The organism is Rhizobium sp. YTU87027 (assembly GCF_050644135.1).
Taxonomy (GTDB): domain Bacteria; phylum Pseudomonadota; class Alphaproteobacteria; order Rhizobiales; family Rhizobiaceae; genus Rhizobium.
The window spans coordinates 618,221-841,290 of sequence record NZ_CP098440.1; the positions used below are offsets into that span (position 1 = coordinate 618,221).

222 protein-coding genes and 7 pseudogenes (2 of these 229 running past the window's edge) are annotated in these 223,070 nt (G+C 60.8%); 138 read left to right on the top strand and 91 right to left on the bottom strand.

What is annotated here, in order from left to right; translation table 11 throughout:
* Window positions 1-163, top strand: the final stretch of a protein-coding gene (locus tag NBG89_RS03050; RefSeq protein ID WP_431321660.1) for a hypothetical protein. 446 nt of this gene lie to the left of the window's left edge; only the last 163 of its 609 coding nucleotides appear in the window; the start codon falls outside the window, past its left edge; its stop codon occupies window positions 161-163.
* Window positions 164-238: 75 nt separating this feature from the next.
* On the opposite strand, the gene NBG89_RS03055 is transcribed toward NBG89_RS03050, so the two are convergent.
* A complete protein-coding gene (locus tag NBG89_RS03055; RefSeq protein ID WP_431321661.1) occupies window positions 239-463 on the bottom strand; it encodes a hypothetical protein in 225 nt (74 codons plus the stop codon).
* Between the two features lie 310 nt (window positions 464-773).
* Between NBG89_RS03055 and NBG89_RS03060 the strand changes: the two genes are divergently transcribed.
* Complete coding sequence (locus NBG89_RS03060; RefSeq protein WP_431321662.1) at window positions 774-1,037, top strand: hypothetical protein; 264 nt, start codon at window positions 774-776, stop codon at window positions 1,035-1,037.
* Entirely contained in the window at window positions 1,034-1,408 is a 375-nt protein-coding gene (locus tag NBG89_RS03065) for a DUF3307 domain-containing protein (RefSeq protein WP_431321663.1), read from the top strand. The genes NBG89_RS03060 and NBG89_RS03065 overlap by 4 nt, the downstream gene beginning before the upstream one ends.
* Here NBG89_RS03065 and NBG89_RS03070 read toward each other — a convergent pair.
* On the bottom strand, window positions 1,405-1,665 hold the full coding sequence (locus tag NBG89_RS03070) for a hypothetical protein (RefSeq protein WP_431321664.1): 261 nt from the start codon (window positions 1,663-1,665) through the stop codon (window positions 1,405-1,407). The two genes, NBG89_RS03065 and NBG89_RS03070, sit on opposite strands and share 4 nt — an antisense overlap.
* A 116-nt stretch (window positions 1,666-1,781) precedes the next feature.
* Between NBG89_RS03070 and NBG89_RS03075 the strand changes: the two genes are divergently transcribed.
* From NBG89_RS03075 to NBG89_RS03145, 15 genes are all read left to right on the top strand, one after another.
* Window positions 1,782-2,456 carry a terminase small subunit gene (locus tag NBG89_RS03075; protein ID WP_431321665.1) on the top strand — a complete coding sequence of 225 codons (675 nt, stop codon included), beginning with the start codon at window positions 1,782-1,784 and terminating at the stop codon, window positions 2,454-2,456.
* Complete coding sequence (locus tag NBG89_RS03080; protein ID WP_431321666.1) at window positions 2,449-3,867, top strand: hypothetical protein; 1,419 nt, start codon at window positions 2,449-2,451, stop codon at window positions 3,865-3,867. Before NBG89_RS03075 ends, NBG89_RS03080 begins: the two co-directional genes overlap by 8 nt.
* 73 nt (window positions 3,868-3,940) lie before the next feature.
* Complete coding sequence (locus NBG89_RS03085; protein WP_431321667.1) at window positions 3,941-6,028, top strand: hypothetical protein; 2,088 nt, start codon at window positions 3,941-3,943, stop codon at window positions 6,026-6,028.
* The gene (locus tag NBG89_RS03090; protein WP_431321668.1) at window positions 6,025-6,321 is read left to right on the top strand and encodes a hypothetical protein; all 297 of its coding nucleotides are present in this window, start codon (window positions 6,025-6,027) and stop codon (window positions 6,319-6,321) included. Before NBG89_RS03085 ends, NBG89_RS03090 begins: the two co-directional genes overlap by 4 nt.
* Window positions 6,318-6,458, top strand: coding sequence for a hypothetical protein (locus tag NBG89_RS03095; protein WP_431321669.1), 141 nt, complete (start codon window positions 6,318-6,320; stop codon window positions 6,456-6,458). The genes NBG89_RS03090 and NBG89_RS03095 overlap by 4 nt, the downstream gene beginning before the upstream one ends.
* Before the next feature lie 35 nt (window positions 6,459-6,493).
* Window positions 6,494-7,591, top strand: coding sequence for a hypothetical protein (locus NBG89_RS03100; RefSeq protein WP_431321670.1), 1,098 nt, complete (start codon window positions 6,494-6,496; stop codon window positions 7,589-7,591).
* 6 nt (window positions 7,592-7,597) lie between these two features.
* A complete protein-coding gene (locus NBG89_RS03105) occupies window positions 7,598-8,563 on the top strand; it encodes a phage major capsid protein (RefSeq protein WP_431321671.1) in 966 nt (321 codons plus the stop codon).
* A 12-nt stretch (window positions 8,564-8,575) separates the two neighbouring features.
* A complete protein-coding gene (locus NBG89_RS03110) occupies window positions 8,576-9,058 on the top strand; it encodes a hypothetical protein (RefSeq protein ID WP_431321672.1) in 483 nt (160 codons plus the stop codon).
* Between the two features lie 72 nt (window positions 9,059-9,130).
* Complete coding sequence (locus NBG89_RS03115) at window positions 9,131-9,895, top strand: hypothetical protein (protein ID WP_431321673.1); 765 nt, start codon at window positions 9,131-9,133, stop codon at window positions 9,893-9,895.
* Complete coding sequence (locus NBG89_RS03120) at window positions 9,895-10,599, top strand: hypothetical protein (protein WP_431321674.1); 705 nt, start codon at window positions 9,895-9,897, stop codon at window positions 10,597-10,599. Before NBG89_RS03115 ends, NBG89_RS03120 begins: the two co-directional genes overlap by 1 nt.
* Window positions 10,599-12,173 (top strand): hypothetical protein, encoded by a 1,575-nt coding sequence (locus NBG89_RS03125; RefSeq protein WP_431321675.1) that lies wholly within the window; start codon window positions 10,599-10,601, stop codon window positions 12,171-12,173. Before NBG89_RS03120 ends, NBG89_RS03125 begins: the two co-directional genes overlap by 1 nt.
* Complete coding sequence (locus NBG89_RS03130) at window positions 12,170-12,625, top strand: N-acetyltransferase (protein ID WP_431321676.1); 456 nt, start codon at window positions 12,170-12,172, stop codon at window positions 12,623-12,625. Before NBG89_RS03125 ends, NBG89_RS03130 begins: the two co-directional genes overlap by 4 nt.
* Entirely contained in the window at window positions 12,625-13,659 is a 1,035-nt protein-coding gene (locus NBG89_RS03135) for a tail fiber domain-containing protein (protein ID WP_431321677.1), read from the top strand. The genes NBG89_RS03130 and NBG89_RS03135 overlap by 1 nt, the downstream gene beginning before the upstream one ends.
* Window positions 13,660-15,861, top strand: coding sequence for a hypothetical protein (locus tag NBG89_RS03140; protein WP_431321678.1), 2,202 nt, complete (start codon window positions 13,660-13,662; stop codon window positions 15,859-15,861).
* Window positions 15,851-17,818: a hypothetical protein gene (locus NBG89_RS03145; RefSeq protein ID WP_431321679.1), complete on the top strand. Its 1,968-nt coding sequence runs from the start codon at window positions 15,851-15,853 to the stop codon at window positions 17,816-17,818. Before NBG89_RS03140 ends, NBG89_RS03145 begins: the two co-directional genes overlap by 11 nt.
* On the opposite strand, the gene NBG89_RS03150 is transcribed toward NBG89_RS03145, so the two are convergent.
* A complete protein-coding gene (locus NBG89_RS03150; RefSeq protein ID WP_431321680.1) occupies window positions 17,762-18,061 on the bottom strand; it encodes a hypothetical protein in 300 nt (99 codons plus the stop codon). The two genes, NBG89_RS03145 and NBG89_RS03150, sit on opposite strands and share 57 nt — an antisense overlap.
* 427 nt (window positions 18,062-18,488) lie before the next feature.
* Between NBG89_RS03150 and NBG89_RS03155 the strand changes: the two genes are divergently transcribed.
* From NBG89_RS03155 to NBG89_RS03180, 6 genes are all read left to right on the top strand, one after another.
* Window positions 18,489-19,355: a hypothetical protein gene (locus NBG89_RS03155; RefSeq protein WP_431321681.1), complete on the top strand. Its 867-nt coding sequence runs from the start codon at window positions 18,489-18,491 to the stop codon at window positions 19,353-19,355.
* A 3-nt stretch (window positions 19,356-19,358) separates the two neighbouring features.
* Window positions 19,359-19,715 (top strand): hypothetical protein, encoded by a 357-nt coding sequence (locus NBG89_RS03160; protein ID WP_431321682.1) that lies wholly within the window; start codon window positions 19,359-19,361, stop codon window positions 19,713-19,715.
* A 12-nt stretch (window positions 19,716-19,727) separates the two neighbouring features.
* Entirely contained in the window at window positions 19,728-20,228 is a 501-nt protein-coding gene (locus tag NBG89_RS03165) for a DUF7338 family protein (protein WP_431321683.1), read from the top strand.
* A gap of 633 nt (window positions 20,229-20,861) precedes the next feature.
* Window positions 20,862-21,746 (top strand): glycoside hydrolase family 108 protein, encoded by an 885-nt coding sequence (locus NBG89_RS03170; protein WP_431321684.1) that lies wholly within the window; start codon window positions 20,862-20,864, stop codon window positions 21,744-21,746.
* Complete coding sequence (locus NBG89_RS03175) at window positions 21,746-22,012, top strand: hypothetical protein (RefSeq protein WP_431321685.1); 267 nt, start codon at window positions 21,746-21,748, stop codon at window positions 22,010-22,012. Before NBG89_RS03170 ends, NBG89_RS03175 begins: the two co-directional genes overlap by 1 nt.
* A gap of 143 nt (window positions 22,013-22,155) precedes the next feature.
* On the top strand, window positions 22,156-22,533 hold the full coding sequence (locus tag NBG89_RS03180; protein WP_431321686.1) for a DUF1515 family protein: 378 nt from the start codon (window positions 22,156-22,158) through the stop codon (window positions 22,531-22,533).
* Window positions 22,534-22,542: 9 nt separating this feature from the next.
* Here the strand turns inward: NBG89_RS03180 and NBG89_RS03185 are convergent, their stop codons facing one another.
* From NBG89_RS03185 to NBG89_RS03205, 5 genes are all read right to left on the bottom strand, one after another.
* Window positions 22,543-23,007, bottom strand: a complete 465-nt coding sequence (locus tag NBG89_RS03185) for a hypothetical protein (protein WP_431321687.1) — start codon at window positions 23,005-23,007, stop codon at window positions 22,543-22,545.
* Window positions 23,000-23,563 carry a type II toxin-antitoxin system HicB family antitoxin gene (locus NBG89_RS03190; RefSeq protein WP_431321688.1) on the bottom strand — a complete coding sequence of 188 codons (564 nt, stop codon included), beginning with the start codon at window positions 23,561-23,563 and terminating at the stop codon, window positions 23,000-23,002. The genes NBG89_RS03185 and NBG89_RS03190 overlap by 8 nt, the downstream gene beginning before the upstream one ends.
* A complete protein-coding gene (locus NBG89_RS03195; protein ID WP_431321689.1) occupies window positions 23,560-23,811 on the bottom strand; it encodes a type II toxin-antitoxin system HicA family toxin in 252 nt (83 codons plus the stop codon). The genes NBG89_RS03190 and NBG89_RS03195 overlap by 4 nt, the downstream gene beginning before the upstream one ends.
* A 295-nt stretch (window positions 23,812-24,106) precedes the next feature.
* Window positions 24,107-24,325 carry a hypothetical protein gene (locus tag NBG89_RS03200; protein ID WP_431321690.1) on the bottom strand — a complete coding sequence of 73 codons (219 nt, stop codon included), beginning with the start codon at window positions 24,323-24,325 and terminating at the stop codon, window positions 24,107-24,109.
* A 277-nt stretch (window positions 24,326-24,602) separates the two neighbouring features.
* Window positions 24,603-25,427, bottom strand: a complete 825-nt coding sequence (locus tag NBG89_RS03205; protein WP_431321691.1) for a hypothetical protein — start codon at window positions 25,425-25,427, stop codon at window positions 24,603-24,605.
* Window positions 25,428-25,678: 251 nt separating this feature from the next.
* Between NBG89_RS03205 and NBG89_RS03210 the strand changes: the two genes are divergently transcribed.
* Window positions 25,679-25,939 carry a hypothetical protein gene (locus tag NBG89_RS03210; protein ID WP_431321692.1) on the top strand — a complete coding sequence of 87 codons (261 nt, stop codon included), beginning with the start codon at window positions 25,679-25,681 and terminating at the stop codon, window positions 25,937-25,939.
* Between the two features lie 15 nt (window positions 25,940-25,954).
* On the opposite strand, the gene NBG89_RS03215 is transcribed toward NBG89_RS03210, so the two are convergent.
* On the bottom strand, window positions 25,955-26,365 hold the full coding sequence (locus NBG89_RS03215; protein WP_431321693.1) for a hypothetical protein: 411 nt from the start codon (window positions 26,363-26,365) through the stop codon (window positions 25,955-25,957).
* A gap of 155 nt (window positions 26,366-26,520) precedes the next feature.
* On the bottom strand, window positions 26,521-26,820 hold the full coding sequence (locus NBG89_RS03220; RefSeq protein ID WP_431321694.1) for a hypothetical protein: 300 nt from the start codon (window positions 26,818-26,820) through the stop codon (window positions 26,521-26,523).
* A gap of 384 nt (window positions 26,821-27,204) precedes the next feature.
* Between NBG89_RS03220 and NBG89_RS03225 the strand changes: the two genes are divergently transcribed.
* Complete coding sequence (locus NBG89_RS03225; RefSeq protein WP_431321695.1) at window positions 27,205-28,374, top strand: hypothetical protein; 1,170 nt, start codon at window positions 27,205-27,207, stop codon at window positions 28,372-28,374.
* A gap of 332 nt (window positions 28,375-28,706) precedes the next feature.
* Here NBG89_RS03225 and NBG89_RS03230 read toward each other — a convergent pair whose 3' ends face one another.
* A complete protein-coding gene (locus NBG89_RS03230) occupies window positions 28,707-28,922 on the bottom strand; it encodes a hypothetical protein (protein WP_431321696.1) in 216 nt (71 codons plus the stop codon).
* Between the two features lie 126 nt (window positions 28,923-29,048).
* Here NBG89_RS03230 and NBG89_RS03235 point away from each other — a divergent pair, with 126 nt between their 5' ends.
* Window positions 29,049-29,870 (top strand): bifunctional allantoicase/(S)-ureidoglycine aminohydrolase, encoded by an 822-nt coding sequence (locus NBG89_RS03235; protein ID WP_431321697.1) that lies wholly within the window; start codon window positions 29,049-29,051, stop codon window positions 29,868-29,870.
* A 57-nt stretch (window positions 29,871-29,927) separates the two neighbouring features.
* On the opposite strand, the gene cysN is transcribed toward NBG89_RS03235, so the two are convergent.
* The 3 genes from cysN to NBG89_RS03250 all read right to left on the bottom strand — a co-directional run bounded on the left by cysN (window position 29,928) and on the right by NBG89_RS03250 (window position 33,228).
* Window positions 29,928-31,415: a sulfate adenylyltransferase subunit CysN gene (cysN, locus tag NBG89_RS03240; protein WP_431321698.1), complete on the bottom strand. Its 1,488-nt coding sequence runs from the start codon at window positions 31,413-31,415 to the stop codon at window positions 29,928-29,930.
* Window position 31,416: 1 nt separating this feature from the next.
* Entirely contained in the window at window positions 31,417-32,370 is a 954-nt protein-coding gene (gene cysD, locus NBG89_RS03245; protein WP_431321699.1) for a sulfate adenylyltransferase subunit CysD, read from the bottom strand.
* 111 nt (window positions 32,371-32,481) lie between these two features.
* Window positions 32,482-33,228 (bottom strand): phosphoadenylyl-sulfate reductase, encoded by a 747-nt coding sequence (locus NBG89_RS03250; protein ID WP_431322764.1) that lies wholly within the window; start codon window positions 33,226-33,228, stop codon window positions 32,482-32,484.
* Between the two features lie 413 nt (window positions 33,229-33,641).
* On the opposite strand from NBG89_RS03250, the gene NBG89_RS03255 reads away from it, so the two are divergent.
* The gene (locus NBG89_RS03255; protein ID WP_025582218.1) at window positions 33,642-34,088 is read left to right on the top strand and encodes an Rrf2 family transcriptional regulator; all 447 of its coding nucleotides are present in this window, start codon (window positions 33,642-33,644) and stop codon (window positions 34,086-34,088) included.
* Between the two features lie 133 nt (window positions 34,089-34,221).
* Here NBG89_RS03255 and betA read toward each other — a convergent pair whose 3' ends face one another.
* The 3 genes from betA to betI form a co-directional block, all read right to left on the bottom strand.
* A complete protein-coding gene (betA, locus tag NBG89_RS03260; RefSeq protein ID WP_431321700.1) occupies window positions 34,222-35,874 on the bottom strand; it encodes a choline dehydrogenase in 1,653 nt (550 codons plus the stop codon).
* A 106-nt stretch (window positions 35,875-35,980) separates the two neighbouring features.
* Window positions 35,981-37,450 (bottom strand): betaine-aldehyde dehydrogenase, encoded by a 1,470-nt coding sequence (gene betB, locus NBG89_RS03265; RefSeq protein WP_431321701.1) that lies wholly within the window; start codon window positions 37,448-37,450, stop codon window positions 35,981-35,983.
* Window positions 37,447-38,046 (bottom strand): transcriptional regulator BetI, encoded by a 600-nt coding sequence (gene betI, locus NBG89_RS03270; RefSeq protein WP_088692369.1) that lies wholly within the window; start codon window positions 38,044-38,046, stop codon window positions 37,447-37,449. Before betI ends, betB begins: the two co-directional genes overlap by 4 nt.
* 141 nt (window positions 38,047-38,187) lie before the next feature.
* On the opposite strand from betI, the gene NBG89_RS03275 reads away from it, so the two are divergent.
* From NBG89_RS03275 to NBG89_RS03290, 4 genes are all read left to right on the top strand, one after another.
* Window positions 38,188-38,736: an HdeD family acid-resistance protein gene (locus NBG89_RS03275; protein ID WP_088692245.1), complete on the top strand. Its 549-nt coding sequence runs from the start codon at window positions 38,188-38,190 to the stop codon at window positions 38,734-38,736.
* Between the two features lie 184 nt (window positions 38,737-38,920).
* Window positions 38,921-39,163, top strand: coding sequence for a ribbon-helix-helix domain-containing protein (locus NBG89_RS03280; RefSeq protein ID WP_431321702.1), 243 nt, complete (start codon window positions 38,921-38,923; stop codon window positions 39,161-39,163).
* 137 nt (window positions 39,164-39,300) lie between these two features.
* Entirely contained in the window at window positions 39,301-41,106 is a 1,806-nt protein-coding gene (locus tag NBG89_RS03285; protein ID WP_431321703.1) for a GGDEF domain-containing protein, read from the top strand.
* 78 nt (window positions 41,107-41,184) lie between these two features.
* Window positions 41,185-42,180, top strand: coding sequence for an NAD(P)H-quinone oxidoreductase (locus NBG89_RS03290; RefSeq protein ID WP_431321704.1), 996 nt, complete (start codon window positions 41,185-41,187; stop codon window positions 42,178-42,180).
* Between the two features lie 12 nt (window positions 42,181-42,192).
* Here the strand turns inward: NBG89_RS03290 and NBG89_RS03295 are convergent, their stop codons facing one another.
* Together NBG89_RS03295 and NBG89_RS03300 are read right to left on the bottom strand one after the other, a co-directional pair.
* Window positions 42,193-43,407 carry an MFS transporter gene (locus NBG89_RS03295; RefSeq protein WP_431321705.1) on the bottom strand — a complete coding sequence of 405 codons (1,215 nt, stop codon included), beginning with the start codon at window positions 43,405-43,407 and terminating at the stop codon, window positions 42,193-42,195.
* A gap of 206 nt (window positions 43,408-43,613) precedes the next feature.
* Window positions 43,614-45,047, bottom strand: a complete 1,434-nt coding sequence (locus tag NBG89_RS03300) for an MFS transporter (RefSeq protein ID WP_431321706.1) — start codon at window positions 45,045-45,047, stop codon at window positions 43,614-43,616.
* Window positions 45,048-45,152: 105 nt separating this feature from the next.
* Here NBG89_RS03300 and NBG89_RS03305 point away from each other — a divergent pair, with 105 nt between their 5' ends.
* From NBG89_RS03305 to NBG89_RS03315, 3 genes are all read left to right on the top strand, one after another.
* Entirely contained in the window at window positions 45,153-45,773 is a 621-nt protein-coding gene (locus NBG89_RS03305) for a helix-turn-helix transcriptional regulator (protein ID WP_431321707.1), read from the top strand.
* Between the two features lie 97 nt (window positions 45,774-45,870).
* Entirely contained in the window at window positions 45,871-46,878 is a 1,008-nt protein-coding gene (locus tag NBG89_RS03310) for an asparaginase (protein ID WP_431321708.1), read from the top strand.
* 139 nt (window positions 46,879-47,017) lie between these two features.
* The gene (locus NBG89_RS03315; RefSeq protein ID WP_431321709.1) at window positions 47,018-47,767 is read left to right on the top strand and encodes a hypothetical protein; all 750 of its coding nucleotides are present in this window, start codon (window positions 47,018-47,020) and stop codon (window positions 47,765-47,767) included.
* On the opposite strand, the gene NBG89_RS03320 is transcribed toward NBG89_RS03315, so the two are convergent.
* On the bottom strand, window positions 47,742-48,497 hold the full coding sequence (locus NBG89_RS03320; RefSeq protein WP_431321710.1) for a DeoR/GlpR family DNA-binding transcription regulator: 756 nt from the start codon (window positions 48,495-48,497) through the stop codon (window positions 47,742-47,744). The two genes, NBG89_RS03315 and NBG89_RS03320, sit on opposite strands and share 26 nt — an antisense overlap.
* A 121-nt stretch (window positions 48,498-48,618) precedes the next feature.
* Between NBG89_RS03320 and NBG89_RS03325 the strand changes: the two genes are divergently transcribed.
* Complete coding sequence (locus tag NBG89_RS03325) at window positions 48,619-48,975, top strand: DUF4406 domain-containing protein (RefSeq protein ID WP_431321711.1); 357 nt, start codon at window positions 48,619-48,621, stop codon at window positions 48,973-48,975.
* Between the two features lie 92 nt (window positions 48,976-49,067).
* Window positions 49,068-49,685, top strand: a complete 618-nt coding sequence (locus tag NBG89_RS03330; RefSeq protein ID WP_431321712.1) for a glutathione S-transferase family protein — start codon at window positions 49,068-49,070, stop codon at window positions 49,683-49,685.
* Window positions 49,686-49,736: 51 nt separating this feature from the next.
* Here NBG89_RS03330 and NBG89_RS03335 read toward each other — a convergent pair whose 3' ends face one another.
* On the bottom strand, window positions 49,737-50,090 hold the full coding sequence (locus NBG89_RS03335) for an MmcQ/YjbR family DNA-binding protein (protein WP_431321713.1): 354 nt from the start codon (window positions 50,088-50,090) through the stop codon (window positions 49,737-49,739).
* Between the two features lie 358 nt (window positions 50,091-50,448).
* Here NBG89_RS03335 and NBG89_RS03340 point away from each other — a divergent pair, with 358 nt between their 5' ends.
* Window positions 50,449-51,345 carry a LysR substrate-binding domain-containing protein gene (locus NBG89_RS03340; RefSeq protein WP_431321714.1) on the top strand — a complete coding sequence of 299 codons (897 nt, stop codon included), beginning with the start codon at window positions 50,449-50,451 and terminating at the stop codon, window positions 51,343-51,345.
* Here the strand turns inward: NBG89_RS03340 and NBG89_RS03345 are convergent, their stop codons facing one another.
* The gene (locus NBG89_RS03345) at window positions 51,346-52,005 is read right to left on the bottom strand and encodes a glutathione S-transferase family protein (RefSeq protein ID WP_431321715.1); all 660 of its coding nucleotides are present in this window, start codon (window positions 52,003-52,005) and stop codon (window positions 51,346-51,348) included.
* Between the two features lie 99 nt (window positions 52,006-52,104).
* Window positions 52,105-53,481 carry a TIGR03808 family TAT-translocated repetitive protein gene (locus NBG89_RS03350; RefSeq protein WP_431321716.1) on the bottom strand — a complete coding sequence of 459 codons (1,377 nt, stop codon included), beginning with the start codon at window positions 53,479-53,481 and terminating at the stop codon, window positions 52,105-52,107.
* Between the two features lie 120 nt (window positions 53,482-53,601).
* Here NBG89_RS03350 and NBG89_RS03355 point away from each other — a divergent pair, with 120 nt between their 5' ends.
* The 5 genes from NBG89_RS03355 (at window position 53,602) to NBG89_RS03375 (ending at window position 59,115) form a co-directional block, all read left to right on the top strand.
* Window positions 53,602-54,612 carry a ligase-associated DNA damage response exonuclease gene (locus tag NBG89_RS03355; protein ID WP_431321717.1) on the top strand — a complete coding sequence of 337 codons (1,011 nt, stop codon included), beginning with the start codon at window positions 53,602-53,604 and terminating at the stop codon, window positions 54,610-54,612.
* A complete protein-coding gene (locus tag NBG89_RS03360; protein ID WP_431321718.1) occupies window positions 54,612-56,240 on the top strand; it encodes a cisplatin damage response ATP-dependent DNA ligase in 1,629 nt (542 codons plus the stop codon). Before NBG89_RS03355 ends, NBG89_RS03360 begins: the two co-directional genes overlap by 1 nt.
* 109 nt (window positions 56,241-56,349) lie before the next feature.
* Window positions 56,350-57,273 carry an alpha/beta hydrolase family protein gene (locus NBG89_RS03365; protein ID WP_431321719.1) on the top strand — a complete coding sequence of 308 codons (924 nt, stop codon included), beginning with the start codon at window positions 56,350-56,352 and terminating at the stop codon, window positions 57,271-57,273.
* Window positions 57,274-57,386: 113 nt separating this feature from the next.
* Complete coding sequence (locus tag NBG89_RS03370) at window positions 57,387-58,223, top strand: L,D-transpeptidase (RefSeq protein ID WP_431321720.1); 837 nt, start codon at window positions 57,387-57,389, stop codon at window positions 58,221-58,223.
* A 166-nt stretch (window positions 58,224-58,389) separates the two neighbouring features.
* Window positions 58,390-59,115, top strand: coding sequence for a L,D-transpeptidase family protein (locus tag NBG89_RS03375; protein WP_431321721.1), 726 nt, complete (start codon window positions 58,390-58,392; stop codon window positions 59,113-59,115).
* A 102-nt stretch (window positions 59,116-59,217) separates the two neighbouring features.
* Here NBG89_RS03375 and NBG89_RS03380 read toward each other — a convergent pair whose 3' ends face one another.
* Window positions 59,218-59,673 carry a hypothetical protein gene (locus tag NBG89_RS03380; protein WP_431321722.1) on the bottom strand — a complete coding sequence of 152 codons (456 nt, stop codon included), beginning with the start codon at window positions 59,671-59,673 and terminating at the stop codon, window positions 59,218-59,220.
* On the opposite strand from NBG89_RS03380, the gene NBG89_RS03385 reads away from it, so the two are divergent.
* A complete protein-coding gene (locus NBG89_RS03385) occupies window positions 59,673-60,497 on the top strand; it encodes a winged helix-turn-helix domain-containing protein (RefSeq protein WP_431321723.1) in 825 nt (274 codons plus the stop codon). The genes NBG89_RS03380 and NBG89_RS03385 overlap by 1 nt on opposite strands.
* A gap of 36 nt (window positions 60,498-60,533) precedes the next feature.
* Here NBG89_RS03385 and NBG89_RS03390 read toward each other — a convergent pair whose 3' ends face one another.
* Window positions 60,534-61,001 (bottom strand): MarR family winged helix-turn-helix transcriptional regulator, encoded by a 468-nt coding sequence (locus NBG89_RS03390; RefSeq protein WP_431322765.1) that lies wholly within the window; start codon window positions 60,999-61,001, stop codon window positions 60,534-60,536.
* Between the two features lie 124 nt (window positions 61,002-61,125).
* Between NBG89_RS03390 and NBG89_RS03395 the strand changes: the two genes are divergently transcribed.
* The 3 genes from NBG89_RS03395 to NBG89_RS03405 all read left to right on the top strand — a co-directional run bounded on the left by NBG89_RS03395 (window position 61,126) and on the right by NBG89_RS03405 (window position 62,735).
* Window positions 61,126-61,548, top strand: a complete 423-nt coding sequence (locus NBG89_RS03395; RefSeq protein ID WP_113574108.1) for an organic hydroperoxide resistance protein — start codon at window positions 61,126-61,128, stop codon at window positions 61,546-61,548.
* A gap of 88 nt (window positions 61,549-61,636) precedes the next feature.
* Window positions 61,637-62,020: an MbcA/ParS/Xre antitoxin family protein gene (locus NBG89_RS03400; RefSeq protein WP_431321724.1), complete on the top strand. Its 384-nt coding sequence runs from the start codon at window positions 61,637-61,639 to the stop codon at window positions 62,018-62,020.
* Window positions 61,980-62,735: an RES family NAD+ phosphorylase gene (locus NBG89_RS03405; RefSeq protein WP_431321725.1), complete on the top strand. Its 756-nt coding sequence runs from the start codon at window positions 61,980-61,982 to the stop codon at window positions 62,733-62,735. The genes NBG89_RS03400 and NBG89_RS03405 overlap by 41 nt, the downstream gene beginning before the upstream one ends.
* A gap of 24 nt (window positions 62,736-62,759) precedes the next feature.
* On the opposite strand, the gene NBG89_RS03410 is transcribed toward NBG89_RS03405, so the two are convergent.
* Window positions 62,760-63,206 carry a MarR family winged helix-turn-helix transcriptional regulator gene (locus NBG89_RS03410; protein ID WP_431321726.1) on the bottom strand — a complete coding sequence of 149 codons (447 nt, stop codon included), beginning with the start codon at window positions 63,204-63,206 and terminating at the stop codon, window positions 62,760-62,762.
* A gap of 89 nt (window positions 63,207-63,295) precedes the next feature.
* On the opposite strand from NBG89_RS03410, the gene NBG89_RS03415 reads away from it, so the two are divergent.
* The 5 genes from NBG89_RS03415 to NBG89_RS03435 all read left to right on the top strand — a co-directional run bounded on the left by NBG89_RS03415 (window position 63,296) and on the right by NBG89_RS03435 (window position 78,600).
* A complete protein-coding gene (locus tag NBG89_RS03415; protein WP_431322766.1) occupies window positions 63,296-64,024 on the top strand; it encodes a DUF899 domain-containing protein in 729 nt (242 codons plus the stop codon).
* A 33-nt stretch (window positions 64,025-64,057) separates the two neighbouring features.
* Complete coding sequence (locus tag NBG89_RS03420) at window positions 64,058-64,525, top strand: DUF1579 domain-containing protein (protein ID WP_431321727.1); 468 nt, start codon at window positions 64,058-64,060, stop codon at window positions 64,523-64,525.
* A gap of 50 nt (window positions 64,526-64,575) precedes the next feature.
* The gene (locus NBG89_RS03425) at window positions 64,576-65,355 is read left to right on the top strand and encodes a VOC family protein (protein WP_431321728.1); all 780 of its coding nucleotides are present in this window, start codon (window positions 64,576-64,578) and stop codon (window positions 65,353-65,355) included.
* 342 nt (window positions 65,356-65,697) lie between these two features.
* Window positions 65,698-76,938, top strand: coding sequence for an immunoglobulin-like domain-containing protein (locus NBG89_RS03430; protein ID WP_431321729.1), 11,241 nt, complete (start codon window positions 65,698-65,700; stop codon window positions 76,936-76,938).
* A 465-nt stretch (window positions 76,939-77,403) separates the two neighbouring features.
* Complete coding sequence (locus tag NBG89_RS03435; RefSeq protein ID WP_431321730.1) at window positions 77,404-78,600, top strand: IS256 family transposase; 1,197 nt, start codon at window positions 77,404-77,406, stop codon at window positions 78,598-78,600.
* 138 nt (window positions 78,601-78,738) lie between these two features.
* Here the strand turns inward: NBG89_RS03435 and NBG89_RS03440 are convergent, their stop codons facing one another.
* The gene (locus tag NBG89_RS03440) at window positions 78,739-79,362 is read right to left on the bottom strand and encodes a GGDEF domain-containing protein (protein WP_431321731.1); all 624 of its coding nucleotides are present in this window, start codon (window positions 79,360-79,362) and stop codon (window positions 78,739-78,741) included.
* A 455-nt stretch (window positions 79,363-79,817) separates the two neighbouring features.
* Here NBG89_RS03440 and NBG89_RS03445 point away from each other — a divergent pair, with 455 nt between their 5' ends.
* Genes NBG89_RS03445 through NBG89_RS03460 form a run of 4 tightly spaced genes read left to right on the top strand, consistent with a single transcriptional unit; the run spans window position 79,818 to window position 85,316 of the window.
* Window positions 79,818-81,179: a TolC family outer membrane protein gene (locus NBG89_RS03445; protein ID WP_431322767.1), complete on the top strand. Its 1,362-nt coding sequence runs from the start codon at window positions 79,818-79,820 to the stop codon at window positions 81,177-81,179.
* A gap of 18 nt (window positions 81,180-81,197) precedes the next feature.
* Window positions 81,198-83,360: a type I secretion system permease/ATPase gene (locus NBG89_RS03450; protein WP_431321732.1), complete on the top strand. Its 2,163-nt coding sequence runs from the start codon at window positions 81,198-81,200 to the stop codon at window positions 83,358-83,360.
* Window positions 83,357-84,655: an HlyD family type I secretion periplasmic adaptor subunit gene (locus NBG89_RS03455; RefSeq protein WP_431321733.1), complete on the top strand. Its 1,299-nt coding sequence runs from the start codon at window positions 83,357-83,359 to the stop codon at window positions 84,653-84,655. Before NBG89_RS03450 ends, NBG89_RS03455 begins: the two co-directional genes overlap by 4 nt.
* 1 nt (window position 84,656) lies before the next feature.
* On the top strand, window positions 84,657-85,316 hold the full coding sequence (locus NBG89_RS03460; protein ID WP_431321734.1) for a ribbon-helix-helix domain-containing protein: 660 nt from the start codon (window positions 84,657-84,659) through the stop codon (window positions 85,314-85,316).
* A gap of 70 nt (window positions 85,317-85,386) precedes the next feature.
* Here NBG89_RS03460 and NBG89_RS03465 read toward each other — a convergent pair whose 3' ends face one another.
* On the bottom strand, window positions 85,387-86,343 hold the full coding sequence (locus NBG89_RS03465; protein ID WP_431321735.1) for a transglutaminase-like cysteine peptidase: 957 nt from the start codon (window positions 86,341-86,343) through the stop codon (window positions 85,387-85,389).
* 227 nt (window positions 86,344-86,570) lie between these two features.
* On the opposite strand from NBG89_RS03465, the gene NBG89_RS03470 reads away from it, so the two are divergent.
* A complete protein-coding gene (locus NBG89_RS03470) occupies window positions 86,571-87,818 on the top strand; it encodes a hypothetical protein (RefSeq protein WP_431321736.1) in 1,248 nt (415 codons plus the stop codon).
* A 157-nt stretch (window positions 87,819-87,975) separates the two neighbouring features.
* Here the strand turns inward: NBG89_RS03470 and NBG89_RS03475 are convergent, their stop codons facing one another.
* Complete coding sequence (locus NBG89_RS03475; RefSeq protein WP_431321737.1) at window positions 87,976-89,496, bottom strand: ABC-F family ATP-binding cassette domain-containing protein; 1,521 nt, start codon at window positions 89,494-89,496, stop codon at window positions 87,976-87,978.
* A 406-nt stretch (window positions 89,497-89,902) separates the two neighbouring features.
* Here NBG89_RS03475 and NBG89_RS03480 point away from each other — a divergent pair, with 406 nt between their 5' ends.
* On the top strand, window positions 89,903-90,205 hold the full coding sequence (locus NBG89_RS03480; protein ID WP_088692281.1) for an alkylphosphonate utilization protein: 303 nt from the start codon (window positions 89,903-89,905) through the stop codon (window positions 90,203-90,205).
* Window positions 90,206-90,261: 56 nt separating this feature from the next.
* Here the strand turns inward: NBG89_RS03480 and NBG89_RS03485 are convergent, their stop codons facing one another.
* Window positions 90,262-91,821: a helicase HerA-like C-terminal domain-containing protein gene (locus tag NBG89_RS03485; RefSeq protein WP_431321738.1), complete on the bottom strand. Its 1,560-nt coding sequence runs from the start codon at window positions 91,819-91,821 to the stop codon at window positions 90,262-90,264.
* Window positions 91,822-92,052: 231 nt separating this feature from the next.
* On the opposite strand from NBG89_RS03485, the gene NBG89_RS03490 reads away from it, so the two are divergent.
* Window positions 92,053-92,448: a hypothetical protein gene (locus NBG89_RS03490; RefSeq protein ID WP_088692283.1), complete on the top strand. Its 396-nt coding sequence runs from the start codon at window positions 92,053-92,055 to the stop codon at window positions 92,446-92,448.
* Window positions 92,449-92,503: 55 nt separating this feature from the next.
* Here NBG89_RS03490 and NBG89_RS03495 read toward each other — a convergent pair whose 3' ends face one another.
* The 7 genes and pseudogenes from NBG89_RS03495 to NBG89_RS03525 form a co-directional block, all read right to left on the bottom strand.
* Window positions 92,504-92,935 carry a hypothetical protein gene (locus tag NBG89_RS03495; RefSeq protein ID WP_431321739.1) on the bottom strand — a complete coding sequence of 144 codons (432 nt, stop codon included), beginning with the start codon at window positions 92,933-92,935 and terminating at the stop codon, window positions 92,504-92,506.
* 112 nt (window positions 92,936-93,047) lie between these two features.
* On the bottom strand, window positions 93,048-93,254 hold the full coding sequence (locus NBG89_RS03500; protein WP_141105546.1) for a hypothetical protein: 207 nt from the start codon (window positions 93,252-93,254) through the stop codon (window positions 93,048-93,050).
* Between the two features lie 374 nt (window positions 93,255-93,628).
* Window positions 93,629-95,137, bottom strand: a complete 1,509-nt coding sequence (gene zwf, locus NBG89_RS03505) for a glucose-6-phosphate dehydrogenase (RefSeq protein ID WP_431322768.1) — start codon at window positions 95,135-95,137, stop codon at window positions 93,629-93,631.
* Between the two features lie 145 nt (window positions 95,138-95,282).
* A complete protein-coding gene (gene tam / locus NBG89_RS03510) occupies window positions 95,283-96,053 on the bottom strand; it encodes a trans-aconitate 2-methyltransferase (RefSeq protein WP_431321740.1) in 771 nt (256 codons plus the stop codon).
* A gap of 241 nt (window positions 96,054-96,294) precedes the next feature.
* Window positions 96,295-96,762 carry a cupin domain-containing protein gene (locus tag NBG89_RS03515; protein ID WP_088692286.1) on the bottom strand — a complete coding sequence of 156 codons (468 nt, stop codon included), beginning with the start codon at window positions 96,760-96,762 and terminating at the stop codon, window positions 96,295-96,297.
* A gap of 125 nt (window positions 96,763-96,887) precedes the next feature.
* A pseudogene (locus tag NBG89_RS03520) lies at window positions 96,888-97,965 on the bottom strand (patatin-like phospholipase family protein).
* A 110-nt stretch (window positions 97,966-98,075) separates the two neighbouring features.
* Window positions 98,076-99,116: a zinc-dependent alcohol dehydrogenase family protein gene (locus NBG89_RS03525; protein ID WP_431321741.1), complete on the bottom strand. Its 1,041-nt coding sequence runs from the start codon at window positions 99,114-99,116 to the stop codon at window positions 98,076-98,078.
* 248 nt (window positions 99,117-99,364) lie between these two features.
* Between NBG89_RS03525 and NBG89_RS03530 the strand changes: the two genes are divergently transcribed.
* Entirely contained in the window at window positions 99,365-100,252 is an 888-nt protein-coding gene (locus NBG89_RS03530) for a branched-chain amino acid aminotransferase (protein ID WP_431321742.1), read from the top strand.
* A 110-nt stretch (window positions 100,253-100,362) separates the two neighbouring features.
* Window positions 100,363-101,289 carry a bestrophin family protein gene (locus tag NBG89_RS03535; protein ID WP_431321743.1) on the top strand — a complete coding sequence of 309 codons (927 nt, stop codon included), beginning with the start codon at window positions 100,363-100,365 and terminating at the stop codon, window positions 101,287-101,289.
* A gap of 30 nt (window positions 101,290-101,319) precedes the next feature.
* On the opposite strand, the gene gstA is transcribed toward NBG89_RS03535, so the two are convergent.
* Window positions 101,320-102,003 carry a glutathione transferase GstA gene (gene gstA, locus NBG89_RS03540; protein WP_431321744.1) on the bottom strand — a complete coding sequence of 228 codons (684 nt, stop codon included), beginning with the start codon at window positions 102,001-102,003 and terminating at the stop codon, window positions 101,320-101,322.
* A gap of 116 nt (window positions 102,004-102,119) precedes the next feature.
* On the opposite strand from gstA, the gene NBG89_RS03545 reads away from it, so the two are divergent.
* On the top strand, window positions 102,120-102,731 hold the full coding sequence (locus tag NBG89_RS03545) for a TetR/AcrR family transcriptional regulator (protein WP_431321745.1): 612 nt from the start codon (window positions 102,120-102,122) through the stop codon (window positions 102,729-102,731).
* Here the strand turns inward: NBG89_RS03545 and NBG89_RS03550 are convergent.
* From NBG89_RS03550 to NBG89_RS03560, 3 genes are all read right to left on the bottom strand, one after another.
* Window positions 102,712-103,953, bottom strand: a complete 1,242-nt coding sequence (locus NBG89_RS03550) for a multidrug efflux MFS transporter (protein ID WP_431321746.1) — start codon at window positions 103,951-103,953, stop codon at window positions 102,712-102,714. The genes NBG89_RS03545 and NBG89_RS03550 overlap by 20 nt on opposite strands.
* A complete protein-coding gene (locus NBG89_RS03555) occupies window positions 103,950-104,624 on the bottom strand; it encodes a YbhB/YbcL family Raf kinase inhibitor-like protein (RefSeq protein ID WP_431321747.1) in 675 nt (224 codons plus the stop codon). The genes NBG89_RS03550 and NBG89_RS03555 overlap by 4 nt, the downstream gene beginning before the upstream one ends.
* 88 nt (window positions 104,625-104,712) lie before the next feature.
* The gene (locus tag NBG89_RS03560; protein WP_431321748.1) at window positions 104,713-105,552 is read right to left on the bottom strand and encodes a helix-turn-helix domain-containing protein; all 840 of its coding nucleotides are present in this window, start codon (window positions 105,550-105,552) and stop codon (window positions 104,713-104,715) included.
* Between the two features lie 136 nt (window positions 105,553-105,688).
* On the opposite strand from NBG89_RS03560, the gene NBG89_RS03565 reads away from it, so the two are divergent.
* From NBG89_RS03565 to NBG89_RS03580, 4 genes are all read left to right on the top strand, one after another.
* The gene (locus NBG89_RS03565) at window positions 105,689-106,033 is read left to right on the top strand and encodes a nuclear transport factor 2 family protein (protein ID WP_431321749.1); all 345 of its coding nucleotides are present in this window, start codon (window positions 105,689-105,691) and stop codon (window positions 106,031-106,033) included.
* A gap of 193 nt (window positions 106,034-106,226) precedes the next feature.
* Window positions 106,227-106,649, top strand: a complete 423-nt coding sequence (locus NBG89_RS03570) for a hypothetical protein (protein ID WP_431321750.1) — start codon at window positions 106,227-106,229, stop codon at window positions 106,647-106,649.
* Window positions 106,650-106,662: 13 nt separating this feature from the next.
* Window positions 106,663-107,235, top strand: a complete 573-nt coding sequence (locus tag NBG89_RS03575; protein ID WP_431322769.1) for an OmpA family protein — start codon at window positions 106,663-106,665, stop codon at window positions 107,233-107,235.
* A gap of 35 nt (window positions 107,236-107,270) precedes the next feature.
* Entirely contained in the window at window positions 107,271-107,417 is a 147-nt protein-coding gene (locus NBG89_RS03580; protein WP_431321751.1) for a hypothetical protein, read from the top strand.
* A gap of 128 nt (window positions 107,418-107,545) precedes the next feature.
* Here NBG89_RS03580 and NBG89_RS03585 read toward each other — a convergent pair whose 3' ends face one another.
* Entirely contained in the window at window positions 107,546-109,327 is a 1,782-nt protein-coding gene (locus NBG89_RS03585; protein ID WP_431321752.1) for a hypothetical protein, read from the bottom strand.
* 353 nt (window positions 109,328-109,680) lie between these two features.
* Here NBG89_RS03585 and NBG89_RS03590 point away from each other — a divergent pair, with 353 nt between their 5' ends.
* Window positions 109,681-109,911 (top strand): hypothetical protein, encoded by a 231-nt coding sequence (locus NBG89_RS03590; protein ID WP_431321753.1) that lies wholly within the window; start codon window positions 109,681-109,683, stop codon window positions 109,909-109,911.
* 115 nt (window positions 109,912-110,026) lie between these two features.
* On the opposite strand, the gene NBG89_RS03595 is transcribed toward NBG89_RS03590, so the two are convergent.
* The 5 genes from NBG89_RS03595 to NBG89_RS03615 form a co-directional block, all read right to left on the bottom strand.
* Complete coding sequence (locus NBG89_RS03595) at window positions 110,027-110,470, bottom strand: SRPBCC family protein (RefSeq protein ID WP_431321754.1); 444 nt, start codon at window positions 110,468-110,470, stop codon at window positions 110,027-110,029.
* 307 nt (window positions 110,471-110,777) lie between these two features.
* Entirely contained in the window at window positions 110,778-111,578 is an 801-nt protein-coding gene (locus tag NBG89_RS03600) for an ATP-dependent Clp protease proteolytic subunit (protein ID WP_431321755.1), read from the bottom strand.
* Window positions 111,575-112,876: a hypothetical protein gene (locus NBG89_RS03605; protein WP_431321756.1), complete on the bottom strand. Its 1,302-nt coding sequence runs from the start codon at window positions 112,874-112,876 to the stop codon at window positions 111,575-111,577. Before NBG89_RS03605 ends, NBG89_RS03600 begins: the two co-directional genes overlap by 4 nt.
* A 194-nt stretch (window positions 112,877-113,070) precedes the next feature.
* Window positions 113,071-114,561 carry a hypothetical protein gene (locus NBG89_RS03610; protein WP_431321757.1) on the bottom strand — a complete coding sequence of 497 codons (1,491 nt, stop codon included), beginning with the start codon at window positions 114,559-114,561 and terminating at the stop codon, window positions 113,071-113,073.
* A 209-nt stretch (window positions 114,562-114,770) separates the two neighbouring features.
* A complete protein-coding gene (locus NBG89_RS03615) occupies window positions 114,771-115,100 on the bottom strand; it encodes a hypothetical protein (protein ID WP_431321758.1) in 330 nt (109 codons plus the stop codon).
* Window positions 115,101-115,301: 201 nt separating this feature from the next.
* Between NBG89_RS03615 and NBG89_RS03620 the strand changes: the two genes are divergently transcribed.
* Complete coding sequence (locus NBG89_RS03620; protein WP_018116360.1) at window positions 115,302-115,904, top strand: superoxide dismutase; 603 nt, start codon at window positions 115,302-115,304, stop codon at window positions 115,902-115,904.
* Window positions 115,905-116,009: 105 nt separating this feature from the next.
* Window positions 116,010-116,861: a metallophosphoesterase gene (locus NBG89_RS03625; protein WP_431321759.1), complete on the top strand. Its 852-nt coding sequence runs from the start codon at window positions 116,010-116,012 to the stop codon at window positions 116,859-116,861.
* Between the two features lie 469 nt (window positions 116,862-117,330).
* Here NBG89_RS03625 and NBG89_RS03630 read toward each other — a convergent pair whose 3' ends face one another.
* Window positions 117,331-117,600, bottom strand: coding sequence for a cyclase (locus NBG89_RS03630; protein ID WP_431321760.1), 270 nt, complete (start codon window positions 117,598-117,600; stop codon window positions 117,331-117,333).
* Between the two features lie 234 nt (window positions 117,601-117,834).
* Between NBG89_RS03630 and xth the strand changes: the two genes are divergently transcribed.
* Complete coding sequence (gene xth / locus NBG89_RS03635; RefSeq protein ID WP_431322770.1) at window positions 117,835-118,629, top strand: exodeoxyribonuclease III; 795 nt, start codon at window positions 117,835-117,837, stop codon at window positions 118,627-118,629.
* 523 nt (window positions 118,630-119,152) lie between these two features.
* Here xth and NBG89_RS03640 read toward each other — a convergent pair.
* Complete coding sequence (locus NBG89_RS03640) at window positions 119,153-119,419, bottom strand: DUF2277 domain-containing protein (RefSeq protein ID WP_088692304.1); 267 nt, start codon at window positions 119,417-119,419, stop codon at window positions 119,153-119,155.
* A 251-nt stretch (window positions 119,420-119,670) separates the two neighbouring features.
* On the opposite strand from NBG89_RS03640, the gene NBG89_RS03645 reads away from it, so the two are divergent.
* The gene (locus tag NBG89_RS03645; RefSeq protein ID WP_431321761.1) at window positions 119,671-119,886 is read left to right on the top strand and encodes a dodecin; all 216 of its coding nucleotides are present in this window, start codon (window positions 119,671-119,673) and stop codon (window positions 119,884-119,886) included.
* 95 nt (window positions 119,887-119,981) lie between these two features.
* On the opposite strand, the gene NBG89_RS03650 is transcribed toward NBG89_RS03645, so the two are convergent.
* The gene (locus NBG89_RS03650) at window positions 119,982-120,890 is read right to left on the bottom strand and encodes an AraC family transcriptional regulator N-terminal domain-containing protein (protein ID WP_431321762.1); all 909 of its coding nucleotides are present in this window, start codon (window positions 120,888-120,890) and stop codon (window positions 119,982-119,984) included.
* A 170-nt stretch (window positions 120,891-121,060) separates the two neighbouring features.
* Between NBG89_RS03650 and NBG89_RS03655 the strand changes: the two genes are divergently transcribed.
* Complete coding sequence (locus tag NBG89_RS03655) at window positions 121,061-121,840, top strand: SDR family NAD(P)-dependent oxidoreductase (protein WP_431321763.1); 780 nt, start codon at window positions 121,061-121,063, stop codon at window positions 121,838-121,840.
* 115 nt (window positions 121,841-121,955) lie between these two features.
* Here the strand turns inward: NBG89_RS03655 and NBG89_RS03660 are convergent, their stop codons facing one another.
* The gene (locus tag NBG89_RS03660) at window positions 121,956-122,657 is read right to left on the bottom strand and encodes a helix-turn-helix transcriptional regulator (RefSeq protein WP_431321764.1); all 702 of its coding nucleotides are present in this window, start codon (window positions 122,655-122,657) and stop codon (window positions 121,956-121,958) included.
* Between the two features lie 129 nt (window positions 122,658-122,786).
* Between NBG89_RS03660 and NBG89_RS03665 the strand changes: the two genes are divergently transcribed.
* The 3 genes from NBG89_RS03665 to NBG89_RS03675 all read left to right on the top strand — a co-directional run bounded on the left by NBG89_RS03665 (window position 122,787) and on the right by NBG89_RS03675 (window position 125,038).
* The gene (locus NBG89_RS03665) at window positions 122,787-123,425 is read left to right on the top strand and encodes a LysE family translocator (RefSeq protein ID WP_431321765.1); all 639 of its coding nucleotides are present in this window, start codon (window positions 122,787-122,789) and stop codon (window positions 123,423-123,425) included.
* Between the two features lie 148 nt (window positions 123,426-123,573).
* Window positions 123,574-124,023 (top strand): c-type cytochrome, encoded by a 450-nt coding sequence (locus NBG89_RS03670; protein WP_431321766.1) that lies wholly within the window; start codon window positions 123,574-123,576, stop codon window positions 124,021-124,023.
* Window positions 124,024-124,120: 97 nt separating this feature from the next.
* The gene (locus NBG89_RS03675) at window positions 124,121-125,038 is read left to right on the top strand and encodes a c-type cytochrome (protein WP_431321767.1); all 918 of its coding nucleotides are present in this window, start codon (window positions 124,121-124,123) and stop codon (window positions 125,036-125,038) included.
* 26 nt (window positions 125,039-125,064) lie between these two features.
* Here NBG89_RS03675 and NBG89_RS03680 read toward each other — a convergent pair whose 3' ends face one another.
* Together NBG89_RS03680 and NBG89_RS03685 are read right to left on the bottom strand one after the other, a co-directional pair.
* Window positions 125,065-125,643, bottom strand: coding sequence for a type 1 glutamine amidotransferase family protein (locus NBG89_RS03680; RefSeq protein WP_088692311.1), 579 nt, complete (start codon window positions 125,641-125,643; stop codon window positions 125,065-125,067).
* Between the two features lie 40 nt (window positions 125,644-125,683).
* Window positions 125,684-126,178: a GNAT family N-acetyltransferase gene (locus NBG89_RS03685; RefSeq protein ID WP_088703771.1), complete on the bottom strand. Its 495-nt coding sequence runs from the start codon at window positions 126,176-126,178 to the stop codon at window positions 125,684-125,686.
* Window positions 126,179-126,491: 313 nt separating this feature from the next.
* Between NBG89_RS03685 and dmeR the strand changes: the two genes are divergently transcribed.
* The 3 genes from dmeR to bla all read left to right on the top strand — a co-directional run bounded on the left by dmeR (window position 126,492) and on the right by bla (window position 128,730).
* On the top strand, window positions 126,492-126,764 hold the full coding sequence (dmeR, locus tag NBG89_RS03690) for a Ni(II)/Co(II)-sensing transcriptional repressor DmeR (RefSeq protein ID WP_431321768.1): 273 nt from the start codon (window positions 126,492-126,494) through the stop codon (window positions 126,762-126,764).
* A gap of 24 nt (window positions 126,765-126,788) precedes the next feature.
* Window positions 126,789-127,775, top strand: a complete 987-nt coding sequence (gene dmeF / locus NBG89_RS03695) for a CDF family Co(II)/Ni(II) efflux transporter DmeF (protein ID WP_431321769.1) — start codon at window positions 126,789-126,791, stop codon at window positions 127,773-127,775.
* A 64-nt stretch (window positions 127,776-127,839) separates the two neighbouring features.
* Window positions 127,840-128,730 carry a class A beta-lactamase gene (gene bla, locus NBG89_RS03700; protein ID WP_431321770.1) on the top strand — a complete coding sequence of 297 codons (891 nt, stop codon included), beginning with the start codon at window positions 127,840-127,842 and terminating at the stop codon, window positions 128,728-128,730.
* A 73-nt stretch (window positions 128,731-128,803) separates the two neighbouring features.
* On the opposite strand, the gene NBG89_RS03705 is transcribed toward bla, so the two are convergent.
* From NBG89_RS03705 to NBG89_RS03715, 3 genes are all read right to left on the bottom strand, one after another.
* Window positions 128,804-129,259, bottom strand: a complete 456-nt coding sequence (locus NBG89_RS03705; RefSeq protein WP_431321771.1) for a hypothetical protein — start codon at window positions 129,257-129,259, stop codon at window positions 128,804-128,806.
* Window positions 129,260-129,375: 116 nt separating this feature from the next.
* On the bottom strand, window positions 129,376-131,637 hold the full coding sequence (locus NBG89_RS03710) for a glucose/quinate/shikimate family membrane-bound PQQ-dependent dehydrogenase (protein ID WP_431321772.1): 2,262 nt from the start codon (window positions 131,635-131,637) through the stop codon (window positions 129,376-129,378).
* 133 nt (window positions 131,638-131,770) lie between these two features.
* A complete protein-coding gene (locus tag NBG89_RS03715) occupies window positions 131,771-133,279 on the bottom strand; it encodes a protein adenylyltransferase SelO (protein WP_431321773.1) in 1,509 nt (502 codons plus the stop codon).
* An 85-nt stretch (window positions 133,280-133,364) separates the two neighbouring features.
* Here NBG89_RS03715 and NBG89_RS03720 point away from each other — a divergent pair, with 85 nt between their 5' ends.
* The 3 genes from NBG89_RS03720 to NBG89_RS03730 all read left to right on the top strand — a co-directional run bounded on the left by NBG89_RS03720 (window position 133,365) and on the right by NBG89_RS03730 (window position 135,563).
* Window positions 133,365-133,622 carry a ribbon-helix-helix domain-containing protein gene (locus tag NBG89_RS03720; RefSeq protein WP_431321774.1) on the top strand — a complete coding sequence of 86 codons (258 nt, stop codon included), beginning with the start codon at window positions 133,365-133,367 and terminating at the stop codon, window positions 133,620-133,622.
* Window positions 133,623-133,625: 3 nt separating this feature from the next.
* Window positions 133,626-133,937 (top strand): type II toxin-antitoxin system RelE/ParE family toxin, encoded by a 312-nt coding sequence (locus NBG89_RS03725; RefSeq protein ID WP_431321775.1) that lies wholly within the window; start codon window positions 133,626-133,628, stop codon window positions 133,935-133,937.
* A gap of 174 nt (window positions 133,938-134,111) precedes the next feature.
* Complete coding sequence (locus NBG89_RS03730) at window positions 134,112-135,563, top strand: DHA2 family efflux MFS transporter permease subunit (protein ID WP_431321776.1); 1,452 nt, start codon at window positions 134,112-134,114, stop codon at window positions 135,561-135,563.
* A 15-nt stretch (window positions 135,564-135,578) separates the two neighbouring features.
* Here NBG89_RS03730 and NBG89_RS03735 read toward each other — a convergent pair whose 3' ends face one another.
* A complete protein-coding gene (locus NBG89_RS03735) occupies window positions 135,579-136,103 on the bottom strand; it encodes a DUF1697 domain-containing protein (RefSeq protein WP_431321777.1) in 525 nt (174 codons plus the stop codon).
* Between the two features lie 16 nt (window positions 136,104-136,119).
* Window positions 136,120-138,228, bottom strand: coding sequence for a S9 family peptidase (locus NBG89_RS03740; RefSeq protein WP_431321778.1), 2,109 nt, complete (start codon window positions 138,226-138,228; stop codon window positions 136,120-136,122).
* A 236-nt stretch (window positions 138,229-138,464) separates the two neighbouring features.
* Here NBG89_RS03740 and NBG89_RS03745 point away from each other — a divergent pair, with 236 nt between their 5' ends.
* Both NBG89_RS03745 and NBG89_RS03750 read left to right on the top strand, forming a co-directional pair.
* Entirely contained in the window at window positions 138,465-138,854 is a 390-nt protein-coding gene (locus NBG89_RS03745) for a DUF930 domain-containing protein (protein WP_088692321.1), read from the top strand.
* A 168-nt stretch (window positions 138,855-139,022) separates the two neighbouring features.
* Complete coding sequence (locus NBG89_RS03750) at window positions 139,023-139,832, top strand: polysaccharide deacetylase family protein (RefSeq protein ID WP_431321779.1); 810 nt, start codon at window positions 139,023-139,025, stop codon at window positions 139,830-139,832.
* 1 nt (window position 139,833) lies between these two features.
* Here the strand turns inward: NBG89_RS03750 and NBG89_RS03755 are convergent, their stop codons facing one another.
* From NBG89_RS03755 to NBG89_RS03765, 3 genes are all read right to left on the bottom strand, one after another.
* Window positions 139,834-141,126, bottom strand: a complete 1,293-nt coding sequence (locus NBG89_RS03755; RefSeq protein ID WP_431321780.1) for an NAD(P)/FAD-dependent oxidoreductase — start codon at window positions 141,124-141,126, stop codon at window positions 139,834-139,836.
* A 19-nt stretch (window positions 141,127-141,145) separates the two neighbouring features.
* Window positions 141,146-142,315 carry an AI-2E family transporter gene (locus tag NBG89_RS03760; RefSeq protein WP_431321781.1) on the bottom strand — a complete coding sequence of 390 codons (1,170 nt, stop codon included), beginning with the start codon at window positions 142,313-142,315 and terminating at the stop codon, window positions 141,146-141,148.
* A gap of 74 nt (window positions 142,316-142,389) precedes the next feature.
* Complete coding sequence (locus tag NBG89_RS03765; protein WP_431321782.1) at window positions 142,390-143,250, bottom strand: VOC family protein; 861 nt, start codon at window positions 143,248-143,250, stop codon at window positions 142,390-142,392.
* A 291-nt stretch (window positions 143,251-143,541) separates the two neighbouring features.
* On the opposite strand from NBG89_RS03765, the gene NBG89_RS03770 reads away from it, so the two are divergent.
* From NBG89_RS03770 to NBG89_RS03790, 5 genes are all read left to right on the top strand, one after another.
* Window positions 143,542-143,958, top strand: a complete 417-nt coding sequence (locus tag NBG89_RS03770) for a universal stress protein (RefSeq protein WP_088692325.1) — start codon at window positions 143,542-143,544, stop codon at window positions 143,956-143,958.
* 36 nt (window positions 143,959-143,994) lie between these two features.
* Window positions 143,995-144,312 (top strand): TraR/DksA family transcriptional regulator, encoded by a 318-nt coding sequence (locus tag NBG89_RS03775; RefSeq protein ID WP_088692326.1) that lies wholly within the window; start codon window positions 143,995-143,997, stop codon window positions 144,310-144,312.
* A 185-nt stretch (window positions 144,313-144,497) separates the two neighbouring features.
* Complete coding sequence (gene trhA / locus NBG89_RS03780) at window positions 144,498-145,166, top strand: PAQR family membrane homeostasis protein TrhA (protein ID WP_431321783.1); 669 nt, start codon at window positions 144,498-144,500, stop codon at window positions 145,164-145,166.
* Window positions 145,167-145,324: 158 nt separating this feature from the next.
* Window positions 145,325-145,831 (top strand): N-acetyltransferase family protein, encoded by a 507-nt coding sequence (locus NBG89_RS03785; RefSeq protein WP_431321784.1) that lies wholly within the window; start codon window positions 145,325-145,327, stop codon window positions 145,829-145,831.
* Window positions 145,828-146,328, top strand: coding sequence for a hypothetical protein (locus NBG89_RS03790; RefSeq protein WP_431321785.1), 501 nt, complete (start codon window positions 145,828-145,830; stop codon window positions 146,326-146,328). The genes NBG89_RS03785 and NBG89_RS03790 overlap by 4 nt, the downstream gene beginning before the upstream one ends.
* Before the next feature lie 20 nt (window positions 146,329-146,348).
* On the opposite strand, the gene msrB is transcribed toward NBG89_RS03790, so the two are convergent.
* A complete protein-coding gene (gene msrB, locus NBG89_RS03795; RefSeq protein WP_088692330.1) occupies window positions 146,349-146,759 on the bottom strand; it encodes a peptide-methionine (R)-S-oxide reductase MsrB in 411 nt (136 codons plus the stop codon).
* Between the two features lie 384 nt (window positions 146,760-147,143).
* On the opposite strand from msrB, the gene NBG89_RS03800 reads away from it, so the two are divergent.
* The 11 genes from NBG89_RS03800 to NBG89_RS03850 all read left to right on the top strand — a co-directional run bounded on the left by NBG89_RS03800 (window position 147,144) and on the right by NBG89_RS03850 (window position 155,375).
* A complete protein-coding gene (locus NBG89_RS03800) occupies window positions 147,144-149,522 on the top strand; it encodes a putative monovalent cation/H+ antiporter subunit A (protein WP_431321786.1) in 2,379 nt (792 codons plus the stop codon).
* Window positions 149,519-149,938, top strand: a complete 420-nt coding sequence (locus NBG89_RS03805; RefSeq protein WP_431321787.1) for a Na+/H+ antiporter subunit B — start codon at window positions 149,519-149,521, stop codon at window positions 149,936-149,938. Before NBG89_RS03800 ends, NBG89_RS03805 begins: the two co-directional genes overlap by 4 nt.
* Window positions 149,938-150,315 (top strand): Na+/H+ antiporter subunit C, encoded by a 378-nt coding sequence (locus NBG89_RS03810; RefSeq protein WP_431321788.1) that lies wholly within the window; start codon window positions 149,938-149,940, stop codon window positions 150,313-150,315. Before NBG89_RS03805 ends, NBG89_RS03810 begins: the two co-directional genes overlap by 1 nt.
* Window positions 150,316-151,872 carry a Na+/H+ antiporter subunit D gene (locus NBG89_RS03815; protein ID WP_431321789.1) on the top strand — a complete coding sequence of 519 codons (1,557 nt, stop codon included), beginning with the start codon at window positions 150,316-150,318 and terminating at the stop codon, window positions 151,870-151,872.
* Entirely contained in the window at window positions 151,869-152,342 is a 474-nt protein-coding gene (locus NBG89_RS03820; protein WP_431321790.1) for a Na+/H+ antiporter subunit E, read from the top strand. The genes NBG89_RS03815 and NBG89_RS03820 overlap by 4 nt, the downstream gene beginning before the upstream one ends.
* Window positions 152,339-152,716, top strand: a complete 378-nt coding sequence (locus NBG89_RS03825; protein ID WP_431321791.1) for a cation:proton antiporter — start codon at window positions 152,339-152,341, stop codon at window positions 152,714-152,716. Before NBG89_RS03820 ends, NBG89_RS03825 begins: the two co-directional genes overlap by 4 nt.
* Window positions 152,713-153,045 carry a monovalent cation/H(+) antiporter subunit G gene (gene mnhG / locus NBG89_RS03830; RefSeq protein ID WP_431321792.1) on the top strand — a complete coding sequence of 111 codons (333 nt, stop codon included), beginning with the start codon at window positions 152,713-152,715 and terminating at the stop codon, window positions 153,043-153,045. The genes NBG89_RS03825 and mnhG overlap by 4 nt, the downstream gene beginning before the upstream one ends.
* Window positions 153,046-153,485: 440 nt before the next feature.
* Window positions 153,486-153,917, top strand: coding sequence for a MucR family transcriptional regulator (locus NBG89_RS03835; RefSeq protein ID WP_007801148.1), 432 nt, complete (start codon window positions 153,486-153,488; stop codon window positions 153,915-153,917).
* A 190-nt stretch (window positions 153,918-154,107) separates the two neighbouring features.
* Window positions 154,108-154,566: a helix-turn-helix domain-containing protein gene (locus NBG89_RS03840; protein ID WP_431321793.1), complete on the top strand. Its 459-nt coding sequence runs from the start codon at window positions 154,108-154,110 to the stop codon at window positions 154,564-154,566.
* Between the two features lie 324 nt (window positions 154,567-154,890).
* Window positions 154,891-155,103 carry a DUF6456 domain-containing protein gene (locus NBG89_RS03845; protein ID WP_431321794.1) on the top strand — a complete coding sequence of 71 codons (213 nt, stop codon included), beginning with the start codon at window positions 154,891-154,893 and terminating at the stop codon, window positions 155,101-155,103.
* A gap of 41 nt (window positions 155,104-155,144) precedes the next feature.
* Window positions 155,145-155,375 (top strand): DUF6456 domain-containing protein, encoded by a 231-nt coding sequence (locus tag NBG89_RS03850; RefSeq protein ID WP_431322771.1) that lies wholly within the window; start codon window positions 155,145-155,147, stop codon window positions 155,373-155,375.
* A 15-nt stretch (window positions 155,376-155,390) separates the two neighbouring features.
* On the opposite strand, the gene NBG89_RS03855 is transcribed toward NBG89_RS03850, so the two are convergent.
* Window positions 155,391-155,813, bottom strand: a complete 423-nt coding sequence (locus NBG89_RS03855) for a SufE family protein (RefSeq protein ID WP_431321795.1) — start codon at window positions 155,811-155,813, stop codon at window positions 155,391-155,393.
* 205 nt (window positions 155,814-156,018) lie between these two features.
* Window positions 156,019-156,513 carry a DUF5330 domain-containing protein gene (locus tag NBG89_RS03860; RefSeq protein WP_431321796.1) on the bottom strand — a complete coding sequence of 165 codons (495 nt, stop codon included), beginning with the start codon at window positions 156,511-156,513 and terminating at the stop codon, window positions 156,019-156,021.
* Between the two features lie 461 nt (window positions 156,514-156,974).
* Between NBG89_RS03860 and NBG89_RS03865 the strand changes: the two genes are divergently transcribed.
* The 3 genes from NBG89_RS03865 to NBG89_RS03875 are packed head-to-tail and all read left to right on the top strand — an operon-like array spanning window position 156,975 to window position 159,817.
* Window positions 156,975-158,507, top strand: coding sequence for a sensor histidine kinase (locus NBG89_RS03865; RefSeq protein WP_431321797.1), 1,533 nt, complete (start codon window positions 156,975-156,977; stop codon window positions 158,505-158,507).
* Window positions 158,479-159,411 (top strand): peptidoglycan-binding domain-containing protein, encoded by a 933-nt coding sequence (locus NBG89_RS03870; protein ID WP_431321798.1) that lies wholly within the window; start codon window positions 158,479-158,481, stop codon window positions 159,409-159,411. Before NBG89_RS03865 ends, NBG89_RS03870 begins: the two co-directional genes overlap by 29 nt.
* 49 nt (window positions 159,412-159,460) lie before the next feature.
* Window positions 159,461-159,817: a DUF1491 family protein gene (locus NBG89_RS03875; protein WP_431321799.1), complete on the top strand. Its 357-nt coding sequence runs from the start codon at window positions 159,461-159,463 to the stop codon at window positions 159,815-159,817.
* 6 nt (window positions 159,818-159,823) lie between these two features.
* Here NBG89_RS03875 and NBG89_RS03880 read toward each other — a convergent pair whose 3' ends face one another.
* Together NBG89_RS03880 and NBG89_RS03885 are read right to left on the bottom strand one after the other, a co-directional pair.
* Window positions 159,824-160,837, bottom strand: coding sequence for a DUF2336 domain-containing protein (locus NBG89_RS03880; RefSeq protein ID WP_431321800.1), 1,014 nt, complete (start codon window positions 160,835-160,837; stop codon window positions 159,824-159,826).
* A 180-nt stretch (window positions 160,838-161,017) separates the two neighbouring features.
* A complete protein-coding gene (locus NBG89_RS03885; protein ID WP_431321801.1) occupies window positions 161,018-161,224 on the bottom strand; it encodes a hypothetical protein in 207 nt (68 codons plus the stop codon).
* 509 nt (window positions 161,225-161,733) lie between these two features.
* On the opposite strand from NBG89_RS03885, the gene NBG89_RS03890 reads away from it, so the two are divergent.
* Window positions 161,734-161,901, top strand: a complete 168-nt coding sequence (locus NBG89_RS03890; protein WP_431321802.1) for a hypothetical protein — start codon at window positions 161,734-161,736, stop codon at window positions 161,899-161,901.
* Between the two features lie 10 nt (window positions 161,902-161,911).
* Here the strand turns inward: NBG89_RS03890 and NBG89_RS03895 are convergent, their stop codons facing one another.
* The 4 genes from NBG89_RS03895 to NBG89_RS03910 all read right to left on the bottom strand — a co-directional run bounded on the left by NBG89_RS03895 (window position 161,912) and on the right by NBG89_RS03910 (window position 165,020).
* Window positions 161,912-162,466 (bottom strand): DUF1254 domain-containing protein, encoded by a 555-nt coding sequence (locus NBG89_RS03895; protein ID WP_431321803.1) that lies wholly within the window; start codon window positions 162,464-162,466, stop codon window positions 161,912-161,914.
* Window positions 162,459-163,046 carry a DUF1214 domain-containing protein gene (locus tag NBG89_RS03900; protein ID WP_431321804.1) on the bottom strand — a complete coding sequence of 196 codons (588 nt, stop codon included), beginning with the start codon at window positions 163,044-163,046 and terminating at the stop codon, window positions 162,459-162,461. Before NBG89_RS03900 ends, NBG89_RS03895 begins: the two co-directional genes overlap by 8 nt.
* A 391-nt stretch (window positions 163,047-163,437) precedes the next feature.
* On the bottom strand, window positions 163,438-164,118 hold the full coding sequence (locus tag NBG89_RS03905; protein ID WP_431321805.1) for a peroxiredoxin-like family protein: 681 nt from the start codon (window positions 164,116-164,118) through the stop codon (window positions 163,438-163,440).
* A gap of 194 nt (window positions 164,119-164,312) precedes the next feature.
* Window positions 164,313-165,020 (bottom strand): helix-turn-helix transcriptional regulator, encoded by a 708-nt coding sequence (locus NBG89_RS03910; RefSeq protein WP_431321806.1) that lies wholly within the window; start codon window positions 165,018-165,020, stop codon window positions 164,313-164,315.
* A gap of 88 nt (window positions 165,021-165,108) precedes the next feature.
* On the opposite strand from NBG89_RS03910, the gene NBG89_RS03915 reads away from it, so the two are divergent.
* A complete protein-coding gene (locus tag NBG89_RS03915; protein WP_431321807.1) occupies window positions 165,109-165,507 on the top strand; it encodes a VOC family protein in 399 nt (132 codons plus the stop codon).
* 133 nt (window positions 165,508-165,640) lie between these two features.
* Here NBG89_RS03915 and NBG89_RS03920 read toward each other — a convergent pair whose 3' ends face one another.
* Window positions 165,641-167,779 carry a transglycosylase domain-containing protein gene (locus tag NBG89_RS03920; protein WP_088703795.1) on the bottom strand — a complete coding sequence of 713 codons (2,139 nt, stop codon included), beginning with the start codon at window positions 167,777-167,779 and terminating at the stop codon, window positions 165,641-165,643.
* 187 nt (window positions 167,780-167,966) lie between these two features.
* Here NBG89_RS03920 and NBG89_RS03925 point away from each other — a divergent pair, with 187 nt between their 5' ends.
* Complete coding sequence (locus tag NBG89_RS03925) at window positions 167,967-168,455, top strand: YcgN family cysteine cluster protein (protein WP_431322772.1); 489 nt, start codon at window positions 167,967-167,969, stop codon at window positions 168,453-168,455.
* Window positions 168,456-168,462: 7 nt separating this feature from the next.
* Here the strand turns inward: NBG89_RS03925 and NBG89_RS03930 are convergent, their stop codons facing one another.
* A complete protein-coding gene (locus NBG89_RS03930) occupies window positions 168,463-169,017 on the bottom strand; it encodes a TetR/AcrR family transcriptional regulator (protein ID WP_431321808.1) in 555 nt (184 codons plus the stop codon).
* A 103-nt stretch (window positions 169,018-169,120) separates the two neighbouring features.
* On the opposite strand from NBG89_RS03930, the gene NBG89_RS03935 reads away from it, so the two are divergent.
* Complete coding sequence (locus tag NBG89_RS03935) at window positions 169,121-170,035, top strand: SDR family oxidoreductase (protein WP_431321809.1); 915 nt, start codon at window positions 169,121-169,123, stop codon at window positions 170,033-170,035.
* Window positions 170,036-170,041: 6 nt separating this feature from the next.
* On the opposite strand, the gene NBG89_RS03940 is transcribed toward NBG89_RS03935, so the two are convergent.
* Window positions 170,042-170,386, bottom strand: a complete 345-nt coding sequence (locus NBG89_RS03940; RefSeq protein ID WP_431321810.1) for an MmcQ/YjbR family DNA-binding protein — start codon at window positions 170,384-170,386, stop codon at window positions 170,042-170,044.
* A 456-nt stretch (window positions 170,387-170,842) separates the two neighbouring features.
* On the opposite strand from NBG89_RS03940, the gene NBG89_RS03945 reads away from it, so the two are divergent.
* Both NBG89_RS03945 and NBG89_RS03950 read left to right on the top strand, forming a co-directional pair.
* On the top strand, window positions 170,843-171,175 hold the full coding sequence (locus NBG89_RS03945; RefSeq protein ID WP_431321811.1) for a hypothetical protein: 333 nt from the start codon (window positions 170,843-170,845) through the stop codon (window positions 171,173-171,175).
* A gap of 83 nt (window positions 171,176-171,258) precedes the next feature.
* Window positions 171,259-172,439: pseudogene (locus tag NBG89_RS03950) on the top strand (hypothetical protein).
* A gap of 4 nt (window positions 172,440-172,443) precedes the next feature.
* Here NBG89_RS03950 and NBG89_RS03955 read toward each other — a convergent pair.
* The gene (locus NBG89_RS03955) at window positions 172,444-172,575 is read right to left on the bottom strand and encodes a hypothetical protein (RefSeq protein ID WP_259126774.1); all 132 of its coding nucleotides are present in this window, start codon (window positions 172,573-172,575) and stop codon (window positions 172,444-172,446) included.
* A 150-nt stretch (window positions 172,576-172,725) separates the two neighbouring features.
* Here NBG89_RS03955 and NBG89_RS03960 point away from each other — a divergent pair, with 150 nt between their 5' ends.
* From NBG89_RS03960 to NBG89_RS03985, 6 genes and pseudogenes are all read left to right on the top strand, one after another.
* Complete coding sequence (locus NBG89_RS03960; protein ID WP_431321812.1) at window positions 172,726-173,412, top strand: glycoside hydrolase family 19 protein; 687 nt, start codon at window positions 172,726-172,728, stop codon at window positions 173,410-173,412.
* A gap of 121 nt (window positions 173,413-173,533) precedes the next feature.
* On the top strand, window positions 173,534-173,845 hold the full coding sequence (locus NBG89_RS03965) for a Dabb family protein (protein WP_431321813.1): 312 nt from the start codon (window positions 173,534-173,536) through the stop codon (window positions 173,843-173,845).
* Between the two features lie 166 nt (window positions 173,846-174,011).
* Window positions 174,012-174,110, top strand: a pseudogene (locus NBG89_RS03970) (phage major capsid protein); the annotation flags it as partial.
* A 76-nt stretch (window positions 174,111-174,186) separates the two neighbouring features.
* Window positions 174,187-174,737: pseudogene (locus tag NBG89_RS03975) on the top strand (head-tail connector protein).
* Window positions 174,737-175,072: a phage head closure protein gene (locus tag NBG89_RS03980; protein ID WP_431321814.1), complete on the top strand. Its 336-nt coding sequence runs from the start codon at window positions 174,737-174,739 to the stop codon at window positions 175,070-175,072. The pseudogene NBG89_RS03975 and the gene NBG89_RS03980 overlap by 1 nt, the downstream one beginning before the upstream one ends.
* Window positions 175,073-175,171: 99 nt before the next feature.
* Window positions 175,172-175,591 (top strand): DUF3168 domain-containing protein, encoded by a 420-nt coding sequence (locus NBG89_RS03985; RefSeq protein WP_431321815.1) that lies wholly within the window; start codon window positions 175,172-175,174, stop codon window positions 175,589-175,591.
* A 5-nt stretch (window positions 175,592-175,596) separates the two neighbouring features.
* Here the strand turns inward: NBG89_RS03985 and NBG89_RS03990 are convergent, their stop codons facing one another.
* Both NBG89_RS03990 and NBG89_RS03995 read right to left on the bottom strand, forming a co-directional pair.
* Window positions 175,597-175,989 (bottom strand): GFA family protein, encoded by a 393-nt coding sequence (locus NBG89_RS03990; RefSeq protein WP_431321816.1) that lies wholly within the window; start codon window positions 175,987-175,989, stop codon window positions 175,597-175,599.
* A gap of 99 nt (window positions 175,990-176,088) precedes the next feature.
* Window positions 176,089-177,303 (bottom strand): MFS transporter, encoded by a 1,215-nt coding sequence (locus NBG89_RS03995; RefSeq protein WP_431321817.1) that lies wholly within the window; start codon window positions 177,301-177,303, stop codon window positions 176,089-176,091.
* A gap of 127 nt (window positions 177,304-177,430) precedes the next feature.
* Between NBG89_RS03995 and NBG89_RS04000 the strand changes: the two are divergent.
* The 13 genes and pseudogenes from NBG89_RS04000 (at window position 177,431) to NBG89_RS04060 (ending at window position 186,499) form a co-directional block, all read left to right on the top strand.
* Window positions 177,431-177,836 (top strand): annotated as a pseudogene (locus NBG89_RS04000) (phage major tail protein, TP901-1 family).
* Window positions 177,836-178,191 (top strand): annotated as a pseudogene (locus NBG89_RS04005) (gene transfer agent family protein). Before NBG89_RS04000 ends, NBG89_RS04005 begins: the two co-directional pseudogenes overlap by 1 nt.
* 99 nt (window positions 178,192-178,290) lie before the next feature.
* On the top strand, window positions 178,291-178,413 hold the full coding sequence (locus tag NBG89_RS04010) for a phage tail assembly chaperone (protein ID WP_431321818.1): 123 nt from the start codon (window positions 178,291-178,293) through the stop codon (window positions 178,411-178,413).
* Window positions 178,413-178,949 (top strand): annotated as a pseudogene (locus NBG89_RS04015) (phage tail tape measure protein); the annotation flags it as partial. The gene NBG89_RS04010 and the pseudogene NBG89_RS04015, both read left to right, overlap by 1 nt.
* A gap of 122 nt (window positions 178,950-179,071) precedes the next feature.
* Window positions 179,072-179,287: a hypothetical protein gene (locus NBG89_RS04020; protein WP_431321819.1), complete on the top strand. Its 216-nt coding sequence runs from the start codon at window positions 179,072-179,074 to the stop codon at window positions 179,285-179,287.
* Between the two features lie 169 nt (window positions 179,288-179,456).
* Window positions 179,457-179,705 carry a hypothetical protein gene (locus tag NBG89_RS04025; RefSeq protein ID WP_431321820.1) on the top strand — a complete coding sequence of 83 codons (249 nt, stop codon included), beginning with the start codon at window positions 179,457-179,459 and terminating at the stop codon, window positions 179,703-179,705.
* A 53-nt stretch (window positions 179,706-179,758) separates the two neighbouring features.
* On the top strand, window positions 179,759-180,430 hold the full coding sequence (locus tag NBG89_RS04030) for a response regulator transcription factor (RefSeq protein ID WP_431321821.1): 672 nt from the start codon (window positions 179,759-179,761) through the stop codon (window positions 180,428-180,430).
* Window positions 180,420-181,823: an ATP-binding protein gene (locus tag NBG89_RS04035; RefSeq protein ID WP_431321822.1), complete on the top strand. Its 1,404-nt coding sequence runs from the start codon at window positions 180,420-180,422 to the stop codon at window positions 181,821-181,823. Before NBG89_RS04030 ends, NBG89_RS04035 begins: the two co-directional genes overlap by 11 nt.
* A 118-nt stretch (window positions 181,824-181,941) precedes the next feature.
* Complete coding sequence (locus NBG89_RS04040) at window positions 181,942-182,367, top strand: hypothetical protein (protein ID WP_088692366.1); 426 nt, start codon at window positions 181,942-181,944, stop codon at window positions 182,365-182,367.
* A 112-nt stretch (window positions 182,368-182,479) separates the two neighbouring features.
* On the top strand, window positions 182,480-183,613 hold the full coding sequence (gene ccmI, locus NBG89_RS04045; protein ID WP_431321823.1) for a c-type cytochrome biogenesis protein CcmI: 1,134 nt from the start codon (window positions 182,480-182,482) through the stop codon (window positions 183,611-183,613).
* Window positions 183,610-184,062, top strand: a complete 453-nt coding sequence (gene ccmE, locus NBG89_RS04050) for a cytochrome c maturation protein CcmE (RefSeq protein WP_431321824.1) — start codon at window positions 183,610-183,612, stop codon at window positions 184,060-184,062. Before ccmI ends, ccmE begins: the two co-directional genes overlap by 4 nt.
* Complete coding sequence (locus tag NBG89_RS04055) at window positions 184,059-186,047, top strand: heme lyase CcmF/NrfE family subunit (protein WP_431321825.1); 1,989 nt, start codon at window positions 184,059-184,061, stop codon at window positions 186,045-186,047. The genes ccmE and NBG89_RS04055 overlap by 4 nt, the downstream gene beginning before the upstream one ends.
* A complete protein-coding gene (locus tag NBG89_RS04060; protein ID WP_431321826.1) occupies window positions 186,044-186,499 on the top strand; it encodes a cytochrome c-type biogenesis protein in 456 nt (151 codons plus the stop codon). The genes NBG89_RS04055 and NBG89_RS04060 overlap by 4 nt, the downstream gene beginning before the upstream one ends.
* A 1-nt stretch (window position 186,500) precedes the next feature.
* Here NBG89_RS04060 and NBG89_RS04065 read toward each other — a convergent pair whose 3' ends face one another.
* Window positions 186,501-187,679, bottom strand: coding sequence for an MFS transporter (locus NBG89_RS04065; RefSeq protein ID WP_431321827.1), 1,179 nt, complete (start codon window positions 187,677-187,679; stop codon window positions 186,501-186,503).
* Window positions 187,680-187,894: 215 nt separating this feature from the next.
* Between NBG89_RS04065 and NBG89_RS04070 the strand changes: the two genes are divergently transcribed.
* From NBG89_RS04070 to NBG89_RS04085, 4 genes are all read left to right on the top strand, one after another.
* Window positions 187,895-189,466 carry a Do family serine endopeptidase gene (locus NBG89_RS04070; protein ID WP_088704729.1) on the top strand — a complete coding sequence of 524 codons (1,572 nt, stop codon included), beginning with the start codon at window positions 187,895-187,897 and terminating at the stop codon, window positions 189,464-189,466.
* 147 nt (window positions 189,467-189,613) lie between these two features.
* The gene (locus NBG89_RS04075) at window positions 189,614-190,291 is read left to right on the top strand and encodes a response regulator transcription factor (RefSeq protein ID WP_016553316.1); all 678 of its coding nucleotides are present in this window, start codon (window positions 189,614-189,616) and stop codon (window positions 190,289-190,291) included.
* On the top strand, window positions 190,288-191,691 hold the full coding sequence (locus NBG89_RS04080) for a sensor histidine kinase (RefSeq protein ID WP_431321828.1): 1,404 nt from the start codon (window positions 190,288-190,290) through the stop codon (window positions 191,689-191,691). The genes NBG89_RS04075 and NBG89_RS04080 overlap by 4 nt, the downstream gene beginning before the upstream one ends.
* Window positions 191,692-191,828: 137 nt before the next feature.
* Complete coding sequence (locus tag NBG89_RS04085) at window positions 191,829-194,786, top strand: bifunctional [glutamine synthetase] adenylyltransferase/[glutamine synthetase]-adenylyl-L-tyrosine phosphorylase (RefSeq protein ID WP_431321829.1); 2,958 nt, start codon at window positions 191,829-191,831, stop codon at window positions 194,784-194,786.
* On the opposite strand, the gene NBG89_RS04090 is transcribed toward NBG89_RS04085, so the two are convergent.
* Both NBG89_RS04090 and pepN read right to left on the bottom strand, forming a co-directional pair.
* Window positions 194,783-197,101, bottom strand: a complete 2,319-nt coding sequence (locus NBG89_RS04090) for a PAS domain-containing sensor histidine kinase (RefSeq protein ID WP_431321830.1) — start codon at window positions 197,099-197,101, stop codon at window positions 194,783-194,785. The genes NBG89_RS04085 and NBG89_RS04090 overlap by 4 nt on opposite strands.
* Window positions 197,102-197,284: 183 nt before the next feature.
* Complete coding sequence (gene pepN / locus NBG89_RS04095; protein ID WP_431321831.1) at window positions 197,285-199,933, bottom strand: aminopeptidase N; 2,649 nt, start codon at window positions 199,931-199,933, stop codon at window positions 197,285-197,287.
* A 331-nt stretch (window positions 199,934-200,264) separates the two neighbouring features.
* Here pepN and NBG89_RS04100 point away from each other — a divergent pair, with 331 nt between their 5' ends.
* Window positions 200,265-201,194 (top strand): DMT family transporter, encoded by a 930-nt coding sequence (locus NBG89_RS04100; protein ID WP_431321832.1) that lies wholly within the window; start codon window positions 200,265-200,267, stop codon window positions 201,192-201,194.
* A 209-nt stretch (window positions 201,195-201,403) separates the two neighbouring features.
* Window positions 201,404-202,255 (top strand): hypothetical protein, encoded by an 852-nt coding sequence (locus tag NBG89_RS04105; RefSeq protein ID WP_431321833.1) that lies wholly within the window; start codon window positions 201,404-201,406, stop codon window positions 202,253-202,255.
* Between the two features lie 74 nt (window positions 202,256-202,329).
* Here the strand turns inward: NBG89_RS04105 and NBG89_RS04110 are convergent, their stop codons facing one another.
* The 6 genes from NBG89_RS04110 to NBG89_RS04135 all read right to left on the bottom strand — a co-directional run bounded on the left by NBG89_RS04110 (window position 202,330) and on the right by NBG89_RS04135 (window position 210,449).
* Complete coding sequence (locus tag NBG89_RS04110; RefSeq protein ID WP_088704467.1) at window positions 202,330-202,521, bottom strand: hypothetical protein; 192 nt, start codon at window positions 202,519-202,521, stop codon at window positions 202,330-202,332.
* A 149-nt stretch (window positions 202,522-202,670) separates the two neighbouring features.
* Complete coding sequence (locus NBG89_RS04115; protein ID WP_431321834.1) at window positions 202,671-203,540, bottom strand: uracil-DNA glycosylase; 870 nt, start codon at window positions 203,538-203,540, stop codon at window positions 202,671-202,673.
* Between the two features lie 59 nt (window positions 203,541-203,599).
* On the bottom strand, window positions 203,600-204,892 hold the full coding sequence (locus NBG89_RS04120) for an Hsp70 family protein (protein WP_431321835.1): 1,293 nt from the start codon (window positions 204,890-204,892) through the stop codon (window positions 203,600-203,602).
* A 168-nt stretch (window positions 204,893-205,060) separates the two neighbouring features.
* Window positions 205,061-208,177 carry an efflux RND transporter permease subunit gene (locus tag NBG89_RS04125; RefSeq protein WP_431321836.1) on the bottom strand — a complete coding sequence of 1,039 codons (3,117 nt, stop codon included), beginning with the start codon at window positions 208,175-208,177 and terminating at the stop codon, window positions 205,061-205,063.
* Window positions 208,174-209,448 carry an efflux RND transporter periplasmic adaptor subunit gene (locus tag NBG89_RS04130; RefSeq protein WP_431321837.1) on the bottom strand — a complete coding sequence of 425 codons (1,275 nt, stop codon included), beginning with the start codon at window positions 209,446-209,448 and terminating at the stop codon, window positions 208,174-208,176. Before NBG89_RS04130 ends, NBG89_RS04125 begins: the two co-directional genes overlap by 4 nt.
* A 212-nt stretch (window positions 209,449-209,660) precedes the next feature.
* Complete coding sequence (locus tag NBG89_RS04135; protein ID WP_431321838.1) at window positions 209,661-210,449, bottom strand: SDR family oxidoreductase; 789 nt, start codon at window positions 210,447-210,449, stop codon at window positions 209,661-209,663.
* A gap of 246 nt (window positions 210,450-210,695) precedes the next feature.
* Here NBG89_RS04135 and NBG89_RS04140 point away from each other — a divergent pair, with 246 nt between their 5' ends.
* Both NBG89_RS04140 and NBG89_RS04145 read left to right on the top strand, forming a co-directional pair.
* Window positions 210,696-212,360, top strand: coding sequence for an electron transfer flavoprotein-ubiquinone oxidoreductase (locus NBG89_RS04140; protein ID WP_431321839.1), 1,665 nt, complete (start codon window positions 210,696-210,698; stop codon window positions 212,358-212,360).
* Between the two features lie 9 nt (window positions 212,361-212,369).
* Complete coding sequence (locus NBG89_RS04145) at window positions 212,370-212,885, top strand: GNAT family N-acetyltransferase (protein WP_431321840.1); 516 nt, start codon at window positions 212,370-212,372, stop codon at window positions 212,883-212,885.
* 72 nt (window positions 212,886-212,957) lie between these two features.
* On the opposite strand, the gene NBG89_RS04150 is transcribed toward NBG89_RS04145, so the two are convergent.
* A complete protein-coding gene (locus NBG89_RS04150; protein WP_431321841.1) occupies window positions 212,958-213,860 on the bottom strand; it encodes a DMT family transporter in 903 nt (300 codons plus the stop codon).
* Window positions 213,861-214,006: 146 nt separating this feature from the next.
* On the opposite strand from NBG89_RS04150, the gene NBG89_RS04155 reads away from it, so the two are divergent.
* Entirely contained in the window at window positions 214,007-214,480 is a 474-nt protein-coding gene (locus NBG89_RS04155; protein WP_431321842.1) for an Lrp/AsnC family transcriptional regulator, read from the top strand.
* Between the two features lie 30 nt (window positions 214,481-214,510).
* Here NBG89_RS04155 and mgtE read toward each other — a convergent pair whose 3' ends face one another.
* A complete protein-coding gene (gene mgtE, locus NBG89_RS04160) occupies window positions 214,511-215,887 on the bottom strand; it encodes a magnesium transporter (protein WP_431321843.1) in 1,377 nt (458 codons plus the stop codon).
* 257 nt (window positions 215,888-216,144) lie between these two features.
* Window positions 216,145-217,359: an MFS transporter gene (locus NBG89_RS04165; protein ID WP_431321844.1), complete on the bottom strand. Its 1,215-nt coding sequence runs from the start codon at window positions 217,357-217,359 to the stop codon at window positions 216,145-216,147.
* A 313-nt stretch (window positions 217,360-217,672) separates the two neighbouring features.
* Between NBG89_RS04165 and NBG89_RS04170 the strand changes: the two genes are divergently transcribed.
* On the top strand, window positions 217,673-218,617 hold the full coding sequence (locus NBG89_RS04170; protein WP_431321845.1) for a diacylglycerol/lipid kinase family protein: 945 nt from the start codon (window positions 217,673-217,675) through the stop codon (window positions 218,615-218,617).
* Here NBG89_RS04170 and NBG89_RS04175 read toward each other — a convergent pair.
* Window positions 218,614-219,996 (bottom strand): glutamine synthetase family protein, encoded by a 1,383-nt coding sequence (locus NBG89_RS04175; protein WP_431321846.1) that lies wholly within the window; start codon window positions 219,994-219,996, stop codon window positions 218,614-218,616. The two genes, NBG89_RS04170 and NBG89_RS04175, sit on opposite strands and share 4 nt — an antisense overlap.
* Before the next feature lie 53 nt (window positions 219,997-220,049).
* Here NBG89_RS04175 and NBG89_RS04180 point away from each other — a divergent pair, with 53 nt between their 5' ends.
* Window positions 220,050-221,417 (top strand): aspartate aminotransferase family protein, encoded by a 1,368-nt coding sequence (locus tag NBG89_RS04180; RefSeq protein ID WP_431321847.1) that lies wholly within the window; start codon window positions 220,050-220,052, stop codon window positions 221,415-221,417.
* A 13-nt stretch (window positions 221,418-221,430) separates the two neighbouring features.
* Here NBG89_RS04180 and NBG89_RS04185 read toward each other — a convergent pair whose 3' ends face one another.
* Complete coding sequence (locus tag NBG89_RS04185) at window positions 221,431-222,927, bottom strand: glycosyltransferase family 39 protein (RefSeq protein ID WP_431321848.1); 1,497 nt, start codon at window positions 222,925-222,927, stop codon at window positions 221,431-221,433.
* Window positions 222,920-223,070: the final stretch of a glycosyltransferase family 2 protein gene (locus NBG89_RS04190; protein ID WP_088704480.1), read on the bottom strand. 866 nt of this gene lie beyond the right edge of the window; only the last 151 of its 1,017 coding nucleotides appear in the window; its start codon lies off the right edge, out of view; its stop codon occupies window positions 222,920-222,922. Before NBG89_RS04190 ends, NBG89_RS04185 begins: the two co-directional genes overlap by 8 nt.

Below are 223,070 nucleotides of genomic sequence, written 5' to 3' on the forward strand. Positions count from 1 at the left end.
CGTAGAAGACACGTCAATAACGGTAGCTTCGAAGAATTGCGCGACGGACTGGCGCGACGCCGAAGTGACCGGCCAGAAGGAGCAGGTTCGGGCTGACGTTCTCGCCCACGCTCACTGGCGTAACGAACGCCGCCGGCAGCTCCTGGAGCGGGCCGAGCGGTGAGCCGCAATCGACCCTTCTTCCTCGAGGAGAATTCGAACACCGGAACACCCCTCCGGGCGCGGCATTCTACAACGGTCACTCGCCAGACTTGGCGATGTTGGCATCGGTAATTTCGAGCGCTCGCTTCATGACTTCTAGATGGTGTTTGCTTCGCTCAACGTGTGCCTCTGTCTTGTCTACTTCCACCCCATCAGGACCGCGGTGGAATATGCGAAATCCATGGGTTGCGGTGAATTCAAGGTCCGCTTCGATCTGAGCAATGATTTTGAGTTGCTCTTCGCGGTAAGTTTTGAGGCTCATGCGATTTCTCCTAAGTTGAGACGACTGCCAGACTCAACCGAGTTGCGGCGGAAAAATCAAGCGAGCAGGGAAAAACCGAGAGCCGCAAGCGTCAGGCAGCATAGTTTCATTACCTTCCATTAGCTGTCCTTTGCGGGTGCAGCTATTCCCCTCACGGGGCGCCATAAGCCAGAGATACGGTTCCGCCGAGGCCTCTGGAGCCAATTCGAGAAGCACCGGGAGCGCTATACCCGGAGAGACGTGGAAGCCGTCTCACCAACACAGCCCGTCACCTTCACTGGTGGCGGGTTTTCGCGTCTTAGGAGATCGAATGCCACTCTTCCGCAAGAAGCCGGTCGTCATTGAGGCTCGGCAGTTTACCGGCATCAACAACTTCGAAATCCTCCGCTTCATCGGCCGGCCACAGGACATTATCGATAACCTCGAACTGCATGGCACCGATTGGCCGGTCATCCCAACTCTAGAGGGAGACATGACGTGTTCTCCCGGTGATTGGGTCATCAAGGGCGTGAAGGGTGAATTCTACCCCTGCAAGCCGGATATCTTCGAAGCCACCTATGAGCGCGCAGAATGATCGAGCAAATGCTGATGCTTGCCCTGATGCTGATCGGGGCGCACTGGGTATGCGACTACCCTCTGCAGGGTGAATTCCTCGCCACAGCGAAGTTCAAGGGGCCGCTACGCTTCTACCACCTCGTAGCTCATGCAGGCATTCAGGGAGCCGCTGTTGCTCTTGTGACAGCCAATGTGTGGCTCGGTCTCGCTGAATGGGCGGCGCATACCGTCATCGACGAGCTGAAGGTTCGTGGCAAGACGACATTCGCACAAGACCAGGCGCTGCACATAGCTTGCAAGATCCTCTGGCTTGTCATCCTCGCCACCGCTCTGTCGGCATGCACTGTCCCGCAGGTGTGCAGGTATTGCTGGGTGGTGGGGACTGGTTAGTCCTGCAGGAATGGCTTTCCTTGGCCCTTGAACGCATCAAACCCGGTCAAGAAACTTCTGGTCCAAGATAGGAGCTCCAATTGTTCTCTGACGTCGCCTTCAGTGTTGTCCCGTAGCTCATAGTAGGCGTCAGACAGCTTCTTCAGGAAGCGATCCTGGAATGTCGGGTCGCTTTCGTTCATGGTTTGAACGATGCACGTCGCCAGTATCGAGACGCCTACCTTGGCGCGGTGAAGATCACTTCTCTGGTCGTCCATTAGACTCTCTCCGGTGAGATCGTAGACGGCAATAAGATTTGATGAAACCGTGAGTCGCAAGCCTCGTAGACTGCAATCCGCACTATCCACAGGCGTTAAGAAGGCGTCGAAACCTTATGCCACTGACCCCGAAGCAAGAGAGGTTCGTCGAGGAATACCTCATCGATCTGAACGCCACCCAGGCCGCGATCCGCTCCGGGTACAGCAAAAAGACGGCGGGATCGGTCGGAGCCGAGAACCTTACGAAACCTGAAATTCAGGCGGCCCTTTCTGCGGCCCAGAATGCCCGCTCAGAGCGAACCGAGATCACGGCGGACATGGTGCTTGAGCAGTGGTGGAAGCTCGCCACGGCTGATCCTAATGCGATTGTGAGTCATCGCCGTGTTTGCTGCCGTTTCTGCCATGGGAAGGATCATGCCTACCAGTGGAAGGCGAGTGAGTATCAGGCGGCCATGGTGGAAGCGGATACTATCGCGAAAGACCTCGGAGGCGAGCCGGCTTATCCCTCCGATGCCGGGGGCTATGGCTTCGATCCGACTGTCGAGCCGCATCCGGAATGCCCTGAATGCCAAGGGGAAGGACGCGGAGAGGTGCACTTCGCCGATACGCGCAAGCTCACCGGCAAGGCCAAGGCCCTGTATGCAGGCGCAAAACAGACATCGCAGGGGATTGAGATCAAGCTTAGGGATCAGGACAAGGCGCTCGAGCTGGTCGCCAAGCACCTCGGTATGTTCAAGGATGAGATCAACCTCGGTGGCAATGTCACGATCAACGTGGTGAAACGTGGGTGAGATATCGCTTCCGTATGAATGGGAGCCGAGAGACTACCAGAAGCCGGCATGGGATAGCTGGCTGAACGGCTGCAATCGTCAGCTGCTGGTCTGGCACCGTCGCGCCGGCAAGGACGATATCAACCTTCGCCAGCACGCGGTGGGAGCGTTCAATCGCGTCGGCACCTACTGGCATATGCTGCCGCAATATGCGCAGGCCCGTAAGGCGATCTGGGATGCGGTGAACCCGAAGAGCGGAAAGCGGCGCATCGACGAGGCGTTCCCGCACCAGATACGGGCGAGCACTCGCGACAATGACATGTTTATCCGCTTCAAGAACGGATCGACATGGCAGCTCGTGGGCTCGGATAACTATGATGCGCTGGTCGGTACGCCTCCGGTCGGTCTGACGGCTTCGGAATGGGCGCTCGCTGATCCCACGGCATGGGGTTACCTGTCCCCGATCCTGGCTGAAAACGGCGGTTGGGCATCCTTCATCACCACGCCACGCGGTGGAAACCACGTGAAGAAGATGGTGGAGATGCACAAGGCCAACCCGGCGTGGTTCGTTCAGACGCTGACAGTGGAAGACACGCGTGCGGTGGCGCTCTCGGTCATCGAGGACCAGCGGCAGGAATACGAAGCTCTCTTCGGCAAGGCGATTGCGGATCTGCTGATCCAGCAGGAGTTCTACTGCTCCTTCAACGGCGCGATGATCGGCGCCTACTGGGGTGCAGAGCTTGCCGAGGCCGAGAGGCAGGGCAGGGTCAAGACATTCGACATCGACCCGCGGTATCCCGTCCATACGGTTTGGGATCTCGGGAAAGCGGTCAACAACCCGATCTGGTGCTTCCAGACGATCCCGGGCGAACCTGGGCCGCGCATCGTCGACTTCTACCGGCCGGACTCGGAAGATCTGGAAGACTGGTGCATCTGGCTTAACGAGCGCGGATATCACGGTACCGACTATGTGCCGCACGACATCATGCAGCCGGTCTGGGGTACGAAGAGAACGCGCTTCGACCTCCTGAAGGACAAAGGCCGAAAGCCAAAGATGGTTGGCCGCGTATCAGTGGCTGATGGCATCAACGCAGGCCGTGCAACCATCAAGGTTGCTACCTTTTATGAGGGTGACGACGAGCGCGGACAGCGAATGGAGACTGGCTTCGAAGGTCTGAAGAACTATCGCCGCGAATGGGATAGCGACCTCAAGACCTTTCGAGACAACCCGTTCAAGGACTGGTCGGAACATATCGGTTCAAGCTGGCGCTATCTCGGTCTTGCATGGCGGGAAGGGCAGCAAGACGTGCCGCCACCGCCGAAGAAGGACCAACCGGTCTACGAGGCAAAGGCAAACGGCATCATCGTCAGCAACATGACGATCAAGGAACAGATCGACGCGATGATCAAGCGCAAGAAGCGCGCATCGTAGGAACCGAACACACCAACCTTTTGCAGGCTCGCTTAACGGCGGGCCTTTTTCCGATGGAGCCTAAGCCGCGCCGATGAAGAAGCCGAAGACAAACGAGCAGAGCCGTAAACTCCGCGAGGAGGGCGCCGACTGGATCAAGCGTATCAACGCTTCGACCAAGCTCGAAAAGGAATGGCTGGACGATGCCAGCATCGCGACGAAGGCCTACACCAACGAGGACAAGTCGGAGAGTGACGAAATCGCGCTCGGCAGCAAGTACGATTTCAACATCCTGTTTGCCAACGTCGAGACCATCGTCCCGGCCGTTATCAACTCGTCGCCTGTACCGGACATCCGTCGTCGTTTCAATGATGCAGATCCTGCCGCTCGCGTGGTTGCGGATCTCATGGAGCGGGCTATCTCGGTCCAGATCGATGACAGCCGGCTGCAGGTGGAGCTCGAGGCCGCTGCCCAGGATGCGTTTCTCGCAGGTCGCGGCATCGTGCGGCTGCGCTTCCGGAGCGATATCGTAGGCGGCGAGCCTGCGAAGGAAGAGATTGCAAAGGCCGCCGAGGGCGCAGACAGCACCTACAGCAGCGACGAGGAGTCGACCGAAGAGCCGGGAAAGCTCGGCATTGGAGCGAATGGCGGCCCTCCACTTGAGCGCCTGGAAAACGAGCGCATCACCTTCGAGGCCGTAAGCTGGCGCGATTATCGCCACGGTCCTGCAAAGCGTTGGGACGAACGTCCATGGGATGCATTCCGCTTCGTGATCGCCAAGGAGGACGAGGAAGCGTCGTTCAACGCTGATCTGATCCGCAGCCAGTTCGACGAGCAGGAGCAGAACGCCTGGTCGAAAAGCACGGACGATATCTGCGGCTGGGAAGTGTGGTGCAAGAAGACGCGCAAGGTGAAGTTCATCGACGACACCGGCGTCATCCTGAAGGAGATCGATGATCCGCTCGGGCTGAAGGACTTCTTCCCGATCCCGACGCCGATGCAGCCGATCGAAATCACTGGGCGTCTGAAGCCGGTCAATCCGTTCGCGATCTATCGCAAGCTCGCCGATCAGCTCGACACGATCACCAAGCGCATCGACGTCATCACGAAGGCGATGAAAGTCCGCGGCTGGTACTCGGGCACAAGCAAGAGCCTTGAGGCGGTTCTGAACCTCGATGACAACGAGTTCGCGCCGATCGACGACGGCGAGCTTTATGCGAACAGCCAGGGCGGTATTGCCGGCGCGATGGCCTTCTGGCCCGTCGACAAGTTCATTCAGGTCCTGCGTGAGCTCTACGCGGACCGCGACCAGACAAAGCAGGCGATCTACGAGATCACCGGGATATCTGACATCGTCCGCGGTGCCTCTCAGGCTTCGGAGACGGCCACTGCGCAGAACATCAAGAGCCAGTGGGGCTCACTGCGTATCCAGAAGATGCAGCGGATGATGGAACGCTGCGCTCGCGATCTGTTCGTCATGATGTCGGAAATCATCCCGTCGCGCTTCTCGCTGCGCACGCTCGAGGAAATGACCAGCATTCCGCTGATCCCGGCCGTGAATGACACGCCGGAACAGCGACAGCAGAAGGCGGACGTCATTGCCCTGCTGAAGCGACCGATCGCCAGCTACTACCGCGTTGATGTCGAGAGCGATTCGACCATCCGAGCGGACCTGACGCGACAGAAAGCAGAGGTCTCTCAGTTCCTGACCGGTGCCGCGTCCTACTTCGCTGCCGTCGGTCCGTTGGTGAAGGACGGCACGCTGCCGGCCGATGCCGCGCTGGAAATCTTCATCGCCAATGCCCGCATGTTCAACCTCGGCCGCTCTGTCGAAGAGACGCTGGAGAACATGGTCACGATGGCAAAGGCCAAGGCCCAGCAGGCACAGAACCAGCCACCGCAGCCAGATCCTGCCATGGCGAAGGTACAGGCCGACGCACAAGCCAAGGATCAGGCAGACCAGCGCCGCAACGAGACCGAACTCACCAAGGCGAAGATGGACAACGACACGGAATGGAGGAAAGCCATTCTGGACGCGCTCACCAGGATCGAAACGGCTCGCATTCAGGCGCAGACCGACATGGATAGCGCAACGTTGGCCGCCCAGCTCGAACTGGCGCTTGGGCTTGCTCCCCAGCCTCCCGCCCTTCCGCAACCTCAAGGAATCCCGGTAGCAGCATGACCAAGTATGTGAAGCGCAATGGCCGGTGGGTGGATGCATCCAGCGGCGAACCGATGCTGACTGAAGCCCAGCGCACGGGACCGATCCCGACGCCAACAATAATTTCGGACATCCAGCCTTATCGGAGCCCGGTTGACGGGCGGCCGGTCATGTCGCGCTCCGATCGTCGCGATGACCTGAAGCGGCACGGCTGTGTGGAATACGAGCCTTCGCTGTCCCCGACCAAGGGCAAGATCAGGAACAAGGCTTTCGCAGCAAAGCGCGGCCTGACCGTGAGCGAGGAATTCCGATGAGCAGTGATACGCACCTTCTGAATGCACTCATCGATGCACTTGGGACAACTCGACCGGAGTTGCGCAAGAACCTTCAGACTAAAGAGCAGCTGCTCGATCTCATTCGCAACCGGCTTGCACGGTCCCGCGAGAGCTAAACCACCTTCCAAAACCGAACAAGGATTGAACCGCAATGAGCGTCGAAGCACTCAATGCGCCGCAGATCGATTCCGCGGCCGTAGTAGACACAGGGAATTCCGCAGCGCCCGAGACTATCAACGAAGATGCCGATCTCGGGGCCGTCTTCGATCGCATGGAGCGCGACAACGGAGCTGCTCGCGAGAATGGCCGGTTTGCCAGCCCTGATCCGACCAAGGCCAAGGTGGCAGCGAATAACGAACCACTGGAAGGTGGTGGGGGAGAGGATACCGACGCCGTTGATCCTTCGACGCCTTCGGCCGACGTTCCTCTCCCTTCAAGCTGGCGGGGCAAGGAAGCCCTGTGGGAGAAGATCCCTGCCGACGTGAGGGCAGACCTTCGGGCCCATCAGGAAGAGCTCCATAAGACGCTTTCCACACAAGGGCAGGCGCTGTCAGCCTACAAGCCACTGTCCGACGTGCTGATGAGCTACAAGGAATACTTCGGCGGCGAGATGGGCAACTACAAGCCCCATGAGGCCGTGGAATACCTGTTCAATCTGCAGCGGCAGATGGACAAGGACCCGATCAACACACTCCTGCAGATCGCCGACACCTACGAACTGCGCGGCGAGCTTCAGAAGATGTTTGGCGCAGGCGCTCCGGCAGGTGAGGGCGGCGCACAGAGCAACGAAGCAGCGCTCCTGGCGAAGATCAGCCAGTTGGAAGGCACGATCAGGCAGATGGGGGACCCGTCGCGGATCGATGAGCGCATTTCTCAAAGATTGAATGAGGAAAAACAGTTCGGGGAAGTGGATAGCCTCGTCAGCCGCATCTCGAAAGACATGCCGCTTTACAACGAGATCCCAGAACCCGACCTCGTGAGCTTCATTCACATGGCGAAGCAGAAGCTTGGCGGTGCCGCCTCCCAGGAGGCCGTACTGAAGCGCGCTTACGACATGGCAATCAACGCAGACCCCGACCTGAGGGCCAAAGCTGCCGCACTGAAAGCTGCCGCAGCAAACGACCCTAACCAAGTCGCGGCGGCGAAGAGAGCGAACGAAACCAACCTCCGTTCAACATCGACCGGCAAAGCCAGACAGCTCACTCAGGAAGAGGAGCTTGGGGCCGTGTACGACAAAATGAAAGGCTAATCCTCGATGGCAACACCATCTTCGATTTTCTCGGAAATGGTCTCGACCACCCTTCGCAACTCGGCGAAGGACGTCGCGGACAACGTTTCCAAGCACAATGCTCTCCTCAACGTCCTGAAGGAGAAGGGCCGTATCATCGATCTCGATGGCGGCTATGAAATCCAGATCCCGCTGGAATACGGCGAGAACGGCACCTACACCCGCTACGGCGGCTTCGATACGTTGAACACCGACGCATCGGACATCGTCACGTCTGCCAAGTACGACTGGGCGCAGATCGCGCTGCATGTCGTCGCCTCTGGTGCGGAGATCCGCAAGAACTCCGGCCGTTCGCAGATGATCAACCTCGTGAAGACGAAGAAGTCCAACGCCCTGAAAACGGCGGCGAACAACTTCTCGATCGACGTCTATTCGGATGGCTCTCTCGCCAACCAGATCGGCGGCCTGGCACAGATCATCCAGACGAACGGGCAGGGCACCGTCGGCGGTATCGACTCCGCGACGTGGACCTTCTGGCGCAACAAGTTCCGCGAAATCGCGGGCTCGAACGCCTACACATCGGCAACGCTGAAGCAGGAGTTCAACGCTCTGTGGCTGCAGCTGAACCGCGGTGCTGACAAGCCGGACCTGATTGTTCTCAGCCATGACTTCTACAGTGTCTATGAAGCCGGCGAGCAGCAGCTCCAGCGCTACATGGACGAGAAGAAGGCGCAGGCCGGTTTCGTCGGACTGAAGTACAAGACGGCGGACGTCATCTTCGACGACAACGCCAACTTCACCACCACGGCGGAGAAGGGCTACTTCCTCAATACCGACTACCTCTACGTCGCCCAGCACAAGGAGGCGAAGTGGTCGCAGGACGAGGAGAAGAAGCCCGTCAACCAGGACGCCGTTGTCATCCCGTACTACTGGATGGGCAACATGGTCAGCTCCAACCGTTCGCTGCAGGGTGTCCTGCTCGACGCTGCGTAAGGAGACAATCCCATGACAGCACTTGTAGGCGCACGCCTCAACGACACTTACAGCGCCGCCACTCTTGCCGCTTCTGGCAAGGGCTTCGGTCTGGGCGACCGTTACGTCAACAACTTGGGCAACGAGTTTGTGTTTGTCCAAGCCGCCTCCGCCATCGCCCAGTATGACACCGTGTTCTTCACGGCGGCATATGCGGCGAGTTCGCTTGGCACTGCAAACGACGCACGCGGCAATCTCTGCGGTGTTGCTCCGGTTGCATTCGCTGCAAACGAATATGGCTGGGTTCAGGTAAAGGGCCCGACCACGATGAACGTCAAGGCCTCGTGCGCGGCGAACGTTCGTCTCAACACGACCGCGACGGCCGGCTCTCCGGACGATGACGGCACGGCAACCACGATGCAGATCCAGGGCATGTACCTGACGACCGCTCGCGGCGGTACCGATGGTTCGGCTCCGGGCATCCTGAGCTATCCGTTCATCGACGCAACGCTCTAATCGAGCATCTGGGGCGGCTTTCGGGCCGCCTCTTTTCATTTTCCTCCACCTTCCAAAAAGCGAGAAAATCCTATGGCTGATGATCAGCGCCCATTGGTGCGCGTTATTCGCTTCCACCAGACATTCGAACGCGTTCCCGTCAAAGGCGACGAGCTGCGCGATGAGGTAGACGCCCGCGGCTTCAAGGTCGACGAGAAGGGCAAGCGCATCATGGAGAGCGTCGAGGTCGATTGGGTGACCTATGCGCCGTCCCATGCCCCGTTGACGGCGGCGACGACCGATCGTGTCCGCCACCTTAAGCCGACCGAGGACATGATCCACGGCGAGCAGTCGGAAAAGAGCAAGTTCATGCGCGCCCGCTGGGATGCGATCGAGCCTGCCTATGATGCCTGGAAGTCAGGTCACGAGATCCCGACGCACGGCATGCCGCTTGCTCACTGGCCAGGTGTATCGGCGCCGGCGGCCGAAGAACTGCGGCGTTACGGTATCCGAACCGTTGAAGAGGTTCGCGATCTGACGGACGGCCAGCTCGACAAGATCCGCCTTCCCAACATGCGCGATCTGCGCAAGGCGGCAAAGACGTTCCTCGACAATGTCAGCACCGCCGATGCAGCCAACCGCGAAGCTGAGCGCGACAGCGAGATTGCCGCTCTCAAGGCAGCGCTTGCCGAACAGCAGGAACAGTTCGCGGCGGCGATGGCTCTGCTCGAGGAAAAGAGCGGCGGCAAGAGCGAGATCGACGATCTGCGGGCCCAACTCGACGCCAAGGGCGTGAAGTACCACCACAAGGCCGGTATCGACACGCTGCGTGCTCTCCTGGCTGAGGAAGCTGCCTGATGACGATCCTGTCAGTCGTTCAAAACGTCTGCCTCGCTGTCGGTCTAGACAAGCCGGATGTCGTGCTGTCCTCGACCGATCGCGAAATGCAGGAAATGGTCCGTATCGCCAATGAAGTGGCAAGCCGGATCAGAGACGCGGAGTTCGACTGGCAGACCCTTCAGGCAATCAAGACGCTCACGGGCGACGGGGTGACCGAGACCTTCGCCCTTCCCGATGACTACGCCCGCATGCAAACGACGGCACGGCTGTGGTCTAGCCGCTGGTCATGGGGGCTTGAACATATCTCGGATTCGGACCGCTGGCTTGAAACGTTGGCGGTCCCGGTCGTTCCTGTATCGGGGCAATGGATCATTTACGGCGACCAGATCCATATTCTGCCGATCTGCCAAGCCACCGAGACGGTCCGCTTCTTCTATATCAGCAAGAACGTGGTCAAACCGGCTACCGGCGATAACAAGCCGGCATTCACCGCTGATGACGACACGTTCCGCTTATCCGAACGTGCGCTCGAGCTAGGCATGATCTGGCAGTACCGATCGCAGAAGGGCGTGGCCTCTGACGATGACGAGACGAACTTCGATCGGGCGCTCTATACCGCGATGAACAACGACAGCGGTTCAAAACCTGTTGTCAGTGGCAACGCGCGCAAGCAGTTCCCCGGTGTAAAGACGGCGTTCCCCTACACGGTTGGTGGGCAGTGATGTTTCAGAAGAAGCAGAAGACTGTCAGGCGCAAGGCTGTATCGGCCTCGTTTACATTCCAGCCGCCGGTGCGTGGCTGGATCGCGAACGAGTCCCTCGCCAATGCCAAGCCAGGCGGTGCGCGCGTTCTTGAAAACTGGTTTCCGACCAAGACCAGCGCTCGCTTGCGTGGTGGCAGCCGCAAATACGCGACGATATCGAACGGCCCAGTCTTGCGGCAGTGGACCTATAAGAGCGGCAACGTCGAACAGTTCTTCGCATCTGACGCGGCCAACATCTTCAACATCACGACGGTAGCAGACGCCAACGTCATCCCCGCCGCCGCTGTGTCTGGGCTTACCTCGGGTTATTTCTCCACGGCACAGTTTGGTACCGCAGGTGGCGACTATCTGTCCGCGGTCAATGGGACCGACACGCCGCGCCTCTATGATGGCTCTAGTTGGACCACACACGCTTTCACCGGGCTTTCCGCTCCTTCCGAGCTGTCCTTCGTCTGGTCTTTCGCAAACCGGCTGTTCTACATCCGCAAGAACACGATGTCGGTTTATTATCTGCCGGTCGACAGCATCAATGGGGCACTCTCCGAATTCAGTCTCGCTGGTATCTTTCAGGAAGGTGGATCGCTTCTCTGCGGCGGCAAGTGGTCGATGGATTCCGGTGATGGTCTGGACGACAAGTGGGTGGTCGTATCCACTGCCGGCGAAGTCGCCGTCTATCAGGGCACGAACCCCGGCGACGCATCGAACTGGCAGAAGGTTGGCATCTACAAGATCACGCCGCCAATGGGCGCCAACGCGACAATGCAGGCGGGCGGTGATCTGCTGATCGGCACTGAGGACGGCATTGTTCCGATCTCCGAGGCCGTGAACAAGGACGAGGCGGCGCTCTCGCTATCGGCCGTCACCAGGAACATCGAGCCGGAGTGGAAGAAGGAAGTCGTCGCCCGCCGTGCGCTGCCGTGGGAAATCGTCAAGTGGCCTACGAACAACATGATGCTGGTCTCTTTGCCGGTACCAGACGCGGGCATTTCGTCCGCGATGTTTGTCGCCAATCTGGAAACTGGCGCATGGTGCAAGTTCACCGGATGGGAAACGCGCTCGATCGGGCATTATGCGGGCTTCGGGTATTTCGGGACCAACACAGGCACCATTCACCAGATGGAGGTCGGGGGTTCCGACGACGGGACGCCTTACGTTTGCACCTATGTCGGCTTGCCGGATCATCTGCGCACGCCAGGAGCATTCAAGATCATCCATTCGGCTCGCGCGGTGTTCCTTTCGAACGTGCCGTTCATCGCGAAGATTTCCGCGTCGGTGAATTATCAGGTGACGTTGCCAACCCCGCCGTCGTCTGTTGCGAACTATACAACGGATGAGTGGGACAGCGGTCTCTGGGATGTCGCCAAGTGGGACAGCGCCGGCGTCGGGCAGATCTCCACGAAGTGGGTCTCTGTCGGCAAGTCCGGCTTTATCGTCTCGCCTCAGATCCAGATCACCTGCGGCGTGACACCGTTCCCGAGAACCGAGTTGATGGCATTCGATGTGCTCTGGGAGCGCGGGACGGTGATGAATTGATCACCTGGGCGATTGCCAAGGGCGATGAGCGGCAACTGCTCGCTCATTGGGTGGCGGATCACATCTGGCCCGGCGCAGGGCGTGATTTCGGCAATTGCCAGGGCATGGCGGTGATCGAGAACGAGGCCGTCATCGGCGGAGCCGTCTGGCACAACTACGAGTCTGATAGCGGCGTCATCGAGATATCGGCCGCGGCGACCTCCAAGCGCTGGCTGACAAAGGCAACGCTGTCGGTGCTGTTCGGCGTGCCGTTCAAGGAATGGAACTGCCAGGCCGTCGTGATGCGGGTTTCTGATCATGACGCACCGCTGCACAGGATGCTGAAAGCCTACGGCTTCGAGCGGTACCGCATCCCGCGTTTGCGGGGCAGAGACGAGGCGGAAAACGTCTTTGTCCTGACTGAAGAAAATTGGGCGTCGAACAAGTTCAATCGAAAGAATGAGGTCCACTGATGGGCAAGCCAAAGTCGCCGGCCGCTCCAGATCCTGCAAAGACGGCAGCCGCGCAGACCGCGACGAACGTCACGACAGCGCTGGCGAATGCCCAGCTTGGTAACGTCAACCAGGTCGGGCCAGATGGTTCGGTCACGTACTCGCAAAACGGCGGCCAGACGTTTACCGACCCGACGAGCGGCGCTTCGTATTTCATCCCGCAGTATACGCAGACGACGAAGCTGTCGTCGTCTCAACAGGCGATCAAGAACCAGAACGACGCGGCGAATCTGAACCTATCGCAGATCGGCAACAATCAGTCGGCCTTCCTCAAGGACTATCTTTCGAAGCCGGTAGATCTGTCGAACGAGGCCACAGAGGCGCGGTTGATGGAGCTCGGCCGCAAGCGCCTTGATCCTGTGATTGCGCAGCGTGACGAGGATCTGCGCACGCGCCTTGCCAATCAGGGGATCAAAGCCGGTTCGGAAGCTTTCGATCGAGAAGTCAACAATTTCAACCAGGGCACCAATGACGCCTATACGAGCCTGTTACTCAATGGTCGTCAGCAGGCAGTGCAGGAGGCGCTAACCGAGCGCAACCAGCCCCTGAACGAAATCACGGCGCTGCTGTCGGGGACACAGGTCGGTACGCCGCAGTTCGGCGCATCGACGAACCAGCCGAGCCTGCCGACGGTCGATTACGCCGGTCTGGTCAATCAGAATTACCAGAACCAGCTCGGCGCCTACAACACGCAGGTTGCCCAGCGAAACAACATCCTCGGTGGTCTGTTCGGGCTTGGCGCTGCCTTCGCCGGCAACCCGGCACTGTCAGACCGCAGGGCTAAGACCGACGTCAAGAAGGTCGGACGGCTCATGGGCCATAACGTCTACAACTACCGCTACAAGGGCAAGTTCGACGACGGCAAGCGCCATATCGGCGTCATGGCGCAGGAAGCCGAGAAGAAGCGTCCCGATGCCGTCACGACCCGTCCTGATGGGCTCAAGCAGGTTCACTACGGCAAGCTTCTTCAGATGGGCGAAAGGATGGCTGCATAAATGGCAACCGGTTTTCTCTTCGGCGGCAATACAGGTGAGACGGCTGAATCCCTCGCGCGCAAGCGTGCCGTGGCTGAAGCCTTGCTTGCTAACGCCAACAGCAGCGTTCCGCAGAGCATCGGGGAGGGTATCGCCTCGATCGGTCAGGCGCTTTCTGGTCGACTCGGCCTCAATGCCTTGAACAAGAGGGAAGCCGCCGGTCGTGCAGCGGTGAGTGACCGCATCCGGCAGGCATTGGCAGGCATAGGTGGTTCGTCGTCTGGATCTGCATCGTCCGGCATTCCGATGACCGACGCAGCTGCCGAGGTGAACGCCGGCAAGCCGATCGATATGACCGGCAACCAAGTATTCAGCGATTTTATGGACACGGTAAAGGGCGGGATTACCAATCCATATGGGCTTGCTGCCGTGGCGGCAACGGGCAAGGCAGAGAGCGGATATTCGCCTGAAAACGTCAATCGCACGTGGAGCGACCCCAGCGAGAGCGGCCAACCTGGCACCGCTGGCGGCATCATGTCTTGGCGCGGTCCGCGTTATGAGGCACTTGCCGCAACCGGCGACCTTTCCCCGACCGGTCAGGCGAAGTTCTTCCTTCAGGAAGATCCTCAGCTCATTTCCGCACTGAACAACGCCAAGAGTGTCGAGGAGGCGCAGGGCCTGATGAACCGCGCCTGGGCCTTCCGGGGCTACGACAGGCCTGGTGGTGAAGCTGCGCGCCGTCTTGGCCTTGCGCAGGGCTTCCTGCCGTCGTTTCAAGGTGGCGGCTCCGAGGTCGCAAGCCTCGACCCCAAGGCAGGCATGATCAACCCGCAGGCGGCCATCCAGGCTGTTGCTCCCGCTTCCGGCTACGTCGACCCGCAGGTAACGACTGCTGCGCGGGCGCCGGCTCCTGCAGCTGCCCCGGCTGCTCCACGCAATCAGCAGGTGGCTCAGGCTCTTTCCGCACCATCGCCTTCAGCAGGGCCGATGGGTATCAATCCGGAGCTGTTCGACGTTCTGAACGACCCCTACATTTCGCAGGGTCAGTCGGCGGTCGTCAGGGCTCTCATCGACAACTCGCTTTCGGAGCAGCAGGCGGCACGCGAGCGCGCGGCAAAGCAGGCCGATCCGAGCTATCAACTGGGGCTCGAGAAGAGCCGCCTGGAAGTCGATGCGCTGAAGAACCCGAAGATTTCGCCGGCGGATCAACAGCGTATCGATCTCGAAAAGAGCAAGTTCGATTTCGAGAAGGGCAAGCCTACGGAAGTCGGCGGACGGCTTATCGGACCGGACGGCAAGGTTATCTACGAGGCTCCCGGCAAGTGGCAGAAACTTGACGACGGCAGCCTGTTTAATGAGAGCACCGGCGAATTCCGCATGGCTCCTAAGCCGGAAGGCGGGCTGAACGCTTTCCGCTATAAGGGCTCGTCTGTCGAAGCCCAGTCGTTGAACGGTCTCCTTGATAGCGGGGCTCTTACTCCGGACCAGGCGCAGCAGCTCGGCGCCGGCAAGACAGTCAGCGGCCCGAATGGTGAAATCATCTTTATGACGCCACAGGGCGTGTTCTCAGGTAACCCGAAGGAAGGGACGGCAAAGCCGCTTCAGCCTCAGGCCCAGCCGCCAGAGCAGCCTTACGTCGACCTGTTCGGCAACGGTGGCGGAGCTCCGGCGCCTGCCGCACCTGCGGCAGCTCCTGCGCCCGCTCCGGCACCTCAGGCTGCGGAACAGCCACAGCGTCAGGGAATGATCCCGTTGACTGCGCCCAAGGTCACGATCGACGAGAGCAAGGCCGCTGGCTTTGCGGACCGCATGAACGAGGCCGAGGCGCTCATCCAGAAATACGGCACAGCAGGTGCCGGCGTGAAGGATCAATTCGTCAGCGATAACAGCTACATCCCAGATGTTGCTGAGAACTGGATGCTTAGCAACGACTTCCAAAACTTCGCCCAGGCTCGCCGGAACTTCATCAACGCTCAGCTTCGCCGTGAATCCGGCGCGGTCATCGGCCCGTCTGAATTCGAGAATGCGCGCAAGCAGTATTTTCCGGAGCCGGGGGATAACGAGGACGTCCTGAAGCAGAAGGCCCAGAACCGGCAGACGGCAATCCAGGCGATGATCCGTGATGCCGGACCGACCTATGGCAAGAAGAAGAGCGACGAGCCGGCGCCCGACTTCTCCAAGATGAGCATGGAAGAGCTGGATAGGTATATCAATGGTCGATGATCTGAAGGAACTTGCCAAGCAGGAAATGTTCCGCCGCTTGGCCGCGGCCGAAAAGCAGCGTCGGTTGGCTCAGTCGCACCCGTCGTTCGAGGAAAGCCAGAAGCTTATCGAACAGCAGGACATGCAAGGCGCAAACGGGGCAACCGGTGCGGCGCTGACAAGCGTTGCCGATGGCGTGCCTGTTGTGGGGCCGATGATGGTTGGAGCCGCTCAGCGAGGCGCTGCGGCCCTCTCCTCGTTGATCGATGGCGAAAGCTATGCTGACAACCTGAAGCAGGCTCAGCGTATCACCGACGAGGCGAACAAGGCGCATCCGGCCATTCATACGGCCGGCGAGGTGACCGGCGCTGTCGGCGGCACGATCCCAATGGTTATGGCGGCTCCCGCTGCGTTTGGTGGCGGTGGTGGCGGAATGCTCCTCAGAAGCGGGATATCGGCGCTCACTGGCGGTGCGATCGGCGGCGCTGATGCGGCGGTTCGTTCTGGTGGTGATGCCGATGAAATCAAGAAAGGGATAGGCCTTGGCTTCGGTCTGGGTGCCGTTGGTCCTGCTGCAGCTAATCTGGTTGGCAAGGGCGTGAAATCCCTTATTGAGGTGGGCAAAAACCGCCTTGCCGCTCGTGCAGCCGGCATCAACCCGGAGGCTCTGAAATTCGTTCGTCGCGCCGTGACCGATGACGGTCTCGACGCTGCCGGCGTAAATGCTCGCCTTCAGGAAATGGGCCCTGACGCCATGCTCGCCGATCTGGGACCGAATACCCAGAGACAGGCAGGGGCATTAGCCGCCACGCCAGGACGGGCGCAGGAGATTGTCCGCTCGGCCCTCAAGGACCGCTCTGGTGCCGCGAACACGCGTATCAACGCCGCGGTAGACGAGAACTTCGGCCGCGCTCCGCTCGTGTCTGCGCTCGATGCTGAAGCCGTCGGCAATCAGGGCGCACTATCGCCGGCATATCGCCAGGCCTTCGCACAAGCCCGACCGTTCGACGTGACGCCGATCGCCGATGATCTTACGCGTCAGATCCGCGTCCTTCGCGGCGATCCGCAGAAGGCACTGCAGCGTGTCCGGACAATGCTCAATCGCTTTGGCACGGAAGAACTCGATACGAACCCGGAGACGATGTTCAACACCCGCCAGGCGATCGACGGCATGTTGAGCACGGAAGCCGATCCGAAAGTCATATCGGCCCTCACAGAGGCGCGCCAGATGATCGACGACGGCCTGACGCGGGCTGTTCCGAACATCAAGGAAGCGGATGCATCGTTTGCCGAACTCGCACGCCAGCGCGAAGCCCTGGGGCGGGGGCAGCAGGTCCTTGATAGTGGAAGGACCGCGCCCCGGCCGGCCGAGCTTACGAACGAGGTTCAGCAGGGCGCCAATCCGCAGGGAATGCAAATCGGTCCGTCTGCTGTTCCTCTTCGGCTGACACAGGGCGCTCGCGCCGAGATTGATCGCATCATCGGGACCAACGCCAACGATGTCGTTGCGCTGAACCGGCTCATTAAAGGCGAAGGTGATTGGAACCGAGAACGCCTCGCCACGCTCTTCGGCCAGGAGAAGGCCGACAAGGTGTTCAAGGTCCTGGAGAACGAGCGCGTCTTTGCCGACACAGCGAATACCGTCACCCGAAACAGCGAAACCGCAGCCCGTCAGGCAGCTCAGAACGAGCTTGGCGGTGCAGGCGTTGGCTTTGGAACGGAAGAGGCGTTCAAGGCAGGCGGCTTCAGGGGGGCTGCTCGGGCGGTCGCGCTGGATAAGGCAAAGACGGTTGCCCAAGCCCTTCTGCCGGAATCAGGCGATGCCGCTCGGGAAAGCCTAGCTCAAACGCTGGTTAGCAGAAACCGGGATGCCGTCATTCGTGCACTGATGGCTACTGGCGGCACAGCCAGAGTGCCGGCTTTAACGAGCCCTGTCGTCAAAGCCCTTCTGCTGGGAAGTCCCGCGGGGGCGCGATGAGGGGTCGAGCCACAAGATAAGTGCGACCATTCCCATCACGAACAAAGCCCCGAATAGGAAGCCGTCTACGAAGCTAGGGCCGCCCCAGTCGAAGATGGAAAGCAGCACCGACCGGAAGGCATAGAGAATGCCTGCCGTAATCACGATGCATGCGATCTGAACGAAGCGAAGTGCCATTGCCTGCCATCCGAGGTTGAGGCCCGGAAGATAAGCGAAATCGACATCCTTTGAAAGGGCTCCCATCTCGGGGGCCTTTTCCTATTGCAGAGGAGTTACGACAATTCCCAGGAACGGCTCAGGAATATACAGCAAGCCAGCCAACACGACTGCGCAGCCAAACACGACGATCGAGAGCGCCAAGTACAATTCAACGATCGACGATCTCGTCGCGGATGCCAACCTCGCTCGTCCGATTGTCGCCGGGGGCACCGGTGGCGCGACTGCCATTGCAGGCGGTGATAACCTTTCGACCAAGGGCACGGATATCGCCTCAGCTGCTACGACGGATATCGGCGCGTCAACCGGTCGCTATGTCCACATCACCGGCACGACGACAATCACGAGCTTCGGCACGAAGACGGCCGGTGTTACCCGTTTCCTCACATTCGACGGTGCTCTGACGCTGACGCACAACGCGGTAAGCCTCATTCTGCCCGGCGGCGCAAATATCTTGACCGCTGCCAATGATGTTGCCGTGTTCGTCTCGGAAGGAAGCGGCAACTGGCGGTGCGCAGCCTATACCCGCGCTTCGGGCGCCCCAATCCGTGCTGATACGGGCCATTTCAATGGCCTCACGCTGTCCAACGATGCTGGAGACTTGACTAACGATATCGGCATAGCCATCGGAGCAGCGGCCAGCGAGAATGATATCTCTCCGATCCTGATGGCTCTCACCTCCGCGCTTATCAAGCGCCTGGATGCAAACTGGTCAGCCGGAACCAACAACGGCATGCGCTATTCCGGCGCGGCCATCGCGAACACGACTTATCACATCTATCTTTGCAGCACGGCAGGCGGCGGGAATGTCGATATCTACGCCGATCCATCGGCTGATTTGTCTACTGTTCTTACTCATCTGCAGGCCGAGACTGGGGGCTCTGCGTATACGAAGCTTCGGCGCATTGGTTCGATTGTCCGCATCTCAGCGGCCATCCAGCTATTCAAGCAGGTGGGGACGGTGTTCATCATAAACAACGTTACTGAACAGACCGCTTCTTCGACATCCGCCAAGGCGTTGCGCACCCTCACCAGCGTCCCCAGCGGTATCTCGGTTCGCGCGCGCTTGGCAATTTCCTTGCAATTGGGGTCGTCGGCAAGTGTCAACCACAGCATCTACACGCCGCTGAAAGATACCTCCTGGGCAGCAGATCTTGCCGCTTCTGCTGCTTCTACATCGGCAGGCTTCAACATCGGCAACTGGTACGGTGCCATAGAAACGAACACTAGCGGGCAAATCTATTCAGCGGTCACGATTTCGGGTGCGTGCGTATCCGCACTGGTTTCCAATGGATGGGACGACTACACCCTGAGAGGATAAAACATGTTTGTTCGACGTGACGACAGCGGCAAGATTGTGGAAGCGGTAACCGCGCTTCCGGATGGCTGGGTGGCTGAAGAACTACCCGCAGACGACCCCGAACTGGTGGCAGCGTTTACGTTGCCCGGATCGCCTATTACCAGCGTATCCGCCCGCCAATTCAAACTTCAACTGCTCGCTTCAGGACTTCTCAATCAGGTGGACGCCTGGATCGCCACGCAGTCGAAGGCGGTGCAGATCGCCTACGAATACTCCGGCACTTTCGTCCGCACTGAGCCGATGATGGCGGCTGGCTTCGCTGCCATGGGCTTTACTGAAGAGCAGGTCGACGCCTTCTTCACGGCTGCTTCTAACCTCTAAGGGCTCCCTCCCATGTTCTGGAAAATCTTCCGGCTCGCGCCGCTATCGGTCGCGGTCTATCCCTTCCTTGCGCCGATCTCCTGGCTGATGACGTTGACCGCGTGGATTCTGTCGCCGTTGGTCGCCGGCATCTCCATGGCGACTGGCAGGAATGAGGTCGGCGGTCCGTTCGCCTACCTCTACACCCATGACGCCAGCCTCGACGGTGGGATCGAGGAGGCGATCGACGGCTATGATCCGAAGGCCAGAGGCTTCAAGCTCTGGTGGCAGCGGGTGTGCTGGATCTGTCGTAACCCGTCTGGCCGCTTTAATGCCTACGTGCTCGGCTATTCCGCAGACGGCTCGTCGCTCATCCTCGAGAGCGGCAATCCATATCCGCCGGTCTCTCATTGGACTGTGATCGAGTTGAAATCTGGTCGCAGGATCTTCGGCTATCGCCACAAGAGCATGTGGTTCGGCTGGAAGCACACCCCGATCGCCGGACGGCATCTGCTCAAGTCCAAGCCTCTCTGAAAAAGCCGAGGCCGCGGCGAGTGTCGCGGCCTGGCCGTGGACCAGAAGCACACAAGGCTGGGCAGGGGTTCCACTGGCCTCATGTGTTGGCCCTACTCACAGGGGGACTGCTGCGAGCCATTTCAGAATAGCTGATCGATACGAAGATCAGGATGCATTCGTTCGAACAGGTTAGCTCAGCCATTAGGTGTGGAAAGGCGAGGTCCGCTGGCCGGCCCGCTGATATGATCGCTCCGACGACAAGAAGCCCGCCGAGGTGGCGAGCTTCCTAACGCGTTACAAGAGAAACTGACCGCATCACTCGGTCGTGTTGATAAAAGCACAACCGGCCATTGCTGGCACTTCAGCCATTAGGCGTAGATCGCCTACCATTCGGTGAAAAAATGAAGACCCGGCGAATTGGCCGCGTGTGGTCCGCCGACCGGGTCTCCATGCCGCAGGGGTGGGGATAATACGGCATCCCATTTGAACGGCTTTCGGTGAGTCGATCTATCGCGATGGATTCGTAGGGGTAACCGCTGGCAAACGTTGCCTGCGTCTGTGTCCCATCTTCGTACAAGAGCAGGAATCAGGTCATTTCATGCCGGCCGCAGTCCCGCCGCCGGCTTTCTTTCTCACAATCTGGAGCTTTCAATGCAGGTTCTTCAGCTAGACCCGGCAGGCGAATTCACGCGCTCGCTATCCAAGGTACTCGTCCACGAGGGCGGCTATAGCAATCATCCGGAAGATCCGGGCGGCGCCACCATGAAAGGCGTCACGCAGCGGGTTTACGACGAATACCGGCGCTCGATCGGCCTAGAGCCGCTGCCGGTCAAGAACATCAGCAACAGCGAGCTGCAGGCGATCTACCGCAAGCGCTATTGGGATCAGGCGAAGTGCGACAAGCTCGCTCCGGGCGTCTCCTACGTCGTGTTTGACGGGGCGGTGAACTCCGGCGTTGCCCAGTCGGTGAAATGGCTCCAGCGCGCTCTGCAGGCCATGGGGCTCTATCAGGGCGGCATCGACGGCATCATCGGGCAGGGAACGCTTTTGGCCGCTGCCGGCGTCAACGACAACGATCAGCTCATCGCCCGCATCTGCGAGCGCCGCTTGGCCTTCCTGCAGGCGCTGAAGACGTTCAAGACCTTCGGCAAGGGTTGGACCGCCCGCGTCAATGGCGTGCTCGCTGTGGGGCAAGCCTGGGCCTCTGGATCGGTCGGGCCGGAGATCGAATATGTCGAGGGCGGCGATGCCAAGGCGTTCATCTCGGATGCCAAGCCGGCGCCGACACTTGCAGTTGCTGACGCGGCCACCGGGGCAGGTGGCGGCTCCTTTACCCTTGGCGGTGCAATGACTGCGGCCAAGGACCAGCTCATGCCGCTGACCGGTTCGTCGCCATGGATCGATCGCACGATAGCTGCGCTGATCATCGGCGGCCTTGTCGTCGCGGCCGGCTCCTATGCCTATCGCTGGTACGCCAACCGCAGAAAGCAGGAACGCCTCGACGCTCTGGATCTCCAGACGAAGGCGCCGGCGTGATGTGGGCGGTCCTGTGGGCGAGAATACCCGCCTGGCTGAAGGTCGGCGCCGCCGTCGTCCTGGTCGTGCTCGCGGCCTACCAATTCGGCAAATGGACTGGCGCGAACGACGCCAAGGTTGCCGCCCAGATGGACGCAATCAAAGAAGCATCCAATCGGATTTCCAACATGGAGAAGAACAATGCGGACTTCCGTAGCAAGTCGGCTCGTGATCGTTGTCTTGTGCTCATGCGCGATAGCGGGCTGCCAGACAGCGGCTGCGATTAACGGCAGTGGCTATCAGCTAACACGCTTCTCCAATCCTGCGGCGGCTCGCGCGGCAGCGGAAGACCCTACCGCGGGGCCGGCAATCGCCTCCAACAACAAGCAGTGCCGCGAAGATGCGGCCTGCCGGAAGTAGCAACCATAGCATGGCATTTGCATTTGAAGGGGCAGGGGAATTGACGCCAGAATTTGATCCGCGCTTGCATCAGCAGATGGGAGAAGTCCTTGCTGAGGTCCGCAATCTCAGGGACGCCTTCAGGCAAGCGGAAATCAAGTCCGATACCAGCCGAGCATCCATGCACCAACGCATGGATCAACTCGTCGACCGTGTCGGGACGCTTGAGGGCAACGTGGCGGCAGTGAAAGAAGACGTCTCGGAGATGCGGCCAACAGTCGATGATGTGAAGCGCTGGAAGCTTATGGGGCTCGGCGCTCTCGGCGTTATTGGCGTCGGCGGGATGGCTATGGGCGTTACTTTTGCTGACGCCATCAGGCGCGTAGGCGCAGTGATTTTCGGTCGCTGAAGGGAACGGTTAGGCGGATGCTGCACTTTCTGTAGCTTCATCCTCTTCCTCTTTCACCTCTACACGACCACCTACTGGGGGCAGGGGAGGGAACTGCGCACGCATCTGTTGCGCTACGATAGAGGCCAACGAAGCGAAATTGCCCCAAACCGTCGTTTGAGTATATTTCCGGGCGTTTGCGACGATATCTTTATCCGTCATGTTTCTGCAACGAATGCCACAAAAATAGCGGGCGCCGATGGACGTCCGAGCTTCACTCGAATCCTTTTCTGCTTTGCTGATCTCCACCTGCGCAGTGAAAGCGTAGATACTTTCGTCGGTTTCCTTGGGCGGAGTAATCTGAATATGGTAGTGCAAAGCAACTTCGTCGGCGTCTTCGAACGTGGGATCAAAGGCGAGGTCGACGTCAATCAGCGACAGAGCAACCACGGCGGCACTGGGCATGGTCGATTTTTCGGCTGGCTTTTTAGCCATGCATTTTGCCTCGATGAGCGGCAGTAAGGGCTACGAGCGCGCCAGGAACAGCGACATCATAGTCGGTAGCTCCGCCGCTCCATCCGATAACGCGAAAGTCTCTACGGGCTTTATAGTGAAACTCTTCCATCTCCTCTGTTTGACGACTGACCCACTGGAGCATCGCATCTCGATCAATTCGGTCTTTGGATTTGGAAAAGACGCCGTCGATACGCTCAGAGAGCTTTCCACATTCGAGCTTCTCTTCGATTGACGTGCAAATCCACTTGTTGAGTGTCATGCCTTCGTCGGCTGCGCGCATAGCGACGCGCTTGTGGAGATCTGAACCAAGACGGACGTTGAAACTGCCTTTAAATGGTTGCGTGGCCGCGCGGCCTTCCTCTGCGCAATCAACAAGGTAGGCTTCAATCAGATCTTCCAGCGCCTTTTGGGCATCAGAAGCGGCATCGACCTGCGCGACAAGCAGATCGTCGATATGTAGAACTTTGACGAACAGGGCGCCGTCATCGTACTCAACGGAGGCTTGATAGCCTTTGTATTCCACCGTTTTCTTCATATCAAACCCTGCTCTTCCAAAATGTCACGAATTTGCCGAACGAGATATGGCAATATCTCCTTGCCAGGGTGCGGCTCGTGAAATCTAATAATGTGCTTTGTTTTCTCATGCACAAATTTCCGTCCGGCTCCCCCATTCACTGTCTTGTCTTCGTACCCGACGTTGCCGAGTAGCCGGACGAGCTCCTTGTAAGGGAACGGGCCCTTGCACGCTTTGAAGTCCTTTACCAATCGTTCGGCGCGCGACATAGACAGTTACCGAACGTCTATTTCACGGCAACGGTTCCCATGCAACTGAAATTTAGTCGCATAGTAGGCTCGACAATAAGTAGCGATAGTTTCAAGCAAGTTAAAGACCATGACGTTTTAAATGTGGCGCGAATCGCAGCAGCGTAACAACTCATCGTTGGTTTGAAAGAGAGTTCGATTAAAAATCGGTGGATCAGCCTACCGTATTTCGCAAGAGGCTGCTCGCGCTCCGCCTTGATAACGGGTGCACACTGGCCCTCGTCTGTGCATTAGAACCGGCCGCGGCGGCTTGCGATCAGTCACCGAGGCAGAAATCGCACAATGGAATTTCGGGGTCTGTTGCCTGCCAAGAGTGCATCGGATTGTTGCAGTGGAGGCATCTTGTATCCATCCGCTGCATGTCCGCGATGCGCGCTGCTTCCATGGATCTCTCCCACGCCTTAATGGAATTTCGAATGGCATCGTCGCGGCGCTTCATCTCGGCCGCGCGCTCCTCGTCGGTAAAACCGCTCATTTATTGTCCCCCTTGCCCCCATGACGGCCACGAGCGTCTCATACTGCACGTTGCAGTCAAGGATCAGGGAGATCGCCTAAAGGGCGTAGTAGGGCATTTTCGGCCAGCGCTATTTCCACGTTACGCTGGCCGAGGCTGAAAGCCTACGTCGCGGTTGCAAGCCGTGCTCGACGCCCGAGCAGAGTGCCCGAAGCCGACGCCCCAAGATATTCGTAAAATGTCGTAATTTTCGTCTTTGGGCCGCCTCTTCTTACTTTTGCGACCGCCGCACTTGTGATCATGACCAGTCGCCTATCCTGAAGACCACTGAAGTTACGGAGGGTGCTGCAGATAGGAAACTTGTGAACTCTTCGGAGCGAAACATGATCGTGTCTCCTACTTTGTCGGCAGTAATCATTGCATCGAAATAAAGGTCGGGCGCCTGTGAGTCCGTTGGTCCAATCTCGCGCAGCATCAGCCAAATTCTGACGCCTGGCCGCTCGAAGCTGCAATTGCGATTACCACAACCGGCAATTCTATAGCCATTTGTGGTGAAATAACTCTTGATGGAGTTGGGAAAAACAGGATCGCTCTTCGCCTCCTCGAAAGTCGCTCCGCCATGATACGTAAATTGAAAAAGCCACGAATGGCGGGTTGCCATGAGCCAATCGTCGCGAGGCACCGAAGCGATTTTTCCGGAAGTTGACATTGACGCACGGATCTCGTCCCGCAGAGGATAGTAAACTTCGTCGACCGTGTTTTTTTGGTCGATCTTGTGGACTATCACCACGGTTGCAGAAGAATTTAATGACTCGACACATCGGACTTTGAATACGAGGGTGTCGCGTGAAAACGTCACCTCATCAGTTTCGTACATGATCTCCTCGAATTTTTTCGTGCGAGCCCAGTTTCTTACAAACTCAAGGCAAAAAGCACGGTCTCTGTACGGCATGAAGGAGATGGCAGTGTTTGAATAGTTCGCGGATTCGGATGTCGTAAGCTCGGGATTAAAGTATATGTCCGCCTCTCGGACGAGCTTCGTGAAATTCGATTTACCCCAGTTGTAGATGTCGGTAGCCACCAAGGTCATTGACAACGCAAAAAGCCCGGCAATCGAGCTCACGATCCAGTGCTTCCGCACCTGTTCTAGTAGTCCCGAGGTATTTTTGCTGAGAGATTTGGGCTTCTGCAAGAAAGTAAATCCGATTTGAGTTAGACTGGTTTGTGTAACTATCTGTTTTCGCTTATACAGAGCACAAAAGGAATTGATTTTATAGGGTCACAATGAACGGGCGGCGACCGCCCGTCGTCAGTCGAATTATCCAATGATAAAGGCCCCCGCGCTCACGCCACCGGTTACGAACGAAAAGCCGCATGCCAACGCCAACAGATGATCAAATCCTAGAATACACCAGCCAATTCGTCGAGGTCATGCGAGAGGACTTCGAGCGTTCCTTCGGGCTGAGAGAGTTCCGGATCTACGCCGGCGCCGAGTTCGACTTCGACGCCCGCGACATGGATGACGAGCTGGTTCGTGCCATCATCCAACGCTTCGATGCCCATTACGATTTGGCGCGTGCCACATTCGACATGCGCTGGGAATTTCTTGAGTCGTATGTAGAAGCCCAACTGTAGTCCGTTGGGCCGCACCTACGGCGCCATCTGTCCCGTTTCCCACCATTTGCCCGAGCCGCCAGACGACCGTCTGGTCATCTCGGCTGATCGGTCCACGCGCGACACGGTAAACTTCCTGGTGAGGATGTAGGCAATCTTGCCTGCGATTTCGTGGCGCACGCTCTCGCGTTCTTCACAGACCTTGCTGGCCATCAGATATGCTCGCGCCGGCGAGATGCCCAATAGGACGCGCTCGAGTTCCTCCACGAGTTCCATTTCCGTAACGTCCCGATCGCCGTCTTTGAACGACAGCGGAAACATATACTGAGGCGCTATCCGCTCCGCTATCCAGCGGCAGACGCGAAGGTTGCGCCGCTTTCCGACAGACCAGCCGGCATAGTCCCGCATCACACCGCGGCGCTCGCAGGCGAGCGAAATTGCGGTCATGTGTCTGATGCTCTGTTTGGGGGACGGGTGATTGGTCATGCGCATAGCGCCTCTCCTTGAAGAGGTTGCCGACAGCCGCATGATGTCGAGGATTGGGTTTGCGCTCCCGCCCGAGCTGAGGAGGAAATGAACCGCCGCTTAGAAACTGTCAAGCCTCAGGCGCGCGGTAGCTCGTTCCAAGCGTCGAGTCCCGCGTCGGTGAGCATATAGTAGCCGATCCGATCGGGAAATTTCTCCTGCGGGAACGTCTCCAAAAATCCTCTGATCTTGAGCCTTTCTTCCGTATCGGGTCCGCACTCCTTCACGTCACGCCAATGGACCTTAATATTGGGCCCGATGGCCGCGAGGTGCTTCAGCGCCTTGATCTCTCGTTTGCCAAGTTTTGAGCCAGGAATGGTCGCGGCCCATTCGTCGTGAGCTTTAGCCATAAGCCGCATCATGTCTTCTTCGTTCATTGTCTCGGGATCAAAGCCGAGGCTGTCATACCAACGCATCAAAGGATCGTGTGGATTGTCAACGATCGGATATCCACCTTTCCCCTCCCTTGTCGTCGTCCTGGTAGGTTGGCGGTCATCATCCCAGTTCTCTTCGCCGTCTGGCGCAAGCGTAGTGCGCGGAGGAGCAAGTTTCGGGGTGGGACCGGCGCCCGGAAATATCGTAACGACGAGGGATCGAAGGTCGACTTGGACAGCCGCCCCCGTTTTCTCCGCCGCTCGAATGATCTTCTCGACGTCGGACTGACGGAAAGATGCTCGGGTAATATGTCTGGCCTCAATTTGCGATTAACTGGCGTGCGATTTATTGAGATCGGGTGTGTTTCTAATCGCGTGGGGTAGTGGGTGGCTAGGTATCAATGGAATGATATTTCCGTTTTGGCTGAAGACCTGATTGCTTTTGCATGGTCAGCGCCGTTGCGGGACTTGGCAGCCACAATCGGCATCTCCGACGTTGGCTTGAGGAAGCAGATGGTTGGCTACGGCATTCCGTTGCCGCCGCAAGGGTACTGGAACAAGGTAAAGGCGGGGAAACCAGTCCCCTCTATGCCCCGTCCCGAGGACCGAAGGCCTGGCCAGACGGGTAGGATAACAGTCGATAAGCGCTTCGAAGAGGTCATTCCGGTTGCCCAACCGATCTCTTCCAAAGGCCCTTTCAGCTCGAAGGCTGTCCCCGAAAGCTTAGACGAGTTGTATCTGCAGGAGCTGTCTGCCATCGGCAGGATCGCGGTCCCCAAGTCACTTGAACGACCACATCCTGGTCTGATGCGATTGTTGCGAGCCGAAGAAAAAAGGCGAATGAAATTCGCGGCCAACCGCTGGAGTTATGATGCTCCGCGATTTGATACGCCGTTAGCCAACCGCCAATTGCGATTCATGAGCGCGTTATTCTCAGCACTCTCAAACCGAGGCCACGATGGGTGGGTGCGCGAGAACGATGGGCAATTTGATATAACTATCCAGATCGGTGATACCCACATTGGGGTGGAAATAGCTATTTCGGGTAAGGTCGGCCGCCGCCCGCCCCAACGACTAACCAAAGATTTGCCGGTCACGACTCCACTTACGCTGTACTTGCGCCCCGGTTTTGACAGGGTCATTTCAAAGAGTTGGAGTGACGACCGAGAAGGCAAGTTAGAGGATAAAATTGCTTCCATTGCGGCATCACTTATAGTCGCAGGCGAAGCGCGTTTCCGTGAGCTGTTGCGGGAACATGAAGCCTGGGATGAGCGGAGACGTACCGAGGAAGAGAAGGCACGGCTTAAGCGGATCGAGGAAATGAACCTCGCACGTTTAAACAACCTCAAGACTTCGGGAGAGCTTTTGCGCCAGGCGCAGGATATCCGTGCGCTTGTTGATCGCGTTCGCCTGGCGATGTTAGAAAGCGCAGTGGAGATAGATCCATCCGCGTTAACCGATTGGGAGCGGTGGGCGCTTTCAGAAGCAGATAAACTTGATCCCGTTCTGTCTGGTCAATTCCTCAGCCACCTTCACGTATCGTCTGATGAGGAGTGAAGGCGGCATATTCCCATGTGGATCCTCTGCGGATCTTGACAACGCCCCCGTTTGATCGGAACGGCAGAGGAGAACAAACCCGTCTTGCGGACCGTTTGCGGACCGATTGAATGGACAGAACCGGAACAGACAGCGATCATGTGAATCTGCTTGTCCCGGAAATGGTGGGTTTTCGCGAAGCCATCGCCGTTCGGGACGTGGGGGTCGAGTGTTCGAATCACTCCACTCCGACCAGCCGAAAAGCCCGCGAAAGCGGGCTTTTTTCTTTTGCCGCCGCCGATCTTCATTGTGGCCATTTGAGCAGGGGCCCGCGCCGGCGCCTGCGGTTGCTCCTATACGCCGAGGATGGCATCGATCTCGGCAATCAGCGCGCCGTAGGTCTCGATATGCCGGTAGTATTCGTTGCGGATCTGCTCGGTGATATCGGAGAGCGGCCCGGTTCCCTCGGCGCGAAAGTGTTTCACGTCATTCTCGGTCATGGATTTGAGGTTGTCCTCGTATTCCTTGACCTTCTGAACATAGTCTTCCCGAAGTTTTTCCAGACTCATCGTGTCCTCCTGGGCGGCCTGCCGCCGCGGACATTCTGCCGCGTGGTCGCGGCAATCAAAAGGTTGCCTAGAAGAGATGCGGCGCTTAAAGCAGATTGACAATCCCGGCGGGTGAAAAGTGAACCAATGAGCAGCTCGAACTTCTATTCCAACATGGGCGGCCTGCCGCCGCAGACCGAACTCCTCTCCAGCAAGGCCGTGTTCACGACAGCCTATGCCGTCATCCCCCGCAGCGTGATGACTGACATCGTCACCAGCTATTTCCCGCACTGGGAAGGCACGCGTGCCTGGGTGATCTCCCGCCCGCTGACTGGCTTTTCCGAGACGTTCTCGCAATACATCATGGAAGTGCAGCCGGGCGGCGGCAGCGATCGGCCGGAGCCGGAAAAGCGCGCCGAAGGCGTGCTCTTCGTCGTAGAGGGCGAGATGATCGTCGACTTCGATGGTGCGTCGCATGCCATGCGTCCGGGCTCCTTCGCCTTCCTGCCCGCCGGTTCCCGCTGGACATTGTGGAACAAGAGCACGGCACCGGTGAAGTTCCACTGGATCCGCAAGGCCTTCCAGGAGGTCGAAGGGCAGGAGCCGCCACCGGCGATCTTCACGCACGAGGAACAGCATCCGCCGCAGCCGATGCCCGATACGGACGGCGCCTGGGCCACGACCCGCTTCATCGATCCGGCCGATCTTCGCTACGACATGCACGTCACCATCGTCACCTTCGAGCCCGGCGGCGTCATTCCCTTCATGGAAACGCATGTCATGGAGCACGGCCTCTATGTGCTTGAGGGCAGGGCCGTCTATCGTCTCAACAAGGATTGGGTCGAGGTCGAAGCGGGCGACTTCATGTGGCTGCGCGCCTTCTGCCCGCAGGCCTGCTATGCCGGGGGTCCCGGCCGCTTCCGCTATCTGCTCTACAAGGATGTCAATCGCCACATGCCGTTGTGGTAGGCGCAGAGCGACGAACTAGAATGAGAAACGGGGCCGATTTGGCCCCGTTTTCGTTGCTTAAATGTCACTTGCGGCGTTCGACCAGAGATCGGCGGCCTGGGCGGCAGTCATGCGCCGGACCTCCGCCTCGTGGCGACGGTTGGCGAAGAGTTCGCTCGCCATGATCTGGTCGGCGAGGTCGGCCGGCAGCGATAGGATCACGCGGGCGTCGCCGCCGTGGATGCCGCCGAGTTCGCTGCGCTTTCCGCTGACCATCCCGCCGGCCACCGTGTTGTTGGTGTCGGGGTCGATCAGGATGAACGAGCCGGATGCACGGTTCTGCTCGTAAGGGTCGAAGATCGCCTGTTCGTCGAAGGCGAGGCGCACCTTGCCGATCGCATTCATGTAGAGCGTATCGACAGGAGCCCAGGCGCCCGTCTTGAGCTCAAGCTGCGCCACCGGCTGCACCTGCACACGCTGGCGGCGGCTGCCGCTCTTCAGCCAGTAGCGCTTGCCGGCTTCGATGCCTTCCGGCTGCAGCGCGACGATCTGGGCGTCGAAAGCAAGGCCAACCTGCGGCTGACTGTCGATCGAAACGATCATGTCGCCGCGCGCGACGTCCACTTGCCGGTCGAGAACCAGCGTGATCGCGTCACCGGCAACGGCGGCGTTACGCACCAGATCAAAGGTGACGATCTTGGAGACGTTGGCGACCATGCCCGACGGCAGGATCATGACGCTGTCACCCGGCTTGACGGAGCCGCCGGCGACGGTGCCCTGGTAGCCGCGGAAGCTTTCGCCGGGGCGCGACACGCGCTGCACCGAGAAACGGAAGCCGGTCGCCTGCGAGGAGCGGACGGTGGCAAGCTCAAGCGTCTCGACCAGCGTCGGGCCGGCATACCACGGCATCGACGCTTCGCCGGAATAGACGACGTTCTCGCCCTTCAGGGCCGACATCGGGATCGCGGTGATCTGCTTGACGCCGAGCGACAGCGCGAATTCGCGGAACTCGTGCGTGATCTTCTCGAAGCCGGAACGGTCATAGTTCGTCAGATCGATCTTGTTGACGGCAAGCACGAACTGCTTGATGCCGAGCAGCGAGGCGATCGTCGCGTGGCGACGCGTCTGCTCCAGAATGCCGGCGCGAGCGTCGACCAGTAGCACCGCGAGATCGGCAGTGGATGCGCCGGTCGCCATGTTGCGGGTGTACTGCTCGTGGCCGGGCGTGTCGGCAACGATGAAGGAGCGCTTGTCGGTCGAGAAGTAGCGATAGGCGACATCGATGGTGATGCCCTGTTCGCGCTCGGCCTGCAGGCCGTCGAGCAGCAGTGCGAAATCGGGCAGGCCGAGATCGTTCTGCTTGCCGGTGGAATCGCGTTGAAGCGTGGCAGCCTGGTCTTCCTTGACGGCCTTGGTATCCCAGAGCAGGCGGCCGATCAGGGTGGACTTGCCATCATCGACACTGCCGCAGGTGATGAGGCGCAGCGGTCGCGAGTCGCGGGTCGCCGTCGCAGGTTCTGCGGCGGGCACGGCGAGGACGTGTGCGGCGGTTACGGCTGCGGTCATCTCAGAAATATCCTTCACGCTTCTTTTTCTCCATGGAGCCGGACTGGTCGCGGTCGATGGCGCGGCCCTGGCGTTCGGAGACAGTGGCAATTTCGAGTTCGGCGATCACGTCTTCGAGCGTGGCCGCTTTCGATGGGATGGCGCCCGTCAGCGGAAAGTCGCCAAGGGTGCGGAAACGGATCATGCCTTCCTGGCGCACTTCGCCGGGAAGCAGCTCCAGCCGAGGATCCTCGGCAAGGATCATCATGCCGTCGCGCTCAACATAGGGGCGCTTCTTGGCGTAGTAGAGCGGTACCAGCGGAATATCTTCGGCCTGGATGTAGCGCCAGATGTCGACTTCGGTCCAGTTCGAGAGCGGGAAGACACGAACGCTTTCGCCCTTGCGGATCTGGCCGTTGTAGATGTTCCAGAGTTCCGGGCGCTGGTTGCGCGGATCCCAGCGATGGTCGGGCGTGCGGAAGGAATAGATGCGCTCCTTGGCGCGGCTGGCCTCCTCGTCGCGTCGCGCACCGCCGAAAGCGGCATCGAACTGGCCGGCATCGAGCGCCTGGCGAAGGCCTTCGGTCTTCATGATGTCGGTGAAGGCTGCCGAGCCATGGGTAAACGGTGTCACGTTTTCAGCCGCACCGCGCGGATTGATATGCTCGATCAGGTCGAGGTCATATTTCTTCGCGGTTTCATCGCGGAAGGCGATCATCTCGCGGAATTTCCAGCCGGTGTTGACGTGCAGCAGCGGGAAGGGGACGCGACCGGGATAGAACGCCTTGCGCGCCAGATGCAGCAGGACCGACGAGTCCTTGCCGATCGAGTAGAGCATGACGGGGCGTTCGAATTCAGCGGCGACCTCACGGAAAATGTGAATCGCTTCGTTTTCGAGTGCCTTCAAATGCGGGTCGAGCGGCGGCTTCGTGCTCCGGGGATTGTTGAGTTCCGTATCCGGACGGCTATCGGGCATTTCTAACTCCAGACTTCAATCATTCCAGGAAGGGAGGCCTCCGGAACAAGGTGCATTTCCGACTTCGAGGAGCGCAGGCGGAAGCCGCGCTCCGATCCCGAAATCGACGGGTTACTGTTGTGCGGGAATCGCCGAGGCCTCTTCAGCCACGTGCAGACCGCATTCGCGCTTCTCGTCCTGTTCCCACCACCAGCGGCCGGCACGTTCCGGCTCGCCGGGTTTGATCGCCCGGGTGCAGGGTTCGCAACCGATCGAGGGGTAGCCACGGGCATGTAGTGGATTGACCGGCACGCCATTGTCGGCGACGTAGGCCTTGATGACGTCGATGTCCCAATCGGCCAGCGGGTTGACCTTTAAAAGGTGGCGCTCGGCGTCATACTCGGCGAACGGCGTCTCCGCGCGGTTGGCCGATTGGCCGCGGCGCAGACCGGTGATCCAGATGGTTGCCCCATCGAGTGCGCGCGCAAGCGGCTTCAGCTTGCGCACGCCACAACAGGCATGCCTGGCTTCGACACTCTCGTAGAAACCGTTGAGGCCGTATTTCGCGGCATAGGCGTCGATGTCGGCCTGTTCCGGCTCGTAGCGGCTGATGCGGATGTCGTACTGCTTCTCGGTCTCGTCGATCAGGGCGAGCGTCTCCGGAAACAGTCGTCCGGTCTGCAGTGTCACCACGTCGATCGGCAGGCGGTGGTTGCCGATTTCGGCGGTGATGACCTGGTCCTCGATGCCGAGAGAGCTAGTGAAGACGACGCGGCCGCCGAGACCGGCAACGAGCGACAGGCGCCCCGCCAGGTCAAGGCCTGCGAGTTTCGCGTTCAGCGTTTCCGCCTCAGCGTTTGGATTGGCAGCAACAGTCATGGGGATCCTGTCCTTGATGTTGGCCGGAGTATCGCAGGTCAGGCTTGGATCGGACAGAAAAACGCATTTCGAAAGCAGGCGCGATAGGAGCAAATATCTCTCCTCGGCCGCTGCAATGCGGAAAAGCAGCCGCACCGGCGATGTTTTGCCGACGGTCAGCCCAATTCTCTATTGATTTAGTAGAGTAACACGTTGCCTGTCAATCGGAAATGTGAATTGATGACATCAGGGGCGCATTTTGGCGTAAATTTAGGGTATTGGCTGAGGTGGAAAAACAAGGCCAAAAAACCTTGTCTCTCAAAGGTTTCGCAGGTTTGTTCAAATTCCGTTCATGCTGCGCATGCCATAGAGGCAGGATCGAGCTTGCTGCGGGTTGGCGATTCCGCCCGCCATGTGTGTGTCGACGGTTAAAAATGATTACGCAGAAAGCAAAATATGCGCTGAGAGCGCTGACGGTATTGGCTGAAGCCGAGGACGGCGAACCTGTGATGATCTCCGACATCGCGGCGCAGCAGAAGATACCGAAAAAGTTCCTCGAACAGATCCTGCTCGACCTGAAGCACCAGGGCATCGTCGTCAGTCGTCGCGGCAAGACGGGCGGTTATCTCCTGCTCAAGCCGGCCGACATGATCACTTTCGGCGAAGTGCTACGCATCATCGACGGCCCGATCGCGCCGCTTCCCTGCCTCTCGATCACCGCCTATAGAAAATGCGATGACTGCGACGGCGAGCAGAACTGCGAGATCCGCCACGTCTTCGCCAAGGTGGCCGACGCCACCCGCAAGGTGCTGTTCTCGACCACGATCGCTGATGCCGTTGCTCCCGCGAAGGGCGCGCAGGTTACTCGCCTGTTGGCCTAGGGCGCTCCTCGACAGACCCATGGTGTTCCGCCACCGGTGTTGCGCGAATTGCGGATGCCGGGGCGCTCGCGAAGGCGGTCGGCAATGGTCACCCGTCACCGGGGTCGGCTTTATCTGATGGCGATCAGCGGTCCTACCGATCGCTCACTTCCCAGCGCGGATTGATCCACGGCTCCTGGTTGGAGCGCGGCAGCGGTTGCTTGCCGAGGATATGGTCGGCTGCCTTCTCGCCGGTCATGATCGACGGGCCGTTGAGGTTGCCGTAGGTGACATGCGGGAAGATCGACGAGTCGGCGACGCGCAACCCATCTACACCGATGACGCGCGTTTCGGGATCGACGACAGCCATCGGGTCGGTCTTTGCGCCCATCTTGCAGGTGCCGCAGGGGTGATAGGCGCTTTCCAGATGCTCGCGCAGGAAGGCGTCGATCTCCTCGTCGGTCTGCACCTTCTCGCCCGGCTGGATCTCCGGTCCGCGATAATGGTCGAACGCCTTCCGACCAAAGATCTCGCGGGTGAGCCGCACGCAATGGCGGAACTTCTCCCAGTCCTCCGGATGGCTCATATAGTTGAAGCGAATGACCGGGTCGGCCTTGGGGTCCGAGGAAGCCAGCGTAACGTTGCCGCGCGACTTCGACAGATTATAGCCGACATGCACCTGGAAGCCATGGCTTTTGGCCGCCGCCTTGCCGTCATAGCTGATCGCCACCGGCAGGAAGTGGTACTGGATGTCAGGTTGCTTGACGCCGGGCGCCGAGCGCAGGAAGGCGCAGGCCTCGAACTGGTTCGAGGTGCCGAGCCCCGACTTGGTCAGCATCCATTGCGCGCCTGCGACCCCCTGCCAGAACCAGGGAAGCCAGGAATAGAGTGAGACCGGCTTGGTGCTGACCTGCTGGAAGTAGAACTCCATGTGGTCCTGCAGGTTGGCGCCGACGCCCGGCCGGTCGGCCTTTACCTCGAGCCCCATCTCCTGCAGATGCGCGCCCGGCCCGACGCCTGAGAGCATCAGGAGCTTCGGCGAATTGAAGGAGGAGGCCGAAACGATGACCTCGCGATTGGCCTTGACGATCTCGACTTTGCCGCCGCGCTCGATCTCGACGCCGGTCGCCCGGCCGTTCTCGATCACCACCTTGTGGGCGTGGCCATAGACGACCTCGACGTTCGGCCGCTTCAGCGCCGGTTTCAGATAGGCTGAAGCAGCCGACCAGCGGCGACCGCCGAAAATGGTCTGCTCCATCAGCCCGAAGCCTTCCTGTTTCGAGCCGTTGTAATCCTCTGTCGCCTCGAAGCCCGCCTGCTTGCCGGCTTCGATGAAGGCGTGGAACAGCGGGTTGCGGAAGACGCCGCGCTGAACGTGTAGTGGTCCGTCCTTGCCGCGCCAGCCTTCCTCACCGCCATGGCTGTGCTCCATCCGCTTGAAGTAGGGGAGAACGTCGGCATAGGCCCAGCCTTGCGCGCCGAGCTCTTCCCAGCGGTTATAGTCCTCGGCGTGGCCGCGCACATAGACCATGCCGTTAATCGAGGAGGAGCCGCCGATCACCTTGCCGCGCGGCGCGGTGATACGCCGGTTATTCAGGTTCGGCTCGGGCTCGGAGAGATAGCCCCAGTTGTAGCGCTTCATGCTCATCGGCCAGGCAAGCGCCGCCGGCATCTGGATGAAGGGCCCGAAATCGGAGCCGCCCGCCTCGATGACAATGACGGTGTTCTTGCTGTCTTCCGAAAGCCGGTAGGCGAGGGCGGAGCCCGCCGAGCCGGAGCCGATGATAACGAAATCTGCCTGCTGCATGATGTGCTTCTTTTCCGATTCCCCGCCTCATCCTAGGATCGGCTGGAGAGCCGACCGGGACGAAGCGAAATTGAATGCTACCTGCCGGGACTGGCCGCTTGCTGCCTCAATAAGGCGCTTGCACCGGCCCCATGCCGACATATACCGTCTTCAGCTCCGAATAGTGCTCCAGCGCGGCCAGCGAATTCTCGCGTCCGAAGCCGGATTGCTTGGAGCCGCCGAACGGGATTTCGACAGGGCAGAGGTTGTAGGTGTTGATCCACAGCGTGCCGGCCTCGAGCTGGTCGACGACGCGATGGGCGCGCGTCAGGTCGGCGGTGAAGACGCCGGCGGAGAGGCCGAATTCCGTCGCGTTGCCGCGGGCGATCACCTCGGCTTCGTCGTCGAAATCGAGCACGCACATCACAGGCCCGAAGATCTCCTCGCGGGCAATCGTCATCTCGTCGGTGACATTAGCAAAGACGGTCGGCTGCACGTAGTACCCCTCGCCGGAGACATTGTTCGGAATGCCGCCTCCAGTGATAAGGGTCGCGCCCTCGGCCTTGCCCTTCTCGATGTAGGAGAGAACCTTGTCGCGTTGCGCCCAGGATACCATCGGCCCGAGCTGCGTTGACTCGTCCATCGGATCGCCGATCGCGATCGCCTCGGTGCGGGCCTTCAGGCGCTTCAGGAATTCCGCCTTGATCTTCCGCTGTACGAAGACGCGCGTGCCGTTCGAGCAGACCTGTCCGGTCGAATAGAAATTGCCGAGCATCGCGCCGCCGACGGCGCTATCGATATCGGCGTCGTCGAAGACAACAAGCGGCGACTTGCCGCCGAGCTCCATGGTCACATGCTTGAGGCTGCCGGCCGCCGCCGCGGCGACCTTGCGGCCCGTCGGAACCGAGCCCGTCAGCGACACCTTGGCGACGTCAGGGTGGTTGACCAGCAGCGGCCCCGTCTCGCGATCGCCCTGGATGACGTTGTAGAGACCCTTCGGCAGGCCGGCTTCGTGAAGGATTTCGGCAATGGCAAGCGCGCCGAGCGGTGTGTTTTCCGATGGCTTGAAGACCATGGCATTGCCGGCTGCGAGCGCCGGTGCACCCTTCCAGCAAGCGATCTGCTGCGGATAGTTCCAGGCGCCGATACCGACGCAGACACCGAGCGGCACGCGCTTGGTGTAGGCAAAATCACCACCGAGCGGGATGTAGGAGCCGTTGAGGCCGGCAGCCGCGATGCCGCCGAAGAACTCGAAGCTGTCGGCGCCCGATGTCGGGTCGGCGACGATCGTTTCCTGGATCGGCTTGCCGGTATCCAACGTCTCGAGTTCCGACAGTTCGCGGTTGCGCTCGCGAATGAGGTCGGCGGCTCGCTTCAGGATGCGGCCGCGTGCGGTCGGGCTCATCGCCGCCCATTTAGGCTGGGCGCGCTTGGCTGCCGCGATCGCCTTTTCGACAATGGCGGGCGTTGCCGCGTGCAGCCGGGCGATGACCTCGCCGGTCGCCGGATAGATGCTTTCGATGACGCTACCGGCTTCATCCTCGACATACTCGCCGTCGATGAAATGGGAGGCTTTCGGCTGGGCTTTGAGGGTCACTGGATCTGTCCTTTCGCAAGGGCGGCAAGCTGTGAATTGATGTAGTCTTCGGTAAGCGCGATCGATGCCTCGATGCTGACTGGCGCAGACCTCAGACTTTGGCGGATGTAGAGCCCGTCGATCATCGCAGCCGCGCCTTCGGCGATGCGTTCTGCGGCATTGTGAGGGCAGAGCGCTTTAAGGTTGGCGAGCAGGTTCGACCGCAGACGGCGGGCATAGATGACAAGGAAGCGTCGGGTTTCCTCGGAACGCTGCGCCTCGGCATAGAAGGCGAGCCAGGCGGCAATCGTAGCTGGCGCGAACTGGTCGGCCTGGAAGCTGACCCGGATGACGGCGGAAAGCTTCTCGCGCGGCGCATCCGCCGCCTTTAGCGCCGTCACCGCATCGTCGCGCAGCTGCTTTAGAAGAGAGCGGACGGTCTCGATCAGCAGCTGTTCCTTGCTGCCGAAGTAATGATGCGCCAGTGCCGCTGATACACCGGCCTGCCGGGCAATTTCGGACATGGTAACAGCAAGCGAGCCTTGATCGCCGATCACGCGCAGCGCGGCATCAACGAGCGCCTTGCGGCGAATCGGCTCCATTCCGACCTTGGGCATCGCATCACTCCTGAAGATGGTAGCAAGTATAATTTTGATTGACTGATCAATCAATAAAAATCTGTTGGCGAGTCCGAAAACCTAACCCCTTCCAATTCCGTGTTTTTGCGGCATATTCTTGTATCAACCAGGAGGTGTGCCATGGCAGACATGTCTGATCGACTAAGCTTTTCATCTCTGCAATCGAAATGGGGCTGGTTCGCCGTACTTGGCGCACTGCTGATCGTCTGCGGCCTGATCGCATTGGCGAACGTTGCGCTCGCGACCGTTGTGTCCGTCTACTATGTCGGAATACTGATGCTGATAGGCGGCATCGTCTATCTGGTTCACGCGTTTCAGGTGAGAACCTGGGGGCAGGTGCTGGTTTGGGCTCTGAGCGGTGTTCTTTATGTGTTGGCCGGCTTTTTTGCCTTCGAGAATCCCCTTCTGGCATCGGCCGTATTGACGCTGTTTCTTGCGATCGCCTTGCTGATCGCGGGCGTGTTCCGCACCTGGGTCGGCTGGCGCATGCGTCCGGTCAGGGGTTGGGGCTGGGTTCTTGTCAGCGGGATCATTACCGCGCTGGCCGGGGTTGTGATTGCCACTGGATGGCCCGTCAACAGCCTCTGGGTCCTTGGCCTTTTCTTGGCCTGCGACCTTCTCATCCAGGGCTGGTCGATGCTTGCCTTCGGTCTGGCCGTCCGTCGCTGAGTTATGCCCGCAATTCACAGGCTCACATCACGGACTGTTTCCTTTTTGACAAGTATGTGAGTGGGGGCTAAAATTTCAGCACGAAGAGGCAGCCGAGGCGGCGGCGCGCGTCGGTAATGCCGTGGACGGATTAACCGTCCCCTGACCGGGCATACGTGCCCCACGAGGTAAAGGGAGGAATCTCATGCCGATGGTCACCGTATCCATTTCACCGTTGCAGGCTGCCGACATCCGGGCCGCCGTTGACAACGGGAGTTACGCATCGAGCAGCGAGGTCGTGCGCGAGGCCCTGCGCATGTGGGACGCCGCCCGCAAACTTGGCGGATACCACGAAGACATGTTCGATCAGGGCAGAGGCCCCCATGGCGGCCGGTGCGTCGCTGACATGTTCGCCGATCATGAGGCTGAGAACAGGCGGACAGCCTGACCAAGCCATTGATTGATCGATAAAATTCGATCGAAAAAGGCCGGGCTTTCACAAAAATTTCACATTCGGGAAAGGGTTCGTTGATCCTTCTCCGCCAGTCTCCCTGCGAAAAACAATAAGACACAGTGGAGATTGGCATGTCTTTGGCTGCCACCGTCGATCCGGCCCTTGTTCGGCGTTATGCAAGCGACCAGATCGTAACGCTTGCAAAGCTCGTTATCGAAAATGCGTTTCAGCCTATCGTCGAGGCAGGAACAGGCGTTGCATTCGGCTATGAATCGCTGATGCGCGGGCAGGAACGCATCGGTTTCGGTTCCCCCGCCGAGATTCTGGATGAGGCGTACAAGAACCACCAGTTGCTACAACTGGAGCAGATGGTGGCAAGCCGCGCGCTTGCGAAGTTCGCCACGCTCCCGCACTTCTCGAGCTCGACGCTGTTCCTCAATCTCGATGTCCGGCTGATCCCGCATGGCGAGCGGCTGGTGGAGGGTCTGCTACAGCATTTGAAGCTTGCCAATATTCCCCCGTCGTCCATCTGCTTTGAGTTCTCCGAGCGTTTCGACAATACCAGCGTGCCGGAATTTGCGGCGCTTGTATCGCTGCTCCGCAAGGCGGGCTTCAAATTGGCGATTGACGATTTCGGCGTCGGCCACGGCGAGATGAAGCTGCTCTGCGACCACCCAGTCGACTACCTGAAGATCGACCGGCATTTCATCGCCGACATCGACAGCAGCCCGCGCAAGCGCCACCTTCTGAAGAACATCGTCCACATCGCGCACGTCCTTGGCACTCGTGTCATCGCCGAGGGCATCGAGACGGAGGCGGAATTCGTTGCCTGCCGCGAGTTTGGCGTCGATCTCGTCCAGGGCTGGTTCATCTCGCGCCCGACGACCCATGTGACCGAGTTGCAGCCGTCGTTTCCGCACCTTCTGGATCTCGGCAAGAGCAAGCGAAATCCGCAATCCCTCGACGAGATCCTCATCCGCAAGCAGATCGAGATGCTGCCGACGGTCTACGAGAACGACACCATCGACAGCGTCTTCGAGCTTTTCCGCCGTAATCCGCAGCAGGCGTTTTTCCCGGTGCTGAACGCGAACGGCGAGCCGCGCGGCATCCTGCACGAACGGCATCTTAAGGAATACATCTACCAGCCCTTCGGTCGCGATCTCCTCAAGAACAAGGTATACGAGCGAACGATCTCGCACTTCGTCGAGATGGCGCCGATCGTCGGGCTTGATTCCGATACCGAGCAGCTGATGGCGATCTTCGCCAACATGGAAGGCACGAACTGCCTGCTTTTGACCGACAACATGCGCTATGCGGGCGTCGTCTCGGCCGCCTCGCTCATCAAGGTCATGAACGAGAAGAAACTGAAGACCGCCCAGGACCAGAATCCGTTGACCGGGCTGCCGGGCAACAGAGCGATCCGTGACTTCATGCGCGAGTCGAGCCTTGATGGCGACGAGAAGCGTCACTTCTGCTACTGCGACTTCGACAATTTCAAGCCGTTCAACGATGCCTATGGCTTTCACCTCGGCGACCACGCGATTTCGCTCTTTGCAGCGTTGATGCGCCGCTATTTCTTCGCCGAGCGTCATTTCCTCGGACATGTTGGCGGCGACGATTTCTTCATCGGCGTGCGTGGCTGGACCAAGGAGGAACTGACCGAAATTCTTGATCGCCTGATCAGCGATTTTCACGACGATGTGCTCGACCTCTATTCCGATGCGGATCGTGCCGCTGGCCGCATTCGGGGCCATGATCGCGCTGGCATCGAGGCGCTGTTCCCGCTGATGCGCTGCTCGATCGGTGTGCTGGAACTGCCGGAAGGTCTCGTCATCGACGACATCAATCGCGTCAGCGCCGAAATCGCCCATATCAAGGCCGAGGCCAAGGAAAGCGAAGAAGGCTTGGTCTTCCACCTCCTGGGCGAGACCAATTGACGCCACCCGCTCTTCCTGCCTTCTCAACTCCGTAGCGCTGGACTATCTGACATGCTTTCGGAACGAGGAGACCGGATCATGTCCTTGCCCATGCAGATGCGCTTCATCGACCTGACGAGCTTCGGCGCGCCTGAAGTGATGCGGATTGCCACCGGACCCTTGCCGATACCGGGGGAGGGCCAGCTCCTTGTTCGCACTGCGGCGATCGGCGTCAACCGGCCTGACGTCGCACAGCGTCAGGGAACTTATCCCCCGCCAAAGGACGCGAGCCCGGTTCTCGGCCTCGAAATGGCAGGCGAGGTCGTCGCCATCGGCCTGGGCGTCAGGGATTTCGCCGTCGGCGACAAAGTGTGCGGGCTGACCAACGGCGGCGCCTATGCCGAATATTGCCTGCTGCCCGCCGGCCAGGCTCTGCGCTTCCCAAAGGGTTATGACGCCGTCAAAGCTGCGGCACTTCCGGAAAACTACTTCACGGTCTGGGCCAATATGTTCCAGATGGCAGGGCTGACCGAGGGCGAAAAGGTTCTCGTGCATGGCGGCTCGAGTGGTATCGGGACGACGGCCATCCAGCTCGCGCGGGCCTTCGGCGCCGAGGTCTACGCAACGGCCGGTTCGCGGGAGAAATGCGATGCTTGCGTCAAGCTCGGCGCAAAGCGGGCCATCAACTACAAGACAGAGGATTTTGCGGAGGTCATCAAGGCCGAGACCGGTCATGGTGTCGATATCATCCTCGACATGATCGGCGCTGCCTACTTTGAACGGAACGTGGCGTCGCTTGCGAAGGACGGCTGCCTCTCGATCATCGCCTTTCTCGGCGGGGCCGTCGCGGAGAAGGTCAATCTGGCGCCGATCATGGTCAAACGGCTGACGATCACCGGCTCCACGCTGCGCCCGCGCACTGCGGAGGAAAAGCGCGCGATCCGCGACGATCTCCTTTCCCAGGTCTGGCCGCTTCTCGATGAATGCCAGCTTGCGCCTGTTATCGATACCGTCGTCTCTTTCGAAGACGTCGCCGACGCGCATCGGCTGATGGAAACGAGCGGTCACATCGGCAAGATCATGCTGCGGCTCTAACCTTGAACGGCTCTAGGCCGGCTGCCGAACCGGTCGGGGAGCTCGCTCAAGGAACAAAAGGAGGCCAACTGAAGCGAGACCGACCGCAGCGGCAAGCAGTGCTGTGCCTGAATATCCCGTAAAGGCGGTCCCGGCTGCGAAGATCGATGCACTGATGCCGTTGGCGATGAACGTGTTGACCGAGACCAAGGAACTGCCGAGTCCCGGGCGATCGGCAATCAGATCCTGCAGGTAGGTGATCGGTACGCTGAGGATGGCCGCAGCGCCGCAGGCGTTGATCAGCACGAGAGCATAGATCTGCCAGGGCGCCGAGGCAAAGCTCAGCAATGTCAGATAGAGACAATAGATCAGTGCTCCCAGGGCAAGCACGTGCACGCTGCGAAAGCGGCGCTGCAGCGCGCCCCACATCAGCATGAACGGCATTTCCAGGAAGGCGACGAGGCCGGCCATGAAACCGACATCGACCACCGTGCCGCCTGCGGCATTGGTGATGATTAGCGGAGACACCACGCTGTTCAGCCGCTGCAGGCCAAGCAGCAGCGCCATGAGGCAGACCCTTACCAGCACATGCGAGGAAAAGATCCTGCCGAGCGATGAGAAAAAGCCGATATTCAGCGAAGGGGAGGCTTCGCCCGCCGGCGCCGGCTTGGCCACGAACAGGTAGAGGCAAAAGCAGGTCAGGCTTGCGAGAGCTGCGATGCCATAGGCCGGCGTCATCGATTGCGAATTGATGAGGTACAGGCCGATCAAGCCGGGTGCCAGTGCCCAGGAGCCCGAGAACAGCGCGCGAACCGTGGATGTGATCGCCGCCGCTCTTCCCCGGTCCAGCGCGTTCGTCGTTGCGCGGATGCTGGCAAACAGGATCGAATAGGTGGAATTGCTGATGGGGATCAGCACCAGTATGCCGAACATGAAGGCGCCAGCGGTGCGGAACTCGTAGATCATTCCGAAGCCGAGCATGCCGCTCACCGATAGCGCCAGCACCAGCGGGCGGCGATCGCTGAGCCTGTCGGACCAGATGCCGAGCGTCAGGCTGGTAGCGACGTTGACGAGCGCCGCAAGGAAGATCAGCCCGGAATAGGTGCGGTCGGACAGACCGAGTTCGTTGATGCCGATGATCGATTGATAGGGCATCGTAGAGGCATAGGTGAAGGCGAGCGCAATCAGTGTCAGCGCTGGGACGCGGATTTGGCGATCGCGGAGAATGGAAGAAAAGGCGGATGGCATGGCATGATTCCCGATGCCCCTGACATAAACCAGTAGCGTGCTTTCGAAAAACGAGAGTTTGTGATGGCATTTGTCAAATCACGTGATGGGTGGCCTCATGCCGTGATCGCTGCCGGTGATTAAAAGCCGATCCGCCCGATCGCCCGAATGGAAACGAGCGGTCACATCGGCAGATCATGCTGCGTCTGTGACCGCTCGCACGTCGCTCACCGGGCCTGCCGTTCGGCGGGCGACGAGAGGGTTAAGGACGTCGTGACTGCAATCAGGCCGGGAAGGGCCATCAGCACGTAGAGCCAGTGCGCAGCCGAAACGCTGCCGGCTACACCACCGGGGTTCACCAGCCCGGTGCTGTTGACGATCACGCCGGCAACGGCGGCGCCGAAGGCACTGCCGAGCGACTGTACCGTCGAGATCGCGGCCGAGGCCTTGTCCTGTTCGGAGTTGTCGACAAGGCTCAGAACCTTGGTCACCAGATGAGCCCAGCCGAGACCGACGCCGAAACCCATAAGGAACATGCCGATGGCGGCTGGGCCGAGAATGGCGAGATTGCCGGATTGATTGTCTGTTGCGAGGAAAATCGTCAGGGACGCAACAGCGACCATTTCGATCACGCAACCGGCGACGATCGCCGTCTCGGCGCGGCGTCCCGAGAGCGTTCCGCTGAGGAAGGCCGCAAAGGTCCAGCCGAGCGCGACAAGGGCGGTCAGATAACCAGACACCAGTGGCGTTACGGCCTGCAGCACCTGCAGGAAATAAGGGATGTAAATGTCGCTGGTCAGCACCAGCAGCAGCACGAACATCGTCAGGTAGACGCGTGCCACCGGCTTTGCGAGCATGACGGCGCCTGTCGGCAACAGACGGTTCTTGCCGCGCCGCTCGACGCTCAACATAGAAACAATCGTGACGATCGATGCCGCAATCAGCCATGCTTTGAAGCTTGTTTCGTCAATCGTTCCAGCAATGCTGACCAGCAGCACGGCCGCAAGCAGCAGGGCAATCTGCAGGATCGGATTCTTGCCTTGGGCGCGGTCATCCTCGGCGAGCGGCAGGAGCCAAGGCGCGAGCGCCGCCATCAGCACACAGAGGGGAACAAGCAGCATGAAGGCGTGGCGCCACGCGTTGCCTTCGGAAAACAGGCCTCCGAGGCTGGGGCCGAGCAAGGTCGAGATACCCCATATGGCCGCATAGAGCGTTGACGCTTTCTGCCATAGTGGTTCGGGGTAGGCGAAGCGAATGAAGGCATAGGCAAGGCCGGCAAGAATCCCGGCGCCGAATCCCTGTACCGTGCGTCCGGCGAGCACGAACGGCATCGCAGGGGCGAGCGCGCAGATCAGGCTGCCCGTGCCGAAGATGAGTGCGCCTGCGACGTAGACGCTCCGCAGCCCGATGCCTCGCGGGCGCATCGCGACGAAGATCGACCCCAGGACCGCCGCGGCAACGAAGAGTGTCGTCATCCATGACAGCAGTTCGAGCCCGCCGATATCGCGCACGATCGACGGCGCGATTGTCGCCGTGATGTAGGTCTCGACGGCGTAGAGGGTGACGCCGCCGCCGAGCATGATGGTCGCGGGCAGCAGCGGCGCGGAAAACAGATGAAAGACGGAGGGCCTGTCTGCGGAAATCTCTTCAATGCCGATCATAGGTCATGCCTTGTGTGTTTCCGGGGTATGTATTATTTTTACAAGTTATTGTTTGGAAAAATACACGGCCATGCCATTAAAGCAAGCGTTAACTTGGAAAAATAAATGAGACAGTCGCCTGCAAACCGAATCCTGTTGCTAATCAAGACCGAAGGACCTCAGCTTGCCGCGACGGTGGGCTCAAAGCTCGCCATTTCCTCGGAAGCCGCCCGTCAGCAATTGACGAAGATGGCGGAGGAGGGGCTGGTTGAAGCGGTGAACGAAAGCGCGGCAGGCAGGGGGAGGCCGCGACAGCTCTGGAACCTGACGGCTGCCGGCAACCAAACCTTTCCCGATGGCCATGCCGAACTGACCGCCACGATCTTGAGTACGCTGGTTGCGCAGCTGGGGACGCCGGCCCTGGATGCCGTCATTTCGGCCCGCGAAGCAGACACCCTCAAGCGCTATCGCCAAGAAGTCGACGCGGCGGACATTCAATCCCGCGTGCGGCAGCTTGCGGCCGTACGCACCAGCGAAGGATATATGGCCGACTGCTGGGAGGAGGCGGACGGCTCGCTGCTGCTCGTCGAAAACCATTGCCCGATCTGTGCCGCGGCAAGCGTTTGTGCCGGCTTCTGCCGCTCCGAGCTCGAGACCTTTCGAGCCGTGCTCGGCGCCAAAGTCGAGCGCGAGGAGCATATCTTGCTTGGTGCCCGTCGCTGCGCCTACCGCATCACGCCGCCTTGACTGATATCGGCGCGGTGCGGAGCCTTTAAAAGACAATTGCTTTATCGACGCGACTCGCTATGCGTGAGGCATCTGCGTACACGATCAGGATTAAGCCATGACCAATCCCGTCACCGTCGAAGTCACACGAGGCTCGCTCGTTGAAAGCCGGCATCGCGGCGCGGTCGTCGCCGTCGATGGTGATGGAAAGATCGTGTTCTCGATCGGCGATATCGACGCGCCAACCTTCCCGCGTTCTGCCTGCAAGGCCATGCAAGCGCTGCCGCTGATGGAGAGTGGCGCGGCGGATGCCTATGGCTTTGGCGATAAGGAACTGGCGCTCGCCTGCTCCTCGCACAATGGCGAGGACGAGCATGTGGCGCTCGCCGCCGCCATGCTGGCAAAGGCCGGGCGTGACGTCGAAACGCTCGAATGCGGGGCGCATTGGTCCTCCAGCCAGAAGGTGCTGATCCACCAGGCGCACACGATCGGGAAGCCAACTGCCCTGCACAACAACTGCTCGGGCAAGCATGCCGGCTTTGTCTGCGCTTGCTGCCACCAGGGCGTCGATCCGAAGGGATATGTCGGCTACGACCATCCGCTGCAGGCCGAAATCCGTGGCGTCATGGAAAGCCTGACCGGCGCGGCGCTCGGCCGTGACAATTGCGGCACGGATGGCTGCTCCATCCCGACCTATGCGGTTCCTCTGCGCGGCTTGGCGCATGGGTTTGCCAAGATGGCGACCGGCCACGGCCTCAAGCCGCTTCGCGCCAAGGCTTCCCGGCGGCTCTTCGATGCCTGCATGGCAGAGCCTTTCTATGTGGCCGGAACCGGCCGCGCTTGCACCGAGCTGATGGAGGTGGCTCCGGGCCGCATCTTCGCCAAAACAGGTGCCGAGGGTGTCTTCTGCGCGGCCATTCCCGAGCAGGGAATTGCGATCGCCATCAAGTGCGACGACGGCCATTCGCGTGCCTCGGAGGCGATGGTTGCGGCTGCGCTCAGCCGGTTCTTCGGCAAGGACGATCCGATTCGCGCGAACTTGACCGCGATGGCGACTGTCCAGATGCACAATTGGAACGGTATTCATGTCGGCGACATTCGCGCGACGGCTGCGATGACGGCATAAGCCGTTCCGGAACGGGACAGTCTCGCCGCAGGGACAGAAATTGCTAATGTATGTGAAACTACAGCCCACGAGAACGGATGCGGTTTTCCTAGGCTGAGTTACGCTTCGCCCGGTACATCGAACGCCATGAGGGCAGGATATGTTTGCGGGCCGCTATCTTTGGTGGATGCTGATCGCCATCGCGATCTTCCTCTTCTTCACCATGTGTTTCGATTACGTGACCTGGCTGACGGTCGTTTCGTCGGGCTGCATCCGCATCGCCGGCTCTTGCGGACCGATTGTCGTCACCATGACCGGGTCGATGAAACCGTCGGGCGTCTATCTCGCGGGCGGCATCATCCTCGTCGTTACCCTTGCCCGCATTCATTATCTGTCGATGAGCTGGATGTGGGGCGTTATCGCTGCAATCTGGTTCGTCGCATCGGCGCCGTTTCCACTGCTGCTCGCCAATGGTTGGACCGGCCAGTTGAAGCCGGAAGCCGTTCTCGACGGGCTGCCCGCGGCGTTCCTGTTCTTCGTGGCTTTCTGCGCCTATATCGGCTGGTCGTTCGAAGAGAGTGGCGCGCGGCCACTCGGCGCGTGGCGCCTGCTGCGAGCGACCATTTCCGTCACTGCCGTCTATGGCGCGCTGCTGGCGCTGTCGGAGGCGCCTGCCTTCGCGACCATTCCGGGCCGTATGCTCGGGGAGATGCGGCTTACCACGTCGATCGCGGCGTTGCAGCCCGGACTGCATGATCTCCTGACACTCGGGATGGACCGGGACACCTTCGCCTACATTGTCCTGGCAGTCTTTGTTGCCGGACTCGCCGTAAGCCTGTTGCCGCAGAACCTGGAGGAACTGAAGGCGCGCCTCATCCAGCCGTTCATGCTTCGAGGATCTCGGCCGTAAGGTTGCGGTAGGGGTCGATGGTAGTGGCGGCGACGTCTGCCATGACAATGATCCCTGATACGCCTGAGATCGGCAGCACTTGGCACGGGGAGACGTGGTCGAACTTTTCCTGCGTTAGCGGCACGTAGGTTTCGGCTGCGCAGGATACTATGTGCCGCTTGATGGCCGCTTCCTCGAAATCGCCCGTCGACAGACCATGCACCGGATGGGCAGCCGTCGCTCCGAGAAAGAAGATGTCTGGTCGAAGCTGCGAGATCGCGGCCATGGCAACGGACCCGACCGCCACCATCGAGTGCTTGTAGAGCTTGCCGCCGATGAGGATCACGCTGGCCGTCGGGTGGTGTTCCAGATCCGCGGCAATCGTCGGGCTATGTGTCGCGACTGAAAACGTAAAGTCGCGTGGCAGGTGCCGGGCGATCTCCGCTGTCGTCGTACCGCCATCCAGAAAGATCAGTTGGCCCGGCCGCACGAGTGAGGCTGCCTTCCTTCCGAGCCGCGCCTTCTGTTCGGAAGACACACCCTTTCGAGTCGAGAAGTCCGGCAGGCCAGGCGCAACGGGCATCGCCCCGCCGTGCACGCGTTTCAACAATCCCTCCGCCGCCATCTCCCTGAGGTCGCGACGGATCGTGTCCTCCGACAGCGATAAATCTTCGGCGATGCGTTTGGCAATCACCTGGCCGTCCCGCCTGAGAATGTCGAGGATCAACGATTTGCGCTGGCTTGTAAGCATGGCCCTGATCCGATCTGTGCACGAATTATCGTAATACTGCACGAAATGATTCGACATTCAAGAAATATCGTGCAGATATCGGACATCTCGTGCATGAAGCCGAGGGAAATGGAGCTTGATCATGTTGATTCTAATTGCCGGGCCCTACAGGTCGGGAACCGGGGACGACCCGGCAAAAATGGCTGCCAACCTGCAGCGGCTGGAGCAACCCTCGCACAGGCTGTTCAAAGCGGGCCATGTGCCGATGATTGGAGAATGGGTGGCCTTGCCGGTGTGGAACGCCGCAGGCGGAAAGACCGTTGGCGATGATCTCTACGAGGAGATATTCCATCCCGTTGCTGGCCGGCTGCTACAGCTTTGCGATGGAGTGCTTCGGCTTGAGGGGGAATCCAAGGGCGCGGACAACGATGTGCGGATCGCGCGTGAACGCGGCATTCCAGTCTGGCATCGGATCGAAGATGTTCCGGGCTGTGCCTGAAGCAGCTTGATTCTGAGAGGCCGGCTTGCCGGCCTCGATCTGTGCGTTTGCGGATCGCCGCGCTATAAAGTCAGCATCGAAGGGAGTCGATCATGCTGACATTGTATTTCGCGCCGCATACCTGTGCGCTCGCAAGCCTCATCGCACTGGAAGAGTCTGGGCTGCCGTTCAAGACGAGGAAGCTGAATTTTGCCGCAGCGGAGCAGCGTTCTCCAGAATATCTGGCGGTCAATCCCAAGGGCAGGGTTCCGGCACTGCTAACGGATCGCGGCATTGTCACCGAAACGCCGGCGATCCTCGCCTACATCGCGCAGGTCGCGCCGGCCGCGCAGCTGGCGCCGCTCGATCCCTTCGAGTTCGCCCGGATGCAGGCGTTCAACAATTACCTGTGTTCGACCGTGCATGTGAACCACGCGCATGGCCGCCGCGGTAGCCGTTGGGCGGATGATCCGACAGCTCACGAAGCGATGAAGGCGAAGGTACCTCAGACGATGGCCGAGTGCTTCGAACTCATCGATGCGCAGATGCTGGAAGGTCCGTGGGTGATGGGCGAGTATTACTCGGTCGCCGATCCCTATCTCTTCGTCATGACTGGCTGGCTTCGGCCAGACGGCGTCGATCCGGCTCGCTTCAGAAAGGCGACCGCACATTACGCCCAGATGATGGAACGGCCGGCCGTGCAACGAGCATTGGAGCGCGAGCAGGCCTAACAAGCGGTTCCAGATCCCGAGCACCGCCGGAGGCAAGTGCCGGGCGGTGCGCTAGCCCTGAAAACTAGCGGCAAATCTCTTTGGCGCACGGAACCGCCATGCGCTGATCAGCCGTTCCTTCAGTTCGGCGTCGCTGATCATGGCGGCATGCAGGAGCATATATGGCCAGCCGATATAGTGGGGTGTCTGATAGTAGATGTCAGGCGCCATCTCGATTAGCCGCTCCTTGTCGTCAATCGAGATGGAAAGCACGATGGTCTCGTTGTTCTTGACAGCCACGAAGGATTTGCCGCCGACCTTCAGCGCCGGGTTGCCGTAGGATGTGCTTTCCTCGACATCAGGCAGATTGGCTTCCGAGGAAAGACGCTTGAGGCGCGCATATATCGTGTCGACACTGCCGGTCATTTCGGTTCGCTCGAATGAAAGCTCACTCAAACTAACAGATTTCTGAGCGTCATGCGCATCTTGCGAGCGGTTGCCGTTCGGGCGTTTGCGTGCCTGGTCGCGGGCCGAGCGGCAGGTCGGCTAACGCCGTCGGTGACATCCGTGCCAGGTCAGGATGGTACAACGGATCTCGCTTGATATCCGCGCTGTATGGCGGCACTACTGTCTCGACGCTCAAGAAAAACTTCAGGATTTGCATGGCGTGCCTCGCTTCCTTCCAGGGTGGCGAACGGAGTATGTGCTCAACACAGCCTGATTATTGCGGCCACCCGGGCACGTTTCAATTGAGATTACCATCATCTCAGTATAGAAAAACTATATGCGAAACTTGAACTCGGTTCACCTGAATGGATTGCGCGCGCTCGAGGCAGTAGGCCGGCTCGGCTCCCTGCAGGCCGCGGCCGAGGAACTCGGGGTCTCGATCGGCGCGGTCAGCCAGCAGGTCATCAAAGCCGAAGCACAACTCGACCACGTGATTTTCGAACGCACGCCGAAGGGCATGGTCGCAACGGTGGCAGGCGCGCGGCTGCTGGTCGGTTTGACTGAGGGCTTCAATGCGCTGTCACAGGCCGTCGCGACGACACAGCGGCGCGACGACAGCATCCTGACGATCTCGGTGGCGCCTGTCTTTGCCGCGCGCTGGCTCGTCTATCGGCTCGATCGCTTTGCCGAGCGGCACCCTGAAATCAGCCTGCGGATGGATGCCACCACCCGGCTCGTCAATCCGGCGCTCTGCGACGTCGATGTCGGCATCCGGGTTGGCAGCGGGCAGTGGCCCGACGTGAAGGCGGAGTTGTTGCTTCAGCAGGAGATTTTTCCTGTCTGCTCGCCCGCCATGGCGGCGGGCCTGCGCGAGCCCGCCGATATCCTGTCGCTGCCGGCCGTGATCGACGGCCGCGCGATGTTTAGCTGGGAAGTCTGGATGCGTGAGGTCGGCCTCTCGGGTTCCACGCTCGAGACGCGTCACGTCTTTAATGACGCCTCGCTCTGCCTCGATGCAGCGATTGCAGGGCAGGGCGTCATGCTCGCCTGGCAGACGCTGGCGGGTTTTGCTCTGCAGCAGGGCCAGTTGGTTGCGCCCTTCGGCATTCGCGCGAAAACCGGCTTCGGCCACTACTTCGTGACGGCCGAAGGCGCGCGCGAACCCAAGAAGGTGAAGGATTTCAAGGCCTGGATCCGCGAGGAAATGGCCGGTACCCTCAAGCTCTTTCCCTGATCAGACCGGTTCCTGCGAACGCGTTGCCTGCATGGCAATATAGGCCGGGCGGGACTGGCAACGTTTGATCCAGGCGCTGATATTCGGATGGGCGTCGAACAGTGCCTGTTCCGTCTGGGCGTAGCGAAGCACCTCCGCGATGTTGAGGTCGGCGGCAGTAAAGCGATTGCCGACCACGTATTCGTTCGTCGCCAGATGCTTCTCCAGCGTCGCGAACGGCTTTTTCAGCGAACGCACCGCAACACTGATTGTCGCCCTGCCCTCATCGCTGTTCTGTTTCTCGTCGTCATAGACGTAAACGATCTTCACCGTATGCGGTTCTACCTCGGTTGCTGCCCAGATGGTCCACATGGTCATCAAACCGTCTTCTTCGACGGTTTGGCCGGCAAGAGGCCCGCCATGCTTACGTGCGAGATAAAGTGTGATGGCAAGCGACTCGTGTATCACGAGGTCGCCGTCCTTGATGCTCGGGATCAGCGCCATCGGATTGATTGCCAGGAAATCCGGCGACAGCGTATTAATAGGTGCATCGGCGGCAAGCGGATTGGCAAGTCGCCGGGCTTGAATGACCCGTACGGACTCAAATTCGAGCCCCAGTTCCTCAGCCATCCAGTAAACGCGCGAGGCGCGCGAGCGATAGACCCCATAGATCGTCAGCATGTCGATATCCCCCTTAATTCGCTGGCTGCAGGGTAGGAGCGGAAACGTCTTGACGGAAGCCGCCGAGCCTTATGAATCGATGAAAGCTTTTGATGTTTCTCAGGAGATGCGGTTGCGCTCGATCGTCAATTGAGGATAGCGCGAGGAGTCCGTCGCCGCCAGTTCGTCCGACACCTTCTTGTCCCATTCGAAGCCGAGGACGGCGCCGCCGGACGTTTCCTGAAACACATTGTCGGTGATGACCGCCGTTCCGGCACCCTCTGCCACCGAGACCGCACAGCCGACCGGCGCCTTGCGGATGATGTTTCCGGTCACGACGAGGTTGCGCAGATAGGGACCCCAGCCGAGCTGCATGCCCCATCGTGGTGCACCTTCGATGATGTTGCCGGAGACCAGCGTATCCGCTTCGGCGGCAATGCCTATACCGAAGCCGACCTCATGCTCGTAGGGGCCTTTGAGCGTCAGGTTGCGCACCACATTGCCGGTCACGCTGGCCAATCTGCCGCCCTGGTCGAAGTTGGCGATCGAGATGCCGTTTGCCGCGCCGTTCACGATGTTGTTGGAGACAACGGCGCCCACAAACTCGAACTCGACATAGATCGCCGTCTCGCCCGAGCGTCGGCACTGGTTGCCGGTGATCTGGACATCGGAGGCCGAATTGGCGCGGATTGCGGTGAAAGCGCAATCGGAAATGTGGTTGTTCGCCACCATCACGTTGTCGGCGCGGAAGATATTGATGCCGTTGCCGTTCTGGCCGGTGCCGCCGTCATTGGCCTTGATCCGGTAGATGCGGTTGCCGCTGACGACGCTGTTATCCGCCGCTTTCTTCCAGCGGTGCACGAGAATGCCGCCATTGCCGCAGTCGAAGACTTCGTTGCTAGTGATCGAGAGCCCGTCGGATTCGACGGCATAGATGCCGGACTGGCCCGCACCTGATATCCGGCTGCGCTCGATCCGGCCGCCGCATCGCTCCAGCTGCAGGGCATGCTTGCGGCTGCCGCCGATCTCGCAATTGTCGATCATCACCTCGTCGACGCCGGTAAACTGCAACAGTGCGCCGGCGTAGTCGCCGAGCCAACGGTTCTGGCCGTCGATGGCTATGTTCGACAGCTCGACACGCTTAATGTTGTCAGCGCTAAAGAGGTGGCCGTCGCCGGTGTAGATGATGCGCGACGCTCCCGGTACGCCTGTTATCCGCGTATTCTCCGGCAGCACGAGATTGGAAACCTTGTAGGTGCCGGGCGGCAGGAAAACCGGCACGTTTTCCGCTGCGGCCTGATCGATCATCTTCTGCAGGCCGACGCTCCTGCGGTCGGCCGCGCTGGGCGTCGTCTTGTATTGGACCGCGTCGATCGCTCCACGCAGATCGCCTTCGCGTGTTGCCGCCAAGCTACGGGAAGCGATCAGTGCGAGCGCCGATGCTCCCGCAAGGCGGAAGAGGTCGCGGCGCGAAGATGTTAACGAAGTTTTCCTCATTGCCATCATTCTGCAGGAAACGTGCCAGTGGGTTTGTTTCATTTTGGTACAGGCAAGCATCTCCCGGCCGCGTCACGCATGCCACTGGCCCTTCCATTCTTTCCCGCTATCTTTGCAGGCATGAGACCAGACGCCTTGCTCTATCCCGCCCCCGAAGGGCTCTATTGTCCCGAGGGAGGATTCTATGTGGATCCCGTGCGGCCGGTCGAGCACGCCCTGATCACCCACGGCCATTCCGATCACGCGCGGCCCGGCCATGCAAACGTGCTCGCGACGCGCCAGACGCTCGACATCATGCAGATCCGCTATGGCGACGGCTTCTGCGGAAGCGAGCAGGCTGCCGCCTTCGGCGAAGAGATCCTGATCAACGGCGTCAGGGTCAGCTTTCATCCGGCCGGCCATGTGCTCGGCTCGGCGCAGATCGCCATCGAGAAGAGCGGTACGCGCATCGTCGTCTCGGGTGACTACAAGCGACGCGTGGACCCAACATGCGCGGCCTACGTGCCGGTGCCCTGCGACGTCTTCATCACCGAGGCGACCTTCGGGCTACCGGTCTTCCACCATCCCGATCCCGTCGATGAAATGGGCAAGCTCTACGCCTCGCTGCGGCAGTTTCCGGAGCGCACGCATCTGATCGGCGCCTATGCGCTCGGCAAGGCGCAGCGCGTGATCCGCCTGTTGCGCGATACCGGCTACGACCAGCCGATATATATCCACGGCGCGATGGAACGGCTCTGCGACTACTACATGGAGCAGGGCATCGATCTTGGTGACCTTCGCCCGGCGACCATCGAGAGCCGCGACAAGTCCGCCTTCAAGGGAGCCATTGTCGTCGGCCCGTCCTCGGCCTTTGCCGATCGCTGGGCACGACGCTTCAACGAGCCTTTGCCGGCATTTGCGTCGGGCTGGATGATGGTGCGTCAGCGCGCCAAGCAGCAGGGCGTCGAACTGCCGCTGGTCATCTCCGATCATTGCGACTGGCCGGAACTGACCGAGACGATCGGCGACTTGCGCCCCGAGGAAGTGTGGGTGACGCATGGTCGCGAGGAGGCGCTGGTTCGCTGGTGTCAGTTGCAGGGCATCAAGGCCCGACCGCTCCACCTGGTCGGCTATGAAGACGAGGCCGACTGATGAAAGCATTCGCCGACCTTCTCGATCGCCTCGTGCTCACCCCCAGCCGCAACGGCAAGCTGAAACTGCTCTCCGACTACTTCCGCGACACCCCGGATCCGGATCGCGGCTACGGCCTTGCCGCCATCGCCGGCACGCTTGAAGTGCGCAACGTCAAACCAGCCATGCTGCGCGAGCTGGTGCTGGAGCGGATGGACGAGATGCTCTTCCGCTATTCCTACGACTATGTCGGCGATCTGGCGGAGACGATCTCGCTCGTCTGGGACACCGAGAAGGACATCGAACGGTCGGCCCTTGCCCAGCCGCGGCTTGGCGACGTCGTCACGCAGATGAACGCGCTCGGGCGCACCGAAGTCCGCAGCTTCGTGCGCGACCTGCTTGATCGGCTGGACACGTCGGGTCGTTTCGCCTTCATCAAGCTCGCGACCGGCGCGCTCCGCATCGGTATGTCCTCGCGATTGGCGAAGCAGGCACTCGCCGACATGGGCGGCTGCGACGTGACCGAAATCGAGACGCTGTGGCATGGCCTGCAGCCTCCCTACGAACCGTTGTTTCGCTGGCTGGAAGGGCAGGGTGACAAGCCGGTGCTGGCAACGCCCGCGATCTTTCATTCCGTCATGCTTGCCAATCCGGTCGAGGAGGGGGATCTCGATCAGCTCGATCCAGCCGAATATGCAGCAGAGTGGAAGTGGGACGGCATTCGCGTGCAGCTGTCGCGCTCCGGCGACACGCGCAAGATCTACTCGCGTTCCGGCGACGATATATCAGGCGCATTTCCCGATATCGTCGATTCGATCAGCTTCGACGGCGTGATGGACGGCGAGCTGCTTGTTGGCGGAACCACCCGCTCGAACAGCCCGACGCGTACCTTTTCCGATCTGCAGCAACGCCTGAACCGCAAGACGGTAACGACGAGGATGCTCGACGAGTATCCGGCCTTCATTCGTGCCTACGATCTGCTTTTCGATCGGGAGGAGGACGTGCGTGGTCGCTCCTACGTCGATCGTCGTGAACGTCTTGCGGAGGTCATTGACAGTGCACCGCACGACCGCTTCGATCTTTCGCCCCTGGTCGAATTCTCTTCATGGGACCAACTGGATCAACTGCGGTCGTCACCGCCGGATCCTGTCATCGAGGGGGTGATGATCAAGCGCCGCGACAGCATCTATCAGGCGGGGCGCTTGAAGGGGCCGTGGTTCAAATGGAAGCGCAACCCCTATAATGTCGACGCCGTGCTGATGTATGCGCAGCGCGGCCATGGCAAGCGGTCGAGCTATTATTCGGATTTCACCTTCGGCGTCTGGACCGAGACACCGGAGGGAGAACAGCTGGTGCCTGTTGGCAAAGCCTATTTCGGCTTCACGGATGCCGAACTGGAACTGCTGGACAAGTTCGTTCGCAACAACACGACGGAGCGCTTTGGTCCGGTACGGGCCGTCAGGGCGGACAAGGATTTCGGCTTCGTCGTGGAAGTTGCCTTCGAAGGCATCAATCGCTCCACCCGCCACAAGTCGGGCGTGGCGATGCGCTTTCCGCGGATCTCCCGTCTGCGCCCCGATAAGCCGTCCTACGAGGCGGATCGCCTTCAGACGCTGGTCGCCATGATCGATGCCAAGGGCGATCAGTAGTTTTTCTGGCGCAAAACGCCGCAGGATCACAGTTTTCAACACAACGTGTGTTGGCGACCGCGCGCTTCCGGTGCAATTTTCGAATCGCCGGGAACCATGGAAGTGTGAAATGACGTCAGACAAAGGTAATTCTTTTCTCCGCCAACGCCGCACGGTTCTTGCAGGCCTGGCCGGAGCCCTCCTGCTCCCGCGCATGGCTAGTGCATTCGACGTTCCGGACGTGCCGAGACTGATCGATCACGACTATGCCAAGGTCCGCAAGCACTTCCATACTAAGCTCTTGCAGAAGGGGCCGGCTCCCGACAAGTATGAACCGCTCGACGCGCCCGCGGACGGTGAGAAGATCTTCTACCGGTCCGGCTATGGCGGCGAATTGGAACTGGTTGCCTGGGTCTCCAAATACAAGCGTGGCGGCAAGCCAAAGCCAGGTGTTCTGTTCCTGCACGGCGGCAACGCCATGGGTCTTGGCCACTGGGTTCTGCTCAAGGCCTATGTCGACGCGGGCTTCGTGGTGATGATGCCGTCGCTGCGCGGCGAAAATGGCCAGATGGGCAATTTCTCGGGCTTCTACGACGAGGTCGACGATGTGCTCTCGGCGGCCGACCGTCTGCAGCATCTTCCCGGCGTCGATGGCAACCGCCTGTTTGTCGCCGGCCACAGCATCGGCGGTACGCTGACCATGCTTGCGGCGATGAGCAGCCACAAATTCCGCGCCGCGGCGCCGATCTCCGGCAATCCGGATGCGTTTCGTTTCTTCAATCGCTACCCGCAGGACATTCGTTTCGACGACAGCAACGCCCACGAATTCGAGGTCCGCAGTGCGCTCTGCTATGCCAAGAGCTTCAAATGCCCCGTCCGTGTCGTCCATGGCACTGAGGAGGCGCATTTCAACGACCGCGCCGGCCTGCTTGCCAGCCGCGCCCGCTCCGGCGGTGTCCAGATCGAAACGGATACGGTGACCGGCAACCACACCTCGGCGTTGCCGGCGGAGATTGAACAGAGCATAAAGTTTTTCCACGGGGTCTCGGCCTGATCGTGGTCCGACGTCCATTGATGCGAGGCTGATCTGGTGACCAGCCTCGCGCCAGCCGCAAGTGCCATCCTTGCCGCAGCTATACGTCTCGCTGTTGTCGATGAGGGTGTTTTATGACTGTTCTCAGCCGGGTGTCGCCATTTGCTGGGCTTGCGGCCGCTGCTCTTTGCCTGAGTGGTTGCAATATCCTCATTCCGGATACCGGTGCCACCGATCCTGCCCGCTTCGTGCAGGAAACATCCCCTGTTTTCTATAACCCGCCCGGTGTCGATCCCATGCGCGTCAAGCCGGTGGATACGCCGGTCCCGCAGAGGACGGGTGTGCCGCCGACGATCTATAATCAGACCTATGGTATCCCAGGCGCGAACTTCAGCCGGACCTACGGCCTGCCCGTCACCAATCCAGTGAATGGCGCCTTGTATGGCCAGGTGCGCGATACCGACTTCACGTTGCCAGCGATACCGATCAGCCGCATCGACCCACAGTATCTGCGGCAGGAGGTCGCCTATCCGACCAAAGAGAAGCCCGGTACGATCATCGTCGATACGAAAACCAAACACCTCTATTTTGTCGAGCCCGGCGGCAAGGCGATGCGCTACGGCGTCGGCCTCGGCCGCGAAGGCTATGCATGGTCCGGCCGGGGCGTCATTCAGTGGAAGCAAAAATGGCCGCGCTGGACGCCGCCCGCCGAAATGGTCTCACGCCAGCCTGACGTCCGGGCCTTCTCAGCGGAAAACGGCGGCATGAACCCAGGTCTTGGAAATCCGCTGGGTGCGCGCGCTCTTTATATCTTCAAGGATGGTCAGGATACGCTTTACCGCATCCACGGGACTCCGGATTGGCAGTCGGTCGGGAAGTCCACGTCGTCGGGTTGCGTCCGCATGCTGAACCAGGATGTGGTCGACCTCTATGACCGCGTTCCGGCGAAGGCCGAGATCGTCGTGATGTAGACGCGCAACAGCGCGGGCGATATCGTCGGTCGTCGGACGGACACGACTTCGTGAGGTAGTGGTTTATTTAGCGCAAGACGGTAATTTCCTGTGTCGTCACCGGCGTTGAACCACCCTCCGCGAAGGGCGTCGTCCTTCCAGCGCAACAGGAACCCAGACCCGCGTTATGAGCTTTGAAACATCCCTTTCCCGCCGCAGCTTCCTTTCGCTTTCGGCCATGACCGCGGCTTCGGCCCTGGCTGGCTGCGCATCCACGGCCGGGCCGCCTCCCATGGCTCAGCCGGTCGTCATGCGCACCCCCCCGGTCAACACGTTCCAGGCGCCGCTGGCTCCGGGTGATGCCGAGCTGGAGGTCATGTACGGCCCCATAGAGGACGGCGGCTTTCTCATTCCGGCCGTGCCCTACCAGAAGATCGATCCGCGCTTTTATCGTCAGCAGGTCGTCGATCCGACCGGCCAGGCGCCCGGCACGATCGTCGTCGATACCCCCTCACGTTTCCTCTACCTCGTGCAGCCCGGCGGTACCGCGATGCGTTACGGCATTGGTGTCGGCCGCGAAGGATTTGCCTGGCAGGGCACGGGCGTCATTCAGTGGCGTCAGAGGTGGCCGCGCTGGAAGCCGCCGAATGAGATGGTCGCGCGCCAGCCGGAGCTCACCAAGTATTCGATTGAAAACGGCGGCATGGAGCCAGGCCTGAAGAATCCGCTCGGCGCGCGTGCGCTCTACATCTTCTCGAATGGCGAAGACACGCTCTACCGCCTGCACGGCAACCCGGACTGGCGCTCCATCGGTAAGGCCGTGTCATCGGGCTGCGTGCGACTGCTGAACCAGGATATTATCGACCTCTATGACCGCGTGCCGAACAAGGCGCCGGTCGTCGTTCTGCAGTGATCGATTTGCGTCCCGCTGTCTCCCTTTTGCCGGGGAGACAGCATCTTCCCGCCGAGGGAAATAGCGCCTTACCGGGGAGACGGTACCGTCTCGGGCCGAAATTTACCGCCACGAGTAGCTATGTGAGATGATCGCGTCAGGATCGATGCCTCTTGCTGACTCATGCCAACCGGCAAACTCGTCGTGTCTGACGATACCGATATCGGCGAGTTGCTCGTCGTCAAGCTTATCCAACGCTCGGCATGCAGCATGATCTGTCGTTGAATGGTATTCCCCATGCGGGACCAGATGCGCGAGCGCGTGCCATGTTCCCGAAAATGCTGCTGTCGGCGAAAAAGTGCGAACGCCATGTAGGTGCAGGAATGTCATGGTGGCTCCCCCAAGCTGCAGTTGTAACGGCAAAGCCTCCCATTTGTCCGTGTGGTTGTCTTGAAGTCCGGCTGAAGCGCTTTTGAAATTTCTCTGAAATTCTTTGGTTTCGGTGCCGCGCTTCGATACACTTCGTTGTCGTGGTGGGAAGCGTTTGCTAAATTGCGCGCCAACATTCGGAGCATCCAATGTCGATGTTCGAATTCGCGGGACACCAACTCGATTTGCAACAGGGCCGGTTGCGTAAGGGCGGGCAGGATGTTCGTTTGCGCCCCAAATCCTTGGCGTTGCTGACTTATCTGCTTGAAAATTCGGGGCGCGTCGTCACCAAGGACGAACTGGTTTCAGCCGTCTGGCCAAATGTAGCCGTCACGGACGGCTCGCTCAGCCAGTGCGTGACGGATATACGCAGGACGCTGGGCGAGGGCGCAGCAAAGCTCATTCGCACCATTCCGTGCCGCGGTTATGCCTTGGACGAGAAACTCGTGCGGCGCAGCGAGGCTCTGTTGCCGTCTGCGGCAGTCAGTCCGTCGGGGCGGCCCTCGATTGCGGTGCTTCCGTTCACGGTCGCGGTGCCTGGTGGTCGGCACACATGGATCGCAGACGGCATTGTCGAGGACATCATCACTGCGTTGGCGAAGATTCCCAATCTCTTTGTCGCATCGAAGAACTTGAGCTTTGCTTATCGCGACAAGGTCGATCGCCTGCCGGACGTCGCCCTAGCGCTTGGTGTAGCCTACGTCCTTAGCGGAAGTGCCCGCGTGAGCGGCCGCGAATTGCGGTTGACGACCGAACTTGTCGATGCGCGAACCGGCGGAATCGTCTGGGCGGACCGCTTCGATCGTCATTTCGGGCAAATCTTCGAGGTTCAAGACGAGATAACAACGGCCGTTGTCGCGCGGCTGAAGATCGAGCTTCTGCCGCAAAGCCGCGCCGCTGCTGTCGTCGAAAACCAACGAGAATTTGACCTGCCGGGCAATCATTCCGGCCATGCCGCGCTCTGGGATCGGTAAGGTTTGGCCAGCCCTGTTGCTGCGACCGCGACCTCTCTATACCGCAGCCGTAAGGTTTGAGCGCAGGCCCCTCAACAGGCCTCGGATGGTCTTCATTTCTTCGAGCGTGCAGCCCGCCGCCTGACCGATGGCGGTCATGATTGTGTCGATCTCGCTCCGCATTGCCCGGCCCTTGTCTGTCAGCGATACGATGACCTGTCGTTCGTCGCGGGAATCGCGCGTGCGCTTGATCAGTCCGGTTTGCTCCAGGCGCTTGAGCAGGGGAGAGAGGGTGCCGGAGTCGAGATCGAGTTGCTCGCCGATTGCCTTGACCGGCTGTTCGGACTTCTCCCACAGCGCCAACATGACCAGATATTGCGGGTAGGTGAGGCCGACCTTGTCGAGAATCGGCTTGTAGGCGCGGGTGAAGGCATGCGCTGTCGAATAGACCGCAAAGCAGAGCTGGTTCTCGAGCCGCTTTTCCTCTTCCGGAATTTCCATCGTCTTTGCCAGATGCACTTTCATCATCGTCCTTCCCAAGAGCCCAATTGTCCTCTTTTCAAATTCGAAATGCAATTTGCAAAATTCACTTGCGTACAATTTAATTGCGCGATATACAAAATCCAACCCCAACACAAAGGAGACTGATATGCCTATCCTCTATACGACCAAGGCTTCCGCCACCGGTGGCCGCGCTGGCCGCGCCGTTTCCGAAAACGGCGTTCTCGATGTGACGCTGACGGTTCCGAAGGAACTCGGTGGCGACGGCGCGACTGGCACCAACCCTGAACAGCTCTTTGCAGCCGGCTATTCGGCCTGCTTCCTCGGTGCTTTGAAATTTGTCGCCGGCAAGGAAAAGGTCAAGATTCCCGAGGACACTACGGTCAGCGCGACGGTCGGCATCGGCCCGCGCGAAGATGGTACCGGTTTCGGCATCGAAGTCGCCCTGACGGTCAATATTCCTGGCCTCGACAAGCCGACCGCTGAGAAGCTTGCTGCTGCAGCTCATATCGTGTGCCCCTATAGCCACGCGATGCGCACGTCGACCGAAGTTCCGGTCACCGTTGCCTGATTATAATTGCGGAAGAGCGTCGTGTATCGCGACGCTCTTTTCATATGAAAATAAAGTGCTATATTCTTTCCTGTGAAAGGAATATGGCATGGCTATAGCGCATCCGATCTCTGGCGTCCGGTCTCCTGAAGCAACCGTGATCACCAAGGCCGCCGTCAATGCCGCCGACCATCTCGGCCTCAACGCCCGAACACTTTCAGCAGTGCTTGGCGTTTCCGAGGCGACGATCTCGCGCATGAAGCGGCAGGACTATTTGCTCGAGCGTGGCTCGAAGTCCTTTGAACTTGCGATCCTGCTGGTGCGCCTGTTTCGCTCGCTCGACGCGATTGTCGGCGGTGACGAAGTCATCGCCCGTCAATGGCTGCGCAACGCCAACACGGCGCTCGGCGCGACGCCCCTCGAAAAAATCGTCACCATCTCGGGATTGACCGATGTCCTTGCCTATCTGGACGCCCGCCGCGCTCTCGTCTGAGACACGGGCGATCTCGGGCAGGTTCTGGCGGCTGGTCGAAGCACAACATCAGATTTCGACGCTGAAGCTTGTCGATACGCTCGATGAGCAGGCCTTGCTCGAAACCCTGCTCGAAAAAAGCAAGCCGGCGCTGCCACCGGAATGCATTGGCCTCGACTACCTGCTCGCCACGCCATTCCGCTACGGCGCCGTCTATCCGCATGGATCGCGCTTCCGCCGGGCAGGGCGTACGCTCGGCGTCTTCTATGCGTCCGAGCGGGTAGAAACCGCGCTTGCGGAAATGGCCTTCTATAGGCTGCTGTTCTATTCGGAATCGCCCGCCACGGCGCTTCCCGCTAACGCCGCCGAATACACCGCCTTTGCCGCTGCGATCGCTACGCCGTCAGCAATCGATCTCACGCGCCCGCCGCTCGACGTCGATCGTGCGATATGGACGGATCCTCAGAACTACGCGCCGTGCCAGGCCCTCGCGGACGCGGCGCGGGAGGCGGGCTCCCAAGCAATCCTCTACGAATCCGTGCGCGATCCGCAGCGCGGCCGTAACATCGCGCTTTTGACGGCGGCGGCATTTGCCGCCCGCGAGCCCGTTGAGCGCCAGACATGGAGGATCCGGCTTTCGGGCATTGGCGTCCAGGCGCTCTGCGAATTTCCGAAAGTCAGAATTGGATTCTCGGTGGAGGATTTCGCGTCAGACCCGCGCATGGCGCGCGACTGAAGCGTTGTCACATGCGACCGGTCTTCAGGAGAGCGCCTGCAGGTCGCGTCGCAATCTTCCGATGTCGCCATCCGGCAGGGCCTGCTCGAGGCTGGCGTGGGTGCTTTCCCAGATCGGCACTGCGGCCGCGAGCACCGCCTTGCCCTCCGGCGTCAGGCTTAGCAAGCGCCGGCGCTTGTCTTTCGCATTCTGCGTTACATTTACCCAACCACGGCGCTGCAATGGCTTGAGCGCTGCCGTCAATGTCGTCTGATCCATCGCAAGCAGGGTCGCGACCGGTCCCATCGGCGGTGGCTCCGGGCGGTTCAGCGACATCATCAGCGAGAACTGGCCGTTGGTGAGCCCGACAGGGCGAAGCGCATCGTCGAAGAGCCGCGCCAGTGCGCGCGCCGCCCGCTGCACATGCAGGCAAAGGCACGTGTCGCGCACCAGAAGCGTCGTTGAAAAGGGAATCTCTACCGCGTTTGACATGTCCAATTTCTATTGATATCAATGTAATTAGTCAAGGAAAAGCAACATGGACCGCCACGTCTCGATCGCGCCGGAGGAGGGTGCTCGTGATGCATAACCAAGTCGTTTCCCGTGAAGAATGGCTGGAAGCCCGCCGCGCGCTGCTTCTCAAGGAGAAGGAAGCAACGCATCTGAGGGACAAGGTCAATGCCGAGCGCATGGCCTTGCCCTGGGTCAAGGTCGACAAAAATTACGTCTTCGATGCGCCGCAGGGAAAGAAAAGCCTTGCCGAACTCTTCGATGGCCGCAGCCAGCTCCTGATCTATCACTTCATGCTTGGCCCCGATTGGGAGGCCGGTTGCCCCGGATGCTCGTTCCTGTCGGATCATGTGGACGGAACGCTTCCGCATCTCAACAATCACGATGTCACCTGGGTCGCCGTTTCACGCGCGCCCCTGGCCAAGATCGAGGCCTACAAGAAGCGCATGGGCTGGAAATTCCCGTGGGTGTCATCCTTCGATAACAGCTTCAACTTCGACTACCACGTGTCTTTCAGCCCGGAGGATCTGGCGAAGGACAAGGTCGTCTACAATTTCGAGGCGATCGAGCCCGCCAACGCCCATGACGAGCTGCCCGGCCTCAGCGCGTTCTACAAGAATGACGACGGCGAGGTCTTCCACACTTACTCGACCTACGCACGCGGGCTTGAAGAGGCGGTTGGCACCTTGATGATCCTCGATCGCGCGCCGAAGGGCCGCAACGAAGATAGCACGATGGATTTCGTCAAGCGTCACGACGAATACGAGCCGCGCACGAGCGAGCCATCCTGCTGTCACTGAGATCTGCGACCATCATCCCACGGGAGAAGGACGATGCAGCAAGCAAAAGTTCTGAAGGAGCACGAGTTCCTGGAAGACCTTGTCGGCGTCTGGGATGTAATAGCGCCCGGGATGACCGGACAGGAGCCTTGGACGGAAATCGTGCGGTCGCTTCACGGTATTTGGTTCGTCGCCGAAGGCTCCGGCCAGATGCCGGGCGGTGGCGCGGCAACGACCGTGCTCACCCTCGGCTACAACGCCGACAAGGGCAAATATGTCGGCACCTGGATCGGCACCATGATGGACCATCTGTGGGTCTATGAGGGTGATGTGTCCGACGACGGCAAGACCTTGAGCCTCCATACGACAGGCCCCGACTTCGCTGACGCAAGGAAGCTTGCCGAGTATCGCGAGCAGCTCATTTTTCACGATCGCGACCACCGCACGTTCAATTCTGCCGCCAGGCAGCCAGACGGCTCCTGGAAGCAGTTCATGGAGGCGCATTACACCCGCAAGCAGTAGCTGCGGGCAGAGAACGGCGTGCCGTTCGTCAAACCCAAATGGAGAACACGATGTCCGAAACCCACGGCAAATTCATCTGGTGCGAACTGATGACCCCCGATCCCAAGGCCGCAGCCGAATTCTACGGCAAGGTTGTCGGGTGGACCACAAACGATATGACGATCCAGGACCTGCCGCCCTATACGATCTTCGAAGCCAATGGCGCGGGCGTCGCCGGGCTGATGGATTTTCCCGCCGAACTGGAAGGGAAGGGTATCCCGCCGAACTGGACGGGCTACGTCGCGGTGGATGATGTCGATAAGACGGCGAGGGATTTTGCCGCCAACGGCGGCTCGGTCCGCCGCGAGCCTGCGGATATTCCGACGGTTGGGCGCTTTGCCGTCGTCGCCGATCCGCACGGGGCGGTGATCTGCATCATGACGCCGCTGCCGAGGGACAATCCAGCGCCTCCCGCGCCGATGGGCACGCCGGGCCACATCGGTTGGCACGAGCTCTATGCCGGCAACGGTGCGGAAGCCCTCACATTCTATTCGAAGCTTTTTGGCTGGACGAAGGATCATGACTTCGACATGGGCGAGATGGGTGCCTATACGATCTTTGCCGAACACGGCACCCCTGTCGGCGGCATGATGACCAAGCCGCCGAATGTCCCCATGCCTGCATGGGCTTACTACTTCAATGTGCCGGCCATCGATGCGGCCATCGAGCGCGTCAAGGCCGGCGGCGGCACGGTGTTGAACGGTCCGATGGAAGTGCCCGGCGGCAGCTGGATCATCCAGGCGACCGATCCGCAGGGCGCATTCTTCTGTCTCGTGGCGCCCGCCAGATAGACGCGACTGACGATGACATCAGCGCAGCGTAAGACGGCCGGACGCCGTCCTGCGCTGCGTTCATTTGAGGGTTTCAAGCCGGCTGATGGAATGTGATCCAGTGTGGCGCGGACATCGAATCGAGCGCCGAGGGCGCGCCGCCGCTATGCTGGCACGTTTGTATTTCATTAATTTTATTAGAATTTTAGCGTTTCCGGCGATGTTCGGCCCGCCGCTGTTAACTCTTCCTAAAACATTTTTGGGTGGATGCATAACCGGCTATGTCTGAAGCGGCTGTAAGTATTGCTTTTGGCTCTTCTGCGTAATTGATTGGCCCCAGTTTCTCATTGGGGTTGTTTTGTTATGTCTATCGAAGATCCGCGCATTTCCGCTATTTCAAGCGAAAACGTCTCGCACGACTTCCGCCAGGACATTCATGAAGATGCAAGTATTGAGACTTCCGCCCGGCAGGGCGTCGAGGTCGCGCAGGCCGATAATAGCCAGCAGCCTGAGAAGACCGACCGCGTGCCGGCGGCTCCGCAGATCGTAGCTGCCAACGCCCATCCGGCCGAAATCGTCCCGGATCAGAACAACGTCGCCCATCTGCCGGCTGACGTGTCGATCGACGACATCCGTGTTGAAGGCAACAATCTCGTTCTGGTCCAGGCCGATGGCACGGAGATTGTCATCGTCAACGGCGCCCTCCACGTGCCGACCTTCCTGCTCGGCGAAGTCGAACTGCCGCAGCAGGCCGTGATCGCTGCCCTCGAGCAGAGCAACATCAACGTCGCGGCTGGTCCCGACGGTTCCTATACGGCGAGCGCTTCCGCACCAAGCTCAGGCGGCAACTTCGACACGATCCAGCAGCCTCCCCATCTGCCGCCGCTGATAGCGGACCTTCTACCGCCCACGGACCAGCCGGATGGGCAGCCCGGCCGCCTCTTCGGCGGCCGCGACAGCGGCAGCGGCAATCTTCTGGCCGCGAACTCGCCGAGCGTCGACACGCCCACGCTGCCCAACACGGGCTTCGATGTCACGTCATCGCTCGGCGGCGACGCCTACGAATCGCACCTGCCAGCGGGCGGCTCACTCGGTTCCTCGCTCGCCGGCTGGGGCACGGCCTTCTCCTATGATGGCGCCAACCATGCCGAGGCCAACGACGGCCACGGCGTCGTTGTGACCGGGGATTTGCAGGGTGCGCCCCAGTTCTCGGTTTTCAACACCAGCGACCTCGTGCGCGACGCAAACGACAACGTCGTCACTTCGATCGGCGAGGACGTGCACTTCCACTACGTCGATGCGCACACGATCGAAGGTTGGACCGACGCCAACGGCGACATGCCTGCCCGCCTGATCTTCCGCCTCGCGGTGAGCTCGGACGGCCACTACACGTTCACGCTGAACGATCAGCTTGATCACACCGCCGCCGGTGAAGGCAACGTGCTCTCGCTCAACCTGACGCAGGCGCTGCTGGCGAGCGACGGAGCTGACCACACCCAGCACCTTACCGGCGACATCCTCATCATCCCGGTGCATGACGACGCCCCACAGGCGCTGATGCCGGTCGAGCTGGAAGTCGACGAAAGCGGTTTCCCGAGCGGTAATCCGGCCTACGCACCCGGCGACAGCGCCGTCAATGACGGCAGCGGCCATGCGGACTCGTCGACCTTCCACGGCTATCTGCCGCTCGGCGCTGACGGCGCGAACCCGCACGACACGACCGCCGTCAGCGTTTCCTTCGCCCAGATGACCGGCACGGTCACGGGTGATGTCGAGGGTAGCGAGTCGCCGGTTGCGATCACCGTTGACCTCAATGGTCAGGCGACCGAACTCCACTATTACTGGGACGCGGCCCATAACGTGCTCTACGCGACCTGGGCGACGGAGGGTCAGGCAGTCAATGACAGCAACTCAGCCCTCAAGCTTTTCAATATCAACCAGACCGACGGCAGCTTCGACTTTGAATTGCTGCATGCGTTGAACCATCCGGTGACGCAGGGCAACGACCCGGCCTTCACGTTCGACCGGAGCTCGAACGACGAGTCGCACGCCTTCGAAGACAACATTACCCTGCACCTCAACTACACGCTGACCGACTATGACGGTGACACGCAGACGGGTGAAGTGAGGGTCGTCGTCAACGACGACTCGCCGCATATCGAGGTGATCGCGAACGACGATGCTGCCTCGGTGCTCGCAAGCCACGAGGTCGTCGTCGATGAGACGGGCTTCGGCCCCGACCACTACAGCTCGCAGGACCTGAACGATTCCGACCCGAACCTGCAGGAGGGCAATGTCTGGCTCGGGCGCGTGACGACCGATATCGCGCCGGGCAGCGGCGGGCTGACCTCTCTGTTCTCGATCGACGGCAGCCACAGCACCTATGGTGCCGATGGCCCGGGCACGACCGCGCATGCGCTGACCCTGATTGGCGACGGCCTCACGGTCGCGACGTTCACGGAGAGCGCCATTGCGACCAACTTATCCGGCGGCGTCGCGACTAACCTGACCGCCACCGCACATCCGGACGATGTGATCAAGTTGTTCTATGCCGACGCGAGCCACACGAGCCTAGTCGGCATCGACGCTGCGGGCCATGTCGCGTTCACCATCGCCATCGTGAACAACCAGCTCCAGACCACACTCTATGAGGCGATCGAACAGCCCGATCATTCGCGCTTCGACGAGGCGACCCAGCTCTTCCTTACGGGCGACAGCGATGCGGTCATCAAGCTGACCGATACCGTCACCCGCACCGATGCCGATGGCGACATGGTTTCGCAATCCGCCAGCATCGAGCTGATCTCGCACACGGCGGGCCAAGACAGCGGCGGCACCAGCTATTTCAGCTTCCAGGACGATGGCCCGACGATCAACCTGTCCGGGCAGAAGCCGATTACTGTCGATGAAGACGACATCGACACCTTGCTTTCGCACGGCACCAGCCCGAATGACGGCAATTTCGACGGTTCCTACACGGGCCTGCCGACCCAGAACCAGCCGGGCACCGCAGAAGTCACGGGCTCGCTGGCGAGCGTGGTAAACTTCGGCAGCGACGGCATGGACGGCTTCTCCTTTGTCGGTGAAGGCGCCATCCAGGCGGCGCTCGGCGCGCTTCACCTTTCCTCGCATGGCGACGCGCTAACCTACCAGGTCGCCGACGGCGTTCTTACCGCACATGCGGGTGGCGAAGGGGCCGACCGGGTCGTCTTCTCGCTGAACCTGACCAATGACGGTCACTATACCTTCGACCTGTTCGACCAGCTCGACCACGATACCGCCCAGGGCCAGAATACCGACCTGCAGGGCAGCAACGCCTCCTCCATCGATTTCGGCAGCCTAATCCAGGCGACCGACGGCGATGGCGACAGCATCACGCTCGACGGCGGCTTGACAATCACCATCCGGGACGACGTCCCCGAGGCCTTCCATAACGTTCAGGCCGGCGGCACGGTGGAAGAGGAGCAGATCGCCGGTGCGAGCGGCAATGAGGACACCTTCGGCAGCCTGGACCAGGACACGTCCGGCGACTCCGACATGACGACTGCCACTGCCAGCGGCGACGCCGCTTCGCTCAAGGCGCTGGTCAAGGGCGCCGACGAAGGTGGCCATTTCTCGTTCAACTCGAACCTGGTTGGCGACGATATCAAGACCGATGGCGGCGATTCCGTCACCTCGGGCGGCAGCGCCGTTTCGGTGACCTCGGTCACGGAAGGCACCGACGCCAATGGCCACTACCAGACCATTACTGCCGGCACGGGCATTGAAGGGAACGACGTATTCACGCTGGCCGTCTATGACGACGGCCACTGGAACTTCACGCTGCTCAACAATCTCGACCATAGCGATAACAATGTAGAGAGCGTGCTGGCGCTCGATCTCTCGAACCTCGTCAAATATACGGACTTCGATGGCGACAGTGTCACACTGGGCGGCAGCAGCTTCGTCATCAATGTGATCGACGACATGCCAGTCCTCTCGGCGCGCGACGCGATCGAGACGAGTCACACCGATACTGACACAGAAACGAACGACTATAGCTTGCACGCCGGCAACGTCGCGGTGCGCGGTGTGGGCCAGGGCGGGCACGATCTGCTGTTGACCACGGCGGACGGGCACTCCGTTAACACGACTAAGGGTGAAGTCGGCGTTGACAATGCTTGGATCGAAGGCGCCTCTAAGAAGACTGACGCACAATATGTGCTGGTACAGTTCGGCCACAACCTCGACCTCAACACCAATACCTTTGTCGGTGGACGCGAGACCTATTCCGAGGCTTCCTTCACGGTCGATGTGAGCGGAGCAAGCAAGTCGACGGCCTCCGTCTTCGTCAATGCGACCAATGGGGGCTCGGGCGGCAGCCTCGTTGGTCTGACTTTCGAGGTGAACGGTCACAGCGCCAACGTGACGGTGGTCACCAACGGCTATGTGATCACTGGAATTCACGACGGCGACGTCGTTACCGTCCATTCCGCAACGACCGGCACTGTGTTCGACACCATCGAGGTCGCCAACTACGCCAATGTTGACGACGGAGCGAACAGCTTCACTGGCGGCAAGTTCCGTATCTCGGGTATCGAAACCGCGGTTACCACCGTAACGGTAACGACGACGACGGAGGCCTTCACCGTCAGTCAAGACGAGAGCACCGGGACTAACACTGCGGCCGATCCCAACGTGTCGAACGATCACGCCGCGCCGGACTTCGGGACTGACGCCTACAGCGTGATCTACTCGGCCAATGCCATCGGCTATGCCGAGTCGGCCGAGAGCGTGCTCACTACCAACGGCGCGTTCACCGCCCTGTTCAACGGCACGGTCGGTGCCGACCATAACGCCTCGGGCGGCGGCGCCTGGACCTTTGCGGTCACGGATGCGAACGGCAACGGCTTCGACGGTGCCAATTCCGGCCTGACCACGACAACCGGCCTCGCGATCACTCTGGCCACCGACAGCAGCGGCGCACTGGTCGGCTATACCGGCATCGATCCTTCGGCCAACCAAGTCTTCAAGGTTTATGTCGACAATGCCGGCCATATCTGGATCGCGCAGTACCAGGCGATCCACAACGACGTGGCGGACTCCAGCAACGTTAACGGCGCCTATGACGACATCGCCACCGTGGCGGCCGACCTTCACATCAAGGGAACCCTGACCGACACCGACGGCGACACGGCCAGCGCCGTGTCCCCGGTGGCGCTCAAGGTGCAATTCCAGGACGACGCTCCGCTGGCGGTGAACGACACCCAGAGCGTCTCCGACTTGGAGGCCAGCGGCAACGTCATTACCGATGCTGCCGGCAAGGATACGGTCGGCACCGACGGCGCAACGGTCACGGGGGTCACCAGCAACAACGCGCCGAGTCATACAGCGACGAATGCCGGCGGCGTCCTAACGATCCACGGCCAGTACGGCACGCTGGAACTGCATGCGGACGGCAGCTACGCCTATCATCGCACCGACGGCTCGCCGGTCACTGACAGCGACGTTTTCCGCTACACGCTTACCGATGGCGACGGCGATAGCTCGCAGGCCACGCTGACGATCTCGATTTCGGACAAGGGCGTGACGATCGGCGATCTCCACACTGCCGCCTCGAACAGCGACGCTGTGGTTTCGGAGGCCAATCTGCCCGGGGGCTCGTCGCCGGACTCGGCGGCGCTGACCACCACCGGCAGCTTCACCATCACTGCGCCAGATGGGCTCGCCACGCTTCAGATCGGCACGAATACGATCACCCTCGCGCAACTTAATGCCTCGGCGCAGTCGCCCATCATCGTCACGGGCGGCTCGGCTCTCGGAACGCTGGTGATCACCGGCTACAACGCCGCGACCCACGAGGTCTCCTACAAATTCACGCTTGCCGACAACACCGCCCACAGCGACCATAACCACACCGGCGCGGCCGACCAGGTTCTCGCCAATTATGGCATCACCGTTACGGACACCGATGGCGACAGTGCCAACGGCACGCTGACGATTGCCATCAACGACGACGGCCCGGACGCCAGCAACGAGGCCCAGCAGAACGTTGCTGAGGGCGCGGTTACCACCGGCACCCTCGACTTCGTCAAGGGCGCGGATGGCGCGACAGTCACGCAGATCAACGGCTCCAACCTGGTCTTCGGCAATGACGGCTGGTCGCAGCAGTTCAGCGTGCAGCACGGCACGCTGCAGGTGAAGGCCGACGGCAGCTATCAGTTCACCGCCCAGTCGAACACGATCTACCAGGACGGCGGTTCGTCCAGCTTCACCTACACGGTGAAGGACGGCGACGGCGATACCTCGTCGGCGAGTATCTCGTTCAACGCCACTGACACGATCGATACCACGACCGTAAGTCTCACCGCCTCGACCCAGCAGGAAGGTGCTAGCGCCAACTTCGTCTTCACCGCGACGCTGTCGAGCGCCTCGCAGGGCATCACGACTGTCCACACCGACCAGGGCGATATCACCATCGGCAACGGCCAGACCACCGGCACGCTGACGATTGCCGCCGGCAATGGCGAGGACGTCTACAGCGACGCCTCTACGAAGACGGTGACGATCACCAGCGCCTCGGGCGGTAACTTCGAAGACCTGCAGATTGGCACCGCCTCGGCGACCGCGCAGGTCACTGACACGATCGATACCACGACCGTAAGTCTCACCGCCTCGACCCAGCAGGAAGGTGCTAGCGCCAACTTCGTCTTCACCGCGACGCTGTCGAGCGCCTCGCAGGGCATCACGACTGTCCACACCGACCAGGGCGATATCACCATCGGCAACGGCCAGACCACCGGCACGCTGACGATTGCCGCCGGCAATGGCGAGGACGTCTACAGCGACGCCTCTACGAAGACGGTGACGATCACCAGCGCCTCGGGCGGTAACTTCGAAGACCTGCAGATTGGCACCGCCTCGGCGACCGCGCAGGTCACTGACACGATCGATACCACGACCGTAAGTCTCACCGCCTCGACCCAGCAGGAAGGTGCTAGCGCCAACTTCGTCTTCACCGCGACGCTGTCGAGCGCCTCGCAGGGCATCACGACTGTCCACACCGACCAGGGCGATATCACCATCGGCAACGGCCAGACCACCGGCACGCTGACGATTGCCGCCGGCAATGGCGAGGACGTCTACAGCGACGCCTCTACGAAGACGGTGACGATCACCAGCGCCTCGGGCGGTAACTTCGAAGACCTGCAGATTGGCACCGCCTCGGCGACCGCGCAGGTCACTGACACGATCGATACCACGACCGTAAGTCTCACCGCCTCGACCCAGCAGGAAGGTGCTAGCGCCAACTTCGTCTTCACCGCGACGCTGTCGAGCGCCTCGCAGGGCATCACGACTGTCCACACCGACCAGGGCGATATCACCATCGGCAACGGCCAGACCACCGGCACGCTGACGATTGCCGCCGGCAATGGCGAGGACGTCTACAGCGACGCCTCTACGAAGACGGTGACGATCACCAGCGCCTCGGGCGGTAACTTCGAAGACCTGCAGATTGGCACCGCCTCGGCGACCGCGCAGGTCACTGACACGATCGATACCACGACCGTAAGTCTCACCGCCTCGACCCAGCAGGAAGGTGCTAGCGCCAACTTCGTCTTCACCGCGACGCTGTCGAGCGCCTCGCAGGGCATCACGACTGTCCACACCGACCAGGGCGATATCACCATCGGCAACGGCCAGACCACCGGCACGCTGACGATTGCCGCCGGCAATGGCGAGGACGTCTACAGCGACGCCTCTACGAAGACGGTGACGATCACCAGCGCCTCGGGCGGTAACTTCGAAGACCTGCAGATTGGCACCGCCTCGGCGACCGCGCAGGTCACTGACACGATCGATACCACGACCGTAAGTCTCACCGCCTCGACCCAGCAGGAAGGTGCTAGCGCCAACTTCGTCTTCACCGCGACGCTGTCGAGCGCCTCGCAGGGCATCACGACTGTCCACACCGACCAGGGCGATATCACCATCGGCAACGGCCAGACCACCGGCACGCTGACGATTGCCGCCGGCAATGGCGAGGACGTCTACAGCGACGCCTCTACGAAGACGGTGACGATCACCAGCGCCTCGGGCGGTAACTTCGAAGACCTGCAGATTGGCACCGCCTCGGCGACCGCGCAGGTCACCGACACGATCGATACCACGACCGTAAGTCTCACCGCCTCGACCCAGCAGGAAGGTGCTAGCGCCAACTTCGTCTTCACCGCGACGCTGTCGAGCGCCTCGCAGGGCATCACGACTGTCCACACCGACCAGGGCGATATCACCATCGGCAACGGCCAGACCACCGGCACGCTGACGATTGCCGCCGGCAATGGCGAGGACGTCTACAGCGACGCCTCTACGAAGACGGTAACGATCACCAGCGCCTCGGGCGGTAACTTCGAAGACCTGCAGATTGGCACCGCCTCGGCGACCGCGCAGGTCACTGACACGATCGATACCACGACCGTAAGTCTCACCGCCTCGACCCAGCAGGAAGGTGCTAGCGCCAACTTCGTCTTCACCGCGACGCTGTCGAGCGCCTCGCAGGGCATCACGACTGTCCACACCGACCAGGGCGATATCACCATCGGCAACGGCCAGACCACCGGCACGCTGACGATTGCCGCCGGCAATGGCGAGGACGTCTACACGGACCCGTCGAGCCTGACGGCGAAGATTATTAGCGCAACCGGCGGCTTCGAAAACCTCGTTCCCGACACGACGCCGGCGACCGCGACGGTCACCGACACGATCGACGCCGTCACAGCGACGCTCACCGCAGGGAACGCTACCTACAGCGACGGTGTTTTCACGATATCGTATACGATCACGCTGTCCGGCCCCACGGGCCCCATCGCGCCGCTGGATGCCGAGGGCCTCGTGTTCACACTTGCCCACGGCGGCACGATCACACTGCCGCAAGGCCAGACCTCGGTAACGGTCGACCTGCATTTCGGTGCGGACAGCTATTCCGGCTCGATCAGCAACTCGATCACCTCGGTCACCGGGCAGAACGAGTATGAGAGCCTGCTCACGACCGGTTCGACCAATACCACGGTCAATAGCCCGCCAACCGTCGTCGACTCCGAAAACTGGCTGTCGAGCGATCCGGCTCAGTACACGTCAGGTGCACCGAGCTATCCCAACGGGTATCCGCTGCACATCGAAGCGCCGACCGATGCCGACCACAACAACCTGGTCGTGAAGGTGTCCGGCACAGTTCCCACGGGCGTGTTCTATAACGCCGGCAGCGGCTATGTCGCCCTCACGGCGGGGGTAACGCTCTATGATCTCGCCCACGGCATCAACCTGCTTGACAGTGTGGTCTATCGGCCGACATCGAGCCAGACCGACGCGCAGAACCTGACGCTGAAGCTCGACGTCTATGACGGCACCGTGCATATCACTCAGAGCGTCGGGATTCACGAAGTCCCGCCGACGAGCCTGCCTTCGGATGTCCAGCAGATCGGCAGTGGCGGCAGCCCGCTGAACTCGGGCAACGATCAGACCCAGACGCTGACGCTGTCGCAGGGAACGGTCAACGGCATCCTCGCGGATCCGCATGGTTCGACGGTCGTGGTCTATACGGATTTTCAGAAGTCCCCGTTCGACACGCCCATCCCCGCTGGCGAACAAAACCCCGGGGCTTTTGGTGACGGCTCGGCCGGGTCGGCGCGCGAACAAGAAGTCCAGGTGGAGATCCGCATCGGCGCGAACCATTTCGCCGTCGTCGAGGACGACCGGTCGGCAGGGACGTTTGAGCAGAGCTGGTTCTACGACTCGGCAACCGGACTGATGAAGGCGACGGTCGACTACGACCACATCTATCTGCTGGACGCTGCCGGCAACGCCACCTCCACGACCCTGGCGAGCTACCTGATTGACAACCCCCCGGCAGCCGGGAACACTTGGACGCTGGTCTACACCGACAATAACGGCGGCAACTTCCAGGCCCGCACGGTAACGTTCGACTTCTTCACTCATAACCCCGGCGACCCGGGCATCCCGGTCACCGGCAACACGACTCTGGCCGATACCATCTACGGGACGTCCGGCGAGGACGTGCTCACCGGCAGCGGCGGCAACGATATGCTGTACGGCCGGCAGGACCATGACATCCTCAACGGTGGTATCGGTAACGACATCCTGACCGGCGGAGCTGACGCTGACACCCTGACCGGCGGCAGTGGCGCGGATACGTTCGTCATCGGCAGTGGCGAGTCGCTCGGCACCACCGGCGGCAACGGAGACAACGGGACTATATCTGGCTACGACATCGTCACCGACTTCGATACGACGGCTGATATCCTCAACCTCGCTGGTACACCATTTGCCGCCGGAAATACTAGCGGTTGGGTCGACGGTACGAACTCGTCGCTGACAATAAGTAGCTCTCAGATCAGCAAGCACAGCATCACGAACGGCATCATCACTTTCGAAAACGCCTCCAACAATGTGGTGACGTTGTCGTCGGCGAGCCAGGTCGCGGCGGTGGTGCAGTATCTGCACAACAACGATATGGGCAACGCGGGAGCGACAGTCGCCTTCACGGCGACGATCGGCGGTACTGCCCATACCTTTATCTATGAACAGGTTGGGGACACCCCCGATGCGAGCAAGGACATCCTGGTCGATCTGCAGAACGTCAACCTGACCAGCGGCGGGACCAGCCTTGCGACGTTGATCGGCAACAGCCACATCGACCCCATCGTCCTCGACCTCGACCACAATGGCGTCGCGCTCACCTCGCTCGATCAGGGCGTCCAGTTCGATATCAATGCCGACGGTCACAAGGACCAGATCGCCTGGACGACAGGCACCGACGGCATCCTGGCGCTCGATGTCGATGGCAACGGCAAGATCGACAATGGCAGCGAGATCTTCTCACCGCACTTTGCCGGCGGGACCTATGTCGACGGCCTGGCGGCGCTGGCGGCGCTTGACAGCAACAATGACGGCAAGATCGATGCGACCGACGAGGTCTTCTCGAAGCTCACTGTCTGGCAGGACCTGAACCATAACGGCATCACCGATAGCGGCGAGCTTTCGAGCCTGGCGGATCATTCGATCAGCAGCATCTCGCTCGACGCTAGCGCCTCCAACGCGGAGATCAACGGCCAGTCGATCCTCGCCGAAGGCGATTACACCCTGACAGACGGCGCGACCGACCACTTCGTCGAGGTTGCCTTCGATACGTCGCTCGGTGGCAATAGCAGCAATGCCTATTCGCTGATCGGTAGCGACGGCGACGACGTCCTGTCGGGCAGCGGCGGCATGTTCACGATATCGGGCGGGGCAGGGGCTGACACCTTCGTCCTAGACGCGGATGCCCTGAACGACGTCAAGCTCGCCGATGTCATCACCGATTTCAAGGCAAGCGAAGGCGACACCCTCGATGTGTCGAAGCTCCTCGACAGCCTGCTCGGCCACCAGGCGAGTGAGGCAGAGGCACTCGCCAGCGTCAAGACGACGGTCAGCGGTGCGGATACCGTGGTCAGCGTCAACGCCAATGGCGGCTGGCACGATGTGGCGGTTCTCCAGAACACCACGGAAGCGGTCAAGATCCTCTTCGACGACAAGCACGACACCACGACGGCACCGCACGTCGGCTGAGTTCGCGCAAATCAGCAAAGGAAAGGCCCTTCTTCGGGGCCTTTTCTGCGTTCTGGTACCGTCTTTTGCTGCTGTCCCCGCACGGTCATTCGCCGCCGCTTTCGCGAAGGGGACCGAAGTCAGCTCTGGCTCGGACGACGACTCTAGCGAGACCGGCCCGGTCACGGGCGACCGAGGCGCGCTCAACCTCGGAAGAAAAGGTGGCTTTATCGGCGCATCTTCTGCCTTCCAGGATCGGTTTGGGCAATCTTCCACAGGTCGGATTACCCATCCTCTTGCGTCTATTATGTTGCCGAGCGGTTCCTCGGCCGGGCTTGGAGATGATCCAGGTCTCCCGTCAGGTGCACGGCCGCAGGCAGCTTTTCTTCTGGTAGAGTGCTGAAGGTTCTGCAAATTTCCTAAAGAAGGCGGCCATGGCAGACTGGTGATGTTCAACGTCACCTATTCCCCGGAGGGAACGCCACCATGACCAAGACCGATGGTAAGACAGCCAGTGCTGCAGTGAAAGAGATTTTGCTATCGAACCCTGACGGCTTGCGTGAAGTGATCCGCGCCGTGATGCAGGAAGTTCTGGAAGCGGAGATGGACGAGGCGCTTGGAGCTGGCAAAAGCGAGCGCACACCGGACCGGCTCGGATACCGCTCAGGCCACTATGGCCGAACGTTGATCACCCGCGTTGGCAAGCTTGAACTGCGTGTTCCGCAAGATCGCTCGGGACACTTTTCCACCGAACTGTTTGAACGTTATCAACGTTCCGAGCGAGCCCTGGTGGCGACCTTGGCAGAGATGTATGTGCAGGGGGTGTCGACCAGAAAGGTCAAGGCGATCACTGAAGAACTCTGCGGCCATGCTTTCTCGGCATCTTCAATCTCGGCGATCAACAAGCGATTGGACGAAAGCCTGAAGGCGTTTGCGGAACGCCCGCTTCTTGAGCCCTTTGCCTACCTGATCCTCGATGCCCGCTATGAGAAGGTCCGTGAGGCTGGCGTGGTGATGAGCCAGGCAGTGCTGGTTGCCGTTGGCATCGATTGGGACGGACGGCGGCAGATTCTGGCTGTCGAAATGGCGGCCCGGGAGAGCCGCTCGGCGTGGAAGGACTTCCTCGTCAAGTTGAAGGGCCGCGGTCTACGGGGTGTGGAACTGGTGGTCTCGGACGATCACGCCGGCCTCGTGGCGGCGATCGCGGAGACGCTTCCCGAGGCCGCCTGGCAGCGCTGTTACGTGCACTTTCTGCGCAACGCCCTCGATCACCTGCCACGAAAGCATGGCGACGACTGCCTGCAGGAGCTGCGGTGGCTCTACGACCGGCGCGACCTCGACGAAGCCAAGACCGATCTCTCCGCCTGGCTCGCCAAGTGGTCGGCACGCTATCCGCGCTTGACCAGCTGGGTCGAGGAGACAATCGAACAGACGCTGACCTTCTTCCGATTGCCACGCCAGCATCACAAGCACTTGAAATCGACCAATATGCTTGAACGCCTCAACGAGGAAATCCGCCGCAGGACCTATGTCGTGCGCATCTTTCCAAACGCAGAGAGCTGCTTGCGCCTCGTCAGAGCCCTCGCAGTTGAGACCCACGAAAACTGGATGGAGGCCAATCGCTACATCAACATGGACGATCTACGAGAGCACAAAAAGCTCGCTATGCGCCAGGCCGCATGACCGCCCAATTTGCTGAACTTGACGCACATAACCTTTCTTCTCAAAGGAAGAGAGGCGCCGGATACGCGGGGACAATAGGGCTCAACGAACAAAGGGCGCCTTTCGACGCCCTTTGTTCGTTGTTACTGATCGGTCGGATCAGGCGGCCGGCAGCCGCGACAACGGAATGGCATCTTCGGTCTCGCCGCCGCGCTCCATCGCCATTTCGTCGGCCAGTTGGCGGATGTGATTGAAGTCGGTCGCTCCCTCGAAGACCGCGCCGCCGAGGCGCACGCCGATCGTCATCGGCGTGCCTTCCGCCGAGAAGGAGGCCTCGGCCACGCGTCGGCGGATACGGGTGCCGACATCCTGGGCGTTTTCGACCGTCGCACCCGGGAGAAATACCCCGAGTTCGTTGGTGGCGAGGCGAGCAACAAGATCGCCCTTTCTGACCGAGGACTGGATGATCGCGGCAAGCGACTGCATGACCGTGTCGGCCCATTGCGGGCCGTAACGCCGACTGATCTCGTCGAGTGTATCGATGACGACGGCGATCATCACCCCGCCGGCATCGGTTGCGATTCGCTTGCGCCGGTCGATGTAGTGGTCGACGGCAGCTGCAAAGGCGGTGCCGTTCAGCGTCTTCGTTACCGCGTCGTGACGTGCAGTATAGTTAACTGTTTCTTGTAGTTTCTTGAGCTCGCCAACCTTGAGCTGCAAGATCAGAAGCAGCGGAAATGCAACAAGAAGTGAAATTAAGCCTGCGCCGATAAATCCTACCAAAAATGGTCGATCCGGCACGATAAGGTTTAAGATAAGTAAAACGCCGACGGATCCAGCCGCAAAGCAGACAGCGCCGAGGGTGGCGATCCGAAGAGCTGAAACGATTGTGGCGGAAGAGTAACGCTGGCTTAAATTCATCGGGGTTCTTGTCCGTTTGAAAGTCATGCCAGATAAACAGGTTCGGGCAAAGCCCCCGTTAAAAAATCCTGTAAAATTCTTGCTTTAGGCAGTTGTCCACCGCGATTAACTGTTTTGGCAGGAATGCTTGGGGCCGCAATTGGAATGTGGAAAGATTGGTGTTACTTATTTGCTGAAGAAGAGACTTTGGTATACGGGTACGCCGGGTGAATCTTTGATGTTGAGGGGCATCGATCTTGTTTAAAGGCAAAAGAATTTTTGCAGCATTGTCTGCGACGGTTGCTTTCAGTTTTTCGTTTTATGCTGATGCGAATGCAATATCTCTGCAGCAGGCTATCGAAAAAACGATGAAAACGAACCCGCAGATCTTGCAGGCTGCGAAGGATCGTGAAGCTGTGGAGTTTGAACTGCGCCAGGCGCGCGGTTTATACTTGCCATCGGTAGACCTGGAGAGCGGGATCGGCCGTCGTCGCTTGTCGAATGCCAGCTCCGGTTCGCTGAGAGACGATCATGACTATCTGTCGCCGGGCGATGTTGGTCTTACGATTACGCAGACACTTTACGATGGTGGCAGCCGCCGCGCTCAGGTCCAGCAGCAGGCTTCGCGCGTCGATGGCGCCTCCTTTCGGGTTCTTGAACGGTCTGAGTCGCTCGCCCTCGAAGTGACGCAGGATTATCTGGAATATGTACTCCAGAATCAGATCGTAGCTGCTGCCAAGCAGAACGTCGCCTTCCACACGCAGATGGTCGGCGATATCGATGAGAGCATCAAGGGCGGCGCCCTGACCGACGCCGACCGCCTGCAGGGCAGCGAGCGTCTGCAGGCCGCCAAGGCGCGGCTGCGTGAAGCGCTCGAGGAGCTCGAGCAGACGAAGATCCGCTTCCTGCAGGTCGTCGGCGAGCCGATCACCAATGCGCAGACGCCGCCATCGGTCGGCAAGTATGTTCCGAAGACGTTGAACGATGCGGTCTTTGTTGCCGGCAAGAACAGCCCGCGCATCTATTCGGCCAATGCCGACGTCGATGCGGCCGATGCCGGTGTTCGCGGCGCGCGCGCCAACTACATGCCGAAGGTCAACCTCGAAGGCGCTGCCCGCGTCGGCAACGATATCGACGGTGACGAAGGCAACACCAACGACTACCAGGTCCGCGTCGTTGCCCGCTGGAACCTCTACCGGGGCGGCATCGATGTTGCTCGCGAGCAGGAGCAGATCCGCCGCGCCGGTGAGCAGCGCTATAATCTCGCTCAGGTTCAGCGCGAGGTCGAAGAGTCGGTCCGTTCCGCTTGGAACGAGCGCGTCAGCCGCGGCGAGCTGTCCGGCATCCTGAACAAGCAGGCCTCGATCAACAACCAGCTCGTCGGTTCCTACCGCGAGCAGTTCAAGGTTGGTCAGCGCTCGCTGCTCGACGTGCTCGATGCGCAGAACACGAAGTTCAATACACAGGTCCTTGCCGACACGGCGCGGGTCGCGTCGCAGTTTGCCGAGTACAAGATCCTGGCGGCATCCGGCAATCTGCTGCAGACGATGAAGCTGAAGCCGGTCGAGCAAAGCCAGCCTTATGCGCGGGAAGGGTTTGCTGTCCCCGCGAGCGTCGCGAATCCCGGATATGTCGAGCTTGATTCCCATCAGAAGGCCGGCATGCCCCTGGATCTCCTAGCGCCAATTCGACAGCAGTAGTCGAACGGCCATGGAACGATGCTGAACGTAGCGCCAGAGACTTCCAGCAGCACGCCGCTGCAGACCTTCAAAGCCGCATTCAAATCCGTGGCTGCGTTCTATGGCCGACCAAGCTCAGACACGGTCCTCTTCTCCGGTCTTCCGGATGAGGTGACCGAGTCGCTTGAGGTGGACGATGTCGAGCGCATGGCCGAACGGATCGGCCTGCAGGTGATCAAGCACCAGGAGCGTGAATGCCGCCAGGGCAATTTCGATTGCCCGGCGATCGTCGCGTTTGCCGATGGCAGCGTGCTGCCTCTGCTCGAGGTCGCCGAGGATGGCTCCTATGTAACGGATATCGTTCCGATTGCCGGCAACGCCATCCGGCTAACGCGGGAAGAATTCCTGGCGCTGAAGCCGCAGCTGGCCTTTGCCTTTACGCTTTATTATCAGAATGCCTCGGAAGAGGCGCTGGTTGGCAATGCCGTGGAGATCGAGAAGCGGCATTGGCTGGCAACCACGCTTGTGCCTTACTGGCGCACCTATGTCCGCGTCATGATCGCAGCGCTCTTTATCAATCTGATTGCACTCGGCTCGCCGCTTTTCACGATGAACGTCTATGACCGGGTGCTGCCGAACAAGGCGATCCCGACGCTCTGGGTTTTGGCCGCGGGTATCTCGCTTGCCTATATTTTCGACTTTCTTCTGAAGACGGCGCGCTCGTCGCTGATCGACTATGCCGGACGCAAGGCGGATCTGCGCCTGTCGCAGTTGCTGTTTGACAAGGTGCTGAATTCGACGCTCGCCTCGCGGCCGATGTCGACCGGCGAATATGCCAACCGCGTGACGCAGTATGAATTTGTTCGCGAGTTCTTCACGTCGAACACGATCGGCGTCCTCATCGACAGCCTTTTCGTCTTCATCTTCCTCGGTGTCATCTATCTGATCTCGGGCTGGCTAGTGGTGATCCCGGCCGTAGCCTTCGTCCTGTCGGTTGCGATCGGCTTGTGGGCGCAGGCCGCGATTGGCAAGCGCATGGCGACTGCTGCCAACGAGGCGTCGCGTCGCCAGTCCCTGTTGGTGGAGACGATTTCGACGATCGAAACGCTGAAGAGCCTGCGCGCCGAAGCGACGATGCTCCGCCGTTGGCAGGAGCTGACCAAATATTCGAGCCGCACCAGCGAAGACATCAAGCATATCTCGACGAATGCCATCAACATGACGATGTTCATCCAGCAGATGGTGAGCGTCCTGATCGTGATTGCCGGCACCTACGAGTTCGCCGAAGGCCGCATTGCCATGGGCGCGATCGTCGCGACGGTCATGCTGGCGAGCCGCGCCGGCGCGCCGCTCGGCCAGATCGCCATGACGTTGGCACGGTTCCGCCAGGCAACCATGTCCCTTCGTATCCTCGATAAGATCATGGAGCAGCCCGACGATCGTCCGTCTACCGTCGGTTTCGTCAACCGGGAGATTACCCGCGGCGCCTTCAGCTTCCAGGATGTATCTTTCCAGTATCCGGGGTCGGACTATCCCGTTATCAACAAGCTGTCCTTCACGGTGCAGCCGGGCGAGCGCGTCGGCATCATCGGCCGCATCGGCTCCGGCAAGACCACGCTCGGTCGCTTGCTTGATGGCCTCTTTTGCCCCTCGGGCGGCCGCGTCCTGATCGATGGCGTTGATATCCGCCAGTACCACATGGCAGAGGTTCGCTCGGCGGTCGCCGTGGCCGGCCAGTCATCCGATCTCTTCTCCGGCACGGTCAAGGAAAACCTGCTGATCGGGCGCGCCGATGCGACCGACGAGGAACTGCTCGAGGTGGCGCGTATGACCGGTGTCGACGAGTTCGTCGGCAATCATCCTCGCGGCTTCGACATGCCGGTCGGCGAGCGCGGCACGAACCTGTCAAGCGGCCAGAAGCAGGCGCTGACGATTGCACGCCTGCTGCTCACGAAGCCGAAGATCGTATTTCTCGACGAGCCATCAGGCGCCATGGACCTGGCCACCGAGCGCAATCTGATTGCGCGCTTGTCGAAGGCCATCAGCCGTGACACCACGCTTTTGATCGCCACCCATCGCTACAGCATGCTTGAGCTTGTCGATCGCCTGATCGTCATCGACAAGGGTCGGATCATTGCCGACGGCCCGAAGAATGCGGTGATCGAAGCGATGCAGCGCAAGCCGGCGGGGGCGCAATCATGAGCCTCACCAGCAATCGCCACGACAACCCCCCGCTTCTTGCCCGCGGCATTCTGGCTCTGGTAGCCCTCGTGATTGCGAGCTTCATCGCATGGGCAGCGATCGCCGATATCAACGAGATCGCCCGCGGCGAGGGCAAGGTCATTCCGGTGTCGAAGACGCAGATCATCCAGTCTTCGGAGCCCGGCGTCGTTCAGCAGATCGCCGTCGTGCTCGGTCAGGTTGTCCGCAAGGGGCAGCTGCTCGTCCAGCTCGACAACACGACAACGACGTCCACGCTTGGTGAATCCGTTGCCAAGGCGCGTGCGCTCGGTGCCAAGGTTGCGCGCCTGAAGCTCGAGGAGGCGGGCCAGTACGACGCTGAGTTCATCTGCCCCGACGACATCATGTCGGTCGCCAAGGACGTTTGCGGCAACGAGGCGAAGCTCTTCGCCGCTGATCGCGCCAGCTACCAGAACAAGCGCGGCGTCTTGCAGGAGCGTGTCCGCCAGCGCGAGAACGAGCTCAGCGAAGCCCACGCCAACATCGATCGCCTACAGCAGAACATCGAAGGCGCACAGCGCCAGTATGATCTCATCTTCCCGCTGGCGCAGAAGAAGCTGGTGGCGCAGACGGAAGTGCTGAAGACCGAGCGCGATCTCACCGACCAGCAGGGCCAGCTTAAGGTTTATCAGGAAAGCATCGACCGCCTGCAGGCTGCCGTGCAGGAAGCCAAGTTGCAACTCGGCGATCTTGCCCTCGAACTGCGCCAACAGGCGCTGACCGACAAGGCACAGGCGCTGGCCGAGCTCTCGGTCGTCGACGAGACCATCCGCGGTGCGTCCGACCGCGTCAAGCGCACCGATATCCGATCGCCTGTCGACGGCATCGTCAATACGCTTGAGGTCAACACCATCGGCGCCTACGTCGATCCGGGCCGTGTCATTGCCGGTATCGTGCCGACCGCCGACACGCTGCTGGTTGAAGCGAAGATTTCGCCGCGCGATGTCGCCTTCGTGCGCCGCGGCCAGCCGGCCGTCGTCAAGATCACGGCTTATGATTTCTCGATCTTCGGCGGCCTCGAGGGCGTCGTCGAGAACATCTCGGCCGACAGTCTCGTGGAGAAGGAAAAGGGCGAGACCTACTATCTCGTTCAGGTCAAGACTGACAAGTCCGCGCTGGAGCGTGACGGCAAGTCCTATCCGATCATCCCCGGCATGGTTGCCTCGGTCGAAATCATGACCGGCAACAAGACCGTACTCAGCTATCTGATGAAGCCGATCAACAAGGCGCGCAGCGAAGCGCTGACGGAGCGATAGGATGCTGATCGTCAAGCCAGGCAGCAACGCACTCTCCGAGCTCGAACCGATCGAGGAGCCTTTGCCGGCCATCGGCGCCGACGAGATCGAGCCGCGCTTCCGGGCGGTCGTCGGTCGCGGCGGCGAGCGTCGCGGCATTCGCCTCGAGCGGATCTACTGGGATGGCCTCGGCCGCATGTCGGCTGCCGGCAAGATGAGCACTGCCGACCTCGTCCACTATACGGCCTCTCAGATGCCCGAGTCCGGCAACCTTGCCTCGCTGCTGCGTGTGCTCAGCTTCAAATGGGCGCTGCGCCGGCTGGATACGGTCGAGGACGCCTCGTCCATGGCAAACCTCAACGCCATCATTCAGGCGTCGCCGTCACCGACGATCCTGTTGACGCAGGAAAAGAAGATCCAGCTCTTCAACGATCCTTTCCTGACCATGCTGCGCCAGCGACTTCCGCTCGGCGATGCGGCGCAACTGACGAAGAGCTTGCGGTTCTCGATCGACACGCAGATCGACGAAGCTATCGCTTCGCTTTATCGCAACCGGGGCAAGACGCTGAACACCGGCTTCACCATTGCCGTCGGCTCGGCCGCAATGAAGGGGCAGATCAACCTGGTTCTCGCGCCGACCCACGAGAAGCCGATGCTGATCGGCTATATCTCCCGCTACTGATTGCCAAATCCCGTCACGAAAAAAGGGCGGCTGAAATTCACCCATCTTTTTCTTGTCTTACCGCTGATTGTCAGAACGCAACGCCTTCGCCGGGAGCCACCTTCTCCAACGGCATGGCGGAGGCGACCTGCTTGGCGCCCGTGCGCGTTCCGTGGAGGTAACCCTTGCCGTCCGCAATTGAGTACAGCGGCACGTAATCAGGCAGCTTCGTATCGGGCAGAACCTCGTCACGCATGTTGTCCAGGATGAAGCGGTTGCCGTTCACCGCGACGGAAAGGACCGCGTGGTAGAAGTGGCGCTTCTGATCGAAAAGCACGACGATAGACATGTCCTTGAGGTCAACGCCGTCCGCGTGCAGAGCGGCCATCTTCAGGATCGCGAAATCCTCGCAATCGCCCTGCTGGCGCGCGAGCGTTTCGGCGGGCGTCGCCCAGTAGTCAGCGACCTTGTAGGTGTCGATGTCGCGGCTGTAGCGGATCGTGTGATTGACGGTGATGTTGATGGCGTTGAGCTTGTCGCGGATCGAGGACTGCGAGGTCTTGGTGAAGGCAACCTTGATGGTGGTCGCGGCCTCGGAGCATGCGCCGGCGCTGCAATTAATGGCGGTTCCATCCGTCATTTCCGCCAAAGACGGTTCGAACTTCTTCAGGGCGGCAAGTCGTTTGAAAGGAATGGCAACGGTCCCGAAAGCGGCGTTGCCTGTCGGCGCGGCAATCGCCGGACGCGCGACCGCCTGTGCTGGTGCGACGCTTTCCTTTGCCCAGCCGGCAGGCTCGGGCTGCAGCGAGCGCGTCAGCGCGGCAACTTCGATGCTGCTGATGGCGTTCGTTGCCAGGCTCAGGAGATCGGCAACGCTACCGAGCGTCAGGACGCGCGCGGTATTGGCAGCGAAGTCGACCGAGTGCATCGCGCCGGAAAACTGCGCAGACGGAAGGGCGGATGCCGACGAGATGTTCGGCGAGAACGCAAGGGAAAATGCGGAGAAAGTAAAAGCAGCAATTTTGCTTATTCTTATACTGCGCTTCATGGATCGTCGTCTCTCGTTGGTTGTGAGAAACGTACAAAACATCTATAAAAATCAGGTATTTAAGCATAGATAAGGTCGGTATAAATTATCCATTCAAAAGAACATAAAAGTTTAGTGCGCCCGTCAACCAAGTTTGGGTGAAGGGTTTGCTTTCCGGTGTTGCCTGTGCAGATATGTAGTCCTGCTAAAGGCCAGGAAAAGGCCGTAATTACGAGGGTGGAGAGCAGGTGACAGTGCAGTCGATCGAGCCGGTGCAAGGCTCGCATGGTTTACGCTTGGCACGGCAAGTGTCGCCTTCGGAAGGCATTCGTCCCCTGAAACGCATCAAGTCCGTTCTCGCGATATCGATCGTCGTAGCCTGCGGTGCGCTCACCGGCTGCCAATCGGCCGTCGATGGTGTCGCCAAGAATGTGAAGACCAACGACATCAAGGCACCGTCGAGCGAGGTCCAGGAGAGCTTCGGAGAAACCGGAGCGGAGATCACGTTGCTGCTGCCCAAGGGTGCGACCGGGATCTATGAGGGCGCTGCGCGTGACGTGCGCGACGGCGCCGGCCTCGGCGTCGGCGAACTCGGGGGCAACCAGGTTTTCGTGAAGGTTGTCGACGTGACCTCCGGCGGTCCTGCTGCCGCGACCGCGGTCAGCGCGGCAAAGGCACGCGGCTCCGTTCTCCTCGTCAGCTATGCATCGCCTGTCGTCACAGCGGCCATCGCCGCGATACCGGCTGATCAGCGGCCGCCTCTGCTCAATCTGGGCGCGCCTGTGCCGCCGACATCGGGGAATGTCTATAACTTCGTTTCCGACGAGATCGACAGCGCCATTGAAGGCGCGCGGGCAGCCGCTGCCAGCGGCCATAAGAAGGTGCTGGTTTTCGCGCAGAGCGATTTTCCGGCTGCAAGCGAGGAGCGGCTGGCAAGCGCGATCCGCGCCGGCGGCGGTATCTATCTGGGCCTTGCCCGTTATGATCTGACGGATGCTGCCGCATCGGACGCAGTCAAGAAAGCCAGCGTCAATCTGCAGAATGCCGACGCCGTGCTTGTCCTCGGAAAAACGGTGATAACGACCACTATTGCCGGTGCTGTAAAAGCCAGCGGCAAAACGAACGTGGCCTTCGTCGGCACCAGCGCCTGGCCGCCGCAGACCTACATCGATCCCTCGGTGGCAGGCGCGGTGATCGCCATGGTCGAGCCTGAAGGCGCGACGATGATTGCCGAGCGTTACCAGCGCCACTACAAGCGCACGCTCTCCACCGATGCGGCTTACGGCTACGATGCGGTGGCGGTTGCCTCGGGCATTGTCCGGACAAAGGGGCCGGAGGGGATGAACGCGCAGAACCTGACCAGCAAGGTTGGCTTCCGCGGTGTGACGGGTCTCTTCCGGCTGACGCCGGGCGGAACCGTTGAGCGCAAGATGAGCCTCTATTCTCTCAGCGGCGGCAAACTCAGCTTGCTCGGCGCCACGCCGGCCTCATTCTGATAGTTCGCAATCTTGGACATTGGTCCGAGGAAGCGTCCGCCATCTCCTTCACGCCCTGTAAGCGCATGGTGGGCCGGCCAGCAGATGCGGTCCTTGTCCTGATAAACGGCACGCTTTCCCAGACCTAAAGCCCGCTCCGTGAGGCGGGCCAATTGTTCTAAGGCCGAGCCGCCGCAAAGAAAGGCTCCGGGCTTTCGACTTCGACCAGCCGCCGGCGCTCGATCTGCCAGAACCGGTTGCCGATGGCGCGCACAAAGCTGCGGTCGTGGGAGACCAGCAGGCAACTCGCCTGATGGGCCATGAGCTCGCCCTCCAGCGCTTCCTGCCCGTCGATATCGAGGTGGTTCGTCGGTTCGTCGAGCAAATAGAAGTTCGGCTCCGCCAGCCGCAAAACCAGCATGCCGAGCCGCGCCTTCTGGCCGCCCGAAAGCCGCCCGACGGGACGCGACTGCATGTCGATGGCCATGCCGGCGCCCGCCAGCAGTGCCCGCGCCCGCTGATCGCCGACGTCGAAGCGCCGGATGATCGTCTCCATCGGCGTTTCGCTGTCCTTCAAGTCGGCAAGCGCCTGGTCGCTATAGCCGAGCACCAGCGAGGGCGTGGCCTTGATGCTGTCCTGCGCCGTCTCCGCGTTGCCGATCGCCTTTCGCAGCATCGCAATCAGCCGCGATTTGCCGGCACCGTTCTCCGCGAGCAGGACGATCCGGTCGCCCTGGCAGATAAACTGCTTGCCGGTCCGGAAAAGCGGGGTGCCATCCGGCGTGCGGACTTCGGCATCATCAAGCGTAACCAGCACCCTGGCATGGGTGCCGCGATTGGCGAGCCTGATCGCTCCGGCCGATCGCTCGAGATGAGCGGGCTTGGCCGCATCCTCCAGCTTCTCGGCGCGTTCTTTCAGCTGCTTGGTCTTGACCACCAGCAGGTCGCTACCGGAGTTGATGCCGATATTGTTGAGCTTCGCCGCCTGCTTGCGCAGTTGCTCGGCCGTCTTCATGTCGCGTTCGTAGCGTCTCCTGTCGGCCGCATCAGCCTCGTCCAGTGCTGCCCGCGCCCGGCTGTAGGGCAGCGAAAAGACTTGCGACTGCTCCGGCCGCAGGAACAGCGTGCGGTTGGTGACGGCATCGAGAAAGGCGCGGTCGTGGCTGGAGATGACAACGGGCACATCGCGGGGCAGGGCATTCAGCCAATCCTCGAGTGCTGCTATCTTACCGAGATCGAGGTGGTTCGTCGGCTCGTCGAGCAGCAGCGCATCCGGCTCCATCACCCAGGTGCGCGCCAGCATCGCCAGCCGCTGCCATCCGCCGCTTAGCTGCCCAACTGAGCGGTCGCGCAAGGCTTCCGGCACATCGAGTGCGTCAAGCACGATGTCGACGCGCCAGCTTTCATTTGCCTGCTGATCGGCTGGCAACGCCTTTAGGACAGCGTCGTGGAAAGGCACGTCAAGCAGCTTGGCCGGCACGTCCTGCTCGACATGGCCGATCGTCAGCCCGCGTGAGCGCGTGATGTCGCCATGGGTTGCCTCCAGCGCCCCCGAAATGCAGCGGAGCAGAGTGGACTTGCCGCGGCCATTGGCGGCAACGAGCCCGAGGCGGTCGCCTGCGTTGATGACGAGATCGAGCTTTGCAAAAAGCGGTGCGCTGAGGGTGACGCCGAGATTGCGGATATTGATAAGGGTCATGATCTTGCTCTGGTCTTGCCAAGCGATCACACGGGCGAGGGCATGCAGCCTTCATCGCGTGCGTGTGCTTGGAGCTCGGTGGATGGATAGTTGCAGACGAGCCGGATGCCCGAACTGCTGCCACGAGGGGCAGACCAGGAAGAGTGTTTGTGAGAAACGGTCTCTGGTCAGCCCTGCAAACGCATTTGCAGGGCGTTGACGGGGCCACGTTGCCGGTTGAACCGGAAATAGAAATTTAGCACGCGACCCTCCTTTCTCTTTGAGTGCGCAGCAGAAATAGCAGCAGGCAGGCAAAAATGCAACCAAAGCGGTCATGTCGGGCCCTTCGGAGGCTCTCTCTTGCACAGGGCGGCTTGGCTGTTATAAGCGCCCAATCAACAAATTCTTGTGTTCAGGAGAGAAGACCATGGCAGGTGGTGACGACGATTACGTTTATGACGAGGCGACGGGCGAATGGCGGCCGGCTTCGGAGCTGGCTGCGGCCGCCGCGCAGGCCGCTGAGGTTCGGGATGCTTCTGGAAACGTCCTCAAGGACGGCGATTCCGTCACCCTCATCAAGGACCTCAAGGTCAAGGGTGCCAATCAGACCCTGAAGCAGGGGACGGTGATAAGGTCGATCCGGCTGACGGAAAACCCGGAAGAGATCGACTGCCGCCACGACACCATCAAGGGTCTCGTCCTGCGCACCGAATTCGTCCGCAAGCGCTGAGCGGCGCAACGGGAAGAGCACCCGGGCGGAAAAAAGGGCGGGAACGCCCTTTCCGCTTAGCGCTTCAAACTGCCGAGAATGCCGCGCACCAGCGCTCGGCCGACCTGCGTTGCCACCGTGCGGGCCACGCTCTTCATCGCGGCTTCCACAACCGTTTCGCGCTGGTAGCCGGAGGATCGGGCACGGCCCTGGCTCTTGTCCTGTGGTTCATTATTGTCATCGCCGAAGCCCGGCAACGTCCAGCGACCCGAGGCACTGCCCTCGGTCGGCTGCGTCGGCTGTGCCTGCTTGGCTGCGTCAGAGTCCGATGCCCTCTTGGCGCGCGCCGCCAGAATCTCGAAGGCGGATTCGCGATCGAGATCTTCGTCGTAGACGCCGAGCACAGGGCTCTTGTCCATGACCTGCTGACGTTCCGCATCGGTTAGCGGACCGACGCGGCCGGACGGCGGGCGGATCAGCGTCCGCTCGACGATCGAAGGAGAGCCCTTCGCCTCCAGCGTGGACACCAGCGCCTCGCCGGTGCCGAGCGTGGTGATGACGGTGGCGCAGTCGAAGGCGGGGTTCGGTCGGAAGGTGTCGGCGGCGGTCTTCACCGCCTTCTGCTCGCGCGGGGAATAGGCGCGCAGCGCATGCTGCACCCGGTTGCCGAGCTGCGCCAGCACCGTTTCCGGCACGTCGAGCGGATTCTGCGTGACGAAATAAACGCCGACGCCCTTCGAGCGAATGAGGCGAACGACCTGCTCGACACGCTCGAGCAGCACCTTCGGCGCGTCGTTGAAGAGCAGATGCGCTTCGTCAAAGAAGAAGACGAGGTTCGGCTTTTCGGGATCGCCAACTTCCGGTAGCTCCTCGAAGAGCTCGGACAGCAGCCACAACAGGAAGGTTGCGTAGAGCCGCGGGTTCATCATCAGCTTGTCGGCGGCGAGCACCGAGATCTGGCCATAGCCGCGATTGTTGGTCCGCATGATATCGCTGATCTTGAGCGCAGGCTCGCCGAAGAAATGTTCAGCGCCCTGCTGTTCCAGCACGAGCAGGCCGCGCTGGATGGAGGCGACAGAGGCCTTCGAGATCAAGCCGAACTGGCTGGAAAGCTCGGTGGCGTTTTCCGCCATGTAGTTTAGCAGGGAGGAAAAGTCCTTGAGGTCGAGCAGCGGCAGGCCGCCCTGGTCGGCAATCTTGAAGGCGATGTTGATGACGCCTTCCTGCGGTTCCGAAGCATCCATCAGCCGCGCGAGCAGCAGCGGTCCCATCTCGGCGATGGTGGTGCGGACGCGGTGACCGTTTTCACCGAAGAGATCCCAGAAGATGACCGGGAACTGGTCGAATTCGTAATCGTCGAAGCCGATCTGCTCGGCGCGTTTGGTGAGGAAGTCCTTCGGTTCGCCCTTGGCGGCGATGCCGGAAAGATCGCCCTTGATATCGGCGCAGAAGACGGGCACGCCGGCCTTCGAAAAGCCCTCGGCAAGTACCTGCAGCGTCACCGTCTTGCCGGTGCCGGTTGCGCCCGTTACCAGGCCGTGGCGGTTTCCGAATTTCAGGTCGAGATATTCCGGCTTGTTGATGCTGTCATCAGGATTGCGGCTGACGCCAACGAAAATCTTGCCATCCTCGAGCATTTCGAAAATTCTCCCTGCGGCCGTCGGCCCCTATTGCGTCAAAATGCGGAGCAACGTTTTCCGCACGGTCATTGTAATATCGCTTCCCTGTTATAAGCAGGGAGCCCGGTGCGGACAACTGTCTGCATTAAAAGGAAAAGTAGGATAAAGCCTGCTTTCGCGGCAGGCGTCTTGAGTTGCCCCGCAAGTTCGATTAACGTTGACGTTAACGTCAAAAATAGGAGGCTGACAATGAATGAAATCATAGACCAGATCGCGGCGCGCGTGGGTATCCCCTCAGAGGTTGCCGAGAAGGCGCTCGGCATGATGCTCGGCTTCCTGCAGCGCGAAGCGGCAGACGGCCCGGTCGCCAAGATGATCGAAGCCATTCCCGGCGCTTCCGACCTCGTTGCCAAGTACAATGGCGAAGGCGAGGGTGGTGGCGGCGGAATCCTCGGGAGCATCATTGGCGCGCTCGGCGGCGGCGGTATCATGGCGCTCGGCCAGCAGCTGATGTCGGAAGGTCTCGGAATGGGTGAGATCACCACGCTTGCCAAGGAAACCATCGCGATTGCCGAACAGCACGCCGGCAAGGAAGTGGTGGACGAGGTTGTCGGCTCGGTTCCGGGTCTCAGCCAGTTCGTCTAAGCGGCGGGATAAAGCGTTCAGCGGGCGGGCTCGTTCCCGCCCGTTTCCATTGGCGCTACCGCGTTACACCGAGCAAAGTGAGCCAGGTTCGCGACTGGTCATCGGCAGCAGTGCGTCCGGCATCGTCAAGCACATGAGGGCCACAATAGCGCTCGATGTTGCTCCGGTCTGCGTCGTTGATCTGAGGATTGCGCGAAGCCGCGATGACCTGGCGCCAGGCACAGCCCAGGATCGGCTCAACGACAATGCCCTTGTCGCAGCCGGTGCTCAGGCAGAACGACACTTTCCGCTGGCTTTCGATACGGCCGCCGATCGCATCCGCGTAAAGCCCGGTCCAGTCCGCGCGAATCTGCTCGCAGCGCTCGGCGGCGTCGCTCTGATGGCAGCTTATTTTCGGCACATAGCTTTCGGCAGGCGGCCAGTCGGCAACCTCTGCGAGGCTGACGCATCCACAGGCAAGAAGAGCTGCGGCGATCAACTGCAACATCGGGCTCCGTAATCGGCAAAAGAATCACTGCAGGCAGGCTACAGCTTCTTGCACCTGCTAGGGAAGCATTTCTGAGTACGTCATTGCATCAAGATCGGCAAAGGCAGGCGGATCAATGCTTGCTCTTCGTTTCCCTTGACAGTCTGAGGATGACGTCGTCGGCAGCGTCGGCCAGGGCCATCGCGATTTCTGCCGCCTTCCATCCACGCTTCTCACCGTTGCGGATGAGTTCGAAGAGGATCGGCTCGAACTCGGACCGGCAGGTTTCCATACGTTGATCGGAAATCGAACGATTCTTAGACAAATGAGTATCTGCCATGTGAATACCCCAAAACCCTGAGGATAGATTTAGCAAGGCGGTGGAAGAGCGCAAGTAAATATATTAGTCACGCTTTAATAATTTCGACTAATTTTGGTTTTATTCGCGAAATAATAGAAAAATGCAAGAAGGGCCCGCCGGGGTTGGACGAGCCCCGCCTTCTTTGTCGCACAGAAAAAGCAACGCGGTCAGCCGGAAAAGCTTCACTGTACAAAGGAAAAGGGTCAACTCATCCATATTTTGTACGGGGCACGATAAATCTGCGGGGATGGAATTATGGTGTGCTGCCATGGTACAATATTTCTTCGCCTTGTGCGCGAACTGCGGAAAAATACTATTGCGTTTTTACTTTAGATAAACGTGTATTTTCTGCCTTATTTTCGGTCCTGGTTGTGTCTGGATTCGCCCAGTTCATGCCATTCCCGACCATCGCGTCGGATGAGTTCGTCAGCGCAGGATGGGCCACTGCTTCCGGGTACATAAGCCTCCGGCGTTTCGCTGCTCTTTGCCCAAACATCCAGGAAGGGTTGCACCGCCGCCCACCCGGCTTCGATGCCGTCGGCACGCTGGAAGAGCGTCTGGTCGCCGATGAAGAGGTCATAGAGAAGGGACTCGTATCCGGTCATCTTGCCGATGTCGAACTTGTCGGCATAGCGGAAGTCGAGCGAGACCGGGACGGTGTCGACGGAAAGACCGGGCGACTTGATAGAGATCTCGACGCTCAAGCCTTCATCCGGCTGCACCTGGATGACCATCTTGTTCGGCGGCAGCTGTCGGTTGACGTCCGTTTTCCGAAACTGGGCAAACGGCACCTGCTGGAAGGTAATGACGACTTCCGTATCGCGCGCCTTCAACGCCTTGCCGGTTCGTAGATAGAAGGGCACGCCCGCCCAGCGCCAGGAGTCGACATAGAGCTTCAACGCCACAAAGGTTTCGGTGTTGCTGTCGGGCGAGACGTCCTTTGTCTCCCGGAATGCCGTAATGTCGTTTCCATTGAGTTTGCCGGCGGTATAGGCGCCACGCACGGCATGGGATGTGGCTTCCTCTGGCGTGTAGATGCGCAGGGCGCTTAGCGCCTTGCTCTTTTCGGTGCGGATCGCTTCGGCGCCAAAGCCGTTCGGGGCTTCCATCGCGATCATCGCCAGTAGCTGGAACAGATGATTGGGAATCATGTCGCGCAGCGCGCCGGTCGCGTCGTAGAATTTGCCGCGGGAGCCGACGTCGACAATCTCCGCCGCGGAAATCTGCACGTGGTCGATGTAATTGTTATTCCAGAGGGATTCGATCATCATGTTGGCGAAGCGGGCGGTCAGAATATTCTGTACCGTCTCCTTCCCCAGGAAGTGATCAAGGCGATAGACTTGGTTCTCCGAGACATTGCTGAGGATATGCGCGTTCAACGCGCGGGCCGAGGCGAGATCGGTGCCGAAAGGCTTCTCGATGGCGATCCGCCGGAAGCATCCCTCGGCCTCGCTGGTTAGCCCATGTGCGGCGAGCTTTTCGACGAGTGGTCCGAAAAACTGCGGCGGCACGGCGAAATAGAAGGCGGCATTGCAACTCGTCAGGTGCTTCTTGATCTCGAGGAATATGGCGTCCTGCGTGAAATCGCCTGAAATGTAGGAGACGCGTTGGCGCAGTCGCCGCCATGCATCGTCCGTCTCTGGCAGGATCGGATCGCTCAGGGTGGCAAGGAAGCTGTCCAGCCGCGCCACAAGGGAAGCGTCATCGCCGGGGTCAATGCCGACGCCGAGAATCTTCAGATCGTCGCCGACCAATCCGCTTCGCGTCAGATTGATGATCGCCGGTATCAGCAGACGCCGTGTCAGGTCGCCGGTGGCACCGAAGATGACGAGTGTGGCTGGGGGGATAGGGGCGGCGTCCATGAAGGTTTCCTCGCTGTTTGCGACGACTATAGTGCGCGCCGGTGCGGCGGCAAGCAGCAGCATGCTGCTCGTCCGTTGCAAGGTGATGTCAGTGAAACTGTCGCGCTCTTGTCGGGTAGCCCTGGCGCCTTGGCCTGAGCGCCCCTTAGCCCTTGACGGCAATCATGAAGATCCGCGGGAACCGCAGCAAGACGCGACCGTCCGACATCTTCGGGTAGGCCCTCTCGATGCGGCCGAGATAGTCTGCCAGGAATGCCTCTCGATGCTCTTCGCCGGCGTGATCAAGATAGGGCCTGAGGCCCGTTCCCTTGACCCATTCGACGATCGCCGCGGCATCCGCCATAGGATGGTTGTAGGCGGTGTGCCAGATGTCGACGCGGGCCGCCTTGCCGATGAGCCGGCTGTAATAGGTGGACGGCTGTGGCAGCGGCTGGCGGCGAACGCTCCTCGCTTCGAAGGCCGCTTTCCAAGGCCCGGCACGGGCCGTCTCCTCCATCAACAGATGGGTCGGCTCGGTCAGGTTATCAGGCATCTGCACGGCCAGCACGCCGCCCGGCGCAAGTCCGTCCATCAAGCGGTCAAAGATATCGAGATGGTTCGGCAGCCACTGGAAGACGGCGTTTGCAAAGAGCAGGTCTGCCGGTTCACTCGGCTGCCAAGTGGCAAGGTCCGCCTCGACGAAGGGCGTGCCGGGCATGCGCTTGCGGGCTGCTTCCAGCATGTTCAGGTCGCTGTCCAGGCCGGAAACGCCAGTTGCGCCGAACCGCTCGACGATCAGCTCCGTCGAGTTGCCCGGCCCGCAGCCGAGATCCACGGCGCGACGAACGCGCTCAAGTGGCACATGCGCCAACAGATCGCGTGCAGGGCGCGTGCGTTCATCCTCGAATTTGACATACTGGCTGGCGGACCATGCCATCAAACGCCTCCTTGATCATAGCCTCCTCGATACGCTGGACGCGCACCTTGTCGATCTTGCGGGCCCGACGACCAGCAAAAGGCCGAAATACAAGAGAGCGCGCACGGCGACCACCAAATACAGTCGAGGAACGGCAACGAGCGCAAGGGGCCGCGTCCGAAATCGCCCATATCGCCTTTAGATGACGATATTTTTAACGGCAGGAGACCGCCCGAACTGAATGCCCGGGCGGAGATGAAGATCAGGCCGCTAGGATGGTGATGCCGTGGGCGTTGGCTGCGGCCTTCATGCGTTCCATCGTTTCCGCGGAAGGTGTTGCCTTCGGCGGCTCCTGCGAGCCGGCAGCTTCCAGGTAGTCCGCCATGTCGCTGTCGACGATTGCCGAGAAGACAGCGGCTTCAGGGCCGGGATTGGCATAGGAGTGCGCCTGGTTTGCCGCGATGCGGACGATGTCGCCCGCCGTCGCCTCGAACTCGTCGATGCCGTTCTCTGTCGCGCGGCGGACGGTCAGCCGACCCTCGATGATCCTGAAGACCTCGGGGCTCGCGTGGCGGTGCAGCAGCGTGCGGCTGCCCGCCGGCACGGTAACGTCGAAAATGTTGAGCCAGGCTCCCTGCAGACGAGCCCGTCGCTCGATCCGATCGCCTAGCACGAAGAAGACCTTCGCACTCGCCTGGGCAGGCGCTTTCACAAATGAGTTGGACATCATGTCTCGCTTTTCTTTTTCTTGGCGGCGAGCCCGTTAGACCTTTCCGGAGCCCTTGGCAACCCGCTGCCGCCGATCATCGCTGTCGCGATCTGTCCCGGCGCATATGGGTTTTGCCGCTTGCCGCTTCAAGCGGCGGCACTCTCCTGGCCTCCGCTCTGCGCTGCCAGAATGCGCCTGGCGACTTCCTCCAAAGCCTTCGCATTGTCCTTGGCAATGGATGCCGCAATCGCCTTCAGCGCTGCGATATTTCCCGGCGAGGCATCGTCGAGGGCGTCGTTTTCCTTCTGCGTCAGCTGCCGGTCGAGACGGAAGTAATCGAGGCTCTGGACGTTGGCGTCCGTGACGACGGTGGAGTAATCGAGATCGGTGCCGGCGGGATTGAGGAGTGCATTCGCCTGATAGGAAGCTGTGCTCGCCTGTCCCTGCATCAGGATGGAAATCAAGGGCGTATCATGGGCCGGATGCATCCATCCGATGGCGCCCCAGTTTTTTGCTTCCTGATAGGCAACCGGCCGGTTCTGCTGGCCGGTGCCGAGCGACAGAAACACCAGGCGGTCGTCGTGCCACGACTTTTTGCGGGCTTCGACGTATGCGGCAAGGATAGGGTCGTTGGCAAACACGCCGCCGTCGATCAGCGGCACGAAACGTTCGTCCTGCTTCTTTACGCCCATACGCTCGATCAGCGCCGGCGGGAAATAGGTCGGCGCGGCAGACGTTGCCCGTGCGGCTTCCCAGAAACGGAAATTGCTGTTCTTCTTGTCCGTGTTGGACCTGAAGAGCGCGGCGCGGCGGCGAATGTCGTAGGCGGGGATGAGGACCGTGGACAGTCCCTTGTCGAGCGTCGCGGTTCCGAGCCGCTGCTTTGAGCTTTGCCTCCAGTGCGTCTGCGCTGTAGCTCGGGTCGTTTAGCCCGAACGGATTGATGACATCGGCGAGCGGCGGTTTGCTGAAGATGTCAGCCCCTTCATTCACGTAAAGGCTGAGAAGATCGGCCGGGGTGCAGGCTGCCTCGCCGGAGTTTGACGGCTGAGGGCAGGTCAGGCCGGCCGCAATAATGCCGCCGGTCGAGGTTCCCGCAATCAGGTCGAAGGCCCTGTGGAGCGGCAGCCCGTCAAGTCGCTGTGCCAGTTCCACCAGGATCACGGCCGGAATAATGCCGCGGATGCCGCCGCCGTCGATCGAAAGAATGAAACGCGTTGCCATTTGCCCCTCCCGTACCGGTTCATCCGGTCGTGGAGAGTATGAATTGCAACCATAATAATGCCACAAAACTGAAGCACTCTTTTTGGTTAATACCGGTTGTGAGCTGGCGGTCAGAACTGCGTAATGACGCTGATCCCTACGCCTTCGGCTTGATCCAGGGTCATCAGGCCCGGTATCGCCTCCTCAAGCGTGACGCGCCGGCCGATCAGCTTCTGCGGCGCGATCTTGCCGGCAGTGAGCATCGACAGCATCGCATCGTAGCGCCAGGCCTGCATGCCGTGGCTGCCGTAGATCTCGAGCTCGTGACTGATCACTTGGGCCATCGGAATCAGCGGCGTCGCGTAGTCGTCAAGCATGAGGCCGACCTGCACATGCCGTCCACGCCGCCGGAGATTCTTGATCGAGTTGAAGCAGGTGACGGGATGACCGAGCGCGTCGATGGATACGTGCGCGCCGCCCTTGGTGATTTCGCGCACCGCCTCCGTGACATCGGCCACGCTACGCGCATTGATCGTCGCCACCGCGCCGCATTCGCGGGCAAAAGCAAGCTTCTCGTCGGAGAGATCGATGCCGATTGCGTTGGCGCCGAGCGCCGTTGCGATCATGATTGCCGACAGGCCGACGCCGCCGCAGCCATGCACGGCAATCCATTCGCCGGGGCCAGTGCGCGCGTGATCGACGACGGCGCGAAACGACGTCGCAAAGCGGCAGCCGAGGCTTGCCGCCGTCGCGTCATCGATGCTGTCAGGCAGATGCACGAGGTTGGTATCGGCATAGTCGATCGCCACATACTCCGCGAATGAGCCCCAATGCGTGAAGCCCGGCTGGAATTGGTTCGGGCAGACCTGCTGGTTGCCGGAATGGCATTCGCTGCAGTGGCCGCAGCCGGAGACGAAGGGCACGGTCACGCGGTCTCCGATCTTGAAGCGCATGACGCCTTTTCCCGTCGCAACTACCTTGCCAGCCAGCTCATGGCCCGGCACATGCGGCAACTTGATATCCGGATCATGACCCATCCAGCCATGCCAGTCGCTGCGGCAAAGACCGGTCGCGCCGACGGCGATGACCACGCCATCCTCGCTGGGCGTCGGATCGGGCAGGGTACGGATTTCGGGAGCCTTCTCGAAGGCGTCGTAGAACATGGCTTTCATCGATTTTACTCCCTGTCAGTCGCAACGATTCCAGCGCGTGATGCCACGGCGCCGATGTGGCATCCAATCGCGCCATCCATGATTTTCAGTGATACACCCATCGATAGCGCGCAAGGGGTCGCGAACGAATATTACTCCCTGCGAAACCTCTTCGCCATTTTCTTGCGTAGGGCTCAGAGGCGTGGATTTCCGCTTGACCGGCTCTTTGCACGGAGATTTTGCTCTGTGGTCTTTTCAAGGAGAATGCCATGGCCGTCGATACATCGCCCCGTTCAACCACCTGGACCTATGTCGAGGGAGAGTGGCTTACCGGCAATCCGCCGCTGATCGGGCCGACCTCGCATGCCATGTGGCTGGCCTCGACGGTCTTCGACGGCGCACGCTGGTTCGATGGCATCGCGCCGGATCTCGACCTGCATTGCCAGCGCGTCAACCGCTCGGCGACCAACATGGGCCTGAAGCCCGTCAAGACCGCCGAGGAAATTGAGGCGTTGGCCCGGGAAGGGATCAAGAAGTTCGACGGCAAGACGCCGATCTACATCAAGCCGATGTATTGGGGCGAGCATGGCTCGGCCGGCAGCGTCGTCACGGTCGATGGCGAGTCCACTCGTTTCGCGCTTTGCCTGTTCGAAGCCCCGCTCGGCAACAATGCGCCGAATTCGCTCACGGTTTCGCCCTATCGCCGCCCGTCGCCGGAAACGGCGATGACGGACGCCAAGGCCGGTTCGCTCTATCCGAACAGCGGTCGTGCCATCGCCGAAGCCAAAAGCCGCGGTTTCGACAACGCGCTGATGCGCGATATGAACGGCAATGTCGCCGAGACGGCGTCTTCCAACATCTTCATGGTCAAGGACGGCATCGTCTCTACGCCGATCGCCAACCGCACCTTCCTTGCCGGCATCACCCGTGCCCGCGTCATCGGCCTGCTACGCAAGGCGGGCTTCGAGGTGCGCGAAGTGACGCTCTCCGTCGAGGATTTCATGAACGCCGACGAGATCTTCACAACCGGCAACTACTCCAAGGTCGTCGGCATCAGCCGCCTCGATGGCCGCGATTTCCAGCAAGGGCCGGTTACGCGCAAGGCGTTCGAACTCTACATGGACTGGGCCTTCAGTCGCAGCCAAAGCGACACCTGAGCCCGTCGCCTCAGATCTGAAATGCAATGGCCGCGCTTGCCGCGGCCATTCGGTCGGCTGTAGGGAGGAGGCCGAGATCCCGTCATTCGAACGACCGAGAAGCCTGCGTCATGATCGTGCGCCCCCGCCCCCGCCTGCTTCAACTCTTCTTCATTCTTCGTGGCTCGATCATCAAGCAGGTCTTCCCGCAGATTCTGCTGACCGGTTTCATCTCCTCGCTCGTGGTCCTTGTCCACAATGTCTGGCCCGGGATCCTGCCAGTCTTCAACGGCGCTCCCTTCGCACTGCTCGGTATCGCAATCTCCATCTTTCTCGGCTTCCGTAACAACGCCTGCTATGACCGCTGGTGGGAGGCGCGCAAGCAGTGGGGGCAATTGATCTTCTCCGCGCGCCACTTCTCTCGGCAGACACTGATCCTCGAAGCGGGGCAGGGCGAGGCCGGCACCGAAGCACGCAAACGCCTGGTCACACTCGTCATCGCCTTCATTCAGTCGCTGGTGCCGCATCTGCGCGCCGGCAGCGGCCGCGAAAAGGTCGAGCGCCTGCTGCTGCCCGAACTGAAGGCGCGCTATCACGCGAGCCGCACGCCGCCTGAGGCGATTTCGCTGGAAATCTCGCGGGAGCTTGCCGATCTACGCGCCAAAGGCATGCTGTCAGACATCTCCTATCAGATACTGGATAAGACGCTCGGTGAGCTGACGCTGGCGCAGGCCTCCTGCGAGCGCATCCGCTGGACGCCGGTTCCGTTCGGCTACACGCTGCTGCTGCACCGCACGGCGCATCTCTTCTGCCTGCTGTTGCCGTTCGGCTTCGACGATGTTCTCGGCTGGTTTATGCCGTTTGCCACGGCGCTGGTCGCCTACACCTTCTTTGGCCTCGATGCGCTGGGCGACGAGCTGGAGGCCCCCTTCGGCATCCAGCCGAACGCACTGCCGATTGGCGCTCTTGCCGACATGATCGAGATCAATCTGCGGGAAGCGCTGGGAGAGACGGATCTGCCGCCTCTCCCAGTGCCGGTGGATTACCTGCTAATGTAGGCGCCTCCGGCGCCCATGCGCGGACATAAGTCAGGGGTGGATAGGCGTGCCGGTCCGGTTGGCTGCGGCAAGGTAGACCTCCGGGGCGAAAAAGACGCCGTCCTGTTCGAAGGCCAGCAGTTGCTCGGCCTGTAGCGTCTCTTTCACCCTTGGCCGCTCGGCAACCCGCTTCATGAAAGCGGAAAGCGTCGGCCATTGTCTGAGGTCGATAGCGATCCATGGCGACCAGTTCAGGCAGACGAAGAGATAGGCATCGGCCACGGTGAAATTTTCGCCGGTCAGGTAAGGCCCTTTCATACGGCTGTTCAACCATTCCAACCGTTTGAGGAGCAGGGCGTGGATCTGGTCATGGGCGCCGGCATAGGCTGCATCGAAAAACATGACCATCGGTTTGTGCAGCTCCGAGGCGATGAAGTTCAGGTAGGATTGCACCTGACTGCGCTCGAAGGTACCGGCTGCCGGCAGCATCGATGTTCCCTCGGCCACGCTATCGGCAAGGAACTGGGCGATAACCGGCCCCTCTGTCAACACCTTGCCGTCGTCGAGTATCAGGGCCGGCACATAGCCGTTGCCGTTGATGGAAAGATAGTCGCTACCATTCTCCGCTCGGTGGGTAGCAGGATCGACTTCGATCAGTTCCACATCGATCCCGAGTTCACGGCAAACGATATGCGGCGAAAGCGAACAGGCGGCAGCACGCATGTAAAGTTTCATTGGATTTCCTCCTTCGCAGACCGGCATTGGCGTGCCGGTATCAATTCATTAGACATTTGTACTGTTTCGCATAAAAATATGTTCGTCAAGAATTTAATGCGAAACGGTACAAAAATATGAAGGATGAGAAAAAGCGCGGCCGCCCGCGCGGGTTCGATGCGAACGCCGCGATCGGCAAGGCGCGTGAGGTTTTCTGGGATCGGGGATTTTCCGCGGCATCGCTGGACAATCTGAGCGCCGCCACGAGCCTCAATCGGCCGAGCCTCTACAATGCCTTCGGCGACAAGGAGGATCTCTATCTGGACGCGCTGGAGGGCTACCGGGCCGACAGCATTGTTGCGCTCGAGGACGCACTGGATCAGTCCTTGCCGGTCCGCGAGAATCTGGCGCGGATGTATGATCGCGCCCTTGCGACCTACCTTCACGGCGATACGGCAGCGCGTGGCTGCCTGTTGATCAGCACTGCGACCGTCGAAGCCGTCCGGCACGAGCGGGTGCGCGAGGTGTTGGGCCGCAGCCTTGCCGATTTCGACCGCGCAATAGAAGATCGGCTCGCCCTCGCTATCGAACGCGGAGAGCTGCCGGAGAAGACCGATCCGAAGGCATTGGCGCGGTTGGCCTCGACGATCATGCACTCACTGGCGGTCCGGGCGCGAGCCGGGGAAACCCGTGAGGCGCTGGAAGCGCTGGCGCGCTCCGGCGTCGATCTTATCTGCGGCGCGCCGTGACGGCGGCGCGCGGTCGCACGAGCCAGGCATAGGCGGAACCGGCAATCAAAAGCACGCAGGTCCCGAGAAAGACGGCCCGCATGCCGATATGGCCGCCGACGAAGCCGCCGAGCACGGGGCCGGCGACCTGGCCGACATATTGCGAGGAGACAGACAGGCCAAGGATGCTGCCCGCCGCGCTGTCCGGTACGCTATGCCGGATGACCGCCGAGATGCAGGGTAGCAGCCCGCCGAGCGCTATCCCCATCAGGAAGCGCAGGATGATCAGCTGCCAGGAGCTGGTCACGAATGCCTGCGGGATCAGGAGCAGGCCGGCAATGGCAAGTGCGCCGGCGATCACGGGCCAGTGGCCGATCCGGTCGGCAAGCTTGCCGAGGCGCGAGGCCGACAGGATACTGCCGAGCGCGGCCGCCGACATGACGATGCCCGATATCATCGTCACCCTGCGAGGATCTTCCGCCAGTTGCGCGACGTAGACGGTAATGATCGGCTCGATTGACATGTTGGCGAGCATCAGCAGCAGGCCGGTTGCGAGCATCGCGATGACGGGTGCCTTGTCAGGGATCGAGGCCCAGCCGCCGCTCGCCTTCGCGGCCCGCCTGCGGGCAGGGGACTTCTCTTCCTTGATCAGGAAGGTGGTTGCGAGGAACGCCAGGAAGATCATCCCGCCGGCGGCAAGGAACGTGTTGCGGATGCCGATCAACGGTGGCAGCGCGCCGCCGATCAGCGGACCGACGAGGTTGCCCGCCATGATGCCGGAGGAGAGGACACCAAGCGCCCAGGCCGAACGGTCCTTCGGCGTCTGCGTCGCGACCAATACCATCGAGCCGGACGAATAGCCGCCGGCAAGGCCGACGAACAGGCGCAGCGCCACCAGCTGCCAGACGTTGTCGGCCATGCCCATCAGCGAGATCGCAACGGTCATGCCCGCGCTGGCGCGCACCAGCATCAGCTTGCGTCCATAGATATCGCCGAGCCGGCCCCAGAGCGGCGCCACGAAGGCGGCGGCCAGGAAGGTCGCCCCATAGGCGATGCCCGACCACTGCACGATCGCCGGGTGGTCGCTGACGCCAAGCTCCTCGACATAGAGCGGCAGGAAGGGCAGCAGCAGCGTCATCGCGACGATCGTCGTGAAGGAGCCGAGCAGCGAAATGACCAGATTGCGCCTCCAGTAGATCGAGCCGCTATCGATGACGGCGGCCTCCCATTTGGTATCGGTCATTTCGTGGCCTTTGCATTGATCGTATAGGTCAGTTCAGCCGCGCCGGAGGCGAGGACATGTCCCTTTGCAGCGGCAAGAAAATCGGCGCGGGTGAAGGCGTCGGGAAGCATGAGCCGGTCGGTATCGAGCGCATAGACCGTTATCCGGTAGCGGTGAATGCGCAGGTCATTCCAGGGCGGGCATGCGCCCATATAGCCCCCGTATGGGCCGTCCTTCAAGAAGGCCGCAAAGCCGTTCTTGCCGCGGCGGCCATGTCCGGTCATCTCCAGCGGCAATCCGCCCTGCGGCAGGCCATCGCCGTCAGCTCCTTCCGCCAGTTGGGTGACCGTGGCTGGAATGTCCGCGAGAATCCAGTGAGTGAATTCCATGCGGGGCGCATCGCTGGCGATCACCGTTCCGTCCTTGTTCAACAGCGAGAGGTCCTGCGGCACATCGGGGTCCGTCATCGCGAGCGCATACGAGCGCGTACCCTCCGGACCCTTCGACCACGAGAGCGCCGGGCTCTTGTTGCCTCCGGCTGCGGCCTTGCCGCCCGCGGCGACGCAGGAGGCGTTGTTCTCGGGCAAGGTGCCGCCTTGTCCGCTGTTCTCGAAAACGACCTTGATATCCGCCGCCAGAAGTGGCGAAGCGGCAAAAGCGAGAATGATGGCTGTGCGGGCGATCGTGAGCATGAGCGTCTCCTTGTTTCGGTGCAGGAGGACTAGCAATTGTGTCAACCGATCTGGCGCACTGAAACGCTCAAAAACCAGATGGAAACGCTCAAATGGCGGCGGGTGGGTTGCCCTTCGGCTCGGCGCGCATCCGCTCGGCAAGGCGTCGCGGCGATCGGTAGCCCGCCGCAAGCGCGGCATCGCGAAGCGAAAGACCATCCTGCGACAGCCAAGTGGAAGCGAGGTCGACACGCACCTCTGTCAGCAGGGCGCGCAGCGACGTGGATTCGCCAGCGAGATGTCGCCGCAACGTTGCGTTGCTGGTGCCGAGCGCAGCGGCAATCTGATCTGCGGTCCAGGGTTTGTTCGGCTGCCAGCGGATCAAGGCGCGCACCGCATCACTGAGCGTTTTCGTGTCCTCGGGCAGAGCGCCGCGCATGCCGAGAACCATCAGCACTTCCATCAAGCGGTGCTCGATCAGCGCTGCCGGCAGATAGGCAGCCACAATGCCTTCGCCGGCGTGGTGGATCGCAGCCGCCAGCACCGGATCAAGGGCGACGTGGAGCCGTGCGCTGGCTCGCTGCGGCGGAAGCGAGCGCCTTGCCCGGTTGACCAGTTCGTCCTGGAAGTCGATGAAGATGGCGCGATAGACGCCGCTCTTTGGATCGGGATCGTTGACGACGTCGCCGCGCCAGCCTGCGGGCAACACCAGCACCGTGCCCGCGGCAAATTGCATCTGCCGGCCCATGGTGACCAGTTCCTTCGACCCCTCTACGATCACCACAATCGAGGTGCGCGGGAAAGCGCAGCCGGCAATCCGTTCGCGCTCGCGGGTCACGAAGGAAAACAGAGCCGACGCGCGTGCGCCTCCCGCCGGCAGAGCCGACGGCCGATTGTCCTTGGCGGCGAGCTTGCTCAGCCGTTGCAATATGGTTTGCGCTTCCGACATGGGGATGGCCTGGGACTGTAATTACGCGATCTTGGCCCATTGCCACCGGATTTCCAAGCCGAAGTTGCGCAAAACAGCTCGCCTGTTATAAGCTGATTGCAAATTGCAATCGGAATGAACAAGAAGGACCGGTGCAATGGCCAATGCTGACGGACGACGCGAACGGATCGTTCGCAACCTCTATGAAGCCTACATTGACGGACGCAAGGATGATGCGGGCGCGATGCTCTCGGAGGATTTCCGCTTCTCCAGCCCGCGCGACGATCACATCGATCGCATCGAGTATTTCAACCGCTGCTGGCCCGAACCGCCGCCGTTTCGCGCCATGGAGATCGAGTATCTCGAGATCGTCAATGACGAGGCCGTCGTTCGGTACAGGGCTGAAAAACATGACGGCGGAGCGTTCCGCAACATGGAAGTCCTGCGCTTCATGGGCGATCGGATCACCTCGGTAGACGTCTATTTCGGTCGCAACGTTTAGAGCGCGTCTCCCGAACGTGGTGATCCGCATTCACTACCCGATTGATGGCTGACAGGCACCCGCACAAGAAAGCGGCGCGATAAAAACCGTCCGAGTATCGGGGGTGTGTTTTACCGTAATATACGTGCCCAAACGCGACGCATCATGCAAGCTTCACTTGTTCGATCTCACCCCGAGACTGAAAGAGGGCGATATGCTGAAGCGCAATTTGCTGGTAGCGGCTGTTCTGGTCGCTTCCCTTGTTCATACTGGAGCGGTTAGTGCCCAGACCTTAAGTTACGCAGACGCGGTGACGAAGCTCGCCGATGACTGTGGGGCCGATATCCAAAAGCTTTGCAAAGGTCTCAACCTCGGAGGCGGACGTATTGCCGACTGCCTGCAGCAGAACGCCGCCAAGGTTTCGCCCACCTGCAAGAGTTCGTTGTCCGCCGTCTTCCAGTCAATCGGGCAGCGCGAACACGCTCAAGCATCTTACGAGCAGGTCTGCCAGAGGGACATGTCAAAGAGCTGCTCGGGCATCAAGGGCGACGGCTTCGTTCTCGCCTGCCTCGTCAAGAAGGAGAAACGAGTCAGCGAGGAATGCAATCAGGTGATCACCGACGCGGGATGGAGATAAGCCGATGACAAGAATGCTTTCAAAAACCGTAGTTGCGCTGGCTGCCGGTATTCTCTTCCCTAGCTTGGCGTTCGCTCAGGAAGTATCGCAAGAGCGGATCGTCAAAGGATTGGGGAAGCTGACTGCGGCCGCGCCCGCAATCGACGTGGAAATCTTGCGGCAGGAAGCAATCAGCGGCGGAGACAAGCCAATGTCGGCGCTGCCGAACTGGAAGCGCATCGCAAAGCTTCCGCAGATGGTGTTGGAGATCAACTTCGAGAACGACTCCGTCGCCATCCAGCCGAAGTCCTATCGGACGCTCGGGCTGCTCGCCGACGCCCTTCATCATCCGAACTTGTGGGACTACAAGTTCCTGGTCATCGGGCATTCCAGCGCCACGGGCGACGAAAAGCATAATCTGGAATTGAGTGAGCAGCGTGCCGCGGCGATCAAGGAAGCGCTTTCGACGACATTCGCCGTCGACCCGCAGCGTCTTTACGCAGTCGGCGTCGGCGAACATCTGCCGATCGAAGGAACCGATGCCAATGCCTCGAACAACCGCCGTGTCCAGCTTATAAACCTCGGAGTATTCACGAAGAAGTCCTGACGGCGGAACGTACTGTCCAGGGAGGTGGTTTCGCAATGCGTAACGCTTCAACCAAGGAAATCGTGGCGAAGAACAGGTGGTGGGAACTCCTGCGCGGCTCGGCGGTTGTGGCGTTGGTCGATATAGCCATCGCGCAGGGTGTTCTGTCGCTGTTGATACATTTGGGATGGTGGCCATACTGACGGCCCTGTGCACGGAGTTTCGCCCAAAGTCGTGATAGGCTGCGCCAGGTTTCGAGCCTAACCTACACTTGCCTGATTGGTGGCAGTGCCTTGGCCGCAGCCCAGCTGCGGCCCTTTTTCTTGCTGCGTCAGTTAACGGCCTGCTCGTCCTCGACGATCATCCCGCCAGAGCGCAATCCCGCGAAGAACCGCTCCTGGTCCTTGGGGCTCGCCAAACGCTTGACGACCTCTTGCCGGACATTCGGGATCAAGGCTGGGCTGTTGGTATTCAGCCAATCAAGTTGCTCCTTGGCCTGCTCGTGCTTCCCCAATGCTCCGAGAATGGACAGCAAGACGAGCCTGTGCATCGGATTGTAGTTGAGGTCCGACATACGCGACCAGAGTTCGGCTGCCTGAGCATCGCCTCTCATAAAGGCACAGAGCGCCATCCCGACCTCGTAGTAACCTCCTGGCCCGGCATTTTTTCTGACCGCCGTTGATATCAGTTCGCAGCCTGTGTCCCATTTTCCCGACATGGAGAGACGCAGGCCGTATTCGCCAGCGACCTCGGTGTCGTTCGGATTGATAGCATAGGCTGCCTCACCGGCTCTCAAGGCTCCGGCAATATCATTGCCGAAAAAGTTGGCAAGCATCAGCGCTTGAAGGGCACGAGCGTTCTGTGGGTCGAGCTGCACCGCTCGTTCGGCCAGGTCTTTTGCGGTCTTGAGCGTCGCCGGCGTCGGCTTGGTATTGAGTTGGAAAGGAAACCGGAATTCATCGAGAAGAGTGAGCGAAAGAAGGGCAGCAAGGGAGGAATCGGTGTCTTTCTTCTCGATTGCCTGCTGCAGGCAGGTCTTCGCAACATCGTGTGCCAGCCGGGTCATCTCGTTTCGGTAGCTGTAGTACGAAAGGGTGCAGGAATATGTGTCCCAACTTCCGGCGACGTTGGCGGCGTCCGTCTGGAAAATGACACCGAAAGGGCGGGCGACAGCGGTCGCAATGTCATCGGCAAGAGCTGCTTCTGTTTCAAGGACGCTCTGTGCGCGCAAATCAGCGTCATAGTTGTTCGCCCAAATCACCGCTCCATCCGCCCGCCGGACCAAGCGCGCGGAAGATCGAAGCTTTTCGCCTTCCAGCCGGACACTCCCCTGGAGCGAATACAATGGCTCGTTTTGAATGTCCCCGGCTTGACGGGCTTGATCGTCGGTGAGGACGACAATGTCCTTGAAGGGGACGAGCTTGTCGATAATCTCATCGGTGATGCCCTGGGAGACACTCGATGCAAGCGGCCCACCCGAGACTGTATCGAAACTTTCCACGACGAGTGTGAGGCGATTCTCCGCACTCGCCAATGTCTCTTTCTGTTCCGGCGCCTTCATCCCTTGAAGCATTCCCACCATCGCGGCGAGGAGGGCAATCGCCGTGCCTCCCGCAGCGAGCCAATGCCGACGCTTCATCAAGGGCGGCTTCATTCGACCGGGAGGAGCATCGATCTGCGCCGAACCCACCTCGGCATGTTCCGAAACGCTCGACACCTCGTCCGCGACACCCGCGGGGCTGGTCTCCGAGTTCCGCCGAAATACCGGCACATACCCGCCCTTCGGGATCGTGATAATGACCGGATCATCAGCCCCGGCCACCAGATAGTACCGCTCAAGCTCTCTTCGCAACCGCCCGGCTTCGATCCTGACACATGGATCATTCTGGGCATCGAAATTCGCGTCTCGTCCGAATACCGTTTGGGCGATAGTGAAAGCCTTCAGGTAATCACGCCGCCCTTCGAGAGTCTCTTCGACAACGAACTGCAGAAACTGGCGTGCCCGCGCGGGCAACCGGAACTCCTGGCTCCGCAGAATACGCGTAAGTTGTTCCTGCACTTCATCCGGCGCCAGTTCGACCAGGCCGATTTTGTCCGTCTCTGCACTGCTCATCGGAACACCACGATTCTGATTAAGTAGAATTTACAACGGGATAATCAAACGATAGAGGCTCAAAAACATAGCGGCAAGCATATTTATCAATGCACCCTGAAATGGACTTCCGTCGGTCGAGAGGACGATGGAGGCGCCGAAACGCGGACGAAAGTACGCAGCGGTAAAATCGGCGTAAACTTGAACCTCGGCCGAAGGCCGGCGCTACCCGAAACTACCGTAATATACTCCTTTGGAGCAGGCGGTCCTGTCATAATTCTCGGCATGTGTTGAGGAGGGAGCGCTCGATGGGGCGCGATCGCATCGAGAGAGACGGGAGCCAAGAAGCAACGCAGCGTGGACGAGCCAGGCTGATGCTGAAGCTTCCCGCTGTTCGCAAGCAGCTTCAACATTTGGAGGAAGGGTCTCCGCTCGACGGAATTCTCGAAGCTTACGATGCGGCATGCTCAGCGCTGGAGAGGTTTCGCCAGAACCTCGATGGCGGCGACCCTCTGATCGCGGAGTATGAGACGGTCTGCGTGGAGATCGAGATCGATGTCCTGGGCGAGCTGTCAGGTCCTTCGGTCGCTCCGCCCCGGAGCTAACGAGGAGTTCGGCAAGCGCGTCGGCGCAGGCCGATGCCACCTCGTCAGACGGGCTTTGACTTTGCTCTCATGAACGATCGAGCAGCCGTTCTCTAAACGGCGCAGGTTCTGAGATCTATTCGTTGATTTCCGGCTCGACGAGCCTTGCCAGATTACGGAGCGATTCCTGCCAACCGAGATAGCAGGCCTCTGGGGGGATCTCGTCCGGGACGCCCGCCTGGACGACATCGAGTTCGGTTCCGACCGAGACTTTTTTCAATGTCACGGTGACCTCCATTTCGCCAGGCAGGTTGGGGTTGTCGAACTTGTCCGTGTAACGAAGCTTCTCGCCTGGCACCAATTCGAGATAGCTGCCGCCGAAGGAATGGCTTCCGCCGGTCGTGAAATTCCGGAAGGACATCTTGTGTGTTCCGCCGACCGTTGGCTCCAAATGATGCACCGTACAGACAAACCCATTCGGGGGAAGCCATTTGGCCAGCGCATCCGCCTCTACGAATGCTCGATAGACTTTCTCGGGACTGGCCGCCAGGACGCGGTGAAGACGTATCGTGTTCGGCATGATGATCCTCCTTTGGACAGAACACTTGAGAGTGCCCCTAGGACGAACCAGTTTTTGTCAATCCGACAATGCGATTGAAATATCCGGTCTCGGCCCATGTCGGTCATTCTGCCGTTTCCAGTTGGAGCGGGCAATGCATCCCTGATCCTTGCCGGAGCCGGACCAATAGAACAGCCCGCCAGATGGCTCGGCCATGACGCGTTAGACATGGGCGTACCACTCGCACCCATGCCATGAATTGACTTGCTTCGAAGAAAAGGGAGAGCAACAGCAAGCACCATCAATGGAAGATCCGCTTAAGGATCGCCTATTTTGCCTTCTTGACCGCCGCAACGACCGGCGCAACGAGTGCGAATTCCTTCAGTTCATCGGGCGAGAGATAGTAGAGCCTGTCGGGTGGCGTCTCCATGGCGTGGATCCAGAGCCCGGGCTTGATTCCCATTTCGTCGAGGTGGCGGGTCACATCGGCGGTGGTGCGTTGGGCTTCCGACATGGCAAGTTCAGGCGAAAGCCTCTCACCGGTGCCGTTGAAAACCTGATGCACGCCGATAACGGCATCCTTGTCCGCTGTGCGCACGACACCGCCGGCCATGATGATCGGACAGGAGGAAACGCAAAGGGCGCCGCTGGCAACGGTGGTTGCAATCTTGCGTTCGCGGATAACCGTGGAGATGGCGAGCGCATCGCCAATCGATCCGCCCGGCGAGTCGAGCGAGACTGTTTTAACGTACTCGCCACGGGCTTTGATTTCGGCATCAAAGCGTGCGGCCGCGCCCGGTTCGATCGTGCCTTGCGCAAGGAGCACACCGCCTGCCTGCAGTTCGAAGCGGATCGGCTTTCTCAGAACCTTGGGGTCTGCGATGATCTCGGCAGGTGCGTTTTGGGGCTTGCCCAGCGTGAGAGCCGGCGGAAGCATCGGCATGGCGTCCGGCATCATCGGATCGAAGGCTGGAATGTCGGAACTGGCGGCGCCGATTTCATGCCAATCGATGATCACGAAGATTGCAGCCAACGTCAGCAGAGCATGGAAGACATGCCGCATCAGCGTGCCGTCATCGGCAGAGAGCACGTAGTCCTTCAGCTTCTGCCCCGCTGTTTCCAGTCTCATGCCGGCGGTCCCTTGCGCGGTCCCTTGCCGGAAAGATCGAAGCTCGCAATGTTCGATTGCTCCGTCGCTTCGCTCCGCTCTGCGGCATCCATGGCAGCTTCGATGTCGACGCCGTGCCGCCGGACTTCACGCTGCACCTCCAGCGCCTGCAGGAGCTCGGCTGCAGTGATCCGTTCGGCGAAGGGCAGGCGTTGTTCCTGCCGACGCAGCGTCGAATGGACGATCGCCAGCATGAAGATCAGTACCGCGGGCAGGATATCGATCGAGATGGCGCCGGCCCAGCTGGGAATGAAATCACCGGCGTAGCGCAACACGGCTTCGGCCGAAGACAGCGGCACGAAACGCCGCTCGGCCACCGGCTCGCGCTCGAGAATCTGGTCGGCTGCCTGTGACAACACCTTGGACTGCGCCGCGACGGAGGATCGGATCGTCTCCATGACCTGATCCTGCCGGTTGACAAGATCTGCCTCGCGTCCGTCCGCGACCGGCGCGATGAAGCCGAGCGACAGGTCTTCCGCGGCGCGTTTGACCGATGGCGCAATCGAGGTCTGTTCCAGCGAGGTGATGACGCCGGAAAGCCCGACGACTTCGGCGGCGAACTGGTCGGCGCGCGGGTTGATCGCGCCTGGCGCGGAAACCAGCGTCCGCATCGTCTCGAGGTGCTTTCGGCCCTCGTCGAAGAGGGTCGTCACGCGCTCGCGCGAGGCGTTGATGCCGTTTTCCAGCTCGGTCAGTTGCGAGGCCATCTGCGACAGAAGCTGGACGACGCTGCCCGCTCCGGTTGTTCCGGTCAGCGCGCCGGTCTCGCGCTCCTGGTCGGCAAGCCGCTGGAACCGCTCCTGTGTGCGCTGGATGTCGGGAAGCAGGCTCTGCGCGGCGAGCGCGTTCTGATGCGCCTGGTCGAGATCGGCGGTGTAGCCTTCCAGTGTTTCTGCCAGATGCTGTTCGAGCGCCGCCGAGCCGGCCAGGGCGGCCGCGTTCAGCCAGCTCGACATGGCGATGATCATCGCGCAACCGAGCGCCATGACGCCGAGCATGGCGGCCCGGCCGCCTGTACCGGTTACATGCGGATAGAAGCGAGCCATATAGGTCCAGAAGGCGTAGATCGCCACCGAAACGGCACTGGAATAGATGAGTGCTGCGAAGAACACGGCGGTCGCCGACCCGTCGAGGATGCTACGCACGCCGAGATAGGTGTAAACGCCGGAGGCAAGCGCCAGGACCGCGAACGCGAAACGGGTCATGGTCTCTACGGATTCGATGCCATCCTGCAAGCGATGCGATATGCTGAGCGCCATCGTCCCCTCCGGCCCAATGCATGCCCTCCGAAAGCGCGCAGTCGTTTCAAGGCCATGCCGTGCATAACAACAAAGACCTAAGGCAGATCGCGTAAGTCTTTGTTCACGCGATCGGCCTTAGCTCCTTAAGAAGCCAATACAATACAGGCAAAAGCAAGGTTTGGCACGAGGCCGGAGCCTGGCGCCGTCAAACCTCATTCGGCGGGCGTGCTGTCGGCCGATGGAGCACGCAGCGACTTCTCGGAGATGTCGATCATCGGCGTGAAGCTTGCTGCCGGCATGCGGACCTCGTCGCCCTCATCGCGGGGGGCAGTCGGAGCCATGCCGCCGGCCCGGTCGCTGCGCGCGACTTCGAGCTGGCCGGTCAGGATGGCGCGCTCGGCGCGCAGTTGCCGAATCTCCGACTTGGCGATCTCCAGGCTGGTGCGCAATTGGCCGATCTCGTAGCGATCCGAATCCATGCGCGTATCGATGTCGCGACGCAGCGCATCGGCATCCCGGTCGCGGCGCACGCGTAGGCTTTCGGCTTCGCGCAGCTTCAGCGTCAGCTCGTTGGCCTGTGTCGCGAGTTCGCGGCGTGCTGCCTCGCTCTCGGCGCCGGTCGTGCGGGCGCGCTGCAGTTCCTCGGCAAGCCGCTCGGAGCGGGAGAGGGAGGTGGCGAGTTCCGATTTGACACGCTTGAGATCGGCGCGAGCCGCCTGCAGTTCCTCGTCCGTCATCTTGTTGCGGCCATTCGCCGTGATGAGCAGCTTCTCCACGAGTTCGGCCTTGGAGCCGATCGCCTCATGCTTCGTCGTCAGGTGGGCTATTTCGAGCGCCGAGGAGGCCTGCAGGGTCTCATGCTCGACTTCCAGCCTCTTATGACGTTCATCGAAGAGGGAGAGGTCCTGCTTCAGGTTGGCAACAGCCATCTGCAGATTGCGCACTTGGGCTTCCTGCTCGATGAGGCTGGACTTCAGATGACTGCGTTCCTCGTTGAGGCGGGCCATCTCGCGCGTCTGGATGCCGTTCTCGCGGCGCGAGGTTTCCATTAGCAGCTGATGCGCCGTCGTCTCATTGTCGAGCTTCTCACGCGTGGCCGAAAGTTCGCGGCTGCGCTGGTCAAGCTCGGTCTGTGCACGCTTCAGAAGCGTCGAGGCTTCATCGAACTGGATGGCGCGATCCGTCAGTTCGCGTTCGGCGTCAAGCAACCGGTTCTCGATGATCGTGAATTCTTCGCGGGTGACCTGATGCACGCCCTGCAGTTTCGTCAGCTCGTCGCGGAAGGCTTCGATCTCGGAGCGAAGCTGCGTGTTGTCGGCACGAAAATCCTTGTTTTCGGTGATCAGGCGAAGATTGTCCTGATCGGCTTTCTGGCGCGCGTTGCTTTCGTAATCGAGAAGCGAGCTGATGCGCGCGCATTCGGCGCGCAGCGCGCCGGTCTCGTTCAAGGACCGGCTGTGGGTCCCGAGCAGCGAGGAAACGCGCTCCTGCAGCGATGTGAGGCTCGACAGCAGGTCTTCCGACGTCCGCTGGTTTTCCTCGAGCGCCGAGCCGAAGGCCGCGAAGTCGTTCACATCAGGAATGGCGTAACGCAGCGCCTCGTCGGCCGCTGGGCGCTGATCGGTTATTGATGCGGGTCGGTATCCTGTTGTCGACAGCGACTTGCCGCCGTCTTCTGCGCGACGAAAAAAGTTCATGACCATGACTTGTGCCCCAAAGTACTTGCCAAAAACGCCGGCGAAATATGGATTTCAGCTAATTAAACGACCATCGAAAATTGCCGTGAGTCCGTAAACGCATGCTGCGCTTACATCTAGAAACGGCTATGTGTCGGTGTCAAAATACGCAGCATGACAATCAACAGGTTTGACGGGCGCACCTGTGATGTTTGTGCAACAGGCAGCTGGTGACCTTATTCCTCGGGCAGAATCCGCATCTCGTCGGTCTGAAGTTCGCTACCCAGCTCGACGCTTTTCGCCTGCTTGTCGTAGACGCAGAAGTAGCTGACGAAGCCATTCCCGCCCTTCGGCTTGCCGGTCACCAACGCGATGCCGTAGTGCTCGCTGCCAAACGGGTCGACGACGGCATGCGGAAACTCGATCGAGGCGCGTGCCGCCTGCTTGCACTTGCCTTCGACCTCAGAAGCAAACTCCTGCCAGGCATCGCCTGAGGAAGCGCGGGCAGCCCCTGCCGCAGCCATTGCGATGGCAAGTGTGCAAAAGCGGATTTTATTCCTCTGCATCTGAAAAGCCTCGTCTTCCTGCTGTTATGAAACGCGCCCATGATCGGCGATTCAGGGCTGCAAAGCCAAGTGCTTGGCGAAGGCAAATTTTCCTCTCGGCCCGTCTTTTTTGATAATTCGCCGGTTGCCTCTGCATGCTTGCGCTCCTATGTTCCGCCTCACCTGCCGATTACGCAACCTATTGCCAAGAGGAGACCCACAATGGCTTTCGAATTGCCCGAACTTCCTTACGACTACGAAGCGCTTCAGCCCTTCATGTCGAAGGAAACCCTGGAATTCCATCACGACAAGCACCACAAGGCTTACGTCGACAACGGCAACAAGCTCGCGGCAGAGGCAGGCCTTTCCGATCTGTCCCTCGAAGACGTTGTGAAGAAGTCGTTCGGCACCAATGCCGGCCTCTTCAACAATGCGGCCCAGCACTACAACCACGTCCACTTCTGGAAGTGGATGAAGAAGGGCGGCGGCGGCAACAAGCTGCCGAGCAAGCTCGAAGCTGCCATCAATTCCGACCTCGGCGGCTACGACAAGTTCAAGGCTGATTTCATCGCCGCCGGCACGACGCAGTTCGGCTCCGGCTGGGCATGGGTTTCCGTCAAGAACGGCAAGCTTGAAATCTCCAAGACCCCGAACGGCGAAAACCCGCTCGTGCACGGTGCAACCCCGATCCTCGGCGTCGACGTGTGGGAACACTCCTACTACATCGACTACCGCAACGCTCGTCCGAAGTACCTTGAAGCCTTCGTCGACAGCCTGATCAACTGGGACTACGTCCTGGAACGCTACGAAGCCGCTGCGAAGTAAGCGGTTCGCAAAAGCAAGATGTCAGCACCCGGCGCCTCGAAACGCCGGGTGTTTCGTTTCGATGACCGTCACAAGCTTGTCATGCCGCGCGCCTAAAGCGTTGCCATGACATCCTTTTCCGACCTCCCCATTCTCCGCTTCGGCGTCGTCGCAGATCCGCAATACGCGGCGAAAGAGCCGCATGCCGGGATGGATCGCCATTATGGCAAAAGCCTCGCAAAGCTTTCGGAGGCGATCGAGGTCTTCAACGGCGAGGATCTGAGCTTCGTCATCACGCTCGGCGATATCATCGACGGCGATTTCGAGAGCTTCGACGATATCCTGCCGCTCTACGACAGCCTGAAGCACGAGAACTTCTTCCTGCTCGGCAATCACGATTTTTCCGTCGCGGCCGGCCGGCTGGCCGATGTCGCCGGCCGTGTCGGCCTGGCGTCGCCCTGCTACAGCTTCGTCAGGAAGGGCTGGCGGTTCATTATTCTCAATGGCAACGAGGTCAGCACCTTTGCTCCACCGGAGGGCCATCCCTATCGGGAGATTGCCGCTCGCCGGCTCGCCGAGCTGAAGGCTGCCGGCGCCATCAACGCGCAGGACTGGAACGCCATGCCGAGCGACGAGCAATTCGCCTGGCTTTCCGACCAGATCAAGGAGGCTGGCGCTGCTGGCGAGGGCGTCATCGTCATGAACCATTACCCGGTCTATCCGCCTAACGAGCACGACAGCTGGGACCGCGAGCGCATGATCGCGCTGCTGACGGCGCACGACCACATCGCGGCCTATTTCAGCGGCCACAACCACGCGGGCAATTTCGGCACGATCGAGGGATGCCATTTCCTCAATTTCAAGGGGATGGTCGATACCGAGGCCGAGAACACATTCGCGATTGTCGAGATCCGCGCCGACCGCATCGACGTCCGTGGTTTCGGACGCGAGGACAGCCGGACACTGACGCTTCGGTAGGACGCATAGGGGGGGCGGAGCTCAAGGCGTCGCCGACAGCTGCTCGCCCTGCCGGGCAGCATCGGGGCGATCCATCGCCGCCAAGAGCCTGTCCTTGGTGTCGTAGCCATGCTGGAAAAGCTCAAAGAGCATAGAGGCCGCCCGGCACGTATCGAGACTGTTGGGATCGACCTTGTGTGCATGACACCAGCTGGACAGCGCCTCGAACACGACACCGATGTCGCCCGCAAAACAAATCGTGTCGGATAGGTCGGCTATCTGTCATTGCTCCGCACAGGCAGAATCACGTGACTCCCAAGCGGCCGTTGCCAAGGACTAATACCGACCGATGCGTGATTGTACCGCCCGCGGCAAGGCGGGCTATTAACTAAGACATAGCCGAGCGATCCCATGCAGGGTGATGCTACCCGACGCTCCTTGCGCCGGGCGCTGCCCGTGTCTCAGCCCTGCCGAGAACGATGCCGTCGTTTCACGCCTTGTTGGTGAGCCACACCGTCGGCGCGCCCAGCACGCCTCCCGTGCGCATCGCCGCCCTCAACTCCTCCAGCTTGCCGAAGGCGTGGGCTGCCTCGACCGTAGCGAAATCGTGGGTGACGGTCACGTCGTTGGGATTGTCGGCGGCTTGATAGACCGCCCCGGCGATAACCCCGTTTGCCTTCTGCACCGGTGCGAACGCGTCGTAGACCTTACGCCAGGCAGCGTAGTCCGAAACCTCATGCCTTATGAACATTGTCGGCATCTGACTTCTCCCACTTTTCCCGTTTGCATCAGGGACGTTCGGCTCGCCACCGTATCACCGAATGGGGTTTCGCGCGTGGGGAAATATCCGGCCTTGGCGGCGCGGCTGTTGCTGTTGGCCATGATCCCGACCCCGTCGCCACCTCAATCCAGTGCGGTCGCTCCGGACTCTGGATTTTGGCCGCCTGGCTTCTATCTCCCTCCGATCGAAACTCATCGAAGCGTGCTTCGGCTCTTGAAGATCGCGACCTACAACGTCAACGGCGTGAACGGACGCCTGGAAATCCTCCTTCGCTGGCTGAAGGAGGACAAGCCCGACGTCGTCTGCCTACAGGAACTGAAAACGGAGGATGCCCGGTTTCCACGCAGCGCATTGGAGCGGGCCGGCTACGGCGTGATCTGGCATGGACAGAAGAGCTGGAATGGCGTCGCGATCCTCTCCAGGGGCTCAACGCCTATCCTGACACGGCGCGGTCTTCCCTGCGATCCCGATGACACGCATAGCCGCTATATCGAGGCGGCTGTCGACGGCATCCTGATAGGCTGTCTCTATCTTCCGAACGGAAATCCCGCGCCTGGACCGAAATTCGACTACAAGCTTCGCTGGTTCCGACGGCTCCACGAATATGCCGCCGAACTGCGCGACCTCGACATTCCTGCGCTCCTGGTCGGTGACTTCAACGTGATGCCGACGGAAATCGATGTTTACAAGCCGGAGCGTTGGCTGGATGACGCCCTCTTTCGGCCGGAAGTCCGCAAGGCCTATGCCGACCTCGTTGCACAGGGCTGGACCGACGCCGTGAGGCATCTGCATCCCAACGAGCGCATCTATACCTTCTGGAAGTACTGGCGAAACTCGTTCGAGCGCGATGCCGGTCTTCGGATCGATCACTTCCTGCTCAGCCCGACGGTCGCCCCATGGCTGAAGTCGGCGAGCGTGCGCAGGAAGCCGAGAAGCTGGGAACACACGAGCGACCACGCTCCTGTCATGATCGAACTCGACATCCCCAAGCGAGAGGACGACGAGTGAAGAAGAGCGGCGGATTCCGGAAGCAGCTGTGGTCGAAGATCGCCAAATTCGGTCGCAGGTACCACCAACCGTGACGGTAGGTTTTGCGCCAAATCGGGCAAGCGCGCGTACAGATCGTCGGTTTCAGCGTCTTGGCACTATCGCCTTCCACCGATGCGGCGCATATCCACAACGCGGCCATCGCGCTGCCGTATGGCAATCTCGAACCGGCTACCGCCCCTCCATGCACGATAGATGAAGAAACGACCGCGGCAGTCGATCCGCCTGACGTCCCTAAAGCCGCGGTTACGGAGCAGCCTCTCTCCCTGACTACAGCTAATTCCTCTGCCTCTGTTGAGATTGGTACCAACACTGATGGAGATATGGGTCTGTGCGCTTGCTTCCGTCGGCACGGATAATGATGTGACGGACAGGCCAACAGCCAGCGCTAGTGACAAAAACAATGATGATCTAGGCAAGGCATCCTCCCTTTGGATAACAGGTTCTGAACACGACGCTCGTTTTCCTGCGTGACGGGTCTCTCTTACGCGAACCGGGCCGCCGTTCTCGCGCGCGCCTTTGCCGCTACCTCCTCACGATCGCGAGGGGGTTGAGACGTTTCCAGCGAATCGAGCAGTTCGCGGGCGCATGCTGCGATCGAACCGACCGCGCGCTCGAACGCGACCTCATTGCGCTTCGACGGTTTGGTCGTTCCGCTCACCTTGCGCACGAACTGCAGCGCGGCATCGTGGATCTCCTCGTCCGTCGCTGGCGGATCGAAATTGAAGAGGGGTTTTATATTTCGGCACATGATCTGCTCCCGGTCATCTCTGCCACTCCGAGGGAGGTGACCAGGACAGAAAGTAGGCGTGGGGGCGCCAATTGCAACCAGCGCAAGGCTGAACGCCGCACGCCGCGAGGCAGGGCGCAGCTTGTACCGTTCGGTTTGTATCGTTGTCGGCTTTAGTGTTGAAATTCCGCTGGTATCGGGGTCAAGTAGGCTCGGTTTCAGGACGGTTGAAACTGAAAACCACAGCCTGCACCAAATAGGAGGAGGATAGGATGCGCGATCACGTTTATAAAAAGGTGGAACTCATTGGGAGTTCGAAGGAGTCAGTCACCGAGGCGATCGAGACCGCCGTCGCGCGAGCCTCGAAGACGATGCGAAATCTCGAATGGTTCGAAGTGGATCAAATCCGAGGTCATATCAAGGACGGCGCGGTAGCGCACTATCAGGTCGTGATGAAGGTCGGATTTCGTATCGACGACACGCCATGAAAAGCTGGGGATGATCGCATCGAGCCGAGAGTAGCGGCGTTTGCGGGATAGGACGGGAAGATCGCGTGCGCTGCCTCGTCTCTGTCGGCATCGGCTCAGGCGGCCGTGACCATCGGCAACTCTTTTCGCTCCATGGTGTCGCGCTTCGGCGGTGTGCCGAACATGCGCGAATATTCGCGGCTGAACTGCGAAGCGCTTTCATAACCGACCTGATAGGCGGCGGTAGCAACGCTGGCGCCGTCCGACACCATAAGTCGGCGCGCTTCCAGCAATCGCATGTTCTTCTGATACTGCAGCGGCGTCATCGCCGTCATCTGCTTGAAATGCTGATGGAAGGAGGAGGGGCTCATGTGCGCGACCGACGCAAGCTGCTCGATGCGCACCGGTGCCGCAAAGTTCTCGCGCAGCAGATGAATCGCATCGGTCATGCGTCGGGCATGGCTGCCCGGTAGCGCCAGCTTGCTGACCTCGGCCGCATTCGGTCCGGTCAGCAGCCAGTAGCAGATCTCGCGCATGATGGCGGGATAGAGCACCGGAATTGCTTTCGGCGTATCGGCGAGGCGGACAAGCCTCAGCACGCAGTCGGCAAGCACGCCATCGAAATTCTGCACGAAAACACCGACCGCGCTATCGCCGACCGGGCGAGGCGGCTGTTCCATCGCCTCCATCACCTCGCGCAGGATCGTCACGTCGAAATCGATGTTCAAGCCGATATAGGGTTCTTCCCTGCTGGCCCTCGTGATCTGTCCGAGCGCCGGCACTTCGAACGTGACGATCAGCGACTGCATCTCGCCGTATTCCAGGATCCGGTCGCCAACCATGATTTCCTTGGCCCCCTGCACGACGATGCAGATCGTCGGCCGATAGATCATGTGGTTCGGCATGACGGGATGGGTGACGCGCGACACCGAAAGCGCGGGCAACGGGGTCTCGAAGCGTCCGTCGGTGTCACCGGCAGTTCGGTCGATAAAGGTCTGGATTGCTTGCTTCAGGGTATCGAGCATTGCCAGCGTCTCCTCGGTCATTCCTTGGCGGCATCAAAAGATAGGCGCCGCGCCGCGTGGTTCGCAAGTCGCTTGGAGGATTAGGCAAGAAATTCGAGAGTTCCGGCATTCAACAAAAGGCCTTGGCAGGCGTACCGTAGGGGCACGAACTCCCAGCAAAGGAAGAGATCATGCCAAGAGAAACACAAGCAAATTCAGCATTTAAGGTTGCCATTGTCACCGGCGGCAGCCGTGGGCTCGGCCGCAACACGGCGATCAATCTCGCCCGTCGTGGCGTGACCGTCATCTTCACCTACCGAGCAAATCGGGCAGAAGCGGAGACCGCGGCTTCGGAGATCAAGGCGCTCGGCGCCGAGGCCATTGCCCTGCAGTTGGACACCGGTCGGGTCGCCGATTTCGACGCCTTCGTGGGCAGGGTGAAGGATACCCTGCAAGGTCTTGGGCGGTCCCGGTTCGACTACCTCGTCAACAACGCCGGCAGCGGCTATCACGCAACGATTGCCGAAACGACGGAAGAGGCTTTCGACGAGCTCGTCAACGTGCACCTGAAGGGCGTCTTCTTCCTGACGCAGAAGCTCCTGCCACTGATGGCCGATGGCGGGCGTATCATCAACATCTCGAGCGGCCTTGCACGCTTTGCCGTGCCCGGTATTTCCGCCTATGCATCGATGAAAGGGGCGGTCGAGGTCTTCACGCGTTACCTCGCCGAGGAACTCGGCCCGCGCGGCATCACGGCCAATACGGTTGCTCCGGGCGCAATCGCCACCGACTTCAGCGGCGGCATGGTGCGGGACAATCCGACCTACAACAAGATGGTCGCCGATGCGACGGCGCTCGGTCGTGCCGGCGTACCCGACGATATCGGCCCGATGATCGCCTCGCTGCTTTCCGACGATAATCGCTGGGTCAACGGTCAGCGCATCGAGGTCTCCGGCGGCATGCACCTCTGATCCACCAGATCAGGATGATTTTAGGTCGTTCGACCTGAAATCTGAATCCTGATCTACATCAAGCAGCTAGAGTGGGATTTCAGCCGAAAACCGCTTACACGTTTCGGCATCCGCTCTAGGCCGTTGCGGCAGCCGGCGGATTCGTCCATCCGCTCGTCCAGAGTTGCCGCAGCCGGTCGCCGTCGCCTCGGAAATAGGCGTCGGCCGTCTCGCAATGCTCGACACGGTCGCTACGGAAATTGCGGATCGCCTGGCGTAGCTCGCACCAGGCGACAATGTTTGCGGTCTGCGAGTAATAGATGAGCGCAATCGGCTGAATCCTGCGCTCCGTCGCGCGGCCGAGTTCGTCGCGATAGTCGAGCATCAGCTTCTGTTCGTCGCGGATGGCGCGGCGAACCAAACCAAGATCGAGCCCGACGGGGGATTGCGCCACCGATCCCCAGGCATAGAGCGCTTTTCGCTCCATCGCCTGGCGCAGCGGCGCCGGCACGGAGCCGGCAATCTTCTGATTGACGCCCTTGGCCGCTCGCTTGAGTTCCTCGTCGCCGGTCCGGTCGAGCAGCGCCAGCGACAAGACGATCGCCTCCATTTCCTCGACCGAGAACATCAGCGGCGGTAGGTCGAAGCCCGGTCGCATGATGTAGCCGATGCCGCGGCCGCCCTCGATCGGGACGCGCATCGCCTGCAAGGCGGCGATGTCGCGATAGATCGAGCGCACCGTCACCTCGAGCGTTTCCGCCATGTGAGCTGCTGTCATTGGTTTGCTTGCCAACCGCAGGATCTGGATGATCTCGAAAAGTCGTGAGGCCTTGCGCATTTTTCGCCTCCTTGGGCCCAGGCTCCTGACAATACACTGTCAGTTGGGTCCTCGTATAGCTCTCGCTATCGAATTGAAAATCAACATGGTCTTTGAAATCGACCTTGAATTGGATAGCGGACAACTGACATGACCTACAGCGAAAATCTCTGGCTCTACTTCACGCTTCTCTTCGGCATCATCATCGTCCCGGGCATGGATATGCTGTTCGTGCTGGCTAATTCGCTGAGCGGTGGCAGGCGCACGGGCATCGCCGCGACCGCAGGGATCATGGCCGGTGGGGCGGTGCATTCGCTCTATGGCGCGATCGGAGTCGGTGCACTCGCCGTTCTCCTGCCGACCCTGTTCAATCCCCTGCTCTTCGCCGGCGCGGCTTACATGGCCTGCATCGGCTACACGCTGATCCGCAGTTCGATCACCGTCGATGCTGTCGGGGCAGGCGGCTTGCGTTCGGGTTGGAGGGCGTTTCGCCAGGGCGCGGCAACCTGCCTGATGAATCCCAAGGCGTATCTGTTCATGATCGCGGTCTATCCGCAGTTTCTGAAACCGGTCTACGGGCCGATCTGGGTGCAGGGCCTTGTTATGGGCGTCATGACGATGGCAACGCAGGCCGCTGTCTACGGCACCCTGGCCCTGACAGCGGCGCGAAGCCGCACTATGCTGGTGTGCAATCCGAAGGCGACAATCCTGGTCGGACGGATCGCCGGCGCGCTGCTGATCGCCGTTTCGATCCTCACCGCATGGCACGGCTGGCGCGCGCCGGCGTGAGGCGCGAATACGAAACGATTTAGGACTCTATTTTTCCTGAAGTCTCACCCACTTGTTACTTTTTGGGGCGGAAAAATTTGCCATGATGCCGCCCGTATGCCAAAGCGCCGGGCTTCGCGGACGTTGTTATCAAAAGAGGAGTGGAGAGATGATACTGAAAGCTATAGCCGCGGCAGTGCTCGTCGCCGGTCTGGGGGTAGGCATCGCGATCGCAGCACAGGAGGACGGCACGCACGACGCACGCTCCGCGCTGATGAAGAAAGTTGGCGGCGCAGCGGGCGCCATGGCGGCGATCGCCAAGGGCGAAAAGCCCTATGACGCAGAGGTCGTGAAGGCGTCGTTGATGACGATCGCAGAAACCGCGAAGGTTTTCCCCGATCAGTTCAAGCCTGGTACCGAGAAGGGTGACAAGGCGGCGAGCCCGAAGATCTGGGAAGATCACGCGGACTTCAAGGCCCGTGCGGCGAAGCTTTCGGATGACGCCGACAAGCTCCTCGCTCAGCTTCCGGCGGACGCGGCCGGTGTCGGCACCGCCATGAAGGCGCTTGGCGCGAACTGCGGCGGCTGTCATGAGAAGTTCCGCATAAAGACCGATTGATAATCCTGGCCTTTCAGTCAAACGATCCGCGCCAGCCTTGCCGCTGGTGCGGATCGTTTTATGTTTTCAATGACGTTATCGGCAGCGGGAGCGGCAGATGGTTCGCAGGTTCGTCCGGTTTTTGCTCTGTCTCGTGGGTGTGGTTGTCATCGGCGGAGCGGCCTTCTATTTCATCACCGCGCCGAACGCGCTTCCCGAAAGTCACTGGGCCAATCTTGGCGAACCCGATCTGAAGAACGGTGAGGGGGTCTTCTGGACGGGTGGCTGCGTAAGCTGTCATGCGACGCCGGGGTCGGAGGGGGATGCCAAGCTCACGCTCTCAGGCGGCCTGGCGCTGAAGAGCCCTTTCGGCACCTTCCACGTTCCCAATATCTCGCCTGACGAAAAAGCAGGCATTGGGACATGGACGCTGGCCCAGTTCGGCAACGCGATGAAACGTGGCGTCGCGCCAAACGGACAGCACCTCTATCCCTCGTTTCCCTACAACTCGTATGCCCGGATGAGCGACAAGGACGTCAACGATCTCTTCGGCTTTCTGAAGACGCTGCCAAAAAGCAGCAATGTCTCCCCGCCGCATGAGCTGCCGTTCCCTTACAACATCCGGCTGGCGCTCGGCGGCTGGAAGTTCCTCTATTTCAACGATGAACCGCGTGTTGCGCTCGCTGCCAATGTCGACGACAGGATCAAGCGCGGCCAGTATCTCGTCGAAGGCGCCGGTCACTGCGGCGAATGCCACACGCCGCGCGACCGGCTTGGAGGCTTCGAGGCAGGCAAGTGGCTGGCGGGCGCGCCAAATCCGGAAGGCAAGGGCAGGATCCCCAACATCACGCCGGGCGCGAAAACCGTCGGCTCGTGGAGCGAGGAGGATATCGCCAACTATCTCGAAACCGGCTTCACCCCCGACTTCGATTCGGCCGGCGGCTCGATGGCGGACGTGCAACGCAACCTCGCTCACCTGCCGAAACCGGAACTCGAGGCAATCGCAGCCTACCTGAGGGCGGTTCCGAAACAATAGGCTGCCAACACTCCAGGCAGCGCGGCTCAGGCCGCTTTCGGCTGATGCTCGGCGCCGAACATCAAAACGTACTGGTCGAGTTCGTCGCCCCCGTGCCCGAGCGCGCGGTAGATTTCCGCGGCAAAGGTCATCGGCGCCGATCCTGGCGCCGTTACCAGCTTTCCGACACGCACCGCCTGCGGGCTATCCTTGTAGCGCGCGTGGCCGGCATAGCCCGGCGCGCTGGCAATGAAATCGGCGGCATTGCTGGTATGGTCGGTGGCGTCAAGCGCGCCCGCACGCGCAAGCGCCAGTGTCGCGCCGCAGATTCCGGCGACGAGTTTGCCATGGGTGATAAAGTCGTCGATGACAGGTTTCAGATCCGGTGCCTTTTCGGTTTCCCAGATCGTCCCGCCGCAGAGCACAAGGCCGTCGAAGGCATTGGCGTGCAGATTTTCCGCGACGGCATCGGCAGCGACGCGCATGCCGCCCATCGAGCGCACTTCCTCTCCCTCGGGCGTTGCGATCACCACGTCGAAGCCGAAATAGGAGCGTGCGGAGGCCGTCAGTTGGGCGACCTCCCAGTCGGCGAATCCATCGGTGAGGACAATTGCAAGTCGGGTCATTCGTTTCTCCTTGCAGGCTGTCCGGGGCGGCCAATGCCGCTCATGCCAAAGCTTGCATATAGCGCATGCCGGTGACCGGGCGAGGCACGAAGTCCATATTCTCGTAGAAGCGATGGGCCTGCACGTTGCCGGTGGCGGCGCTGACCGAGAGGTAGCCGCAGCCGGCGCTGCGAGCCGTGTCGCGGGCGCGGTTGACGAGATGCTGGCCGACGCCGTGGCCGCGATGTCCGTCACGCACGAAGAGATGATGCAGATCCATGCCGCGCGCGCCGTCCTGTGCCCTGTAGAGCGGCACGAGAATGGCGTAGCCGATCAGGCCCTCATCGCTCTCGGCAACCAGCGCGCTGATCCACGGCACCGGGCCGAACAGATCACGCTCGAGCTGCTCCGGGCTCGAGGCGGATGGATCGCCGTGATGCTTGGCGAGCAGGCCGATCATTTCGCTGAGTTCAGGGAGATCGCGCGGCTTGGCGGCGCGGATATTGATCACCGGCGGGCGGATCAATGAGATTTCGCTGTCTTCGATTTCAACCATGGTCTTCGCGTCCTTGTGTGGTGTTCTGCCGTCAGGACGCTGCCGATACAACAAAGCCGCCTGACGGCGGCTTGTTGACAATATGATCTGTCCGGCCGCCCCTTACAGGTACAGCCAAAAATACGAGCTGGTGATGTGCGCGTTCTTGATCATGTGTCGATAGATCATCCAGAACGTGCCGTTTGTCAATGGGGTTTGCGCGTGGGCGCCCGGAAGCACGTGGCGTCTGTCGACGCGGCCGCGGTCTACCGAGGGGACTTTTCATCATCAGGTAATTGATATAGGGTACCCCCCTATACTAAAAGGATACGTCATGTCCCACACCACACACCAGAAGAAAAAGCTGATGGCCCGCGTAAGCCGCCTGAAAGGCCAGTTGGAGGCCGTCGAGCGCGCCCTGGATGCAGAGCGGCCCTGCGGAGAGATTTTACAGCTGCTTGCCTCGATCCGCGGCGCCCTGAACGGCCTGACGGGCGAGGTGCTGGACGACCATCTGCACGAGCATGTCCTGCATGCCGCCGATGAGAGAGCCCGGGCGGAAGCCGTCGAGGAAATAACCGAAGTGCTGCGAACCTATATTCGCTAAGACAACCGACATGAGGAGCGTACGATGAGCGCACAGACCGAAACATTTGAACATAGCCACGTTTTCCTGGGCGCCGATCATGACCGCAACGCCCGCCGTGTTTGGTTCGTCATTGCGCTGACCGCCGTCATGATGGTGGTCGAAATCGGCGCCGGAACTTACTATGGCTCCATGGCGCTGGTCGCCGATGGTTGGCACATGTCGACCCATGCGAGTGCGCTGCTGATCTCGGCGGTTGCCTACCTCTATGCCCGTCGGCAGGCGCATAATCCTCGCTTCACTTTCGGCACCGGCAAGCTTGGCGACCTCGCGGGCTTTGCCAGCGCCATCATCCTGATGTTGATCGCCTTGCTGATGGCCTGGGAGAGCTTCCTGCGCATCACCCATCCAGTGCCGATCAGCTTCGCGCAGGCGATCGGCGTCGCTATCGTCGGTCTGCTGGTCAACCTGGCGAGCGCCTGGCTCCTGAAAGATGACCATGCCCATCATGGCCACAGCCATTCCCATCATCACGAGCACCATCATCACCACGACCACGGCGATCATGCCCATCATGGCGATCACGCTCATTCAGCACATGCCTCCGACAACAACATGCGCGCCGCCTACGTCCATGTCATCGCGGATGCGCTGACCTCTGTGCTGGCCATCGCGGCACTGCTCTTTGGCAGTATCTATGGCTGGCTCTGGCTCGATCCGCTGATGGGCATCGTCGGTGGCCTCATCATTGCGCAATGGTCCTGGGGTCTCATGAAGTCGTCTGGCCGCGTGCTGCTCGATGTCGTGCCGCAGGAAACCGATCTGCAGGACGAGATTCGTTCGGCGCTGGAAACGGGTGGCGAGCGGATCACCGATCTTCACGTCTGGCAGGTCGGACCCGGCCATCACGCCGCGATTGTCGCTCTGGTGACGCCGCAGCCGGAAAGCCCGGCTTTCTACAAGGCGAAGCTCGAACCCGTTACCGGCCTCTCGCACGTCACCGTCGAGGTCACGCAGTCGGCAGCCGCTTGACACGACGCATCCGGGCCACAATCGCTCTCTAGCTCTGTGTCTATTGATTCAGAGAGGAATTTTCATGCGTGGCTTTTCGATCCGCCGCCGAACCTTTCTCGGTTCGGCACTGCTTTCCCCCGCCTGGCTTCTGCCGCGCGTTGCGTGGTCGGAGGACAGCGATGATGAAATCAATCGGCGGATGGATGCGCTCGAAAAAGCGGTCGGCGGTCGCATCGGTGTGTCGGCCATCGACACTGACACCAACATTTCTTTCGGCTATCGCGAGACTGAGCGCTTTCCCCTCTGCAGCACATTCAAGGTCCTTGCCGCCGGGTTGGTGCTGGCGCGTGTCGACAAGGGGCAGGAGACTCTCGAGCGGCGCGTCGTCTACGAAAAGGACAAGCTCGTCACCTACTCGCCGGAAACGGAAAAGCACGTCGGCGGCGAGGGCATGAGCCTCAGTGAACTCTGTCAGGCGGCGATCACCCTTAGCGACAATACGGCCGGGAACCTGCTGCTGGAAAGCTTCGGCGGACCGGCTGAACTGACCAAATGGCTGCGCACGCTGGGCGATCGTTCGACGCGGCTCGACCGCTGGGAGACGGCGCTCAACGAAGCCAAGGACGGCGATCCGCAGGATACGACCACTCCCGATGCGATGGTCGACACGCTCGGCAACCTGACGCTGGGCTCGGCCCTGTCGGAACCGTCGCGCGACAAGCTGATAGAGTGGATGGTGGCGAACACGACAGGCGGCGCTCGCCTGCGCGCAGGCCTGCCGGATACCTGGAAGATCGGCGACAAGACCGGCACCGCCAACAATGGCAGCGCTGCCGATATTGCTGTCGTCTGGCCGCCTGGTCACGGCGCGATCCTGGTCGCGGCTTACGTGACGCAGGCGAAGGCGCCGGTGCCCGAGATCAACCCAGTCTTTGCCGAGGTCGGCAAGATCGTGGCCGACATGGTCGGATAGGGCTTTCCCGTCAAAGGGATGCGACGGAAACGTGAATCTCCGTCGCATCGATCTAATTTAGTTTATAGAGGTCTCAGGCGCTGACGAGCGTATCGGCGCTCGGCTTGTCCTTGCCGTCATCACCGGTCAGCTGCCGCTTCAGTTCGTCCGCGATCTGCTTTTCGATAGCCTCGCGCTCCTCCGGCGGCATCGCCTTCAGATCGTCCTCTGTCAGCCCGAGCCGCTCGAGGATCTGGCTGCGCATCCGCTCCGCGGGGGGCTGGTCGGCGAGGTCCGTGAACTCAGAGATGACAGCGTCATGACGCGCTTTTGAGGGATCTTCGGTGCCATCCATGGTCGCCGTGCCGCTGCTCTGCAGCGCCCACATCGTGCTGGAGATCGACGTTGGCGTGCTGCTTGGCTGTAGTGCCGCCCCGCTTTGGCGAACGCTGACCTCGGTATCGCTGGTCTGTTGCTTGTTGCGCTGGCCGGACTGACTAAAGAGGCTGCTCAGTCCATAGGTGCTGGAAATGCTGCGGCCGATCTTCATGAAAATTCTCCTGAAACAATGAGGGGGAGAATGGTGCAGCAGACCTGCCCGGAGCTGGTGGCTGCGGGCACGGATGGCCGTCTTCGGCGGCGACCATCCGGCACGTTTGGGAGACTTCAGGGCAGGGCGTAGCTGATCACATAGTCGCCGGGTTTGGTTCCGATCGAGCCATGTCCGCCGGCGACCATGACGACGAACTGCTTGTTATCGCTCGTCGTATAGGTCATAGGCGTCGCCTGGCCGCCGGCCGGCAGACGGGCTTGCCAGAGCTGGTCGCCATTGGTGACATCATAGGCGCGCAGGAAGTTGTCGACGGCGGCCCCGAGGAAGGCAACGCCGCCCCTTGTCAGGATCGGGCCGCCGATGCCCGGTACGCCTACGTTGAGGGGCAACGGCAGTGGCGTCATATCGTAGACGGTTCCGTTCCTGCGCTTGTAGGCAATCTTTCCGGTACGCAGATCCGCACCTGTGACGTAGCCCCATGGTGGCGCCTGGCAGGGGATTTTCAGTGGTCCGAGGAACGGCCCCATGAACACGCCGTAGGGCGCGCCATCGTTGCGGTTGAGGCCCTGTTCGCTGCCCTTCTCATCCTGCCCCTTTGGCGGGATATCGGCGGCGGGAACCAGCCGCGAGGTGAAGGCGAGATAGGTCGGCATGCCGAACATGATCTGCCGTTCCGGGTCGACAGCAACGCTGCCCCAGTTGAAGGTGCCGAAATTGCCGGGATAGATGATCGAACCCACGAGCGACGGCGGCGTATAGCGGCCTTCGTACTTGTAGCGGTGGAACTGGATGCGGCAGGCGAGCTGGTCGAGCAGCGTCACGCCCCACATGTCCTTCTCCTGCAGCGGCGGCGGCGAGAAGGTGAGGTCGGAGATCGGCTGGGTTGGCGACGTATGATCTTCAGGGATCGCGCCGCCTGGGGCGGGTATCTCCTTGAACGGGATGATCGCCTCGCCTGTGCGCCGGTCGAGTACGTAGATGTCGCCCTGCTTGGTCGGGGCGACAAGAGCCGGCACGGATGTTCCGTCGGGTTTCGTCATGTCGAACAGCACAGGTTGGGCGGGGACGTCCATATCCCAAAGGTCGTGGTGCACGAACTGCTGTACCCATTTCACTTGCCCGGTGGCGATGTCGAGCGCGACGATCGAGGAGGAGTATTTCTCGACATGGGCGCTGCGGTTCATGCCGAGCTGGTCGGGTACCTGATTGCCAAGCGGGATGTAGACCATGCCGAGACCGTCATCGACACTGAAGACGGACCAGCTGTTCGGAGAGTTGGTCGTGTAGGTCTGGCCTTCGGCCAGTGGCGCGGTGACATCGGGATTGCCTGAATCCCAGTTCCAGATGAGCGCACCGGTATTGATGTCGTATGCGCGGATGACGCCGGACTGCTCCTTCGTGGAATAGTTGTCGTTGACGGCGCCGCCGAGGATCAGCTTGCCTGCGACCGCGACCGGCGGCGAGGTCGAATAGTAGTAGCCGGCCGGATTGTACTGCATGCCTTTTTCGAGATGCAGCACGCCATCTTCGGCAAAGTTCGTGCAGATCTGGCCATTTGCCGCGTCGCGATAGTAGGTGACGCCGCGGCAGGTCTGGTGTTGGCGGTTCGGGTTCATGCCGGAGTTGGAATCGTACTTCCATTTCTCCTTGCCGGTCTTGGCGTCGAGCGCGATTGCCCAATTGTGCGGCGTGCAGAGGTACAGCGTGTCGCCGACTTTCAGCGGTGTGACCTGATAGGTCGTCTCGCCGACGTCCTCGGGTCGCTTCACATCACCGGTCTGGTAGCGCCAGACTTCCTTGAGATCCTTGACGTTGCTGACATTGATCTGGTCGAGCGGCGAATAGCGCTGGCCGAAGGGTGTGCGGCCGTATTGATGCCACTCGCCATCGGGCACGACACCGCCGAAGGTCGCGGGGCTCGCAACGGCCGCCGTCGGCAGACTGCCCGTGATCCGGTGCGGATCGGTGGTCATCGAATAGCCGGCGATCGCGATCGCGATCACAACTGGTATCGCCAGCGGCCAGGGGGTTGCCTCATAGGAAATACCGGTCGGGCTGACGAAGCCAAGCGGCCGGCGGATCCAGGGCGTCAACAACCATAGGCCGAAAAGAATGATCAGTCCGCCGCGCGGCCCGAGTTGCCACCAGTCGAAGCCGACTTCCCAGATCGCCCAGACCAAAGCGACGGCGATGAGCGCTGCATAGACCCACAACGCGGCTGCCCTGCGCATCAAGAGCAGGATGGCGGTCAGCAGGAACATGGCGCCGGCGAAGAGATAAAAGAAGCTGCCGCCGAGTATGATGAGCCAGAGCCCACCACCGACGAGGGCAAGACCGAAAAGCATGAAAAGCACTGATGTAATGACGATTGCCATCTGGGAAGACTCACGCTGATGTTAGACGGGTGCGATCAGAGCGCGAAAAAAGTCTGCAAATCAGCGAGATAGAGCGGTCGCAAGGAGCGTCAACTGCGACCATAGGTGTCAGAGGGAGAGGGTTCTCGCCCGATCACGTGCCGCAGAAGGTCTGCAGCACGCGTTCTTCCGGCTTCGGCGGCTCCATGTATGCCGCAAAGCCGGGTTGATCGTCGTAGGGCTTGGCGAGCACCGAAAGCAGGGCCTCGAAGAGCGAGAAGTCCGCATCCTCGACGGCGGCGTTGATCGCCTGCTCGATGCGATGGTTGCGTGGAATGAAAGCGGGATTGACCGCGCGCATCGCCATCCTGCGGTCGGCTGCGGTCCGACCTTCGTCGCGCGTGAGGCGATCGCGCCAACGGGCAAGCCATTCGCGCACACCGTCCGGCTCACGGAAGGTCGAGAGGAAGAGTGCCTCGCCATCTCCAGGGCCGGCACAGTCGCAAAGGCGGCGGAAGGCGAGGGTAAAATCGGCCTGGCTCGCCTGCATCACTGCGAGCAGCGACTGGATGAGGTCCAGATCGCCATCTTCGACGGTCGCCAAACCAATCTTCTCGCGCATGCCGCGCAGCCAGTGGATCTGGAAGCACTCGCCGTATTGCTGGATCACGGTATTGGCGAGTTCGACGGACTTCTCCGCATCCGCATCAAAAAGCGGCAGCAGGGTTTCACCGAGTCGCGCCAAATTCCATTGGCCGATGCCCGGCTGGTTGGCATAGGAATAGCGCCCGCCCTGGTCGATCGAGGAAAATACGGTGCGCGGATCATAGGCGTCCATGAAGGCGCAGGGGCCGAAATCGATCGTCTCGCCCGAAATGGTCATGTTGTCGGTGTTCATGACGCCGTGGATGAAGCCGATGTGAAGCCACTTGGCGATCAATGCCGCCTGCCGCTCGCAAACGGCCTCATAGAGCGCAAGGTAGGGATTGTCCCTGTCCTTGAGTTCCGGGTAGTGCCGGTCGATCACATAGTCTGCCAGCGCCCGCACGCTGTCCGTATCACCGCGCGCGGTAAAGAACTGGAACGTGCCGACGCGGATGTGGCTCGCGGCGACGCGGGTGAAGACCGCGCCCGGCAGGATGTCTTCGCGATAGACGGGCTGCCCTGTCGAAGCCGCGGCAAGCGCCCGGGTCGCCGGGACGCCGAGCGAATACATCGCCTCGCTGACGATATACTCCCGAAGCACCGGCCCGAGTGCGGCACGTCCATCGCCGCGGCGGGAATAGGCCGTCTGGCCCGCGCCCTTCAGCTGGATATCGCGACGCTGACCGTTGCGATCGATGACCTCGCCAAGCAGGATCGCCCGCCCGTCGCCTAGCAGGGGCACGAAGGAGCCGAACTGATGCCCGGCATAGGCCATCGCCAGCGGGTCCGCGCCTTCGGGCACGAGGTTGCCCGAAAAGATCGCCGCGCCGTCTCGCCTCAGTGCCTCGGTATCAAGGCCGAGTTCTTCGGCAAGCGGTTCGTTCAGCTTGATCAGCCACGGCTCGGCGGCCTGCGCGGGAGCCTGGCGCGTAAAGAACTGCTGCGGCAACCGTGCATAGCTGTTGTCGAAGGCGAAGGGGGCGCCGGTGCGCGCGGTGTTCTGCAGGGCCTGGGTCATGCTTCATAAGTAGGGTTCAGCGCCGATTGTCGCAAGCGATAAGCGGTGGTAGGATTTTATCCTACTTCCGCATGGAGCACGTCCGATGGAAAAGTTGAGCATCACTCTGCCGACCGAAATGGTCAATGTGATCAAGGCTGAAGTCGAGGCCGGTACCTTTGCCTCGACCAGCGAAGTGCTGCGTGAAGCCATGCGCGTCTGGATGCGACGCGAAGAGGAGCACAAGCAGCGCATGGCGGCGATCCGCGCTCAGGTGCGGGCGTCATTGGACGACCCAAGGCCGAGTTTGAGCAGCCAGGAGATGAGAACGGCTATCGATGCCCTCTTTGCAAAGCACCGATGAGCAATGGAGCACTATCAGGTTGAATACCGGCCAGCGGCACTCGATGCGATCGTCTCAATCTTCACTTATGTTCTCGAAGCCAGCCAAAATCACGTTACGGCGGAGCGCTACATAAAGCGCCTGTACGACCGTTGTGAGCGTATCGGCGATGCGCCGTTTGGCGGCGTGGCGAGACCGGACCTCGGCACAAACCTGCGTATGGCGGTTGTTGAGAGAAGCATCGTGATACTTTACGTCGTCGAAGGTCATGTGGTCAAAATTACCAGCATTTTCGCCGGCGGACAGGATTACGAAGCACTGCTACGCGACAACTGAGCAGACACGATTCCCAGCCATTCCCGGACGGCACGGCTGCCTTTCCATAAAAGCATAACGACGCCACATTTGCGGGCGTATACAAAGATTTCTAATCCCCTTTTGGCATCACGCCATACCATACCGCGGCCATCGCTTCCGCGTCGGCCAAGCCATTGCGAGTGATCCCTGACGATGTCGGATCAGATCTACCAGGCGGCGACCATCGCGCGCGCCAAGCCGAATTTCCGCGTGATAGCGATGATCGTGGCGAGCGCCATGTTTATGGAACAACTCGACGCCACCGTTCTGGCAACGGCGCTGCCGACCATGGCGCGCGACTTCGGCGTCAGCGCCCCGTCGATGAGCATCGCGCTGACCTCCTATCTTCTCAGTCTCGCGATCTTCATTCCGGCCAGCGGTTTGATTGCCGATCGCTTCGGCTCGCGCACCGTTTTTCGCTCGGCGATCGCTGTCTTCGTGGCTGGCTCGATCTTCTGCGCACTTTCGCCCAATCTCCTCTGTCTCGTCCTGGCGCGGCTGCTGCAGGGTCTTGGCGGGGCGATGATGCTGCCGGTCGGTCGACTGGTCCTCTTGCGCAGCGTCAGCCGCAAGGACATGGTCAACGCCATGTCGTGGCTGCTCGTACCGGCCCTGGTTGGCCCCATCCTCGGGCCACCGGTCGGCGGTCTGATCGTCACCTATCTCGACTGGCGCTGGATTTTCTACATCAACGTGCCGATCGGCATTATCGGCTTCACGCTGGTCTCGATCTTCATCGAGGACTTCAAGGGAGAGGCGAAGCGCCGGTTCGACACAGTCGGCTTTATCCTCTCCGGTATTGCGCTCGGCTCCCTGCTGTTCGGCTTCGAGAGCTCGAGCCGTCCGGGCGAGGGCGCTTTCTCACTGTTCCTGATCGCCGTCGGACTGCTCTTCGGCGCCGCCTATCTCAAGCACGCTCGCCGCCATCCGTCGCCGATCATGGATTTCTCGCTGATGAAGGTGCCGAGCTTCGGTACGTCAGTCATCGCGGGTTCGCTGACCCGCATCACGCAAGGCGCGCAACCCTTCCTGCTGCCGCTCTACTTTCAGCTCGGTTTCGGCCTCTCGGCAGCAAAGGCCGGCCAGCTCGTCACTGCCGCAGCGCTCGGCTCGATGGCGATGAAAGCCTTTGCGCCGCGCGTGCTGCGCCGTTTCGGCTTTCGCAACAGCCTTGTTGCGAACGGCGTGATCGCCACCTGCGGCTATGCGCTCTGCGCCGCCTTCCGTCCGGATTGGCCACTGGCGCTGATCTTCGCGATCCTCGTCATGTGCGGCTTCTTCATGTCGTTCCAGTTCACGGCCTACAATACCGTGGCTTACGATGAGATCGACCGCGACAGGATGAGCTCGGCCACCAGCTTCTATACGACGTTCCAGCAGCTGATGCTGTCACTCGGCATCTGCGTCGGCGCGCTGGCACTGCACACATCGATGACGATCAACGGTAGCGAGACGCCGCAGCTCCACGATTTCTCCGCGGCCTTCCTCTTCGTCACCGCGATCTCGATCACGGCGACTTTCTGGAACCTGCGGTTCTCGCGGAGCGCTGGCGCCGACATCAGCGGTCACGAGGTTGGCAAGGCCGCACACGCCGTCGAGCACTGACGCCAGGAACGGAGCCTAACCTCCATCCTCCATCTGAGCCGCCATCTCGGCGAGCTTGCGCACGGTGTTGAGATTGCGCGCCGTTCCCGGCTTCAAGGCCGGCAGCTTCAGCTTCGATTTGCCGGAGCCGATGGGGAAGTGGACATAGATTTCGCGCCCGGCGACGACCGCCTCTTCGCCATCGGGGGCGACCATCTTGTCCAGTGCATCGGCTGGCGGTGCTCCAGGCAGGAAGCTCACCAGCAGATAGTTGGGCTTGGCGTCGGGGAATGGCGCATTGGCCGCGATCGCTTCCAGCTCCTTGCGGCTGCGCAGCATCACGCCGGGCTTCTTGCCGAGCAGCTTTCCAAGCGCGTCGTCCAGCCTCTGCTCGACCTCGGCTTCCGCCGCATCGGCGCGAAACAGCACGTTACCGCTCTGGATGTAGGTCTTCACATCGCTGAAGCCGAGCCCTTCGCAGACCGCCTTCAGCTCGGTCATCGGCAGCTTGCCCGTGCCGCCGACATTGATGGCTCTCAGGAGCGCCACATAGACCGTCACGGGCTTCTCCCAGCCGTTACATCTTGCCCGCGACCTTGATCGCGAAGGCGTATTCGAAGGCGATCTCTTCCAGCCGCTGGAAGCGTCCCGATGCGCCGCCATGGCCGGCATCCATGTTGGTCTTCAAGAGGATCGGCGCCGAACCGATCGTCTTTTCGCGCAGCCGCGCCACCCATTTTGCGGGCTCCCAATAGGTGACGCGCGGATCGGTGAGGCCGCCGAGCGCCAGAATCGGCGGATAGGCCTTGGCGCCGACATTGTCGTAGGGCGAGTAGGCGGCGATCTGCTCGTACTCTTCCCTGCTCTCGATCGGGTTGCCCCACTCCGGCCATTCCGGCGGGGTCAGCGGCAGCGTATCGTCGAGCATGGTGTTGAGCACGTCGACGAAGGGAACGGCGGCGATCAGGCCGGCGAATTTTTCCGGCGCCATGTTGGCAACGGCGCCCATCAGCATGCCGCCGGCCGAGCCACCCTCGGCGATGATGTTGGAATAGGAGGTGAACTTCTCCTGATTCAGATAGTCAGCGGCGGCAATGAAGTCCTTGAAGGTGTTGGTCTTCTTTTCCATCTTGCCGTCTTCGTACCAGGCAAAGCCCTTGTCCTTGCCGCCGCGGATATGAGCGATGGCATAGACGAAGCCGCGATCAGCGAGCGACAGGCAGTTGGTGTTGAAGCCGGCCGGAATGGTGATGCCGTAGGCGCCGTAGCCGTAGAGCAGGCAGGGCGCCGAACCGTCGAGCTGTGTGTCCTTGCGATAGAGCAGGGTAACCGGCACCTGCTCGCCATCCCAGGCCGGGGCGAAGACGCGGCGGGTGACATAGTCGTCCGGATTGTGGCCGGAGGGCACTTCCTGGGTCTTCAGGAGCGTGCGCTCGCGCGTCACCATGTTGTAGTCGTAGAGCTGCGACGGCGTCGTCATCGAGGAATAGGAGAAGCGGATGACCTCGGTGTCGTATTCCGCGGCTCCCTGCAGCCCGAGCGAATAGGCCTCCTCGGCAAAGGCGATGGCGTGTTCCTCGCCGGTGCGCCGGTCGCGGATGATGATCTGTGGCAGGCCGTCCTTGCGCTCCAGCCAGAGCAGGTGGCGGGCAAAGGCCATGTGGCTGATGATCAGCGTCCCCGGCTTGTGCGGCACGACCTCGCGCCAGTTCGCCTTGCCCGGGTTTTCAACCGGCGCTTCCATGATCTTGAAATCCTTGGCGTCGCCGTCGTTCGTCAGGATGTAGAAGACGTCGCCGCCTTCCGTCATCGAGTATTCGATGCCTTCCTCGCGCTCGGCGACCAGCTTCGGCTCGACCGTCAGGTCCTTGGTGGAAAGCAGGCGGTATTCCGACGTCTCGTGATCGTGGATGTCGATGTAGATGAAGTCGTCGAGCAGCGAACCGCCGACGCCCATGAAGAAGCCCGCATCCTTTTCCTCGTAGACCAGCCGGTCTTTGGATTGAGGGGTGCCGAGAATGTGGTGGAGCACCTTCGAGGGGCGGTGGTTCTCGTCGAGCGCCGAATAGAAGAAGCTCTTGCCGTCGGGCGCCCAGATACCGCCACCGCCGGTGTTCTCGATCACGTCGGCCATGTCCTCGCCGGTCGCAAGATCGCGGACGCGGAGCGTATAGAACTCGGAGCCCTTGTCGTCATAGCCCCAGATGCCGCGGCTGTGGTCGGTCGAGTGGTCGAGACCGGCGAGCCTGAAATAGGCCTTGCCGGCGGCCTCCTTGTCGCCATCGAGCAGGACGCTGCGGATCGCCTCGTCCTTGACGTCGCCGTTGCGCGGAATGCGGAAGTAGCGCGGCTGTTCGCCGCCGGTGACGAAGAAGGTGCCGTATGCGTAATCGCCGTCCTTCATCGGCACGGAGCTGTCGTCTTCCTTGATGCGGCCGCGCATTTCGGCAAACAGCGTCCTCTGCAGCGCCTTGGTGTCTTCCATCGCCGCGTTCATGTAGACGTTTTCGGCTTCCAGGTGCTGGCGGATCGCGGGTTCGAGGATCGACGGATCCTTGAACATCGCCTGCCAGTTGTCGGCGCGCAGCCAGGCGTAGTCGTCGGTGCGCGTGATGCCGTGGCGCGTATCGGAGATCGGCTTCTTGGCGGCGACGGGCGGTTTCGGCAGGTTCGTGAAGACGGTCAAGGAAGGCTCCGGATACGTGGTGTCAGGTGGGCAAGAGATAGAGGCGCGGATGCCTTCGATCAAGCGCCGAACACAGGTCAGTGGCAAAACCGAAGGAATGCTCACGTTGCCTTGATGTCACCACATTGTTTAAGAAAGTCCGCTACGTCGCCCGGAATTTGCCCCTTGTACGACTGCGGAAACCTCGGTTCTCCACAGGCGATTCCGGAATGAGAATGCAAAGGAATCCCACCGTAATGCCAAAACGTCTCGTGTTGCTTCTGTCCGCATTTAGCCTTGCTTTTCCAGCCTTCGCAGTCGATCCCGCAATCAAGAAGCAACTCGAAAAGCTCGATCCCGCGACCCGTCTCGAACAGAGTTGCGACACAGAGGCCATGAGCCGAATCAACAAGGACGAGACCGGTTACAAACCCGATAAGGTGATTGCCTATACGTTCAAGGATCCGGTCCCCAGCGACGATAAGCTGGAGGCGCCTGGCGCGGTCTTCCGCAGCAAGGGCGATTGGTATCACCTCTCCTATACCTGCATCACCGGTCCGCAGCACATGAACGTCCGCGATCTGCAGTACACGATCGGCGAGAAGGTCCCTCGCGAGAAGTGGGAAAAGTATTATCTCTATGACTGATTGCGTGGCGGAGAGGCCTTCTCCTGCTTTGCCTTTGTGAAGCCTTAGTCCTCAGGCATCAGCTCTTTCGTTGATGCTGGCGCGAATCGCAAGCGGCATCAGACCACATGGCGCCGGCGCGCTGCGTGCATTATGCAGTGCTTGAACCATGAACGGCTTCGCTTTGGCATGAATCGTCTTTTCCTTGTTTCGGCGCTGGTGATCGCCTCCGTCTCGGCCGCCGCTGCTGCCGCCCTTCCCGTGCAGGACGAGACCATCGTCGCTGCACCGCCGAATGTCGTGCAGGCGCCTAAGGCGGTCGGGCCGAAGCTGGTGGAGCCGCGGCTGCGCATTGGCGCGTCGGGCATCAAGGGTCACGCACGCGTGGCGCTGACGTTTGACGCCTGCATGGGCCAAGCCGACGACCGCATCCTCTCGGTGCTGGTCCACGAGCGGATCCCCGCGACCATTTTCGTCACCGCGCGCTGGCTGAAGCACAATCCGCAGGCATTGCAGGTCCTCCTTCAGAATCCCGATCTGTTCGAAATCGAGAATCACGGGCAGAACCACATTCCAGCCGTCGACAAGCCGGCCTCGATTTACGGCATTGCGGCAGCCGGCTCGCCGGAGGCCGTGCGCCAGGAAGTGCAGGGTGGCGCCGATGCTATGGTTGCGGCCGGCATTGCCCCGCCGCATTGGTTCCGCGGCTCGACGGCCAAATATGACCGCTCCTCGATCTTGCAGATCCGTGAAATGGGATACCGCATCGCCGGTTATTCGGTGAATGGCGACGGCGGCTCGCTGCTCGGCGCTGGTGTCACAGAAAAGCGGATTGCAGCCGCCAAGGACGGCGACGTGGTGATCTCCCACATCAATCAGCCGACCCATGCGGCCGGCGAGGGCGTCGCCAAAGCGATCCTCGACCTGAAGGCCAAGGGCGTCGAATTCGTCCGCCTGCAGGATGTCGACGACATGGGCGACGACCAGACGACGCAGTGAGTTAGCTAAGGGCGACCTCCCGGCGGTCCTCGCCGATGCTCGGACGCTCAACGAACGCCGGCGCATCGCGATCGAGGGCGAAATCGTCAAACCAGTCGCGGTATCCCCCACCGATCATTGCGCCGATAACCTGTGTCGCAAGATAAGAGAAGGTGATGCCGTTGCCGCCGTAGCCGTAGGCGGCATAGACCTGCGGCATCGAGGGAACCGGGCCAATCAGCGGCAGTCCGTCCGACGTTTCGCCGAAGGTGCCGCACCATGCTGTCGCGACGCGGGTGTCGGCCCTCGACCAGAGCCGCTTCGTCTTCTCCCGGATTGCCATGATCTTCTCGGCAAGCTTGGCGTCGCGGGCAGCAGGATCAATAGTGTCGTCATCCTCGCCGCCGGCGATAATCCGCCCGTCCGGCGTCGTGCGCATGTAGAGATAGGGGTGGCTGTCTTCCCAGATCAGCACCTGATCGCGCCAGAGCACTGCAGGATCCTGTGGGATCGTTGCCAGTGCCCAGCTCGATGTCGTCCGATGCAGTTTCGGCATCTCGATCCCTGGCATGACATAGCCGGTGGCAAGCACCGCGGTTTTCGCCTCGATGACGAACGAGCCGTCGGTCTCCGCCGTTACATGTCCGCCTTCGCTGTGAAGCTTGGTTACCGAAGCGCCAATGAGATATGCACCCTGCTTCACGGCAATCTCCAGCAGCCCCCAGGTCAGGAGCAGCGGATCTGCCTCCGCAGAGCCGCGGGAGAGGATGCCCGCGTCGCGGTCCAATTCGAACTCGGTAAAGAGATCGCAATGCTCCAGATACCGGCTCGGCAGACCGGCCCGGCGACGACGCTCGACCTCTCTCAGAAGATCACCCGCGCCCTCCTGGTTGCTGGTCAGGAACAGCGATTGCCGTGGCAGCAGATTGCAGGCGATGCGGTTGGCGACGATCAGCTTGGAGAGGCCTGCGACCGAGGCGGCGCTTCGCCTGTAGATGCCGACGGCGCGCTCAAAGCCATAGAAGTGCTCGAGTTCGCCGAGCGTCCGGTCGGTTTCCCATTGCAGCATGGCTGTGCTCGCCGTAGTGCTGCCGAGGCCGGGTGTCTCGCGGTCGATGACGACCACCGAAAGGCCGCGTTCGGAAAGGTATTGGCCCATCAGCGCGCCGGTAATCCCGCCGCCGATGATCATCGCGTCGACCTTGAGATTATCCTGAAGTGGCTGGTAGGCGGGTTTCGTGCCGGCACGGCTCCACGGGGGGGTGCCGCTCTTCAGCCGGTTCTGGCTGGACTCTGCAAGATCGATTTCTGCCATCTGACGCGTCTTACCTCAATTATTTCGGCAATTGCGGTTGCAGTCTCTCTTCGACGAAAAGTTCATCGATGATGGTCATGACAATCAGTGATAGCGGCAAAGCCAGCATAGCACCAACCGCGCCCCACATCCAAGTCCAGAACAGAATTGCCAGAAACACCACGAATGGATTGATTTCCAAGCGCTTTCCCATCACGGCGGGGAAGGCCAGATTTTCCATGACGAGATGGACGATGAAGAAGGCCGCGGCTGGCGCGAGCCCCACCACGAGGCCATCATGGGTGAGGATGCCTGCGATGGCGACGGCCAGCGTCATGGAGGCAATGCCGAGATAGGGGATGAAGCTCGAAAGAAAGGCAAAGAAGCCCCAGAGCACCGGCGCTGAAAGACCGCCGAGATAGGCAATCACCATCATGATGACGCCGAGGCACGCATAGATCAGCGAAGCCGTGGCAAAGTAGAAGCCGAGGACCTGTTCGACGCCGTTGATCACCCGGATGGCGGCAAGCCGCTGTGAGCGAGTCCGGAAGACCATGATGATCGATTTGCGCAGGTTGACACGTCCGGCAAGGAAGAGCAGCAGCGCGGCGAAGAAAATCAACGCCTGGACAAGGGCGGGGGTAAGGTTGGCACCGATGAGATGCAGCACGTTGCCGGTGTTTTCCAGGAGCTTTTCGCTCGACATCGGCCCACCCTGGAAGGTCTGGGGCGTAATGTGCAGCCACCTGATCCGCTCGAGATAGGGCATCAGTCGGTTGAAAGTCTTCTCCACAAAAGCCGGACCCTCATTGGCGAGGGTCGCCAGCGGTCCGGCAAGCGAATTGGCGACGAGAATGATCACCAGCGCGACGCCGGTCGACAGGATGACGGCGTTGGTGATGCGTGGCACGCCGAGTCTGCTGAGTTTTTCCGCCAGCAGCCCAAGAATCATGCCGACGACGACAGCAAGCGTCACCGGGACCAGAATGAGCGACATCATGTAGATGGCCGAAAGAGCCAGTACAGCAAAGATACCGATAACCGCCCAGGCCATCGTAATGTCCAGCCCGTCCTTTTCGACGCGGCGTGTCGGCGCCTGCGGCATCTCCTCCGCGTCTTGGCTCAGTTTTTCGGCCCAGGCGCTCACAGGGCGGCGCTCGCCCATCGTGATCTTGCTGGTCTGCTTGCGGATGCCGTTGGCAAATCCCATCGTTACAAGGTCCCCCGGAAGCCCAGATGCTTCGCGACGGAAACGCGTGGAAACCCCTTGAGGTTCCTGAGGGGTCAGGCAGCGAGTGTCAGGCCGATGCCCCAGGGGTCGTGCAGGAAGAAGCCACCATTGCGCTTTTCGTTCTTGATCTCGAGTTCGTCGAGCTTGGCCACGGCTTTGTCGAGCGAAGCCTTGTCGTTGAAGCGAAGCGTATAGTCCGAGAGGCCGGTCATGCCGTCCGCGCGGGTTCCGGCGCCCCGGCTGTTCCAGACGTTGGCGGCGACATGATGATGGTAGCCGCCGGTCGCGAAGAAGCTGGCGCCGGGACGCTGCGCCATCAGCTTCAGACCGAGCACATCGCGGTAGAAGGTGTCGGCCTCCGGGATATTGCCGACCTGCAGGTGGATGTGGCCGATGGCTGTGCCGTCGGCCATGCCGTTCCAGGCGTCGTCCGGCGCGCTGTTGTAGAGCGACTGGAGATCGAGCCGAAGCGTCGCCATTTCCACTTGGCCGTCTTGATGGAATTTCCATTGCTCATGCGGACGGTCGGCATAGATCTCGATACCGTTGCCTTCCGGATCGGAGAGATAGATGGCCTCGCTGACGAGGTGATCGGATGCGCCGTCCAGCACGACGTTGTTGTGTGCGGCGTGGCGCAGCCAACGGGCAAGCTCGGTGCGGCTGGGCATCAAAAAGGCCGTATGGAAAAGACCGGCGGCATTGCGCGGCGCGATACGGACATCCTTGCCCGTCGTCAGCGTCAGAAGCGGCGTGCCGTCCACACCGAGAACTTCGCCGCTGGCGCTATTCTCGATGACCTCAAGGCCAAGCATGGATTGATAGAAACTGGAAACCAGCGGCAGGTCGGTGACGACGAGATGCGACTGGTCGACATAGGCAGGTCGCGTCAGAGCGTAGGAAGTTTCAGTGGTCATGCGTCTTTCTCCTGCCTTGGATGAGAGAGGCGTACCGGCGGTGGCGGCGAAAGCGCCGCCCGTAGCGATACCAAGGAATTTGCGCCGGTTCATGTGCCTCAGAGATCCTTGGTTGCTGTACTTGATCCCTATATGGCGGATTTCGATTGTTCACATAAGCCCAGTTTTTGGCGATTCAGCGTTCGACAATCATTGACGACAATCGGTGCCGATCTTGATCTTGATCAAAGCGCCTTATTTATCTCCTGAGAGGATGTGGGCAGTTCGAAACGGCACCGCTGGAGGGCTTGAATGTATAAGAAAATCATCGTTCCAATCGAAATTGGCGCGTTGGACCGCGGCGAGAGGGCGTTCCGCAAGGCATCCACGCTCCTTGATACGGGAGGCGAGATCGTCCTGCTCAACGTTGTCGAGGACGTGCCCACCTATGTCGCGATCGATCTGCCTGCCGAATTGATCCAGAACGCCATCGATGATGCCGAGCAAAAGCTCGGCATGCTGATCCGAACCAGCGGCATACCGGCAATGATCGAGATCGGTCACGGCCGCCCGGCCCACAGCATCCTCGCCGCCGCGGAAGCGCATGGTGCGGATCTCATCATCGTCGCTTCACATACCCCCGACTTCAGCAACTACTTCATCGGCGCCACCGCCGACCGTGTCGTCAGGCATGCCAAATGCTCGGTGCTGGTCGATAGGCAGCGCTAAGAAGAAAAACGGCAAAGAACCGATGGAGGAACATCCATGACCGACATGCAGACCTATGAGAAGATCCTGCGCGATCGCCAGCGCGAGCTTGAATCGCGGTTGAACCGCATCGACGTCGATCTCGGGCGCACCAAGGAGCAGGACAGCGACGATCGCGCGACCGAGAGCGAAAACGACGAAGTGCTCGAGGGGCTTGGTCAGGCCGGTCAGGAAGAGCTGCGGGCCATCGGTGCTGCCCTCGACCGGATCGCAAAGGGCACCTATGGCACCTGCGTTCGCTGCGGCCTGCCGATCTCCAAGGAGCGCCTTGGCGCTGTTCCCTATGCGCCGCTTTGCGAGGATTGCATGGGCTGATTTGTCTGTCGTGCTATCAGGGGTGGCCGCTTTCACGGTTACCCTTTTTCTTTGCGCCCGTATATCTCCAAGCGCAAGAATCGGTGTCCAAAGCTCACGAAGATTTAATGGTTCGCCATCTCTGTTGTGTTGCCTGCACACCGTTTCGGTGCGACGATCGGGTGGAAAGGTGAGGGGTTCCCAGCATGGCAGAGTTCAACGGTATTCGCTGGGCTTACGACAAATATGAACTGATCGCCGACGGCGTCGTCCATGGCGTGGGCTTGGCGTTTGCGCTCATCGGTGCGACCGTCCTGATCTTTTACGCCACGCTCTGGAGCTCCTATGGCGAACTCGCCGCCGCTTGGATCTACAGCATTGGCCTGGTGCTGACGATCGGCATCTCCTTCTCCTATAACGCCTGGCCGGTTTCGCGGACGAAGTGGTTCCTTCGCCGTCTCGATCACTCCTCGATCTTCATCCTGATCGCCGCGACCTATACGCCCTTCCTCGAGCGCGGTGCCGACAACCCGCTGCTGTTAGGCATGCTGATCGGCATATGGGCGATCGCAGCGCTCGGCATCCTCCTGAAATGTGCGTTTCCCGGCCGCTATGACAAGCTTGCCATCCTTCTCTATCTCGGGATGGGTTGGAGCGGCATCCTGGTTGCCGGGCCGGTGGCGGAACGTATCCCCTATGTTTCGATGCTCCTGATCCTCGTCGGCGGTGTCATCTATTCTCTCGGCGTCATCTTTCACGTGTGGGAGAAGCTGCGCTTCCAGAACGCCATCTGGCACGGCTTCGTGGTGGCCGCGGCGGCCGTGCACTATTCGGCAGTACTCACTTGCTTCAGCATGGCAAACGCTGGGCTCTGATCGTTGCGTTCAGACGCGGCCGCCAATTGCTATGTCCAATGCGGCGTGATGCCGCCACCTTGGCGCGGACCGTCGCTCTGCGCTCGATCTAGCTGGTTTACAACGCTGAATGCCGGGCGTATGCCGCTTGCCGGAACCGAACTGAAACTGGACCTGAAATGACCGACGCCGTTCTCGTGCGCGATGCCACCGAAGCCGATCTGCCGGCGATCCGCGATATCTACAATGACGCTGTCGAGCACACGACTGCGATCTGGAACGACACGCTGGTCGATCTCGACAACCGTATCGAATGGTTCAAGGCGAGGAAGACGAAGGGCTTCCCGGTCATCGTTGCGGAGAAGGATGGCAAGGTCGCGGGATATGCCTCCTATGGCGACTGGCGGGCCTTCGATGGCTACCGCCATACGGTCGAACACTCGGTCTACGTCGACAAGGATTGCCGCGGCGCGGGCATCGGTGAATTGCTGATGCGGGCGTTGATCGAGCGCGCCGCCGACGCCAACATCCATGTGATGATCGCCGGCATCGAGGCCGCGAACACGGCCTCCATCAACCTGCACGAAAAGCTTGGTTTCCGTATTACCGGAACCTTCCTGGAAGTCGGTACCAAGTTCGGCCGTTGGCTGGATCTGACCTGCATGGAGCTTAGGGTCACGAAGTGAGCCTCATCATCCTCACCGGCGCTTCTGGATCAGGCAAGACGGCGATTGCCAAGGCGGTTGCCGCTCGGTTCGCAGGTAAGATCGACGTCTACCATTTCGATGACATCGGCGTTCCCCCCCTCTCAAGGATGGCGGCGGACTACGGCTCGCCGGCTGGTTGGCAGCGGGCCATGACCTTCAAGTGGTTTGAGAGCCTCGCGCAGGCGCAGCACTCAGGCCGCAATCAGCTGCTCGAAGGCCAGATGCGCCTTGCATTTCTGGAAGAAGCGGCAGCGGCAACAGGCATTGCCTATCTGCCGCTGCTGGCCGATTGCGATGACGAAACACGAACGCATCGCCTGGCGATCGAGCGCCGGCAGCCCGAGCTTGCCAACGCCGAAATGATGATCTGGGCATCCTTCCTCCGCCGCGAGGCAGTGGCGAAGAAGTGCGCGATACTGGACACGTCCCGCTTGTCATTGGATGAAAGCGTCCGCGCGGTCGTCGAACGCTTCTGACCGGCTTTCGGGCTGAAGCGTTATTGCTCCGGCTCGAATACCATCGCGTGGCCGTTGATGCAGTAGCGCAGGCCGGTCGGCGGCGGGCCGTCGGGAAAGACATGGCCGAGATGCGCATCGCAGGTGCCGCAGCGAATTTCCGTGCGGACCATGCCGTAGGTCGTATCGCGGTGTTCGGTCACCGCGTCGGGCGAGACTGCTTCGAAGTAGCTCGGCCATCCGCAACCGGCATCAAACTTCGTATCCGAGCGGAACAGCGGCGAGTTGCAGCCAACGCAGCGATAGAGCCCGGTTTCGAACGAATCCCAATAGGGTCCTGTGAAGGCACGCTCGGTGCCATGCTGCCGGGTGATCCGGTATTGCTCGGGCGTCAGCTGTTCCTTCCATTCCGCGTCGGTCTTGTGAACTTTGGCGATTGTCGTATCGGCCATGGCTTGTTCCTTTCGCGCCGGGAGTACGGCTCTGATTTTCGACAGCAATGTGGTGCGGAACGCCGCATGGATCAAGGGACGCCGAGCTCGTCAAGGCAGCATCCCGGTCCGGCGAAAACTGCGATCTCGTTGATGCTTCGTCGAGAATGTTGGTCGCTGCGGAGGCCTAAAGCGCCCTGGACCGCCTCGGTTGATATCGCTTCAACGAACGTCTCGAAGCCGCAAGCAGTCTGCGGACCCGAAACGATCGTTCCCTGTGATTATCTGCCGCTGGCGGTTGCTCTCGGTCGAACAAGACTTGTGACAGCGCGCCTGTTCTCGTACACCTGACAGGACTTCCGGCTTTGGCCGGCTCCACGAAGCGTCGCCAGCAGCGGAGGGCACATGGCCGGTGTCACGGCTTTGACATTTGCGGCCTTGTGCCTGCCACTTCTTGGCGCCGTTCTCGCTCCCTTTCTCGTTCGCGTCTTTGGTGCAAACGCCGCCTGGCCGCTGGCGCTCGCGCCGCTGCTGGCCTTTGCGCACTTCGCCAGCCTGCTGCCCGCGATATCAGGCGGCGAGGTGATTACCGGTGGCTATGCCTGGGTGCCGAGCTTCGACCTCCGTTTTTCCTGGCTGCTCGACGGTCTTTCAGTGACCTTCGCGCTGCTGATTACCGGGATCGGCACGCTGATTGTCCTCTACGCCGGCGGATACCTCAAAGGCCATCCGGATCAGGGGCGCTTCTTCTCGTTCATCTTCCTGTTCATGGGCGCCATGCTCGGCCTCGTCGTCTCGGACAGTCTGCTGATGCTCTTCATCTTCTGGGAACTGACGTCGATCACGTCCTTCCTGCTGATCGGGTTTGATCATGAGCGCGAGGCTGCCCGCCGCGCCGCCCTGCAGGCGCTCGTCGTCACCGGCGGCGGCGGCCTCCTGCTGCTGGCGGGCCTGCTCCTGATCTGGAGCACGACAAACGCGACCGACCTGTCGACGTTGCTGCAATCGGGTGATCTGCTGCGCGCCAATCCATATTATCTGGCAATCCTGATCCTCGTTCTCGGCGGCGCGTTCACCAAGTCGGCGCAGTTTCCGTTTCACTTCTGGCTGCCGAACGCGATGGAGGCGCCGACGCCGGTCTCCGCCTACCTGCACTCCGCAACGATGGTGAAGGCGGGCGTCTATCTCCTGATGCGGCTCAATCCGGTGATGGGCGGGACATCAGCCTGGGCGATCTTGCTGCCGCTCTTTGGTGGCGTGACGCTGATCGTCGGCACACTGCTTGCGGTCCGCCAGACTGATCTCAAGCTCAAGCTTGCCTATACGACGGTCTCGTCGCTTGGCCTTCTGGTGTTGCTGACGGGCTTCGACGCGCGCTACGCCATCGAGGCAGCGGCGCTCTACCTCATGGCGCATTCGCTCTTCAAGGGCGCGCTGTTTATGGTCGCCGGCATCATCGACCATGAGACCGGCACGCGCGACATTACCAGACTGCGCGGCCTGAGGTCGGCGATGCCGCTGACCTTTGCGGCCGGACTCGCCGCGGCGATTTCCATGGGCGGTCTGCCGCCGTTCTTCGGCTTCCTCGCCAAGGAAGAGATCTATGCCGCGCTGGCACATGCGGACCCGCGATCGATCGTTTTTACGCTGGTTGCAGTGGTCGGCAATGCGCTGATGTTCGCGGTCGGATTCGCGGTGGCGTTGAAGCCGTTTCTCGGGCCGGTCCTGAAAACGCCAAAGCACCCGCATGAGGCACCGCCCTTGCTGTGGATTGGTCCCGTGGTCCTGGCACTACTGGGCCTGATCGGTGCGGTTTTCTCTGCAACCGCGCACCTCTTCATCTCGTCTCCCGCGGCGTCCGCTGTCCGTGGATCGTCGAGCGTGATCGAGATTTCATTGGTCCCGCACGTTGGCGTGCCACTGCTTCTTTCTGCTCTTACGATCGCGCTCGGCATTCTTGTCTATTGGCGGATAGATCAAGAGCGCCTGACCATCGCGGCGGTGCTGCGAAGGCTCGGACCCGGACCGGATCGTGGGTTCGACTACCTTATCACCGGCCTCATCAGACTGTCGGTCCGCGTGACGCGTTTCGTCCAGCCGGGACGACTTGAACTCTACATCACCTGCACCTTCCTCTGCGTCGCAGCCACCCTGCTTGTTCCGCTCTGGCTCTTTGGCGAAATGCCGGCGCTGCCCGTCTCGCCGCGAGAGGTCCAGATCCACGAATGGGCGATCTTCCTGCTCGCCGTCCTTGGCCTGCTCAGCGTTGTCATCGCGCGCGACCGGCTGACGGCGATCGTCTCGCTCGGCATCCAGGGCTTCTCTGTCGCCATCATATTCCTCCTGTTCGGTGCGCCCGACCTTTCCTTCACGCAGTTCGTGGTCGAGACCCTGACGGTCGTCATCCTTGCGCTGGTCATGACCCGCCTTCAATTGTCGCCGGCCGATCGGCGGCCGCTTGGTCAGAAGATATTGGATGGCTGCATCGCTTTCGCCTGCGGCAGCGGCTTTGCGCTTCTTCTGATGAAAGCCACTCAGGCACCCTTCAACAACGCGCTGACGGAGTTCTTCAACACTTACTCGAGGACCATCGCGCACGGCGCCAACGTCGTGAACGTCATCATCGTCGATTTCCGTGGCACCGACACGCTGGGCGAGATCGCGGTCGTTGCCATCACCGGCCTTGCGATCCTCGCCCTCATTCGCATCCGCGCGCAGACCGAGCGCAAGCTTGCGGAAAACGATCCTGATGCGCCTGAGGATCTGGGAGTCGAGCGCCCATGAACACGCTGATTTTCCGCACGATCGCCCCGGTGCTGACGGCTCTGATGCTGCTGTTTTCCGTCTTCGTCCTCCTGCGTGGCCACAACGAGCCGGGCGGCGGCTTCATCGGCGGGTTGATTGCGGCGTCGGCGCTGGCGATCTTCGGCATTGCCCGCGGCGTCGGAGCCGTGCGCCGGGCCATCGTCTTCCATCCGCTGTCGATATCGGGCGCCGGGCTGTTGATGTCCTGCTCCGCCGGCCTGCTGTCGATCGTGTTTGGGGTGCCGTTCATGACCGGGCTGTGGGTCTATCCTGAGATCGCAGGCGTCGAGGTGCCGCTGTCGACCGTCATGCTGTTTGATATCGGGGTCTACCTGGTGGTTGTCGGCGCCATCACGTCGATCGCGCTGGCGCTTGAGGAAAGGGAGGTCGAGTGATGGAGCCGCTGTTTGCCATCCTCGTCGGCCTGTTCTTCGCCGCCGCGATCTATCTGATGCTGTCGAAATTCTCGATCCGGATCATGCTCGGCATCGCCGTCTTAGGCAACGCGGTGAATCTGTTGCTATTTACGGCAGGGCGGCTGACGCGCGAGGTGCCGCCGATCATCCCTGCAAACCTCGATACGCTCCCCGACGGCGCCGCCAATCCGCTGCCGCAGGCGCTGATCCTGACGGCGATCGTCATCTCGTTTTCCTTCCTCGCTTTCCTGCTGGTGCTGACCTATCGCGCCTATCAGGACATCGGCACCGACAACACGGACAAGATGCGTGTCGCCGAGCCCGTCGATCCGCCGCTGCCACCGATGGGGTACTAGATGGCGGCCCCGACGAACACGATCGCCGATCTCTCGGCTGCGATGGTCACAGCGCCCGTGCCTCTTTCAAACTGGCTCGTCATCGCACCTGTCGCGCTCTGCATTACGCTCGGCGCCGTGCTGCTGATGATGCGCAACTCGATGCGGCTGCAGGCGCGGGTCGCCATTCCGGGCCTTGCCGTTCTGGTCCTGCTGGATGCCGCGCTGCTGGCAAAGGTCGTCGCGCATGGTCCGCTGACCATGGTGATGGGGCGCTGGCTTCCGCCCTTCGGTATCGCCTTCACCGTCGATCTCTTCGGCGCGCTGATGGCCTTGACCGCCGCCATCGCGGCGCTCGCAGGCGGGCTCTATGCGCTGAAGGACGTCACCGAAAGCGGCCGGCGATACGGTTTCTTCCCCTTCCTGCTGCTTCTGATGGCAGGTGTCTCGGGGGCGTTCCTGACGGGCGACGTTTTCAATCTCTATGTCTGGTTCGAGGTGCTTCTCATCTCGTCCTTCGGCATGCTGATCCTGGGCTCGGAGCGCGGGCAGATCGACGGGGCCATGAAATATGCGGTGCTGAACCTGATCGGCACGACGCTGTTCCTGATCTCGGTCGGCATCGTCTACGCGGTCTTCGGCACGCTCAACATGGCCGACATCGCGGGCAAGGTGGAAAGTGTGCGCGACACCGCGCCGCTGATGACGCTCTCGGCGCTCGTGCTGCTGGCTTTTGCGATGAAGGCCGCGGCCTTTCCCGTCAATTTCTGGCTTCCGGCCTCCTATCATACGCCGCGCATCGTCGTGTCGGCGCTGTTTGCCGGTCTACTGACCAAGGTCGGCGTCTACGCCCTGATCCGCATCATGGTCATGCTGCTGCCGGTCGAGCGTGAGCAATTGAGCCTGCTGATCGCGGCAACCGGGGCAGCGACCATCATCATCGGCGCGCTTGGGGCGCTGGCGCAGGACGATATCCGCAAACTGCTCGGCTATGTCGTGATCTCGGGCATTGGCAACATGCTGGTCGGCATTGCGCTCGGCACGCCGGGCGGCTTGTCCGGCGCGATCTTTTACGCGCTGCATTCGATGGTGCTGCTGACGGCGCTCTATCTTCTGGCCGGACAGGCGGCTGCCCTTGCTGGCGGCTTCTCGCTGGCAGGGCTCGGTGGCCTTTATCGCAAGAGCAGCGGCTTTGCTGCGCTCTCTTTCATCCTCTTCGTGGCCGCCTGCGGACTGCCGCCTTTTTCCGGCTTCTGGCCGAAGGTGATTTTGGTCAGGGCGTCGATCGACGTCGGCGCCTGGTGGCTAGCCGCGGCGATCCTGATCGGCGGTTTCCTGCTGACGGTGGTCTTCGGGCGCGTCTTCCTGCTCGCCTATTGGCGGCCGGCGGCGACACCGCAGGCGGCAGCCTCCATCGGCTGGCAGGCGGGATTGCCGCTCGCCATCCTGACGGCTCTCGTCGTCGCGTTCGGCATACTGCCCGAACAGTTGCTTGACATGGCGCAGGTAGCAGCGAACGGTCTCATCGATCCGACGCCCTATCTGCAATCGGTCTTTCCGGGTGGAGGGATGCCATGATTGCCCTCCTGCTGAACGTCCTGCTAGCCGTCGCCTGGGCTACCGTCACCGGCAGCGCATCGCCGCACAACCTCCTCTTCGGCTTTGCGATCGGCGCCTTGTGCTTGTCCGTTGTTCGCGAACCCTATGGCAGCCGGGGGTATCTTCGCCGGTCTTGGGCGATCGTGCAGCTTGCACTTCTATTCCTGAAGGAATTGGCGATCTCGGGCTGGAAGGTCGCCGTCACGGTGCTGACGCCCAATATGCGGCTGCAGCCCGGCATTTTCGCCTTTCCGCTGACTGTCGACCGCGATTTCGAGATCACCCTTCTTGCCAACATGATCACCCTGACGCCGGGCACGCTGTCGGTCGATGTTTCCGACGATCGCATGACGCTTTATGTGCACGCGCTGGATTGCTCCGATCCCGAGGCGACCAAACGCAATATCGCCAACGGTTTCGAGCGCCGGATCATGGAGGCCTTCCGATGATCGAACCGCTCGCGATCATTTCCACGGCCGCCGCGGTTGCTCTGGTGATCCTTGGCGTTGCCTTCCTTCTGGCCGGCTGGCGGGTCCTCGCCGGGCCGACGCTGCCCGACAGGATACTGGCGCTCGATACGCTCTCGGGCACGGCGATCGGTTTCATTGCCGTGCTGGCGGTCAAAACGGGCTTCAGCCTCTACATCGATATTGCCATTTCGCTGGGCTTGGTCGGCTTTCTGGCGACTGTCGCCTTCGCGCGCTTTGTCATGTCGCGCGCGACTGTCGCGGAACGGCACAGCGAAAATGCGGGGGGTGCCTCGAAAAAGCCCAAAGTGGCGGCCAAACGCAGCGGCAAGAAAGACAGGAAGGGCAAGAAATGATGGACTACGCGGCAGCGCTCCTCGTCGCTTTCCTTCTACTTGCCGGTTCGGTGTTTGCGCTTGTCGCCGCTCTTGGCGTCGTGCGGTTGCCGGATCTCTATACGCGCATGCATGCCGCGTCCAAGGCGGGCACAGTGGGCTCGGGCATGCTGCTCTTTGCCGCTGGAATCGCATCGGGCGAGGTCGCGACCTTTGCGCGAGCGCTTGCTGGCTTCGTCTTCTTCCTGTTGACGGCGCCGGTCGCGGCGCACCTCCTTGCCAAGGCCGCGCATCAGACAGGATACCGCCTCGGCCCTCAATCCGTGCGCGATGACCTTGCCAAAAGATGAGAGCGCTTCCGATTCAGTATTTTAAGTTGATTTTTGCACCCACTTGCAGATTTCTTAATGGTTAATGTTTGGGTTCTCGATGAACAATTCTTGCGAAGGTGCATTTTTCGGTAGATATATATGAAATAATAATTGGCGTTTTCGCAAAACGGTGATATTTGATGGTCTAAGTAGAGTTCTGATATTGAATTAGAATCACGTTGCTTATTTCCTCCTTGGCTTTGAATTTCAGTGTTTAATTGAGGAAGTGGGCTGCGTGATAGCGTACTAATTCGAAATCAGGCAGTATAAGAACGGGTTTCGGCCTCAGGAATCTAGGGGTGGATTTCAGTTTTTCGAAACAGGTAGCCGTAGCCTGGGTTTTTTGCTGTTGCTCTACGATGACGGTCTTGTCTTAAGGGGTCGAGACCTTTGGAGCATTGAAACAGGAGAAACGTAATATGACGGATACTGCAGCCGGTAGCGGGCCGGAATTGCTGGTGGAGCTTACCGCAGATATTGTCGCCGCCTATGTCAGCAACCACGTTGTGCCAGTTGGCGATCTCGCTAACTTGATCTCGGACGTGCATTCGGCACTCAGCAACACGTCGACGCCGCAGACTGCAACAGCGGTCGTCGAGAAGCAGAAGCCGGCTGTATCGGTGCGCAAATCCGTCCAGGATGAGCAGATTACCTGCCTGGAATGCGGTGGCAACTTCAAGTCGCTGAAGCGCCATCTAATGACCCATCACAGCCTTTCGCCGGAAGAATACCGCGAGAAGTGGGAACTCCCTGTCGACTACCCGATGGTAGCGCCGGCCTATGCTGAAGCGCGTTCGCGCCTCGCAAAGGAAATGGGGCTCGGTCAGCGTCGCAAGCGCGGACGCGTTTGATTTTGCCAAGGATTTGATCCTGTAGAGCCGGGCGGAAGCCCGGCTTTTGTGTTTTTGGGGTGAATACATGTGGAAAATAATCCTATTTATTTCCGCCCGTTAAAGAAATTGACGAACAAAAACAACAGAAAGTTGCGCAGTTGCCTCATTGCTGTGCGTAGGAATTAATTCCTATTTTAGGAGTGTTCGTATGCCGATTGCAAATTTTGCTTTGCCAGGCGCCTCTGTGCCATCCTTTCCCCAAGTAGTAACGGCGCAAGGCGCGGCCTCTGGTTTTGCCTCGCCTCCCGCAACGATGTCTGTCCGCGCTGTGTGCCGGATCTGTGCGCAGATCACCACCGAGATGGTTATGCTTGCCAGCCATCGCATCCAGATGCGTCGGGATCGGCGCCGCACGCTCTGCCATATCAGGCAGATCGCCATGTATGTCTGCCATGTCGCTCTCCAGATCGCGCTTTATGAGATCGGTGGAGCCTTCGGCCGCGACCGCACGACGGTCGACATGCTTGCCATGTCGTCGAGGATCGCCGTGACGATCCGGCGTTCGACGAATTCGTCGCGGCCGTCGAACGGACGGTCAATTCTGTGTTTCGATCGAACGGGGTATTCGGGAATGAATGACGCGAACAAGGCCATGGTGAACTTTTGATCGGCCCTGTCACTGGACCTCGGCGATGGCTCGCTTCACATCGTTTCCGAAACTTTGCTGGTCGAGGCTGTATCTGCCGGGCTGGCTAGCCGCGGAAGCGGGCGGATTCGCTGTCGGGCGAAATGAGAAACTGCCCCCAACGTCAGTAACATTCCTGGGTGAGGCAATAGGAGGGGTCAATTCCTCGCTTCGCTTGACATTTGCCTGTACCCCGCTGCGCGCTCCTATCTCAGGCGTGCCGCCTCCCCGAGGGAGGAGGCCTTCATCGAACAGCATGGCGCAATCGGCCATTTTGCGGCCGAGGTGGGCGGCTGCCTGCAGCCCGTGGGGATTAACCGGGAGGAATCGCCGCTCTCAAGCCTTGCGCGATTGAAGGAGAAGAGTGGCGGGCCGTTTCTCCCGGTGGAGGCGCTTGCTGCTGGCGAACGGCTGCTTGCCGATTTCACGCGCGGTCAGTTACAGCCGCGGATCACCGCCTCCAGGGAACCGCGTCACGCAAGCCGTACGAATGGAGCCCGCGGCGGCATGGCGGCCTAACCGACAGCGCGATCGCCGCGCGGGTCGCGGTCAATCGCGCGCTGGAAGCGATGGGACCGGAGCTCGCCGGCGTGGCGCTTGATGTCTGCTGCTTCATGAAGGGGCTGGAGGCCGTCGAACGTGAGCGCCAGTGGCCAGTGCGTTCCGCCAAGCTGATGTTGCGGACGGCGTTGATGGCGCTGTCACGGCACTACAATCCACCCACGCCCGCACGCCGGCCCAGAATGGAGCATTGGGGTGCGGAGGGCTATCGGCCGGAATTGTATTCGTGATTGGTGCCGGGATGCCTAGGCCACCGCGCGCACGCGCGCTTCCTCGCGGATGCGATTGACCATCGAGCGCAAACCGTTGGCGCGCTGCGAGGAAAGGTGCTCGACGAGCCCGATCTTCGAGAACACGTCGAAGGCGTCAAGTGCTGCGATCTCAAAGGCCGCCTTGCCCGAGTAGGTCGCGAGCACGATGGCCACGAGTCCGCGCACGATATGCGCATCGGAGTCGCCTTCGAAGGTCATGACAGGATTGTCCGGGTCGCCCTCGGTATGTGTAACGAGCCAAACCTGGCTGGCGCAGCCCATGACCTTGTTGGCAGACGTCTTCTTGTCGTCAGGAAGGTCTGGAAGTGCCTTTCCGAGCTCGATCACATAGCGATAGCGATCTTCCCAGTCGTCGAGGAAGGAAAAGTCATCGAGGATCTGCTCAAGGGACGTCATGTATTGTGGCCTTTCGTTATCAAGATTTCATATAGGTGAAACGCGGCGAGATTTGAACCATTAAAAAGAAACGCCGCGAAGGATGGGCATCCTCGCGGCGCAGCAAACGCTGAAAATAAACAGGGCAGGCACGTCAGGCACGGGACTTTCCGCGGCTTGGCGGATGGCCGGTGCAAGCTTGGTTGCGGGAAATCCCGCGGAATTCTCAGGTGGCCGGACGCGGCGTCGGCAGCGGAATGGTACCGGTCGTCACGGTGTCGGAAACACTTTGATCGCCATCGTCAACCGGCGGGCGATAGGGCATTGGCTGGTTCAGCGTTGCGGTCCGTTCCTGCGCCACTGTCTGGGCCTCGGCATGGGAGGGCGCAAGTGCTGCGACGGGTGCGACCGACGCGTTCGCGGCAACGGCCGGCTTGGCAGCCTTGTCGTCGCCGAAGCGGCTGTCGAGAAGTTCGTAGGCGACTCGGGCGCCTTCACGGGCCCGATGGCCGAGCGCGGCCATGGTCTCGGCGCCCTTGACGCAGACCTCCGGCTTCTCGCCGCACATGCCGGTCACATAGTCATAGGCGCCTGTCGCCGCGACAAAGGCGTCGGAAAATTGCAATTTCGGTTGCGAACCGGTCGGGCTTTCGCCGCTGAAGAACGACAAGAGCACGAGCACAAGCCCGAACCAGAATGATCCTTTGATCAGAAACCACATAGTCGTTGCCCATCCTGTTTTCCCGTTCGGTCTTGCTGCCGAATCGGTCCGGTCTTCCGGTGTGCTTTGACCTTAGAGCAGAGTTGCGAATACCGGTTTTCGAAACTCGTCGGCATTTGCGGCAAATTTAGCTCGAATTTTAATGAATGGGATTTGCACCACATTTCAGTCAAATTGTAGTGACCGTCGTTAAGCATGTAACGGGTCTCTCCCTGTAATTGCAGGCAAACCTTGCGGCGAAGCTGCCACAAAGGTTAACGATAGGCTGAAATGTGAGCGAATTCCGTCGCTTACCGCCCGTTAACCGTAAAAACCAAAGCCGCTTCGAGATGCCCAAAAACGGGACATTTCGCTCTTTTGAGGTGTGGAGGCGGCTTTTCCCTTATCCTTTCTTTAAGCGCCCAAGGCCTATTGTCGGCCTTGGTAAAGAGCCTTTTTCGGGCGGGTATTGCGTGCGTGTAATGAGTAAGATCGCAGAGCGGGCGGCAGCCCTCGTGGACCGGGCAGTTGGAAGCTGGCTCTCCCGGACCGGAGGTGGTGCAGCCGTGCGTCAGCGCGAACTGATGATCCTGCGCCGGCTGGCGCTACTGTCGTCGGCGGCTCTCGTTGCAGCCCCCATCGGGCTCTCCTTGGTCACCAGTCCCGCCATCGCGCTGCCTGTGGGTGTCGCCACCGTATGCGCGGCCTTCCTGTTCTCCGCAGTGGGCAGCATTGCCCTGTCGCGCCAGAGCACGGCAACGGCTGCGGCCGCCCCGCCAATTGCAGAAGACTTCTTCATGGAGGCCACCGCCGGTCTCGCCTTCTTCCTCGATCCTCAGGGCAACGTCACCTCGGTCGGTGGCCGTGACAAGCGCGAGTTTCTCGCCTGGATGCGCGATCCGATCGGTAAGGGCTTTGTCGATCAGATACACGTCTCCGACCGTATCCTTTTTCTGCAGGCACTCGATCAGCTTCGCCAGGGTGAGGCGACTGCCGCAGTCGACCTGCGGCTGGAACGGCCTTCGGTCTCACGCGACAACAGGCAGTTTGCCTACCTGCGGATGGACCTGACGGCTCGGCAAGACAGCGACGGTGCTCTCTTCAGCGTGATTGCCCAGCTACGCGATGTCTCCTTGGAGCAGCAGTTGCGGCAGGAGGCGCAGAACCGTGCCGATGACGCCCGCTCGGCCAACGATGCAAAGTCGCGGTTCCTCGCCGCCGTCAGCCATGAGCTGCGCACGCCGCTCAATGCGATCCTCGGCTTCTCGGATATCCTGATCGGCGAATATTTCGGCAAGTTCGAGAATGAGCGCCAGCGGGAGTATGTCGGCCTCGTCAGGGATTCCGGCGCGCACTTGCTCTCGGTCGTCAACACCATGCTCGACATGAGCAAGATCGAAGCCGGGCGCTACGAGCTCTGCCTCGAACCCTTCGACATTGCATCCGTCGTTCGTTCTTGCGAGGCAATGCTGACATTGCAGGCGAAGACCAAGGGTGTCTCGCTGACGAGCCGGGTCCAGCGCGGTCTCGATGAGGTCGTAGCCGACCAGCGCGCGATCCAGCAGATCCTGATCAACCTGGTCGGCAATGCCGTGAAGTTCACGGATGCGGGCGGTGCGATCTCGATCGATGCGTCGATGCGCGACGGCGTCTTGAACCTCTGCGTCAGCGACACCGGCATCGGCATACCAAGCGACAAGCTGGAAATGCTCGGTCAACCTTTTGTCCAGATCCAGAATGATTATAGCCGCCGCTTCGAAGGGACGGGGCTCGGTCTGTCGCTGGTGAAGGGCTTGGTGGCGCTGCATGGCGGCGACTTCGCAATCGCCAGCACCCCCGGTGCCGGTACGATCATTACGATTTCCATTGCAGCGGATGGCTCTGGCATTCCGGCTGTGGGTACTGCCCGCAACGATCTTGTCGAGTTCCCGCCGCGACTGAAGGCTGCGCCGGCGCGAGCAGGCGTTTTGGAAGAGGGGCTTTTCGATGGCCGCGAGCAAGCGAAAATCGCCTAAGGGAAGGAGAGGTCGGCAGAAACGGCCGAGCCTCCTTCTCACCGGGGCAACCGTCGTCGGCGGTATCGGGCTGCAGGGCGCAAGCGCGCTCGGCGGCGTGATCGGCCGTAACCCGTCGGTCGCGGGCGGCACGGCAGCCTTCTTGGTCATCTTCAGCTTCGTCGCCGCCAACGCGCTCTGGTATCAGCCGGGCGCCCATCCGCACCCCTTCCTGCGCACGCGCGATGCGCTTTTCCCGAATGCGCTTGGTGGCCGCCCGGCCATCGAGGAGCAAAGCGGGAACGTCACGACCTTCAAGATCCAGCGGCAGGACGAGGCCGACGCCACGCAGACCAATGCGACGCCGCCGGCCGCTCCTGGTGGTCAGCAACGGAGCCAGATCGTCATGGACATCCAGACCGAGCTGGTACGGCGCGGCCTCTACAACGGCACACCGGATGGGGTCATCGGTCCGCGCACCAGCGCGGCGATCCTGTTCTTCGAAGAAACCGTGGGCATGCCGCAGACGGGCGAACCGACGCCCGATGTGCTGGCAGCGCTCAGAACCGACTCGGTCGGCCCCTCGGCGGTTCCGCTGGAAAAGCCGCCGGCCGACGTCACCTCGAAGGCATCTGCCGAGGACCCGGTCGCAGCCGCCATCCGCAGCGCCGAAAAGACCGTCAAGACCGCGCCGACACCGGCAAAAAAAGCCACGCCGTCCGCGGAGTTGTCGACCGTCGATCTCGTCCTGAAGATCCAGAAGGGCCTCAGCAACATGGCCTACGCCAACGTCGGCGTCGACGGCGTGCCCGGCGAACAGACACGCACCGCGATCCGCCACTTCCAGAAGCACTATAACCTTCCGGAGAATGGCGAGCCCAGCGAGGCGGTCCTGAAGAAGCTCAAGGAAATCGGCGCGCTATGAAGCGCATGCCCTGCATTGCCGCCATCCGTTTGTCTGCTATAGCTCGCCCATGAGATTGCGCACCGACATCTTCGTCTCCGCCCTTCTGCGTCGCGTTTTTGCCAGGGGCGACTTTGCCGCTGTCGAGGTGAAAGGCGCCGACGAGGCCGGCGCCGTGTTTATTCGCCAGCATTTCCGCGATGGTCTGGAGACGCTCTATGGCCCCGCGCCGCAAAGCCTGTTCGACGGGGAGACGAGCGGCGAGCGACTGTTCGAGCAGCGACTGACGCGGGAGGAGCCTGAGAGGGTCAGGGAACTCCTCGAGCGTGAACGCAAATTCGATCCTGATCTCTGGGTCGTCGAGCTCGAGGCTGATGATCTCGGTGATATCGTTCCGCTGGTTGATCAGCGGCAGAACCCGTTATAGGCAGGATCAGCGCGAGCGGGTGAAACGCCTGCCCCGGGCCGGCGGCACCTCGCGGGCCGAGTGGGCAGGTCCTGTTTCCTCGGGCAGATAGGTATAATTGTCGGCGCGACGCCAAGCCTCGACACGAGCGTTGCACTCTTCCGGATCAAGCCCGTCCAGCACCATCCATGCGCGCGTTACGCCGTGCTGCGGTTCCGCGAGGTGAGGATAAAGCTTTTCGAGCACGAAGACGGCGTCGAGGAAATCTATGCCGAGACTGATGAGCGTGGTCGCGAGCTGCTGTCCGGAGATATCGAGCATGATGCGCTCGGCAAGCCAGCGGCTTGCGGAAAGTCCGTCGGCAAGGGCTTTCGCAAAGAGCGCGGCCTCACGGTTGCGGGCGAAGCGCACGAGGAGGGCAGCCTGGATCGGCGACAGGTTGCGCAGGCCAAGGCGATCGCCTTCCGGACGGCTGACATGCCGTGCCAGTTCACGGATCTTGTCGCGCATTTCTTCTTCGTTGACGCGGCGAGCGGCAGCTTCCGCTTCCTCGAGGGATGTCGCGGCGGGCACTTCGGGCAGTACCACGAGGGGAGCCTCGATCTCGGCCGGTGCCGCCAGTCGCTGGTCAGTCTGGCGCAGTCCGACGAGAGCGTCGATAACGCGCGGCGAGAGAGCATTCCGGCTGACGATCGCCTTCATATGCGCACTGCCCTGGGTGCGCGCGATCGTGATCAGGGTTTCGTCGTCGATCGCCGGTGACGAGGTGAGGAAGGGGGCGGCGATGTCGATCGGCTGGGAGCCGACGAACAGTGCCACAGCCGCCGGAATCTGCGGGCATTGGGAAAGGGCAGCGACGGCCTGCCGTCTCGCCTCATCGGAAGATGCCTGAAACAACGGCGTGAAGAGTTCGGCGAATTGGCGCAGTTCAGAGCGGGTCGGCGGTTGCAATCCCTCGAAGCTGCTGACGGTCGCCATGAGAACCACGTCCTTCTTGCGGCTGGCGGATGGGGCCTCTAGGTCTCGGAACCGGTCACGCACAAGAACACACCCTGGAAACGCAAAAACGGGATGTCGCAGGACTGGACGCGGAGGGACGCCCCTTACCCCACATAGGTTATGAACAAATCCTACATGGGCAGGGTTAATGCTTACTAAAGACCTTCATGAATTTGTGCCGAAAGGACCCACCGCCGGCGGTTGCGGAAATTGCGTCCGAGACTAAAGCCCCTTATGTTCGCGCAGCGCTGCCAGAAGCCTTTCGGCACTGTTGTTTCCGGATTGGTAGAGGTCGAGCGCAGCGGAGGCTGCCAGTTGCGCCTCCGGGCTCTTGATGTCGATCCGCTTTTCCGCACACCAGGCATCGAGCGCATGGCGAAGCACATCGAGGTCCTCGGGGGAGAATGTCGAACCGATAAGCAAAGACATCTTGACCCCTCCTTGTCCGCAGCGAACGGAACGGTGCCCAGCCGAGCGGCCGTGAATTTTCTCCGACTATACAACTTTACCGGTATTGCTGGAGACCGCAATTGATATTTTTGTGACAGGAAATCGTGATCGGGAGATCCGACGGCACAACCTCCGTTAAGTATATGAATTAATGCTAATATCATTGCGCCGTTGTGGACCGAATCTTCTTGTGAGACGTTTGAAACCAAAAGACGGTCCGGCGCGTTTATAGAACGTCGTTGAAGTAGCTAGTGTTCACGCATGAAATTAACGATCTGTTAACGGTCATATGTCTCAATTCGGATATGAACGGCGGCCGAGCGCTTCGGTCGTCCGGTTTCACATCACGGTATTTCGAACAGGTGCCGTGAGAAAGGCGCGAATGCCTCGGAGCCCCGTATCAGGCTCTACAGGACGCGCTGGCTCGCATAGGCGGGCAGGGTGAGATTGCACAGTTCATCCGTCTCGGGCCGTGCATGGAGACGAGAATGGCAATAGTCGTCGCATTGGCGGACCGTCTGTCTCAGACGCGACGCCGCAAGGGCAAGAAACCAGTCGAGGCACAGATCCTGCTTTTCACCGGCGTGCGTTACGAGCGCCTGACGGAGAGTTCGAAGCGTTCCTCCGGGCATCGCGTTTCGCGGGCCAAAAAATAGATCGATTGCTTCAATTCGAGGAGCCGGCATATTCGTCGCAGCCGGCCTCCGCGAGAAAGTTCCGTGCGGCCGCGGCGAAGCTCGCCTGGGGCGCCAATGTCCTCAGCACCGCATAGCCTTCCGAACGCGTGCTTTCCACGAGAATGGTTTTCTGCAGATCCGGTGGCAAAGCCTTGCGAAGCTCGGTCAACTGGATCGGCGTTCCGACCAGAATATCCAGCGCACCGCCGACCGACGTCCTGTCATTCATGCTGAAGACCTCGTTCGAGGCCTCATCGTAGAGTGCTGTCGACCAGAACGGCACATTGCCTTTCGCAGTCAGCCGGACCGGATTTTCCTCAATGTCGAACGCGCAGACAGCGGTGCGGACAAAGGGATCGTCGTTGGAAAGTCCTGCCGCGTCATCGGTGGCCCCAAGCAGGTAGAACTTGTCGAGATCACCCTCGGACGCGACACGGGTCGCGGCATCCTTGCCAGTAAAGTGCGGCAGTGAGAGGATGATTACGAGATGCAGCAGTGCTGCCCCGAAAAGTCCCGCGAGGATGGCGAAGAGGATCCTAAGCATTGCCGCATCCGGTTTTCTGGAGCTTCGGCATAGCAAGGTCGATAACGCCGGAGCTACCGGCTGTCGGGGTGTCGAAAAGCGTCAGGACGAGCTGGAACGTGCCGGCGGCCGGCAGCGCGAGCCAATTGCCCGGCCGCGCCTGCGCGGAAATGTCGATTGAGAAGCTGCTGTCGGGCTGCCGCAGCACCGTCCAGGAGTTCATCGCGCCAGGAAGTCCCGTCCGCAGCGAGGCCGGGTTGCCGCTATTGTCAGCGGTAAACAGCGTCCAGATCCGGGCAGGTGGCGTCTGCCCCGTGATGCGATAGCTGCAGCCGGCATTCAGCCGCGCGCCGGCATCGTCGACCTTGGCGGTGAACATCAGGCCTTCGGCGTTTCCGTAAAGCAGGCGCCCGGCGCGCGCCCTGTGCGATTTAGCGTAAGGGTCGGCGCTTTCCGTCTGCAATTCGGGGAACGCCTCCCAGGCGCCGAGCTTGATCGCGCCGAAGCCGGCCGTTGCGTCCAGCGCGTAGAGCGAAATCATGATCCCGCCGCCAAAGGCGATAATCAAAGTCATCGCTATGAAGAGAGGAAACCGAAACACTATGCGCCCTTGAGAAACACGACAACCTTGAGAAACAAATCAGTTGAAAGGGTTACCACTGATTCTAGCTGGGCGGAATGGTCCAGGCGATTGTCGGTGGCGTATCCCGGTCGGAACGGACAGCCAAATCTCCGCGGCTTCTGCGAAAAGCGTCTTCCGGATGTCTGAATCTCATCCGCCGTGGGTCAAGGGCCGAGCATGAGTTAGCTTCGATATAAGGACATAAGCGCTCGCGGGCATTCCGGCCGTTTTCGGCCATCGGACGCGTCTGATCCGATTGAACTCTAACTGACAGCCCGTTGCGGTTGTTTGCGCTTTTAATCCTGACTATCAGCGGTCAAAATCCTTCCCGCCCGAGGAGGTGGTGCACGCTTGACGAATGGCGACGCCTTCAGCGTCGGAGGCTGCTGGCAGCGGCGAGCATTTCCGCCGCGTTTGGAAAGATGCAGAGGCTGTCAGGCCCGTCGTGCGCTTCAATTTGCACCCAGCGAACGATGCCATCGCCGTCGATGAGGAAGTGCCCGACAAGCTGTGTCGGGTGCCTTGCGAAGATGGCATGATCAACTTCAGTAAGCTCGAAGCCGTCTTGGGCGTTGAGTAAGGCATTGGCCGCCATCGGGTGTAACGCTTCCGGCAATTCGCCCGTCGGGTTAATGCGAGCGGCCTCGAATTGCTCCACGCTTGTCCGATAGGGCCATACTGGTTTCTCGCGGCTGTCCTCGGGCAGGAAGTCGCCGTGCGGCACGCCGAAGGCCCGGTGCGTGGAGCAATCCTGGTCACACAGGAGCACGGCCGGCGTCGGCCGGTGCTCGAAATATATGCGGGCGCGCTCCACCGGCGTGTTGATCACGGCAATTGTTTCCACCCCCGCGGCGCGCAGGGCAGGCTGTAGACTACCGAGTTGCCCCACCTGACGCCGGCAGAACGGGCAGTGCAACCCGCGGAAGAAGGCGATCAGAAAAGGGTGACCGTGGAGGCTCGCGAGTGAAACCGTTCCTTTTTGATTTGCCGACGGAAGTGCGAAGGCGGGTGCGTATTCCCCTGGTTGGAGCGGGCGCTTCTGGTCTCCCATGGCATTTGTCCTCTGCTAGGAGTTCAGGTGAATGCTGGGCTTGATCCAAGTCCAACACCTATCACGCCACGGCACCACTCGCTATGTTCACGGTGCAATCGGCTGGAGTGCGAAGCTTCAGAAGTCTTGCCACGTCCACGCCCCTTTTAGCGCGAAGCGGACATTGCATAGAGGCCGCTCTCGGGCCCAAGCGGTCATTGCACCTCACGGGATTTCCGCATTTCGGCATCGCGCCGCTGTTGCCATTGCTGCCTCAGCTTACTCCTGGACATGCCTATAGATTCATCGAGAATCTCGACTTTGAGGATACGTTCGGTGCGGAAATGACGGAAGGCTTGTTTCGATTGGCACCACGCGATCAAGAGGCTGTGCGTGTCGGCATAGCCGAGAAGCACAGGCCACACGATGCGGCTGGTAACCGCGCCATCCGCCGCGCGATAGTCGAGCGCAAGCTTGCGGCCTTCCCTGATCGCCAACCTGAGCGGACGCGTGTCGCGTGTCACGTCGCCGCCGACATCATCCGGTTTCATGCTGACGGCGGGTTGGGTAATATAGGGAAGAAAGTCCTGCGGCATGACCGATGTGATTTTGGCCATTACATCGCTCGCGGCATTCCGGATGGCCGCGTCGTTCAACCTTGCCACCATCTGAATGCCGAGCACGACGGCCTCGATCTCGTCAGGCGTCAGCATGAGCGGTGGCATGTCGTATCGCGGATCGAGGACGTAGCCGAACCCCGCTTCGCCTTCGATTGGAACACGCTGGGCAATCAGGTGTGCGATATCGCGGTAGACGGTTCGCCGCGCGACCTCAAGTTCATCCGCAAGCTCAGACGAGGTCACCGGGCGGCTCGACCGTCGAAGAATCTGGATGATCTGAAAAAGCCGATCTGCTTTTCGCATGCCTGATGACTCCTGCTGCCACAACGCTGTCAGCACGGCTGTGCAACAAAAGCAAGGAAAGAGATGGTCGTGCATCAGGGAGAAGATCATGAAGTTCGCATCCACCCGCCTCATTGCCTGGGATATCAACAGCATGGTGGCCTTTTATGAGCTTGTGACGGGCTGCCCCGCAGACTGGCTTGCGCCCGTCTTCGCCGAGATCGTCACCCCCGGCGCTAGCCTCGCGATCGGCAGCGCGGAAACCGTGGCCTTGTTTAGCGAGGGTAGCGCGGAGCCAGGAGCCAACCGGACGGCCATTCTCGAGTTCATGGTGCCGGACGTCGATGCGGAATTCGCGCGGCTCAAGGACCAGGTCACGGTCGTGCACGTACCCAAGGATTTGCCATGGGGCAATCGGACAGTGCAGTTTGCCGACCCCGAGGGGACACGCGTCGCCCTCTATACACCCGTAACCGACGCCGCGAGACGGCGTTTCGCTGGGCGTTGATTGGCCAAAGCCGTTGGCCGGAGCTTGTCTTTGAGGAACGTTCCGTGCGCAGGGGACCGCAACCAGCGCGACTCGCCGACCTCTTAGAGACCCCTTTCGCCACGTTGATCCTCATGTGCTCCCGGCGTCGGCCCTACCCGGCGCTCGCCACCTTTTGCGCGGCAAGCGGCGGTGCCAACTTCAATGCCTGCCCAAGCTCCTTGAGAATGCGCGTGGATTCGACCGAGAGCATCCGAGGGCGAACGAGGGGAGGCGGGCTGCCTTCCTCAGGCTTAGTGGCGGCAACGGTCTTGGCCGTCTTGTCGGGTGGCAGCGGCTGCGCGCCGGGAATCTGCCGGAGCGTGATGCCCTGGTGGGCATAGTCCATGGCGCGCTTGAAGGTCATGGCGGGCAGCGAGCCGCCGGTCATCTTGTTCGTCGAGGTGTAGTCGTCGTTGCCGAACCAGACAGCGGCCGTGTAGTTGCCGGTGTAGCCGATGAACCAGGCGTCGCGGTAAGCCTGCGTCGTGCCGGTCTTGCCGGCGGTCAGGATGCCGTTGTCGAGCGCTGCCTTCCGCGCCGTTCCGACATAGGGGACGCGCGACAGCATCTGGTTCATGTAGGTATCGGCCTTCTCGGAGAGCACCCGTTTGGCGGGTGGCTCGTCGTGGTCGAAGTCGTAGAGGACGTCGCCGCCGTAATCGAGGATCTGCGTGATGCCGTGACGGCGCGACTGGTAGCCGCCTGCCGGGAAGACGGCGTAGGCGGTCGCCTGGTCGAGCACGGTCACCTCGGAGGTGCCGATCGGGATCGTCACGTCGTCGCGGATCGGCGTCTCGACGCCGAGGTTTTTCGCCATGGCGCGGATCGGCTGGATACCGAGCTTCTCCTTGGCAAGCCGCACCGGGATGGTGTTGATCGACTGGGCGATGGCGGTCGCGATGGTGATGCGGCCGGCATATTTGTTGGCGTAGTTGTGCGGGCTCCAGTTGCCCCAGTAGATCGGCGCGTCGACGACGATGGTATCGGGCGTCATGCCACTCTCCATCGCTACGGAATAGGTGTAGACCTTGAAGGACGAGCCCGGCTGGCGCAGCGCCTTGGTGGCGCGGTTGAACTGGCTTTCGCCATAATCCCGGCCGCCGACCATGGCCCGTACCGCGCCCCCGTTTTCGATCACCACCATCGCGCCCTGCTTGGCGTGATAGCTCTCGCCATATTCGCGCAACGACGTCTCGACGGAATCTTCGGCGGCACTCTGCAGGCCCATGTCGATCGTGGTCCGAACGACCAGCGAATGCTGGTGGAAGCGCGGCGACAGGCGCATCACCTCGTCAAACGCCCAGTCGAGGAAGAAATCGGGCGATTCCACCTGGTTGCGGTCGACGACCGTCGCCGGATTGCGCCGGGCGGCGATCACCTGGCCCTCGGTCATCAGGCCGCTCTGTACGAGGTTGGTCAGCACCTCGTTGGCGCGACCGCGCGCCGCCGGCAGGTTGACGTGCGGCGCATATTTCGCCGGCGCCTTGAACAGGCCGGCGAGCATCGCGGATTCCGCCAGATTGACGTCGGTGATGCTCTTGCCGAAATAGAACTGCGCCGCCGCGGCAGCGCCGAAGGTACCGCCGCCCATATAGGCGCGGTCGAGATAGGTGGAGAGGATTTCCTTCTTGGAGAGGTTGGCTTCGAGCCAGAGCGCCAGGAAGGCTTCCGTGATCTTTCGGTCGATCGAGCGTTCGTTGGAAAGGAACAGGTTCTTGGCGAGCTGCTGCGTCAGCGTCGAGCCGCCCTGCACGACTTCGCCGGCCTGGGCGTTGGTGACGAGCGCGCGGAAGAGGCCGATGACGTCGATGCCGAAGTGATCGAAGAAGCGCCGGTCCTCGGTCGCCAGCACCGACTTGATCAGCGCGTCGGGCAGTTCATCGATCGGCACGGAGTTCTGGTGGATGACGCCGCGATGGCCGATGACGTTGCCATAGCGATCGAGGAAGGTGACGGCGTAGTCGCCGCGATTGCGCCAATCTTCCTTGGTAGCCTCGAAGGCAGGCTGGGCGAGGGTGAGCATCAGGACGGCGCCGACGGAACCCCATGTCAGGCCTTCGCCGGCCAGTTCGAAGACGATGCGCTTCCAGCCGCGGACACGAAAGCGGCGGAAGAAGATGGTGATGTCTTCCCAGATCTCGGCGGAGCGAAAACCGGCGTTCCAGATGGTCGAATCGATCCACGAGTCGATCTTCAAAAGCAGGTGGCGTTGCTTGCGCGGCCGTTTTTCTGGATTGTCCGGATCCGTCACGTCTTATATTCCCGCCCGATCAGTCACTTCGACGTCGGAGGAACCTGACGCCGGACTATGGCAAATCTGCCGACAGTGCCCCGGCGTAACCGGAGCTTGGTGAATCATTGGTTGATTTGCCTGACAAGAACAAGAGAAATGGGAGCTCTCACGCGATTTTGCGCGGAGCTGTTGCAAGAACGGAATGATGGAAGACATACCCTTCTGGAAGACGAAGACGCTCGCCGAGATGACGACGACCGAGTGGGAGAGCGTATGCGACGGCTGCGGACTCTGTTGTCTGAACAAGCTCGAGGAGTGGGATAGCGGCGACATCTACTTCACCTCGATCCGCTGCAAGCTGCTCGACGATCAGAGCTGTCGCTGTTCCTCTTATGAGAACCGTTGGGATTTCGTGCCTGATTGCGTCCAGCTCACCAAGGAAAACGTCGACGAGATCGCCTGGCTGCCGCCGACCTGCGGCTACCGGCTGATCAACGAGGGGCGCGATCTCTACTGGTGGCATCCGCTGGTGTCAGGCGATCCCCAGACCGTGCATGCGGCCGGCATTTCGGCACGCGGCCGGACAATCAGCGAAACCGAGGTCAAGGTCGACGACTTCGAGGATTACGTGGTGGATTGGCCGCTGACGGTGGGTGACGAACCGCGGGCACAGGAGCCAGAAACGGCCAAGTAGTGCCGGGCTAGGCGACAGTCTCAAGAAACTGGCCTAGCTCTCCACGCACATAGTCTTCGATCGAGCCCTGCGGCTCGAAGCCCCACCAGAGCAGGCAGCCCTGCCACTGGGAGAGCATCAGCCGTCCAAGCGGGGCTTTCCCTTGGGCGCCAAGGCATTGGTCGAGTGCTGCGGCCAGTGTCTTTCCCCAGGCCGCGCCGCGTGCGCGCAACGCGGGATCGCGCAGATCCTCCCTGAGTACCAGCAGGCCTTCCGCGTAAGATGCGGCATCCTCGCCGTAGTCCTTGGAAAGTCCGGCGAGCAGGTCGATGGCGCCTTCGGGCGTCTCGGGAACAGACTGGATCAGCCGGGCCGTTTCCATGTCCAGCCGGTCCCAGGCGCGCAACAGGCAGGCCCGCAGCATCGCCGCCTTGGCACCGAAGCGCTGCACCAGCGTCGAGCCCGAAAGACCGCTGATCTTCGCCACCGCGCCGAAGCTCGCTGCGTCTGGGCCTTCCGCATGGACGAGGCCTAGAACCATATCGAGAAGCTGCTCGTCGGAGAGCGTGCGGGGGCGCGGCATGAAGTTTCCTCTTGCGTTCACGACGAATATGAACGAACGTTCGTTTATATTCAAGCGGAATGGTAAAAGACCATTGGCTGGTTCCAGCGTGGAGGACAAGCACGTGACAGCAGCGCTTTCAGGAAAGATCGCCCTTGTGGCCGGCGGCACGCGCGGTGCCGGTCGCGGGATTGCCGTGGAACTCGGCTCCGCCGGCGCAACGGTCTACGTTACCGGTCGCACGACGCGAGCAAGGCAGTCGGAATACGGACGCCCGGAGACGATCGAGGAGACGGCCGAGATGGTAACCGCTGCAGGCGGCGAGGGGATCGCCGTTCGCGTTGATCATACCGTGCCGGCCGAGGTCGAGGCGCTGGTCGACCGCATCCGCCGCGAACAGGGCCGGCTCGATATCCTGGTCAACGATATCTGGGGCGGCGAGCACCTGACGGAATGGAACAAGCCGGTCTGGGAGCACTCGCTGGACAAGGGGTTGCATATGCTGCGGCTGGCGATCGACACGCATCTGATCACCGCGCATTTCGCCCTGGCGTTGATGATCGAGTGTCCCGGTGGGCTGCTGGTCGAACTGACTGACGGCACCGCCGAATACAATGCCACGCATTATCGCCTCTGCCCCTACTACGACCTCGTCAAGACGGGCGTGATCCGCATGGCCTGGACGCACTCCAAGGATCTCGCCCCGCATGGCGCGACAGCGGTGGCGCTGACGCCCGGCTGGATGCGCTCCGAAATGATGCTCGATATCTTCAGCGTCACCGAGGAGAACTGGCGCGACGCGACGTCAGTACAGCCGCACTTCGTCATCTCCGAGACGCCGCGCTTCACCGGCCGGGCGGTCGCAGCCCTTGCCGCCGATCCCGAACGCGCCCGCTGGAACGGCCAGTCGCTTTCGAGCGGCGGACTCGCCAAGGTTTATGGCTTTGACGACGTGGACGGTTCACGGCCGGATTGCTGGCGCTACATGGACGAGGTGATGGACGCAGGCAAGCCCGCCGATGCCAGCGGTTATCGCTAGATCAGATTAGCCGGACGGGATGATAACAAACTGTCTTTGCAGCGTTTTCGGCGCCGCGTTCTGCCATGACTTGCGCACCAGATCCTGCACCAGTTCATCGCTCGCCTTGCCATAGAAGAGCCGGGTCGAGCCACGCTGCCCCCAGCCGCCAGGCACGGCCGCCGTATCATCGGGCGCCACCGCCAGCGTCATGTGCTGCTGGTCGGGCGTCAGGCGGACGACGCAATAGTCCTGCTCCGGCATCGTCAGGAATATCTTGCTGCGCACGCGGAAATCGCGCGTGCCGTGGTGCGCGCTCTCGACCGCCTCCGGCAGGCTGAGCGCAAAGGAAATGAGCTCTTCCTGGTTCATGGTTATAGAATTAGCACATGCTGATGGATGCGGGCCAATCAGAAAAACTCAAGCAGCGGCAGGCGTGCGGAAAATTTTCATGGATAGGAAAATAATCCTTGACGGCGTGACGGTCGTTTGATAGGGTTATGGCATAGTCGGAAAGTTGTGAGCGAAGCGGAGTGTTTGCCCAAGCTTTCCGGATCTGGAAGCCGGGCGTTCGACCCGGCTTTTGTGTTTCTGGTCGCCAGGGGAGAACTGGCCGCCCGAGGGTCCCCGATGATCGATATCGAGAGTTTCGAACCGGAGCTTTTACGGCTTCTGGCCGCAGAGGCGTGTTTACGGCGATCCGCTGCATCTTGAAACGGACGACGCCGAGGCGAGGGCGGCGGCGGAGGCCTATTTCCTCGAGACCAAGTCCGGTCCGGTTTCACCTGCGAGGAGCTGCGGGTTCTACTCAATGAGATGACGGCGGAGATGCGCGACCAGTTCAGCGCCTTTCGCGAGCTGCGACGAGCGGCGGAAGCGGCGTCCGCAGGCGGCGACGAGGGGGCGGCGAAGCTCGCGCGGGCTGATCTGAAGGCTGCGACCGATGCCATGTCGCTGATCGTGCGTACGCTGGAGAAGGTCGATCGGCTGCAGCGGCAGATCGCCCGTGATTGCGAGCTGGCCGCGAAAGAGAACGATACTGCGATGGGGCTTGAGGATGCGAAGAAGCGGTTTCTTGAGCGCATCGACGAGCTGGCGGAACAACGGGTCGCGGCAACTCCTTGCCGAGTGGCAGGCTGCCGGTCCTCCCGGTCCAGGTGACGCCGCTGCCGGCGACGCTCTGCACGTCAACACCGGTTGAGGGCAACGCGCCGCGCTCACTTCGGCGCCGCGTCACGAAGGCAATGGCGCGGCATAGCAAGGAGATGACGGCCATCGCAACGGAACGGACAACGGTGCGGGCGGCCGTGGAAACGGGTCGGCAGCCGGGCGCTACCCTGCTGACGGATATGAGCCCAGCGCCGAAGCAGCCTGCGTCGGCTGCGCCATCGTGTCGGATCGAGGCCGATCAGTCTGACGATACCCCGGAAGCGGTGGAGCGGCTGCCCATGGATGACCCGCTGGTGCGCTTTGCCGAGGAGCGCGGGCTTTGGAACCCGCTCGAGGGTCTCTGGGCTTTTTCCGGTCGTCCCGAACAGCAGCCGCCGGCGGGCGACTGGCGGACCTGGGTGATCCTTGGCGGGCGTGGTTCCGGCAAGACGCGGGCGGGGCCCGAATGGATTCATGCGCTGGCGAGCGCAGAGCGGCGGTCCGATCTGCGGATCGCCCTGATTGCCGAACGCCGCGCCCGGTGCCGCTGCTGAAGGAATTGATCGCCGATGCAGGAACGCGGCTGACGCGGATCAGCACGCTTGCCAACGCTGCCAATCTGGCGCCGGGTTTCATCGATGCGCTGGCGCACCGCTACGGCGGTACGCGGCTGGGGCGTCAGGAGCTCGACGGCGAACTGATGGAGGATCGCGACGACGCGCTCTGGCGGCGCGAGATGATCGAGGCCGCCACGATCCGCTTCACCGGTGAGATCAGGCGCATCGTCGTTGCCGTCGATCCACCGGCGGCGGCCGGTGCGCAGTCCTGCTGCGGCATCGTCGTGGCCGGGTTGGAGGCATCGGGGCGTGCCGTGGTACTCGCCGATTGTTCGGTTCAGGGCGCAAGCCCGGCCGGCTGGGCGAGCGCGGTGGTGCGCGCCTACCGACGCTTTTCGGCGGACCGGGTGATCGCCGAGATCAACCAGGGCGGCGACATGGTGGCATCGATGCTGAAGAGCATCGACGAGAGCCTGCCGGTCTCGACCGTGCGCGCGACGCGCGGTAAATACTTGAGGGCTGAACCGGTCGCCGCCCTCTACGAGCAGGGGCGGGTTGCCCATGCCGGGCGCTTCGTCGCGCTGGAAGACCAGATGTGCGACTTCGGCCCGGACGGGCTTTCATACGGCCGCTCGCCCGACAGGCTGGATGCGCTGGTCTGGGCATTGACGGCACTGATGCTGGAGGGAAATGGAAAACCCCGGGTGAGGGGTGTGTGAAAGACTAGCGTTGAGGTTGCTGTTGTGCCGGGCGCGGCGCCTGCTGCTCCGGGCGAACCTGACGCCATTCGTTCTCGAGCTGGTCGACGACATGCTGGGGAATGGTCGGCTGATTGCTGTTGGCCGGCTGTTGCATGCTCTCCTCCGAGTGCTTGATTTAACGGTGAGTTAATCACTGGCACGGCTTAAACTGCGTGTAAATCAGGCGCTTAAACACTTTAAACGATTGAATTAATTTTAATCGATTGAGGCGCAGAGCGCCGTACCACTTTTGAGGCTGACATTCATGGTTATCCACATCGACAGGCCCTTCTTCTTCGACACGGTCCGCGACGCGCTGTTCAAGGGAGCGCTTAATCAGCCGCAGGTGGAGGGCATGACGGCGATTCTCGATTTCTGGGAGGCGCGGATGGCCGACGCCGATCCGCGCTGGCTCGCCTACATCATGGCGACCGCCTTTCACGAGACGGCCTATACGATGCAGCCGGTGCGCGAGACGCTGGCGACGACGGATGCAAGGGCGATCGAGATCCTGGAGAATGCCTATACATCAGGCAAGCTCTCCTGGGTGAAGACGCCCTACTGGCGGCCGGACGAGGACGGCAAGTGCTGGCTCGGTCGCGGTCTCGTGCAACTCACTCACAAACGCAATTATGAGGCCATGAGCCGGTTGACCGGTATCGATCTTGTGGCCGAGCCCGACCGGGCGATGGAGATGGACGCCGCCGTTTCGATCTTGATCGAAGGCATGGTGCAGGGCTCTTTTGCCACTCACAAGCTCGCCGACCATCTGAACGAGACGACGGATGACTGGGTCAATGCCCGCCGCATCGTCAACGGCACCGATCGGGCGGAAAAGCTTGCCGGCTACGGCAAGACCTTCCTTGCGGCCATCCGCCGCGAGCAGCCTGTGGGCCCGCTTGCGCGGTTGAAGGCCTGGCTCCTGCGTGCTATCGCGCGGGTCTTCGGCTAAAGCATGTCGCCCGAGGACGGGAACCGGCTTCGGGTAAAGGACATGCACGAAACAATAAGCCAAAGCGCGCTGAGCGATCCCTTGGATCGCGGCGCGCTTTATACCCTGACAGGAGTTCCGCGTGATCCGCCACATCGTCTTTTTCACAGCGCCCGCGGAGCAACTGGAGAAGGTGCGCGCCGGCCTGTCGATTCTGACGGCGATCCCGCACGCCCGCCTGCTGGAGATCGGCACCAACCTTAAGACAGATCAGCTCGGCACTGATGTCGACCTCGTGGTCTACGGCGAATTCGACGATGAGGCGGCCCTCGCCGCCTACAAGGCGCATCCAGATTACCAGCGCTCCATCGACCTCGTGCGACCGATCCGCGAAATGCGGATGGCGGCGGATTACGAGAGCGATGCGGCGGTGAAGCGGCCGCTATTTACCTGACGGTCACTCGTCAACCGTCGTTCGATCTTGTCTTTCGTGCGTCCTTGTTTGTGGCCGATACGGTCTTGCCATCAGGTTCCCGGCCGAAATAAGTCCCGCCGAGGTGGCCGCCGCCGCTAGTGTTTTCAACCTGGCGCTCGATGCGTTTCTGGATTTCCTTTTTTGTTCCGCCAAGCCTTACGTGCTCTTCTACACGACCAAGCGCGTCGGCGGCGGGGTGCAGAACTTCGAGGCGATCAAGCTCATCAAGTTCGCCGTGAGCTGACCGAAACAGGGCGGGTGCGGCCACATCCGCAATCCGCCCGCCGAACCTGCCTGCGCCACACCAATCAGGATCGTCCATGACCTATGCACTGATTACCCCGCCCCCGGCGGAAGCGCTGACGCTTGCCGAGGTGAAGGCCCACCTGCGGCTCGACGACGGCAGCGAAGATGGGCTGCTGGCCTCGCTGCTCCGCGTTGCTCGCGAGCATCTCGAGCGCACGACGGGCCTCTGCCTGATCACCCAAGTCTGGCGCCTCCATCTTGAATCGATACCTGAAGACCGCGTGTTTCAGATTGCCAAGGGGCCGGTGCAAACCATTGAAAGCCTGAGTATTTATGATGAAGCTGGCGAAGAGTTGGTCTTGCCCGCGACCGGCCATGTGCTTTACGGCAATACCCGGCCCGCGCGGCTGGTACTCGATCGGAATGTGAATTCTGCTATCGCCGCGAACGGCATCGAGATCTCGAGAGCTGTGCCGACGTGCCCGACACTCTGAAGCGGGCGATGCTGATGCATGTCGGCCAGATGTTTGCTTTCCGGGGCGCCGTGGCCGTCGAGGATCAGCCGGCAGACATACCTGTTGGTTATGACCATCTGGTTGCGCCATTCCTGATGCGGAGGCTCTGATGCGGTCCGTGTTCTTCGATCCCGGCCAGATGACCGCGCGGCTCGAACTGGAGGCGCCGGAGGAAGCGCCGCACGGCCGGGGTGGCGCGACCGTCACCTTTACGTCGGTCGCCACCGTCTGGGCGCGGATCGAACCGCTGAGCGAAGTCCGCGAGGAGCGGGCGGGCGCTGATGTCTTCACCCTGACCCACCGCATCTGGCTGCGCTTCCGTAGCGACATCAGGGCCGGGATGCGGCTGCGGAAGGGCGACCGGCTGTTTGCCATCGGCACCTGGCGCGATCCGGATGAAACCGGCCGCTACCTCTGCCGCCTCTGCGAGGAGGGAGGACGATGAGCGCTGCCCTGGCGATCACGCTCCGCGATCTGGCGGAGATCCTGGCGGGGGTGGCGCGAGATGCTGCGGGTAAGGCGCAGCCAAAGGGAGGCGAAAGCCATGAGCGCAGCCCATGAACTGTTGACGGCGATCCACGCGCGCCTGACCGGCGACGTAGAGCTTCTCGGCATGATCGGTGAGGACGGGGTCCGCGATCGGCTGGTGACCGGGCGAAAGCTTCCTTGCGTCCTGATCGGCGACGTCGTCAGCAACGACTATTCGACCTCAACGGAGAGAGGCAAGGAGCATCTGCTCTCGCTCGAAATCTGGATCGACGCCGGTGGACGAAAGCAGGCGCAGCTGGTGGCTTCGCGCCTTCATACCTTGTTGCACGATACGGCGCTCGATCTTGGCCAGCACCACCTCGTCAGCCTGCTGCATCTCAGGACACAGAGCCGGCGCGAGGCGAAGACGAAGCTCCATGTTGCAGAACTCCGTTTCCGGGCCGTGACGGAGCCGGTTACTGCTGCGACTGCGTAGCGGGTCTATTCCTCGAAGCGGCTCGTGGCGTCGCGATCGCGTTCGTAGTGTCTCGACAAGGGAAACGGCGGTAGCCACGACTCGCGGCGGATTGTCCAGAGTTCGTAGGTCGGTTTCAACTGGTCCGGAGCATCGAGCGAGCCGAGGTTTACTTCGACTTCATCCGCGGAGCGTCCAAAAACCGGGGAGCCGCAGCGGGGGCAGAAGAAGCGCCCATCGTAATCACCTGTTTCGCCTTCAACCGTCACCGCATCCTGAGGAAAGATCGCCGATGCGTGGAAAAGCGCGCCATGATGCTTGCGGCAGTCGAGACAATGACAAATGCCGACCCGATATGGGCGTCCAGTTGCCACAATACGGACGTTGCCGCAGCGGCAACCGCCAGTGAACCGGTCCATGTTGCTTCTCCTCCAAGATAAAGCGATGGGCTGCTTATAACGAAGATGGGATGAGGACCTCAAATGTCTCGCCCATTGCCGCAGCTGCTTTCATCTCATTCAGATCGGCTCGTACACCCTGGTCGCGGCCTTGACCTGCGTAGCTAGCCTGAGCACGAAGCCGAGCGACAGGATGGCGAGCGCGGCGCAGGTCGCGATTGCCGTTCCAGCGCCGGCCCGGTCGAGAATTGCCGTGAAGACGACGGGTGCGATGGCATTGGCGAGGTTCTGCGGCAGCGACAGGCGGGCCGATTGCAGCCCGAATTCGCGCGGCGAAAACAGCGCAAGCGGCAACAGGGCGCGGGCAACTGTCATGACACCGGAGCCGAAGCCGTAGAGCAGGATGAAGGTGATGAGCAGTGGTGTCGAGGGCGGGATCAGCAGCATCATCACGAAGCTTGATACCATCAGGCTCACGCCCATTGCGGCGCTGAGGATCGGATTGCCGCGGCGGCCGAGGAGCATATCCAGGAAACGAGCGGAAATTCCGATCACGCCGCGCGCCGAACCAAGTTGCAATGCCAGCGCCGGCGAGGCGCCAGACTGGCGGAATATTTCGAGCAGCGATGGCGACACCCCGAAGGTGACGAAGGTCGACATCGTCGTTGCCGCGGCAATCAGTATGAACGCCTTGCGTTGTCCCGCTGGCGAGAGCGGCAGCGGCGTTTCCTGTGCGGCACTGCCATCCGCAGTAAAGGCAATCGGCTTCGGCAGGGCGAAAAGATGCAGCGGCAGGCAGACGAAAAACTGCAGCGCCGCGCAGATGAGAAACGTCTTTCGCCAGCCGACGGTCGCGTTGAGCTGACTGAGGATCGGCCAGAAGATCGCGCTCGAGAGGCCGGTGAACAGCATGAGGATGGCAATCACCCGTTTGCTGTCAGCTCCGGCGCGCTCGACGACGGCGGTATAGGCCGGGGCGGAAAGACCGAAAGCGCCGCCGGCGCCGATGGCAGTCCAGGCAAGTCCATAGAGGACGAGGCCGTGCGCGGCTGACAACAGCAGCAGGCCGATCGTGAAGACGATCGAGGCGGCGGCAAGCACGCGCGCGGCTCCATGTCGAGCGAGCAGGCGGCCCGTCGCAGGGCCAACAAGGGCGCTGACGACCATCATGATGCTCAGCCCGCCGAAGACCACCTCATTCGGCAAGCCGAGATCCGGCGCAATGACGCGTCCCATGACACCGAGCATATCGAAGGTGGTGCCCCAGCCAATCAGCTGCGTGACGGCAAGCACGGCAATTGTCTGCACCGAGCACAAGGGGATGGATCGAGACATGGCGGGCTTTGAAGCGAACGGGGTAAGGGCGAGCAAGGTCGTAGCAGCTTCGCCGGCTGGTTGAAAGTGACAAGTGGATGACACCAATGGGCGCCGACTGCGCCTGTTTTCTCGAAGGGATCGGGCGATGGTGGCGCAGAAGGGCAAAGACCTGCTCCTGAAGATATTCAACGGAATGAGCTACGAGACGGTGGCGGGGCTGCGGTCGAAACGGCTCGCCTTCAATGCCGAAACGGTCGACGTCACCGACGCCGAGAGCGCCGGGTGCTGGCGTGAGCTGCTGGCGGCGCCGGCGTGCAGCGCGCGTCGGTCTCGGGCGCAGGCATCTTCAAGGATGCCGCTTCCGATGGCCTGGTGCGGAACGCCTTCTTCACGCCTCGATCCTGAGCTGGCAGATTATCGTCCCTGGCTTCGGTACGGGGACTGGACCGTTCCAGGCAAGCGCGCTCGAATACTCCGGCCAGTATAATCGCGAGGTGATGTTCGAACTGGTGCTGGAATCGGCGGGCGCCATCAGCTTCGAGGCGCTCTGATGCGGGCGGCGGGGGCAAGAGCAAACCGGCGTCGCGGCGAGATCGAGGCGTCATTGACGGCGAACAGCGCATTCTCTGCCTGACGCTCGGCGCGTTGGCGGAAGTGGAGACGGCGTTCTCCGCGGACAATCTTGTTGGTCTGGCCGAACGCTTCTCGCGCGGACAGCTGAAGGCGGCCGACATGATCCGCATCATCGGCGCCGGCCTTCGCGGTGGCGGCAATCTCTATTCCGATCAGGAAGTGGCGGAGGCCAGCATCGACGGCGGCATCGCCGGCTGCGCTGTCGTCGTCGGCAACCTGCTCGCCGCAACGTTCATTGGGGAAAGCGCGGAGATTGCCGCGCGCCCCCTCTAGCCGCAGCAGATATCGAGACCGATCGCGCGACGCCTTTCCCCTGGGCGCGTCCTCCACGTCGGCCTCTGTCTGCGGCTGCCTCCAGCGGTGTTCTGGGCGATGACGCCCGTTGAGTTTCATGCCGTTGCCGGCGGATTGGGGTCGCGCAGCACCGTGGCCCGGGCCGATCTCGGCGCGCTGATGGCGCAATTTCCGGACGGCCCCAAAGCAAAGGAACGATGATGGAGAATGACGACGCTGATCTCTCCGCCATGGCCATGCAGGCCGAAACGCTGCGGCGTACGCTCGATGGTCTCGAAACCCGCTCGCGCTCGTTCGGCTCGGCGCTATCGAGCGCGCTGCGCAGTGCTGTCGATGGCGGCAAGGGCCTGGATGATGTACTGCGCAGCCTCGGCAATCGCCTGACGGATATTGCGCTGTCGGCCGGATTGAAGCCGCTGGAGACGATGATATCAGGCGCTGCGTCGAACCTGCTCGGTGGTTTCGGCAAGCTCCTGCCTTTCGCCGATGGCGGCGTGGTTTCGCAGCCGACCCATTTCCCGATGGGCAGCAACATGGGCCTGATGGGCGAGGCCGGCAGCGAAGCGATCCTGCCGCTGAAACGCGGAGCCGACGGTGCACTCGGCGTTGCCGCTTCAGGCGGATTGGCCGGCCCGCAGATTGTCTTCAACGTCACGACATCAGACGCGCAGAGCTTCCAGAAAAGCGAAGCGCAGATCTCCGCCGGAGTGGATCTATCCATCCGCCGACGAACTCGCCGATTTCGGCCACCGGCAGCACAGTCTCAGCCTGCGAATCCAGCAGTTGGGAGAGCGCGTACCGCTCGGTATTCCGGCGTACGCGACATGCGCGTTGTAAGTTTCATCTTGAAGGAGAGAACATGCTCGATCTGAAGAATTGGTACAGTTCGAAGACCATTTGGGGCGCGCTGATTTCGGTCGTCGCGTCAGTGTTGCATTTTGCGGGTATCGATCTTGCGACCACCGACAAGAGCCAGTTGGTGGACTCGATCGCGAATATAGCTGGCGCACTTGGCGGTCTGCTGGCCGTTTATGGGCGGGTGACCGCCAAGGCAGCCATCAAATCCGTCGGTTGAGGCTCGAGCGGCGAGCGGGCGCTCTCGTTTGCTCCGCCGGATTTTCGAACACGCGTGGCGCGAATTCAAAATTGTTCTAAACATCAGGGATTACAAGGCATTCATTTGCCATTCAGGTCGCTTGAGTACATAGTCTGGGCCAAGTTAGTATCCATTGAAAGCATTGCACATGGCCTCTCCCTTGAGCGTCGCAGCGCTAGCCGTCGGGCTGGCGATAACGTCGCCCTCACCGGATAATCCGCGTACCCTGACGGTGCGCGTTGCAGGCGATTGCAGCGAGGCCGCGCGCGAGGTTGTGGAAAAAACGGGAGGCCAACTGCTTTCCGTCCAGCCTGCGGGCGATAGCTGCATCATCACCGTTCTCGTCCAGGGCAACGGCCAGCGCCCGCGTAAGGTAACCGTCAAGGTTCCGATGTAGGCAGAATCGGCCTATCTAGACGCCGAAAAGATCAAGCGGAGTAAAGCGGACCGATGCGCATTCTCGTAGTCGAAGACGATGTCAACCTGAACCGGCAGCTTAGCGACACCCTCAAGGAAGCCGGCTATGTCGTCGATCAGGCATTTGACGGTGAGGAAGGGCACTTTCTCGGCGACACTGAGCCCTATGATGCGATCATCCTCGATATCGGCCTGCCGGAACTGGATGGCGTCACGGTGCTTGAGAAGTGGCGCGGCGCAGGTCGCGGCATGCCCGTGCTGATCCTGACGGCGCGCGACCGCTGGAGTGACAAGGTCGCCGGTATCGACGCCGGTGCCGACGACTATGTCACCAAACCTTTCCATGTCGAGGAAGTGCTGGCGCGCATCCGCGCCCTGATCCGTCGCGCGGCGGGACATTCCTCGTCCGAGATCATCTGCGGGCCGGTGCGCCTCGATACCAAGACCTCGAAGGCCACGGTCAATGGCGTCGCGTTGAAGCTGACGTCGCATGAATACCGGCTGCTTTCCTATCTCATGCATCACATGGGCGAAGTGGTGTCGCGCACCGAACTGGTCGAACATATGTACGATCAGGATTTCGATCGCGATTCCAACACGATCGAGGTTTTCGTCGGGCGCCTTCGCAAAAAGATGGGTGTCGACCTGATCGAAACGGTGCGCGGGCTTGGCTACCGCATCCAAGCGCCGAACAATGCGAATTAAATCGCTTACTGCACGCGTCCTCCTGCTGACCACGATATGGTCAACCGTCGCGCTTGTCGTCATTGGCCTACTGATCTCGACGCTGTACCGGAAGAGCGCTGAGCGCGGCTTTCAGGACCTGTTGCGCGCCCAGCTCTACAACGTCGTCAATTCCGTGACCATCGGCGATCAGGGGGCGCTTAGTGGAAGTCCGCAGCTCGGCGACCTGCGCTTTGCGCAGCCGAAAACGGGCTGGTACTGGGTCGTCGAGCCGCTCGGCACCTATACGGCCCCTCCGCTGGTGTCGCCGTCACTTGGTTCTGTCTCGATCCCTGTTCCCTCGGTTCTCGAAGCACCCTTCGACAAGAACTACGAGCGCTACTACCAGGTAACCGATGCCTCGGGGAACCGTATCCACGTTGCCGAGACCGAGGTCGTTCTGGATACCGATGGCCGCGCCGCGCGTTTTCGCGTTACTGGCAACGTCGATGTTGTCGAAGACGACGTTCGCAATTTCTCCCACAGCCTTTACCTGGCGCTGGCCGGCTTTGGTGTCGGCAGCCTGATCGTCAATGCACTGGCCATTCTCTATGGCCTCAAGCCACTCGACAAGGCGCGCGCCGCGCTCGAGCGTATTCGTGCCGGCGAGAGCGAGCAGCTGAAGGGCGCGTTCCCGCGCGAAATCCTGCCGCTCGCCAACGAGGTCAACGCGCTGATCGACAGCAATCGCCGCATCGTCGAGCGGGCGCGCATGCAGGTCGGCAATCTCGCCCACTCGCTGAAGACGCCGATTGCCGTGCTGCTCAACGAGGCGCGCGTCCTGGAACGCTCGCACGGTGATCTCGTGCGCAGCCAGGCGGAGGCGATGCAGGGTCAGGTGCAATCCTATCTGAACCGCGCGCGAATAGCCGCACAACGCGAATCCGTACTCGCCCGCACCGATGCGGAACCAGCGCTGGAACGGCTGGTGCGCGTGATGCGGCGCTTGAACGTCGACAAGGAATTCGAACTCACGGTGGCGCCACCGCATCTCGCGGTGGCCATGGAGCAGCAAGACCTCGAAGAGGTCGTCGGTAACCTTCTCGAGAATGCTGCCCGTTTCGCGGCGACCAGGGTTCGCGTCTCCGCCACAGAGGCGCCCGACGACATCAAGGGCGCGGAGGGGAGCGGGCGTCGCCACTGGGTCGAGCTTGTTGTCGAAGACGATGGACCGGGGCTTGAACCGGATCAGATCCGCGAAGCGCTGAAGCGCGGCAAGCGGCTGGATGAAAGCAAACCGGGCACCGGGCTCGGGCTGTCCATCGTGACGGAGATTTCCAACGAGTATCAGGGACGGCTCGAACTATCCCGCGGGCAATGGAACGGGTTGAAGGCTCGCCTTATTTTGCCGGGCATCACAAAGGATGTTGCGTGAGCAACTGCTTGATGCCACATAGAGATAGGCAATTGCATAGCATGCTTTGCCTTATTGCCGACACGGCGCGGTGTACGTGTGGCGGCGTTGGATTCACACCTGATTCTGGTTCGACTGAATGATGCTACGTTCGCAAGGCATGATCGTTTCCTCGCTTCTCGTCGCCATGACGCTGTCTGGGTGCCAATCGACGAAAAGCGGTGGCTCCGGCGGGCTCTTCTCGCGGAAACCTCCGGCTTCGGCGACCTATATTGCGGCGTTGCAGGGCGGCATCATTGGTCGCAGCGGCGTGGAACTTAGCGATAGCGACCGCCAGCGCGCCCTCGAGGCCGAATATCGTGCCTTGGAAGGTGCAGCAGTCGGTCAGCCCGTTGTCTGGAGCGGACGCAATGTCAGCGGCAGGGTCGTCGCGGCTGCGCCCTATCAGGTCGGCTCGCAGAATTGCCGTCAGTATACCCACAGCGTGACGATTGACGGCAAGGAGACGGTGGCGCGCGGTTCTGCCTGCCGAAACGACAACGGTAGCTGGTCGCCGCTCGGCTAACCCAGGTGACGGTAATACTAACCGCTAACGGTGTTGCGGCCAAACGCCTCAAATAATCGTCATTGCGGCTTTGCTTGTTGGAATAGGCGCTCGCTTCGAGTATTTGGCGGCTATGCTTTTCTGGATTCTTGTGGCCGCTCTAACGGCGGTTGTCGCTGCAATTCTGCTTTATCCGCTTTTGCGTGGTGCCGAAGCGGTCGACGACACGCGCGCCGGGGAGGCTGCCGTCTATCGCGATCAGTTGCGCGAACTCGATCGTGACCTCGCCGGCGGACTGATTTCAGCCGACGAGGCGGACTATGCGCGAGCTGAAATCGGCCGACGGCTGATCACAGTGTCGGCCGCGCCGGTGACCGATCGCAAGCTCTCGAAGCATCACCGTCTGTCCGAAGCCTTCGTGCTGCTGATGCTGCCGATCGTGGGGCTCTGTCTTTACATTCTGGTGGGGCGACCGGATTTGCCGTCGCAGCCGCTGGAAGCCCGACTTGCGAACCCTGGCAACGATATGGCGATCCTGGTCGCCAAGGCCGAGCGGCACTTGGCGCAGAATCCCGCTGACGGCAAGGGCTGGGACGTGTTGGCGCCGATTTACTTCAACACCATGCGCGTTGCCGATGCAGAAAATGCCTACCGCCATGCGATCCGCCTGCTGGGACCAAGCGTAGCACGGCTGGATGGCCTCGCCGAGACGTTGATGGCAAAGTCGGACGGCGTCGTCACCGAAGATGCGCGCAAGGTACTGGAACAGTCGCTTCAACTGCAGCCGGACAATCCAAAGGCAAGTTTTTACTTGGCACTCGGTATGGAGCAGGCCGGCAAGGCTGCCGAGGCGAAAACCGCATTTGAGGCACTTGCCAAGCAGTCGCCCGCCGACGCGCCCTGGCTGCCGCTTGTCGCCGAGCATATTGCGAAGAATGGCGGCGCATTGTCGAGCGGCGCTGCGAATGCGCCGGGCAATCCGACGCAGGCGGACGTTGCGGCCGCAAAGAACATGAACGCTGGCGACCAGCAGCAAATGATTCAGGGCATGGTGGCAAGCCTGGATGCGAAGCTCACCGAGGACCCGAACAATCTCGAAGGCTGGTTGCGGCTCGTCCGCTCTTATGTCGTATTGAAGGACAAGGATCGTGCGGTTGGAGCTCTGAAACGCGGACTGGCGGCGTTTCCGGCTGACAGCGAACAAGGCAAGCAACTGCTGGCCCTGGCGCGAGAGCTCGACATTGCGACGGAAGGAACAACCAGATGACGCGCAAGCAGAAACGCTTGGCAATCATCGCTGGCGGCATGAGTTTCATCCTCGCCGCGGTGCTGCTCGTCATGTTCGCCTTCAGCCAATCGGTTGCCTATTTCTACATGCCGGCAGACATTGCAAAGAATCCGGTGCCGCTTGGAACGCGCATCCGTCTCGGCGGCCTTGTCGGCGAGGGCAGCATCGTGCGGGGCGAGGGCTCGACAGTGCAATTTGCCGTCACCGATGCGACCGGTGACCTTGTGAGGGTCCGCTATACCGGCATTCTGCCCGATCTCTTTCGGGAAGGTCAGGGCGTCGTGACCGAGGGCCGCTTCGAGGCGGGCAGCGACGTCTTCACCGCCGATACGGTGCTTGCCAAGCACGACGAGAAGTACATGCCGAAGGAAGTCGCCGACAAGCTGAAGGCGCAGGGGCTCTGGAAGGAAGGGGAGGCGGCGCAATGATCATCGAGATCGGCCACTACGCTCTCATTCTCGCGCTGGCGACGGCGCTTGTGATCTCGGTTGTTCCGGTCATCGGTGCAAGACGCCTCGACCGCGCCATGATGGACGTCGCCTCCGTCGGCTCCGTGGCGATGTTTGCACTGGTCGCCTTCTCCTTTGCCGTCCTGACCTATGCCCATGTGGTTTCGGACTTCTCGGTCGAAAACGTCTGGGAGAACTCGCACTCGCTGGTCCCGCTGCTCTTCAAGTTTTCCGGCGTATGGGGCAATCACGAAGGCTCGATGATGCTCTGGCTGCTGATCCTGGCGCTGTTCAGCGCGCTGGTTGCTGCCTTCGGGGGCAATTTGCCTGACACGCTGCGGGCCAATGTCCTTGCCGTGCAGGCCTGGATCTCGGTCGCCTTCATTCTGTTCATCCTGCTCACGTCCAACCCGTTCATGCGCCTGGATCCGGCGCCAGCCGAGGGCAAGGACCTCAACCCCGTCCTGCAGGACGTCGGCCTCGCGATCCATCCGCCGCTGCTCTACCTGGGTTACGTCGGCTTCTCGGTCTGCTTCTCCTTCGCCGTGGCAGCCCTTCTCGAAGGGCGTATCGATGCCGCCTGGGCGCGCTGGGTACGGCCGTGGACGCTGGCTGCCTGGACCTTCCTGACGCTCGGCATCGCCATGGGGTCTTACTGGGCCTATTACGAGCTCGGCTGGGGTGGCTGGTGGTTCTGGGATCCGGTCGAGAATGCATCCTTCATGCCGTGGCTTGCCGGCACCGCGCTTCTGCATTCGGCGCTCGTCATGGAAAAGCGCGAGGCGCTGAAGATCTGGACGGTTCTGCTCGCCATCCTGACGTTCTCGCTGTCGCTGATGGGCACCTTCCTTGTGCGCTCCGGGGTTTTGACCTCGGTGCATGCCTTTGCCAGCGATCCCTCGCGCGGCATCTTCATCCTGTGCATTCTGCTTGTCTTCATCGGCGGGTCGCTGTCGCTCTTCGCATTCCGTGCCCCGCTCCTGTCGGCCGGCGGCTTGTTCGCGCCGATTTCGCGCGAAGGGGCGCTCGTCCTCAACAACCTCATTCTGACGGTGGCCTGCGGCACGGTGCTGACCGGCACGCTCTATCCGCTGCTTTTGGAGACCATCACCGGCGACAAGATCTCGGTCGGACCGCCGTTCTTCAACATGACCTTCGGGCTCTTGATGGCGCCGCTGCTGGTCATCGTCCCCTTCGGCCCGCTGCTGGCCTGGAAGCGCGGCGACTTGCTTGCTGTTTTCCAGCGGCTCTATCTGGTCGCGATCCTGGCCTTCATTGCGGCCGTTGTGTTCTTTTACGTCGAGCATGGAGGGCCGGTGCTTGCGGTGGTCGGGCTGGCCGCGGGGCTATTCCTGGTTTTCGGGGCGCTTGCTGATCTTTGGTATCGCGCCGGCGTGGGCAAGGTTGCGGCTTCCGTTGCCTGGAAGCGTCTTGCCGGACTGCCGCGCTCGGCTTTCGGCACGGCGCTCGCGCATGCCGGGCTTGGCGTTGCCGTCCTCGGCATCGTCGCGGTGACCACCTTCGAAACCGAGCATGTCGTCGAGATGAAGCCCGGCCAGACCGTGGACGCCGGCGGCTATTCCGTGCGGTTCGACGGCATGACGCCGGCCACAGGCCCTAACTACAGCGAGGAGCGCGGTCACTTCACCATCAGCCGCGGCGGCGTCGAGGTTGCCGATGTCTGGTCGTCCAAACGGGTCTACACGGCGCGGCAGATGCCGACGACCGAAGCCGGCATTGTGACGTTCGGCCTCAGCCAACTCTACCTGTCGCTCGGCGATCCGACGAACGACGGCGGCATCGTCGTGCGCATCTGGTGGAAGCCCTTCATCCTTTGCATCTGGGGTGGCGCGGTGATCATGGCGATTGGCGGGGTCGTTTCGCTGAGCGACCGGCGCCTGCGGGTCGGGGCTCCAAGCCGCAGGGCAAAGCCGGCGCGCCCGGCCATGGAGCCGGCGGAATGATTAGGCGCCTCCTCGTCGTACTGGCGGTCGTTCTGTCGACCACGCCGGCCTTTGCCGTCAATCCGGATGAGGTTCTGGCCGATCCTGGGCTCGAGGCGCGGGCCCGGGCGATCTCCGCGGAGCTGCGCTGCATGGTCTGCCAGAACCAGTCGATCGACGATTCCAATGCCGAGCTCGCCAAAGACCTGCGCCTGCTGGTGCGCGAGCGGCTCACCGATGGCGACACCGATGAGCAGGTGATCAACTACATCGTCTCGCGATACGGCGAGTTCGTCTTGCTGAAGCCGCGCTTTGAAACGAAGACGATCCTCCTGTGGGGCGCTCCGCTCCTGCTGGTTGTTGCAGGTGGCCTATCGCTGATCGTCTTCGCGCGGAAAAGGGCGGGCCGGCCAACGGGCTCCAAGCTGACCGCCGAAGAACAGGCGCGATTGAGCGAATTGCTCGACGAGTGACCTACGACCGTCTGCGGAGGCGGCCTCGCACGACGGACGCGACAAGCGCCGCGGTGAATGCGAGCACCACGCCACCGGCCGCGATCGGTCCTGCCGATGGCGAATAGATGTCCATCACCGCGCCGACCGAGGATGAACCCACCGCGCTGCCGCCGGCATATGCAAGGGCGAAGGCCGCACTTCCCGCGACAAGCGTATCGCCGGCGTAGCGTTCCCCGAGGATCGTCAAGGCGCAGGTGTAGAGCGAAAAGCTCGCCGCGCCCATGATGCCGAACATCACGAGAATTGCCGCCTGCGACTCAAGAAATGGGATCGCCATGAAGCTCAGTCCGGCAAGGAGGCCGGAGCAGATGGCGACGCCGAAACGCGAGGTCTTGTCAAGAAGCCAGCCGACCACCGGCTGGGCAAGCGCCGTCGGTAGCGCAAGCACTGTGACGCTGACGGCGGCGAACGCTTCGGAGTAACCGACCCGAACAAAGTAGACCGGCATCGCCGAGATGGCGGCAATGTCAGCAAATGCAAATGCGATTACCATGCAGATCAGCATCGGCGCGCTTCGGACAAACTTGAAGAGCGCGCCCGATGCGGCCTGCTCGGGAAGCGTCCGTGCTCTCCGGGTAAGGATGACCGTCAGGAAGGCGACGCAGGCGACGTAGACCGCAAGCAACGCGAAGGCAAAGCCTTGCTCGGTGCCGAAGATCGGAATCACGAGCGGGCCAGCTGCAAAGCCACCGCACATACCAGCCCCATAGAGACCGGAGACGCGTCCGCGCAGGCGATCCGGGCACGCTGTATTGAGCCAGGCCTCGCTCAACATGAAGATCAGGCTGACGAAGAAACCGAGGCAAAAGCGGGCGACGCACCACACCCAGAAAATGTCGAACGTCGCGAAGGTGGAAAGGCTGACCGCGCAGCCGATCAACCCGACAACGATCAGGCGGTCGCCCCGCACTTTGCGTGATAGCCACGTCACAGCGAATGTCGCGACAGCAAGGCCTGCCGCAAAGCAGCCGGCATTGAAGCCGATAAGACTCGGCGAAATATTGCGATGCTCGAGAACGAGAGAAATTAGCGGGTAGGTCAGTCCCTGCGCAACAGCGAAGGCGGTGACACCGAAGATGACGGCGGCAAGCGCTGCAGTATCAGGCGCAAAATCCTCCCCCGTGACCACATGGGCCATTGTCTCATCCTCCTCCGGTGTGAGGAGGAGGATTATCGACTTCTCGCGCTCTAGTCGAGGAGTTTGCTCCTCAGATTGCAGCGGTCGTATCGCACATTACGAATTTTTCATCGCTCGGACAGTTCGCAGTAAGGTGTGCCGTCCTATATCTTCCTTCATCAACCGATCCGGTCATCCTGATCCTGTAGATGTTGAAGTCAAAGAAGGTGCCACTCATGTTCAAGAATATCAAAGCTCCGTCGCTCACTACCGCGCTGAAGGCTTCGACCGTCGCCGGTCTTGCCGCTGCGGTGCTTGCGACCGGTATTCCCCTCGAAATCACGCGTTCCTATGCTGAAGCCGTAAAGGTTCAGGCGCCCTCCGTTCCGAGCTTCGCGAATGTTGTCGATGCCGTTTCGCCGGCAGTCGTTTCCGTGCGTGTTGAAAATCGCGTCAACCCAGTATCCGACGATGAGGGCAATGGTTTTGCCTTCGACTTCAACGGCCGCGGCTTCGACGATCTTCCGGATGCCCTGAAGCCGTTCTTCCGTCAGTTCGGTGAGCAGGGTCCGCAGGGGCCGCAGGGCCGCCGCGGTCCGCAGGGGCATCATGGCCCGCAGGATGGCAAGGGTCGTCTGCGTCCGGTTGCACAGGGCTCTGGCTTCTTCATTTCCGAGGACGGCTACATCGTCACCAACAACCACGTCGTTTCCGATGGCGCGGCATTCGTTGCAGTGATGAACGATGGTACCGAACTCGATGCCAAGCTGATCGGCAAGGATCCGCGTACGGACCTCGCTGTCCTCAAGGTCGATGGCAAGGGCCGCAAGTTCGCCTACGTCAACTGGGCCGATGACAACAATGTTCGCGTCGGCGACTGGGTCGTCGCGGTCGGTAACCCCTTCGGTCTCGGTGGTACGGTGACTGCCGGTATCGTCTCGGCTCGTGGCCGCGACATCGGCTCTGGTCCGTATGACGATTATCTGCAGGTTGATGCTGCGGTGAACCGCGGTAACTCCGGTGGCCCGACCTTCAATCTTAATGGCGAAGTCGTTGGCATCAACACCGCGATCTTCTCTCCGTCCGGTGGCAGTGTAGGTATTGCGTTCGCCATCCCGGCGTCCACGGCCAAGGATGTCGTTGCCGACCTGATGAAGGACGGCCAGGTGTCCCGCGGCTACCTGGGTGTCCAGATCCAGCCGGTTACCAAGGACATTGCTGACTCACTTGGCCTTTCCGAGGCAAGCGGCGCGTTGGTCGTCTCCGCTCAGCCGGGAACGCCCGGTGAGAAGGCCGGTATGAAGGCAGGTGATGTCGTGACTGCGGTCAACGGCGAAACCGTCAAGGATGCCCGCGATCTGAGCCGTCGTATCGGCGCCATGACGCCGGGCAAGAAGGTCGAGCTCTCCGTTTGGCGCTCTGGCAAGGCTCAGTCTCTGACGGTCGAACTCGGAACGCTGCCTGCTGAACAGAAGGATGCTTCCGCTGATGACGGCGATCAGGCACCGGAAAGCCAGGCTCCCGCTTCGGAAAAGGCGCTGGCCGATCTCGGCCTGACGGTTGGTCCGGCTGAGGATGGCAAGGGCCTGCAGATCACGGGTATCGACCCGAACTCCGACGCGGCCGACAAGGGCATCAAGGAAGGCGAGAAGATCACCTCGGTCAACAACCAGGAAGTCTCCAATGCCGACGATGTCGTCAAGGTCCTGAACCAGGCGAAGAAGGATGGGCGCACCCGCGCGCTGTTCCAGATCCAGTCGAAGGACGGCAGCCGCTTCGTCGCCCTTCCGATCAACGGCCAGGGCTAATCATCCCGACCCTGACAGGATGGGAGTCGCGCCTTACCGGCGCGGCTCCTTTTCGCCAATATCCATAGGGTGAATGCAATGACCTCTGTGCAGCAGGAAGAAGGTTTAAGCCTTGCCGAAACGCAACCGGCAAGTAATGTCGGCCGCATGAAGATTCTCATCATCGAAGACGATCTGGAAGCAGCGGTCTACCTCACCAAGGCCTTTCGTGAGGCGGGCATCGTGGCGGATCACGCGAGCGACGGCGAAAGCGGCCTCTTCATGGGCTCGGAAAACACCTACGACGTGATCGTTATCGATCGCATGTTGCCGCGCCGCGATGGTCTGTCCGTTATCAGCGAACTGCGCCGCAAGGGAATTCACACGCCCGTTCTCATTCTCTCCGCCCTCGGTCAGGTGGATGATCGCGTAACCGGCCTCAGGGCAGGCGGCGACGACTATCTCCCGAAGCCTTATGCATTCAGTGAGCTTCTTGCCCGCGTCGAGGTGCTGGGTCGCCGCAAGGGCACGCCGGATCAGGACGTCGTTTATCGCGTCGGCGACCTTGAACTCGACAGGCTTGCGCATGAGGTTCGCCGCGGCGGCAAGGAAATACCGCTGCAACCGCGCGAATTCCGCCTCCTCGAATATTTGATGAAGAACGCCGGTCAGGTCGTGACCCGCACGATGCTTCTCGAGAACGTCTGGGATTACCACTTCGATCCGCAGACCAACGTCATCGACGTTCACGTGTCCCGGCTGCGGTCGAAGATCGAGAAGGACTTCAGCCAGCCGCTTCTCAAGACCATTCGCGGCGCGGGGTATATGATCAAGGACGAGGGATGAACCGTTTCTGGTTTCTCTTCAAGTCCACGGCGGTCCGCCTTTCGGCACTTTATATCCTGCTCTTCGCCATCTGCGCCGCGACTCTGGTCTTCTATGTAACGGCGATGTCCGAGCGGCTTCTGACAAACCAGATCCGCGAGGCTGTGCAGCAGGAAGTGGATCAGGTCCAGCGCGCCTACGATACCGGCGGCATGAACCTCCTCCTGCGGACAATGGAACGCCGCGCGCGCCAGCCGGGCGCCAATCTCTACATCATTGCCGGTCCCTCGGGCGATATTCTCGCCGGCAACGTCGCTTCCGTGCAGCCTGGTGTACTCGATGAGGAGGGGTGGACCTCCTTGCCCTTCATGTATCAGCGCTATGCGGAAAGCGGCCTCAGCCGCCGGCATATGGCCGTTGCCAATGTCTTCGTCTTGGACAATGGGTTGCGTCTGCTGATCGGCCGCGACCTCGGTGAGCCCGAAGCCTTCCGCGGACTGGTCCGGCAGGCGCTGATGATCGCGCTGGCAATCATGGGTCTCGGGGCGATCATCATCTGGTTCGGTATCGGTCGAAACGCCCTGAAGCGCATCGACCGCATGTCGGATGCCAGCAAGAAGATCATGGCCGGTGATCTATCACAGCGTCTTCCTGTCGGGGGCTCGGGCGACGAGTTCGATCGCCTTTCGGTGTCGCTCAATACGATGCTCGGTCGGATAGAGAAGCTGAACGAGGGCTTGCGGCAGGTTTCCGACAACATTGCGCATGACCTGAAGACGCCGCTGACGCGGTTGCGCAACAAGGCCGCCGATGCACTGGACACCACGGACGGCGGGGTGCGGCGCACTGCGCTTGAGGGGATCATCTCCGAGTCCGATCAATTGATACGTACGTTCAACGCCCTGCTGATGATTTCGCGGGTAGAGGCGGGATCGGTCGCTGCCGAGATGTCACTGGTGGACCTCTCGGCTATCGTCGCCGACAGCGCGGAACTCTATGAGCCCGTCGCTGACGAAGCGGGGCTGGCCCTTACGTCGTCGATCGAGCCTGACATCGACGTGCAGGGCAACCGCGAACTGATCGGCCAGGCGATTTTCAATCTCATCGACAATGCAATCAAGTATTCCTCGGGTGCGGATGGACACGGCGACATAGCACTCACGTTGCTTCGCCGTCCTGACGGCATTTGCATTTCCGTTGCCGATCGTGGACCGGGTATCCCGGCCGAAAAGCGGGAAGATGTGCTCAAACGTTTCGTGCGGCTGGATGAAAGTCGCTCAAAGCCCGGCACTGGCCTTGGCCTCTCCCTGGTCGAGGCGGTGATGGAATTGCACGGTGGGAAGCTGGAGCTTTCCGATACCGATCCGCAAAACCAGGAGAAGCGAGGTCTTATCGTCAGCATGATCTTTCCGGCGAAATAGCGCCTCGCGAGCACGGTTGCTGCGGATCGAATTCGATGTTGGCCATCGCCGCCATAGACCCTACCTTAGTTCGTAGTTGCCGGAAGCTGCTATGATTCTCCCCGGCGGTTCTCGGTTCTGTTCGCCAGGGAGGGTGCATGCTGACGAGTTCGAGGCATAGCCTTGTGGAAGTAACCGAAGGGTTGCTGAAGCCGCTGAACAAGAGCGAGCTGAAGCTTGCCCAGACGGACCTCCAGAAGATCGGCAAAAGCGAGCCGGCCGTGGCGGAGATGCTCAAGGCGGAAGGCGCACTTCGCGACTTCGTCACCGCCGCGCTGACCCTGTCCCCCTTTCTGCGTGACATTGCGAACATCGATACGGCAATCCTCGCAACCGCGATTTCAGAGCCGCTGGAGCCGCGCATAGAGGCCCTAATCGCAGAAGCGCGCGCATGCTGGAAACCGGCAGCAGGCGGCGAGGCGCTGAGTGAAGCCGAAGTCATGAGCCATCTGCGCATCATCAAGCGCAAGGTTGCCTTTCTTGTCGCCCTCGCCGATCTCGCCCGCGTGTTCGACGGCCGCGTGACGACCGCCTGGCTGAGTCGGCTGGCGGAAGCGTCTGTCGGGGCGGCGATCGATCACCTCCTGCTCGCGGCTCACGATGGACGTAAAGTGACGCTGAAGACCGTGGCAGCTCCAAGCGAGGGCTCGGGGTTGATCGTCCTCGGCATGGGCAAGCTTGGTGCCTCCGAGCTCAACTACTCGTCGGATATCGATCTGGTCGTATTCTTCGACGAACAGGCGGGGATCGTCGCGGATCCCGACGCCGCGATCGAGATCTTCCCGCGGTTGATGCGGCGACTCGTACGGATCATGCAGGAGCGGACGGCGGATGGATACGTCTTCCGCACCGACTTGCGGCTGCGACCCGACCCGGGATCAACTCCGCTTGCGATCCCCGTCGACGCGGCGATGATCTACTATGAGGGTAGGGGGCAAAATTGGGAGCGTGCTGCCTTCATCAAGGCGCGCGCGGTCGCTGGCGATATCCAGGCTGGCGAACAGTTCCTGCGCGGGCTCGTTCCTTTCGTTTTCCGCAAGTATCTCGACTACGCGGCCATCGCCGACATTCATTCCATCAAGCGGCAGATCCATGCTCACAAGGGTCATGGCGCGATCGCCGTGAAAGGTCATAACGTAAAGCTTGGCCGCGGCGGCATCCGTGAGATCGAGTTCTTCGCGCAGACGCAGCAGCTGATCGCCGGCGGCCGGATGCCAGCACTTCGTTGCCGCGGCACCGAAGAGACGCTGGGGGAGTTGACAAAGGCGAAGTGGATCGACGAGGAGACCCGCGACGAGCTGACCGAGGCCTATTGGTTCCTTCGTGACGTCGAGCATCGCATTCAAATGGTGCACGATGAGCAAACGCATCTTCTTCCGGAGACAGAAGCCGACCTGAAGCGCATCGCCTTCATGATGGGCTTCGACGACACGCCGAGTTTTGCCACGCGGCTGGTCGAGGTTTTCAAGACGGTCGAGCGGCGCTATGCCCGCCTGTTCGAACAGGAAACCAAGCTCTCGACGGGAACGGGCAATTTGGTTTTCACCGGTCAGGGGGATGATCCCGATACGTTGAACACGCTGCGCAAGCTCGGCTTCGAGCGGCCCTCCGATATCTCGCGCGTCATCCGCACCTGGCACTACGGTCGCTACAAGGCGACGCAGTCGGTGGAGGCACGCGAGCGCCTGACGGAGTTGACGCCGGAATTGCTGCGCGTGTTCGGTGAGAGCAAGCGCGCCGATGAAGCGATTCTGCGCTTCGATAGCTTTCTCTCGGGCCTGCCTGCCGGCATTCAGTTGTTTTCGCTTCTCGGCAGCAACCCCGCGCTCTTGTCGCTCATCGTCAACATCATGTCGTCGGCTCCGAAGCTTGCAGGGGTAATTGCCGCCAAACCACATGTCTTCGACGGCATGCTTGATCCCGGGCTGATGGCGGAATTGCCGACGCGCGCCTATCTCGCCGAGCGCATCCGCGGCTTTCTGGCGCCTGCGCGGTACTATGAGGAGGTGCTCGATCGACTGCGCATCTTCGCCGACGAACAGCGCTTCCTCATTGGCATCCGGCTGTTGACCGGCGCAATCCGGGGCGCCATGGCCGGCCGCGCCTTCACGCATCTGGCCGATCTCGTCATCGAAGCGGCGCTCGATGCCGTCATGAAGGAGATCAGGACGGCTCATGGTGATTTTCCGGATGGCCGCGTTGCGGTCGTCGGCATGGGCAAGCTCGGCAGCTTCGAGCTCACTCGCGGCTCCGACATCGATATCATCCTGCTTTACGACTACGACGATGAAGCCGCCGAATCCTCGGGCCCCAAGCCTCTCGACGCGACGCGCTATTTCACCCGCATCACGCAGCGACTGATCTCGGCGCTCTCTGCGCCGATGGCCGAGGGGGTGCTCTATGAAGTCGACATGCGCCTCAGACCGTCTGGAAACAAGGGGCCGGTCGCTACTCGCATCAAGTCCTTCGAAAAATATCAGCGGGAAGAGGCTTGGACCTGGGAGCACATGGCGCTCACGCGTGCGCGCCTCGTGTGTGGCGACAAAGAACTGATCAGGGAGGCCGAGCGGATCATCGCCGACGTGCTCCTTTCGAAGACCGATACAGCGAAGATCGCCAAGGACGTGTTGGAGATGCGGGCCTTGATCGAGCAAGAAAAGCCGCCGGCCAGTATCTGGGACCTGAAGCTCATTCCGGGCGGGCTGATCGACATCGAATTCATCGCGCAATATCTGCGGCTAGTGGCCTCCACGAAAGGCCTGCTCATCGAGGAGGACGATTTCAATACGGCGGGGCAGTTAAAGCTCGTCGGCGTGGAATTGATGGACCGCGATGACATGGAACTCTGCCTTGCGGCGCTGTCGCTCTATACTGACATTTCGCAGCTCATCCGGCTCTGCATCGACGGTCTGTTCGATCCGAAGGAAGCGCCGGCGGGCCTGACCGATCTCGTTTCCCGTGCAGGCGACTGTCCTGACATCAAGACGCTTGAGGGAGAGATCAAACGGCTTTCGAAAGCCGTCAGGCAAATATTCCAGACAGTGGTGAGATCTTAGCGGCCGTTGTTCGGGATGTGGAGTGAAATGACGGTGCCGATCGCTTCGCGTGAGCGGATCTTCATTTTGCCCCCGTGAAGCGTCGTCAGCGACCGCGAGATCGCGAGACCGAGGCCAGAACCTCCCTTGCTTTTCGCATACTGGTTTTGCACCTGCTCGAAGGGTTGGCCGATCTTGCCGAGCGCCGCGCGAGGGATACCGATGCCAGTGTCTGCAATCGTCAGCATGACACCGCTGTTGGTGCGGCGCGTGCGAACAGCGATGCGGCCGCCTTCATTGGTGAACTTTACGGCGTTGGAAAGCAGGTTGAGCAGGATTTGCTTAATGGCGCGGCGGTCGGCGGTCAGCCGCATCCCCTCGCAAATGCGCTGCTCGACGAAGATATTCTTCTGTGCAGCCGGGATCGCGGTGAAGCGAAGGCTTTCCTCGATGAGTGGTGCAAGATCGATCGTCTCGCATTCGAGCTTCATGTGGCCTGCTTCGATCTTGGACATGTCGAGAATGTCGCTGATGACGTTCAAGAGGTGCTTGCCGCTGTCATGGATGTCGCGTGCATATTCATTGTACTTCGACGAGCCGAGCGGGCCGAACATCTGATCCTGCAGAATCTCCGAAAAGCCGAGGATCGCGTTGAGCGGCGTGCGGAGCTCGTGAGACATGTTGGCCAGGAACTCGCTCTTTGCCCGGTTGGCGGCTTCCGCGCGTTCCTTTTCGACTAGGTAGTTGGAGTTCGCCACAGAGAGCGCTGACTTCTGGCTTTCCAGAGTCTGGCGGGAAGCGGAGAGGTCGCCGATCGTTGCCATGAGCCGGCGTTCAGAATCGCGCAGACGCTCCTGGTTGCGCTTCAGCAAGGTGATATCGGTGCCGACCGAAACCATGCCGCCGTCGCGGGTACGGCGCTCGTTGATCTGCAGCCAGCGTTCGTCGGCAAGCTGTACCTCGGTTGTGCGGGAATAGCCGGAGCCATCTGCGTCGGCGATGCGGCGCTCGATGACAGGGCGTGCCGCCGCGGCGTTGACGACGTTGCGCTCGGTGCCAGGGACCAGCACGCTGTCGGGCAGCCCATATGCCTGCTGAAAGTGCGTGTTGCACATGACAAGGCGGTCGTTCTTGTCCCAAAGCACGAAGGCCTCGGACGTGCATTCGATGGCGTCAGCCAGGCGTTGGTCGGCCTCGGCGTAGCGCTGGGCGAGGCGATGCTGTTCGGTCACGTCCATCGCGATACCGATCATATGGACGCGGCCTGAGTTGGTGCGGATCACCTGAGCGCGGGCCCGCATCCAGACATAATGACCGCCTGCATGTCGCATGCGGAAGATCTGGTCGACCTGGCCGGCATCGCCGCGGGCAATCGATCGGGCGATTTCATAGACACCGCCGTCCTCCGGATGCATCAGACGTGCCGCATCGCTGAAGCACATCGTCCGGTCTGAACCCGGAAGCCCCAGCATCTCGTACATCGAGCGCGACCAGTAGAATTCGCGCCTGTCGAAATCGAAGTCCCAGAGCCCGCAGCGACCGCGCGACAGCGCGGTCTCGACACGAAGGTTCGACTCCAGGAAGATATCATCGGCGTCACGGGCGCGCTTCACCTGCATGTAATAGGCGTAGAGGATGACGAGCAGGATCGAGGAGATGCCGGCGAAGAGGGTCACGTTCAGCGTGACTTCGTCGCGCCAGAGCTTGCCAATCCGCTCCAGCGATGTCGCTGCGATGACATAGCCGCCGGATTCGCCAATCAGAGTGATTTCGGCGTAGTGTGGGCGGCCGCTGATCGTCGTTTCTATGACGCCGGCGCGATCGCCGAAACGGCGGATCGCTGAGACCTCCGAGAAGAAGTCGCCGACGCTGGAGCCAAGATAGGCCGAGCCGGCTGCCGTTGCTGCGAACACCTTGCCACTCGGCTGCACCAATAGCACAAAGGCGTCATCGTCCAGGCGATCTTGCGGTAGGAAGCGCGCCAGCCGAGCCTGCGCCTGCATGACATCTGCGGTTTCGAATATCTGGTTGGCATCGGAGAAGGCCGCAGCGGCCGTCGCGGCGGCAAGTGCGGTGGAGTGGCGGGCGGCAGCCTCTGTCCTACCGTACTCGGAAACCATCCCGAAAAAGTGCGATGCAGCCACAACCGTAAGGAAGGCCACGATCAGGATCGGAATAATTCGCTTCAGGACGATTTCGACCTGGGAGAGGTTGCGCGAGGACGACAAGGAAGCACGGGAGCGCCTGGCTGAAAAGCTATCACGCCAGGCCAGGAGGCCGTCGAAATCGACACGCAGCCGTCCCTCGGCTGCGGTCGCCCGCCGCACGTTCATCATCTCTTCAGCCTTGATCCCTCGTGTGATTCGCAGCGCCGCTCGCCCGAACCTAACTCAATGAATCATTGGTGATTCGCCTTGTCCAGAGGAAAAGGTAAAAATCTGTTAACCGATTCTAGATGCTGAATTTTCTTTGGCGGTCGGATTGCCGCTGCAAGTGTCGCAGCAGCAATCGACGGCAAATCACCCTTTCAGAGTGCGTTCGACAATGTCGCGGACGTCGGTCGAAAGCTCGGTGGCCCGTTCGATTTCCAGCAGGGCGGCGCGCGCATGATCCTGCCGAACCGGCTCGAGGGAGCGCCAGGAACGCATTGACGTCAGAATGCGGGCGGCCAACTGAGGGTTGCGCTGATCAATGTCGAGAATCTCATGCGCGAGGAAGCGGTAGCCTTCGCCGTCGGCACGGCCGAAGCCAGTCGGATTAGCAAAAGCGAAGGTCCCGATCAGCGAACGGACCCGGTTGGGATTGGTCCTCTTGAACAGAGGGTTCTCCATCAGTTCTTGCACTCGATCAAGCGTACCTTCGCCCGGTATGGTGGCTTGGACGGAAAACCATTTGTCTACGACAAGCGCGTTCTCTGAGAAGCGGTCCTTGAAGGCCGACAATGCTTCGGCAGTTTCGGCGCTGTCCGGGAAGCGATGCGCAAGAACCGTCAATGCATGCAACAAGTCAGTCATGTTGTTGGCGGCATCGAAGGCAGCTCTGGCGCGTGCCGGCGAATTCTCGGCGTAAGCGAGGTAGGTCAGCGCAGCATTGCGCAGCGCGCGGCGGCCGGCACTCGTGGCGTCGGGGCTGAAGGCGCCCGGCGTCGTCATGGAGTCGTAGAGTGCAACGAATGTGTCCCGTCCGGCGTCCGCGACTTGTTTCATCACCGCCTGGCGTCCGGTATGGATCGCGTCCGGATCGTTGTTGCCTCCAAGTTCGCGGGCGATATCAGCTTCGCTCGGCAGGGCGAGGGCTTGGGCGCGGAAGGCGGGCTCGAGGCTTTCGTCGGCCGCGGCGGCCACAAGGGTGTCGACGAATGTTGTTTCAGAGCCGACAGTCTTTCCTTCGCGGGCATCGCGCGCCGCGTTCAGGAGGTTCGGGAGCGCAAGCTCGGTCAGGGCCTGCCAGCGCGCGAAATGGTCCGTCTCGTGGCGTGCAAGCAGCGCCAAGTCGGCGGGCGACTGGTCGAAATGGAGATTGATCGGTGCGGAGAAACTGCGATTGATCGAGACCACAGGCCGCGACGGGATGCCTTGAAATACGACCGTTTGCGTGCGTTCGGTGAGATGCAAAACGTTGCCGGCATATTCCGCACCGTCGACGGAGGCCGGAGCTATGGTGGCCCCATCTTCCGCGAAGAGCTGCAGACTCAGCGGGATGTGCATCGGCTTCTTCTCCACCTGACCGGGCGTCGCGGGGATCATTTGCTCCAGCGAAAGGCTGAAGGTCTTTGCAGCTGCGTCGTAGGAGCCCGATGCAGTGACCAGCGGTGTGCCCGCCTGATGGTACCAGAGCGAGAACTGTGCGAGGTCGCGCCCGCTCGCGTCCTCGAAGCATTTGACGAAGTCCTCGATCGTCACAGCTTGGCCGTCGTGACGATCGAAGTAGAGGTCCATGCCCTTCTTGAAAGTGTCCTTGCCGAGCAGCGTCGCGATCATACGCGTGACTTCGCTGCCCTTCTCGTAGACGGTCGTCGTGTAGAAGTTATTGATCTCGCGATACTTCATGGGCCGCACCGGATGCGCGAGCGGACCCGCATCCTCCGGGAACTGTTCGGATTTCAGGTGGCGGACCTCAGCGATGCGCTTCACAGGGCGCGAGCGCTGATCGGCCGAGAACTCGTGATCGCGATAAACGGTCAGTCCTTCCTTCAGGCAGAGCTGGAACCAGTCCCGGCAGGTGATGCGGTTGCCGGTCCAGTTATGGAAGTATTCGTGGGCGATGATCGCTTCGATGTTCGCGTAATCGCTATCCGTGGCCGTTTCAGGATCGGCAAGGACGTACTTGTCGTTGAAGACATTGAGCCCTTTGTTCTCCATGGCGCCCATGTTGAAGTCGGAGACGGCGACGATCATGAAGATGTCGAGATCATATTCGCGTCCGAAGACGTCCTCGTCCCACTTCATCGACCGCTTCAGCGCGTCCATCGCATAGGCGGCGCGGGGCTCTTTGCCGTGCTCGACATAGATCTTCAGCGCGACCTCGCGACCCGACATGGTCGTGAACGTATCTTCGATGACGCCGAGATCGCCGGCGACCAGCGCGAAGAGATAGCTCGGCTTCGGATGCGGGTCGAACCAGGCGGCAAAATGCTTACCTTCGCCATAGCCGGCGCCACCGAGGAAATTGCCGTTCGACAGCAGCAGCGGATTGGCCGCCTTGTCGGCTATGATGTTGACAGTGTACGGCGCCAGGACGTCGGGGCGGTCCGGGAAATAGGTGATGCGCCGGAAGCCTTCGGCTTCACACTGCGTGCAGTAGATACCGCCGGTGCGGTAGAGGCCCATCAGCTGCGTGTTGGCTTCGGGGTTGATGATCGTCGTTATCGTCAGTTCGAAAGGTTCGGATTCGGGCAGATCGCGGACCGTCAGGCTTTCAGGCGTCGCCGTGTATTGCTCTGCTGACATCTCCATCTGGTCGAACAACAGTCCAGAAAGCACCAGTTCATCGCCATCGAGCACCAGCGGAGCCTTGGGATCTGAGCCTTCGCGGCGGTGGAAGATCAGTCGTGCTTCGACCTTCGTTGCTGTGGGATCAAGTTCGAAGGTGAGATCCACGCGCTCCAGAACGAATTCGGTGGGCTGGTAGTCTGCCAGACTGATGACCTGGCCGGTATCTGTACGCATGGTGTTCCCTGAAGACCTTGAGCGGATGACTGCGTCGTAAGCGGAGTGGGCACTCCACAACAAATTTTGACGGCATGATTACATTAAAGTCTGAACCAAAGTTAAAGCGAAATGACGGCAGCGGAAGATTTGGACGTACCGGGCGCGGCTATTTGGGCGGATCCGTGAGTAGGATTTGAACCGGAGTCCTGCCGATCCACGTAGCTTGTTCGATCATCAGGAAACTTTCCAATTTTCCATCTGTTCATTCGGCGCGACGGCTGTCACAGTCAGGGTGCGTCGAGTCTGGCGCGTCCTCCTGCCTCCAAACAGCAATACAAGAGTTCAAGAGATGCGGCCGGCTACGGGAAACCCGATGAGGGGCATTGCGCTTAAAGTCAGCTCGGTGGTTGTCTTTCTTGCGATGCAGACCTTCATCAAGCTCGCCGGCAGCGATATTCCGCCAGGGCAGGTGACCTTCTGCCGCTCCTTCTTCGCATTGTTTCCGATCATGGCCTACCTCGGCTATCAGGGCCAGCTGCGATCGGCATTCTACACGGCCAATCCGGTCGGTCACCTGAAGAGGGGAACGCTCGGCATCATCTCCATGGGACTGGGCTTCTACGGGCTGCTGCATCTGCCGCTGCCGGAGGCGATTGCGCTCGGTTACGCTATGCCGCTTGTCGCCGTGATTTTTGCCGCACTGTTCCTCGGGGAGACCGTGCGCATCTATCGTTGGAGCGCGGTGCTTTTCGGAATGGTGGGTGTCGCCATCATATCCTGGCCGAAGCTCACGCTTTTTCGCGAGGGCGGCGTTCATGCCGAGCAGGCGATTGGTGCGATCTCCGTGCTGATGGCCTCCGTGCTGGGCGGTATGGCGATGATCCAGGTGCGGCGATTGGTAGAGGAAGAGAAGACGGCGACGATCGTCCTCTATTTTTCGATTACGGCGACGGTCTTCTCACTCGTAACGGTGCCGTTCGGCTGGCAGCTCCTTGATCTGGGGTCGCAATTGTTTCTCATTGCAGCCGGTTTCTGCGGTGGCGTGGCGCAGATCCTGTTGACGGAGAGCTATCGACACGCGGACGTCTCGACTGTCGCTCCGTTCGAGTACACGTCGATCGTGATCGGCGGCGTCATTGCGTATTTTGTGTTTGGCGATGTCCCTGGCCGCAGCACGCTAGTAGGCACTGCGATTGTCGTGGCTGCTGGCATATTCATCATCTACCGCGAACACCAACTCGACCTGGAGCGGCGCGCCGCGCGCCAAGCCGGATCGTGAAAGCCGCGTCAATCTAGCTTTCTGATGGTCTTGCCGGATTTCTCGCGCACTACGGGAGAAATTCAACGAATAGTGACGACATCCGAACGGTTGTTGCGCTCTATGAACTTGACGAAGTTTCATTTATTCGCGAATGCGCATGTTGAGGAAACCGGACGTTGTTGTGCCGGCTTGGTGGCTACAACGGATGAGTGCGCGTCGGGTGAAAAATGCCTTTTAGTGCCGAAGACTTGGTTGCGAATCCGAAATTCATCCTTGCCATTCGTTTCCACGCGGGGCGTATGCGCAGCATGTTCGATGCTGGCCCGCGACTGGCACGGTTGCTTGCTTCCCAGCAACGCTGGCTGCTAACGCAGACTGCCTATGCCCTCGCTATGGAGCGTAATCCCGCTGATCCGACTTCGGGGTTCACGGCCGTTCGGCTGACGGGCGAGATCACATCCCGCAAGGCGGCCAGCCGTAACACCGTGCTGAGCTTCATCGAGGAACTCCTCACCTACCGCTTCATTGCCTACGAACCGGGGGCGGAGCGCCGTCGTCCCCGCCACTTTGAGCCGGCAGAGACCAGTCATCACGCGATGTTTGGATGGCTCGTCTCGAACCTGGGAGCTCTTGATTTGGTGGACGGTGGAAATCGGGTTGCCCATGTTGAGGCTCGCAAGGAATTGGTTCGGATCCTTCAACCGCGTATCGCGCGCAATTGTCTTGAAGATCCGCGGTGGCGGGAACCCACAGATCATGTGGCGCTTTTCCTGTGGAACGACGCCGGCGGTCTGATCGTCGATCACCTGGTATCCCGAATGGATTTACAAGGAGATGACCCCGAACGTGTTGTGGTCGGTCATGTCGACAGCCGCGCTCTTGCGGCGGACTTCATGATATCGCGCACGCACTTGCAGCGGCTTTTTGCAAAGGCAGCGCAGCAAGGATGCATTGGCTGGGATACGGCCGACAAGAAACCCGTACTCTGGATGTCGCGCTCATTCGTCGAACAATACTGCAAGTGGCAAGCGATCAAGTTCGCGTATGTCGATGAAGCGTTCCACTGGGGGACGCGATAGGCCGATCGGCAGGGATGGCGATTTGTGATCGGCCAAGCAATGAGACAAGAGGTCAGCAAATGCCAGCCTTGACCTCAGTATTGCTGAAAATCCGCAAAGATCGCGGCGGGGCGCGCGATGCGGCCGCTTGCGCCGGTGCCGCGAGCAACCATTTGTTCGTTCGTGGCGAAGCCGATGCGGCTGTAGCTTTGCGTTGTGCGACCCTGCTCATTGGCAAGGCGAAGGGTTTCAAACCCACAGTGGATAGGACGAAAACGTGCAGTCATTGCCTTGGTTCCTGTTGATTCCTCCCAAGACACACCGCAATATTGCACTGCAACATGAAGTTTTCAATGCGTTAGAATAAGGGGCAGATATGCGTAAATCGCATAGATAGCTTCATAAAGCATTTATAATTGCCCATTTTGAGAGCAGATTAGAGTGCTGCCAGTTTGGCCTGAAAAGCCAAAAGATCGTTCCAGGCCAGACGCTTGTTGATGGGGGCCGTCAATAGATCTTGTGGATGCAATGTCGCGATCGCAGGAACGACGCGGTTCCCAACCGCGATCTCCCGCCATTGCCCGCGCAAACCGTGAATCGTGTCATTTTCGCCGAAAAAAACCCGCGCGGCGAAATTGCCGAGCACGAGAATTGCCCTCGGCTCGGCAAGCGCGATCTGCCGCTCGATGAAAGGACGGCAGATGTCCATCTCGGCGGTCGACGCAATGCGGTTGCCGGGTGGTCGCCAGGGAATGACCTGTGTCAGCAATATGGTATTGCGCTGCAGACCGATTGCCGCGAGCATCTTGTCGAGCAGTTGCCCAGGTCGCCCGGAAAAGGGCTGGCCTTCACGGTCATCGTCAGCGCCCGGCGCTGAACCGATCACCATGATCCCGCTTGCCGCATCTCCGCTGGCGAAGATCGTCGAGCGTGCACTGTGCTTGAGATTGCATCCATTGAATGCCTCGATTGCCGTTTTCAGCTCCGGCAGCGAGCGGGCGCTCTCAGCCGCGAAGCGCGCCTGCTGAACGGCCTCGCCATCGGGGATCGACGGTTGCGGTCGCTGAGCGGTGCGCTCGGGGGCGGGGGCATTCCTTTGCGTCGCCTGGGCCGCTCGTGACGAGGTTTCCCGGGCTTCGGTGGCCTGCGGGGAGGAGGCCGCACTCCGTCGCGCCGCCTTCATTGCCTCGAACTCGGCGAAGCGGTCGACAGCTTCCACTTCGAGCAACCACTCAACGCCGGCTTCCGCATGGAAATGCAAAAGCGCGGCGAGTTCGCCCGGAGAGAGTTCGTTGACGGAGATCATGACGGCGACTTTAGCGAAGCCGGGACGTCAATGAAAGAGCGCTCTGGCCGCTAGCCGACCTATTGCACTGTCCATTGCGTGATGTCCTCGCGTTCGCCGATCAGTGCCAAGCCATGGGCGATGGATAGCAGTTCGCCACCGGTCTCGATACAGTCTGCGTCGAAGCGCTCGGTGAAAATGCGGCGCACAGCCGGCACGAACGACGTGCCGCCGGTGAGGAACACCTTATCGATCATACCGGATGTCGTGTTTGTCTTTTCCAAGACGTCATCAAGGGCGCCTTCGATCCGCGCGAGATCATCTGCAATCCAGCTCTCGAAGTCGGCGCGCCTGATGGTCCGGTGACCCCCCCGGCCGAGAGGGGCGAAGTCGAAGGCAGCCTCATCGGCGGCCGAGAGCGCCATCTTAGTTGCCGAAACGGCTTGATAGAGCGGGTAGCCTTCGTCGTGATCGACAAGGTCGATGAAGGTCTCAAGCTTTTCGGGTTCGAGTGCCGTGCGCACGAGCTTCTTGAGATCCTCGAATTCGCGCGATGTCTTGAAGATCGAGAGCTGGTTCCAGCGACCGAAGCTCGAATAATAGTTTGTCGGAACTTCAAGGATCTTGTCGAAGCTCTTGAAATGACTCCCCTTGCCGATCTGCGGCGCAACGATGTTGTCGATCATGCGATAGTCGAAGTGGTCGCCGGCGATCCCGACGCCCGAATGGCCGATCGGAGTTGCCGTTAGCTTCCCGCCGACGGTTTCGAACCGGATCAGCGAATAGTCGGTCGTACCGCCGCCAAAGTCGGCGACCAGCACGGTGGCATCGGACTTCAGGTTCTGCGCAAAGTAGAACGCAGCGGCCACCGGCTCATAGACGTAGTGAACCTCTGGAAAACCGAAGCGGGAAAGCGCCTCATTATAGCGCTCGGTCGCCAGCGCAGGATCCGGGTTCGCGCCGGCGAAATGCACCGGACGACCGGTAACGATGCGGGTAACATCTGACGGCCAGTTGTCGCCGGCATAGTTGCGCAGGCGACGGATGAAGACCTCCATCAGATCCTCGAAGCTGTGGCGCTTCGCGTAGATCAGGGTGCCCTGAAAGAGCACGCTTGCCGCAAAGGTCTTGATCGACTGCAGGAACCGGCAATCGCCGGGATTGTCGATGAATTGCCGGATTGCCGCGTGTCCTGCCTCGACCTTCAGCGCGGATGCGCCGAGTTGCGAATCCTTCATGAAAGACAAGGCAGTGCGCATGCTATCGGCGCTGCCGGCGGCACTGGTGAAGGCCAGTGAATGCGTTGTCTGCCCGTTTGCCGTGGCCAAAACCGTGTTCGTTGTGCCGAAGTCGAATCCCAGCGCCTGAGCCATGCTCGCACCTCATCCTGCCGATTATGTTTTGAGATCGGAGGTCAGCCTCCGCAAAGGCGCGGAACGGCGCGCCCGAATTCGAGGAGGGCGCGTAATGCCACAGGGGCCGCCTTTATTCAAGGCTTGAAGCGAAAAATGCTGCGGGCGCCAATGGCGCCCGCTCGTTCTTTACTCAGCCGCTATGGCCTGAGGCATTTCCTCACTGTGCGTGGTTTTCTTCTTGCGCCCGAAGCTGAGGAGCCAATCGCTGAGCTTGCCCATCTCGACAAAAATTACCGGGGTGATGAACAGCGTTAGCGCTTGCGATACGACAAGACCGCCGACAACGGCAATGCCGAGTGGTTGGCGAAGTTCGGAGCTTGCACCACTCCCGAGAGCGATCGGAAGCGCACCGAGGAGGGCGCAGAAGGTCGTCATCATGATCGGGCGGAAACGTCGGACGCAGGCTTCGTGGATCGCTTCCGATGGCGACATGCCGCTGCCTGAGCGCAGATTCTCCAATGCCACGTCGATCATCATGATCGCGTTCTTCTTGACGATACCGATCAGCATCAGCAGGCCGATGAGAGCGATGATCGAAAGATCGAAGCCCATCACCTTTAGTGCCAGCAAGGCGCCGAGTGCCGCGGCCGGCAGGCCTGAAAGAATCGTCAACGGGTGGATGAAGCTTTCGTAGAGAACGCCCAGCACAACATAGATCGTCAGCACAGCCGCCAAGATCAGCAGCGGGGTGTTGCCCTGAGACTGCTGGAATATCTGCGCGGTGCCGCCGTAGGACGTGAAGACGTCCGCGGGCATGTTGATGTCTTTCTTGATCTGGTCGATCGCAGCCGTTGCGTCGCCGAGCGCTTCACCTGCAGGCAGATTGAACGACACCGTTGTTGAGACAAGCTGGCCGGTCTGGTTGATGGTCACTGGCCCTGTCGTGCGCTGGACCGTCGCAAAGTTCGACAAGGGAACCAGGGCGCCACTGTTGGACGCGACGCGGATTTCCTGAAGCTTCTGATCGTCCCATGGCTTGCTGGTGTCATATTCCACAATCACGTCATAGCTGTCGCCGGTCGACTGGATCTGAGCCGCCGTATATCCGCCAAAGGCTTCCTGCAGCGTCGTACGCAACTGTCCGTCGGTGATGCCGAAGGCGGCCGCCTTCTCGGTGTCAACAACGATATTGGCTTGCAATGCGTTGTTCTGCGCATCGGAAGCCACGTCAGTGAAACGCGGGTCGGCGCGCATCGCCTGCTGGATCTTGTTTGCCCAGATGTTCGTCTGATCGGCGCTTAGTGCCTGGACGACCAACTGGTATTGGCTTGCTGTCTGGCGGCCGCCGAAGCGAAGGCTCTGCTGCGGCGTTATGTATGCCTGAAGGCCCGGGATCTTGCTGATGCTCGCTCGCAACTCCCTCAAGGTCTGATCAAGCGGCGGACGCTGATCCTTGTCCTTGAGCTCGACGTACATGGTGCCGTTGTTGAGGGGGCTGCGTGCATTGCCGCCGACAATCGACATCACGTGGTTGACAGCGGGGTTTTGCTTCACGAGTGCGGCGGCCTGGTTCTGCAGTGCCTGCATCGCTGGATAGGAAATGTCCTGACGGGCGCGCGTCGTGATGCTCAGGCGGCCGATATCCTCGGTGGGGAAGAAGCTCGAGGGCAGCGTCATGAACAGGTAGATGGTCAACCCGACAGACGCCACGAACAGTGCAAGAACCGTCGGGCGGTGCTTCAGGCACCAGCCGACCGATCTCTCGTAGCCTCTGAGCGTCCGCTCGAAACCGGCGTCGAACCAGCGGATGAAGAACGGCGGCCGCTCGTGGGCGCTACCGAGGCGCGACGCCAACATCGGCGTCACCGTGAGCGAAACGACTGCAGAGGCGACGATCGCAATGGCGACGACCATACCGAACTCGTTGAAGATACGGCCGACGACGCCGCCCATCAGCAGGATCGGGATGAAAACGGCGATCAGCGAAACCGACATCGAAACGATCGTGTAGCTCACCTCGCCTGCACCCTTGATGGCCGCATCGAGAACCGGCATTCCCTCCTCGACATGCCGGAGAATGTTTTCCAGCATGACAATCGCGTCGTCGACCACAAGGCCGACGGCAAGCGTCAGTCCGAGCAATGAGATATTATCGATACTGTAGCCGAGCACGTACATCATGCCGAAAGTGGAGATCAGCGATAGCGGTACGGCGAGCCCAGGAATGATTGTCGCCGTCAGATGGCCGGTGAAGAGATAGATAACCAGGACGACGAGGCCGATCGTCAGGAGGAGCGTGAATTTAACGTCCGCTATCGCGTCCTTGATTGGTTGCGCGGAGTCATTCATGACCTTCGTTGAAACGGAGGCCGGAATCTCTGCATGCAGGCCCGGCAACTTCGCTCTGATCGCGTCGACAACCTCAACGGTGTTCGCATCGGGCTGACGTTGAATGGCGAGAATGATGCCGCGGTTGCCATCGTACCAGCTGCCGGTATTCAGATTTTCGACGCTGTCTTGCACGTCGGCAACATCGCCGAGATGGATCGGCGCGCCGTTTGGATTGGCAATAACGAGCGTGCGGAATTCGTCGGCGTTGGTACGCTGGGTGTTGGCGTTGATCGTCATGCTCTGGGTGTCGTTCTGCAGAGAGCCGACGGGAACCTGGCTGTTGGCCGCGACCAGCGCCTGGTTAACCGTGTCGATGCCGATGCCGCGGTTGAGAAGCTTGCTTGGATCAACCTCGACGCGGACCGCATAGGTTTGTGCACCGAATACCGAAACCTCGGCGACGCCCGGAAGGGTCGAAAGGGACGGCGAGATAATGTCCTCGGCAATCTCATCGAGCTTGCTACGCGGCATGGTATCGCTCTGCACGGCAAGCAGCATGACCGGCGCATCGGCGGGGTTCGTTTTCCGGTAGCTTGGCGGCGTCGTCATGTTATCGGGTAACTGCCGCGTCGCGTGCGAGATTGCTGCCTGAACGTCCGCGGCTGCCGCGTCGATGTTGCGATTGAGGTCGAACTGCAGAACGATGCTCGTATTGCCGAGCGAGTTCGTGGCGCTGATTTCGCTGATGCCGGGAATGGTCTGGAACTGCTTGATCAGCGGCGTCGCAACCGAGGTCGCCATCGTCTGCGGCGAGGCGCCTGTCAGCGCCGCTGAAACGTTGATCGTCGGGAAATCGACCTGCGGCAGGGCTGCCACTGGTACCAGCTGATAGCCTGCAAGACCGGCAAGCACGAGGCCGATGGCAAGTAGCGTGGTCGCGACAGGACGTCGGATACAGAAATTCGGTATCATTCTTCCGTGCCCGCTGTGATGGTTTCGGTCTTACCCACGGCCTGGTCCGCGGAGGCGACGTTCAAAGCCTTGTCGTCGAACTGTTCCTTCACCGGCTGCTGATCAACCAGCTGCGCCTGTCCTTCGATGATGACGTGATCACCCTCGGAAAGGCCCCGTGAGATGGCGCTGAAGCCGCCGTTCGCGCGGGCCACGGTGACCGGGGTCACCTGAGCCTTGCCATCGCGCACCACAAGCGCGAAGAAGCCGTCGGCGCCCGGGCTGACTGCAACGGTCGGGACGACGACCTGCTGCTCATTGTTGTTGAAGTGGACAACGATGTTGACCGACTGGCCGGGCCATAACACGCCCGTCGCGTTCTCAAACTTTGCTTTCGCGAGGATGGTGCCGGACGCTGGATCGACGGTGTTGTCGTAGAAGCTGATATGGCCTTGACGTCGCTTGCCCTTGTCGGACTGGGGAACAGTGCTGACATCAACCGGCCCCGCGGCGAGGGCAAGCTTCAATTGCCTCAGGTCACGTTCCTGAAGGTGGAATTTCACATAGATCGGATCGTACTTTGCGATCGTTACGATCGCCGAGCCGGCGTTCACGAAGGCACCGGGGCTCACCGAGATATCGCCGAGGCGTCCATCGAAGGGTGCGCGGATATCGGTATGCTCAAGCAGGACCTGATCGGCGGCGAGCGCCGCCTTATCCGCCTGAACCGTGGCCGCCGCCGTGTCGCGCGCCGCCTTCGCCTGATCGTAGCTTTGCTGTGTGCCGGCCTTCGAGCTTAGCAGGTCATTAGCGCGCGCCAGCGCCGTTTCCGCTTCCGCCAGGGTGGCTTGGTCGCGGACGACCATGGCGCTGTCCTTGTCGACCGTTGCCTGTGCCGTGCGTGCATCAAGCTCCGCGATCAGGTCTCCCTGTTTGACGGTGGCGCCGTCCGATGCGAGGATCTTCGTAACGATCCCCTGTTCCTGGGCCGCGATCGTCGTGTTGTCGTCCGCATCAGCCCAGCCGGAAGCCGTGACGTCTCGGGGCAGGGTAGTCTTCACCGCTGCAACAGTCTTGACCAGCGTCGGCCCGCCGTTGCGATTGCGGCCCTTGCCGCCCTTCTGGTCACCGGACTGTGATGCGCCGCCCGCCGTCTGGTGGCTGCCATCGGCGGCATCTGCCTGCTGTGCCTTGGGTAAAAACTGCGAAAGGTAAGGGATGCGTTCCCTGTATTGCCATACGCTAACGCTGGCAGCAGCGACGATGCAGACTGTGATAAATAATTTTCTCATATGCAGGACCGGTTTGGGGCAAGTTGCGCGGAAATCCAGGCTCTATTGAACCACGTTTATTACGGCGCAAAAAAGACACAATTATCGGACCGACCATCACTAAGTGGTTATAATGGCTTAAATTTTTGTAATGAAAGAATGTGCTTAAATGATATTTCTTGAGCATCGGCAATGTGGGGTAGCCCACACTTTTGGGAATTTCTCCTTTTCAATCAGACGGATCGCGCCGCGCCGCCATCGCAGCGCACAAGACTGCCTGTAATGTAGCTCGCCGGCTGGCTGCAAAGAAAGGCGGCGGTCGCAGCGAACTCCTCGACCGTTCCGTAGCGGCCCATCGGAATCGCGGCTTGCTTTGCGGACCGGATTTCATCGAGGCTCTTACCGGTCCGCTTGGCAGCGGCGCCGTCGAGATCGTCAAGGCGGCCCGTCAGGATGCTACCGGGGAGTAGCAGGTTTGAGGTGATTCCAAAGCGCCCGATCTCCGTTGCCAGCGTCTTGCTCCAACCGGCGAGGGCGGGGCGCAGCGTGTTCGAAAGCGCGAGGTTGGCGATCGGTTCGATGACGCCGGACGATGCAATGGTGAGAATGCGCCCCCAGCCTTGTTCCTGCATAGATGGCAGCAGTGCATTGGTGAGCGCAATCACACGCAGGACCATGGAGAAGAAATAGGTTTCCAGCTTCTCGGGCGTCATATCCTGCGTCGTCCCCGGTGTCGGGCCGCCGCTGTTGTTGACGAGGATATCGACGCCGCCAAGCTTGTCGTACGCGGCGGCGGTTACGGTCTCTACGAAGTTCTCATCGGAGAGATCGGCCCAGATCCAATCCGCCTTGCCATGTCCTTCGGTATTGATGGCGCGGCAGTTTGCCTCCAGCGTCTCGCCACTGCGCCCGCAAAGCAAAACATTCGCGCCCTCACGCGCCAAAGCTACGGCGATGCCATGACCCAATCCGCGCGACGATGCCAGAACGAGTGCGCGCTTGCCTTTGATGCCAAGATCCATGCTAATTCCTCCAGTCGTCGGTCTCTCTATACGGTGCGCCGACCGGAGACGAAAGCGGCGTGCACCATTTGTTTATTATTTGACGTTTACGTAAGACGAATATAATTATTTGGCCCCAGAAATGCTGTTGCGCGAATTGGAGGATTCACTGTCGTTTCCCGGCTCGACAATAGCCCTCTGTTTTGACAAGAGATAACCCGATCACGGGGAATATGGCCGCAATGTCGGCCGAGCGGAGATGGATGCATGACCGATACGACTGAACTGCCCGAACGCGAAAGCATGGAATTCGACGTTGTAATCGTCGGCGGCGGGCCTGCGGGGCTGTCGGCTGCGATCCGTCTGAAGCAGGTCAATCCGGAGCTGTCGGTCGTCGTGCTGGAGAAGGGTGCCGAAGTCGGCGCGCATATCCTGTCGGGAGCCGTTGTCGATCCGATCGGTATCGATCGCCTACTGCCCGGCTGGCGCGAAGAGGCCGATCATCCGTTCAAGACCGAGGTGACGGACGACCATTTCCTGGTACTCGGTCCGGCCGGCTCGGTGCGTCTGCCGAACATGCTGATGCCGCCGCTGATGAGCAACCACGGCAACTATATCGTCTCGCTTGGTAACGTCTGTCGCTGGCTCGCCACCAAGGCTGAGGAACTCGGCGTCGAGATCTATCCGGGCTTTGCCGCGACCGAAGTGCTCTACAACGACGAAGGGGCGGTCATTGGTGTCGCCACCGGCGACATGGGCATCGAGAAGAACGGCGAGCCCGGCCCGAACTACACGCGCGGCATGGCGCTAACAGGCAAATATGTGCTGATCGGCGAAGGTGTGCGCGGCTCGCTCGCCAAGCAGCTGATCGCCAAGTTCGATCTGTCCAGGGATCGCGAGCCGCAGAAATTCGGCATCGGCATCAAGGAACTCTGGCAGGTCAAGCCCGAGCATCACCGCCAAGGTCTGGTGCAGCATTCCTTCGGCTGGCCACTCGGCATGAAGACCGGTGGCGGTTCCTTCCTTTACCACCTCGAAGACAATCTCGTTGCCGTCGGCTTCGTCGTCCACCTGAACTACAAGAATCCCTACCTCCATCCCTTCGAGGAATTCCAGCGCTTCAAGACGCATCCTTCGATCCGCGGAACCTTCGAGGGGGCTAAGCGGCTTTCCTATGGCGCACGCGCGATCACCGAGGGCGGCTGGCAGTCGGTGCCGAAGCTCTCCTTCCCGGGCGGCGCGCTGATCGGCTGTTCGGCCGGCTTCGTCAATGTGCCGCGCATCAAGGGCAGCCACAATGCTGTGCTGTCGGGGATGATGGCGGCGAACCGCATCGCCGCTGCGATTGCCGCCGGTCGCGCCAATGACGAGGTGGTTGAGATCGAGACCGACTGGCGTTCAAGCGACATCGGCAAGGACCTGAAGAAGGTGCGCAACGTCAAGCCGTTGTGGTCGAAGTTCGGCACGGCTGTCGGCGTTGCACTCGGCGGTCTCGACATGTGGACGAACCAGCTGTTCGGTCTGTCGATCTTCGGCACGCTGAAGCACGGCAAGACCGATGCCGCCTCGCTGGAACCGGCCGCCAAGCACAAGCCGATTGCCTATCCGAAACCGGACGGCGTCTTGACCTTCGACCGGCTGTCCTCGGTGTTCCTGTCGAACACCAACCATGAGGAAGACCAGCCGGTACATCTCAAGGTCAAGGACATGGGCCTGCAGAAGCGGTCGGAGCACGATATCTATGCCGGTCCGTCGACGCGCTACTGTCCGGCAGGCGTCTATGAATGGGTTAAGAAGGACGGTCAGGAGACCTTCGTCATCAACGCCCAGAACTGCGTCCACTGCAAGACCTGCGATATCAAGGACCCGAACCAGAACATCAACTGGGTCCCCCCGCAGGGCGGTGAGGGACCGGTCTACCCGAATATGTAAGAGGCAGGCATGAGCAATGCCTGCATCATACGGCAGGCGCGTCTCGATGAACTGCCGCGCCTGACTGAGATCGAAATCGACGCCTTCGCGACGCTTGCGGAGGCGCTCGGTGTTGCCAGGGAAGCGCACGCGCTACCGCAGGACGTATTGCGAGGGTCGCTCGACGCGAGCCTGCTGCTCGTTGCCACTGATGACGACGATCGTCCGGTTGGCTTTCTCGCGGCGGAGGACATCGAGGGCACGCTCTATGTGATCGAACTGGACGTCTGCCGGAATTGCCAGCGCAGAGGTGTCGGGCGGCATCTGATGTCGGCTGCGATCGAGATGGCCCGGCGACGCCAACTATCGTCTCTGACGCTGACCACTGATCGCCACGTTCCATTCAACGCGCCTTTCTATGCTTCCCTCGGCTTTGTGGCACTGAGCGCCGAAGTCTTACCTCAGTTCCTACGGAAAAAACTGGATCACGAAGTCGCTGTTGGGATGGACGCGGAACGGCGCGTCGCGATGGTTCTCACCCTTTGAGATTATAGCGACGCCTGACTGACAATAGAATGAGCCGGCGGATTGGCGCCGGCTCAAACCGCTGGGGCACTACTATCGGCGCGACGCGATACCGGTTGAGAGCGCTACGCCGAGTCCGGTGATAATGGCAGCGGCAATCTCTGCGATGCCGATTTCCTCACCCAGCAGCATGCCGCCGCCGATCGTTGCCAGGACCGGCGTGATCGCCGTGAAGGCCGCTGCCTGTGTGCCGCCAAGCGCATGAACAGCGAGACCATAGGCGACGGTCGCGGCAAGACCGGAAAGAACGCCCTGGCTCAACACCTGCAGCCCGATTTCGCCTAGTGGCGCGCTGGCAATCGACGTGCCAAAGACGATGGCCAGAGCGATATGGATCAGGAAGGACCAGACCGCGATGAGCGCGCTGGCCTGGACGGCAGTCAGGCCGGAGCGGCGGAAGGCATGTGTGTAGCTTGCCCAGAGAATTGCTCCCATCGGCAGCAGCACGAAGCTGCTCCACGGTAGGGTCGCGCCGGCAAGGCTGCGAACCAGCAGGATGGCGACGCCCGCGACGATTGCGGCCAGGCCGAACACGCGCATGACATCAGGCCGTTCCCGGAAGACGATGACGCCGATCACCGCAGTTGCTAGCGGCATGGAGCCGCCGAGCAGAATGCCGGCCGCAGATGCCGGGGTCGAATGAATGGCCGACGTGGTCAGCTGAAAGAAGACGGCGCCCGCGCCGGCAATCATCGTGACAAGCAGACCGAGCGGCACACGCTTCGGCAGCAGTCCGGTCTTCAGCCAGACAGGAGCGAGAACGAGCGCTGGAATGCCATAGCGGATCAGGCCGATGTCGATCGTCCCAAGCTGTGTCGCCACGCTGTGGCGGGTCGCCAGGATCCACGTCGCCCAGATCAGGACTGTGACAACGGCGCCCGTATATCCGACTGACGTCGAGGTGGGTTTTTCATTGGTGAAGGCAACGACGCTCATCGATCTCTCCTCTTGTGATCGTGCGGACTGCTGTCCGGTTGAGAGAAGAGTAGGCGGAAACGGCGAGGCATGTCCTTGCTATTTGTGCCGCCAGAATACTAGTGTGAGCAACTATATGCCAAAAGACTAGGGAGATTTTTTCGATCATGCCAAATCTTGATAAATTCGATCTGGCGATACTGAAGTGCCTGCAGGAGGATGCGCGGGCAACGAACGTGGAGATTGCCGAGAAGGTCAATCTGTCGCCGTCGCCCTGCTTGCGTCGAATCCGCAATCTTGAAAAGACCGGCGTCATCCGGGCCTACCGTGCCGACATCGACCGCAAGGAAGTCGGCCTCGGCCTGACGGTTTTCGTCGAACTCAAGGTCGCCCATCACAGCCGCGAGAATGCGCAGGCGCAGGAGGCGGCATTGCTCGCCATTCCCGAAGTGGTCTCGTGCTTCCTGATCTCAGGAACGGCGGACTTCCTGGCCGAGGTCGTGGTCGAGGACCTCACGGCCTATGAGCGGCTGCTGACAGACACGCTGCTGACCTTGCCGAATGTAAGCGACATCCGCTCGAACTTCGCCATTCGCAGCATGAAAACCCATGGAGCGTTGAAGCTGCCCGAGCCGAAATGAAAACGGGGCGGATCAGGCCCCGTTTCCTGCTTAGAGAAGCGTGCCGCTGAGGATCAGCAGCGCGACCGAGAAGTAGATTACCAGCCCGCTCACATCAACGAGCGTCGCGACGAACGGGGCCGAGGCGCTTGCCGGATCGAGCCGCAGCCTTTGCAGGATGAAAGGCAGCATCGAGCCCGCCAGCGAACCGAAGGTAACGATGCCGATCAGGGCGGCAAAGATCGTAACACCGACCAGAACCCAGTGCTCGCCGTAGTCATATAGCCCGATGTTCTGCCAGAGCACGATGCGGGCGAAGCCGACCAGTCCGAGAATCGTACCAAGCACGATGCCGGTCGGCAGTTCGCGCAGCAGTACGCGCCACCAATCGGAAAGCTTCAGCTCGCCAAGCGCCAGCGCCCGAATGATCAGCGACGTCGCCTGCGAACCGCTGTTACCGCCGGAGCTCATGATTAGCGGCACGAACAGTGTCAGCACGATCGCCCTCTCCAACTCGCCTTCGAAATGCTGCATGGCGCTTGCCGTCAGCATTTCACCGAGGAAGAGGGCGCAGAGCCAGCCCGCACGCTTGCGGATCATGCCCGCAAAGCCGATCTTCATATAAGGCTTGCCGAGTGCTTCCATACCGCCGAACTTCTGGGCGTCTTCCGTCTGGTCGGCGATCATCGTGTCGATCACGTCATCGACCGTGACGATGCCGAGCATGTGGCCATCCTCGCTGACGACGGGCAGGGCGAGCAGATTATGCTTGCGGATCAGCCGGGCGACATCTTCCTGCGTCATCAGCGGATCGGCACGCACAACCCCTTCCTTCTGCGCAACCGTCAGAACGGAATCACTGGGATGGCCTGTGATGAGACGGCGCAACGTGACGACGCTCGTCAGCACGCGGCTGACGGCGTCAAGGACGTAGATGGCATAGACCGTCTCGCGCGAACGCTCAACCTTGCGCACATGCTCCAGCGTCTGTTCGACCGTCCAGGTGTCGGGCACGCTGACGAATTCCGTCGTCATGATGCTGCCGGCCGTGCGGGGCGGATAACCCATCAGATGCTGGACGGCGAGACAGGTCGTGCGATCCAGCCGTGAGAAGAGGTGGGCGCGGCCCCCCTCGTTCATCTCCTGAAAGAGGTCGGCAACGCGGTCGTTCGCTAAGGCATTGAGCAGCCGTGCGGCATGCTCGGTCGGCATGTCAGCAAGGATCGCGGCTGCGTGATGCAACTCGGGGCGTCCGAGAATGCGCACGGCCTTCTGTTGCGGCAGGGTAACCAGGATCGCTGCGGCTTCGGAAATTTCAAGTGCGTTCAGCTGCTCGACGCGCTCAGCCGTGGTGATCGGGCCGAGGTGGTCGCTGCTGAAGAAACGAGCGGCATGGCCCGCCCGCAATGGGAAGCGATTGATGTTCATAGGCTCGCCTTTCCGTCGATCCGCCGTAGCGACCGACGGGCGAGCCCGACAGGAGTCAGGTCAGCACGAGGGCCGCGTACGGCAAAGGCAATCGACTGCTACTGTCGCTTGGCATCGTGATGATGGCTCCGTTGATATCCGCGGAAAACAGACGCGATCCGCGTAAGGTTGTAGGTGGTCTCAATTGGCAAAAAAGTCAAGCGCTTGAGGTGCTTGGTGCCAGAATGCCGCACCCTACGCACGGCATTCCGGATGTTTCAGCGGTTGTGGCGATCGAGGCTTAGAGAAGCCGCGAACACAAAGATGCCGATAAACGACAGGATCGCGCCGACATAGCCGGTGGCGGCGAAACCATAGCCCTCTGCGATGACCAGGCCACCGAGCCATGCGCCGAGCGCATTCGCGATGTTGAACGCGGAGTGGTGAGATGCCGCAGCGAGCGTCTGCGCATCCGCTGCGACATCCATCAGTCGGGTTTGGACCGCGGGACCAGCAGCAAAGCCGCAACCGGTGCAGAATACGCAAAGTGCCAGCATGAAGGGATTGGTGGCCGTCAGAGAGAACAGGGTCAGCACGACGATGTTGAATACAAGGCTGCCGCCGATCGTGCCCATCAGCGATTTGTCGGCGAGCCAGGAGCCGACGACATTGCCGACGTTCATCCCGATGCCGAAGATGATCAGCATCACGGCGACCGTGCTTTCCGGCAGCATCGCCACCTGCGTCGTCGTAGGCGCGATGTAGCTGAACATGGCAAACATCCCGCCGAAGCCGACAGATGCAGTAGCGAGGGTCAGCAGAACCTGCGGTCGCTTGAAGGCGCCGAGCTCCCGCTTGAAGCTTGCACCGTCGGCGACGCGGTCGCGCGGCACGTAGTACCAGATCAGCGCTACCGTCAGCAGGCCGATGATTCCAACGATCGTAAAGGCAAGCCGCCAGTTGAGAGACTGCCCGAACACAGTGGCGAGTGGCGTTCCCAGCAGTGTCGCGACCGTCAACCCGAGCATGACGCGGCCGACAGCGCGGGCGCGCTTGTGCGTCGGCACCATGGATGCGGCGACGATCGCGGCAACGCCGAAGTAGGCTCCGTGCGGGAGGCCTGTCACGAAACGCATCGCTGTGAAGCTATCGAAGGTTGGGGCCATCGCGCTCAAGATGTTGCCGATCGCAAAGATGCCCATGACGAGCAGGAGCAATGAGCGTCGCGCCATTTTCGCAGCAAGAACCGCAATGACGGGCGCGCCCACAACGACACCAAGTGCATAGGCGCTGATCACATAGCCTGCCTGCGGCGTCGTCACGGAGAAGGTGTCGGCGACGTTAGGCAAAAGACCCATGATAGCGAATTCGCCGGTGCCAATGCCAAAGCCGCCGCAGGCGAGCGCCAGTTGCACGAGCGCGATGGCCATCGGCGATGGGGCTTCGACCAAGGAGCTCGTGTCAATGGAATCGTTTACGGCGACCTGGCTCAAGACGCACTCCTTGGCATTCGATAGGTGACATACGGGGCGGGGCGCGATGCAGCCGTGACCGGTAGGCCGGAGATGAAGGGAGATGGGGACAAAGCTCCACTATCCCATCTATCAATGATAGCCTCCTGTAGGTCGAGTGCGTTTTCTGCAGTGCAGCGTCCCCTGATATGCATACGTCCCTTGCAAATTTGCTGGCTCTATCTCCTCTCCCGCGGGGCCGCGCGGTGCGCCTTAGCTTGAAATCGCCGCTGCAGGAACCATCTCTAGCAGCGCCGGCAGGCTTTGCCTGTCGCCAAGGACTAACGGGAACCTGATGAAACTAATTGGCTTTTTCAATCGAGACGGTGGGACGTTCAGGGCCACCGATATGGAAGCCTATGAAAGACGGGCCGAAGCGATCTTCAGGGAGGCTGGTCACGATTTCGATGCGATCGTCTTCTCCGGCAAGGAGATCGTGCCCGCCATGGAGCGCGCGGCGCGCCGTGACGACATCGATGGCATCGTTGCCGGCGGCGGTGACGGGACGATATCGGCGGCTGCGTCAATCGCCTGGAAGAACGGTGTCGCGCTCGGCGTCGTGCCGGCGGGCACAATGAACCTTTTCGCCCGTTCCTTGCGTGTTCCCCTCGATATATGGCAGGCGCTTGAGACACTTGCATTTGGCGAAGTCGATCACGTCGATATAGCCAGCGCCAACGGTCGACCGTTCATTCATCAGTTCTCAGCCGGGCTCCATGCGCGCATGGTACGCTATCGAGATTCTTACACGTATCGCTCGCGGTTCGGAAAGATGAGGGCAAGCTTGCGTGCCGCCTGCGGCGTCATACTAAATCCGCCCGAGTTCGAGGTCGATTTTGAAGCCGGGGGCGTTCGCGAGCGCCGCCGGGTTTCCGCAATCTCGGTCTCAAACAACCCTTTCGGCCAGAACGCGTTGCTTTATGCCGACAGCCTTACCAGCGGTGAACTAGGCTTCTATACCGCCAAGCCGCTGAAGCCGCTCGGCGTCGCCCGCTTGGCGATTGATCTGCTGAGAGGCAAGGTGAGGGAAAATGCCGACGTGATGATCATGCATCCGGCGGAAGTTCACCTACATTTCCCCAAACTCCGTGCCAAGGCAAACTGTGTGATGGACGGCGAATTGCTGCCGCTTGCGCGTGACGTGGCGCTGAAGCTGCACCCTGGCGAGTTGAAGGTGCTGGTGAAACAGGGGCTCGCCGCGCAGGTGGAGCAATCCGAGCGCCGCGAATCTGCAAACTAGAGGCGCGGCAGGTAGGTGCGGTAGTCGAAGTCCGAGACGGTGCGCAGGTAGGTGGTGGCCTCTTTGCGTTTCGTGTCGCCGTAGAGCTTCTGGTAGCGCTCACCGAATATGTCGGCGATGAACGGCGAGACACGGAAGGCGTCGACCGCCGTCAGAAAATCGTGGGTTAGTTGCGTTGTGTGTCGAGGCATATGCGACGGCGTCGTTTCCTCGCCGGGATCGAGTTCGGAATCGATGCCGAGCAACATGCCGCCCAGAATCGCGGCGAGCAGCAGATAGGGGTTGGCATCGGCGCCAGCCACACGGTGTTCGATGCGAGCAGCCGGGCCATTCAGATCCGGGATGCGGACAGCTGTGCCACGGTGACCGTATCCCCAAGTCAGGTCGACGGGCGCAAACGATCCGGGCTGGAAACGGCGATAGGAATTAGCGAACGGTGCGAAGACGAGTTGCGCATCCCGCATGGTTTGAAGCAGCCCGGCACACACAGATTTCAGCCTCCGCGGGTCGTCGCCTTTGGCATCGAGAATATTCCTCCCATCCTTGTCGAGGACGCTGGCATGCACATGAAGTCCAGAGCCGGCATGGTCCGAGTAGGGCTTCGCCATGCAGGTGGATTTCAGTCCGTGCTTACGCGCCGCCTGCTCCACAATACGCTTCAGATAGATGCAGTCGTCGGCCGCGGCGAGAGCATCGGGCCGGTGCAGCAAGTTGATCTCGAACTGCCCGGGGCCGAACTCCGCCGTTGTCGCATCAGCCGGCAATCCCTGCGCCTTGGCATAGGCGCGTACGGTCTGCAGATAGTCGTCGAGCGCATCGACGGCGGTCATGTCGTAAAGCTGGAAGCCGTTCGGTTCGCCGCGATAGGTGAGATTGGTGGGTGGTGAAGGCCGGCCTGTCTCACGCCAATTCGGCTCGACGACATAGAATTCGAGTTCGGTAGCGACAACAGGCGTCAGGCCGCGTTCTTCATACCGCTTCAACACCGATGCAAGGATAGCGCGGGGGTCCATGAAGCTCGGCGTACCGTCGAATTCATGCATCGTAGCAAGGACCTGCATCGAACCTTCGGGCGCCCATGGCATCGGCGCCAGGCTGCGCTTGTCCGGTATGCAATTGCCATCCGGATCGCCGACGGAAAGCGAGAGGCCGGTGATGTCGTCGTTGTCATCGCCCCAGACATCGAGCGATTGCGTCGAAGAGGGGAGGCGGACTTCCCCAGCCCAGATTTTCTTTTGGGCATCGAGCGGAATCTGCTTCCCGCGCAGATCACCGTTCATACCGACGAGAAGGAGTTCGATGCGCGGGTTGCCGCCGGCTGCCGTATCATGAATCTTGTCGTCTGCCATGATCTTGAAAATCCTTTCGGAGAAGGCCAAGGTCGTAACCTATTGGAAAGAGGCTTTCAATCTCCGAAGGTGATTTGTAAATCATGTCCGATACTTACACACGTTCCAACCTCGCTGCTATCGATGCGGCCCATCATCTGCATCCTTTCTCGGACATGGGGAAGCTGAATGCCGACGGTACTCGCATCATCCAACGCGGCGAGGGCGTCTATATCTGGGATAGCCACGGCAAGCGCTATCTGGATGGCTTTGCAGGGTTGTGGTGCGTCAATGTCGGTTATGGGCGGAAGGAGATTACCGACGCCGTTGCCCGCCAGATGAACGAACTGCCCTATTATAACACCTTCTTCGGCACGACGACGACACCGACGACGTTGCTCGGCGAAAAGGTCACCTCCCACGCTGGACCGCACTTCAACCATGTTTTCTTCACGGGCTCGGGTTCCGAGGCGAACGACACGTGGTTCCGGATGGCACGGGTCTATTGGAGCGCGGTCGGCAAGCCTTCGAAGAAGATCGTCATCGCCCGTAAGAATGGCTATCACGGCTCAACGGTTGCCGGCGCCAGTCTCGGCGGCATGAAGTACATGCATGAGCAGGGCGACCTGCCGATACCGGGCATCGTGCATATCGGGCAACCCTACTGGTACGGCGAGGGCGAAGAACTGTCTCCGGCTGAGTTCGGCCTGGAAGTTGCACGGGAGTTGGAATCCAAGATCGACGAACTCGGCGAGGAGAATGTCGCCGCCTTCGTGGCTGAGCCGATCCAGGGTGCCGCGGGTGTCATCATCCCACCTGACACCTACTGGCCGGAGATTGCCCGGATCTGCAAGGCACGCAACATCCTTTTGGTCTGCGATGAGGTGATCTGCGGTTTCGGGCGCCTCGGGGAATGGTTCGGCCACCAGTACTACGGTGTCGAGCCTGATCTAGCGCCAATCGCCAAGGGACTTTCATCGGGCTACCTCCCGATTGGCGGCGTGCTCGTCGGCGACCGTATCGCTGACGTTTTGATCGGCGAGGTCGGGGATTTCAATCACGGCTTTACCTATTCCGGTCATCCCGTTTGTGCCGCCGCGGCTCTGGAAAATCTCCGCATCATTGAGGACGAAAGGTTGGTCGAGCGCGTTCGTCAGGACATAGGCCCTTACTTTGGCAAGGTCTGGAGCGCGCTTGGCGATCACGATCTCATCGGCGAGGCGGTAAATGTCGGCCTCATGGGCGCGCTGCAACTGACTGCCGACAAGGCAAGCCGCGCCCGTTTCCAGAAGCCGGATGCCGCTGGCGCCCTCGTACGTAACCACGCGCTCGCAAACGGACTTGTTCTGCGCGCAACCGGGGACAGGATGCTGGCTTCACCACCACTCGTCATCACGTATGACGAGGTGGATGAGATGGCGCGTATCACGAAGATCGCGCTTGATGCCGCATGGAAAGAACTGCGGAATTAGGCGGCGCGACGAGTTACCGCGGATAGATCCAGGCGTAACCGAAGAGACGCTGGTCTTCCGGTCGCGCGCGAATATACCCGACGCTCATGTGCTTCACCGCCACGTCCGAGTATTGGGGGCCAAGGTTTGTCTGCACCCATGCATCCAATTCCGGTTGCAAGGCCGCTTCCTCTTCGGAGGTGAGCCAGACGGCCAGGATTGGCTTCTCGGCTGTCCACTCGTAGTCGACCTCCAGATTGCCGAAAAACGTGCACAGCGTCGGGACGTCGGGCAGTTGCAGACGCAGGTTGCCGGATGCGAGCCAGCCATCGGTCAACACTAGCCCTGGGCGCTTACCTTCCTCGGCAAGAATCCTGCCGACGAATTCCTCGTAAGGCGCATTGTAGGCCTCAGGTCGGCCGAAAAGCGTCGGTACGTTCGCACGGACGAAAACCAGCGCCGGCACGACGATCATCACGGCAAGCGGCACGACAAGGAAGCGCTTCGCGAAATCGTCGGCTTGAATTCCGCGCGCCTGCATCTTCAGGCAGAACGCGATCGGCATCAGGAACAGGAAGGGTAGCACCCATCGGTCGCGCATGGAGGTTATGCCGATGGCGAAAACCAGCAACAAAACTTGCAGACCAATCGCCAGGAATAGGGTGTCGAAAAAGTGAGCCCAGACAGTCGTCGGACGCAAATTCAGGAGAAACTTCTTACCGAAGATGATCGCATAAACCGCGACGAGAGGCGCTATGATCACGAGGATCTGCCCGAAGAATTCGGTTGGACCCTTGATGAGTTTCGCCAATGAACCGCTCGGCGCTTCCTGCCCCATGGTATGCAGTGTGCGGGTTGCGGCGAGGCTAAGATTGTCGAGTAGCCAAAGGCCGTGTGGCAGAAAGATCAGGACCGCAATAGCCAGCGACAGCAGGAAGCGTCGGTCGAGCAGCCGCTTCAGGCCTTCCGGATGCAGGAGAACCGCAATAAGGACTCCAGATACGACGAGCGTGAAGTTGTACTTCGTCAACATGCCGAGTCCGAGCGCGACACCGATCATCACATAGGAAAGCAGTGAAGGCGCCTTCAGCGTCTTGACGATGCTGTAAAGAAGCAGGTTGATCATCAGCATCTGGGCGACCGTATGGGTCAGGTCCCTTTGTGCTTGCCAGAAAATCTGCGGAATCGTGAACAGTGAAAGCGTCGCGATGGCGGCAAACAAGCGGTCGCCAAGAACCAGCTCTGCGAGCTTGTAGTAGCTTAGGAAAAGAAGAAACAGGATCAGGTTCTTGGCTGCGGCAATCGTTACGACCGACAATCCGAACACGGACACGACCACTGCCTGGACCCAATTGTAGAGTGGCGGCTGGGTGTCGTAGCCGGCCACAAGCCACTGTGAGAAGAAAGCTTGCTGGGATTCATCCACTCGCAGGCCGTTTGGGACCAGCAGACGGACGACGAAGCTGACAACGAAATATGCGGCCAGCAGAAGAACGACGGTGTCCGGCTTGCGGATCAGCAGATTACGCATTCTCACTTCCGTCGAAGACCTGTCGGACGATGTAGTTCGGTGAGGCGTCGTCACGATAGTAGGTGCGAGCGATCATCTCGGCGAGAATGCCGGTCGTGATAAGTTGGACCGAGGAAAGCATGAAGACGACGCCGACCATCAGC

Coding starts and splice junctions, on each gene's coding strand:
- NBG89_RS03465 (WP_431321735.1), bottom strand. CDS start 86,343: ATGAAGCGCAGTATAAGAATAAGCAAAATTGCTGCTTTTACTTTCTCC.
- betI (WP_088692369.1), bottom strand. CDS start 38,046: ATGCCCAAGGTCGGAATGGAGCCGATTCGCCGCAAGGCGCTCGTTGAT.
- gstA (WP_431321744.1), bottom strand. CDS start 102,003: ATGAAACTTTACATGCGTGCTGCCGCCTGTTCGCTTTCGCCGCATATC.
- NBG89_RS03180 (WP_431321686.1), top strand. CDS start 22,156: ATGGCATTTGCATTTGAAGGGGCAGGGGAATTGACGCCAGAATTTGAT.
- NBG89_RS04060 (WP_431321826.1), top strand. CDS start 186,044: ATGATTAGGCGCCTCCTCGTCGTACTGGCGGTCGTTCTGTCGACCACG.
- NBG89_RS03105 (WP_431321671.1), top strand. CDS start 7,598: ATGGCAACACCATCTTCGATTTTCTCGGAAATGGTCTCGACCACCCTT.
- NBG89_RS03610 (WP_431321757.1), bottom strand. CDS start 114,561: ATGGTCATGAACTTTTTTCGTCGCGCAGAAGACGGCGGCAAGTCGCTG.
- NBG89_RS03355 (WP_431321717.1), top strand. CDS start 53,602: ATGAGACCAGACGCCTTGCTCTATCCCGCCCCCGAAGGGCTCTATTGT.
- cysN (WP_431321698.1), bottom strand. CDS start 31,415: ATGACCGCAGCCGTAACCGCCGCACACGTCCTCGCCGTGCCCGCCGCA.
- NBG89_RS03720 (WP_431321774.1), top strand. CDS start 133,365: ATGGAAAAGTTGAGCATCACTCTGCCGACCGAAATGGTCAATGTGATC.
- NBG89_RS03435 (WP_431321730.1), top strand. CDS start 77,404: ATGACCAAGACCGATGGTAAGACAGCCAGTGCTGCAGTGAAAGAGATT.
- NBG89_RS03825 (WP_431321791.1), top strand. CDS start 152,339: ATGATCGAACCGCTCGCGATCATTTCCACGGCCGCCGCGGTTGCTCTG.
- NBG89_RS03615 (WP_431321758.1), bottom strand. CDS start 115,100: ATGCAGAGGAATAAAATCCGCTTTTGCACACTTGCCATCGCAATGGCT.
- NBG89_RS04155 (WP_431321842.1), top strand. CDS start 214,007: ATGCCAAATCTTGATAAATTCGATCTGGCGATACTGAAGTGCCTGCAG.
- NBG89_RS03785 (WP_431321784.1), top strand. CDS start 145,325: ATGACCGACGCCGTTCTCGTGCGCGATGCCACCGAAGCCGATCTGCCG.
- NBG89_RS03960 (WP_431321812.1), top strand. CDS start 172,726: ATGGTTATCCACATCGACAGGCCCTTCTTCTTCGACACGGTCCGCGAC.
- NBG89_RS03560 (WP_431321748.1), bottom strand. CDS start 105,552: ATGTCGGAAGCGCAAACCATATTGCAACGGCTGAGCAAGCTCGCCGCC.
- NBG89_RS04025 (WP_431321820.1), top strand. CDS start 179,457: ATGGCCTCTCCCTTGAGCGTCGCAGCGCTAGCCGTCGGGCTGGCGATA.
- NBG89_RS03755 (WP_431321780.1), bottom strand. CDS start 141,126: ATGGCAGAAATCGATCTTGCAGAGTCCAGCCAGAACCGGCTGAAGAGC.
- NBG89_RS03800 (WP_431321786.1), top strand. CDS start 147,144: ATGGCCGGTGTCACGGCTTTGACATTTGCGGCCTTGTGCCTGCCACTT.
- NBG89_RS04110 (WP_088704467.1), bottom strand. CDS start 202,521: ATGACTGCACGTTTTCGTCCTATCCACTGTGGGTTTGAAACCCTTCGC.
- NBG89_RS04055 (WP_431321825.1), top strand. CDS start 184,059: ATGATCATCGAGATCGGCCACTACGCTCTCATTCTCGCGCTGGCGACG.
- NBG89_RS03170 (WP_431321684.1), top strand. CDS start 20,862: ATGCAGGTTCTTCAGCTAGACCCGGCAGGCGAATTCACGCGCTCGCTA.
- NBG89_RS03630 (WP_431321760.1), bottom strand. CDS start 117,600: ATGCCGACAATGTTCATAAGGCATGAGGTTTCGGACTACGCTGCCTGG.
- NBG89_RS03255 (WP_025582218.1), top strand. CDS start 33,642: ATGATTACGCAGAAAGCAAAATATGCGCTGAGAGCGCTGACGGTATTG.
- NBG89_RS03160 (WP_431321682.1), top strand. CDS start 19,359: ATGTTTGTTCGACGTGACGACAGCGGCAAGATTGTGGAAGCGGTAACC.
- NBG89_RS04135 (WP_431321838.1), bottom strand. CDS start 210,449: ATGGATCTTGGCATCAAAGGCAAGCGCGCACTCGTTCTGGCATCGTCG.
- NBG89_RS04125 (WP_431321836.1), bottom strand. CDS start 208,177: ATGATACCGAATTTCTGTATCCGACGTCCTGTCGCGACCACGCTACTT.
- NBG89_RS03550 (WP_431321746.1), bottom strand. CDS start 103,953: ATGACCGATACCAAATGGGAGGCCGCCGTCATCGATAGCGGCTCGATC.
- NBG89_RS03400 (WP_431321724.1), top strand. CDS start 61,637: ATGGCTATAGCGCATCCGATCTCTGGCGTCCGGTCTCCTGAAGCAACC.
- NBG89_RS03770 (WP_088692325.1), top strand. CDS start 143,542: ATGTATAAGAAAATCATCGTTCCAATCGAAATTGGCGCGTTGGACCGC.
- NBG89_RS03885 (WP_431321801.1), bottom strand. CDS start 161,224: ATGTCTTTGCTTATCGGTTCGACATTCTCCCCCGAGGACCTCGATGTG.
- NBG89_RS03590 (WP_431321753.1), top strand. CDS start 109,681: ATGCTGAAGCTTCCCGCTGTTCGCAAGCAGCTTCAACATTTGGAGGAA.
- cysD (WP_431321699.1), bottom strand. CDS start 32,370: ATGCCCGATAGCCGTCCGGATACGGAACTCAACAATCCCCGGAGCACG.
- NBG89_RS03875 (WP_431321799.1), top strand. CDS start 159,461: ATGAGATTGCGCACCGACATCTTCGTCTCCGCCCTTCTGCGTCGCGTT.
- NBG89_RS03570 (WP_431321750.1), top strand. CDS start 106,227: ATGCTGAAGCGCAATTTGCTGGTAGCGGCTGTTCTGGTCGCTTCCCTT.
- trhA (WP_431321783.1), top strand. CDS start 144,498: ATGGCAGAGTTCAACGGTATTCGCTGGGCTTACGACAAATATGAACTG.
- NBG89_RS03350 (WP_431321716.1), bottom strand. CDS start 53,481: ATGAGGAAAACTTCGTTAACATCTTCGCGCCGCGACCTCTTCCGCCTT.
- NBG89_RS03725 (WP_431321775.1), top strand. CDS start 133,626: ATGGAGCACTATCAGGTTGAATACCGGCCAGCGGCACTCGATGCGATC.
- NBG89_RS03685 (WP_088703771.1), bottom strand. CDS start 126,178: ATGGTTGAAATCGAAGACAGCGAAATCTCATTGATCCGCCCGCCGGTG.
- NBG89_RS03200 (WP_431321690.1), bottom strand. CDS start 24,325: ATGAGCGGTTTTACCGACGAGGAGCGCGCGGCCGAGATGAAGCGCCGC.
- NBG89_RS04065 (WP_431321827.1), bottom strand. CDS start 187,679: ATGGCCCATGTGGTCACGGGGGAGGATTTTGCGCCTGATACTGCAGCG.
- NBG89_RS03310 (WP_431321708.1), top strand. CDS start 45,871: ATGACCAATCCCGTCACCGTCGAAGTCACACGAGGCTCGCTCGTTGAA.
- NBG89_RS03530 (WP_431321742.1), top strand. CDS start 99,365: ATGGCCGTCGATACATCGCCCCGTTCAACCACCTGGACCTATGTCGAG.
- NBG89_RS03065 (WP_431321663.1), top strand. CDS start 1,034: ATGATCGAGCAAATGCTGATGCTTGCCCTGATGCTGATCGGGGCGCAC.
- bla (WP_431321770.1), top strand. CDS start 127,840: ATGCGTGGCTTTTCGATCCGCCGCCGAACCTTTCTCGGTTCGGCACTG.
- NBG89_RS03870 (WP_431321798.1), top strand. CDS start 158,479: ATGGCCGCGAGCAAGCGAAAATCGCCTAAGGGAAGGAGAGGTCGGCAG.
- NBG89_RS03250 (WP_431322764.1), bottom strand. CDS start 33,228: ATGACTGTTGCTGCCAATCCAAACGCTGAGGCGGAAACGCTGAACGCG.
- NBG89_RS03100 (WP_431321670.1), top strand. CDS start 6,494: ATGAGCGTCGAAGCACTCAATGCGCCGCAGATCGATTCCGCGGCCGTA.
- NBG89_RS03500 (WP_141105546.1), bottom strand. CDS start 93,254: ATGGCAGATACTCATTTGTCTAAGAATCGTTCGATTTCCGATCAACGT.
- NBG89_RS03075 (WP_431321665.1), top strand. CDS start 1,782: ATGCCACTGACCCCGAAGCAAGAGAGGTTCGTCGAGGAATACCTCATC.
- NBG89_RS03495 (WP_431321739.1), bottom strand. CDS start 92,935: ATGTTGCAGTTGATCGCCGCAGCTCTTCTTGCCTGTGGATGCGTCAGC.
- NBG89_RS03415 (WP_431322766.1), top strand. CDS start 63,296: ATGCATAACCAAGTCGTTTCCCGTGAAGAATGGCTGGAAGCCCGCCGC.
- NBG89_RS03525 (WP_431321741.1), bottom strand. CDS start 99,116: ATGAAAGCCATGTTCTACGACGCCTTCGAGAAGGCTCCCGAAATCCGT.
- NBG89_RS04090 (WP_431321830.1), bottom strand. CDS start 197,101: ATGATGAACGTGCGGCGGGCGACCGCAGCCGAGGGACGGCTGCGTGTC.
- dmeF (WP_431321769.1), top strand. CDS start 126,789: ATGAGCGCACAGACCGAAACATTTGAACATAGCCACGTTTTCCTGGGC.
- NBG89_RS03730 (WP_431321776.1), top strand. CDS start 134,112: ATGTCGGATCAGATCTACCAGGCGGCGACCATCGCGCGCGCCAAGCCG.
- NBG89_RS03600 (WP_431321755.1), bottom strand. CDS start 111,578: ATGAGACTGGAAACAGCGGGGCAGAAGCTGAAGGACTACGTGCTCTCT.
- NBG89_RS04145 (WP_431321840.1), top strand. CDS start 212,370: ATGAGCAATGCCTGCATCATACGGCAGGCGCGTCTCGATGAACTGCCG.
- NBG89_RS03580 (WP_431321751.1), top strand. CDS start 107,271: ATGCGTAACGCTTCAACCAAGGAAATCGTGGCGAAGAACAGGTGGTGG.
- NBG89_RS03215 (WP_431321693.1), bottom strand. CDS start 26,365: ATGACCGCAATTTCGCTCGCCTGCGAGCGCCGCGGTGTGATGCGGGAC.
- NBG89_RS03660 (WP_431321764.1), bottom strand. CDS start 122,657: ATGCGCAAGGCCTCACGACTTTTCGAGATCATCCAGATCCTGCGGTTG.
- NBG89_RS03545 (WP_431321745.1), top strand. CDS start 102,120: ATGAAGGATGAGAAAAAGCGCGGCCGCCCGCGCGGGTTCGATGCGAAC.
- NBG89_RS03565 (WP_431321749.1), top strand. CDS start 105,689: ATGGCCAATGCTGACGGACGACGCGAACGGATCGTTCGCAACCTCTAT.
- NBG89_RS03575 (WP_431322769.1), top strand. CDS start 106,663: ATGCTTTCAAAAACCGTAGTTGCGCTGGCTGCCGGTATTCTCTTCCCT.
- NBG89_RS03460 (WP_431321734.1), top strand. CDS start 84,657: ATGCTGATCGTCAAGCCAGGCAGCAACGCACTCTCCGAGCTCGAACCG.
- NBG89_RS03535 (WP_431321743.1), top strand. CDS start 100,363: ATGATCGTGCGCCCCCGCCCCCGCCTGCTTCAACTCTTCTTCATTCTT.
- NBG89_RS03595 (WP_431321754.1), bottom strand. CDS start 110,470: ATGCCGAACACGATACGTCTTCACCGCGTCCTGGCGGCCAGTCCCGAG.
- NBG89_RS03705 (WP_431321771.1), bottom strand. CDS start 129,259: ATGAAGATCGGCCGCAGCATTTCCAGCACCTATGGACTGAGCAGCCTC.
- NBG89_RS03370 (WP_431321720.1), top strand. CDS start 57,387: ATGACTGTTCTCAGCCGGGTGTCGCCATTTGCTGGGCTTGCGGCCGCT.
- NBG89_RS03980 (WP_431321814.1), top strand. CDS start 174,737: ATGCGGTCCGTGTTCTTCGATCCCGGCCAGATGACCGCGCGGCTCGAA.
- NBG89_RS03450 (WP_431321732.1), top strand. CDS start 81,198: ATGCTGAACGTAGCGCCAGAGACTTCCAGCAGCACGCCGCTGCAGACC.
- NBG89_RS04150 (WP_431321841.1), bottom strand. CDS start 213,860: ATGAGCGTCGTTGCCTTCACCAATGAAAAACCCACCTCGACGTCAGTC.
- NBG89_RS03135 (WP_431321677.1), top strand. CDS start 12,625: ATGGGCAAGCCAAAGTCGCCGGCCGCTCCAGATCCTGCAAAGACGGCA.
- NBG89_RS04140 (WP_431321839.1), top strand. CDS start 210,696: ATGACCGATACGACTGAACTGCCCGAACGCGAAAGCATGGAATTCGAC.
- NBG89_RS04040 (WP_088692366.1), top strand. CDS start 181,942: ATGATGCTACGTTCGCAAGGCATGATCGTTTCCTCGCTTCTCGTCGCC.
- NBG89_RS04030 (WP_431321821.1), top strand. CDS start 179,759: ATGCGCATTCTCGTAGTCGAAGACGATGTCAACCTGAACCGGCAGCTT.
- mnhG (WP_431321792.1), top strand. CDS start 152,713: ATGATGGACTACGCGGCAGCGCTCCTCGTCGCTTTCCTTCTACTTGCC.
- NBG89_RS04035 (WP_431321822.1), top strand. CDS start 180,420: ATGCGAATTAAATCGCTTACTGCACGCGTCCTCCTGCTGACCACGATA.
- ccmI (WP_431321823.1), top strand. CDS start 182,480: ATGCTTTTCTGGATTCTTGTGGCCGCTCTAACGGCGGTTGTCGCTGCA.
- NBG89_RS03925 (WP_431322772.1), top strand. CDS start 167,967: ATGGAAGACATACCCTTCTGGAAGACGAAGACGCTCGCCGAGATGACG.
- NBG89_RS03395 (WP_113574108.1), top strand. CDS start 61,126: ATGCCTATCCTCTATACGACCAAGGCTTCCGCCACCGGTGGCCGCGCT.
- NBG89_RS03150 (WP_431321680.1), bottom strand. CDS start 18,061: ATGGGAGCCCTTTCAAAGGATGTCGATTTCGCTTATCTTCCGGGCCTC.
- NBG89_RS03835 (WP_007801148.1), top strand. CDS start 153,486: ATGACGGATACTGCAGCCGGTAGCGGGCCGGAATTGCTGGTGGAGCTT.
- pepN (WP_431321831.1), bottom strand. CDS start 199,933: ATGCGTACAGATACCGGCCAGGTCATCAGTCTGGCAGACTACCAGCCC.
- NBG89_RS04070 (WP_088704729.1), top strand. CDS start 187,895: ATGTTCAAGAATATCAAAGCTCCGTCGCTCACTACCGCGCTGAAGGCT.
- NBG89_RS03190 (WP_431321688.1), bottom strand. CDS start 23,563: ATGAAGAAAACGGTGGAATACAAAGGCTATCAAGCCTCCGTTGAGTAC.
- NBG89_RS03115 (WP_431321673.1), top strand. CDS start 9,131: ATGGCTGATGATCAGCGCCCATTGGTGCGCGTTATTCGCTTCCACCAG.
- NBG89_RS03230 (WP_431321696.1), bottom strand. CDS start 28,922: ATGAGTCTGGAAAAACTTCGGGAAGACTATGTTCAGAAGGTCAAGGAA.
- NBG89_RS03085 (WP_431321667.1), top strand. CDS start 3,941: ATGAAGAAGCCGAAGACAAACGAGCAGAGCCGTAAACTCCGCGAGGAG.
- NBG89_RS03620 (WP_018116360.1), top strand. CDS start 115,302: ATGGCTTTCGAATTGCCCGAACTTCCTTACGACTACGAAGCGCTTCAG.
- NBG89_RS03120 (WP_431321674.1), top strand. CDS start 9,895: ATGACGATCCTGTCAGTCGTTCAAAACGTCTGCCTCGCTGTCGGTCTA.
- betA (WP_431321700.1), bottom strand. CDS start 35,874: ATGCAGCAGGCAGATTTCGTTATCATCGGCTCCGGCTCGGCGGGCTCC.
- NBG89_RS03655 (WP_431321763.1), top strand. CDS start 121,061: ATGCCAAGAGAAACACAAGCAAATTCAGCATTTAAGGTTGCCATTGTC.
- NBG89_RS03490 (WP_088692283.1), top strand. CDS start 92,053: ATGAATGAAATCATAGACCAGATCGCGGCGCGCGTGGGTATCCCCTCA.
- NBG89_RS04170 (WP_431321845.1), top strand. CDS start 217,673: ATGAAACTAATTGGCTTTTTCAATCGAGACGGTGGGACGTTCAGGGCC.
- mgtE (WP_431321843.1), bottom strand. CDS start 215,887: ATGAACATCAATCGCTTCCCATTGCGGGCGGGCCATGCCGCTCGTTTC.
- NBG89_RS03325 (WP_431321711.1), top strand. CDS start 48,619: ATGTTGATTCTAATTGCCGGGCCCTACAGGTCGGGAACCGGGGACGAC.
- NBG89_RS03750 (WP_431321779.1), top strand. CDS start 139,023: ATGAATCGTCTTTTCCTTGTTTCGGCGCTGGTGATCGCCTCCGTCTCG.
- NBG89_RS03955 (WP_259126774.1), bottom strand. CDS start 172,575: ATGCAACAGCCGGCCAACAGCAATCAGCCGACCATTCCCCAGCATGTC.
- NBG89_RS03475 (WP_431321737.1), bottom strand. CDS start 89,496: ATGACCCTTATCAATATCCGCAATCTCGGCGTCACCCTCAGCGCACCG.
- NBG89_RS03605 (WP_431321756.1), bottom strand. CDS start 112,876: ATGGCGCTCAGCATATCGCATCGCTTGCAGGATGGCATCGAATCCGTA.
- NBG89_RS03235 (WP_431321697.1), top strand. CDS start 29,049: ATGAGCAGCTCGAACTTCTATTCCAACATGGGCGGCCTGCCGCCGCAG.
- NBG89_RS03060 (WP_431321662.1), top strand. CDS start 774: ATGCCACTCTTCCGCAAGAAGCCGGTCGTCATTGAGGCTCGGCAGTTT.
- NBG89_RS03290 (WP_431321704.1), top strand. CDS start 41,185: ATGTCCTTGCCCATGCAGATGCGCTTCATCGACCTGACGAGCTTCGGC.
- NBG89_RS03860 (WP_431321796.1), bottom strand. CDS start 156,513: ATGTGGTTTCTGATCAAAGGATCATTCTGGTTCGGGCTTGTGCTCGTG.
- NBG89_RS04075 (WP_016553316.1), top strand. CDS start 189,614: ATGAAGATTCTCATCATCGAAGACGATCTGGAAGCAGCGGTCTACCTC.
- NBG89_RS03430 (WP_431321729.1), top strand. CDS start 65,698: ATGTCTATCGAAGATCCGCGCATTTCCGCTATTTCAAGCGAAAACGTC.
- NBG89_RS03070 (WP_431321664.1), bottom strand. CDS start 1,665: ATGGACGACCAGAGAAGTGATCTTCACCGCGCCAAGGTAGGCGTCTCG.
- NBG89_RS03210 (WP_431321692.1), top strand. CDS start 25,679: ATGCCAACGCCAACAGATGATCAAATCCTAGAATACACCAGCCAATTC.
- NBG89_RS04020 (WP_431321819.1), top strand. CDS start 179,072: ATGCTCGATCTGAAGAATTGGTACAGTTCGAAGACCATTTGGGGCGCG.
- ccmE (WP_431321824.1), top strand. CDS start 183,610: ATGACGCGCAAGCAGAAACGCTTGGCAATCATCGCTGGCGGCATGAGT.
- NBG89_RS03410 (WP_431321726.1), bottom strand. CDS start 63,206: ATGTCAAACGCGGTAGAGATTCCCTTTTCAACGACGCTTCTGGTGCGC.
- NBG89_RS03195 (WP_431321689.1), bottom strand. CDS start 23,811: ATGTCGCGCGCCGAACGATTGGTAAAGGACTTCAAAGCGTGCAAGGGC.
- NBG89_RS03675 (WP_431321767.1), top strand. CDS start 124,121: ATGGTTCGCAGGTTCGTCCGGTTTTTGCTCTGTCTCGTGGGTGTGGTT.
- NBG89_RS03320 (WP_431321710.1), bottom strand. CDS start 48,497: ATGCTTACAAGCCAGCGCAAATCGTTGATCCTCGACATTCTCAGGCGG.
- NBG89_RS03810 (WP_431321788.1), top strand. CDS start 149,938: ATGGAGCCGCTGTTTGCCATCCTCGTCGGCCTGTTCTTCGCCGCCGCG.
- NBG89_RS03940 (WP_431321810.1), bottom strand. CDS start 170,386: ATGAACCAGGAAGAGCTCATTTCCTTTGCGCTCAGCCTGCCGGAGGCG.
- NBG89_RS03670 (WP_431321766.1), top strand. CDS start 123,574: ATGATACTGAAAGCTATAGCCGCGGCAGTGCTCGTCGCCGGTCTGGGG.
- NBG89_RS03175 (WP_431321685.1), top strand. CDS start 21,746: ATGTGGGCGGTCCTGTGGGCGAGAATACCCGCCTGGCTGAAGGTCGGC.
- NBG89_RS03765 (WP_431321782.1), bottom strand. CDS start 143,250: ATGACCACTGAAACTTCCTACGCTCTGACGCGACCTGCCTATGTCGAC.
- NBG89_RS03820 (WP_431321790.1), top strand. CDS start 151,869: ATGATTGCCCTCCTGCTGAACGTCCTGCTAGCCGTCGCCTGGGCTACC.
- NBG89_RS03840 (WP_431321793.1), top strand. CDS start 154,108: ATGCCGATTGCAAATTTTGCTTTGCCAGGCGCCTCTGTGCCATCCTTT.
- NBG89_RS03645 (WP_431321761.1), top strand. CDS start 119,671: ATGCGCGATCACGTTTATAAAAAGGTGGAACTCATTGGGAGTTCGAAG.
- NBG89_RS03665 (WP_431321765.1), top strand. CDS start 122,787: ATGACCTACAGCGAAAATCTCTGGCTCTACTTCACGCTTCTCTTCGGC.
- NBG89_RS03915 (WP_431321807.1), top strand. CDS start 165,109: ATGAAGTTCGCATCCACCCGCCTCATTGCCTGGGATATCAACAGCATG.
- NBG89_RS03425 (WP_431321728.1), top strand. CDS start 64,576: ATGTCCGAAACCCACGGCAAATTCATCTGGTGCGAACTGATGACCCCC.
- NBG89_RS03995 (WP_431321817.1), bottom strand. CDS start 177,303: ATGTCTCGATCCATCCCCTTGTGCTCGGTGCAGACAATTGCCGTGCTT.
- dmeR (WP_431321768.1), top strand. CDS start 126,492: ATGTCCCACACCACACACCAGAAGAAAAAGCTGATGGCCCGCGTAAGC.
- NBG89_RS03285 (WP_431321703.1), top strand. CDS start 39,301: ATGTCTTTGGCTGCCACCGTCGATCCGGCCCTTGTTCGGCGTTATGCA.
- NBG89_RS03165 (WP_431321683.1), top strand. CDS start 19,728: ATGTTCTGGAAAATCTTCCGGCTCGCGCCGCTATCGGTCGCGGTCTAT.
- zwf (WP_431322768.1), bottom strand. CDS start 95,137: ATGGACGCCGCCCCTATCCCCCCAGCCACACTCGTCATCTTCGGTGCC.
- NBG89_RS03375 (WP_431321721.1), top strand. CDS start 58,390: ATGAGCTTTGAAACATCCCTTTCCCGCCGCAGCTTCCTTTCGCTTTCG.
- NBG89_RS04180 (WP_431321847.1), top strand. CDS start 220,050: ATGTCCGATACTTACACACGTTCCAACCTCGCTGCTATCGATGCGGCC.
- NBG89_RS03455 (WP_431321733.1), top strand. CDS start 83,357: ATGAGCCTCACCAGCAATCGCCACGACAACCCCCCGCTTCTTGCCCGC.
- NBG89_RS03990 (WP_431321816.1), bottom strand. CDS start 175,989: ATGGACCGGTTCACTGGCGGTTGCCGCTGCGGCAACGTCCGTATTGTG.
- NBG89_RS03805 (WP_431321787.1), top strand. CDS start 149,519: ATGAACACGCTGATTTTCCGCACGATCGCCCCGGTGCTGACGGCTCTG.
- NBG89_RS03315 (WP_431321709.1), top strand. CDS start 47,018: ATGTTTGCGGGCCGCTATCTTTGGTGGATGCTGATCGCCATCGCGATC.
- NBG89_RS03345 (WP_431321715.1), bottom strand. CDS start 52,005: ATGCTGACGATCTATGGGGTCTATCGCTCGCGCGCCTCGCGCGTTTAC.
- NBG89_RS04130 (WP_431321837.1), bottom strand. CDS start 209,448: ATGAGAAAATTATTTATCACAGTCTGCATCGTCGCTGCTGCCAGCGTT.
- NBG89_RS03295 (WP_431321705.1), bottom strand. CDS start 43,407: ATGCCATCCGCCTTTTCTTCCATTCTCCGCGATCGCCAAATCCGCGTC.
- NBG89_RS03485 (WP_431321738.1), bottom strand. CDS start 91,821: ATGCTCGAGGATGGCAAGATTTTCGTTGGCGTCAGCCGCAATCCTGAT.
- NBG89_RS03280 (WP_431321702.1), top strand. CDS start 38,921: ATGCCGATGGTCACCGTATCCATTTCACCGTTGCAGGCTGCCGACATC.
- NBG89_RS03185 (WP_431321687.1), bottom strand. CDS start 23,007: ATGGCTAAAAAGCCAGCCGAAAAATCGACCATGCCCAGTGCCGCCGTG.
- NBG89_RS03865 (WP_431321797.1), top strand. CDS start 156,975: ATGAGTAAGATCGCAGAGCGGGCGGCAGCCCTCGTGGACCGGGCAGTT.
- NBG89_RS03710 (WP_431321772.1), bottom strand. CDS start 131,637: ATGGCAATCGTCATTACATCAGTGCTTTTCATGCTTTTCGGTCTTGCC.
- NBG89_RS03680 (WP_088692311.1), bottom strand. CDS start 125,643: ATGACCCGACTTGCAATTGTCCTCACCGATGGATTCGCCGACTGGGAG.
- NBG89_RS03055 (WP_431321661.1), bottom strand. CDS start 463: ATGAGCCTCAAAACTTACCGCGAAGAGCAACTCAAAATCATTGCTCAG.
- NBG89_RS03855 (WP_431321795.1), bottom strand. CDS start 155,813: ATGACGTCCCTTGAGCAGATCCTCGATGACTTTTCCTTCCTCGACGAC.
- NBG89_RS03910 (WP_431321806.1), bottom strand. CDS start 165,020: ATGCGAAAAGCAGATCGGCTTTTTCAGATCATCCAGATTCTTCGACGG.
- NBG89_RS04080 (WP_431321828.1), top strand. CDS start 190,288: ATGAACCGTTTCTGGTTTCTCTTCAAGTCCACGGCGGTCCGCCTTTCG.
- NBG89_RS03110 (WP_431321672.1), top strand. CDS start 8,576: ATGACAGCACTTGTAGGCGCACGCCTCAACGACACTTACAGCGCCGCC.
- NBG89_RS03930 (WP_431321808.1), bottom strand. CDS start 169,017: ATGCCGCGCCCCCGCACGCTCTCCGACGAGCAGCTTCTCGATATGGTT.
- NBG89_RS03330 (WP_431321712.1), top strand. CDS start 49,068: ATGCTGACATTGTATTTCGCGCCGCATACCTGTGCGCTCGCAAGCCTC.
- NBG89_RS04085 (WP_431321829.1), top strand. CDS start 191,829: ATGCTGACGAGTTCGAGGCATAGCCTTGTGGAAGTAACCGAAGGGTTG.
- NBG89_RS03815 (WP_431321789.1), top strand. CDS start 150,316: ATGGCGGCCCCGACGAACACGATCGCCGATCTCTCGGCTGCGATGGTC.
- NBG89_RS03480 (WP_088692281.1), top strand. CDS start 89,903: ATGGCAGGTGGTGACGACGATTACGTTTATGACGAGGCGACGGGCGAA.
- NBG89_RS04100 (WP_431321832.1), top strand. CDS start 200,265: ATGCGGCCGGCTACGGGAAACCCGATGAGGGGCATTGCGCTTAAAGTC.
- NBG89_RS03140 (WP_431321678.1), top strand. CDS start 13,660: ATGGCAACCGGTTTTCTCTTCGGCGGCAATACAGGTGAGACGGCTGAA.
- NBG89_RS03390 (WP_431322765.1), bottom strand. CDS start 61,001: ATGAAAGTGCATCTGGCAAAGACGATGGAAATTCCGGAAGAGGAAAAG.
- NBG89_RS03220 (WP_431321694.1), bottom strand. CDS start 26,820: ATGAACGAAGAAGACATGATGCGGCTTATGGCTAAAGCTCACGACGAA.
- NBG89_RS03775 (WP_088692326.1), top strand. CDS start 143,995: ATGACCGACATGCAGACCTATGAGAAGATCCTGCGCGATCGCCAGCGC.
- NBG89_RS03360 (WP_431321718.1), top strand. CDS start 54,612: ATGAAAGCATTCGCCGACCTTCTCGATCGCCTCGTGCTCACCCCCAGC.
- NBG89_RS03640 (WP_088692304.1), bottom strand. CDS start 119,419: ATGTGCCGAAATATAAAACCCCTCTTCAATTTCGATCCGCCAGCGACG.
- NBG89_RS04010 (WP_431321818.1), top strand. CDS start 178,291: ATGACGCCCGTTGAGTTTCATGCCGTTGCCGGCGGATTGGGGTCGCGC.
- NBG89_RS03420 (WP_431321727.1), top strand. CDS start 64,058: ATGCAGCAAGCAAAAGTTCTGAAGGAGCACGAGTTCCTGGAAGACCTT.
- NBG89_RS03945 (WP_431321811.1), top strand. CDS start 170,843: ATGCGCGACCAGTTCAGCGCCTTTCGCGAGCTGCGACGAGCGGCGGAA.
- NBG89_RS03365 (WP_431321719.1), top strand. CDS start 56,350: ATGACGTCAGACAAAGGTAATTCTTTTCTCCGCCAACGCCGCACGGTT.
- NBG89_RS03405 (WP_431321725.1), top strand. CDS start 61,980: ATGTCCTTGCCTATCTGGACGCCCGCCGCGCTCTCGTCTGAGACACGG.
- NBG89_RS04185 (WP_431321848.1), bottom strand. CDS start 222,927: ATGCGTAATCTGCTGATCCGCAAGCCGGACACCGTCGTTCTTCTGCTG.
- NBG89_RS03095 (WP_431321669.1), top strand. CDS start 6,318: ATGAGCAGTGATACGCACCTTCTGAATGCACTCATCGATGCACTTGGG.
- NBG89_RS03745 (WP_088692321.1), top strand. CDS start 138,465: ATGCCAAAACGTCTCGTGTTGCTTCTGTCCGCATTTAGCCTTGCTTTT.
- NBG89_RS03650 (WP_431321762.1), bottom strand. CDS start 120,890: ATGCTCGATACCCTGAAGCAAGCAATCCAGACCTTTATCGACCGAACT.
- NBG89_RS03905 (WP_431321805.1), bottom strand. CDS start 164,118: ATGGGAGACCAGAAGCGCCCGCTCCAACCAGGGGAATACGCACCCGCC.
- NBG89_RS03895 (WP_431321803.1), bottom strand. CDS start 162,466: ATGCTTAGGATCCTCTTCGCCATCCTCGCGGGACTTTTCGGGGCAGCA.
- NBG89_RS03625 (WP_431321759.1), top strand. CDS start 116,010: ATGACATCCTTTTCCGACCTCCCCATTCTCCGCTTCGGCGTCGTCGCA.
- NBG89_RS03335 (WP_431321713.1), bottom strand. CDS start 50,090: ATGACCGGCAGTGTCGACACGATATATGCGCGCCTCAAGCGTCTTTCC.
- NBG89_RS03985 (WP_431321815.1), top strand. CDS start 175,172: ATGAGCGCAGCCCATGAACTGTTGACGGCGATCCACGCGCGCCTGACC.
- NBG89_RS03385 (WP_431321723.1), top strand. CDS start 59,673: ATGTCGATGTTCGAATTCGCGGGACACCAACTCGATTTGCAACAGGGC.
- NBG89_RS03585 (WP_431321752.1), bottom strand. CDS start 109,327: ATGAGCAGTGCAGAGACGGACAAAATCGGCCTGGTCGAACTGGCGCCG.
- NBG89_RS04105 (WP_431321833.1), top strand. CDS start 201,404: ATGCCTTTTAGTGCCGAAGACTTGGTTGCGAATCCGAAATTCATCCTT.
- NBG89_RS04120 (WP_431321835.1), bottom strand. CDS start 204,892: ATGGCTCAGGCGCTGGGATTCGACTTCGGCACAACGAACACGGTTTTG.
- msrB (WP_088692330.1), bottom strand. CDS start 146,759: ATGGCCGATACGACAATCGCCAAAGTTCACAAGACCGACGCGGAATGG.
- NBG89_RS03090 (WP_431321668.1), top strand. CDS start 6,025: ATGACCAAGTATGTGAAGCGCAATGGCCGGTGGGTGGATGCATCCAGC.
- NBG89_RS03715 (WP_431321773.1), bottom strand. CDS start 133,279: ATGACCCAGGCCCTGCAGAACACCGCGCGCACCGGCGCCCCCTTCGCC.
- tam (WP_431321740.1), bottom strand. CDS start 96,053: ATGGCATGGTCCGCCAGCCAGTATGTCAAATTCGAGGATGAACGCACG.
- NBG89_RS03890 (WP_431321802.1), top strand. CDS start 161,734: ATGGCAATAGTCGTCGCATTGGCGGACCGTCTGTCTCAGACGCGACGC.
- NBG89_RS03340 (WP_431321714.1), top strand. CDS start 50,449: ATGCGAAACTTGAACTCGGTTCACCTGAATGGATTGCGCGCGCTCGAG.
- NBG89_RS03305 (WP_431321707.1), top strand. CDS start 45,153: ATGAGACAGTCGCCTGCAAACCGAATCCTGTTGCTAATCAAGACCGAA.
- NBG89_RS03125 (WP_431321675.1), top strand. CDS start 10,599: ATGTTTCAGAAGAAGCAGAAGACTGTCAGGCGCAAGGCTGTATCGGCC.
- NBG89_RS03275 (WP_088692245.1), top strand. CDS start 38,188: ATGGCAGACATGTCTGATCGACTAAGCTTTTCATCTCTGCAATCGAAA.
- NBG89_RS03760 (WP_431321781.1), bottom strand. CDS start 142,315: ATGGGATTTGCCAACGGCATCCGCAAGCAGACCAGCAAGATCACGATG.
- NBG89_RS04115 (WP_431321834.1), bottom strand. CDS start 203,540: ATGATCTCCGTCAACGAACTCTCTCCGGGCGAACTCGCCGCGCTTTTG.
- NBG89_RS03515 (WP_088692286.1), bottom strand. CDS start 96,762: ATGATGTCCAACTCATTTGTGAAAGCGCCTGCCCAGGCGAGTGCGAAG.
- NBG89_RS03145 (WP_431321679.1), top strand. CDS start 15,851: ATGGTCGATGATCTGAAGGAACTTGCCAAGCAGGAAATGTTCCGCCGC.
- NBG89_RS03300 (WP_431321706.1), bottom strand. CDS start 45,047: ATGATCGGCATTGAAGAGATTTCCGCAGACAGGCCCTCCGTCTTTCAT.
- NBG89_RS03555 (WP_431321747.1), bottom strand. CDS start 104,624: ATGCTCACGATCGCCCGCACAGCCATCATTCTCGCTTTTGCCGCTTCG.